General features: G+C 65.9%; 209 protein-coding genes and 1 pseudogene (2 of these 210 only partly in view). 114 read left to right on the top strand and 96 right to left on the bottom strand.

The features are described 5' to 3' along the window. Window position 1, bottom strand: partial view of a DNA-binding protein gene (locus tag ACZK4H_RS11090; RefSeq protein ID WP_099552204.1) — a 1-nt sliver only. 920 nt of this gene lie to the left of the window's left edge; only 1 of the gene's 921 nt is visible here; only part of the start codon is in view: it crosses the left edge, with 1 base visible at window position 1; its stop codon lies beyond the left edge, outside the window. 105 nt (window positions 2-106) lie between these two features. Here ACZK4H_RS11090 and ACZK4H_RS11095 point away from each other — a divergent pair, with 105 nt between their 5' ends. Continuing rightward, window positions 107-1,186, top strand: coding sequence for a site-specific integrase (locus ACZK4H_RS11095; protein WP_099552203.1), 1,080 nt, complete (start codon window positions 107-109; stop codon window positions 1,184-1,186). 7 nt (window positions 1,187-1,193) lie between these two features. On the opposite strand, the gene ACZK4H_RS11100 is transcribed toward ACZK4H_RS11095, so the two are convergent. Together ACZK4H_RS11100 and ACZK4H_RS11105 are read right to left on the bottom strand one after the other, a co-directional pair. Beyond that, entirely contained in the window at window positions 1,194-1,895 is a 702-nt protein-coding gene (locus ACZK4H_RS11100) for an adenylate/guanylate cyclase domain-containing protein (protein WP_143567591.1), read from the bottom strand. A gap of 2 nt (window positions 1,896-1,897) precedes the next feature. After that, window positions 1,898-2,818, bottom strand: a complete 921-nt coding sequence (locus ACZK4H_RS11105; protein WP_099552201.1) for a TIR domain-containing protein — start codon at window positions 2,816-2,818, stop codon at window positions 1,898-1,900. 136 nt (window positions 2,819-2,954) lie between these two features. Between ACZK4H_RS11105 and ACZK4H_RS11110 the strand changes: the two genes are divergently transcribed. Genes ACZK4H_RS11110 through ACZK4H_RS11120 form a run of 3 tightly spaced genes read left to right on the top strand, consistent with a single transcriptional unit; the run spans window position 2,955 to window position 5,831 of the window. Continuing rightward, window positions 2,955-4,487: an adenylate/guanylate cyclase domain-containing protein gene (locus ACZK4H_RS11110; RefSeq protein ID WP_099552200.1), complete on the top strand. Its 1,533-nt coding sequence runs from the start codon at window positions 2,955-2,957 to the stop codon at window positions 4,485-4,487. Next, window positions 4,487-5,362, top strand: coding sequence for an E2 domain-containing protein (locus ACZK4H_RS11115; protein WP_143567589.1), 876 nt, complete (start codon window positions 4,487-4,489; stop codon window positions 5,360-5,362). The genes ACZK4H_RS11110 and ACZK4H_RS11115 overlap by 1 nt, the downstream gene beginning before the upstream one ends. Continuing rightward, window positions 5,307-5,831, top strand: a complete 525-nt coding sequence (locus ACZK4H_RS11120) for a Pycsar system effector family protein (RefSeq protein ID WP_099552198.1) — start codon at window positions 5,307-5,309, stop codon at window positions 5,829-5,831. Before ACZK4H_RS11115 ends, ACZK4H_RS11120 begins: the two co-directional genes overlap by 56 nt. Window positions 5,832-7,305: 1,474 nt before the next feature. Here ACZK4H_RS11120 and ACZK4H_RS11125 read toward each other — a convergent pair. From ACZK4H_RS11125 to ACZK4H_RS11135, 3 genes are all read right to left on the bottom strand, one after another. Further along, window positions 7,306-8,319 (bottom strand): AAA family ATPase, encoded by a 1,014-nt coding sequence (locus ACZK4H_RS11125; protein WP_099552197.1) that lies wholly within the window; start codon window positions 8,317-8,319, stop codon window positions 7,306-7,308. A gap of 7 nt (window positions 8,320-8,326) precedes the next feature. Beyond that, window positions 8,327-9,538, bottom strand: a complete 1,212-nt coding sequence (locus ACZK4H_RS11130) for a hypothetical protein (RefSeq protein WP_099552196.1) — start codon at window positions 9,536-9,538, stop codon at window positions 8,327-8,329. A gap of 709 nt (window positions 9,539-10,247) precedes the next feature. Next, window positions 10,248-10,910, bottom strand: coding sequence for a hypothetical protein (locus ACZK4H_RS11135; protein WP_099552195.1), 663 nt, complete (start codon window positions 10,908-10,910; stop codon window positions 10,248-10,250). Between the two features lie 329 nt (window positions 10,911-11,239). Between ACZK4H_RS11135 and ACZK4H_RS11140 the strand changes: the two are divergent. The 5 genes and pseudogenes from ACZK4H_RS11140 to ACZK4H_RS11160 form a co-directional block, all read left to right on the top strand. Further along, a pseudogene (locus ACZK4H_RS11140) lies at window positions 11,240-11,698 on the top strand (tyrosine-type recombinase/integrase); the annotation flags it as partial. Between the two features lie 218 nt (window positions 11,699-11,916). Further along, window positions 11,917-12,513 (top strand): hypothetical protein, encoded by a 597-nt coding sequence (locus tag ACZK4H_RS11145; RefSeq protein ID WP_099552194.1) that lies wholly within the window; start codon window positions 11,917-11,919, stop codon window positions 12,511-12,513. After that, a complete protein-coding gene (locus ACZK4H_RS11150) occupies window positions 12,479-14,083 on the top strand; it encodes a hypothetical protein (RefSeq protein ID WP_099552193.1) in 1,605 nt (534 codons plus the stop codon). Before ACZK4H_RS11145 ends, ACZK4H_RS11150 begins: the two co-directional genes overlap by 35 nt. Before the next feature lie 195 nt (window positions 14,084-14,278). Next, window positions 14,279-15,424 carry an SIR2 family protein gene (locus ACZK4H_RS11155; protein WP_099552192.1) on the top strand — a complete coding sequence of 382 codons (1,146 nt, stop codon included), beginning with the start codon at window positions 14,279-14,281 and terminating at the stop codon, window positions 15,422-15,424. After that, a complete protein-coding gene (locus tag ACZK4H_RS11160) occupies window positions 15,421-17,193 on the top strand; it encodes an ATP-binding protein (RefSeq protein WP_099552191.1) in 1,773 nt (590 codons plus the stop codon). The genes ACZK4H_RS11155 and ACZK4H_RS11160 overlap by 4 nt, the downstream gene beginning before the upstream one ends. Window positions 17,194-17,649: 456 nt before the next feature. Here the strand turns inward: ACZK4H_RS11160 and ACZK4H_RS11165 are convergent, their stop codons facing one another. Further along, on the bottom strand, window positions 17,650-18,021 hold the full coding sequence (locus ACZK4H_RS11165) for a LysR substrate-binding domain-containing protein (RefSeq protein WP_197577775.1): 372 nt from the start codon (window positions 18,019-18,021) through the stop codon (window positions 17,650-17,652). 204 nt (window positions 18,022-18,225) lie between these two features. Between ACZK4H_RS11165 and ACZK4H_RS11170 the strand changes: the two genes are divergently transcribed. After that, window positions 18,226-18,384 carry a hypothetical protein gene (locus ACZK4H_RS11170; RefSeq protein WP_197577774.1) on the top strand — a complete coding sequence of 53 codons (159 nt, stop codon included), beginning with the start codon at window positions 18,226-18,228 and terminating at the stop codon, window positions 18,382-18,384. Here ACZK4H_RS11170 and ACZK4H_RS11175 read toward each other — a convergent pair. Both ACZK4H_RS11175 and ACZK4H_RS11180 read right to left on the bottom strand, forming a co-directional pair. After that, window positions 18,357-19,577, bottom strand: coding sequence for a hypothetical protein (locus ACZK4H_RS11175; protein WP_143567587.1), 1,221 nt, complete (start codon window positions 19,575-19,577; stop codon window positions 18,357-18,359). The two genes, ACZK4H_RS11170 and ACZK4H_RS11175, sit on opposite strands and share 28 nt — an antisense overlap. 258 nt (window positions 19,578-19,835) lie before the next feature. Then, window positions 19,836-20,552 carry a hypothetical protein gene (locus ACZK4H_RS11180; protein ID WP_099552189.1) on the bottom strand — a complete coding sequence of 239 codons (717 nt, stop codon included), beginning with the start codon at window positions 20,550-20,552 and terminating at the stop codon, window positions 19,836-19,838. Between the two features lie 167 nt (window positions 20,553-20,719). Between ACZK4H_RS11180 and ACZK4H_RS11185 the strand changes: the two genes are divergently transcribed. The 3 genes from ACZK4H_RS11185 to ACZK4H_RS11195 all read left to right on the top strand — a co-directional run bounded on the left by ACZK4H_RS11185 (window position 20,720) and on the right by ACZK4H_RS11195 (window position 22,762). After that, window positions 20,720-21,475 (top strand): tetratricopeptide repeat protein, encoded by a 756-nt coding sequence (locus ACZK4H_RS11185; RefSeq protein WP_099552188.1) that lies wholly within the window; start codon window positions 20,720-20,722, stop codon window positions 21,473-21,475. A gap of 459 nt (window positions 21,476-21,934) precedes the next feature. Continuing rightward, entirely contained in the window at window positions 21,935-22,291 is a 357-nt protein-coding gene (locus ACZK4H_RS11190; protein WP_099552187.1) for a hypothetical protein, read from the top strand. After that, window positions 22,292-22,762, top strand: a complete 471-nt coding sequence (locus ACZK4H_RS11195; protein ID WP_099552186.1) for a hypothetical protein — start codon at window positions 22,292-22,294, stop codon at window positions 22,760-22,762. A gap of 17 nt (window positions 22,763-22,779) precedes the next feature. Here ACZK4H_RS11195 and ACZK4H_RS11200 read toward each other — a convergent pair whose 3' ends face one another. From ACZK4H_RS11200 to ACZK4H_RS11230, 7 genes are all read right to left on the bottom strand, one after another. Further along, window positions 22,780-22,902 (bottom strand): hypothetical protein, encoded by a 123-nt coding sequence (locus ACZK4H_RS11200; protein WP_275086453.1) that lies wholly within the window; start codon window positions 22,900-22,902, stop codon window positions 22,780-22,782. Between the two features lie 36 nt (window positions 22,903-22,938). Next, a complete protein-coding gene (locus tag ACZK4H_RS11205) occupies window positions 22,939-24,036 on the bottom strand; it encodes a hypothetical protein (RefSeq protein WP_099552185.1) in 1,098 nt (365 codons plus the stop codon). 140 nt (window positions 24,037-24,176) lie between these two features. Beyond that, the gene (locus ACZK4H_RS11210; RefSeq protein ID WP_099552184.1) at window positions 24,177-24,653 is read right to left on the bottom strand and encodes a nuclear transport factor 2 family protein; all 477 of its coding nucleotides are present in this window, start codon (window positions 24,651-24,653) and stop codon (window positions 24,177-24,179) included. A gap of 61 nt (window positions 24,654-24,714) precedes the next feature. Beyond that, window positions 24,715-25,284, bottom strand: coding sequence for a TetR/AcrR family transcriptional regulator (locus ACZK4H_RS11215; protein ID WP_099552183.1), 570 nt, complete (start codon window positions 25,282-25,284; stop codon window positions 24,715-24,717). 134 nt (window positions 25,285-25,418) lie between these two features. Next, complete coding sequence (locus ACZK4H_RS11220; protein WP_099552182.1) at window positions 25,419-28,067, bottom strand: excinuclease ABC subunit UvrA; 2,649 nt, start codon at window positions 28,065-28,067, stop codon at window positions 25,419-25,421. Between the two features lie 144 nt (window positions 28,068-28,211). After that, window positions 28,212-28,730 carry a hypothetical protein gene (locus ACZK4H_RS11225; RefSeq protein ID WP_143567585.1) on the bottom strand — a complete coding sequence of 173 codons (519 nt, stop codon included), beginning with the start codon at window positions 28,728-28,730 and terminating at the stop codon, window positions 28,212-28,214. Between the two features lie 40 nt (window positions 28,731-28,770). After that, entirely contained in the window at window positions 28,771-29,202 is a 432-nt protein-coding gene (locus ACZK4H_RS11230) for a BLUF domain-containing protein (protein ID WP_099552180.1), read from the bottom strand. 515 nt (window positions 29,203-29,717) lie between these two features. Between ACZK4H_RS11230 and ACZK4H_RS11235 the strand changes: the two genes are divergently transcribed. Then, window positions 29,718-29,969, top strand: a complete 252-nt coding sequence (locus ACZK4H_RS11235) for a hypothetical protein (protein WP_099552179.1) — start codon at window positions 29,718-29,720, stop codon at window positions 29,967-29,969. 56 nt (window positions 29,970-30,025) lie between these two features. Here the strand turns inward: ACZK4H_RS11235 and ACZK4H_RS11240 are convergent, their stop codons facing one another. Further along, window positions 30,026-30,895, bottom strand: a complete 870-nt coding sequence (locus ACZK4H_RS11240) for a methylenetetrahydrofolate reductase (RefSeq protein WP_099552178.1) — start codon at window positions 30,893-30,895, stop codon at window positions 30,026-30,028. Further along, complete coding sequence (locus ACZK4H_RS11245) at window positions 30,895-31,809, bottom strand: LysR family transcriptional regulator (protein ID WP_099552177.1); 915 nt, start codon at window positions 31,807-31,809, stop codon at window positions 30,895-30,897. The genes ACZK4H_RS11240 and ACZK4H_RS11245 overlap by 1 nt, the downstream gene beginning before the upstream one ends. A gap of 75 nt (window positions 31,810-31,884) precedes the next feature. Here ACZK4H_RS11245 and msuE point away from each other — a divergent pair, with 75 nt between their 5' ends. From msuE to ACZK4H_RS11260, 3 genes are read left to right on the top strand one after another with little or no spacing between them, the layout of a single operon-like run. Next, window positions 31,885-32,472, top strand: coding sequence for an FMN reductase (gene msuE / locus ACZK4H_RS11250; RefSeq protein ID WP_099552176.1), 588 nt, complete (start codon window positions 31,885-31,887; stop codon window positions 32,470-32,472). Window positions 32,473-32,528: 56 nt separating this feature from the next. After that, a complete protein-coding gene (locus ACZK4H_RS11255; RefSeq protein ID WP_099552175.1) occupies window positions 32,529-33,506 on the top strand; it encodes a DUF1852 domain-containing protein in 978 nt (325 codons plus the stop codon). Window positions 33,507-33,545: 39 nt separating this feature from the next. Then, complete coding sequence (locus ACZK4H_RS11260) at window positions 33,546-34,580, top strand: methionine synthase (RefSeq protein ID WP_099552174.1); 1,035 nt, start codon at window positions 33,546-33,548, stop codon at window positions 34,578-34,580. Window positions 34,581-34,627: 47 nt separating this feature from the next. Here the strand turns inward: ACZK4H_RS11260 and ACZK4H_RS11265 are convergent, their stop codons facing one another. The 3 genes from ACZK4H_RS11265 to ACZK4H_RS11275 all read right to left on the bottom strand — a co-directional run bounded on the left by ACZK4H_RS11265 (window position 34,628) and on the right by ACZK4H_RS11275 (window position 37,134). Continuing rightward, window positions 34,628-35,407, bottom strand: a complete 780-nt coding sequence (locus tag ACZK4H_RS11265) for a DUF2306 domain-containing protein (RefSeq protein WP_143567583.1) — start codon at window positions 35,405-35,407, stop codon at window positions 34,628-34,630. 21 nt (window positions 35,408-35,428) lie between these two features. After that, entirely contained in the window at window positions 35,429-36,457 is a 1,029-nt protein-coding gene (locus ACZK4H_RS11270; RefSeq protein ID WP_099552172.1) for a tetratricopeptide repeat protein, read from the bottom strand. A 167-nt stretch (window positions 36,458-36,624) separates the two neighbouring features. Beyond that, on the bottom strand, window positions 36,625-37,134 hold the full coding sequence (locus tag ACZK4H_RS11275; RefSeq protein WP_239503721.1) for a hypothetical protein: 510 nt from the start codon (window positions 37,132-37,134) through the stop codon (window positions 36,625-36,627). A 66-nt stretch (window positions 37,135-37,200) separates the two neighbouring features. On the opposite strand from ACZK4H_RS11275, the gene ACZK4H_RS11280 reads away from it, so the two are divergent. Then, the gene (locus tag ACZK4H_RS11280) at window positions 37,201-38,004 is read left to right on the top strand and encodes an endonuclease (protein ID WP_099552171.1); all 804 of its coding nucleotides are present in this window, start codon (window positions 37,201-37,203) and stop codon (window positions 38,002-38,004) included. Window positions 38,005-38,091: 87 nt separating this feature from the next. On the opposite strand, the gene ACZK4H_RS11285 is transcribed toward ACZK4H_RS11280, so the two are convergent. From ACZK4H_RS11285 to ACZK4H_RS11315, 7 genes are all read right to left on the bottom strand, one after another. After that, complete coding sequence (locus ACZK4H_RS11285; RefSeq protein ID WP_239503720.1) at window positions 38,092-39,957, bottom strand: PepSY-associated TM helix domain-containing protein; 1,866 nt, start codon at window positions 39,955-39,957, stop codon at window positions 38,092-38,094. Between the two features lie 70 nt (window positions 39,958-40,027). Beyond that, entirely contained in the window at window positions 40,028-42,484 is a 2,457-nt protein-coding gene (locus tag ACZK4H_RS11290; RefSeq protein ID WP_239503719.1) for a TonB-dependent siderophore receptor, read from the bottom strand. A 108-nt stretch (window positions 42,485-42,592) separates the two neighbouring features. Further along, window positions 42,593-43,630, bottom strand: coding sequence for a FecR family protein (locus tag ACZK4H_RS11295; RefSeq protein WP_099552168.1), 1,038 nt, complete (start codon window positions 43,628-43,630; stop codon window positions 42,593-42,595). Then, window positions 43,627-44,418 carry an RNA polymerase sigma factor gene (locus ACZK4H_RS11300; RefSeq protein ID WP_239503718.1) on the bottom strand — a complete coding sequence of 264 codons (792 nt, stop codon included), beginning with the start codon at window positions 44,416-44,418 and terminating at the stop codon, window positions 43,627-43,629. Before ACZK4H_RS11300 ends, ACZK4H_RS11295 begins: the two co-directional genes overlap by 4 nt. A 141-nt stretch (window positions 44,419-44,559) precedes the next feature. Next, entirely contained in the window at window positions 44,560-45,387 is an 828-nt protein-coding gene (locus ACZK4H_RS11305) for a S1 family peptidase (RefSeq protein ID WP_099552166.1), read from the bottom strand. 9 nt (window positions 45,388-45,396) lie between these two features. Further along, window positions 45,397-46,575, bottom strand: coding sequence for a serine hydrolase domain-containing protein (locus tag ACZK4H_RS11310; protein ID WP_239503717.1), 1,179 nt, complete (start codon window positions 46,573-46,575; stop codon window positions 45,397-45,399). A gap of 75 nt (window positions 46,576-46,650) precedes the next feature. Beyond that, the gene (locus ACZK4H_RS11315) at window positions 46,651-48,435 is read right to left on the bottom strand and encodes an ABC transporter ATP-binding protein (RefSeq protein WP_478461183.1); all 1,785 of its coding nucleotides are present in this window, start codon (window positions 48,433-48,435) and stop codon (window positions 46,651-46,653) included. Window positions 48,436-48,462: 27 nt separating this feature from the next. Between ACZK4H_RS11315 and ACZK4H_RS11320 the strand changes: the two genes are divergently transcribed. The 4 genes from ACZK4H_RS11320 to ACZK4H_RS11335 are packed head-to-tail and all read left to right on the top strand — an operon-like array spanning window position 48,463 to window position 54,401. After that, entirely contained in the window at window positions 48,463-50,853 is a 2,391-nt protein-coding gene (locus tag ACZK4H_RS11320; protein ID WP_239503716.1) for a TonB-dependent receptor plug domain-containing protein, read from the top strand. A gap of 42 nt (window positions 50,854-50,895) precedes the next feature. Then, a complete protein-coding gene (locus ACZK4H_RS11325; RefSeq protein ID WP_478472970.1) occupies window positions 50,896-52,323 on the top strand; it encodes a DUF3526 domain-containing protein in 1,428 nt (475 codons plus the stop codon). Further along, on the top strand, window positions 52,320-53,678 hold the full coding sequence (locus ACZK4H_RS11330; RefSeq protein WP_478472972.1) for an ABC transporter permease subunit: 1,359 nt from the start codon (window positions 52,320-52,322) through the stop codon (window positions 53,676-53,678). The genes ACZK4H_RS11325 and ACZK4H_RS11330 overlap by 4 nt, the downstream gene beginning before the upstream one ends. Window positions 53,679-53,690: 12 nt before the next feature. Next, window positions 53,691-54,401, top strand: a complete 711-nt coding sequence (locus ACZK4H_RS11335; RefSeq protein ID WP_099552160.1) for an ABC transporter ATP-binding protein — start codon at window positions 53,691-53,693, stop codon at window positions 54,399-54,401. On the opposite strand, the gene ACZK4H_RS11340 is transcribed toward ACZK4H_RS11335, so the two are convergent. The 3 genes from ACZK4H_RS11340 to ACZK4H_RS11350 all read right to left on the bottom strand — a co-directional run bounded on the left by ACZK4H_RS11340 (window position 54,398) and on the right by ACZK4H_RS11350 (window position 57,192). After that, window positions 54,398-56,239 (bottom strand): asparagine synthase-related protein, encoded by a 1,842-nt coding sequence (locus tag ACZK4H_RS11340; protein ID WP_099552159.1) that lies wholly within the window; start codon window positions 56,237-56,239, stop codon window positions 54,398-54,400. The two genes, ACZK4H_RS11335 and ACZK4H_RS11340, sit on opposite strands and share 4 nt — an antisense overlap. A gap of 13 nt (window positions 56,240-56,252) precedes the next feature. Beyond that, the gene (locus ACZK4H_RS11345) at window positions 56,253-56,954 is read right to left on the bottom strand and encodes a lasso peptide biosynthesis B2 protein (protein WP_099552158.1); all 702 of its coding nucleotides are present in this window, start codon (window positions 56,952-56,954) and stop codon (window positions 56,253-56,255) included. Between the two features lie 76 nt (window positions 56,955-57,030). After that, window positions 57,031-57,192: a hypothetical protein gene (locus tag ACZK4H_RS11350; RefSeq protein ID WP_164145897.1), complete on the bottom strand. Its 162-nt coding sequence runs from the start codon at window positions 57,190-57,192 to the stop codon at window positions 57,031-57,033. Between the two features lie 350 nt (window positions 57,193-57,542). Here ACZK4H_RS11350 and ACZK4H_RS11355 point away from each other — a divergent pair, with 350 nt between their 5' ends. From ACZK4H_RS11355 to ACZK4H_RS11365, 3 genes are all read left to right on the top strand, one after another. Further along, window positions 57,543-58,310 carry a ParB N-terminal domain-containing protein gene (locus ACZK4H_RS11355; RefSeq protein WP_241898456.1) on the top strand — a complete coding sequence of 256 codons (768 nt, stop codon included), beginning with the start codon at window positions 57,543-57,545 and terminating at the stop codon, window positions 58,308-58,310. Between the two features lie 142 nt (window positions 58,311-58,452). After that, entirely contained in the window at window positions 58,453-58,575 is a 123-nt protein-coding gene (locus tag ACZK4H_RS11360; protein WP_260678182.1) for a hypothetical protein, read from the top strand. A 45-nt stretch (window positions 58,576-58,620) separates the two neighbouring features. Further along, a complete protein-coding gene (locus tag ACZK4H_RS11365) occupies window positions 58,621-59,529 on the top strand; it encodes an AraC family transcriptional regulator (protein ID WP_239503714.1) in 909 nt (302 codons plus the stop codon). Here the strand turns inward: ACZK4H_RS11365 and ACZK4H_RS11370 are convergent. Next, window positions 59,495-60,505, bottom strand: a complete 1,011-nt coding sequence (locus tag ACZK4H_RS11370; RefSeq protein ID WP_099552156.1) for an extracellular catalytic domain type 1 short-chain-length polyhydroxyalkanoate depolymerase — start codon at window positions 60,503-60,505, stop codon at window positions 59,495-59,497. The two genes, ACZK4H_RS11365 and ACZK4H_RS11370, sit on opposite strands and share 35 nt — an antisense overlap. A 197-nt stretch (window positions 60,506-60,702) precedes the next feature. On the opposite strand from ACZK4H_RS11370, the gene ACZK4H_RS11375 reads away from it, so the two are divergent. From ACZK4H_RS11375 to ACZK4H_RS11390, 4 genes are read left to right on the top strand one after another with little or no spacing between them, the layout of a single operon-like run. Next, entirely contained in the window at window positions 60,703-62,901 is a 2,199-nt protein-coding gene (locus ACZK4H_RS11375) for a TonB-dependent receptor (RefSeq protein ID WP_239503713.1), read from the top strand. A gap of 32 nt (window positions 62,902-62,933) precedes the next feature. Beyond that, entirely contained in the window at window positions 62,934-63,812 is an 879-nt protein-coding gene (locus tag ACZK4H_RS11380; RefSeq protein ID WP_099552154.1) for an alpha/beta fold hydrolase, read from the top strand. Next, a complete protein-coding gene (locus ACZK4H_RS11385) occupies window positions 63,809-64,294 on the top strand; it encodes a MaoC family dehydratase (RefSeq protein ID WP_099552153.1) in 486 nt (161 codons plus the stop codon). Before ACZK4H_RS11380 ends, ACZK4H_RS11385 begins: the two co-directional genes overlap by 4 nt. Before the next feature lie 35 nt (window positions 64,295-64,329). Next, window positions 64,330-67,662 carry a hybrid sensor histidine kinase/response regulator gene (locus ACZK4H_RS11390; RefSeq protein WP_099552152.1) on the top strand — a complete coding sequence of 1,111 codons (3,333 nt, stop codon included), beginning with the start codon at window positions 64,330-64,332 and terminating at the stop codon, window positions 67,660-67,662. 4 nt (window positions 67,663-67,666) lie between these two features. Here ACZK4H_RS11390 and ACZK4H_RS11395 read toward each other — a convergent pair whose 3' ends face one another. Then, window positions 67,667-68,341, bottom strand: coding sequence for a response regulator transcription factor (locus ACZK4H_RS11395; protein ID WP_099552151.1), 675 nt, complete (start codon window positions 68,339-68,341; stop codon window positions 67,667-67,669). Between the two features lie 129 nt (window positions 68,342-68,470). On the opposite strand from ACZK4H_RS11395, the gene ACZK4H_RS11400 reads away from it, so the two are divergent. Next, window positions 68,471-70,117 carry a fatty acid--CoA ligase gene (locus tag ACZK4H_RS11400; protein WP_099552150.1) on the top strand — a complete coding sequence of 549 codons (1,647 nt, stop codon included), beginning with the start codon at window positions 68,471-68,473 and terminating at the stop codon, window positions 70,115-70,117. Between the two features lie 18 nt (window positions 70,118-70,135). Here the strand turns inward: ACZK4H_RS11400 and ACZK4H_RS11405 are convergent, their stop codons facing one another. From ACZK4H_RS11405 to ACZK4H_RS11425, 5 genes are all read right to left on the bottom strand, one after another. Continuing rightward, window positions 70,136-70,735, bottom strand: coding sequence for an NADPH-dependent FMN reductase (locus tag ACZK4H_RS11405; protein ID WP_099552149.1), 600 nt, complete (start codon window positions 70,733-70,735; stop codon window positions 70,136-70,138). Between the two features lie 214 nt (window positions 70,736-70,949). Further along, window positions 70,950-72,716, bottom strand: coding sequence for a wall associated protein (locus ACZK4H_RS11410; RefSeq protein ID WP_099552148.1), 1,767 nt, complete (start codon window positions 72,714-72,716; stop codon window positions 70,950-70,952). A gap of 433 nt (window positions 72,717-73,149) precedes the next feature. Continuing rightward, window positions 73,150-74,601, bottom strand: coding sequence for a S41 family peptidase (locus ACZK4H_RS11415; protein ID WP_099552146.1), 1,452 nt, complete (start codon window positions 74,599-74,601; stop codon window positions 73,150-73,152). Window positions 74,602-74,688: 87 nt separating this feature from the next. After that, window positions 74,689-76,263: a S15 peptidase family protein gene (locus ACZK4H_RS11420; RefSeq protein ID WP_099552145.1), complete on the bottom strand. Its 1,575-nt coding sequence runs from the start codon at window positions 76,261-76,263 to the stop codon at window positions 74,689-74,691. A 356-nt stretch (window positions 76,264-76,619) separates the two neighbouring features. Further along, entirely contained in the window at window positions 76,620-78,104 is a 1,485-nt protein-coding gene (locus ACZK4H_RS11425) for a S1 family peptidase (RefSeq protein WP_099552144.1), read from the bottom strand. Between the two features lie 813 nt (window positions 78,105-78,917). Between ACZK4H_RS11425 and ACZK4H_RS11430 the strand changes: the two genes are divergently transcribed. Continuing rightward, window positions 78,918-79,658: a DNA/RNA non-specific endonuclease gene (locus tag ACZK4H_RS11430; RefSeq protein ID WP_099552143.1), complete on the top strand. Its 741-nt coding sequence runs from the start codon at window positions 78,918-78,920 to the stop codon at window positions 79,656-79,658. Between the two features lie 18 nt (window positions 79,659-79,676). Here the strand turns inward: ACZK4H_RS11430 and ACZK4H_RS11435 are convergent, their stop codons facing one another. After that, complete coding sequence (locus ACZK4H_RS11435; protein WP_279947797.1) at window positions 79,677-80,534, bottom strand: hypothetical protein; 858 nt, start codon at window positions 80,532-80,534, stop codon at window positions 79,677-79,679. Between the two features lie 179 nt (window positions 80,535-80,713). Here ACZK4H_RS11435 and ACZK4H_RS11440 point away from each other — a divergent pair, with 179 nt between their 5' ends. Next, window positions 80,714-81,409, top strand: a complete 696-nt coding sequence (locus ACZK4H_RS11440) for an HAD family hydrolase (protein ID WP_099552142.1) — start codon at window positions 80,714-80,716, stop codon at window positions 81,407-81,409. Window positions 81,410-81,416: 7 nt separating this feature from the next. Here the strand turns inward: ACZK4H_RS11440 and ACZK4H_RS11445 are convergent, their stop codons facing one another. Genes ACZK4H_RS11445 through ACZK4H_RS11460 form a run of 4 tightly spaced genes read right to left on the bottom strand, consistent with a single transcriptional unit; the run spans window position 81,417 to window position 83,464 of the window. Continuing rightward, entirely contained in the window at window positions 81,417-81,647 is a 231-nt protein-coding gene (locus tag ACZK4H_RS11445) for a hypothetical protein (protein ID WP_099552141.1), read from the bottom strand. Next, window positions 81,644-82,069 (bottom strand): VOC family protein, encoded by a 426-nt coding sequence (locus tag ACZK4H_RS11450; protein WP_099552140.1) that lies wholly within the window; start codon window positions 82,067-82,069, stop codon window positions 81,644-81,646. Before ACZK4H_RS11450 ends, ACZK4H_RS11445 begins: the two co-directional genes overlap by 4 nt. A 10-nt stretch (window positions 82,070-82,079) precedes the next feature. After that, window positions 82,080-82,541, bottom strand: coding sequence for a helix-turn-helix domain-containing protein (locus ACZK4H_RS11455; protein ID WP_099552139.1), 462 nt, complete (start codon window positions 82,539-82,541; stop codon window positions 82,080-82,082). Next, window positions 82,538-83,464 carry a LysR substrate-binding domain-containing protein gene (locus ACZK4H_RS11460; RefSeq protein ID WP_099552138.1) on the bottom strand — a complete coding sequence of 309 codons (927 nt, stop codon included), beginning with the start codon at window positions 83,462-83,464 and terminating at the stop codon, window positions 82,538-82,540. The genes ACZK4H_RS11455 and ACZK4H_RS11460 overlap by 4 nt, the downstream gene beginning before the upstream one ends. Before the next feature lie 91 nt (window positions 83,465-83,555). Here ACZK4H_RS11460 and ACZK4H_RS11465 point away from each other — a divergent pair, with 91 nt between their 5' ends. The 4 genes from ACZK4H_RS11465 (at window position 83,556) to ACZK4H_RS11480 (ending at window position 86,379) form a co-directional block, all read left to right on the top strand. Further along, entirely contained in the window at window positions 83,556-84,596 is a 1,041-nt protein-coding gene (locus ACZK4H_RS11465; protein WP_099552137.1) for a hypothetical protein, read from the top strand. Next, the gene (locus ACZK4H_RS11470) at window positions 84,593-85,474 is read left to right on the top strand and encodes a TolB family protein (RefSeq protein WP_099552136.1); all 882 of its coding nucleotides are present in this window, start codon (window positions 84,593-84,595) and stop codon (window positions 85,472-85,474) included. The genes ACZK4H_RS11465 and ACZK4H_RS11470 overlap by 4 nt, the downstream gene beginning before the upstream one ends. A gap of 61 nt (window positions 85,475-85,535) precedes the next feature. Then, window positions 85,536-86,078 (top strand): GFA family protein, encoded by a 543-nt coding sequence (locus tag ACZK4H_RS11475; protein ID WP_099552286.1) that lies wholly within the window; start codon window positions 85,536-85,538, stop codon window positions 86,076-86,078. Beyond that, window positions 86,071-86,379, top strand: coding sequence for a DUF6958 family protein (locus tag ACZK4H_RS11480; RefSeq protein ID WP_099552135.1), 309 nt, complete (start codon window positions 86,071-86,073; stop codon window positions 86,377-86,379). Before ACZK4H_RS11475 ends, ACZK4H_RS11480 begins: the two co-directional genes overlap by 8 nt. Here ACZK4H_RS11480 and ACZK4H_RS11485 read toward each other — a convergent pair whose 3' ends face one another. Beyond that, a complete protein-coding gene (locus tag ACZK4H_RS11485) occupies window positions 86,380-87,735 on the bottom strand; it encodes a sigma-54 dependent transcriptional regulator (protein WP_099552134.1) in 1,356 nt (451 codons plus the stop codon). Window positions 87,736-88,131: 396 nt separating this feature from the next. On the opposite strand from ACZK4H_RS11485, the gene ACZK4H_RS11490 reads away from it, so the two are divergent. From ACZK4H_RS11490 to ACZK4H_RS11570, 17 genes are all read left to right on the top strand, one after another. Next, entirely contained in the window at window positions 88,132-88,662 is a 531-nt protein-coding gene (locus ACZK4H_RS11490; RefSeq protein WP_099552133.1) for a hypothetical protein, read from the top strand. A gap of 23 nt (window positions 88,663-88,685) precedes the next feature. Further along, window positions 88,686-89,276 carry a hypothetical protein gene (locus ACZK4H_RS11495; RefSeq protein ID WP_099552285.1) on the top strand — a complete coding sequence of 197 codons (591 nt, stop codon included), beginning with the start codon at window positions 88,686-88,688 and terminating at the stop codon, window positions 89,274-89,276. 43 nt (window positions 89,277-89,319) lie between these two features. Continuing rightward, a complete protein-coding gene (locus tag ACZK4H_RS11500) occupies window positions 89,320-90,636 on the top strand; it encodes an adhesin (protein WP_099552132.1) in 1,317 nt (438 codons plus the stop codon). Between the two features lie 99 nt (window positions 90,637-90,735). Further along, a complete protein-coding gene (locus ACZK4H_RS11505; protein WP_099552131.1) occupies window positions 90,736-91,440 on the top strand; it encodes a C39 family peptidase in 705 nt (234 codons plus the stop codon). A 13-nt stretch (window positions 91,441-91,453) separates the two neighbouring features. Further along, window positions 91,454-92,203, top strand: coding sequence for a hypothetical protein (locus ACZK4H_RS11510; RefSeq protein ID WP_099552130.1), 750 nt, complete (start codon window positions 91,454-91,456; stop codon window positions 92,201-92,203). Between the two features lie 46 nt (window positions 92,204-92,249). Further along, window positions 92,250-93,569, top strand: coding sequence for a transporter (locus tag ACZK4H_RS11515; RefSeq protein WP_099552129.1), 1,320 nt, complete (start codon window positions 92,250-92,252; stop codon window positions 93,567-93,569). A 180-nt stretch (window positions 93,570-93,749) separates the two neighbouring features. After that, complete coding sequence (locus ACZK4H_RS11520) at window positions 93,750-95,273, top strand: hypothetical protein (protein WP_099552128.1); 1,524 nt, start codon at window positions 93,750-93,752, stop codon at window positions 95,271-95,273. Between the two features lie 77 nt (window positions 95,274-95,350). After that, a complete protein-coding gene (locus ACZK4H_RS11525; RefSeq protein ID WP_099552127.1) occupies window positions 95,351-96,415 on the top strand; it encodes an NUDIX domain-containing protein in 1,065 nt (354 codons plus the stop codon). Window positions 96,416-96,635: 220 nt separating this feature from the next. Beyond that, entirely contained in the window at window positions 96,636-96,926 is a 291-nt protein-coding gene (locus tag ACZK4H_RS11530; RefSeq protein WP_005416648.1) for a RebB family R body protein, read from the top strand. A gap of 43 nt (window positions 96,927-96,969) precedes the next feature. After that, the gene (locus tag ACZK4H_RS11535; protein ID WP_005416649.1) at window positions 96,970-97,239 is read left to right on the top strand and encodes a RebB family R body protein; all 270 of its coding nucleotides are present in this window, start codon (window positions 96,970-96,972) and stop codon (window positions 97,237-97,239) included. Between the two features lie 26 nt (window positions 97,240-97,265). Then, entirely contained in the window at window positions 97,266-97,532 is a 267-nt protein-coding gene (locus ACZK4H_RS11540; RefSeq protein ID WP_006446865.1) for a RebB family R body protein, read from the top strand. A gap of 60 nt (window positions 97,533-97,592) precedes the next feature. Beyond that, window positions 97,593-97,865 carry a RebB family R body protein gene (locus ACZK4H_RS11545; protein WP_005416651.1) on the top strand — a complete coding sequence of 91 codons (273 nt, stop codon included), beginning with the start codon at window positions 97,593-97,595 and terminating at the stop codon, window positions 97,863-97,865. Window positions 97,866-97,935: 70 nt separating this feature from the next. Continuing rightward, window positions 97,936-98,172: a RebB family R body protein gene (locus ACZK4H_RS11550; protein ID WP_053511975.1), complete on the top strand. Its 237-nt coding sequence runs from the start codon at window positions 97,936-97,938 to the stop codon at window positions 98,170-98,172. After that, complete coding sequence (locus ACZK4H_RS11555) at window positions 98,169-98,753, top strand: RebB family R body protein (protein WP_142806017.1); 585 nt, start codon at window positions 98,169-98,171, stop codon at window positions 98,751-98,753. Before ACZK4H_RS11550 ends, ACZK4H_RS11555 begins: the two co-directional genes overlap by 4 nt. A gap of 47 nt (window positions 98,754-98,800) precedes the next feature. Then, a complete protein-coding gene (locus tag ACZK4H_RS11560; RefSeq protein ID WP_099551024.1) occupies window positions 98,801-99,148 on the top strand; it encodes a hypothetical protein in 348 nt (115 codons plus the stop codon). Between the two features lie 20 nt (window positions 99,149-99,168). Further along, a complete protein-coding gene (locus ACZK4H_RS11565) occupies window positions 99,169-100,248 on the top strand; it encodes a hypothetical protein (RefSeq protein ID WP_099551025.1) in 1,080 nt (359 codons plus the stop codon). A gap of 212 nt (window positions 100,249-100,460) precedes the next feature. Next, window positions 100,461-100,697 (top strand): hypothetical protein, encoded by a 237-nt coding sequence (locus ACZK4H_RS11570; protein ID WP_099551026.1) that lies wholly within the window; start codon window positions 100,461-100,463, stop codon window positions 100,695-100,697. 55 nt (window positions 100,698-100,752) lie between these two features. Here ACZK4H_RS11570 and ACZK4H_RS11575 read toward each other — a convergent pair whose 3' ends face one another. After that, a complete protein-coding gene (locus ACZK4H_RS11575; protein ID WP_099551027.1) occupies window positions 100,753-102,258 on the bottom strand; it encodes a helix-turn-helix domain-containing protein in 1,506 nt (501 codons plus the stop codon). 470 nt (window positions 102,259-102,728) lie between these two features. Between ACZK4H_RS11575 and ACZK4H_RS11580 the strand changes: the two genes are divergently transcribed. The 6 genes from ACZK4H_RS11580 (at window position 102,729) to ACZK4H_RS11605 (ending at window position 107,242) form a co-directional block, all read left to right on the top strand. Next, the gene (locus ACZK4H_RS11580) at window positions 102,729-102,989 is read left to right on the top strand and encodes a CD225/dispanin family protein (protein WP_099551028.1); all 261 of its coding nucleotides are present in this window, start codon (window positions 102,729-102,731) and stop codon (window positions 102,987-102,989) included. Between the two features lie 57 nt (window positions 102,990-103,046). After that, window positions 103,047-103,931: an NAD(P)-dependent oxidoreductase gene (locus ACZK4H_RS11585; protein WP_099551029.1), complete on the top strand. Its 885-nt coding sequence runs from the start codon at window positions 103,047-103,049 to the stop codon at window positions 103,929-103,931. A gap of 101 nt (window positions 103,932-104,032) precedes the next feature. After that, window positions 104,033-105,172 carry an SPFH domain-containing protein gene (locus ACZK4H_RS11590; protein WP_099551030.1) on the top strand — a complete coding sequence of 380 codons (1,140 nt, stop codon included), beginning with the start codon at window positions 104,033-104,035 and terminating at the stop codon, window positions 105,170-105,172. A 21-nt stretch (window positions 105,173-105,193) separates the two neighbouring features. Then, window positions 105,194-106,546, top strand: a complete 1,353-nt coding sequence (locus tag ACZK4H_RS11595; RefSeq protein ID WP_099551031.1) for a hypothetical protein — start codon at window positions 105,194-105,196, stop codon at window positions 106,544-106,546. Further along, window positions 106,543-106,803: a hypothetical protein gene (locus ACZK4H_RS11600; RefSeq protein WP_099551032.1), complete on the top strand. Its 261-nt coding sequence runs from the start codon at window positions 106,543-106,545 to the stop codon at window positions 106,801-106,803. Before ACZK4H_RS11595 ends, ACZK4H_RS11600 begins: the two co-directional genes overlap by 4 nt. Before the next feature lie 64 nt (window positions 106,804-106,867). Beyond that, window positions 106,868-107,242, top strand: a complete 375-nt coding sequence (locus tag ACZK4H_RS11605; RefSeq protein ID WP_143567557.1) for a hypothetical protein — start codon at window positions 106,868-106,870, stop codon at window positions 107,240-107,242. A 101-nt stretch (window positions 107,243-107,343) separates the two neighbouring features. Here ACZK4H_RS11605 and ACZK4H_RS11610 read toward each other — a convergent pair whose 3' ends face one another. Beyond that, window positions 107,344-108,240, bottom strand: a complete 897-nt coding sequence (locus ACZK4H_RS11610) for a tyrosine-protein phosphatase (RefSeq protein ID WP_099551034.1) — start codon at window positions 108,238-108,240, stop codon at window positions 107,344-107,346. Window positions 108,241-108,257: 17 nt separating this feature from the next. Beyond that, window positions 108,258-110,546, bottom strand: a complete 2,289-nt coding sequence (locus ACZK4H_RS11615; RefSeq protein WP_197577773.1) for a TonB-dependent receptor — start codon at window positions 110,544-110,546, stop codon at window positions 108,258-108,260. 123 nt (window positions 110,547-110,669) lie between these two features. On the opposite strand from ACZK4H_RS11615, the gene ACZK4H_RS11620 reads away from it, so the two are divergent. From ACZK4H_RS11620 to ACZK4H_RS11635, 4 genes are all read left to right on the top strand, one after another. Next, complete coding sequence (locus tag ACZK4H_RS11620) at window positions 110,670-111,314, top strand: TetR/AcrR family transcriptional regulator (RefSeq protein WP_099551036.1); 645 nt, start codon at window positions 110,670-110,672, stop codon at window positions 111,312-111,314. Between the two features lie 70 nt (window positions 111,315-111,384). After that, window positions 111,385-111,969, top strand: coding sequence for an AprI/Inh family metalloprotease inhibitor (locus ACZK4H_RS11625; RefSeq protein ID WP_099551037.1), 585 nt, complete (start codon window positions 111,385-111,387; stop codon window positions 111,967-111,969). Window position 111,970: 1 nt separating this feature from the next. Beyond that, window positions 111,971-113,155: a M23 family metallopeptidase gene (locus ACZK4H_RS11630; RefSeq protein ID WP_158230198.1), complete on the top strand. Its 1,185-nt coding sequence runs from the start codon at window positions 111,971-111,973 to the stop codon at window positions 113,153-113,155. Between the two features lie 165 nt (window positions 113,156-113,320). Then, the gene (locus ACZK4H_RS11635) at window positions 113,321-115,030 is read left to right on the top strand and encodes a sensor domain-containing diguanylate cyclase (RefSeq protein WP_099551039.1); all 1,710 of its coding nucleotides are present in this window, start codon (window positions 113,321-113,323) and stop codon (window positions 115,028-115,030) included. Between the two features lie 23 nt (window positions 115,031-115,053). On the opposite strand, the gene ACZK4H_RS11640 is transcribed toward ACZK4H_RS11635, so the two are convergent. Together ACZK4H_RS11640 and ACZK4H_RS11645 are read right to left on the bottom strand one after the other, a co-directional pair. Then, complete coding sequence (locus ACZK4H_RS11640) at window positions 115,054-116,997, bottom strand: MacB family efflux pump subunit (protein ID WP_099551040.1); 1,944 nt, start codon at window positions 116,995-116,997, stop codon at window positions 115,054-115,056. A gap of 2 nt (window positions 116,998-116,999) precedes the next feature. Next, entirely contained in the window at window positions 117,000-118,181 is a 1,182-nt protein-coding gene (locus tag ACZK4H_RS11645; protein WP_099551041.1) for an efflux RND transporter periplasmic adaptor subunit, read from the bottom strand. A 236-nt stretch (window positions 118,182-118,417) separates the two neighbouring features. Between ACZK4H_RS11645 and ACZK4H_RS11650 the strand changes: the two genes are divergently transcribed. The 4 genes from ACZK4H_RS11650 to ACZK4H_RS11665 all read left to right on the top strand — a co-directional run bounded on the left by ACZK4H_RS11650 (window position 118,418) and on the right by ACZK4H_RS11665 (window position 121,948). Then, window positions 118,418-118,975: a hypothetical protein gene (locus tag ACZK4H_RS11650; RefSeq protein ID WP_239503775.1), complete on the top strand. Its 558-nt coding sequence runs from the start codon at window positions 118,418-118,420 to the stop codon at window positions 118,973-118,975. Window positions 118,976-119,022: 47 nt separating this feature from the next. Beyond that, window positions 119,023-119,739, top strand: a complete 717-nt coding sequence (locus ACZK4H_RS11655) for a response regulator (protein WP_099551042.1) — start codon at window positions 119,023-119,025, stop codon at window positions 119,737-119,739. A 3-nt stretch (window positions 119,740-119,742) separates the two neighbouring features. After that, window positions 119,743-120,819, top strand: coding sequence for an ATP-binding protein (locus tag ACZK4H_RS11660; protein ID WP_099551063.1), 1,077 nt, complete (start codon window positions 119,743-119,745; stop codon window positions 120,817-120,819). Between the two features lie 202 nt (window positions 120,820-121,021). Next, entirely contained in the window at window positions 121,022-121,948 is a 927-nt protein-coding gene (locus ACZK4H_RS11665; protein ID WP_099551043.1) for an ABC transporter six-transmembrane domain-containing protein, read from the top strand. Window positions 121,949-122,041: 93 nt separating this feature from the next. Here ACZK4H_RS11665 and ACZK4H_RS11670 read toward each other — a convergent pair whose 3' ends face one another. Beyond that, window positions 122,042-122,656: a TetR/AcrR family transcriptional regulator gene (locus ACZK4H_RS11670; protein ID WP_099551064.1), complete on the bottom strand. Its 615-nt coding sequence runs from the start codon at window positions 122,654-122,656 to the stop codon at window positions 122,042-122,044. 169 nt (window positions 122,657-122,825) lie between these two features. Between ACZK4H_RS11670 and ACZK4H_RS11675 the strand changes: the two genes are divergently transcribed. The 5 genes from ACZK4H_RS11675 to ACZK4H_RS11695 all read left to right on the top strand — a co-directional run bounded on the left by ACZK4H_RS11675 (window position 122,826) and on the right by ACZK4H_RS11695 (window position 128,263). Beyond that, a complete protein-coding gene (locus ACZK4H_RS11675) occupies window positions 122,826-123,659 on the top strand; it encodes a siderophore-interacting protein (protein ID WP_099551044.1) in 834 nt (277 codons plus the stop codon). Between the two features lie 195 nt (window positions 123,660-123,854). After that, a complete protein-coding gene (locus ACZK4H_RS11680; protein WP_099551045.1) occupies window positions 123,855-126,032 on the top strand; it encodes a TonB-dependent receptor in 2,178 nt (725 codons plus the stop codon). 52 nt (window positions 126,033-126,084) lie between these two features. Continuing rightward, window positions 126,085-126,384 carry a DUF3649 domain-containing protein gene (locus ACZK4H_RS11685; RefSeq protein WP_099551046.1) on the top strand — a complete coding sequence of 100 codons (300 nt, stop codon included), beginning with the start codon at window positions 126,085-126,087 and terminating at the stop codon, window positions 126,382-126,384. Next, a complete protein-coding gene (locus ACZK4H_RS11690; RefSeq protein WP_099551047.1) occupies window positions 126,381-127,988 on the top strand; it encodes a PepSY-associated TM helix domain-containing protein in 1,608 nt (535 codons plus the stop codon). Before ACZK4H_RS11685 ends, ACZK4H_RS11690 begins: the two co-directional genes overlap by 4 nt. Continuing rightward, window positions 127,985-128,263 (top strand): DUF3325 domain-containing protein, encoded by a 279-nt coding sequence (locus ACZK4H_RS11695; protein ID WP_099551048.1) that lies wholly within the window; start codon window positions 127,985-127,987, stop codon window positions 128,261-128,263. The genes ACZK4H_RS11690 and ACZK4H_RS11695 overlap by 4 nt, the downstream gene beginning before the upstream one ends. Before the next feature lie 52 nt (window positions 128,264-128,315). Here ACZK4H_RS11695 and ACZK4H_RS11700 read toward each other — a convergent pair whose 3' ends face one another. The 3 genes from ACZK4H_RS11700 to ACZK4H_RS11710 form a co-directional block, all read right to left on the bottom strand. Beyond that, a complete protein-coding gene (locus tag ACZK4H_RS11700; RefSeq protein ID WP_099551049.1) occupies window positions 128,316-128,993 on the bottom strand; it encodes an alanyl-tRNA editing protein in 678 nt (225 codons plus the stop codon). Between the two features lie 205 nt (window positions 128,994-129,198). Next, complete coding sequence (locus ACZK4H_RS11705; protein WP_099551050.1) at window positions 129,199-130,287, bottom strand: DNA glycosylase AlkZ-like family protein; 1,089 nt, start codon at window positions 130,285-130,287, stop codon at window positions 129,199-129,201. Between the two features lie 104 nt (window positions 130,288-130,391). Next, a complete protein-coding gene (locus tag ACZK4H_RS11710) occupies window positions 130,392-130,976 on the bottom strand; it encodes a TetR/AcrR family transcriptional regulator (RefSeq protein ID WP_014647283.1) in 585 nt (194 codons plus the stop codon). A gap of 259 nt (window positions 130,977-131,235) precedes the next feature. Between ACZK4H_RS11710 and ACZK4H_RS11715 the strand changes: the two genes are divergently transcribed. Then, on the top strand, window positions 131,236-133,431 hold the full coding sequence (locus ACZK4H_RS11715) for a TonB-dependent receptor (RefSeq protein ID WP_099551051.1): 2,196 nt from the start codon (window positions 131,236-131,238) through the stop codon (window positions 133,429-133,431). Between the two features lie 156 nt (window positions 133,432-133,587). Here the strand turns inward: ACZK4H_RS11715 and ACZK4H_RS11720 are convergent, their stop codons facing one another. Then, entirely contained in the window at window positions 133,588-134,253 is a 666-nt protein-coding gene (locus ACZK4H_RS11720; RefSeq protein WP_099551065.1) for a TraX family protein, read from the bottom strand. A gap of 114 nt (window positions 134,254-134,367) precedes the next feature. Between ACZK4H_RS11720 and pip the strand changes: the two genes are divergently transcribed. The 7 genes from pip to ACZK4H_RS11755 all read left to right on the top strand — a co-directional run bounded on the left by pip (window position 134,368) and on the right by ACZK4H_RS11755 (window position 141,922). Then, window positions 134,368-135,315 (top strand): prolyl aminopeptidase, encoded by a 948-nt coding sequence (gene pip / locus ACZK4H_RS11725; protein ID WP_099551052.1) that lies wholly within the window; start codon window positions 134,368-134,370, stop codon window positions 135,313-135,315. 234 nt (window positions 135,316-135,549) lie between these two features. After that, window positions 135,550-135,849 carry an EF-hand domain-containing protein gene (locus ACZK4H_RS11730; RefSeq protein WP_099551053.1) on the top strand — a complete coding sequence of 100 codons (300 nt, stop codon included), beginning with the start codon at window positions 135,550-135,552 and terminating at the stop codon, window positions 135,847-135,849. A 293-nt stretch (window positions 135,850-136,142) separates the two neighbouring features. Next, window positions 136,143-136,442: a hypothetical protein gene (locus ACZK4H_RS11735; protein WP_099481573.1), complete on the top strand. Its 300-nt coding sequence runs from the start codon at window positions 136,143-136,145 to the stop codon at window positions 136,440-136,442. Between the two features lie 63 nt (window positions 136,443-136,505). Beyond that, a complete protein-coding gene (mgtA, locus tag ACZK4H_RS11740; RefSeq protein ID WP_099551054.1) occupies window positions 136,506-139,265 on the top strand; it encodes a magnesium-translocating P-type ATPase in 2,760 nt (919 codons plus the stop codon). A gap of 31 nt (window positions 139,266-139,296) precedes the next feature. Continuing rightward, window positions 139,297-140,034: an MgtC/SapB family protein gene (locus ACZK4H_RS11745; protein ID WP_099551055.1), complete on the top strand. Its 738-nt coding sequence runs from the start codon at window positions 139,297-139,299 to the stop codon at window positions 140,032-140,034. A 198-nt stretch (window positions 140,035-140,232) separates the two neighbouring features. Next, window positions 140,233-141,288: a sensor histidine kinase gene (locus ACZK4H_RS11750; RefSeq protein WP_099551056.1), complete on the top strand. Its 1,056-nt coding sequence runs from the start codon at window positions 140,233-140,235 to the stop codon at window positions 141,286-141,288. Beyond that, entirely contained in the window at window positions 141,281-141,922 is a 642-nt protein-coding gene (locus ACZK4H_RS11755) for a response regulator transcription factor (RefSeq protein WP_099551057.1), read from the top strand. The genes ACZK4H_RS11750 and ACZK4H_RS11755 overlap by 8 nt, the downstream gene beginning before the upstream one ends. Window positions 141,923-141,935: 13 nt before the next feature. Here ACZK4H_RS11755 and ACZK4H_RS11760 read toward each other — a convergent pair whose 3' ends face one another. From ACZK4H_RS11760 to ACZK4H_RS11775, 4 genes are all read right to left on the bottom strand, one after another. After that, complete coding sequence (locus ACZK4H_RS11760) at window positions 141,936-142,328, bottom strand: DUF3224 domain-containing protein (RefSeq protein WP_099551058.1); 393 nt, start codon at window positions 142,326-142,328, stop codon at window positions 141,936-141,938. Between the two features lie 33 nt (window positions 142,329-142,361). Next, window positions 142,362-142,796: an EamA family transporter gene (locus ACZK4H_RS11765; protein WP_099551059.1), complete on the bottom strand. Its 435-nt coding sequence runs from the start codon at window positions 142,794-142,796 to the stop codon at window positions 142,362-142,364. Between the two features lie 87 nt (window positions 142,797-142,883). Continuing rightward, window positions 142,884-144,056 carry a low temperature requirement protein A gene (locus ACZK4H_RS11770; protein ID WP_099551060.1) on the bottom strand — a complete coding sequence of 391 codons (1,173 nt, stop codon included), beginning with the start codon at window positions 144,054-144,056 and terminating at the stop codon, window positions 142,884-142,886. A gap of 9 nt (window positions 144,057-144,065) precedes the next feature. Further along, window positions 144,066-144,332, bottom strand: a complete 267-nt coding sequence (locus ACZK4H_RS11775; RefSeq protein ID WP_099551061.1) for a hypothetical protein — start codon at window positions 144,330-144,332, stop codon at window positions 144,066-144,068. Window positions 144,333-144,534: 202 nt separating this feature from the next. Between ACZK4H_RS11775 and ACZK4H_RS11780 the strand changes: the two genes are divergently transcribed. The 4 genes from ACZK4H_RS11780 to blaL1 all read left to right on the top strand — a co-directional run bounded on the left by ACZK4H_RS11780 (window position 144,535) and on the right by blaL1 (window position 149,373). Then, a complete protein-coding gene (locus ACZK4H_RS11780) occupies window positions 144,535-145,059 on the top strand; it encodes an RNA polymerase sigma factor (protein WP_099550930.1) in 525 nt (174 codons plus the stop codon). Then, the gene (locus tag ACZK4H_RS11785; RefSeq protein ID WP_099550931.1) at window positions 145,056-145,904 is read left to right on the top strand and encodes a FecR family protein; all 849 of its coding nucleotides are present in this window, start codon (window positions 145,056-145,058) and stop codon (window positions 145,902-145,904) included. The genes ACZK4H_RS11780 and ACZK4H_RS11785 overlap by 4 nt, the downstream gene beginning before the upstream one ends. A gap of 71 nt (window positions 145,905-145,975) precedes the next feature. Next, complete coding sequence (locus tag ACZK4H_RS11790; protein ID WP_099550932.1) at window positions 145,976-148,405, top strand: TonB-dependent receptor; 2,430 nt, start codon at window positions 145,976-145,978, stop codon at window positions 148,403-148,405. A 95-nt stretch (window positions 148,406-148,500) separates the two neighbouring features. After that, window positions 148,501-149,373, top strand: a complete 873-nt coding sequence (gene blaL1 / locus ACZK4H_RS11795) for a L1 family subclass B3 metallo-beta-lactamase (RefSeq protein ID WP_099550933.1) — start codon at window positions 148,501-148,503, stop codon at window positions 149,371-149,373. A gap of 125 nt (window positions 149,374-149,498) precedes the next feature. Here the strand turns inward: blaL1 and ACZK4H_RS11800 are convergent, their stop codons facing one another. The 3 genes from ACZK4H_RS11800 to ACZK4H_RS11810 form a co-directional block, all read right to left on the bottom strand. Beyond that, window positions 149,499-150,035, bottom strand: coding sequence for a DUF411 domain-containing protein (locus ACZK4H_RS11800; RefSeq protein ID WP_099550934.1), 537 nt, complete (start codon window positions 150,033-150,035; stop codon window positions 149,499-149,501). A 115-nt stretch (window positions 150,036-150,150) separates the two neighbouring features. Further along, entirely contained in the window at window positions 150,151-150,492 is a 342-nt protein-coding gene (locus tag ACZK4H_RS11805) for a hypothetical protein (protein WP_099550935.1), read from the bottom strand. A 25-nt stretch (window positions 150,493-150,517) separates the two neighbouring features. Then, entirely contained in the window at window positions 150,518-152,803 is a 2,286-nt protein-coding gene (locus ACZK4H_RS11810; RefSeq protein WP_099550936.1) for an FdhF/YdeP family oxidoreductase, read from the bottom strand. Window positions 152,804-153,047: 244 nt separating this feature from the next. Here ACZK4H_RS11810 and fdhD point away from each other — a divergent pair, with 244 nt between their 5' ends. After that, entirely contained in the window at window positions 153,048-153,887 is an 840-nt protein-coding gene (gene fdhD, locus ACZK4H_RS11815) for a formate dehydrogenase accessory sulfurtransferase FdhD (RefSeq protein WP_099550937.1), read from the top strand. Between the two features lie 71 nt (window positions 153,888-153,958). Here the strand turns inward: fdhD and ACZK4H_RS11820 are convergent, their stop codons facing one another. Further along, window positions 153,959-154,495 carry a carboxymuconolactone decarboxylase family protein gene (locus ACZK4H_RS11820; protein ID WP_099550938.1) on the bottom strand — a complete coding sequence of 179 codons (537 nt, stop codon included), beginning with the start codon at window positions 154,493-154,495 and terminating at the stop codon, window positions 153,959-153,961. 106 nt (window positions 154,496-154,601) lie between these two features. Here ACZK4H_RS11820 and ACZK4H_RS11825 point away from each other — a divergent pair, with 106 nt between their 5' ends. Beyond that, the gene (locus ACZK4H_RS11825; RefSeq protein ID WP_099550939.1) at window positions 154,602-155,483 is read left to right on the top strand and encodes an AraC family transcriptional regulator; all 882 of its coding nucleotides are present in this window, start codon (window positions 154,602-154,604) and stop codon (window positions 155,481-155,483) included. Window positions 155,484-155,612: 129 nt separating this feature from the next. Here the strand turns inward: ACZK4H_RS11825 and ACZK4H_RS11830 are convergent, their stop codons facing one another. From ACZK4H_RS11830 to ACZK4H_RS11865, 8 genes are all read right to left on the bottom strand, one after another. Continuing rightward, window positions 155,613-156,173 carry a TetR/AcrR family transcriptional regulator gene (locus ACZK4H_RS11830; protein ID WP_099550940.1) on the bottom strand — a complete coding sequence of 187 codons (561 nt, stop codon included), beginning with the start codon at window positions 156,171-156,173 and terminating at the stop codon, window positions 155,613-155,615. Window positions 156,174-156,177: 4 nt separating this feature from the next. Then, window positions 156,178-157,710, bottom strand: coding sequence for an MFS transporter (locus tag ACZK4H_RS11835; protein ID WP_099550941.1), 1,533 nt, complete (start codon window positions 157,708-157,710; stop codon window positions 156,178-156,180). A gap of 153 nt (window positions 157,711-157,863) precedes the next feature. Next, the gene (locus ACZK4H_RS11840) at window positions 157,864-158,610 is read right to left on the bottom strand and encodes a hypothetical protein (protein ID WP_099550942.1); all 747 of its coding nucleotides are present in this window, start codon (window positions 158,608-158,610) and stop codon (window positions 157,864-157,866) included. Then, window positions 158,610-159,230 (bottom strand): DUF3299 domain-containing protein, encoded by a 621-nt coding sequence (locus ACZK4H_RS11845; RefSeq protein ID WP_099550943.1) that lies wholly within the window; start codon window positions 159,228-159,230, stop codon window positions 158,610-158,612. The genes ACZK4H_RS11840 and ACZK4H_RS11845 overlap by 1 nt, the downstream gene beginning before the upstream one ends. Then, window positions 159,220-159,771, bottom strand: coding sequence for a DUF3299 domain-containing protein (locus ACZK4H_RS11850; RefSeq protein WP_099550944.1), 552 nt, complete (start codon window positions 159,769-159,771; stop codon window positions 159,220-159,222). The genes ACZK4H_RS11845 and ACZK4H_RS11850 overlap by 11 nt, the downstream gene beginning before the upstream one ends. 2 nt (window positions 159,772-159,773) lie before the next feature. Further along, a complete protein-coding gene (locus ACZK4H_RS11855; RefSeq protein WP_099550945.1) occupies window positions 159,774-161,027 on the bottom strand; it encodes an ABC transporter permease in 1,254 nt (417 codons plus the stop codon). Then, window positions 161,020-161,715 carry an ATP-binding cassette domain-containing protein gene (locus ACZK4H_RS11860; RefSeq protein WP_099550946.1) on the bottom strand — a complete coding sequence of 232 codons (696 nt, stop codon included), beginning with the start codon at window positions 161,713-161,715 and terminating at the stop codon, window positions 161,020-161,022. The genes ACZK4H_RS11855 and ACZK4H_RS11860 overlap by 8 nt, the downstream gene beginning before the upstream one ends. Continuing rightward, window positions 161,712-162,245 (bottom strand): ZrgA family zinc uptake protein, encoded by a 534-nt coding sequence (locus ACZK4H_RS11865; RefSeq protein WP_099550947.1) that lies wholly within the window; start codon window positions 162,243-162,245, stop codon window positions 161,712-161,714. Before ACZK4H_RS11865 ends, ACZK4H_RS11860 begins: the two co-directional genes overlap by 4 nt. 32 nt (window positions 162,246-162,277) lie before the next feature. On the opposite strand from ACZK4H_RS11865, the gene ACZK4H_RS11870 reads away from it, so the two are divergent. Continuing rightward, window positions 162,278-162,754, top strand: coding sequence for a MerC domain-containing protein (locus tag ACZK4H_RS11870; protein ID WP_478472974.1), 477 nt, complete (start codon window positions 162,278-162,280; stop codon window positions 162,752-162,754). Between the two features lie 31 nt (window positions 162,755-162,785). Here ACZK4H_RS11870 and ACZK4H_RS11875 read toward each other — a convergent pair whose 3' ends face one another. Then, window positions 162,786-164,975 (bottom strand): TonB-dependent receptor, encoded by a 2,190-nt coding sequence (locus ACZK4H_RS11875; RefSeq protein ID WP_239503772.1) that lies wholly within the window; start codon window positions 164,973-164,975, stop codon window positions 162,786-162,788. Window positions 164,976-165,121: 146 nt separating this feature from the next. Between ACZK4H_RS11875 and ACZK4H_RS11880 the strand changes: the two genes are divergently transcribed. Further along, entirely contained in the window at window positions 165,122-165,979 is an 858-nt protein-coding gene (locus ACZK4H_RS11880; protein WP_099550967.1) for a helix-turn-helix domain-containing protein, read from the top strand. Window positions 165,980-166,009: 30 nt separating this feature from the next. On the opposite strand, the gene ACZK4H_RS11885 is transcribed toward ACZK4H_RS11880, so the two are convergent. Next, window positions 166,010-166,912 (bottom strand): LysR family transcriptional regulator, encoded by a 903-nt coding sequence (locus ACZK4H_RS11885; RefSeq protein WP_099550949.1) that lies wholly within the window; start codon window positions 166,910-166,912, stop codon window positions 166,010-166,012. Between the two features lie 118 nt (window positions 166,913-167,030). Between ACZK4H_RS11885 and dkgB the strand changes: the two genes are divergently transcribed. From dkgB to ACZK4H_RS11925, 8 genes are all read left to right on the top strand, one after another. Beyond that, complete coding sequence (gene dkgB, locus ACZK4H_RS11890; protein ID WP_099550950.1) at window positions 167,031-167,834, top strand: 2,5-didehydrogluconate reductase DkgB; 804 nt, start codon at window positions 167,031-167,033, stop codon at window positions 167,832-167,834. An 11-nt stretch (window positions 167,835-167,845) separates the two neighbouring features. Next, complete coding sequence (locus ACZK4H_RS11895) at window positions 167,846-168,820, top strand: TIGR03571 family LLM class oxidoreductase (RefSeq protein ID WP_099550951.1); 975 nt, start codon at window positions 167,846-167,848, stop codon at window positions 168,818-168,820. A 19-nt stretch (window positions 168,821-168,839) separates the two neighbouring features. Continuing rightward, window positions 168,840-169,778, top strand: a complete 939-nt coding sequence (locus ACZK4H_RS11900; RefSeq protein WP_099550952.1) for a cyclase family protein — start codon at window positions 168,840-168,842, stop codon at window positions 169,776-169,778. Further along, on the top strand, window positions 169,775-170,098 hold the full coding sequence (locus ACZK4H_RS11905) for a MoaF-related domain-containing protein (protein WP_049471694.1): 324 nt from the start codon (window positions 169,775-169,777) through the stop codon (window positions 170,096-170,098). The genes ACZK4H_RS11900 and ACZK4H_RS11905 overlap by 4 nt, the downstream gene beginning before the upstream one ends. Window positions 170,099-170,224: 126 nt before the next feature. After that, window positions 170,225-170,602 carry a copper homeostasis periplasmic binding protein CopC gene (gene copC, locus ACZK4H_RS11910; protein WP_099550953.1) on the top strand — a complete coding sequence of 126 codons (378 nt, stop codon included), beginning with the start codon at window positions 170,225-170,227 and terminating at the stop codon, window positions 170,600-170,602. A gap of 10 nt (window positions 170,603-170,612) precedes the next feature. Then, on the top strand, window positions 170,613-171,497 hold the full coding sequence (gene copD / locus ACZK4H_RS11915; protein WP_099550954.1) for a copper homeostasis membrane protein CopD: 885 nt from the start codon (window positions 170,613-170,615) through the stop codon (window positions 171,495-171,497). 45 nt (window positions 171,498-171,542) lie between these two features. After that, window positions 171,543-172,241, top strand: coding sequence for a heavy metal response regulator transcription factor (locus ACZK4H_RS11920; RefSeq protein WP_099550955.1), 699 nt, complete (start codon window positions 171,543-171,545; stop codon window positions 172,239-172,241). Beyond that, window positions 172,238-173,605, top strand: coding sequence for a heavy metal sensor histidine kinase (locus ACZK4H_RS11925; RefSeq protein ID WP_099550956.1), 1,368 nt, complete (start codon window positions 172,238-172,240; stop codon window positions 173,603-173,605). Before ACZK4H_RS11920 ends, ACZK4H_RS11925 begins: the two co-directional genes overlap by 4 nt. Before the next feature lie 97 nt (window positions 173,606-173,702). Here ACZK4H_RS11925 and ACZK4H_RS11930 read toward each other — a convergent pair whose 3' ends face one another. Continuing rightward, window positions 173,703-174,635, bottom strand: a complete 933-nt coding sequence (locus ACZK4H_RS11930) for a LysR family transcriptional regulator (RefSeq protein WP_099550957.1) — start codon at window positions 174,633-174,635, stop codon at window positions 173,703-173,705. Window positions 174,636-174,741: 106 nt separating this feature from the next. Between ACZK4H_RS11930 and ACZK4H_RS11935 the strand changes: the two genes are divergently transcribed. Continuing rightward, a complete protein-coding gene (locus ACZK4H_RS11935) occupies window positions 174,742-175,485 on the top strand; it encodes an SDR family oxidoreductase (RefSeq protein WP_099550968.1) in 744 nt (247 codons plus the stop codon). Between the two features lie 132 nt (window positions 175,486-175,617). On the opposite strand, the gene ACZK4H_RS11940 is transcribed toward ACZK4H_RS11935, so the two are convergent. Genes ACZK4H_RS11940 through ACZK4H_RS11950 form a run of 3 tightly spaced genes read right to left on the bottom strand, consistent with a single transcriptional unit; the run spans window position 175,618 to window position 181,108 of the window. Continuing rightward, window positions 175,618-178,695 carry an efflux RND transporter permease subunit gene (locus tag ACZK4H_RS11940; RefSeq protein ID WP_099550958.1) on the bottom strand — a complete coding sequence of 1,026 codons (3,078 nt, stop codon included), beginning with the start codon at window positions 178,693-178,695 and terminating at the stop codon, window positions 175,618-175,620. Continuing rightward, a complete protein-coding gene (locus tag ACZK4H_RS11945; RefSeq protein ID WP_478472975.1) occupies window positions 178,692-179,864 on the bottom strand; it encodes an efflux RND transporter periplasmic adaptor subunit in 1,173 nt (390 codons plus the stop codon). The genes ACZK4H_RS11940 and ACZK4H_RS11945 overlap by 4 nt, the downstream gene beginning before the upstream one ends. Next, window positions 179,861-181,108 carry a TolC family protein gene (locus ACZK4H_RS11950; protein WP_099550960.1) on the bottom strand — a complete coding sequence of 416 codons (1,248 nt, stop codon included), beginning with the start codon at window positions 181,106-181,108 and terminating at the stop codon, window positions 179,861-179,863. The genes ACZK4H_RS11945 and ACZK4H_RS11950 overlap by 4 nt, the downstream gene beginning before the upstream one ends. 62 nt (window positions 181,109-181,170) lie before the next feature. Here ACZK4H_RS11950 and ACZK4H_RS11955 point away from each other — a divergent pair, with 62 nt between their 5' ends. Both ACZK4H_RS11955 and ACZK4H_RS11960 read left to right on the top strand, forming a co-directional pair. Next, the gene (locus ACZK4H_RS11955; RefSeq protein WP_099550961.1) at window positions 181,171-181,845 is read left to right on the top strand and encodes a response regulator; all 675 of its coding nucleotides are present in this window, start codon (window positions 181,171-181,173) and stop codon (window positions 181,843-181,845) included. Then, on the top strand, window positions 181,838-183,220 hold the full coding sequence (locus ACZK4H_RS11960; RefSeq protein ID WP_099550962.1) for a sensor histidine kinase: 1,383 nt from the start codon (window positions 181,838-181,840) through the stop codon (window positions 183,218-183,220). Before ACZK4H_RS11955 ends, ACZK4H_RS11960 begins: the two co-directional genes overlap by 8 nt. A gap of 246 nt (window positions 183,221-183,466) precedes the next feature. Here ACZK4H_RS11960 and ACZK4H_RS11965 read toward each other — a convergent pair whose 3' ends face one another. Further along, window positions 183,467-185,818, bottom strand: coding sequence for a GH92 family glycosyl hydrolase (locus ACZK4H_RS11965; RefSeq protein ID WP_099550963.1), 2,352 nt, complete (start codon window positions 185,816-185,818; stop codon window positions 183,467-183,469). A gap of 349 nt (window positions 185,819-186,167) precedes the next feature. On the opposite strand from ACZK4H_RS11965, the gene ACZK4H_RS11970 reads away from it, so the two are divergent. Then, on the top strand, window positions 186,168-188,528 hold the full coding sequence (locus tag ACZK4H_RS11970; RefSeq protein WP_099550964.1) for an autotransporter family protein: 2,361 nt from the start codon (window positions 186,168-186,170) through the stop codon (window positions 188,526-188,528). Window positions 188,529-188,688: 160 nt separating this feature from the next. On the opposite strand, the gene ACZK4H_RS11975 is transcribed toward ACZK4H_RS11970, so the two are convergent. Then, on the bottom strand, window positions 188,689-189,105 hold the full coding sequence (locus ACZK4H_RS11975) for a baeRF12 domain-containing protein (protein WP_099550965.1): 417 nt from the start codon (window positions 189,103-189,105) through the stop codon (window positions 188,689-188,691). A gap of 188 nt (window positions 189,106-189,293) precedes the next feature. Here ACZK4H_RS11975 and ACZK4H_RS11980 point away from each other — a divergent pair, with 188 nt between their 5' ends. Next, window positions 189,294-189,422: a hypothetical protein gene (locus tag ACZK4H_RS11980; RefSeq protein WP_254919678.1), complete on the top strand. Its 129-nt coding sequence runs from the start codon at window positions 189,294-189,296 to the stop codon at window positions 189,420-189,422. Between the two features lie 261 nt (window positions 189,423-189,683). Continuing rightward, the gene (gene proP / locus ACZK4H_RS11985) at window positions 189,684-191,171 is read left to right on the top strand and encodes a glycine betaine/L-proline transporter ProP (protein WP_099553989.1); all 1,488 of its coding nucleotides are present in this window, start codon (window positions 189,684-189,686) and stop codon (window positions 191,169-191,171) included. Between the two features lie 37 nt (window positions 191,172-191,208). Here the strand turns inward: proP and ACZK4H_RS11990 are convergent, their stop codons facing one another. From ACZK4H_RS11990 to ACZK4H_RS12030, 9 genes are all read right to left on the bottom strand, one after another. Continuing rightward, on the bottom strand, window positions 191,209-191,868 hold the full coding sequence (locus ACZK4H_RS11990; RefSeq protein ID WP_099553992.1) for an ATPase: 660 nt from the start codon (window positions 191,866-191,868) through the stop codon (window positions 191,209-191,211). Between the two features lie 3 nt (window positions 191,869-191,871). Continuing rightward, on the bottom strand, window positions 191,872-192,213 hold the full coding sequence (locus tag ACZK4H_RS11995; RefSeq protein WP_099553994.1) for a type II toxin-antitoxin system prevent-host-death family antitoxin: 342 nt from the start codon (window positions 192,211-192,213) through the stop codon (window positions 191,872-191,874). A 70-nt stretch (window positions 192,214-192,283) separates the two neighbouring features. Further along, entirely contained in the window at window positions 192,284-193,879 is a 1,596-nt protein-coding gene (locus ACZK4H_RS12000) for a sensor histidine kinase (protein WP_099553996.1), read from the bottom strand. A gap of 9 nt (window positions 193,880-193,888) precedes the next feature. Continuing rightward, window positions 193,889-194,293: a response regulator gene (locus ACZK4H_RS12005; RefSeq protein WP_099554030.1), complete on the bottom strand. Its 405-nt coding sequence runs from the start codon at window positions 194,291-194,293 to the stop codon at window positions 193,889-193,891. Window positions 194,294-194,437: 144 nt separating this feature from the next. Further along, the gene (locus ACZK4H_RS12010) at window positions 194,438-195,892 is read right to left on the bottom strand and encodes a surface lipoprotein assembly modifier (protein WP_099553999.1); all 1,455 of its coding nucleotides are present in this window, start codon (window positions 195,890-195,892) and stop codon (window positions 194,438-194,440) included. Between the two features lie 90 nt (window positions 195,893-195,982). Continuing rightward, on the bottom strand, window positions 195,983-196,747 hold the full coding sequence (locus ACZK4H_RS12015; protein ID WP_099554001.1) for a Slam-dependent surface lipoprotein: 765 nt from the start codon (window positions 196,745-196,747) through the stop codon (window positions 195,983-195,985). 53 nt (window positions 196,748-196,800) lie between these two features. After that, entirely contained in the window at window positions 196,801-199,923 is a 3,123-nt protein-coding gene (locus tag ACZK4H_RS12020; protein WP_099554003.1) for a TonB-dependent receptor, read from the bottom strand. Window positions 199,924-200,105: 182 nt separating this feature from the next. Next, window positions 200,106-201,062, bottom strand: coding sequence for a FecR family protein (locus tag ACZK4H_RS12025; protein ID WP_099554005.1), 957 nt, complete (start codon window positions 201,060-201,062; stop codon window positions 200,106-200,108). 82 nt (window positions 201,063-201,144) lie between these two features. Beyond that, complete coding sequence (locus tag ACZK4H_RS12030) at window positions 201,145-201,648, bottom strand: RNA polymerase sigma factor (protein WP_099554007.1); 504 nt, start codon at window positions 201,646-201,648, stop codon at window positions 201,145-201,147. 185 nt (window positions 201,649-201,833) lie between these two features. Between ACZK4H_RS12030 and ACZK4H_RS12035 the strand changes: the two genes are divergently transcribed. From ACZK4H_RS12035 to ACZK4H_RS12050, 4 genes are read left to right on the top strand one after another with little or no spacing between them, the layout of a single operon-like run. Beyond that, window positions 201,834-203,777, top strand: coding sequence for a TonB-dependent receptor domain-containing protein (locus tag ACZK4H_RS12035; RefSeq protein ID WP_099554009.1), 1,944 nt, complete (start codon window positions 201,834-201,836; stop codon window positions 203,775-203,777). Window positions 203,778-203,818: 41 nt separating this feature from the next. Beyond that, window positions 203,819-207,688, top strand: a complete 3,870-nt coding sequence (cobN, locus tag ACZK4H_RS12040) for a cobaltochelatase subunit CobN (protein WP_239503790.1) — start codon at window positions 203,819-203,821, stop codon at window positions 207,686-207,688. After that, window positions 207,685-208,161, top strand: coding sequence for a MotA/TolQ/ExbB proton channel family protein (locus ACZK4H_RS12045; RefSeq protein WP_099554013.1), 477 nt, complete (start codon window positions 207,685-207,687; stop codon window positions 208,159-208,161). The genes cobN and ACZK4H_RS12045 overlap by 4 nt, the downstream gene beginning before the upstream one ends. Beyond that, window positions 208,161-208,484 (top strand): DUF2149 domain-containing protein, encoded by a 324-nt coding sequence (locus ACZK4H_RS12050; RefSeq protein WP_099554015.1) that lies wholly within the window; start codon window positions 208,161-208,163, stop codon window positions 208,482-208,484. The genes ACZK4H_RS12045 and ACZK4H_RS12050 overlap by 1 nt, the downstream gene beginning before the upstream one ends. Window positions 208,485-208,510: 26 nt before the next feature. On the opposite strand, the gene ACZK4H_RS12055 is transcribed toward ACZK4H_RS12050, so the two are convergent. Further along, a complete protein-coding gene (locus ACZK4H_RS12055) occupies window positions 208,511-209,437 on the bottom strand; it encodes a LysR family transcriptional regulator (protein WP_099554018.1) in 927 nt (308 codons plus the stop codon). A gap of 150 nt (window positions 209,438-209,587) precedes the next feature. Here ACZK4H_RS12055 and ACZK4H_RS12060 point away from each other — a divergent pair, with 150 nt between their 5' ends. From ACZK4H_RS12060 to ACZK4H_RS12075, 4 genes are all read left to right on the top strand, one after another. Continuing rightward, window positions 209,588-210,454 carry a pirin family protein gene (locus ACZK4H_RS12060; protein WP_099554020.1) on the top strand — a complete coding sequence of 289 codons (867 nt, stop codon included), beginning with the start codon at window positions 209,588-209,590 and terminating at the stop codon, window positions 210,452-210,454. Between the two features lie 72 nt (window positions 210,455-210,526). Then, window positions 210,527-211,207 carry a hydrolase gene (locus ACZK4H_RS12065; protein WP_099554021.1) on the top strand — a complete coding sequence of 227 codons (681 nt, stop codon included), beginning with the start codon at window positions 210,527-210,529 and terminating at the stop codon, window positions 211,205-211,207. 52 nt (window positions 211,208-211,259) lie between these two features. Beyond that, window positions 211,260-211,901 carry a hydrolase gene (locus ACZK4H_RS12070; RefSeq protein ID WP_099554024.1) on the top strand — a complete coding sequence of 214 codons (642 nt, stop codon included), beginning with the start codon at window positions 211,260-211,262 and terminating at the stop codon, window positions 211,899-211,901. A gap of 84 nt (window positions 211,902-211,985) precedes the next feature. Next, entirely contained in the window at window positions 211,986-212,384 is a 399-nt protein-coding gene (locus tag ACZK4H_RS12075) for an OsmC family protein (RefSeq protein WP_099554026.1), read from the top strand. Between the two features lie 34 nt (window positions 212,385-212,418). Here the strand turns inward: ACZK4H_RS12075 and ACZK4H_RS12080 are convergent, their stop codons facing one another. The 6 genes from ACZK4H_RS12080 to ACZK4H_RS12105 all read right to left on the bottom strand — a co-directional run bounded on the left by ACZK4H_RS12080 (window position 212,419) and on the right by ACZK4H_RS12105 (window position 219,203). Beyond that, on the bottom strand, window positions 212,419-212,748 hold the full coding sequence (locus ACZK4H_RS12080) for a hypothetical protein (RefSeq protein ID WP_005409871.1): 330 nt from the start codon (window positions 212,746-212,748) through the stop codon (window positions 212,419-212,421). 98 nt (window positions 212,749-212,846) lie between these two features. Beyond that, on the bottom strand, window positions 212,847-214,592 hold the full coding sequence (locus ACZK4H_RS12085; RefSeq protein ID WP_099554028.1) for a putative porin: 1,746 nt from the start codon (window positions 214,590-214,592) through the stop codon (window positions 212,847-212,849). 42 nt (window positions 214,593-214,634) lie between these two features. After that, window positions 214,635-215,300: a cell envelope integrity protein TolA gene (tolA, locus tag ACZK4H_RS12090; RefSeq protein ID WP_099603968.1), complete on the bottom strand. Its 666-nt coding sequence runs from the start codon at window positions 215,298-215,300 to the stop codon at window positions 214,635-214,637. A 39-nt stretch (window positions 215,301-215,339) separates the two neighbouring features. After that, a complete protein-coding gene (locus tag ACZK4H_RS12095) occupies window positions 215,340-215,753 on the bottom strand; it encodes an ExbD/TolR family protein (protein WP_005409874.1) in 414 nt (137 codons plus the stop codon). Window positions 215,754-215,763: 10 nt separating this feature from the next. Next, window positions 215,764-217,548 carry a DUF2341 domain-containing protein gene (locus ACZK4H_RS12100; RefSeq protein WP_099553503.1) on the bottom strand — a complete coding sequence of 595 codons (1,785 nt, stop codon included), beginning with the start codon at window positions 217,546-217,548 and terminating at the stop codon, window positions 215,764-215,766. A gap of 38 nt (window positions 217,549-217,586) precedes the next feature. Continuing rightward, window positions 217,587-219,203 carry a ShlB/FhaC/HecB family hemolysin secretion/activation protein gene (locus ACZK4H_RS12105; RefSeq protein WP_099553501.1) on the bottom strand — a complete coding sequence of 539 codons (1,617 nt, stop codon included), beginning with the start codon at window positions 219,201-219,203 and terminating at the stop codon, window positions 217,587-217,589. Window positions 219,204-219,404: 201 nt separating this feature from the next. On the opposite strand from ACZK4H_RS12105, the gene ACZK4H_RS12110 reads away from it, so the two are divergent. Then, window positions 219,405-219,740 (top strand): hypothetical protein, encoded by a 336-nt coding sequence (locus tag ACZK4H_RS12110; protein ID WP_099553499.1) that lies wholly within the window; start codon window positions 219,405-219,407, stop codon window positions 219,738-219,740. A gap of 100 nt (window positions 219,741-219,840) precedes the next feature. Here the strand turns inward: ACZK4H_RS12110 and ACZK4H_RS12115 are convergent, their stop codons facing one another. Then, window positions 219,841-220,290 carry a general secretion pathway protein gene (locus ACZK4H_RS12115; protein ID WP_099553518.1) on the bottom strand — a complete coding sequence of 150 codons (450 nt, stop codon included), beginning with the start codon at window positions 220,288-220,290 and terminating at the stop codon, window positions 219,841-219,843. A gap of 115 nt (window positions 220,291-220,405) precedes the next feature. On the opposite strand from ACZK4H_RS12115, the gene gspH reads away from it, so the two are divergent. From gspH to ACZK4H_RS12130, 3 genes are read left to right on the top strand one after another with little or no spacing between them, the layout of a single operon-like run. Further along, window positions 220,406-220,852, top strand: a complete 447-nt coding sequence (gene gspH, locus ACZK4H_RS12120) for a type II secretion system minor pseudopilin GspH (RefSeq protein WP_099553497.1) — start codon at window positions 220,406-220,408, stop codon at window positions 220,850-220,852. Next, entirely contained in the window at window positions 220,849-221,211 is a 363-nt protein-coding gene (gene gspI, locus ACZK4H_RS12125) for a type II secretion system minor pseudopilin GspI (protein WP_099553495.1), read from the top strand. Before gspH ends, gspI begins: the two co-directional genes overlap by 4 nt. Beyond that, a complete protein-coding gene (locus ACZK4H_RS12130) occupies window positions 221,208-221,822 on the top strand; it encodes a prepilin-type N-terminal cleavage/methylation domain-containing protein (protein ID WP_099553516.1) in 615 nt (204 codons plus the stop codon). Before gspI ends, ACZK4H_RS12130 begins: the two co-directional genes overlap by 4 nt. Window positions 221,823-222,132: 310 nt before the next feature. Here ACZK4H_RS12130 and ACZK4H_RS12135 read toward each other — a convergent pair whose 3' ends face one another. After that, window positions 222,133-226,872 carry the 3' portion of a filamentous haemagglutinin family protein gene (locus ACZK4H_RS12135; RefSeq protein WP_099603969.1) on the bottom strand. The gene runs 7,644 nt beyond the window's last position, so 4,740 of the gene's 12,384 nt are visible here — the last part of the coding sequence; the start codon falls outside the window, past its right edge; it ends in the stop codon at window positions 222,133-222,135.

Here is a 226,872-nt window from a genome sequence, read left to right on the forward strand (position 1 = left end):
TGAGGGCTCCTATGTTCAAACTTAGGGCGGCAGGTGATCTACTTCCGATAATGTAGAATTATCGGAATACGATGACCCTATCTGTAATGAGGGATACATACTACATATGAAAAGCATCCCTTCATTGACCGTTGATCGGCTCCCTACCCTGCCCGATCCTGCACAGCTGTCTGCTGGGGCGGCCGCCGCCGCCGACCAGATCGTGGCGGCGGCGCGCAGTGCCAACACCATGCGCAGCTACCGTACGGCCCTACGCTACTGGGCCGGCTGGTATCAAGGACGCTACGGTCAGGCGCTGCGCCTGCCGCTGCCGACGGCAGCCGTCGTGCAATTCATCGTCGACCACCTGGCTCGCGATACCGCCGAGGGCCTGCGCTGGGAGTTGCCGGCCGCACTGGATCACGCACTGGTGACAGCCAAGCTGAAGAGTCAGCCCGGACCCTGGCGGCTGGCCACCCTTACCCATCGCGTCTCGGTGCTGAGCAAGGTCCATCAGCTGCAGCAGCTGGCCAACCCCATCGACAGCACAGAGGTGCGGCAGCTGCTGGCCAGCGCCCGCCGCGGCGCGCACAAGCGCGGCGAGCGCCCGCACAAGAAGGCCGCAATTACCCGGATCGAGCTGCAGGCGCTGCTGGCCACGTGCGGCGACGATTTGGCCGGGGTGCGTGATCGGGCCCTGCTCTACTTCGGCTTTGCCAGCGGCGGCCGCCGTCGCAGCGAAGTTGCTGCGGCGACCCTCACGCATCTGCGCCCGCTGCCTGAGGGCGGATTCGTCTATCACCTGGATCAGGGCAAGACGCTGCAGGACGGCCCTGGGGCGGGCGGCAGTCCTGATAAGCCGTTACTGGGCGCGGCTGCCATTGCGCTGCAGGCCTGGCTGGACGCCGCCAAGCTCGCCGAAGGGGCGCTGTTTCGCCGGGTGTGGGGTAACCGGGTCGGCCCGGCGTTGAGTGATCGCGCCATTGCCCTGGTCATCCAGCGCCGCGCCGCGCTGGCTGGCCTTGAAGGCGATTTCGGTGGACACAGCCTGCGCTCGGGGTTCGTTACCGAGGGCGCCAGGCAGGGCGTGGCACTGCCCGCGCTGATGGCCATGACCGATCACCGCTCGGTGGCCAGTGTGATTGGCTACTTCCAGCAAGGCGGCGCGGTGAACAACCCCGCAGCGCGGCTAGCGGAAGCCCCCTGATCGCTGGCTAGACCTTCCACGTCCAGTTGGAGCCATGAATGCGGCGATTATCTTGCTGGGTCCAGTCGTAGGGTTTCCACATCAAGGTCGGCGGCGTGCCGCCATACTTCGACTCATCGGCCAACCGGGTGAACACCTCGTCGGTGATCCAGGTGGTCGGATCCAGGTCCAGCTCGGTCAGCTTGGCGGCATGGTTGGCGGCGCGGCCCACCCACACGATGTCGTTGCCGCCGCGAACCCCGGTGCGCGCAGCGCGGATCGTGCTGCTGTCGACCCCGACCACTTGCGTCACCGTCCCGGTCCAGTGCGGATACTGCCGCTGTAGCGCGGGTACCACGATGTTTTTCACCGCATAGTTGATTTTCAGCCCGGCCTTGGCCGCAGGCGTGGCCTGCCGGTCACCGACCCAGATGCCCATGACGCGGTCACCGTCGTAGGAGGTGATCTTGCCGCCCTCCTTCTTGATGATGGTGGCGGCGCAATGCAGGAACGCCTTGTAGATCTCCGCGCTCAGCCACCAATGCTCGACATCGACCATCTTGGTAGAGCCCTTGAGGTCTGCGTACAGCACGGTGGCGCGATCGAACTCGACCGCATCATTGCCCAGCCGCAGATCCTCAGGATCGGGCACAACCTGCCCTTGACGGGTTGACCACCTGCTTTGCGCAATCGCTTCTACTGCCGCCGTCATCTCTTCCAGCAAGGCCATGGTCAGTCCCTCGGTCCAGCGGCGAGAATCCGGGCGCGGATCTGCTCGCAAGCCGGTGCCAGCAAGGCACGCGCATCGGGACCTGGTTTGTAACGGTAGGGAACGGTCGTCAGCCCGGCCAGGTCACTCGGCAACTTCAGCTTGTCCTCGCGCGGCTCCATCAGGAAGGCACGCCGACGTCCCAAGAAGCCAATGAACATGCCCAGCTCGAAGACGACGTTGTCGCGCATGACCGGCCACTCGTCGCCACGGCTGATCACCATGTCATCGGCATGCGCCACGGCAATCGCAAAGTCGGCCTGTTCCAACTGACTTTCGAGCTCATCCAGCGTGTAGTTGGCCGCGCGGAAGACACCGTGGTCCCAGACCACCGTCAGGAAGGGGTCATGCTCGAAATGCTGAACCAGCAAGCGGGTGACCGGCAGCGCCTCCACTGAGGACATCACGAAGACCCGCACTTGTTCGCGGGGCGCGGTGATCATCCGGTTGCGCTCCTTCAGCCGGCGCGACAGGGTAGCCGCCAGCCGTCGCCAGATCAGCGGGTGCGCATCGGCGACGCGACTGAAATCGCTTTCAGGCACCTTCAGCACCACTGTGGGCTCGGTGGCGGTGATGGTCGCCGAACGCAACTGGGTCGGCTCGATGGCTGCCATCTCCCCCACGTGTTCCCCGACTCGGCGGGTATTGACCACTTTGCCATTGACGATCACGTCGACCGCACCGGCCACGATGAAAAAGACGTCGGTTTCGGCATCTTCTTGCGTGATGAAGGACGCGCCAGCCGCCACGTCCAGCAGTTCCCCGGCCTCAGCCAGCTGGGCCGCCGCCCCCTCCAGCCCGGCCAGGGTCCGGAACTCGGCCAAGGCCGCCACCAGTCGCCTGCCGCCGTCGGCAGAAAGTCGCTCGATAATGCTTGCCCCCATACCTTCCTTCCCTTGAAAGTGTGAACTGGCTCCCAATATACGACAAATGAACCAGCCGAAAACCGGTTGGTGCCCGGCCCGAGAGCGACGCGACCCGCTCCGGCCCGGTCTCCATTTGGCCGCAGGGAGCAGGACGATGGGACATAGCTGGAAGGAAGACCGCACCAAGAAGCGCCTGGCCACGCGTTACGAGGAAGTCCGTAAGGTCGATATTCGTGACTACACGCGCGAGACCTCGTTGGACAATATCGCGGTCAACCGCGCCTATCGGGTTAACGGCGCGCATGTCTACATCGACATCGTCAATCTGCAGGACATGCTCAACTGCACCAATGTTGAAGGCGAAACGTGCCACAAGCGCGCTCTCCGCTTCCTGAATCAGCATTACCGCGCCGTCCACCGCATCTTGGTCGAGGGCGAGGCAGTCCGCGTTGACTTCCACAACCAACGATTGCATGCGGTGGTCACCAAGCCCTATGGCGATGCCGACGAGCGCGCACGGATCGAGCGCGCGGTGGCCATTGCCCAGCTGACCATCGAGGTACTGGCCGAAACGGGCGATACCGATGAGCACATCCCCAATGCACAGGTCCGTGTGGGTATCGACAGCGGGCTGGCACTGGCCGTCAACAACGGTCGCCGCGCCAGCCGCGAGCCGCTCTTCCTGGGCTCCCCAGCCAATCAGGCCGCCAAGTGCGCGGGGCATGGCGTGGCGGAGGGCATTTATCTCACCCACGGCGCACGGGCGCTGCTCGGGCTCCCGGTGCTGAGCGGCGACAAAGACCGCACCACGCCACTGACCCAAGACCAGGTGGCGGCCTGCGTTGAGGCGGCAGGCCTGGGTGTGTCCAAAACGCGGATCATCGAGCTCTGGAAGGAGGAGCAGGAGGACCTGCCCATTGGCGAGTTCGAATTCAGTCGACCCACCCCGCCGATTTCCGATCTGAACTTCAGTCTGCTTAGCGCTGCCAATTCCAAGCGCTTCGAAGGTGTGTCGCTGTATGCAGACATCGACGGCTTCACCAACTTCGTGGACAAGCATCTGGAGGAGGATCCGGAGCATCTGGTACGTGCTCTCCATGTGCTGCGCTCAGAGCTGGATGCCGTGGTGCACCTGGATTTCGCCGGGCGACGCATTCGCTTTATCGGCGATTGCCTGCAAGGCGTGCTGCTGGAAGGTACCTCAAAGGAGACCGACACCGAAGCGACGGTGAGTACAGCTGTACAGTGCGCAGGCGCACTTCGCAGCAGCTTCGCCGTGGCCCTCGACTACTTGAACTCCGAGGGTTCGACGACCGAGCAGCTGGGTCTGGCCATCGGCTTTGAGCTCGGGCCGCTGGCACTGTCCCGACTGGGTATGAAGGGAAGCTTGCTGCGTTGCGCAACCGGCAGGGCCGTACTGGGCTCGGAGGCAGAACAGCGACAGTGCGACGGCGTGCAGACCGCGATTGGCGAAAAGGCCTTCAATGCCGGTACCGACGCAGTTCGCCGCGTCTTCACATCTGACCGAAAGGTGGCCAACCTCGACTACGCGGCGGCGGTGGAAGAGCTGGCCGCGTCGGGTGACCCAGTGGCCAAGGCGGTGCTGGCGGCCCATTACGCAGAAGCGGCCCCCGCGGTGGTTCCTGCCCTTGAGCAGCCGATCCGTCCGCACTCAGATATCCGCTGATGGCGTTGGCCTTCGAATTGCTGCAAGGCGTGGCATCGGACTTCGGTGCCACGCTGCGTCGCGCCGCAGGCGGTGCACGGGCTGAGATCTCGATCACGCGTCCAGGCGGAGCTGTGCAGGTGTTCACCCTGGCGATCGCCATCGCCGGGGAGCACGTGTCTGCTCAGGAAGCCCCAGGACACCATCAACTGCCGCAATTCTGCCCTGACAGACACATCAACCCCAACCAAAGCTTCTGCTTGGGATGGGGTGAAAGCAAGCCGGGCCACATCATTGACGAAGCGGCAGCCAGACAGTGGTGGTCGACCGTGTATCGATTCTTGGCCCATCAAATCAGCGCGAACGTACGCAGGGTCTTCCCTGGCGCGGAAAACGGCCGCGCCCATGGCGACGCGGCCAAGCATCAAGCTATCGCAGAGCAGGCAGCCGAATGCTTGGGCCCAGAATTCAAGGCGGCAGCGCAAGCCGGCTTGTTAGAAGTCCGGCAAGATGGGCGACCGGGAAAGCATCGATTGGAGCTGTGGCGTGGCAAACGACTTCTTGCGCGCGTTTCGCTTCGCAGCAACACCCTGCTTTCTGGAAGATTGGCCTGCCCTTGCGGTCGCCATCCTGAGCGCGCGACGGCGGATTGCGTAGACCACGCCGAAGCTCTGGTGACCTTTGTCCTGGAACGGCACCGCTGCTTGCTAGCCGACAGGGCCTTCCTTGATCAATGCGCTGCAGCGGGAATGGTTTGCTGCGGGACCTTGGAGACATGCGGTCTTCGCATGGCCATCCGACGCAAGCTAGTCGCCTCCATGAAGAAAGAGAGCTCTCAACATGCAAGAAGTTCGAAATTCTGGCGACCGCCAGCCAAGTCAAAGCGACCGCGTTAACGCCGCATGGCAGCAGCTGCAGCTCGTGCTTGGCTTCTTCTCGCGAGTGGACACGAAGCTATCGGTCGGTCTGGGCATCAACCTGGGAATGCTGGCGATGCTTTCCACCCGAATCCCCAGGCCGGAAGATCTCACCCTACTCGTCTCAGTCATTGGCGTGCTGTTCCTGACGCCGTTGACGTTGAGCTTCTGGAACCTGTGGTGGGGATACTTCCCAGAGCTTCGCGGCGGATCCAATTCGCTGATCTTCTTTCTTCGAATCGAAAAAATGACCGAGTCTGAGTTCTTGCGCGCTTGCGAGGACAGGACACTGGATGCGTTTGAGCGAGACCTGCTGGGTCAATGCTGGAGGAACTCCAAGATCCTGGCTTCCAAGTTCAAGTGCTTGAAGCGGTCTTACCTCGCTACTGCCCTGACCATTGCACCTTGGATGGCGCTCATTACGCTGCTTCCATCGCCTGCGAAATAGCCGCGCGTCTTCCAACAGCTAAGGTTTATGCAATGGTTCCTCAATCTTAGGCATCCCCTGGCGATCTATGGGGGTGGCACAGGAAGGTCGGCCAACAGGCGCGCTTTGATAGCCTGCCGTTGTCTTCCAATTTCCTGCAAGGTGGATAGAACTCGCTCATGTTCGCGCCGTCGTACGCCACCGCGATCGCATCGACCAAGCGTGCCCAAGTCAGGATGCCTAAAGTGCATCGGACAACTGTAAGAGGCCCCCGGCTGAAGGAGGGCCCAATGTGGCGTGTCTGTCACGCCATCGAGAATTGCGCGTTGGTCTAAGTCAGCATATGCATTCTGAATCTCCGCTAGGGCGTAGACCCAGTGCTGGAAAGAGCTGGCAAGGCTTAGTTGCGCGGCGGGAAGGCTGGGAAGCCCCGTCTGCTCCTCCCAGTCGTCTGCACGATGCCGATCAAACCACGCATCCATTCGCTTGAACTCGCGGTCCCACTGCAGTCGCCAGAGCGCATAGCCCTGTCCCAAGCAGCACATCTCTGGATGTATGCAGATCTCCCTAGGGATGCGCCCTCGCAACCCACCCATGGCCGTTAACGCATATCTGGCGCAAGCGCCATGACCTCGTAGATGGCTTCGTCGGAGGTGACGGGAAACTGCTCTAAACATACGCTGATAGGCCGGGAGCGTATGCTCTTCCGACCTCCCCGCTCGCTGGTCGCACAGAGATATCAGCTTGGGGAGTGATGGGTAGAAGTGGAAGGTGCTTGGTGCCGGCTCCAGCGCCGCAGCGACCAACGAGTTCGGATTCACCTCAATGGCGCGCCAATACCAGCCGGTCTCCTCACGCGTCGACAGGTCTCCCCATAACGGGTGCGCATACCCCGTCCTCGGCGTTTGATATCCAGAGCCGAGCTGGTCTACTGCCCCCTGCCATGCTTCGAGCTCGTTTAGCGCCGAAGCTGCTAGCTTGCCCTGACATTCCCCACGCAGCATGGAGGTTCTTGCGTCGAGCAGGGACTGGCCGCACTCAATACAGGCGTATCCACTGCAGCTTACGCCTTTTGTGTCGAGTGAAGTGCCGCAGTTGGGGCACTGCAGCTGAAGGGGGATACCATGAATAATGCAGTTCCTGAACCTATCGTCCTGCTGATACGCGTAGTGCATCCCGTAACCAACGCATACTGGGCAGTATCGAAGCTCGTCCTCACCAAGCCACCTGCGCGGTTCGGCGAGCAGGTGCGCCACATCACTGAGCTCTTCTTGCTCGGCTAGGTGCGTACCCGCACCCGCATCCGCATCCGCATCCGCATCCGGCAAGAGTACCGCTTGTGCATCCGGCAAGAGCACGGCTTGGCCGCGCAAATGGAATCGCCACGCTCGCTTGGTCTTTAGCCAAGTTACGCGTGAGCGATTTAGCCAGCCCAAAAGCTGAACGATGGACCACGATGAGCAGTGGTCATCGATCAACAGGCGACTCCAGGAAATCATGCGCTATCCTGACGATTAACTCGGCCACGTCGTGCGGCAGACACGAATGCGGGCGGACTACGCGCACCATAATCGGTGTCTTCGATTGCTCGTTCCCAGTCGCTGCGGGTCAGCACCAGATCATCGGCATCGCTGGTCTCCGCGTCGAGGCCCACCAGCATGAGCGCTTCCGCTATCCACTGCATGCTCACCCCCTCTCGATCAATCACGCCCCCGGACCGGGCACGGAACGCCTCAAACATTTCGTCTGCACACCTTGCGAGACGAAATCCCTGTGCGTAAGCACGCGGCCATAGGTACTGGGTGTACGACCACCCAGATCCCGTCGGATACTGCGCCTCCTCGTCACAACAGCGCAGACATACTCGTATGTCAGCCGCGTCTTGCAGGCTTCGGAACTCATTGAGTCGCGACATGAACCTCTCACTGAAGTCCGGCATTTGGACCTTGAGTCGGTCATGCATGGCGCACAGCTGGCTTTGGCCAAACAGCACCACAGTCACTTTGATATCTCGAACAGTGAGCCAGTTGACCAGGCGCTTCAGCCACCCGAGCTCCTTTGCGTGGAGGTTCTGAGCTTCGTCAATTACCAGGAAGATGCGTCTTCCAGCGATAGCCAGCGAGTAAAGCGCTCGTTCAAGCTGATTCCGCTTTCCGGTCAGGGTGCGATCAATGCGGCCCTCATAGCCGATCTCGGAAAGCAGGTCTTCAATCAGTGCGCCTTCCGCAGGGACCTCTTTGGAGGAGGGTTCATAGACTATGAAGCCGCAGCGTGGGAACTGAACAGGTGCCAGCTTTCTCAGGGCGGCAATGCAGGAGGACTTCCCGGAGAGTGGGTGCGCCCAGAATGCAACCGATGACCGCGCACGACGAGCCTTATCGAAGATGAGCGTCGCCGCCTCCCTCACGGCGGGCGTGGCAAGTATCGCGTTACCCCTCAGTAACGGATGGTCAGCGAGCAGGTCCGGATAGGTCGCACGGATCGCCTCCACATTGTCCTTGGCGTGCATAAGCTCCTCACGTTTTCCCAATGACGCTGAAGTCGATCACCGTTGGCTTACGAAGTCGGCGCACAAGCTGCTGTGTGGATTCGCGTTTCGAGTGCATCGGCTGCGGCTGCTCAGAGGTATATCCCTTGCGGGCCTCCTCCGCGACTATGGAGGCAGCTAGCGTCACCCTGGCTGACTTTTCGTTTGCTTCAAGTGCAGCTTGTTCCTGGCCCGCGAGGAACTCCTGGGCGGGATGTTGGTCAAGAAGGTCATGCGCATGCTTGATTTTGGCTTTGAGCAAGCGGCGCATCTCGCGCGAGTGCGGATACCGCCAACGACTGGAGATTGGCAGTAGCTCGTCAAGTACTTCGCCCTCTACGGTGTAGGCTTTGACGGTAGAAATGTCGTTAGGGTCGGCGTGCACTCGGATCTTCTCACCTACCAAGTCCCACCGTGCCGCGAGCTCCCTGGATGAATACTCCACGGAGGCATACGTTATATACGGTAACCTACCCTTTGCTTGACTTCCGCGTACGGTAGGCATGCAGATTTCAAGCCTCAGCGGCAGGGACGTAAGGTTAGGGGGTGGGCACAGTGGCGGCAGTACCCCGCTGGTATTGAAATAGTAATCTAGCAGCTGCTGAGCGGGGCTACTTCCATAATTGGCCTCGGTGGGCTTGTTATTCCACAGCCCTACTGCATTTGTCATTGCATGCATGATGTCCTCCATGGAGATCTTCATGCTTACAGCCGCGCGCTCTGGGTGAACTCGTCGCGTGTCTACGGGATTGTTCCCGGTTGTGGCGCGTGAGCGATGGAAGAGCTCTCGTGCCATCCAGCTGAAAACACGCTCCACCAGGCAGCGCCGCTGGGGGCGCTTGATCGCGCCAAAACTAACAGCGGCACCAGCGGATTCGCGGACCTTGGCGCATACGGAGTCGGACAGGTGCGCCAGCGCGTTGTCGACGAAAAGCGTGTCAAAGCCGATTCGAAGTCCACATTGATTGGTGCGCCGCACTCCCGATAGCAACGCTTGCTTGATTTCAACCGAAAGGCACTGTCCTGCAATCGCTCGATCGATGCATTCAAGGAAGTCCGCACTGGATGGCTGGCGACGCGCTACCAAATCCCATGCCAAGATGTAGTTGGTGTAACGGTCCACCGCTACGATCAGCGTCAATCTCCGGCAGGGGACAAATTTCGTTCCTTTCGGCGTTTCAATGCCGACCGAGATGATCATGTGCACTTCGTGCTCATCTGCCTCTACCACTTCGAAGGGAGCCTTCGCCTCGATCTTTTCCAATGGCGATCTGCCCCGTTTGGAGCGATCTCGGCTAATCTCCCCGAACTGAAGCAGCGCTACCTGTTGATGGTTGTCGGCAAAGAATCGGTGTAAGTATTGGGTAAGACTGGTACGTCCTTGGCGCTCTACGCAGAACGGCCAGTCTGAAGGTCCAAGGCCTGCATCAGTGCAGAGCCTCAGGAAAACTTGATGTGCTGTGCGGGGCGTTACCCTCCCCCGATCGTTCCCCGCAGGGTCGACACCCGTCGCCAAGTACTTATCCAAGGCGACTCGGATGCTCGGACTAATCGTGAACGTCTGGTCAAGCGCGCCTACGTACCCACCGCGTGACAGATGGGGCATTGAGCGGACGGGGCGTCTTCGAACAGGTGGCTTGGTCCGAATTCCCTTTACCAAGCCCATGAAGCCGGCGAGTCGGCCATCGTGCATTACGTGGAGACATCGGTTCAAGAAGAGCACAACCTGATGACATTGGTAGCCGTGTCGCTCTTCGATCAATGCAACTGGATCGCCTGCGAGGTAGCAAGCAAGCGCAGCCCTGCGACGGTTCCATACAGCTAGATCCTCCGGACTAAGCACGCTGAAATCAAACGACGGCCACGCCGACATATCTCTGAGGTCAGCGGGCAACGTTCTTCTTGTGTACCTAGGCAAGGCGGGCATGATCGAGCCTCATCAACCTCGTGTGCAAAGACCATGGCGCGGTATCAAGGTTTGATAGAAATGAGCGCGCTCGCAACGCCAGTACGGCTGCCCCAACTACATGGGATGCATGATGGGCATCCAAGTCATTGACCAGATTTCCCAGGGTGGTGAAGCGGCGAAGCCGGACATGGGATTCCACTTCGTCTGCAAGCGGCGCTAGGTCCACGCCTCCGCACCGGTGAAAGGCTGCGATGGCTGCCTTCCAGTTACGGATGCGTAGGGACGCCTCAATCAGATCGCCAACGGTAATTAATGTGATCGATCGGCCACCGGCCTCTTGCAGTGCGGAAATTTTCTTTAATGCGGTGGTGGAGCCGTCGTCTACCACTCTGCCTTGGGACGCCCCATCCTCAAGGACGACCACCGCATCAGCAATCGCCTCCATGCCGCCTATCGAGAGGTCAACTTCTGGCCCGGCATACTCAGCTCGGTGGACCGCTGGATCACCTTCGCAGTAGTAGAACAGCAGCATACTGAGATCGCCACTGAGGGTTACCGCATGGCTAGCGAGCGGCGACTTGAGGTGCCAGAGATTCGAAGAATTGCTGGTGCGCGCCTGCCGTACGCCCAGGATGCGTTTTCGCGCTCGCGTCGCCAAACTCATCTCAAGAGATCCAGTCCACGCGTCACTATTCTATCGTCTACAACTGACGATCAGGGCGACACCAATGTCACTATCTGGGCCTGCCGTGACAAAGGTCGCCTGCCTGATCGGCAGGCCCTAGGTGTTCGGCGCAACCGTACTCCTAGACTCTCTCGATGACAATTCCGTCCGCGAACCCAAACGGGCTAAGTACAGATTTAGTTGCAGTTTTCCGGACAGAGTACATTTTTAGTGGGTAAGGTCACCCATTCATACTCGTTTCAACCGAGGGCAGTCGTTTGTAAGCCACTGTTTCGCGGTACGACGCCGAGTACAGAAACAGTTGCCCCGTCACTGCCGACCTGCGCGACCTGCGCCGGATTGGCGAGGCGGGCTATATCTACCGGCTGGAGCACAGCAAGACCCAGCAGGCCGGGGTTACGGCCACCTCGACCCCGGAAAAGCCGGTGCTTGATCGGGCCGCCCTCGCCCTGCAGGACTGGCTGGACGCAGCCGGGATCACCGAAGGGGCGATCTTCCGGCGGCTCTGGAAGCAGCGGGTCGGCCCTACCTTGTCCCCGGCGGCTGTGGGTGAGATTGTTCAGCGGCGGGCTCGCCTGGCCGGACTGGAGGGCGATTTTGGCGGACATAGCCTGCGCTCGGGATTCGTGACCGAGGCCAGCCGCCAGGGCATTGCCCTGCCGGCAATCATGCAGCTGACCGAGCATCGGTCAGTGTCGAGCGTAGTGGGGTACTTCCAGACCGGAAGCGCTTCATCAAATCCTGCTGCTCGCTTACTGGAGGACTGACTTCCGGTCGCAAGCCTTGTGCTCTGGCGGACGAGCGAAGCTCAAAGCCTACACTGGGTAGTTAGAGCGTTGATTGGTCAGGAGAGAAAGCCAATTTTGGAGGCTCAAGCGCCGCGGAGGGTTTGCCAGGATATGCTGATCCGCCTCAAACCTGCTAAAGCGGCTCGAACTAAGATTTCGTGCCAGTAAACTACCTTTTCCCTGAGGAAGCAGATCAAATGTTGCCCGATCTCCGAAAGGTAAAGCGCGAGCTACACAAGGTGCACCTCAAAACGATCAGCGCCTTAGCTCAAAAGCAACTTGGAGCATTCTCGGACATCCCGCGACACATGATTCATGAAGGCGACAGTATGGTCACTCTGCGCGCCGATGGGACCGCGGAGGAAAGCGGCATGTCGACGGTATCTGCGGAGAGCTCGATCGATGTCAGAAAAGTAGCGACGCTCACGCCAGCTGAGCGCTACGATGTGTTAGCCGACTTGGCGCGTCGGATGGCTGAGGGGATGTCAAAAAAACTCTACGGCGACCTTGACCGCGCGCTGGAGGCTGCCGGCCAGGTGATAAATGGAAAGGGAAAAGGGTTCACTCCCGAGCTACTCTTGGAGCTACTCGAGAAGATCGAGATGGATTTTGATGATGCCGGTCAGATAAAGAATATGCGGTTGGTCATGCACCCAGAATCCAGGCAGGATTTTGCCAGAGCCCAAAGTCAGTTGGACACGGACCCAGTCCTGCAGCAACGATACAACGAAATCATGCAGCGGAAGCGAGAGGCATACCATGCTAGAGAGGCTGCTCGAGAACTGGTTGGATAGTGCGAGTGAGTTGAGTTACCAGCAAGTCTTTGTCCAGATGCTATCTGCATCCGGGTACACCGTTCTCCACAGCACCCGCCACTGCCTGCTTGAGTTCGGAAAAGACGTACTGGCCATCGCGCCGGATGGAGTGGGTTGCGCCTTCCAGCTAAAAGGCCAGCCCAACAAGCAGATGACTGTGAGTGAGTTCCGAAGGGATATCCAGCCTCAGCTGGTCCAGCTTATGTCCCAGCCGCCCGCAATGCCTGGCTTCCCTCCTGGCATTCACCGGTCTTACCTCGTCAGCAACGGTAGCTTCAGCGAAGAGGTACAGGTAGCCGTTTCACAGATGAACACAGCGCCCTATCCTTCTAAGCTTGAGTTGTGGAGCCGGGGCAAGCTGTTGGACATGGCTCTTAGTGCGTCAACCAAGTTGTGGCCCAGCGAGATTGACGACACTAGGCGACTTCTGGACCTCTACATGGCAGATACCTCGGATCAGCTTCCCTTAGGCCTCCTTGCGGGCATGCTGAGCTCGATTCTTTTGCTGGATCAACGTGATTCTGAAAGTGCCCCCCCGTCTGTCCTGGAGCTCTCTCGTGTTTCCAGCAGTGCAATGTGGGCAACGAGCATTGCTCTGTCACCATTTGTGCTGAGCGAGAACCATCAAGCGGTCGCGGTTGGCTGGACGGTGTGTCGGGCCATGTTACAGGCGATGTACGAGAAGAATGGCGGGAAATGGGAGGTAAGCCACCATTTTGAACTAGCCGAGAGGGCCATCCTTGACGCGCTGGCAGCTCTTTGGGTCGAAGTCAGTCGGCGGGATCACCTTGCGATGCCCCCGGGGTTAGAGGACTCGGTCATCTATGGATGGCGGATCGGCGTGCTGCGAGGGCTGCTGTCATCCCTGTATCTCGCCAACGAATCTCAGCCATTGTTGCCGCCTGAAGAGCACACGGACTTGGGGGCATGGCTCATGGAGGAGCGCGGCGCCCCAGACCTTTGGGGCGAGGCCGCCATTGCTTGCGAGTTTCCCCCTCTACTCGTTCTATGCAAGAAGGGGGACGACACGCGGGTCGCGGATACACTAGCGAGCTTGGCGGCCACCATCATCGCTTTGAACCAAGCAGATTCAAGGCTAGCATTGTCGAGCCCCTACTACGACGGAACGGCTAGCTTTCTCGCTCAGATGTCGCTCGACGTGGAGGAAAGTGAGAAGGAGACTTTTGAGGGATCCTCGTACATGGCACGGGTTCTCCTACTTTCACTGGCGGCTATCGGCGAGAAGTCGGCGTGCAAACGCCTTTGGCGTGACTTCTCCAAACTCTCGCACCGATACTTCCTTCATGCCGAAGAGTGGATGTACCTTGTTCCCACGGCAACACAGGGCCAAGAGCTAACACGCATTTATCCGAGCACGTACGAATGGTCATCCCTGGTCTCGGAGGCCGAGGGGGTCGGGCGTATTCCTAATCTGCCTATTTGGCTGCTCGCAATGTGGTGGCAGGCGTGTCCACACAGAGCTAGCGCAGGGCCCTGGCTAAGCTCGCTAGTATCGAGTCGAACCCAGGTTACGCCGGACATACAATGATACGCGCGCCCCTGGTTTGCACCCCCGCGCCGCTTTACGGGGCGTCGACTTATGTACTAAACCAGAGTCTGACCCGCGGAGTAGCATCTGATCAACTGAATAGCAAGTGCTGCTTGAATTAAGCGTGCGCCTAGAGAATTAACGTACGATCTATGTCCCTGCAAGGTATAGATTTCCCCCTTTCAAGGTCCGGTCATGAGCTTTGATGTCAACGCAATATACGACAAGCCCCTCAACTTTCTGATCGGCTCGGGCGCCTCGTTTGGGTTGCTGCCGACTCTTGCCCTAAATGTCACATGGGCCGACGGCACAGCACACAGCATCGAGACCTTGGCGACGTATTACGAGCAGCAAGAGGATAGGAAGCGCTACACCGCGCTTTTCATGCACTACTACGACCGGTGCATTCGCCCGGCTCAGCAAATGTCGTTCGAAGCCATTCGTAACGACCCCGCGCGAGCGTCTGTCCAAGCCAATTACGAGCGCTTCATTCGGGTAGTCCTCACGCTGCTCCAGCGCCGGCGCGGGATCGACCGGCGCTGCAACGTATTCACTACCAACTACGACGGGTGTCTGCCGGAAGCGGCCAATCGTATTACGCTCGACGGCGGGCAGGATTTCGTGGTCAACGACGGGAGTCGTGGCTTCTTCCGTCGTGTGGTCGAAGCGCGCAACTACAATACCTACCTGACGCGCACAGGCATCTTTGAACGGCACCGTCAGACCGTCCCTCAGATCAATATTATCAACCTGCATGGTTCGGTCTATTGGTCCCGGCATGCCGATCAAGTCCATGTGAACTACAGTCATGATCACCTCGTGGACGCCCCGTTGGTCGATGATCAGATGCGCGATGCAGTGCAGGCGTATTGGAGGCAGTTGGACGCAGGCGGCCCCGTTACGGCGCTGCCTGATGTTTCCCTCACTCAAGTTCAGATGGACGCCTTCTGGACAGCCTACCGCCAGCTCCCGATTGTGAACCCCACAAAATGGAAGTTCCACGAAACGGTGTTTGAGGAGCACTACTACCAGATGCTCAGGATGCTGAGCTTTGAGCTGGAGCGGGAGAATGCTGTCCTCATTACCTTCGGGTTTTCGTTCGCCGATGAGCACATCCTCAACCTAGTCAAGCGCTCGCTGTCCAACCCGCAGCTGATGGTCTTCGTCACGTGCTTCAATGAGACCGAGCATTCCCGGCTGTCCGCCCAGTTTGCCGACTACGCGAATGTGGTGTGCGTGATGGCCCCGAACGGCCACCTAACCTTCGATGCGTTCAATGCACTGCTCTCTGCCGCCAACCCGCCGCCCGCCGCAGGGCCCGTAGTCGGGGCTGTGCCATGATGCGGGTCGGCGAGGTAATTGCCGTGGCAGGCACTAAGGTCACTCTCCGTATCGACGAGGAATCAAGCAAGGAGGTCCTATTCCTGCGCGGCGAACGGTTGAAGGGCATTTCCATCCGCGAATACCTAGCCATCTCCCGCGGCTTTCGGGACATCATCTGCATGGTTGAAGGTGAATTTTTGGATGAGCGCCGGAGTGAGACGGATGGTGTTCGAACCGAATATGTCCGACGCGTAGATGCGCGGCCAATCGGGTATTTTGAGGAGGGCCGGTTCATCCATGGGATCAAGTTCTTGCCCATGATTCTGGACGAAGCCCACCTGTTGTCGGATCAGCGTATTGCGCAGATTTTTGATCGATCAGCGCATGCCCCGGGCTTGCGCATCGGGGTGTTGCAGAAAGAAGGCCTGCCGGTCGCGCTGCCCTATACTCGCGTCTTCAACACTCATATCGGCATATTTGGGAACACTGGCAGCGGAAAATCCAACACCTTGGCCAAGCTGTACACGGCATTGTTTGAGAGCAACCCGCCTGGCTTATCCCAGCACAGCCGCTTCCTCCTCATCGACTTTAATGGCGAGTACACCCAAGAGCAACTCGTTGATCCACCCCACAAACGGGTGCTCAATGTGTCAACCGGACGTATTCCTGGCGACCACATCACCATCTCGCCGGAAGAGTTCTGGGATGTCGAGACCCTCGCACTGCTCTTTCAGGCCACTCAGCACACCCAGCGCCCCTTCCTGAGCCGGGTGGTAGAGGGGCGCAAACGCTTTGGACACTTGCCAGACTCGTTGACTCGCTATTTTCGCAGTGTGATCAAGAAGACCTTCACCGCGAGCCGCCCCCGTCCAGAGCTCTTGGACCGAGCCCGCTTTTTGGTCCGCCAGTTGGGGCTGGACGACCTCATCGAAGCGCTCGACCAGATTCAATGGCACGGCGGCATGGCGACCTTCAATAATCCGCGGAGTGGTACTTGGTTCAATGCAGACGGGGTTGGCTACGCCGGCGCGCTAGCCCCACTCGTTGACGCTGCACCCCTTCCCGACATGGACGCGTTTGAAGAGTTGAACATTCGCTGCCACCTGGGCCTGATGAACGATATAGGCACGGGGCAGGTTCAACTGGACCACATCTTGCCGCTGATGAAGCGCATGGAAGGAGCAATCGTCATGCTGCGCAAAGCCGTTCAGGTGGCGGTGGAAGATGCCCAGCCCCTCCCCATGGTGACGGTTGTATCGCTTAAGAGGTGCAGCACCGACGCAAAGAAGATTCTTCCCATCCTCATCGCCAAGCACGCGTATCACCATCATCGCGCCGCCGTGGCCTCGCCACCTAACCGCACGTTGCACCTTATTATCGACGAGGCTCACAACATACTTTCCGAAATGTCCGCGCGCGAAGCGGAGGCGTGGAAGGACTACCGTCTGGAACTTTTTGAAGAAATTATTAAGGAAGGACGTAAGTTCGGCGTCTTCCTGACTATCGCCAGCCAGCGGCCAGCCGACATCTCTCCGACGATCGTATCCCAGATCCACAACTTCTTGATCCATCGTCTGGTGAACGACCGCGACCTGTTCCTGATTGACAACACTATCTCTAGCCTTGACCCGATTTCCCGTGCGCTGATTCCAAACTTGACCCAAGGCTGCTGCGTCGTCACAGGGACTGCCTTCGACCTGCCGATGGTTGTTCAGGTCGACATGCTCAGCAGCAACCGACGTCCGGATAGTGGGGACATCGACCTTCAGGAGCTTTGGCACGCTTAGCGCCAATGCTCCTGGCGCATCTTGCAACGGGGTGTGTGACGGCATGGAACGAATGGGCCACGCAGATATGGTGTTCAAGGTGGACGGGCGCTGGCAAACCCGCGGTGCACCGCCGACAGCGGGGTTCTTTTGGAAAGCCGATACCTATTACTTTTCACTATAGAAATGCCCACGTTGGGTCAGCGGATCCTCTTTCTTACCCGCGATAAATATCCCTAACCCCCTACCCCGCTGATGTCCGCTTCTGGCCAAAAGCAGACCCGACGAACGGATCGGCCTCAAGTCGTGCATCCTCAGAGCTACTAGTGTGCCCACCCACCTTTGGCCGTTAGACAGGTAGTTGCTGCAACCCCTACTCACATGGGAGAGATCAGGCACGTACCTCTCCTTGCTGCAGCCAGTCCTTGCTGATCAATAAGATCTCGGCCAGGCAGAAGGCCAGATAGGTTCTGATGATTAGCGAAGGATGCCGATGCGAGGGATACAGTAGGTGAATCTGCTGCTGGGGCAATGGAAACTGAGGCAACAGTTCCACGAGGTCACCCGCGCGAATTGCATCTGCCGCCAGGAAGGGGGGGCGCTGTCACGACGTCTCCGGCGAGAGCGCGGCTGCGCTGACGCAACCAGCAAATGGCGATCTTCCAGAGCCCGTCTCACCACCATGGCTTCATGGGTAATGGTACCGACACGGAGCGCAACATCGATTCCGTCTTCAATCAGATCGATGCACCTTTCGGTGGTGTACACCTGCAATTGAATGTCCGGGTATTGCAGCTGGAACCGAGACAGCTGCTCCCACCAAGGCTCGAACGCCGGTGGAAGTGACAACCTCAGGCGCCCCCTCAGGCGCGCCTGGTCACTGACGACGGATTGCTGCGCCTCGCTCGGCCGGCCGCACCCGAATCCTGGCCGCCGGCGTAGAGGTGACTGAGGGCAACAACGAGTTGTTCGTGTTCCGTCTGGAGGCCGGTAAGTGGAAGATCCATCGCTACTTGTTCGCCACCAATCAGTCGCGCTCCAGGGGAATCCGTCATGAAGGCATATGTGATTGAACAGGCCGGTGGCCCCGAGGTTCTGCAGCTGCGCGACATTGGCGCACCCGAGAGCAACAACGATGAGATACTCGTCAGGGTCCGCGCATTCGGGTTGAATCGTGCCGAGGTCTATCCGGGTACTTGGGCCAAGATCTGAGCAACGTCTTGTTCGGTGACTGCAGGCCGCCCAAAGGCATTGGTCAGTTCGTTGAACGCGGTCGTGAGGAAGGCCAGGCGTGCAGCCGGATCCCACTCGCGTGACTCACGCGAATGACGTACATATGGATCCAGGGCGCGCGTCTGATCTGACTGAAGCTGATCCAACCAGTACACGTTCTCTAGGCCACTCACCCCCACTTCCACGCGGTAGGGCGGTGTTGCGCCAAAGTGGTCATAGAACGCCAGGCTGCGTTCCAGCATGGTGGACCAGTCCTTAAGAAGGCGCGCATAGCCAAGGTAGGTAAGCCCGTTCTCAGATGTAACAACGTTGCCATCGAATGCCCAGAGCTCGCCCGTCTTGTCAAACCACTGCGTGACAGTATGGGTCGCGCCCGCAGTGCCCCGCCACAGTCCAACAGCGACAGCGCCAAGAGCGTTGGCTCCGCCATCGCCGCTGCCGCGGCGTGCCAGCGGCGACAAGCTGCCTTGGCCGCGCGCATCACGGACCTGCTGCCGGGTTGGCTTCTTGGTCGTCCATCCCGCGGGAACCATCCGGAAGTAGCTACGGGTCGTGCCTTTCACTTCAAGTGTGTGCTCTCCAGATCCCCCAAAAAAGTCACCGTGTTCAATGCGTTCATCCGGTCGCAGCCACGTCGAGGGATCTCCATCTCGAGACGGGTACTGCGCGAATTCGATTTTCACGTCGTGCCGCGAGAGCGCACTCTTTAAATTTACCTGTAGCGCGGACGTAAGCTCTTCCACGAGTTTGTCTTTCGCCGCGCGTATCTTATCTTCGTCATCAGTGCTCCGAAGATGATAGGTAATTGCACCGCGCCGATGTCGCAGATCAAACGGCAAGTCTTGCGGCTTTCCACCGTAGGCGGCATTGGCGATCAGAACGATGGGTTCATGACCTAAGACTTTCATTGCGTGGCCCAGCTCGATCATGACGTTCGGGTTCGGAACCTTCTTTCCTTGCCCCGTTGTAGCAATTGGTGTCACGTCTGCGACAAAGGCATCCGATCGTTCGATCTTCTCGAAAATGGTTTTTACGATCTCGACAAGACCGGCCTCGCCTTTGGTGTCGTGATCGAGCTCGGGGCGCTCGGCTGGCGACAGCGCTAGGTCATCGGCGATCTTATGCAGCGCTTCCTCCAAGGCTTCTTGGATAAACGCCTTCGTGACAGCCATCGGAAGGTCACTTTGCCACGACCAAAATACCTTCATACATTTTTGTCCTTGGTTTTAGGGGTAATTGTAAGCGATATCCTCCTTTGCGGCTCACGTCAGAAGCTACTTGGCGGTCATCTTGGTCGTGGCGAAGCACTATTGCACCCTAGCCAGAGGCGGAGATCGGCTGACTTAGGTTGATTCGAGTGTGTTGGCTTTGACCTGGATGTCCCCTTTGGGTCGGGAGTAGCAATCCGTCCTACCCCCGATAAACATCCCTTATCGCGACTGGACTGACTTGGCAGGCAGAACGTTTTTTTGCGCAATCACCAGCCTTCTCACGTCGCCCACAGGCACAAGAACTGTAGCCTTCTGAATTGGCTCCCAAAGCACATAGCTATCCCCCAGGCGTCCCACCAGACTCAGGCTGCCTTGCACCCCTTCATCAATAGTCACATTGACCGTGTACTTGCTGCCGCCAGAAGTAATCGCCTTGGCGCGTTCGAAGCCAAGCCAGTTTGACGAGATCGGGACATAGACAATCATCACGAGCGCATAGACCAGCCACGGCGAGTCCTTCACGGCGGCTGGCAGCACTGGGGACAGGCGTACTGCCATTGCACATATGCCCGTCAGCGCCACACCTATCAAAACGGGCCAGGTATTGGACCACCAAAGCAAGGCGCCCATTCCAACAAGACAAAGAGCAAGGGTCAGCCGCATCAGCAGATTGACTTGGGGCGGCCTCGCTGTCACCTTCCCTTCGACCCACCCTCCAAACAGCAGCGCAATTAGTATGAAGAACAGCACCATGCCGATCCCCGCAAGCCCTGCCAGCGCAAGCTCGCTTACGGCAACAAACTGAAAGGGATCCAGGCCGAAGTGTCCCCAATACGCCTTCAAATAGAAGGCGCCTTGAACCAAACCGAAGGTGACCAGCGCCGAACCCCAGCCAGCAACATCGGCCATCGTTAGCGTCTTCTGTGTACGTTCCATGTATCCCCTTCCATCAATGCAGCCCCGCCACATAGTGGCATGCAGCGTTCCGTCCTGCGGAACTCACTCTATTAACGTGACGCGTCACACCCGGCTGCCCCAACCCATTGGCGCCCCATCCCTACCCCACTATAGTTCCAGCCCCCACAAGGACGGAGGCGGCGCACATGCCCTACATCGGAATCGGACTCCACATACTGGCAGCCATCTACTTCGCGGTGCACGCCATCCGCTCGGGGCAGAGCCTCTACTGGCTCATCCTGCTCTTCTCGTTCCCGCTGCTCGGCAGCGTCGTCTACTTCCTGGCGATCTACTTTCCGGAAGTCCGCCACTCGCGCGGCGCCCGGCAGGTCGTCCGTTCCGCCAAGCAGCTCATGGACCCGGGCCAGGACCTGCGCAACGCTCGCGCCGAACTGGCGCGCACGCCCACCGTGCAGAATCGGGTTCGCCTGGGCATGACGCTGCTGGATGCCGGCCAGGCCGAGGAAGCCAGAACCTTGCTGGAGCAGGCGGCCAGCTCACCGCTGGGCGACGATCCCTACATCCTGAGCGGCCTCGCCCGCGCCCGCCTCGAGTCCGGGCACGCCGCGCTTGCGGTGGAGACGCTGGACGGTCTGTTCGCCCGCCATCCGGATGTGCGCCGCAAGCCGGAACAGACCCTGCTTTACGCGCAGGCACTGGCTGCCGCCCAAGCACCCGGAGCCCGCGCCGCATTCGAGCGCGCCGTCGAATGCGGAAACGATGCGGCCGCTCGCTGCCTGTACGCCGAATGGTTGATGGCGCAGCCGCAGCCCGCCGACCGCGAGCAGGCTCGCAGCCTGTTCGCCAGCATCATCGACGATGCCCAACACTGGTCGCGGCACGCGCGCAGCCACAATGCCGCATGGCTGGAGCGGACCAAGGCCGCGTTGAAGGGCTACTGACGCCTGGCTGGCTTTGGTAATTCTGTCGCATCCGCCTCGCTAATGGTCTCGTCGGGCGGATGCCGACAGTCCGTAGGCCTGCACCACTGGCATCGCCGATAGCATTGCAGCGCAAGGCTCCAGCCTCATTACGTGGTATGCAACGATTCTGAAAATGTTGAATGTAGTGGCGGCATCGGCCTTACTGCATTGGCATCGCGCATAGCCGGGGGTATTCCTTCTTGTGCCACCAATACATCGGTGGTCGGGGCTCGAAATCCCGGTAACGCGACTGTAGTTTGCGCTTGCCAGCCGGCACCAAGCTTTGTGGTGCCGGCTGGCAATCCGTCGGCCGGTTATGGCGGGCGGTGCGTGGGGGCCTTGTGCTCACCGGTCATAGTCGCGCACCGGATTTCGAGCCACGCACCGTCCGCCACCTTTATCGGTGGCGGCTTCTGCCTGCCCGTAAGGAGCCCAGCCATGACCCAGCCCCACTCCCCTGCCCCGCACCCGATCAATGACGCGCCCGCAAACGGCTCTGCGTTTGATCCGAACACCCTCATCGCCCTGCTGCACAGCATCGGCGCCGGTGCCGCCTCCGATGGCCAGCCCTGGCCAGAGCGCCATCAGATGCCCGGCCGACGTCTCGCTCTGGCCGACACCGATTGCTCGCTGGCCGGCCTTCGCGTGGTATTGGAGATCCTGTTGGCCGCACAGCGCGCCCGCGAAAACGGCGAACTGGAGCAGTACGTCGGGCCCCGCGTCATGGAGGGCCTGATCATGGCCGGGCTGGGCCTCGTGGCGCACGCCAGCACACGGGTACGGCCGGACGACTGAGTGGCGCGGTACTGCTGGGCGGCCACGCTGCTGTGCCTCGTGGCGGTGGTTGCGGCACAGACGCGGTGGCTGTCGCCGCCACTGCCATCTCCTATCGGGTTCCAAAGCATCAACGACGATCGAATCTCACATCTGCGCCGCCAGGTGATGCAATTCGTGGAGTCTCGGCCACGACAGGGCTTCCAGTTCGTGGAACAGCATGAAGACGCCTCGTTCCAGATTCATTGCAGAGGCGTTCCCGTGCTGTGGCTGGAGCGGCGGCCCCAGCATGTGCTGTTGCAGGTCTCACTGGATGCCATGCAGCGTGCGCCCGCAGTTCTTCAGATGCGGGCAATCCTCCAATGGCAGCTGGAGCCACTGGATTATCTGGAGCAGGTGCTGGCTGGTGTACCGGAGCCTGTTCTTATGGATCGGGTGCTGCAGATTCTCGCCGGCAAGGTGCCTGATGGGGCGCGATGCGGCCCGCAGTAGTCGAGCATGGCTCGACCCTACAGCGGCGCGGGTTGCGACTGCTCCGGTTCCTGGATGGAGCCTTCCAGCAAGGCCACGTAAGTGTCCAGGCGTGTGCGCATGCTGATCAGCATCCAGCCCAACAGGTACAGCAGCACCATACCGGCCGTAGCATCGTAGCCGACGCGCAGCAGCTTTCAGAAATAGAACCCGATATTGAGGTTCAGCCGTGAATGCCAGCGCGACGGGCCGCCATTGTTGATGCCGATGCCATCACCGCCGGCAAACCACATGTTGCGGCCGGCAATCCAGTCGACATAGGTGAGCATCACGCCCTTCTGCAGGCTGCAGCCGGTAACGTTCTGCCAGGAGTCGCGCACCCCGCTGCTGTGCCCCACCGGGCGCGTCATGCTGAGGTTGTTGTAGCAGGTCAGGTCGTCCATCCAGCCGCGCGGGCCAAAGGAATAGGCAACGTTGGCACTGGGTACATCGGCCTCGGCCGCGATTTCAAACGGGGCCTGGAACGCCGACAATGCGATGCGCTCGCCGGGCACGGTGTAGCGATAGCGAGCCCATTGCAGCTGGGTGGTCCAGCCATCGCGCTTCCACTGCGCGTGCACGGCGGCGGCCTGATGGCCGTGATGGCGGCGGCTGCGGGTGTTCTGCACCTTGCCGGCGAAGGCCGACGCGCCGACCTGCAGTTCGCCTCCTGCCCAGTCGTGCGATTGCTCGACGCGTACATTGAACCGCTGCCGTTCGCGATACGGCAACGCATCGGTCTGTGCCACATCGAAGGAATAGCGGTCGTAGCGGGCCCCGGTTCCGTATTCGTCACCGGAGAACCAACCGAGGTGCCAGGTGGTCTTGCCGGCCTGGTGGATCACTACCACGCCCGGGTCGTAGTCGTCCTCGATGCCCAGGTAGTAGCCGGACCCGAACCAGAAACTCTGCGAGACCGTGGGCAGCAGCCCGAAGGGCACCTGCTGGATGCCGGCCTTCAGCTGCGTGGCGTCGGTGAACTGCCAGCCTGCGTAGGCGTGATGGATGGCATCGAAGCCGTCGTACCACCGGTATTGCGCAGAGAAGGAGAAAGGCCCGCTGCCGGCGTCGATGTCGGCGCGAAGCAGCTCCAGCTGCAGGCGGCTGGTGGGCCCGTAATCGAGCCAACCATAGTTGAATCGAATGGCACCGCCGAGATCGAAATGAGGCGCTGTGTTGCGGTCTTCGCTGGCCGCGCGCGCATCAAGCGAGGGTGCGGCCAGTGCTGCTGCGATGATGATGGGAACTGCCCTCACGGTCGCGTCCTGCCTCCTGTTCTGCGAGTGAAAATACTCGATTCCAGCCTTGGTGCACGTCATACCTCAACGTGAGGCATGACGTGCTGCGGCGTACAGGTTACGCAATGGAGGGTGAAGCGAACGTGGGCCGGCCGTGCTCACATACCCAGATCAGACAGCCCCGGATGATCATCCGGGCGACGCCCCAGTGGCCAATGGAACCTGCGCTCGCTTTCCTTGATCGGCATGTCGTTGATGCTCGAGAACCGATGCTCCATCAACCCATCCGCTCCGAATTCCCAGTTCTCGTTTCCATAGGAACGGAACCAGTTGCCGGAGTCGTCATGCCACTCATAGGCGTAGCGCACGGCAATACGGTTGTCGGTGAATGCCCACAGTTCCTTGATCAAACGGTAGTCCAGTTCCTTCTTCCATTTGCGGGCCAGGAATTGCCGGGCTTCCTCGCGGCCATGGGTGAACTCGGCGCGGTTGCGCCAGCGGGTGTCGAGCGAATAGGCCAGTGCGACCTTGTCGGCATCGCGGGAGTTCCAGCCATCTTCGGCAAGGCGAACCTTCTCAATGGCCGATTCAAGGGTGAACGGCGGCAGCGGCGGACGGGGTGCTTCAGTGGACACGGTGGGGCCTCCAATCAAATGGATGAACGGGGTACTTCGACGGATTCTGATGACTCAGGCGTCAGCGCCTGGCCTGCTCCAACAACACTTCTGCAACATCCCTGGCGGTGTCTGCGGCGTTGTAGTCGCCCATCACGCGCGAGATGGTGATGGCGCCTTCCATGAGAACCAGCAGCTGCCGCGCCAGTGCGTCCGGCTGCTTGATATCCAGTTGCGTGGTGAGTCCCAGCGTGTAATCCAGCAGCTTCTGCTTGTGGTGTTTTGCGATGTGGCGAATCGGATCGTCGGGGTCGCCTACCTCGCCGGCGGTATTGATGAAGGCGCAGCCGCGATAGCCCTCGGACTGGAACCAGCCCTTGAGCACGGTGAACATGCCGAGGACGCGTGCTTCGGGGCTGTCGGCCTTGTCGCACTCCTGCTGGAACCAGTCCAGCCAGCGCACGTCGCGCGCGTTCAGTGCCGCAGCGGCTACCTGGTCCTTGTTTTCAAAGTGACGGTAGATGCTCTTCCGGGCAACGCCGGAGGTCTTCACCAACAGGTCCATACCGGTGGCGTGGATCCCGTTCTGGTAGATCAGCGCCTCGGCCGTGGCCAGGATCTTCTGCTGGGTTTCGGTGGTGGTTGTGTTCACGACGCAAAGGTAGAACGATCGTTCTACCCTGTCAATGGGCGGCGAAGCTGATCAAGGGCGCCAGGCTGATTGTGTACCCAGGGCGCCCCACGGCCTGACCGATACCCACATCGATAGCCGAGCATGGCGCGGCTCTACAGGGAAGCCAGCTCGCGCGCAAGGAACGGCGCCGTCCTGCTGCCTTTGGTCCGCGCAACCTGCTGCGGCGTTCCCTTCGCGACGATGGTGCCCCCTGCCCCGCCAGCTCCGGGGCCTACATCAATCACCCAGTCCGCCTGTGCGACCGCGCGCATGTCGTGCTCGATCATCACCACGGTGTTGCCCGCGTCCACCAGCCGCTGCAGCTGCACCAGCAGCCGGTCCGCATCGGATGCATGCAGGCCGGTGGTGGGCTCGTCCAGCACGTACAGCGTGCGCCCGCGCTGGCTGCGCTGCAGCTCGGTGGCCAGCTTGATGCGCTGGGCCTCACCACCTGAAAGCTCGGTGGCCGGCTGGCCCAGCCTCAGGTAGCCCAGGCCGATTTCCTGCAGCAACTGCAGCGGGCGGGCAATGGCGTCTTCTTCGGCGAAGAACGCGTGCGCCTGGTCAACCGTCATCTGCAGGACCTCGGCGATGTTGCGGTCATTCCACTGCACCTTCAGCGTGGCTTCGTTGTAGCGTGCGCCATGGCAGGTGGGGCATGGCGCGTAGACGCTGGGCATGAACAGCAGTTCGACGCTGACAAACCCTTCGCCTTCGCAGGTTTCGCATCGGCCCTTGGCCACGTTGAACGAGAAACGGCCTGCGTCGAAACGGCGGCGGCGCGCGGCCGGTGTTGCGGCGAACAGCTTGCGCACGTGATCGAACAGGCCGGTATAGGTGGCCAGGTTGGAGCGTGGCGTGCGGCCGATGGGCTTCTGATCCACCTGCACCACGCGTTGAATGGCATCCACATCGCCGGCCAAGCGGCCTCGTGTTGCTTCGATCACGCTCGGTCCATCGTTGGGCTCGGCGTCCGCGCCCTCGTCCACCGGCTCGTGCCCGAGGTGCAGCAGCATCAACTCCGGCAACGCCTGTGCCATCAGGCTGGACTTGCCCGAGCCGGAAATGCCGGTCACTGCCGTCAGCAATCCCAGCGGTACCTGTGCGTCCACACCCTGCAGGTTGTGCCGGTGGATGCCCTGCAGTTCCAGCCAGTTGCCGGCGCTGCGTTGCCGGCTGGCAGGTGCAGGCACCTGGTCGAACAGATACAGGGCCGTACGCGAGTCCTGGACGTGGCGCAGGCCGTCGGGCTCGCCACTGTAGAGCACGCGGCCGCCGTGTTCCCCCGCCTGCGGGCCCACATCCACCAACCACTGCGCGCGGCGCATCAGCTCCAGATCGTGTTCAACAACGAACACCGAGTTTCCGCCGTCGCGCAGCCGCTCCAATGCGTCGTACAGCGCCTGGCTGTCGGCCGGATGCAGGCCGGCCGAGGGTTCGTCGAGCACGTACAACACACCAAACAGCAAGGAGCTGAGCTGCGTGGCCAGCCGCAGGCGCTGCAGTTCGCCGGCCGACAGCGTGGGCGTGGCGCGATCCAGTGAGAGATAGCCCAGGCCCAGGTCACGTAGCTGGCGTACACGCGCCATGACCCCGCCGGCCAATCGTTGTGCCGCCAGGCGCTTCTCTTCGGACAAGGCCGAGGTCAGGCGCACGTCGGGAGCACCCTCGTGGGTCGCCTGGCCACTCGCCGCCCGACGGGCGCGATCGCGGGGTGTCGCACTCCTGCTGGTGCGAGCGCCCTTGCCGTGGGCACCGAAATCTCCCTGCGCGATGGGCTCCAGCAGCGCCGCCAGCTGATCCAGGGGCAGCCGCATGAACTCGCCGATATCCACGCCCGCGAAGGTGACCGAGAGTGCCTCAGGCTTCAGGCGTTTCCCGTGGCAGGCCGGGCACAGCCTGCCTTCCATGTAGCGCGAAACGCGCTTGCGCATCAGCGCGCTCTGCGTGTTGGCAAAGGTGTGCAGCACGTAGCGACGCGCGCCGGTATAGGTGCCCATGTAGCTGGGTTCCTGCTTCCGCTTGAGGGCGGCGCGCGTCTCGGCGGGGGTGAAACCGGCATAGACCGGGACGCTGGGTGCTTCCTCGGTGAACAGGATCCAGTCGCGGTCCTTCTTCGGAAGCTTCTTCCACGGCACATCGATGTCGTAGCCCAGCGTGACCAGGATGTCGCGCAGGTTCTGGCCATGCCATGCCGGTGGCCACGAGGCGATGGCACGCTCGCGGATGCTCAGGGACGGGTCCGGCACCATCAACGCTTCGGTCACTTCGTAGACATGCCCAAGGCCATGGCACGTGCTGCACGCGCCCTGTGGCGTATTGGGCGAGAAGTCCTCGGCGTACAGCATGGGCTGGTTGGCCGGGTAGGCGCCTGCGCGCGAATACATCATGCGCACCAGGCTGGACAGGGTGGTCACGCTGCCCACCGATGAGCGCGCGTTGCTGGCGCCGCGTTGCTGCTGCAGGGCTACCGCCGGCGGCAGGCCATCGATGGCGTCCACATCGGGCACGCCCGCCTGGTCGATCAGGCGCCTGGCATACGGCGCAACGGACTCGAAGTAGCGCCGCTGCGCCTCTGCGAAGACGGTACCGAAAGCCAGCGAGGACTTGCCCGAGCCCGATACCCCGGAGAACACCACCAGTGCGTTGCGCGGAATGGAGACGTCGACATTCTTGAGGTTGTGCTCGCGCGCGCCGCGGACCTCAACGCAACCGCTTGCGGCGGCAGCGCATGACGATTCACCAAAGGGGGTGTTGGACATCTTCGCGATCCTGCGGGCAGTGAACGGCGTGCGTCGGAGCGCGCCCAATGGTGCATTCTCGCTGCTGCGGGGTGAATGTGGGTGATGGCGCGGTCACGCAATGCGTCATTCCCAAACACCAGTACGAACACCAATAATGGACTGTCAGCGGCTATCCGGCCGAACCGGCTCGCGGGTGCCAGTCCTGGAGGCGAACGCCACCTTCTCTCCATTGACCAGCTCGACCACGAGCTGGTTGGAGCGATTGAAGCCGATGGTGCTCACCCAGGCGAAGTGCGAGACGGTAGGCCGAAGCTGCGATGTGCGGCGATACAGTTGACCCAGGGTGATGGTGCGAACCAAGCGGCCACGATTGTAGAAATGCAGCACCGGCTCGCTCAACGCCACGTCAGCCGGAACCAGGTTCATGCCCTCGTAGCCGACCACGACCGATTCCCCATCGTCCGACGGGAACAGCCAGCGATGCCATCCGGGTATCAGCCAGGCATCCCGCCCCGATGCCTGGGGCGTTACCCGCGTTGAATTGAGCGCCGGATCGGAATCAGCACAGAGATTCCGCGTGGGGGAGCATGCCGTGAACCTCTCCGGCGGCGGCAGCGGGGAGTCGGCAAGCGCCGGGCCCGCAGCCAGTAGTGCAGCGACAAGCGTGATGAGAACCTTCATGTCACTGCACCCCTCGATGAAGTGGTGGCCGAAGCGGAAACTAAGCGGCGTGCACGTAGGGCGCTACCGCCGCGGCCAGCACATCGATTCCCCACGCGGAGCCCGCGATCTCCTCGGGCTGGCTTCTCTTGAAGCGTGACCAGTCGGCCCTGGCAAGTCTGCCGACCAGAAGCTGATCGGCAGGAAGCTGGTGCATCGACCAATAGGGAAACTGCCGGGTGGAGACGCGCCCTCGCGCCAGCTCCACCACATCGGTATGGCTGGACGATTGCAGCACGCGTTCGTAAACGCTGGCCACTCCATCTTCCGGCCCTTCGAAGTACTGCACGAATCGCGTGCCGTCGTGCAGCAGCACGCCCGTCACGCCCGCCACCTTGTTGAACCTCGCGGCATCGGCCACGAGCGCCTCCAGGCGATCAATCGTAAGGCCCTCTACTGCTTGACTTGCATATACAACGGCCCGAATGGGCATGAATTTCGCCTTGAATGTGGCGCCACATCGGCACCTGTTCACACTCTAGCACCCGGTACAAGCCTGCCCCCTGATCCTGATTCTTAACCCTTCAGAATACGGAGGGTCGATGGGTGAGCCTTACGGCACGTCAGGCGGCATGATGGGCGCCCCACACGTTCAGGGCATTGTTCATCTTCATGCGAGACATCGGACAGTTCTATGTAGTAAGCGTCGAAGGAGTGGCGCGTGAGGATGGCACCCTGCTGCAGGTCACCCGGATTGATTGCTCCTGCCTGAAATGCTCAAGGCAATTCCGGGCCATTCCTGATCATGGGCTTGTCGACCTCAACGGCGCTGCTTCGCTCAGCTGCCCGGGGTGTGGCAACCACCAGTCCGTCAGCCGTGCACGGCTGGAGGAATTCACGTTGCGTAGTGACCCATGAACTGACCCGCACCACTTCTCGACACCGCGCCAACGCGCCCGACACCTCTGCATCGATATCTTCCCGTAGTAGACCCACAACGGCGTTCCAATGAGTCATACCGGCATATTCAAGATCACCGACCTTACCTACAGACCGGGTGCGGAGGGCGACCTGGCCCGGGCCCTGCAGATCGAAGCAACCTGCACGGCGTGCGGCGCAACCAGCGTCTGGGGTGAGCAGGAGATGGAGCATGTGAGAGGCGGAACCGTGCTTGCATGCCGCGCGTGCGGTACGCGCCAGGCCATCAGCAATGCCGGCCTGATCAGTTGCCCGTCCGAGAGACGACACCGCCAGGGCTGACCGGGACGGGACCGGGCAGCCACATGCGCTGCCCGGTAGCCGTCATCGATGGGCCATCAGCCGCCGACTGCCGATGCCTGCGGCCGGTGCCGTTTGATCCAGTCCAGTGATTGGGCAATACCACCGAACGGAAAGAAGTGCGGGCTGACCAAGCCATGGGCGTCAGTCAAACCGCTCACCAAGTGGTCCACGAATACTTCCGGCCCTGCGGTTCCGAGCAGCCGCCCGATCGAGATACCGTATCTTGCCAGCATCGATGCACTGGCACCCACCCCGCACATTGCGGCGTAGCGTGCCAACCGCGCGATGCTTGCCGGACCCGGCACACCGACCAGCACCGGAACGTCGATGCCACGGGCGCGCAGCGCGTCCAACCAGGCCAGAACGATGTCGGCATCGAAGGCGAACTGCGTGATGATCATCGGCGCCATGCCGCGCGCTACGATGGCCTGGCACTTGTGTTCCAGCACCTGCCAGCACTCGACACTGCCCATGACCGGATGGCCCTCGGGGTGACCACCGATGGCGACGGCCTTGATGCCGGCCTTCTCCAGAAGCCCGGTCTGGATGATCGAAGCGCTATCAGCAAATGGGCCGGCGGGCGTGGCCAGATCTCCGGCGATCACCAGGCACTGGGCGACACCGGCCTCGTTGGCGGCGCGCTGCAGGAACCGTTCAAGCACCGCACGCGACCCGATGCGGCGGGCCGAGAGATGCGGCATCGGCTCGAAGCCCAGTTCGCGCACCCTGCGCGCCGCAGCCAGTCGTGCGTCGTCGTCCTCGCTGGCCAGCCAGGGAATGGAGATTGTCGTGCCGCGTGGAATGCGGGCAGCCTCCGTGCGCAGTGCCGGCATGGCTTTGGCGCTCACCTCCAGCGAAAAGGCATCAAGAAAGGCCCGCGTCCGCAGCGACGAAGGTGCGGACATTACGTGCCCCCGCGCGCATTGCTGGCCAGCGGCGTGCTGTTCCGCGCCAGTTCGATGAAAGCCTGCAGGTAGTCGATACCGGTATCGGCCTCGCGCGCACCCAGGTAGATCTGCTTGGGAATGCCCTTCGCACCCAGGCGAACGGGCACCACATCCATGCGGGCGGCATACTCCTCCACCAGCCAGCGTGGCATGGCCGCCACGCCGCGGCCGCTGGCCACCATCTGCATCATGATGTCGGTGGTTTCAATGGCCTTGTGCCGGCGTGGGGTGATGCCGGCCGGCAGCAGGAACTGGTTGTAGATGTCCAGGCGCTCGAACGGCACCGGGTAGCTGATCAGTACTTCCTGGCCGAGCTGGCGCGGCTTTACATGGTCGACCTTGGCCAGGGCGTGGTTGCTGGCCACCACCAGCACCTGTTCGTAGTCGAATACGGGAATGAACTTCAGGCCCGGCTTCAGCAGCGGGTCCGGGGTGACCAGCAGGTCGATCTCGTACCCGAACAGCGCGCCAATGCCGCCGAACTGGAACTTCTGCTTGACGTCCACGTCCACATCCGGCCAGGCGGCCAGGTACGGCGAGACGATCTTCAGCAGCCACTGGTAGCAGGGATGGCACTCCATGCCGATGCGCAGTGCGCCTCGCTCGCCCTGTGCGAACTGGCCCAGTCGTTCCTCGGCCAGGTCCAGCTGTGGCAGCACCCGGTTGGCCACCGCCAGCAGGTACTGCCCGGCCTGGGTCAGCCGCAGGCTGCGGCCTTCGCGCAGCCAGACGTCGGTGCCCAGCTGCTGCTCCAGCTTCTTCATGCTGTGACTCAGGGCCGACTGGGTCAGGTTGAGTACGCCGGCGGCAGCGGTGAGCGAGCCTTGCTGCTCGACCTGCTGCACGATACTGAGGTGGATCCGCTCCAGCATGATGATGAATCCCGCTCATGGATTGGTGAAGTAATACCATTTTACGTCATGGAAGGGCGTGGCTAGCATCGGGTCATGCTTTCACCTACCCGCCCCCTTCGAATCGTCGCCGTTTCCGGCGGATTGCAGCGCCCCTCGAGGGCCGCCACCCTGGCCGAGCATCTGCTGGGCCTGATCGGCGAGGACATCCATAGCGAGCAGCACCTGGTCGAGCTGGGCGAACTGGCCCCGCAGCTGGCGGGCGCGCTCTGGCGTTCGCAGCTGCCGGACATCGTGGAACGCCAGTTGGCTGCCGTCGAACAGGCTGATGTGCTGGTGGTGAGCACGCCAGTCTATCGCGGGTCGTATACAGGGCTGTTCAAGCATTTCTTCGACTTCATCCACCAGGACGCACTGGTCGACACCCCCATCCTGCTGGCCGCCACCGGTGGCAGCGAGCGCCATTCGCTGGTGATCGACCATCAGCTGCGCCCGCTCTTCAGCTTCTTCCAGGCACGCACCCTGCCGTTGGGCGTCTACGCCACCGACCGCGACTTCGCCGACGGCTGCGTGCACAACGATGCCCTGATCGAGCGGGCACGGCTGGCGGTGCGGCGGGCCTTGCCGCTGCTGGCCCTGCCCCGCCATCGCGCCGCCGCCCTCGAGGCCGCCGCAGCATTCTGAATGCCGGATGCCTTCGCCCGCATCCGGATGTCACCCCGCAATACGGAACGCCGCCCATGACGACCGACACCTTCACCTTCAGCATCACGCGCATCCCCTTCAACGAGGACTACCAGCCCGCCGATGGCACGCGCATCACCACCAATTTCGCCAACCTGGCGCGTGGTGCATCCCGGCAGGAGAACCTGCGCAACACGATCAGCATGATCAACAACCGCTTCAATGATCTGGCGCACTGGGACAACCCGAGTGCGGATCGCTATGCGGTCGAGCTGGACATCATCTCGGTGGAGATGCACATCGACGGCGGCGATGGCAGCGATCCGTTCCCGCTGATCGAGGTGCTGCGCCCGACCATCGTCGACACCCGCACCGGTGCCCGTACCGAAGGCATCGTCGGCAACAATTTCTCGTCCTACGTACGCGACTACGATTTCAGCGTGGTGCTGCCGGCCAGCAACGAAGGCAAGGCCACCTTTGGCATTCCGGACGGCTTCGGCGACCTGCATGGCAAGCTGTTCAAGCATTTCCTGGAGTCTGATGCCTACCGTGCCAACTTCAGCAAGGGGCCGGTGATCTGCATCAGCGTATCCAGCAGCAAGACCTACCACCGCACCGAGAACCACCACCCGATCCTGGGCGTGGAGTATCGCCAGGGCGAGTTCTCTCCCACTGACCAGTACTTCGACAAGATGGGCCTGCAGGTGCGCTACTTCATGCCGCCGGGCAGCGTCGCACCGCTGGCGTTCTATTTCCAGGGCGACCTGCTGGGCGACTATTCGAACCTGGAACTGATCGGCACCATCAGCACGATGGAGGCCTTCCAGAAGATCTACCGCCCGGAGATCTACAACGCCAACTCCGTGGCAGGCAAGGTCTACCAGCCCAGCCTGAAGCACCAGGACTACTCCTCCACCCGCATCGTCTACGACCGCGAAGAGCGCAGCCAATTGGCGGTCAAACAGGGCAGGTTCACCGAAGAACACTTCATCAAGCCGTACCGCGCCGTGCTTGAGCAGTGGGCTGCCCGCTGATCCATCGATTCCCCATTCGCCCCCAGGAAACAAGACGCAATGTCGACGAAGAAACTGCTTCCCACCTCCACCGCAGGCAGCCTGCCCAAGCCCTCCTGGCTGGCCGAGCCCGAGAAGCTCTGGTCACCCTGGAAGCTGCAGGACGACGGCCTGATTGAAGGCAAGCAGGATGCACTGCGCCTGTCCCTGCAGGAACAGCAGCACGCCGGCATCGATATCGTCAGCGACGGCGAACAGACCCGGCAGCATTTCGTTACCACCTTCATCGAGCACCTCAGCGGTGTCGATTTCGAGAAGCGCGAAACGGTGCGCATCCGCAACCGCTACGATGCAAGCGTGCCGACCGTGGTTGGCGCGGTCAGCCGCCCGAAACCGGTGTTCGTGGAAGATGCGAAGTTCCTGCGCCGCCAGACCGCACACCCCATCAAGTGGGCCCTGCCCGGCCCGATGACGATGATCGACACGCTGTACGATGCGCACTACAAGAGCCGCGAAAAGCTGGCCTGGGAGTTCGCGAAGATTCTCAACGAGGAAGCAAGGGAACTGGAGGCCGCTGGCGTGGACATCATCCAGTTCGATGAGCCCGCCTTCAATGTGTTCTTCGATGAAGTGAACGACTGGGGCGTGGCCGCGCTGGAGAGGGCCGTCGAAGGCCTGAAGTGCCAGACGGCGGTGCACATCTGCTACGGCTACGGCATCAAGGCCAACACCGACTGGAAGCAGACACTGGGCTCGGAATGGCGCCAGTATGAAGAGTCGTTCCCCAAGCTGCAGACCTCGAGCATCGACATCATCTCGCTGGAATGCCAGAACTCGCACGTGCCGATCGACCTGATCGAACTGGTGCGCGGCAAGAAGGTGATGGTGGGCGCCATCGACGTGGCCTCCAATACGGTGGAGACGCCGGAAGACGTGGCCAACACGCTGCGCAAGGCGCTGAAGTTCGTGGATGCGGACAAGCTCTACCCGAGCACCAACTGCGGCATGGCACCGCTGGCGCGCGAAGTGGCGCGCGGCAAGCTGCGCGCGCTCAGCGCCGGGGCGAAGATCGTGCGTGAGGAGCTTTCGGCGTGATCATCGACGGGGGATTGCGCTGGCGTCCCCCAAACTGCATCCGGGGCTCACGCATCAGCCCCGCCCTGGATGGCGGCCGAGCGGCCTCTTTTCCGCGCCAGCCGCAGAAAGAAGTATGCGATCACGACCAGGCCGATCACCGAAGGCAGCATCTGTGACCAGGGCTGCCCAACGCGGACGACGTTGCCAGTCAATGCAGAAAGCATGGCGAATACGGAGGCTGTCATCTTGTAGGCATGCTCGAACTGCCAGAGCGAGTGATGCCAGCGCCGGGGAAAGATCCATTTGACGGCGTCATACACGAGGATCAACCACAGCGCCGCAACGGCGGAGTAGTCCACTGTCGTCAGGCGGCCCGGGCGATCCAGTACCTCGATAGAAAGGGGCAGCGCAATCGACACAGCTGCCAGCAGCGCGGCTGCGTCGACCAGCGACGGCCCGGCACCCTGCGCTCGTGCCACGCGCCAGCCCCCCAGCAGCTGGTAAGGCACGAGCAGGCTCAGGACGGCAAATGCGGGAATGAACCGGAAGAAGATCGTGCCGGCAGCGGCCGTCGCACAGACCACCAGGGTGAGCCAGATGAAGGCCGTTCCGAGGCGCTTGTGCGCGGTGGTGCCCTTCTCCCTGAACAGGATGAGGAAGCCTACAGCCAAGGCGATGGAGCCTGCTGTCACATGAATTGCGATATTTGCCAGATGCACTGCTTTCCCCCTGGAAAGTGCCGGACCTGAAGGAGGAGTGTGCCCCTTCTCCCGCTCACTTTCGTGCTGCTTCCAGGTCAGCTGCAAATGGGTTGCGACGAGAGGCGGCTTGGGGTGACGAAACATGCTCCAGCCGCCGTGGAACCATCATCGCCTGCGTGCACGGCGCTCCGGGCAGTCCTTCGGATCGAACAGTTCGAGGGCGCTCATTATCTGGAGATTGGTAAACGCCCCGTCATGTCCCTGTGCGACAGCCTCGCAGTACCAGTAGATCTGCTCATCCCTGTCCTTGGGCACGCCCTGCCCGCTGGCATACAGGTTCCCGAGTTCGAACTGGGCGGGCGCGTAGCCCGCCATTGCCGCCTTGCGGAACCAGGCGGCTGATTGGATATCGTCCTTCGGCACGCCGATACCATCGGCATACATGGTCGCGAGCACGGCCTGGACCTCGGCGTCGCCACTTTTGGCAGCTGCCATCAGTTCCTCAACCGAGTTGAACCTCGGCGGGGGTTCGATCTGGTCACACCACACCTGGCCCTCCTTGCCACTCGAGCACAGCTTCTGGCGAGCATCGCTGACCAGAATTCCCTTCAGATCCTGGACGGCCGCCTTGGTGTACCAGCGCATGGCCTCGGCCCGGTCTTTGGTGAGGCCCGCGCCGCCGCGCTCATACAGGCTGCCAAGGTTGTACTGCCCCGCGGAAGCTCCTCCTTCGGCCGACCTGCGGATCCAGAAGAGGCCCTGCGCATCATCCTTTGACACGCCCAATCCCTCCAGGTACATCATCCCCAGGTCGGACTGTGCAAGACCGTTGCCTTGCTCCGCCGCCTTGCGCACCCAGAACAGTGCTTGCGCGAGATCCTTGGGAACCCCGGTTCCATTCAGATACATCACGGCAAGGGAGGATTGGGCAGATGCATGGCCCTGCTCAGCAGCCTTGCGATACCACTCAACCGCCGTCACCGGGTTCCTGACCACACCGTTGCCTTGGTTGTAGCGATCTCCAAGATCATTCTCGGCATCTGCGCTGCCGGTCTCGGCTGCTGCCAGCACGCTCTTCAACGAGGCCGCTTCGTCATTGCCAAGCGCGTGGGCGCTGCAGGCGAAAACAAACAGGCCCGTGCACAGAACTGTGCGAACCCGGGCTCCAATCGAATCTTCCATGAACTTCTTCACTCTTCATCAATTCCAGAAAAATACCGCGTGCAAATCAAACTCAGGCTTTGCCGCTCACTATCGCCATGCGCGCTGCACCTTTCCGGGCTTCCGCAACGGAAAATATTCCTACGCGCGTGGTCACGGCATCCCCCGGAACCCCGAGCATCGAGGGTGGCGATCGATGCTCAGGGCGCGATTATAGGTGCTGGTACTGCCTTTCGCAGCGCCAGGACCTTCTTGATCCGTGCCACTTCCCCGGCTCCGGCCTCGGCCAACCGACGGGCCTGCTGCCGTTGCTGCCGCGACTGTACTGGTGACGATCTGCCCGCTTCGAGTGTGGCACCCACCACCCTCGCCACCGCATCGCGCAGCCGCAGCTGCGGGCAGAGTCGTGCAGCGCACCAGCGCTCGGCGTAGCGCTTGGCCTGCCGTGCATTCGCTGCTGCAACGATCTTTGCCTTGGGCACTCTGCGTGCTTCCAGGCACACCCGGAAGCCAAGCACTGCATGCGGCACGATGTTCGCTACGGAGCGCCCATTCCACCACAGGTCCCAACGTTCGCCGCTCTGCACCCAGCCGGAATGCCGGGGGACGGACATTGAATCTGCGATCTCAAGGCGGGAATCCATGGCCGGAAGAATACGATCGGCTGTCGCACGGATTGAGATTGCGATGGCAACGCGATCATCGACCATGAATCGTTCAAGAAGGCGCCGGCTGTCCGCTGCCTGGACGCGCTACCCTGTTGCCCGATGTCTTCCATGCGCAACGTCCTCCATCGCGATCTCGTGTCCAAGGCCGCATCGCTGCCCCGGTTGCCCGGGGTATACACCTTCCACGATGAGGCGGGAGCCGCGCTGTACATCGGCAAGAGCGTGGACATCCGGCGACGGGTGCTGGACCACCTTCGGGCGCCGGACGAACAACGGCTTGTCGGCAGGACCGACGGGTTTTCCTGCATCCGCACCGCCGGTGACATCGGGGCGCAGCTGCTGGAAGCACGGCTGATCAAGCAGGCCAAGCCGCTGTTCAACAGGAAGCTTCGCCGCAACAAGCGACTGTGCACGATCGTGCTGGCGGCTGACGGGGTCCGCATCGAGGATGTCCACGGCGCCGATCCTGCTCAGGCCCATGGATTGTTCCCCGGCCGTCATGCCGCCATCGCCGCACTGCAGCGCCTGGCGGACGAGCACCAGCTCTGCTACGGGCGGCTGGGGATCGAATCGGTGCGTGCCGGGGCGCCCTGCTTCCGCCACCTGCTCAGGCGCTGCGCGGGTGCCTGCAACGGCAGCGAACCGGCCTCGGCGCATGACGAACGGCTGCGAGGTGGCCTGGCCGGCTACCACCGGCGGGCATGGCCCTACGCCGGCGCAATTGGCATCGACGAGCGCTCGGAGGACATGCGGCAGATCCATGTGGTGCGTAACTGGACGTACCTGGGCTCGGCGCCGACGATCGCAGCAGCGCGAAGGCTCGATACGCCAGCAGTCGGTTTTGATCGTGACGGCTACAGCGTGCTTGCAAGGCCACTGGTCGGTGCGTCGGTGAAGGTCATCGCTCTCTAGTGGAATGCTGGCCGCGGGGCCACCCGAGCCCACGGGCGATGCGCCTTCGCACAGCCATACGAACAGAACTGCGTTCAACGTGACGGGTTACATTGAACCGGACCGCAGCAACGCTACGCACAACGCCATGAAGCCGCCACCCACGGCCAACGCCAGCCACGCCCTGCCCATGCTGCGGGCACTGAATACGCCCACGCCCACCGCCACCATCAGCACGAACCCCAGCAGCGAGCTGGCCAGCACGGAGACTGCCGGCGGCACATCGGTCAGCGCAGGCAAGCCCAATGCCAGCGCGGTGGCGGTTGCCGCGGTGAACGCGTAGCCGCCGGCCGAAGCGGCCAGCACGCGACCGGCCACCTGCCAGCGATAGCCGGCGCCCCGCCCTTCCACGGGCTTGGCGCTGCGTGGCGCCTCCTGCACCTGCGGCCAACGCCGCTGCAGCATCACCGCCATTCGTGCCAACACCAGGCCGAATGCCAGTGCGGTGAGCTCCACCCCGGCCTGCTGCCACGCACCCCGCTGCAGGTACATCACCAGATGCTGGCCGGTGGTGGCCAGATTCATCAGCGGCAGCGCCAGGCACAGCACCGCGGCCAGCCACAGCTGCTCGATCCATGCCTGCCGTGGCGGGCGCGACAAGGCATGCAGCAACGAGACCGCCCAGGCCAGCAGGAATATGCGTATCTCCCAACCGCTACGGTCAGTCATTGCCAACGGCAGCAGCCGATTGGCATGGAAGTAGACAATGCTGGCCAGCGCGATGCCGGCCAACGACACCACATTGAACGCTTCCATCCATCGGTAGATGCCCGCCGTAGGCGCACCGAACTCATGCTCGCTGCGCTTGCGCCGCTTGATGGAGAACAGCAGCGTCCCGATCGCGATCATCGCCGTGCCCAGCAGGCCACTGATGAAGTACAGCCACTTCATCGGCCAACCGCCGAAATCCGCTTTGTGCAGTGCTTCGATGCTCTCGTGCACCTGCGCGGCACCCACGCCATGCGGGTGCGACGCGTGCTGTTGCAGCAGTGTGCCGCTGGCAGCATCGAACGTGATCCGACTGGCCTCGGTCAGCAGGCGTCTGTCCGCGCCTTCCACCGGTTTGCGACCCACCACTTCCACCACGCTGTGCACGGTGCCGGGCGTCTGGATGATGATCTGTGCCGGCGATTGCCCGCTGATGGCCTGCGCGCGCGCCAGCAGTTGCGGTAGGTCCGGCAGTCGTGCGATGGAAACCAGGATGGCGGGCGGAACCGGCTGTGCGGGCGCCAGTTCGGCTTCATAGCGCGCGTACGCGCCATCTGCATCGCCATAGGTTGCATGCACGGGCCACGGCAGGTAGCTGCTGTAGAAGAATGCGAGCCCGGTGTAGCCGATCATGAACAGGAAAGGCAGAGTCAGCACAGCGCTCAGGTTGTGCGCATCCAGCCAGCTGCGCTGGCCCTTGCCGGGGCGGAAGGTGAAGAAATCCTTGAAGATGCGCTTGTGCACCACTACGCCGGAGACCAGCGCCAGCAGCATGCAGGCCGTGATCCAGCCGACCAGCCAGTAGCCGGCCATGCCACCGTGCAGGGTGTAGTGGAAGGACATGAAATGGCGCCCGCCCTCGGTTTCCCGTAGGCGAGGTGGCGGTTGTGGCATGCCCGTGCTGGCATCCACCCAGCGTTCGTGCGCGATGCCGTCGCCCTCCTCCCATGACAGTTCCAGCGGCCACCCTTGCTGGGCAGGCCAGCGGATCTGCCAAGCCTGCGCATCGGCGGCGTGGGTGGCCAGCCATTGCTGCGCACGTGCCGCCTGCGCTCCCGCGTCCATCGCTGGCGAGGAGGCCGGTACGGGACCGGCCTCCATCCAGCGCGTGATCGGCTCACGGAACACGCTGAGCGTGCCGGTCAGGAAGATCGCGCACAGCAGCCAGCCACTGGCAAGGCCACACCAGGTATGCAGCCACGACATGCTTTGGCGGAAACCTGCCTTCATGCCGTTGCCGTGGCGGGCACGCTGTCGCCCTGCCGGTTGTGGAGGATCACAGCGAGCCGCGCAGCGTCAGCGTCACGTTGCGGGGTTCACCAAAGAAGTTGCCCCGGCGGATCTGGCTGAGCATGGCGTAGTAGCGCGTATCGAACAGGTTGGCCACGTTGAGGCCAACGCTCCAGCGCGGATTGATCCGATAGCCGGCACGCAGGTCCCACACGGCGCGCCCCGCCGCCCCCATGCGCCAGTCCGGGTCGTCGTAGGCCGGATAGGAGTAGCTGCTCTGCGCCGACACGCCACCACCCACGGAGAACGCATTCCACTTGCCGGGCAGCTGGTAGGACGTTGACAGGCGCAGCAGGTGGCGGGGCGTCTCGGCGCTGATGGTCGCGCCCTCATCGTCACGGCTGGTGACGTGGGTGTAGCCGGCCATCATCTGCCAGCCCGGTGCCAGTTCGCCGCTGGCTTCCAGCTCAAAACCCTTGCTGCGCAGCTTGCCGCCATTGCGGTAGCAATCGGAAGACGCCAGGGAGCCCCGGCAACTGCCCGGGTCGGACTCGTCCACCACGGCGTTGCCGGTCTTGCGGATGGAGAACACCGCCGCAGACACGTTCAAGCGCCCTTCGTTCAATTCGCCCTTCACACCCAGCTCGTAATTGGCGCCGATGGCCGGGTCCAGCACCGAGCCGGAGGAAGTGACATACGAGCTCTGCGGCTGGAAGGTATCGGCGTAGCTGGCGTAGACCGACCATTGCGGCCCCAGGTCGTAGACAAGCCCGGCGTACGGAGTGAATTCGTGCTTCTGTTCGTAGTCACGGCTCCTGGCACCGCTGAAGCCATCGCTGGACTGGTACTTCACCCAGCTCAGCCGGCCGCCCAGCGTGAGGTGCAGGGGCTCCGCCAGCTGCAGGCGCAGGTTGCTGTACACGCCGCTCTGCTGTGCGCGGGCGTTCTCCGCCCAGTCCCAGGCTGGCTGGAGGGGCTGCGCAATGGCGCTGTGGTCCGGTGCGTAGACATCGATCGGCACGTCGATGGCCAGGTCCGCCGAGCTTTGCCGCGTACGCTGGCGCGACCACATCGCGCCCAGCAATACCTCGTGGCTGCGGCCAAAGGCTTCGAAACTGCCGGCGGTGTGCAGGTCGATGCCATCGCTGCGCACGCGCGAGCGGTTGAAATAGATGTCGTAGAAGCGCGAACCGACGCCGGTGGCGCGGTCCACCCCGCCGAGCGGAACCGCAACGCGCTGGTCCAGGTCGGACTCGGTGCGGTTCACCGACAGGCGCGCCTTCCAGCGCTCGTTGAAGCGGTGCTCCGCCTCTGCGAAGGCTTCGTCGACGGTGCCTTCCTGCCGGTTCCAGTCCTGGATGAGCGACGTGGAACGCTTGATGTCCAGTGCGCCGCCGTCGGTGTAGCGCGGCAGGCCGAACAGCCAGTAGCCGTCAGTGTCACTCTGCTGATGGCGCAGGCCGAAGGTCAGCGTTGTGTCCGCGCCCAGGTCGGCGTCGATCACACCATAGGCGACCGGTGCCTTCGAGGAGGTGCCCTGCTGGAAGTATCCACGGTCCTGGTAGGCCGCAACCAGTCGGCCGCGCACACTGCCGGCGGCATTGAGCGGGCCGCCGCCATCGACCTCGAGGCGATAGTTGTCCCACGAGCCCACGGTTGCTGCCAGATCGAGATGGGCCTGGTCGCGCGGGCGCTTGCGCACCATGTTGATCGCCCCGCTGGGGTCGGCTGCGCCCAGCATCATGCCGCCGGCACCGCGCAGCACTTCAACCCGCTCCAGTACGGCGGTGTCGATGGGCAGCCAACCCACGGGGGCATAGACGATGCCGGCCACGCCATCGACCAGATAATTGCTGTCGTCCACGGTGAAGCTGCGGATCGAGAACTTGTGGTTGCCGAAGTTGCGGGCGGTCTTGGTCACGCCCGTGGTCTGCGCCAGCGCTTCGTCCAATGTGGTGAGGTTGCGGTCGTCCAGTTGCTGGCGGGTAATCACGCTGACCGATTGCGGGGTCTGGCGGATGCTCTGCCCCAGCTTGCCCAGACTCAGCTCACGTGCCGTGTAGGAGCCGTCGCTTGGTGCATTGGCGGTCACGTTCACCGTCTGCAGGGTGGTCTGGGTGTCTTTGCTGCGCGCAGGTGCTGCTGCTTCCTGCGCCAGCGTAAACACGCCCGGACGGGTGGCGTTGACACGCACCCCACTACCCTCCAGCAGGCGCGCCAGTGCCTCCTGCGGCGTGTAGCTGCCGGTCAAGGCCGGGGCGCGACGGCCCGCCACCGCTGATTCGCTGAACAGCACCTGCTGCCGGGACTGCTCGGAGAAGCTGCGCAGTGCGGCATCCAGCGATTGAGCCGGAATGTTGAACTGCATGCGCGCGGCCGGCTGGGCCTGTGCGATGGCCGGTGCCGCCAGTGCGCTGGAAATGCACAGTGCCAGCAGCGGCAGCCGCTTGGCGTGTACCCCCGTAGAGAACGCGCGGGCAACAAGTGCGCGCTTGATCTTCATGTACCCCATTACCGCTCCATCATGCTTGGCCACCACTGGCCTCACTGGGGTAAACGGAAAATGGCGGTGGAGTGGGAACCCGCGCCGGAAGAATTTTTCCTCGGGGCGTCAGCGGGTCACAGGCCGTTCGTCGATGCGATAGCCGCCCTGGGCATTGCGGGTCACCTGCACAGGCAACAGATCCGGCAACGCCTCCAGGAAAATGGCCGGGGCATCGGTGGCTGCGTACCCGGAGACGGGCAGGAACTTCAGCCCGGGCTGGCCCAGCGTGACGGGATGGCCCAGATACTGCCCGACTTCCTGCGCCACTTCGTCCAGCGGGGTACGCCGGAACACCAGGCGCCCGTTGCGCCAGCCGCCGATGCTCTCTGCGTTTGCCGCAATGGGGCGATAGGCGGCTGTAAACGTGGCAACGGCCAGGCCCTGTTCGGCGTGCAGGCTGAGCGGCGCGGTGCCCTCGGCCCGATCCGGCTGTACCCGCACGTGCCCATGCAGCACCTTGACCACGACTTCGCCGGGCGCATTGCGCACGTTGAAGGCCGTGCCAATCACGGTCACCCGGCTGCGCTGCGCATCCACGGTGAAGGGCCGGTCGGCCGCCGGGGCGACCTCGAAGAACGCCTCGCCCTGGCTGAGCACGACTTCACGACGGGATCGATAGAAGTGCACGGCCAGCGAGCTGCGTGCATTGAGCGAAATCCGCGAGCCATCCGGCAGTTGCAGGTCACGGATCTCGCCCGCGCCAGTGGCCACGTCCTGCACATAGCTGGGCGCGGTGTACCAACCGTAGCCGACGTAACCCAGGGCCAGCATCGCCACGGCCGCAGCCGCCGCAACGCGTGGCAGGCGCTGCGACCGCCCACGCCACGCCCTGCCGTCCCGTCGCGGAGCTGCAGGTGCCGTTGGTGCGAGCGCCGCAGGCCCGTCCGAGGCCAGCATGGGGCGCGGCAGCTGGCCCAGGTCGTGCCAGGTTCTGGCCACCTCGGCGAATGCCTGCTGGTGCGCTTCGCTCTCGGCCAGCCACCGCTGCAGGGCCGCCTCATCTTCCGGCTGCCAGTCCGCATCCTGCTGGCGCACCAGCCACGCAGCAGCCGCCTCATGCAGGGCAAACGGATCGAAACCTGCGGCAGGAGGAGTGTCGTTCATCGGCAGGAGAGATCAGCATCAGAGGCAGGCACTGCATCGCCCGCCCCGGTTGGCCGATGCAGTGCCTGCATCTGCGCCAGGGATGCATAGCGTACCCGCACTTCGCAGTAGGCAACCGCACGCGACAGATGCTTGACCACCATGCGCCGGGAGATCTGCATGCGGGCAGCCACGTCTTCCTGGGTCAAGCCATCAAAGCGGCTGAGCACGAAGGCCTCGCGCTGACGCTCGGGCAGTTCGGAAAGCGCTTCCGCCAGGCGCTGCAGGCGCTGCCGTTGTGCAGTGACCTGCAACGGGCACTGTGATTCATCGCCGGCCATCACGTGGCCGGCTTCCTCAGCGTCTGCCAGAGGCATGACCTGAAGGCGGCGGCCGGCATGATGTTCGCGGTATTCGTCGGCCACGGTGTTCATCACCGTCCGCCGGAGATAGGCGCCCTGCTTGTCACAGGAATCGAGCGCCGGATGGGCCGCGATCCACTTCACCGCACCGTCGTGCAGCGCGTCCTCGCTGTCGACGACGCTGCCTCTGAAGCGGGTAAGGCTGCGCAGTATCGGTCGCCGCCAACGCTCATAGGCCTTGGCCAGGATGCCGCCAGTGGCGGTGCTGCCGGCATCCGGGCGAGCTGCCGCAACCGATGATGCGTCGGGCCCCTCCATATCCTCCGCCGTGTCGCGACCTAGCGCAGGCACGGTATCCCCGTTGCAGGGATCTGCGATCGGCACAGGAGGGGCGTGAACGTCACTGGGGTAGCCGGATGAACTGCCGACGTGGGCGGCAGGCGTCAACAATGGGGAAGTGGCCGGAGTGTAATGCGAGTCATTTGCAATTGAAACACCCCCTGCCCGAGTGGAAGTCCAGCAGGACCGATGCAAGGCCTGGCAGGCAGCCACGCCAGGGTCAGTGGGCAACCCCTGCCAGCGCCGGTATCACGGCTGACGGCAGGCGCCGCCGTTGCGGCACATCACGTCCTCGATCCAGTCGATGTAGCTGGACACGCGAACGTTGTAGACCGCCTGGCCATAGAAGCCCGCTTCAAGGGCGTGCTCGGGAACGGCAGTGATCCAGGACCCAAGGCCAACCAGCTTCCACGCACCTTGATCCTCGATCAACAGCGGGCCACCGCTGTCGCCGTTGCCGAGCACGCCTTCAAGCGGCAGGCCCTGCGGCGGCCGATCGAACCGGTACCAGAGGTAGCGTTCGTTGCCGCCGGTGATGGCGTTGTACGCCCGGCGCAGGGTCGTGCGATGCGACCCGTTCGGCACCAGGCCCGTGGCGCCGTTGCCGGTAGCGCCCTTCCCGATCAGGGCTGCAACCTGTCCGGCCTCGCCCGTTCCCCGATAGAGCGCTACCGGTAGCACATCGCTGGCTGGCGCTGCCAGCCTGATCAGCGCGATATCGTCCGACGTGGCCAGGAAGGCGTGGATCCTGGAGGGACTTCCCGTTGCCATGGCCTCCTTGCCCAAGGCGTCCGGCATTCGTTTGAAGCCTGGATGCAGGAAAACCCGAGCAACGCCGTAGCTCTTCCCGTTGATGGCGATGGTTGCACCCATCCCTTCCATCGGCGCTGCATGGGCCGCGGTCAGCACCCATCCGGGGGCGATGAGGACACCGTGGCCCTCGCCTGGCATGTCGGCCAGCGCCGGGAACGCCGATGCTTCAATACGGTACTTCGCATCATCGACATCATCGCGGATGACAACCGCGCCGGCGCCGAGTGGAAGCACGGCGAGCGCCAGGAAGAGCCAGCGTCTCATTGGAGACCCTTAGTGTGGTTGCGACGCCCCATCATCCGCGAGCTGCTCCCGTGCAGCAATTCTCTCGACCAGCGTATCGATCGCTGCCTCCATGGCCCGCGCGGTCTGGTCGCCGCTCTGGTTGGTGATGACGAAGATGCCAAGATCATGCTTCGGCACGATGTAGATGTAGCACTGGGAGCGTGGCACGCCACCGTGGTGGGCGTAGTACACGCCCTTCCGATCGTCGCCGGAAACGATGTTCCAGAAATAGCCGATGCTGAAGTCGTCGTCGAACGTGGCCAGCGTACGGTGTGATTCCTTTACAACGGGACCGTTGGCCAGCTCGAACTGAAGGTACTTCACCATGTCGGGGACGGTTGCCTTCACGTTTCCGGAAGCGCCCCATGGCAGCTGCGGCATCGGCGTGGTCGGTAGCGGATTGTCGCTGTGGTAACCGACGGCCAGCCGTGGCGTTTCGGCATCGCCCAGGTTGATCCTGACGCCCGTCATGCCGGCCGAATCACGGAAGAAGTCACGCAGCAGCGGCTCGTAGTCACGCTGATGGACCCGTTCCAGAATGTGCGCGGAAAGCTGCGTGCCGACGCTGGAGTACGCGTACTCTTTCCCCGGCATCCGCGGAATCTGCACGGCATGCAGGTCCCTCAGGAAATCGGCCTTGCCGTAGCCTGCGTAGATCGCGTTGAGTTCAGCCGGTGTGCGGTGGTCGGTGAAATCCTCCAGCACCGTGTTCGCACGTTCCGGCAGCATGTTCGGCAGGCCACTGGTATGCGACAGCAGGTGGCGGACGCGGATGGGGTGGCCCTGGTACTGCAGGTTCGGATAGTCGCCCTGCAGGTACATGCGGATGTCATCCTCCAGGCCCAGCCTGCCTTCCAGGACCGCGTTGGCCATCAGGGTGCCGGCCAGGGTCTTGCTCAACGAGCCGATTTCGTAAACGGTTGCGTCGGTGGGCGGCCCTGGCTTGCCGGTTTCCATGTCACCGCGATGGCGGATGAAAGTCCTGCCCCGGTACACCACTCCGATGGAGGCAGCATGCAGCAGCGGTTGCTCGATCAAAGTCTGCGCGACCTGGTCGATGTCCGCCCCCAGATCCTTCGGCGTAGCCTTTCCGGCGGAGCAGCCTGCGCCAAGCAGGGCGGCGGACAGGGCGAAGGCGTTGAGCCACCGCCGGTTTCGAACGGTCATCGAAAGGGCTTCCATGCGCTGGCGCTTGAAGGGCGATCGGGAATGAGCGCACAAGGTAGCCCATTGCCAGGCCGATCACCCGGAGGCAGAAAGCGCCCCTGCCCTGCCTTGATGGCCCTCCCCGAGATCGATCAGCCGATCGGTCGCGGTCACGATGCTGCGCCGGTGGGTGATGGCCACGACGGTGACGTCACCGGCAATGGCACGGATGTGGTCCATGATCTCGCGCTCGGTGGCTTCATCCAGGGCAGAGCTTGCTTCGTCCAGGAACAGGATTGCCGGTTCACCATACAGCGCACGCGCGATTGCGATGCGCTGCCGCTCCCCGCCGGAAAGCTTCAGGCCACGCTCGCCCACCGTGGTCTCCAGCCCCTCGGGCAACGCCTCGATCAATGGCAGGATCGCGGCCCTGCGTGCGGCATGCCGCAGCCGGCCATCATCACGCGCACGCCCCAGCAGGATGTTGTCGGCCAGGCTTTCATTGAGCAGGATGACGTCCTGCGGAACCACCGCGACCGCGGCATGCCACGCAGCTCGGTCGATATCGGACAGTTCGACGCCGTCCACGAGAATCCGGCCACGCTGGGGATCGATCGACTTCAGGGCCAGCTTGAACAACGTCGACTTCCCCGACCCGGTGGGCCCCATCAGGAAGGTGATGCCGCCCCGCCCGGCCTGGAAGCAGACATCGTCCACCCCGCGCCCGTTGCCGTAGCGATGGCTGACCCGCTGGAACTCGAGCCGGCCATTGCCTCCGGCGAAGCGCTGGGCATGGGCCACCTGCCGTTCTTCGGGCGCCGCCCACAGGGTTGAAAGCGGGCCCAGCATGCTCCAGGAGCGCGCGACGTCGTCGATGGAACGGGCAATCATCTCGAACGGCATGTTCAGCTGGAGCAGCAGCAGATTGAACAGGACGATGTCGCCGACGCTGAGCGCCCCACTCTGGTAGCGCGGCAGCAGCAGATGGAAGGTCACGATGAACTCCACTGCGAGGCCGATGCCCAGCAGGGCGATGAAGCCTATCCGCTGCAGCACGTAGGCGCGCCAGCTGTCACGCACGTCCTGGGCCTTCCGCTCGAAGCGCTGCACCATCCAGGCGCTGCCGCCGAACTGGCGCAGCGTTTCCATGGCGTTCATGGCGTTGCCAACGAAACGGGCATTCTGCTGCCCGGCTTCGACGGCGGCTTCGCGATGGATGCGGGCACGGCGGGTGGCAATGGCCGAGAGCGTGACCGCCACCGTGCCGTAAGCCAGCACGATCACCACCACCTGCAGGTTGATCAATGCACCCAGCGTCACCAGGGTCAGCAGGATCTGCAATGCACTGGGAATGAAGGCAACCAGCCCAAGCTGCACGATGATCTTCAGTGCGCCACGGCCTTTTTCCCCGGCCGATTGCAGCTCGGCGGGGTTGTGGTCCAGGAAGAAGCTGTTGGTCTTCTTCAACAGGCGGGCGAAGTAGCGGGTGCTGGTGATGAAGCCCAGATTCTCGCCACTGAGGAACGACAGGTACTGCACCGTGTTCTGCAGGGCACTGCCCACGCCCAGCACGACGGCGTAGAGCAGGAATCCCCACGCCAGCGCGTTGACTCCATCGATGGGCAGGCGGTCGATCAGGCGCGAGAACAGGTACGGCGCTGCAACACCTGCAAGACTGGATAGCAGGACACTGCCGGCGATCAGCAGCAGGAGCCTGCGGTCAGCCTTCCAGTACGCCGCCAGGATCTCGGCAACAGGCGGCGGAGCTGCGATCTTCGTCATTGATGTCGTCCCAGCAGCCCGACGGCGCCTGTCCATTGCCTCTTGAATGATATGATATAACATCGCCATCTGGGGCGACGCAGCCGCGTTGCAGGCCACTTTCGGATGGGATCGATGGACCGGGGAATGACGAACGTATCCACTGCCACGCCGCGCGCATGCATGGCCCTCGGCATCGCTGCTGCATTGCTGGCCAGCCTGCCGGCGGCGGCACAGAGCACGGTCGCTGGCCGTGGCTCAAGCGCGGCAGGCTCGCCGCCCGAGGCCCCGACCGCCACCCTGGACAAGGTCCTGGTGGTGGGCAGCAACATCCGCAACGCCGTAGGTGGCGGCGCCTCCCCGGTCATCGTGATCGACAGGGAGGCCATCGACCGCACAGGCGCAGCCACCGTGCAGCAACTGTTCGAGAAACTGCCGCAGAACTTCGGCGGTGGCGCGAACGGTGCGAACGTTGCCAACCTGGGGGTTGACCGCGATACCGGCAACAACTTCGGCCAGGGCACTGCCCTGAACCTGCGCGGGCTGGGTACCGGCACCACCTTGACCCTGATCAACGGCCACCGCGTGACCTCATCGAACCGCTATCAGTATGTGGATGTGTCGCTGATCCCGCTGAGTGCCGTCGAGCGCGTGGAAATCCTTACCGATGGCGCCTCGGCCATCTACGGCACCGATGCGGTCGGGGGCGTGGTCAACATCATCCTGCGGCGCGACTTCACCGGTTACGAGACCGCTGTGCGCTACGGCACGGTGACCGCCGGCAGCATGGAGGAATACCAGGCATCGCAGTCGGCGGGCTGGTCGTGGGAAGGCGGCCACGTGCTGGCCAGCTACGAGTTCCTGAAGCAGGGCAACCTGCCTGCGGTGGAGAAGGACTTCTCGAGAAACGTGCGGGTCAGGCCCTACGACCTCTATCCAGGATCGAAGCGGCACAGCCTGTACGTGGACGGCGTGCAGCAGCTCAGTGATGTGTTGACCCTGAACGTCACCGGCTCGTTTGCCAAGCGCGAGATGGATACCACCATCTCCGGCACGGCCGACGAAACGCGGCTGTTCCCGCACACGCGGCAGTTCGACCTGTTCGCCGGCCTCACGCTGGATCTTCCCAATGAGTGGCAGGCACGCCTGGATTCCGGGTTCGGCAGGAGCGATGTGTCCTACCAGCGCACCACCATCACCGGCAGCTCCGCCAGTACCGCGCCGCCCACCAACACCAATTCCGAATCGCGCTACCTGGACGTGGTTGCCGACGGCGAACTGTTCAACCTGCCCGCCGGCGGCGTACGTGCTGCATTCGGAGCGGGGTACCGTCGTGATGGCTACGAACTGGTCGATCACCGCGGCCTGGAGAAGCCGCTCGACCTGCAGCGCACCGTCAGGTCCGCCTTTGCCGAGCTCAACGTTCCGCTGCTGAAGGACCTGCCGGGTGTGCGCAGCCTGTCCCTGACCGCGGCGGCGCGCTATGACGACTACAGCGATTTCGGTTCCACGCTGAATCCAAAATTCGGCGTGCTGTGGGAGGCCACCGAGGGGTTGTCGTTCCGCGCCAGCCATGGCCGCTCCTACCGGGCGCCGGTGTACCAGGACATGCAGTTGAACAACACCGTGGTGGTGGCGAACGTACCCAACCCGGCCGCACCCGGCGGCAACACGATCCTCATGATGCTGTCCAATGGCAACCCGGATCTGGGCCCCGAACGTGCCAAGACCTGGACCGGCGGTTTCTCGTTCGCGCCACCGTCGGTGCCTGGCCTCAAGATCGACGCGAACTACTACCACATCGACTACGCCGACCGCATCGGCAGTGGCTTCGGCGGCAGCTTCCCCTCGCTGTTCCTCCAGTCCACGGCCCCCTACGCGGAAATCCTGACCACCAACCCCACGCAGCAGCAGATCCAGCAGGCACGCCAGCTGGGTGTGTCGGGGCTGGGCCTGTTCGTCTCGCGCGTGGGCCCGTATGCGCTGCCCGCCGGAACGGACGAAACCAACAGCCAGGTGATCCTCGACAACCGCTTCCGAAACAACGCCTTTACCCGGCAGCGAGGCATCGATTTCAGTTCTTCCTACGGCTTCGACGCCGGCCAGGCCCGCATCGCCATCGACCTGGCCGGGCAGTACATCATCGATTCGAAGCGGCGCGTGACCAGCACCTCTCCGGAAGTGGATGCGGTGAACGCGGTGTACTACCCGGTGGACCTGAAGCTGCGCGGAGGCATCGCACTGAGCCGGCAGCAGGCCGCGGGCGGGCTGTTCGTGAACTACGTGGACAGCTATCGCGATCCGGCCAACCTTGCCCGCCCGCACGTCAGCTCGTGGACGACCGTCGACCTCAACCTCGCCTATCACTTCGGTCCGTCGCCGGACCCGCAGCGCGGCACCTCGCTCGCGTTCAACGTGCAGAACCTGTTCGACCGGGATCCGCCGTTCATCATCAACAGCATCAATACCGGCTACGACCCCACCAATGCGACAGCGCTGGGGCGCTTCCTGTCCATGACGCTGACCCATCGCTGGTAGGCCCGGATGCACGCCCACTCCCCTGCCCGGTCGAGGCCGACGATGGCCATCCAGCAGGCCTTCGCAGTTGCGTCCACCCAGCTCACGCTGATGTGGCGAGAGCGGCGTGTGCTGTGGCTCGCCGTTGCCCTGTTGCTGATTGCAGGTGCGTCGGTGCTCAGCGGTGCCGCACGCATGACCCTGCAGGCGCAGGAGCGCCAGGCAGTGAGCGAGGAAGAGACGCGGCTGTGGGACAGCCAGGGCACGATCGATCCCCACAGTGCCGCCCATGTGGGGCGTGCCATTCCTGCACCCGTGCGGCCGCTGGCGGCGCTGGACCCGGGGCTGACGGATTTCCTGGGGACCTCGGTGTTCATCGAGGGCCATGCACAGAACCCGGCCCGGCACCGCGCCGTGGACGCCGGTACCGCACTCAGTCGCTTCCAGGGCTTCTCCGCAGCATGGGCGCTGCAGGTCGTGGCGCCGCTGCTGATCATCCTGGCCGGCTTCGCCAGCCTGTCCGGCGATGTAGCCCGCGAGACGCTGCGCCAGGAACTCGGCACCGGCGCCTCGGCCGGCGTGCTGATCATCGGGCGATTGATTGCCCTGGCGGCCGCCTCGCTGCTGCTGGTGATGGCCATGCTGCTGATCAGCCTTCCAGGGCTGTCCATCCAGTACGGGGGGGCCGCGGATATCGCCGCCCTGCTCGCACTTGCCGCGGCCTATGCGCTCTATCTGCTGGTGTTCTGCGCGTTTACCGTGGGCGTGTCGGCACTTGCCGGCTCCGCTCGAACGTCGCTGGTGGTGCTGCTGGGCTTCTGGGTGGTATCCACGCTGCTGGTGCCAAGGGTGGCGCCCGCCGTGGCCGAATCCCTGCATCCGACCCCTTCCGCACCCTCCTTCAGGGCTGGCGTCACCGAAGAAGCGGAGAACGGTGCGGATGGCCATGACCCGGCGGGCAAGCGGCTGGATGCCTTGCGCACGGCGTTGATGGCGCGCTACCGCGTCGACAACGTGGACGACCTGCCGGTGAACTTCCGCGGCGTGGCCCTGGAGTTTGCCGAGGCGAACTCGACGCGCGTCTACAACCGCCACTTCGACAACCTGCATGCCACCTACCAGCAGCAGGATGCCACGCAGCGGCTGTTCGCCATTGTCTCTCCAACGCTGGCGCTGCAGTCCTGGTCGCGTGCGTTCGCGGGCACGGATTTCCGGGCACACCTGGCATTCCTGCGTGGCGTGGAGGATTACCGCTACCGGTTGATCCAGGCACTCAACCAGGAAGTGAAACTGCACAAGGCGCCAGGGGGCGGGAAGCATGTGGCCGATATCGCCGGCATCACCCGTCCGGTGCAGTACCGGGCGCCGCAGCAGACCCTGGCTGGCATCGCCGCAATCCAGGGCGTGAACCTCGCCATTCTGCTGGCCTGGCTGATGCTCGGCCTCATGGTGGTCGTCATTTCGTCGCGGCAACTGGGCAGATCGCCATGAGCGTGGTGTCGATTGCCCGCTACGAGGTCCGTCGCCTGCTGCGCGACCGGGCGCTGCCGGTACTGCTTGTCCTCCTGTTGGGGCTGGTGGCCTACGCTGCCTGGAACGGCCGCGCCTGGGTGGACCAGCGCGAGGCGGCCATCGCACTGATCAAGCAGGAAGAGCAGCAGACCAGGGATCGCAGCCGCGAGTTCGTCGGCAAGGCGCCGTCGGTACTGCCCTGCGTGCAGCCGGTGCTTGTGCCCGGTGAGATGGCATCGCTGTCGATCGGCCAGGCGGATGCCTATCCCTACACCGCCGACGTGGTCGCGCTGGGCGATCCGACCCAGCTGCTCAAGCACGTCTGGGCCGACATCGGCAATCCGGCGGCACGGGCTGCAGGGCGATTCGATCTGGCCTTCGTCATCGTCTTCCTGCTGCCGTTGGTCATTCTCGTGGCCACACATGACCTGTGGTCGCGTGAGCGCGAGCGCGGGATCGCGGCGCTGGTGTTGTCGCAGCCGGTTTCGGCGACGCGACTGCTCGTGGTCAAAGCCCTGGCCCGCGGCCTGGTGGTGCTGCTGCCCACGCTGGCCATCATCGTCGCAATGGCCATCTGGTCAGGCGCCCGCAGCCCTGCGGGACTGATCATGCTGGCCCTGACCGTATTCGCCTACCGTGCTTTCTGGCTGGCATTGGCGATGCTGATCGCGTGCCTTTCCCGCCGCACCACCGAGGCGGCCATCGCCGCTGGCGCGCTGTGGCTGCTGATCGTGGTCATGGCCCCCTCATTGACCCTGGCCGCGGTGAACCTGATCGCGCCGCCACCGTCGCAGATGCGGTTCGCCACGGAAGTGAAGGCGATGCAGTCAGATATCGCCAATCGCCAGCAGCGCGAGCACCTCGTACGCCCGGCACCCCAGCATTGGTCATCGCCCGTCATCCCCGATGCCGTGCGCCAGGCATATGCCGACCGGGTTGCCGCTGATCGTGAACTGGCCACGCTGATGGCCTCGCACGCCCGGGCGGAGGCAGCGCACCGTCGCGTACTGGACAGGGCGCGACTGCTGCTGCCCGCCGTGGCCACACAGGACGCGCTTGACCGCATCGCAGGCTCGGATGCCGGCCGCGCGCTCGACTTCCAGCGTCAGGTCCACACCTTCTGGCAGGCCCGGCGGCTGTTGCACAAGGGCTATCTGGACCGTGACCGGTCGCAGACCCTCGACGAGTACGAGTCGCTCCCGCGCTTCCAGTTCCGCGACACCCAAGGCGCTGCCCAGCGGGGTGTCCTGGCCGACCTTGCCGCATTGATCATCGCCAGCCTGATTGTCCTGCTTGCCGCCGCCATGCTGCGCCGCCGGCTGGCCACGCCCTGAGGAAACATCCACATGCTGTCTGCAAAAAGCCTGGTCATGGAACACGGCGCGCATCGGGCGCTGGACGACGTCAGCTTCGAGGTGAAGCCGGGGGAAATCTTCTGCCTGCTGGGCGCCAACGGCGCGGGCAAGTCGACGACCATCAAACTGTTCCTCGGGTTCCTGAAACCCACCTCCGGCTCGGCCGATGTGGACGGGCTCAGCGCGCACCGGCAGCCACAGGAGGTACGCCGGCGGCTGCTGTACATCCCCGAGACCGTGGCGCTGTACGAAGAATTGACCGGCTATGAGAACCTGGACTATTTCGCCCGCCTGGCCGGTGTCGAGGAACGCTCGCCTGCGCGGCTGAAGCAGGCGCTAAGATCCGCCGGGCTGGCTACCGAGGCCTTTGGCCGGCGCGTGGGCCTCTATTCCAAGGGCATGCGGCAGAAGGTCGGCATCGCACTGGCCATCGTCAAGGAAGCCAAGGCGCTGCTGCTGGATGAGCCGACCTCTGGCCTGGACCCCACGGCATCCGCCGAATTCCACGAGCTGATCGTACGGGAGCGTGATCGCGGTACGGCGATCCTGATGGCAACCCACGATCTGTTCCGGGCCCGCGAGGTGGCGACCACGATCGGCCTGATGCGCGCCGGCCGCCTGCGCAGGACGCTGGATGCCAGCACGATCACCGCCAACGATCTCGAGAGCCTCTACCTGGAAGAGATGAGCCGGAACGCCTAGACCACGCCGACTGTCTGCGGGCCAGCCTGGCCGGACCAGCGCCTGAGCCAGGCTTCGATGTTGATCTGCGGGCCGAAGATGCCCAGCACATGCGACGAGTGATCCGGGCTGACCCGCCGGATGCCCGCATCGGCCAGTGCGCTGTCGAGGTAGCCACGCCTGGCCAGGAACCCATCGACAAGCAGACTGCTGATGAACTGCTGGTGCCCCTGGGTGACGGCCACGGAGTGATCATCCAGATACGACTTCACCTTTCGCGACAGCAGCGCCTCCGGCAGCAGGCCGTTCAGTGCACGCCGCGCGATGGTGCGGTCCTCCGCATCGGCCATGAGCAGGTGCAGCGGTAGGCGCGCGAACAACTCGACAAGCGGCTGCGCACTGATCGGTGACACGCCATGCCAGCGTCCCACGCCCTCGAACGGATCAAGCACACTGGTCGGGAATATCATCCGGCCGATATGGGCCAGCTTGTAGGGGGATACATGATGCCCCTGCTCCAGGGCATGCCGAAGCCAGGCCGGCTGCATGCCATCCTGCTCGGCGCACTCCACCCGCACCCATGGGCAGGGCTTGCCCCATCGGCCGTTGATGCTGGCCGGACGCCTGAGCAGGCCATGGACGAGCGCATCCCGCAGTACGCCGTACAGCGAGTCGCCGGACTGCGCGGTTTCGAAGGCCACGCGGAAGAATCCCCGGTCGATGCCACGGCGCCAGGCGTAGTCGATCGCAGCAGCGTTGCCCTTGAAACGCAGGAACACTGCATCACCACCGACACCGGTGAACTGTACGGTGTCGCCGTCGAAGTCAACGTCGCGTCGATGGAGGAGATAACCGGAGCAATGCGCTGGCCGCGCTGTCCTCGGGAAGGACATGATCTCTTCCAGCGCGCAGTGTGGCTGCCGTCGATACTCGATGAATTCGCAGTGCCTGCCCGAGGATTGCCGGGCCCCTTCGACGGCCATTCGTGCGAATCGCCGCTCGTCGGCACCGATGCCGTCATCGTAATGATGGACACAGGTCACCTCGGGAGCTGAGGGCGCATGCAGCAGGCCCGCCAGGATGATCGAGGAGTCCAGTCCACCGGACAGCTGCAACTGGATTTTCCGGTGCTGGCCGGCCAGCGCGCCGATGCAGCCGAGTAGTGTTGAACGGGCCAGCTGCACGGCCTCGTCGATGTCCTCGACAGCCTGGTCGCGGGCCAGCCGCACCACGTCCCACTGGCATTGCCGGCCGGCCGGCTCGCCATCGCGGATCGAAACCGCTTCGCCGGGCTCGACGGAAGTGACCTCCTCGAAGCCGGTCTGCAAGCCATCACGAAACGGGTACAACAGGGAGTAGGACAGGAACGACCAGTCCACGCTGAAATCGCGCAGGCCCAGCCTCAGGCAGTCCTCCATGTTGGAGAAGACGATCGTCACCTGGCCCACCGTGGTCATGTAGCACGGGATCTCCGCAGTGGGATCGCGCAGGACAAACCAGCTCGCTGTCTGCGGCTGGTAGCCGAACGCCACGTACCGGCCCCAGTACCGCTCGACGATGCTGCGGCCGAGGGTGCTGCAGGCGCTGTCGGCCGAGTCCGCATCGAGGTCTACGCGCTCAGGTACGATGCCTGCGCCAAAATGCTTGTGGAACAGCGCTCCGAGCACCGCCAGGGAACCGGATCGATTGCATTCGAAATAGCCGGGATTGTCAGTCTGCGCGTAGATCGCAGCCCCGTTTCCGTTCATCACGCAGCTGGCACCGGGCAGCGTGGCCTCGATCCTTGCCACCGCCTGGCCCGCGTGGGCAGTCGCGGATTCGGAGAACGTGTTCCAGAGCACGGCGATGTATCGATACATGCGACAGGTTTCGTTACAGCACCAGGATGGGGACCATCCGGCGCAGGTTGAAGGGAATATCGGTCAGCACGTGATCACCGTGCTGCAGCCAGCAGTGCGCAGCGAACGGCTGTGTCCTGACTGCGAACACCCAGGCAGGGACGATCCCGTACTTCGACAGGAACTCCCTCATCGCCAGGCAGTAGAGAAAGCACTCATCGGTCTTCCTGAATGCGACGGGTCGGAGCCAATCGAACACCCGGACCAGGAAGGCCAGCTCCTGCAGGCTCGCCGCCGAGCCTTGGGAGATGTCGGCGCGCCTGCGGGCCGATGACACTGTGGCGCTGAAAGGCAGGACCGCCCTGGAGCAGGCCGCATGGGCCGCCGACGCCATGAACCTTCCCACGTCGCGCGCGGTGATCTTCGGGCATCCCCTCGGCTCACCCTCGCGTACCCAGTGCCGTGGCAGTTCGAGACTGGGGCTTGCCGCGGACTTCCCCTGCCGTGGATCCCGGGTGATCAGCTGGCGATCGATCAGCGACTGGAGGAGCTTCGGCATCCGTCGCCCATCGGGCGGCAAGGGCCAATCGAGAACCAGGCCCCCCAGGCTTGCGGCGCCACGCCTGTCGATGGAGAGATATTTTCCCGTGCCCTGGTCAAGGATCACCATCGCATCACCGGTGACGCAGACATGCGCCTGCTTCGACAGGAAATAGGGGGCGGCGCCCTGCTCCATCACGTGCTCTCCTGCCCTGGGACCAAGAAGCGGTGCATGCAGGGCATGCACCGCAGTGACCGCATTGCGCGGCAGATCAGGGCGAGGTGGTCGGGAAGACGCCATCCCACAACGTGCCGTGGTTGTGTGCCTTCGTTTCCGAAACCACCGAGCCCAGCTCGATCAGTTCACCACCCACACCCTGTTCGTCAGGGTTCTGCTGTCCTGCCACTACACCCAGCTCAATCAGCTCGTTCATGAACATCTCCTCTAGTCAGTGGATGTATCCAGGCGTTGCATTGGATACGGAGCAGCCAAGCCACCATCGCCGCGCATGTTGCAGGGCGATTGCCGCCAAGGCATCTAAATGTTACGATATAACATATTACTTTGGCGTGACGAACAGGACGGTCTGCTGGCCGTTGATGCAATCCCCGCGACGGAGAATGGATGAGCAGCGAGATCACTGACGACGGCGTGGACGCGACCGTTCTACTGAAGGGTCTGTTTCCATTGCCGGCCTTCGTCCGCTTCATCAGGGAGCGCTGCCCGCCGGGATGCTTCGACGAGGCCGCACTGGTGGCCGCCTGGAGGGCCGCACGCAGCGACGTGCATCGCCTGCGCCAGGACGAGGCGAATGAGGCGGACGCCATTGCTGTCCAGCCGTTGACCGGGGAGATGATGCCGCTGGCCGATCAGGCGCTGCGGCAACCTTCGATGCACGGCATGACCAGCGTGCTGCCGCGCGCCTGGCAGATGGTCGAGATTGATCGACTGGTGATCTTCCAGGAATGCATCAATCTGCGTCACATCGACCAGTTGGCAGCGGCAATGCCCACCTCGCCCACCGCACAGGAGATCATGCAGCTCGTCGCCCGCAGCGGACGCCATGCACACCCCGACGTCAGGTTCACCCAGTCCGATGGCAGTTACACATTTGCTTCCGCGTCCAATGACCTGCGATTCCTCGATGTGGCGACCATCGATCCGGCGACCATCACCGGCTACGAGCCGTTCGGCGCGGCCAGCCACGCCGTCGTCATCTATCTCGGTTTCAGTGACAACCTGATCAGCGCCACCCGGTTCGGCAAGCGCGTGATCCTGACCAATGGCTCCCACCGCCTGTACCTGCTGCGCAAGCTCGGCTTCCGCCATGTGCCCTGCCTTGTCACCGATGCATCCGACGGCGACCTCAGCGAAGTTCTGCTGCCGGCGGCGGTCAAGCAGGATCGCGGGTTCTATCTTTCGTCGCCGCGGCCGCCCCTTTTCAAGGACTACGTTGACCCCCGCCTGACCAGTGTCGTGCCGGTCACCCGCAAGCACTACGCCCTGCGGGCAAAGCTCGACCTGCAGCGGATCACGGTTCCGGCACTGTAGCGCACCGGGCGCAGCACTCGTCTGGGCTGCTGCACGGTAGACGGTAGATGGCCGGATTGCTGAATCACCTGGCGGAACTGTCGAATGACGGCCCCCGCTTTGCCCAATACGCTTCTGATCCTCGACAGAAGAGGATGCCAGCATGCGTGCAACCACGCTGATTGCCGAAGCCGGAAGAGAAGAGCTGCCGATCGTTCATGTCCTGATGGGATTCGTCTGTGTCTGGCACAGACATGAACCGCAGCAGGCGGATCATGAAGATTGACAGCGCGCACGTCCCCCTCGCCGTGTTGTGCTGGGCGATGCAGTGGTGACGTCAACTATCGAGCTGGAGGGTATCGGGGCGGACTACCCCGATCGCGTCGACAGCCCGGTCATGGTGCTGGGCGTGGACCCCATCACCGATGCTTGGGAAATGCCCTTTCATCAGCATCGGAAAGCACAGCTCCTGGTAGCCACGAGCGGATTGATCACGGCGGAGACCCGTGCAGGCCTGTGGATCGTCCCGCCACAGGGAGCGATCTGGATTCCCGGAGGGCTGTCCCACCGGGCCAGCAGCACAGGAAAGCCGCATGGCTTCGTCGTATTCGTGGAGCCCGGGGCTATCGCTGGACTGCCGACACACTGCTTCGCAATGGCGATCAGTCCATTCATGCATGCCCTGCTTGAACGAACCTCAGCGCTTCCCTGGCGGTACGCCGCTGGCAGTGCGGACGCGCGCCTGATGGCTGTGCTTCTGGACGAGCTCATCGCGGCACCGCCGGAATGGCTGCACCTGCCCATGCCCTCCGACCCAAGGCTGCGAAAGCTGGCCAATGCAATGCTGACCGCCCCGGCCGAGCGGGCCACGCTCGAGGTATGGGCGAGCCGGATTGGAATGAGCGAGCGCAACATGTCCCGCCTGTTCTCCGGCGAGACGGGTCTGAGCGTGAGGCGCTGGCGCAGACAGCTGCATGTGGTGGTCGCGTTGCCGATGCTGGCCAAGGGCCGTACGGTGCAAGCCATTGCCGATGACCTGGGATACGACAGTTCGGGCGCGTTCGTGACCATGTTCCGAAAGACGGTGGGCGCCCCACCCAAGCGATTCCTTGCCGAACGGGGTGCACGGCTGCGCGGACCTGGCGCTGAAACCCTGGCGGTACGGGAGCCCTCGGCTCCCGTACCGCCAGTGACCGCCCTGCCCCTCAGCGCTGGTAGCCCTTTAGGAACAACCAGGTGATCAGCGTGGCATCCGGGCCCTTCGGGTCGGTGAACGGCAAGCCCGACTGGCTGCCACTCCACGCATGCCCCATGCCCTGTACCACATAGTGCTGTGCCAGCGTGCGCCCGCCATAGGTATAGGTGTCCACCGTATAGGCGCGCCCACCCGGTACCTGGCCGTGGTAAGTGCTGGTCGGCACGTACTTCACCGAGTCGTTGTCCTGGCCGTCGTCGGCCAGATCATTGGTCTGCAGGAACTGGCGTACGGCCTGCTGGCCGTTCACCGGATTGACGGTCAGGTCGGCACTGCCATGGAACACCAGCACCGGCAGCGGCCGCGGCGACGGTGAGCCCGAGCACTGCCAGGCCAGCCGACCGTTGCTGTCTGGCGAATAGATGCTGCCGGCCAACAGCGCATAGGCGCTGCCGGAAATGGTGGTCGCGCCCTTGAACATGCCGCCGGAATGGATGGCACCAGCGGCGAACACGTCCGAATAGCAGGCCAGCATGATCGAGGTCATAGCACCGCCGGCGGAAATGCCGGTGACGTAGACCCGGTGCGGATCGACGCTGTAACCGGCCTTCACCTTGTCCACGATGCCGGCCAGGATCGACGCCTCGCCGCTGTCACGGGCCTGGTTGATCGGCAGCTGCCAGTTCCAGCAGCGCGCCGGGTTGGAGGTCACGTTCTGGCGCGGATAGACCACGATGAAACCTTCGGTGTCGGCCACATCGTTGAAGCCGGAGGCCTCGCCCATCAGGTTGGGGCCGTTGACGCAGCCGTGCAGCACCAACAGCAACGGCAGCGGCTGCGGCTGCTGGTCGCTGTAGCCGGCCGGCACCCAGACCTGGTACTCGCGGGCGCCGAACAGGTTTCCGTACAGGCCGATGTCCCAATGCCCGGCAGCGCCCGCGGCGAGTACGGTGCCTGTCGACGCCAGCCAGCAGCACAGCGCCAGCAGTACCGCCTTGATCGAATCGATTCCGGATTTCATGGCCAGATCCTCATGCGTGAGTCGTGGATGAAGGGGTACCGGGGAGCGCGTCCGGCTGGGGGCACGCCCAGTATCCGCATCCGGCGGCCGCTGCCGACTGGACCTAGGTCCACTCGCCGCTGCCGGATGACACCGCTAGCCTTGGCTGCAGGGGTGGCAATGGGCCATCTGTGAGCACTCGCCTGGGGGAGGACCGAATGAAACGGAATTGTCTGAGTCTCATGATCGGCGCACTGCTGGCCTCCGGGCCGGTACTGGCACAGGACACGCCACAGGCCGTGCCGGCGGCAGGCAGGACCGCTTCACCCACGAACCTGGACAGCATCAAGGTCACCGCACGCAAGCGCGAGGAAACCCTGCAGGAGGTGCCAGTCGCCGTCACCGCCTTTACCTCGGAGGCGCTGGACAGGATGAATGTCCAGGACATCAGCGACCTGGATGCGCAGGTGCCGAACCTGACCATCTACGCGGCGCGCGGCGCCAGCAGCACGGTCACCGCCTACATCCGTGGCATCGGCCAGTCCGACCCCACCTGGGGCGCCGATCCGGGCGTGGGCATCTACCTGGATGACGTCTACATCGCGCGCCCGCAGGGCGCGCTGCTGGACGTGTTCGATGTCTCGCGCATCGAGGTGCTGCGCGGCCCGCAGGGCACGCTGTATGGCAAGAACACCATCGGCGGCGCGATCAAGTACATCTCGCGCGGCCTGCCCACCCAGACCGAGGGCTTCGCCCAGGTCACCGTGGGCAACTACAGCCAGCTGGATGCGAAGGCGGCCATCGGCGGCCCGATTGGCGGTGCCGACAGCGGCCTGCGCGCCCGTGTGGCGGTGGCCAGCATGAACCACGACGGGTTTGGCGAGAACACCTTCAACGGCCAACCGGTCAGCGACAAGCAGATCAACGCGGCACGCGTGAACCTGGGTGCGTATGCGGGCGACGACTTCGACGTGCAGTTCGCACTGGACTGGATCGACGATCAGTCCGGCATGCGCGGCTCGAAGATGCTGGCGCCCAATCCGTTCCTGCGCGCCTACCCGCCGATGGACAGCCGCTATGACATCCGCTCGGGCATGCGCAACCTCAACAACGTGGAGAGCAAGGGCGCGTCGGCCACGGTGAACTGGCGACCGAACGACGACATCGCAGTGAAGTATGTGGTGGCCAAGCGTGAATCGGACAGCGAGGCCAACATCGACTTCGACACCACGCCGATCAAGCTGGCCGATGTGGGCGGTACCTACCACGACGAGCAGGTCAGCAACGAGGTTCAGCTGAACTACGATGCCGGCGGACGCGTGCGCGGCGTGGTCGGCCTGTACCAGTTCAGTGGCGAGGCCGGCGGCCAGATCCAGAACAACTACTTCAGCGCACAGTTCGCCGACAACCAGGGCAAGGTACTGACCGACAGCGTCGCGCTGTACGCAGACTGGACGTTCGACCTGACCCGCAGGCTCAAGCTTGATGTGGGCGCCCGCTACACCGACGAGGACAAGCGCGCGATCGTGCTGAACCGCCTCTATGCCGACCCGGGCTTCAGCCGGCCGGTGGCGGTGACGGCGGACTTCGACAAGAAGACCAACTTCAAGAACGTCTCGCCCAAGGTTTCGCTGGACTACCAGATCACCCCGGACGTCATGGTCTACGGGCTGGCCACGCGCGGTTTCAAGTCGGGCGGCTACAACATCCGCGCCAACGCGGTGGCGGTGCCCCGCTCGGCGGAGCCGTTCGATGACGAAACCGTGGACAGCTACGAGGTCGGCAGCAAGATGGCCTTCCTCGACCAGCGCCTGTTCCTGAACCTGTCAGCGTTCTACAACAAGTACAAGGACATCCAGCTGTCGGTGTTCACCGGCCTGGATACCAATGGCGACGGCATCGATGATTCCTTCTTCGGAGATTTCACCAATGCCGGCGCCGGTACCGTCAAAGGCCTGGAAGTCGAATACCAGTACCTGCCCAGCCAGCACTGGCTGATTTCCGGCAACCTGGCCTGGCTGGATACCAAGTACGACGAGTACATCGACCGCGGCGTCAACGTGGCCAGGCAGATGAAGTTCACCAATGCCCCGGAGTTCTCCGGTGCGTTCAACGTGGAATACCGCACCGACCTGGCCAACGGCAGCAACCTGTCGGCACGGGTGAGCTACAGCTACCAGAGCGAAGTGTGGCCCACCACCGACCTGAGCCCGGTGATCCGCCAGGACGGCTATGGACTGGTCAATGCCGGCGTCATCTGGCGCCTGGATGATGTGTGGACCTTCTCGCTGCAGGGCACCAACCTGGCCGACAAGGAATACCGCACCACCGGATACAACATCCCGGCGGTCGGCACGCTGATTGGCTTCTATGGCCCGCCGCGCCAATATAGCCTCAGCGTCCGGTACGATTTCTAGCGCATCCGTTACGATTTCCAGGAAGCCCCTGCATGATGCAGTCCTACGTAGATCTGTACTGGAACAGCAATGATGGCCTGCGCCTGCACGCGCGCGACCATGCACCGGGTACGGGAACGGCACCACGCGGCACCGTGGTCTGCATTCCCGGTCTGACCCGCAATGGTGCCGATTTCGATGCGCTGGCCGGTACGCTCACTGCCGAGGGCTGGCGCGTGATCGCGGTCGACCTGCGGGGGCGCGCGGGGTCGGAGCGTGCGCATGATCCCACCAGCTACAACCCACGCACCTATGCCGACGACCTGGTCGCGCTGCTGCGCGCGCAGAACATCGACAAGGCCGTGTTCGTCGGCACCTCGCTGGGCGTGCTGGTGACCATCACCCTCGCTTCGCGCGCGCCCGAACGGATCGCGGGCGCGGTCCTCAACGATGCCGGCCCCAGGGTGCCGCGTGAGGCGCTGGCACGGATCGGCAAGTACGCGGGCAAGCCGGTGCCGCCGATGGACCTGGTGCAGGCCACGGCCTACGTGGAATCCATCGGCAAGGCTGCGTTCCCGCGCTTCAGCACCGATGACTGGCGGCAGATGGCGGTGCGCACCTTCCGCCCGCGCAGCGATGGCCTGCTGGAACTGGACTACGACCCAGCAGTGATCCGCACCACCCGGCCATGGCTGCTGTGGCTGTTGCGTCCGGTGCTGTGGCGCGCGGTGCGCGGGCTGACCTCGCGCGTGCCGGTGCTGGTGGTGCGTGGCGCCCTGTCCGACATCCTGCCGGCCGACGTTGCACGGCAGATGGCGGCGACGTCGGAGAATGCCCGGCTGGTGGAGGTGCCGGATGTCGGCCACGCGCCCATGCTGTCCGAGCCTGAGGCCCGCCATGCGATCCTGGCCCTGCTGGAGCGTGTGGAATGAGCCCACAGGGCACCGACGCTGCCCTGCCGGCTGCCCTGCAGGCGTTGCAGCAATGGGCGGCCAGTGAGCGGCTGAGTGGCGCCACCCACATCGCCCAGTCGCGCATCGATGCCTTCGCCGACGCCACCGGCGACCACAACTGGATCCATGTCGATCCGGCGCGGGCGCAGGCAGAGCTGCCGGGCGGGCACACCATCGCGCATGGCTTCCTGCTGCTGTCGCTGACCGTGGAAGACGACGTGGCCGCCCTCGCCGGCTTCCCCGGCATCGCCCACGTGCTCAACTACGGCTTGAACAAGGTGCGCTTCCTGGCGCCGGTGCCGAGCGGTTCGGAGGTGCGCGTCCGCTCGCGGCTGCTCTCGCTGGAGCTGCGCCAGCCCGGGCAGTGGCTGCTGACCCAGCAGAAGAGCGTCGAACGGCTTCCCGATGGTGATATCGCACTGGTTGCCGAGCAGCTGTCACTGGTCGTGATCGCAGCCTAGCGCCGCCGCGCCCGGCTTCTGCCTACACTGGAGCGATGTTGACGCCCTCTTTCGTGCTGCTGGCCTGCATTGCGTGGACCGCACTGCTGTTTGGCGTGGCCCTGTGGGGCGAGCGCCGGGGGCATCGGCTTTCGAAGGCATGGCCGCTCATCTACGCGCTGTCCCTGGCGGTGCACTGCACCGCATGGACGTACTACGGCGCGGCGTCGCAGGGGCTGCAATGGGGCTTCCCCATTCCGCCTACCCTCGCTGGCATGGCGCTGATCTTCGCGTTCGGCCTGCCGTTCCTGCTCCGCCTGGGGCGGCTGGCCAAGCAGCACAACAGTGCCACCATCGCCGACCTGGTGGTCGCACGGCTGCGTGCGGATCGCGGCCTTGGCTTCACCATCACTCTGGTGGCGCTGTTCGGCATCATTCCCTACATCGCGCTTCAGCTGAGAGCGGTCAGCCAAGGGCTGGGGGCACTGTTGGGTGATCGTTTCACATCTGCCGACTGGCAGCTGGACATGTCGTTCTGGTTCGCATTGACGATGGCCACCTTCACCCTGCTGTTCGGTGCGCGCAAGGCATCGGCCACCGAACCGAACCGCGGCATCGTGGTCGCATTGGGTCTGGAGTCGGTACTGAAGCTGACCGCTCTGCTGGCCATTGGCCTTTATGCGGCGCTGTCCGTGCACAAGGCCGGCACGCCGCTGCTGGAAAAGATGGCGCAGCTGCCGCCACCGGCCATCGTGCCGGACTATCTCACCATGGTTGCGCTGGGTGCCATCTCTGCATTCACCCTGCCGCACCAGTTCCATGTCGGCGTGGTCGAGCTCCGCCAGACCTCGGACCTGAAGACGGCACGCTGGATGTTCCCCGTCTACCTGCTGCTGATCGGGCTGCCGTCGGTGCCGATGGCATTGGCCGGTGCGGCGCAGCTGCCGGCATCGGTATCCCCCGACCTGTATGTGCTGGCCCTGCCCCAGGCTGGCGGCCACCACCTGCTCGCACTGCTGGCCTACCTGGGCAGCCTGAGCGCGGCCACCGGCATGATGATCCTCTCGGGGCTGACCCTGTCGATCATGCTTGGCAACCATGGATTCGGATCGCACCTGCTCGGCAGCATCGGCGGCGTGGCCAATGCCGACCTGCGCCCGCGCGTTCTGGCGTTCCGACGTGCCGGCATCCTCGCCGTGTTCCTGATGGCGTGGCTGTACAGCCGCGCGATGAGCGATACCGAGGCACTCAGTGATTTCGGCCTGATGTCCTTCACCGCCCTCTCGCAGCTGGCACCGGCGGTGCTGCTGGCCGTGTACCGCCCACGCACGCCTTCCCCGGCCATCATGGCCGGCATCGTGCTGGGTTCGCTGGCCTGGCTGTGGCTGGTGTTGCTGCCGATGATGATCCCGGCCGCAACACCGTCGGCCAGTCCCGATGGACTGCACTGGCTGGCCGTGGTCTCGCTGCGCGTGCAACCCGGCCATATCGCGATCAGCATGGGGGCCAGCCTGGCGATCAATCTGCTGACGGTTGCCCTGGTGTCGAGGGCCGTGCGTCCGCCGCTACCCCGAAGGCGGGATGCGGTGGCTGCCGCTTCCCTGCGCAGGACCGCCGGTCGCTTCCTGGGCCAGGAGCGTGCGCGCCAGCTGCTGGAGGGCGACGCCGGGCAGATGCTGGATGATGACCGGGTTACCGCCGTCGAGCGTGAGCTGACGGCCGTGGTCGGCGCAGGCATGGCAAGGCTGCTGGTCGAAGCCGCACGCGAGGGTGGCGCCGCGCCGCTGGATGCGGTGACTCGCGCCGTTGGCGAAGCGACCCAGGTGCTGCGCTTCAACCAGCGCCTGCTGGAAGCCGCGCTGGAGAACATGAGCCAGGGCATCAGCGTGGTGGATGCACAGCTGCAGCTGGTGGCCTGGAACAGCCGCTACGCCGCGTTGTTCAGGTTCCCGCCGGAGCTGCTGCAGGTCGGACAGCCCGTGGTCAACCTCACGGCATGGGCGCTGGACCAGCTGAAGATCGGTGACAGCCCCGGTGACACACCCGACAAGGCGCTGCAGCGCCGCGTTGCACACATGCGGCGTGGCACACCTCACCTGTCCGAGCGGGTTTTCCCCGACGACACCATCGTCGAGATCCGCGGCAACCCGATGCCGGGTGGTGGGTATGTGGCCACCTTCACCGATGTCACGGCGTTCCGCAGGGCGGAAGATGCACTCAAGCGCAGCAATGAAACCCTCGAGCACCGCGTGCAGGACCGCACAGCCCGGCTGGAGCAGGCGGTGCAGGAAGCCGAGCGCGCCAATGCGGCCAAAACCCGCTTCCTGACTGCCGTGGGCCACGACCTGATCCAGCCGCTGCATGCGGCACAGCTGCTGACCGACGCGATGTCGCAGCACATCGAATCGGAGTTCCTCGACAGCTTCCTGCACCAGATCCGTGGCGCGCTGGATTCCACCGATGACCTGCTGTCCGGCCTGCTGGACATCTCTCGGCTGGAGGCCGGTGGGCTGGTGGCCGATCCTCGGCCGTTCGCGGTGTCGAACGTACTGGATCCGCTTGCACAGGAGTTCGCCGTGCTCGCGGCCGCCCGCGGCCTGCAGTTCGGCTATGTGCGAAGCCATGCCTGGGTTCACAGCGATCCACTGCTGCTGCGCCGGGTGCTGCAGAACTTCCTGGCCAATGCCATCCGCTACACCCGCCGTGGCGGCGTGCTGCTGGGGGTCCGCCGCCAGGGCCAGAGGCTGTCGATTGGCGTGCATGACACCGGCCCCGGCATTGCACCGGAGCAACAGGCGGTGGTCTTCGAAGAATTCCACCGGATCGATCGCAGCAATGGCCAGGGCCTGGGGCTTGGCCTGACCATCGCCCACCGCATCGCCGATCTGCTGCATGCACCCTTGCACCTGCGCAGCGTGCCCGGGCACGGCTCGGCCTTCTCGATCAGCGTGACCCGCGCTGAGCGTCCGGAAGCACCGCGCGGCGGGCCCATGGTCAATGGCAGCACCGCCCTCAAGGGCATCCGCGTGCTGGTGGTGGACAACGACCCGGTTGCGCTGGAGGCGATGCGGCAGCTGCTGCACTCCTGGGGATGTGATGTCATTGCGGCAACGGGCGCCGATGTGATCGGAGCATCAGCACATGAGGCCGCGCTGTGGCTGTTCGACTATCACCTGGACGACGGTGATACCGGTGTCGCGTTGTGGAAGCGGCTGTCGACCATGCATGGGCTGCGGCCGACGGTGATCCTCAGTGCGGACACCGGCAGCGCGACGCGCGATGCAGTGCGTGGCGCGGGGCTCTCATTGTTGAGCAAGCCGTTCAAGCCGCTTGCACTTCGCTGGGCGATCAACCACCTGCTGGCCGCGAGCACTGCGGCCACGCCCTGATCCATCAGGGCCCGGGCGCTTCTTCGATCTGCCGGGATGGATCGGCCAGTCCCATTTCGTGCAGCACGCGGATGGCCTGCGCGCGGTTGCGTACCCCCAGCCGCTCCATGATGCGTGTCATGTGCGCCTTGACCGTGCGCAGCTGCACACCCAGCCGGTCAGCAATCTGCTTGTTGAGCAGCCCTTCGGCCACCAGGCCCAGTACCTTGTACTGGTGAGCGGAAAGGCTGGCCAGGCGCGCGGCAAGATCGGCGTCCCTGCTGAACGGCGCAACGCGCGCCACCGGCTCCCGCAGCACGGCAGGAATCCAGCGTTCGCCCTCCAGTACCGACTGCAGCGCCGCCTGCAGCTCGTGCAGGCCCGAACTCTTGGGAAGATAAGCAGCCGCGCCGAGGTCGATGGCACGCCGGATCACCTGCGGTTCCTCATTGGCCGAGACGATGATGATCGCCAGCCCCGGCTGCAGCGCACGGATGGTCGCCAGGCCAGCAAGCCCGTGGTTGCCCGGCATGTGCAGGTCCAGCAGCATCAGGTCGATCGACTGGCTTTCCAGCGCATCGAGCACGCTGTCCAGCGAATCGGCTTCGCGGATCTGCAGGCCGGCGACCGCCTCTTCGGCCGCGCGATGCAGCGCCGCGCGGAACAAGGGATGGTCGTCGGCGATGAGCAGGGTCGGCATGTCCAGGCGAGATTAGCAAATCGGGTGCGCGCGGGAACAGGTACCTAGGTACGCTGGTACAGCAGGAAGGGCTTGCTAGTGTGGTGCGGAGAAGGCCGGCGACCGCAACGCCGCCCACGAGGAAATGCCATGTCATCCGCCCCCACTCCCGATGCCCATGCCTATCCACTGCTGATCAAGCAGCTGCTGCTGATGCCGCTGGCGGTGAGTCCTGAACAGGAAATCGTCCATGGCGACCAGGTCCGATTCAATTACCGCACCCTGCAGGTGCGCATCGGCCAGCTGGCGGGCCTGTTGACCTCGTTGGGAGTCGGCCACGGCGACACGGTGGCAGTGATGGACTGGGACAGCAACCGCTACCTGGAGGCCTATTTCGCGGTGCCGATGATCGGTGCGGTGCTGATGATGGTGAACGTGCGCCTGGCCCCCGAGCAGATCGCGTACACGCTGAACCACAGCGGCGCGCGGGTGATCCTGGCCAACCGCGAGTTCCTGCCGCTGCTGGACGCCATCGACGAGCAGCTGCCGGACCTGCGCACGCGCATCCTGCTGGACGATGCCGGTGGCCCGCTGCCGCCAGGCTTCGCCACCGAGTACGAAGCGGGCCTGCGTGATGCCACGCCGGTCGTCCGCTTCCCGGACTTCGACGAGAATGCCCGTGCCACGGTGTTCTACACCACGGGAACCACCGGGCAGCCCAAGGGCGTCTGTTTCAGCCACCGGCAACTGGTGCTGCATTCGCTGGCGGCGATGGCCGCGCTCGGCGGCGCACCCCGCCAGGGACGCCTGCATCGCGACGATGTCTACATGCCGATCACCCCGATGTTCCATGTGCACGCGTGGGGCCTGCCCTATGTGGCAACCGCGATGGGCATCAAGCAGGTCTATCCGGGGCGCTACCTGCCGGCCAGCCTGCTGGCACTGATCGCCCGCGAGAAGGTGACCTTCTCGCATTGCGTGCCAACCATCCTGCACATGCTGCTGGAGCACCCGGACGCGGCGCAGACCGACCTCGAGGGCTGGAAGGTGATCATCGGCGGTGCCGCCCTGCCCCGTGCACTGGCGCAGCGTGCACTGGCACGGGGCATCGACATCTTCGGCGGCTATGGCATGTCCGAGACCTGCCCGCTGCTCACCATCGCCCAGATCGATGTGGAAAACGTGACCGATGCCGATGAGGTGCTGTCACTGCGGACCAAGGCCGGCCTGCCGGTGCCGCTGGTGGACCTGCGCATCGTCGATCCGGACATGGCGGATGTTGCCCACGACGGCATCGCCACCGGGGAAGTCGTGGCGCGCGCACCCTGGCTCACCCAGGGCTACCTGCATGATCCGGAGGCCTCGGCGTCGCTGTGGGCCGGTGGCTACCTGCATACCGGTGACATCGGCAACATCGATGAGGGCGGCTACCTGCGCGTGACCGACCGCATCAAGGATGTGATCAAGACCGGTGGCGAGTGGATTTCCTCGCTCGCGCTGGAAGACATCATCGCGCTGCATCCGGCGGTCAGCGAGGTCGCGGTGATCGGTATCGCTGATGCGAAATGGGGTGAACGGCCGCTGCCACTGGTGGTCAGGCAGGCCGGCCGTGACGTGTCAGAAGCGGAGATCATCGAACTGGTCGCAACGCGCAGCCGTTCCGGAGACATCTCACGCTATGCGATACCGGACCGCGTGAGCTTCGTGGATGCGATCGAGCGGACCAGCGTGGGCAAGATCAACAAGAAGAAGCTGCGCACCCTGCATGATCCGGGCCCCGGCACCGGCGGGGGCTGACGCCCCTGCCGGCACCGCTCAAGCGCGCGACGCCCCGACCTGCAGCAGCTGCACCCAGCTCTGGAATCCCTCCAGGAACCGCAGCAGGCGCTTGCGCGTCGCCGCGTCGAAATCTTCCGCGTCATTGTCGTAGGCGACCGCCGCTTCGGCCACATAGAGCTGTGGCGAGGCCATGGTCAATGCACCCATGGCGGTCAGTGTATGGCGCAGCTGCGACTGCGCGAGTTTGGTGCCCCAGTGACCCGGCGTGGCGCCGATGATCGCCACCGGCTTGGCCGAAAGGACCGTGCGGTACTCGGCATCGTCGCGGGACAGCCAATCGAGCGTGTTCTTGAGTACACCGGGCAGTGACTGGCTGTACTCCGGCGTGGCGATCAGCACGCCGTCAGCGGCTGCAATGGCCGCGCGCAGGCGCTTGACCCCGGCAGGGCCGGTCGGGTCGGCGGCTTCCAGGTCTTCGTCGAACAGCGGAATATCGGCAATGGTGTCATGCACGGTCAGCAGCAGGCCCGGAGGCGCGGCGCCTGCCGCCGCCCTGACCAGGCGCCGGTTGTAACTGTTGCCACGCAGGCTGCCGGAAAACGCCAGGATGTTCAGCGGTGGAGGGTTGTCGGACATGCGGGTTTCCTCGGATGCGTCAGGGCGGGATCACGGGCCAGACGCCGACAGCACGGGTGGGCCATGGCCAGACTGGATTGCAGAGGATCACGGCTCCGGCGACGTAGTGCCTTCGTCCTTGCTACTCCCTCTTCCAGGGCGAACAAGGCGCGGCGGGGCAGTCGAGCACGTGCCACTGCCCCCGTTGCGGCCCATGCCCAGCCACACCGTACGCCTACTGCACGGGCTGGCTGGCTTCAGTGATGGACACAGGTCGTGCCATGCTGTCGAACGTATTGACCTTCCAGATATAGCGTACGCCATCCTGCTCGATGACCTTCTGCAACAACGGTATCTGCTTGGCTGCGATGATTCCACTTGCACGCTGATATGCCGGTCGCCCGGCCAACGCCGGATAGCTCCCGGAAGCGTCAAGCTGATAGCTGAGGGTGGTTGCGCGGCCCGGCTGGACCGATGAAAGCAGATAGCCTTCGTCCACATTGAATCGATTGCCAAAGGTGTGCCGGGTGGTGACACCCTCTGCATCCTTGACGTCCACCCACTTCGTGGCCGGCGAATTCGCCTGGCACGGTTCCTTGCTGCCGTCGGCATAGCACCCGTTGGCCGGGCCGTAGCTGTAGGCCCACGTATAAGGCTGGTCGATGCCCGGCCCGGTGACTGTCTTGGAAACCAGCGACCACGTGTAGTACTTGGCGGGCGTGTATTCGATCGAGTCAAGGAAACCGCTACCCGTGCTGTCGGGCATATTGCAGCCATAACGCGCCCACGAGCGGCCATGCAGCGTCGGCTCAAACCGATACTTCGCCACTGCGCCACTGGGATGGCGGATCGAACCGGAATGGCCGTAGGTCACCACACCCGGATTCCGGCAGAAACCCCGCTCTGCGGGGACGGCACCGGCACCCATGGTGCCTACATTGAACCCCGTACTCTGCCAGTAGGACTGGTCTGGGAAGGTGACCTTGTAGCCACCCACGACAGTACCGTAGGTCCACGTCCTCCCGCCCGCACGGACCGCGCTCACTTCGCTTGGCAGCGTGCTGGGCGATCCAGCCGTCCACTCGAGATCGACGATGCGGCCGTCGTTGGCTGCGATGCGCAGCAACTGCCGTGGATTTGCCGGATCCCACGTGTAGGTCACCGAATTACCAGACCGGTCTCGGGCACTGGTCGGAAGAATATGGAACTCCTGCCGGAAAAGAACGAACTCGAACTCCGTAACCGAGCCGAAGTTTCCCCGCGAGTATCCCTTCTTGATCAATGGCGGTCCGCTACCAAGGCTGGCCATATGATTGAGCGTGTAGGTGATACCGGCAGGCGTCGTGACTTCGAAGCCTTCACCCGCCCCATCGTCCATGGCGACGCAGCGGATGACATTGCCGCTCTTGGTTCGCATCGGGTAGGCATGGCCTGTACTTGGCACGGGCCATTCGTTGCTTTGCACGAGTAGATCCTCGTCACCGGTCTCTGGCAGGTAGAGCTGCGTTCCATGCCAGAACTCGTCGGAGTTGAAGTACTCGGTGAATGTCCCCGGCCCTGTCGGCGTCTGTGCCTTCACCGTGACGATCTCGGTTGGAGGCGGGGTGAACTTCGAACAGCGGTTGAGCGGCTCGGCCACCACGTAGTTCTTCCACCCACCCTGGGTGCTGAACGTTCCATACACCCTGGGCAGGGCCAGGTCCCACACCCCGAACATGCCCAATCCCTGCCGCCCTTGCGCACCTGCCACCAAGCGCCGCTTGATGCTCACCTCCAGCGCACTGTTGCCCGGCAGGTCGACGTCCGTCTGCAGAAATTCCACCGAGCCGGTAAACAGCCCGATCTTTTCCCCGAACATATCTCCGGTATCCAGCTGCAGAATCTGCCCGCGGGCATTCAGCGCCGCCGCGTAATCCTCCATCACCGTCGAGCCACGGTTGGCGCTCGACGCAGGCAGGGCCGTGATACACAGCAGCGCAGCTGCCGCAATCCTTGCGTACATGATGTCCCCCTCGTAGACGAAGCAGAGCTTACTTCGCGCTCGTCGGCACCCGCAAGGATGATTCCCCGCACGTCACAGCATCCTGAACCACCACGGCGGCTCTGGGAACGCCGTCACTCAGATTCGCGTCGTGGCCATGAACCGTTGGCGGTCCTGCTGCGTGCGGCGACGGATCTCCTCCAGCACGTCCTGGGCGCGCTGCTGCTGGGGCGCGACGGCACGCGGACGCAGGCACCACCGCGCCGGCTGCGAAAGGCAACGGCAGGATCGACATCGCGCGTTGAAGCGCAGTACGAGGCAGTCCGCACATCCGAGGGCTCCTTCGGTCAGTAGAGCTGCAGCGGTTGCCGGGCGCATTGCGGGTTGGATGCAGCTGCCGGTGAAAAGGTTCAATGCGCCAGAACCGCTTCACCGATACGCCGCTGGGACCGGTTCATCGTCCGCGGATCCACGCTTCAAGTGCCGCGGTATCCCGCATGTCGCCGTCATAGCGACGATCCGGAACGTGCGGCTCATTCGAACCACGCACCCGACCTCGAAAGACCTTCATCGGCACGGAGATCCTTGCCAGGCCACCCGGCAGCCGCTCCGGCCTGACATCCATGTAGAGGCTGTCGGCCGAGGTTTCGACGCCTACCTGCATCGCGCCCAGCCGCTTCCACAGATCCAGTGCATCGAGGCAGGCCGAGCCGCAGGACGCATCGGCCACGATCACCACCCTGCCCCTGCGTCCGGCTCCGGCCTGCTCTGCCTGCGCTACCGTGGCGGGCGGATCATTGGCGGGTTCCCGCCACAATGGTTGACCCTGCTCCCTCGCCTGCGCCATCCCTTCGGTCACGGTCCCCAGCATGCGAAGCAGTGCCGGTGATGCATCAGGCGCCTGCTTCAGCTTCTCCAGAAAGCCACGCAGCTGGGCGATGTTGGGCTCGGACGGCCGCCACTCCACCCAGCTGTCGTCACGCAATGTGTCCACAGCCCTGGCCCCCCAGATCAAGCGCGCCAGCACGATGCTCCAGTGCGACGAACCACCGGTGTTGCCGCGCACATCAAGCACGACCAGGGGGGCGTTCTGCAATGCGTCGGCTGCAGTAGTGAGTTGCTGCAGCAGCCGGGTCAGCTGCCGGAAATTGTCCGCTGCGGGATCGGCGTTGAAGCTGCTGGTGGTGATCCAGTAGCCTGCGCCGCGCAACACGTGCCAGCCATTGGCTGGGCGGAAGGAGCGCCGTGTATCGTCCAGGCGCGCCTTCCGCGCTTCCGGCTCCAGCGGTTTCCACTGCAGCAGATAGGCCGTGTCACGTGCATCAGCCCGGAAGGTGCACTCGTGTAGCGCCGGCACGAAGGGATTGCCCTGTTCAAGCAGCACCTCACCGCCATCATGGATGCGGCTGGCCTGCAGGTTCCAGCGCCCGCTGAAGTCACCCACCCGGCGTGCAGCCAGCGTCTGCGCATCGATGCCGTCACAGGAAAGCAATCGAGCCCCCAGCGGCGGATGGCCCGGACCACCGTCGACGGTCATGACCACCTGCGCATCGCCGTCGAAGCCGGTCAGGAACCCGGGCCACTGCGTCGGAAGATCGGGCGCGTCGGCAAGCGCGTTGAGGCTGACGTGGCCGTCGTTGAAGGAGGCCGCGTAACCCTTCATGGCCCACCAGTAGCCCGCGAAGCTGTCGACTTTGGCCGCGCGCGAGCGGGCAAGTGCCGAGGCAGCCTCCAGCTGCGGAAGGAAACCGGGATTCCGCAGATCCACGGCGCCCGGATGACTACCGCGCATGGCCGCGTCGGCAGCGTCCAGATCCTTCGACAGCGTGTCCGACCAGGCGATCGGCGCACCCTGTGCGGTGGGCGCCGCAAGCACCGCACCGAGCAGCAGCCCTGCAATGACCATGGATTCATCCCTTTCCCGGACCAAACGCCAGTCTCGCAGTTTTCCAGCCTGGCGTACCGCGCCCGCCGCAACGGGCGCGGCCTTCCATCAATGCAGCGGCACCTTCAGCACCGAAGGCGCGTTGGCTGGCGAACTGAAGGTCACCGTGCCTCCCAACTGGCTGATACCCGAGTAGCGCAGATCCACCGTATCAACCACCAGGGTCAGGCGGCTGCCAGCCGGAATGTTCCAGCTGCTCGCTTCCAGGCGCAGGTCCAGCGTCTTCGGCTGGCCCGGCGTGACACCGCGCAGCGTGTAAGGCTTGTGGCTGATCAGCTGGCCATTGCCCAGCACATCCTCGGCATACAGGTAGGCATACAGCGTGGTGTTGGCGCGGCTGGGCGTGACGGTCAAGCGCACCTCCGGCGCGCCGTCCAGGCGTCGTGCACTCCACTGGACCGGCCCTTGCCAGACGCCTGCGGCGTTGCGGCCCACGAACGGAACATAGGCGCCTGGCGGCAGATTGATCATCTGCAGCGCGCCGGAGGCCATCGCCACACCAGAATTGGCAGCGGTCAACAGGCCACTGCCGATACGGTAGTTCCAGCCGGTGCTGCTTCCACTTTCGGCCAGGGCTCCGGTGGGCAGCAGCAGCCCTTTGGGTGCGGTCAGCGCATAGCTAATGGCGCCGGCATTGGTCGCCTGCCAGTTCGGATACGTGCTCCAGCTCCCCTTCTGTGACTTCAGCTGCACCGCAGGCTGCCGGTCGATGCCATTGGCTTCACCCTTGAGGTAGTGGTCGAACCAGTCGCCAACCGAGTCGTAGACCTCGTTGGGAATGCCCAGTGCGCCAAAGGCTTCGTTGAGCGCGTGGTCGCCATGGCGCAGCTGCAGCTGCTTGGGGCCCTTCAGGCGGTTGAAGAAGTCCACCAGCTGGCCCGGCGGGAACAGGCTGTCGTTGAAGGCGTTGGCCAGGAACACCGCCGGCTGGTTGGCGTTGATCTCATCAATGCTGGCCCCGGGGCTGCGCTGCGCCGCCACAGGCAACAGTGAGTCCACCGCCCCCTGGTAGTTGCCCACCAGCACATTGCGGTTGATGGTGGCCAGTTCCGTTCCCGGACGGCCGGTGGCCAGGCCAGCGGCCACCAGCAGCGCGATGCCCTGTGCGCTGGGGGTGTCGTTGCTGTACAGCGAGGCCTGGAGATCGGCCCAGCCACTCAGTGCCGCCACCGCCTTGATGCGCGGGTCGCGTGCCGCGGCCAGCAGGCTGGTCCCGGCGCCGTACGAGATGCCCGAGACGCCGACTCGCGTGGGATCGGCCCGGGTGTTGTCCAGCGCCCAGTCGATCAGGGCGCTGACATCCTCGACCGTGGCCGGCCCGGCGATGTCGATGCTGCCGCCCGATTCCCAGAAGCCACGCGAGCTGTAGCTGATGACCACGTAGCCACGGCGCGCCAACGACTGTGCCACCCCCACGTACTCCACGCTGGGCACCGCCCAGCTGCTGGGCATCACCAGCAGCGGGTAGCGGCCATTGCCCGCGTCCTGCGGTTCGATGACGAAGGCCCCGAGAGGCGTTCCATCCCAGCTGGGAATGGTGCGATGGGTGGTCTTGACCGTCGCCGCCCAGGCGGTGGGCGCCAGCCCGGTCAGCAGGATCAACAGCAGCAATACCTTGCGCATCGTCGTCTCTCCCCGTCGGTGGTGGTGCAACGGGTCGGACCGTACCAGTGCGAATGGTGGCTGGCACCTTGCGACGCAGCAAAGTGGTGGTTGCGTCGCGCCTACTATTGGAACAGGACCATGACGGCTCCTTCCCGAGAATGGAGGGCGTCACCGAGCCCCCCCCCCAGCTGCGGCGCCGAGACGCGGCGACTGGAAAGCCCTGTTCGTGCAGCCGACCGGAACGGCCCCCACACGAGGCGGTGCCTGGTCGTTGGGTTTCAATGGCGCGGACGAGCCGGGCTCTCAAGGAGAGAGCCGCAGTAGCGACCATGGACTGCGGCCCTCCAGTACAGCGCACCCGGCGGAAGCCCACGTCAAAAGACAGAGCAGTTGACCTTGTGTTCCACTGCTGACGTTTGCACGCCGGACGCGTCCTTCAGTGAACTCCGCAGGATAGCGGTCATGGGCGGGCTATCCCACCACAGCCCATCGATGAGCTGACACGCCCACGCGTAGACAAACGGCGTCTGGATCTTCTCAGGGAACTCGAACGACCACGTCCCGCAGGGCTGTGATGGAAGGCAGTTGACAGACGTGATGGAGAGCGTCAGGGGAAATTTGGGTTTACCCCGAAAATCGATCGCCACGGGAATGTCCGCCGCATAGCGCCCTGATACTTCGTCGATTTTCTCGATCTCGAACGATTCGGTAAGTACCGCCAGGCCCAAGGAGGAGATGCGCTCGATGGGCATGTAGAACAGATCATTCCTGTATGGCGTTCCTGGTTCTCCGCGTCCGTGGACGATGCCCGCCGCTGCATTGCCGACGAATACCGGACCGCCGCTGTCGCCGCCCACTGACATTGCTTCGCCGGTCGTGCTGCTGGCGCGGATGTAGTTGCCGATCACGTTGTTGTGGATCGAATGCGAGTTCTTGTCGATAATCGTGCCGCACATGTAATGGCCCGCATATCCGCTCTTGCAGATGGATGCGCCCACAGGAAGCGAAGCAGATGCCAAGGTGCTGGTGATGTCCACTGTCGACGTCGGTCCGGCAACCAGCTCGATCTGGTTCTTCTGGACCTGGCGTGCACCCGAACTCGGCTCCTTGTGCCACTGCACATCGAAGTCCCCCTGGTTGTTCTCGGCCTGGAATACAAGTGGTGCGGACAGGCCGACGTAGGCCACCGCATTGTCACAATGACCGGCAGTTGTAACGCCGAGCTCGTGATCGGCATCGAAGACGTTGAAGCCCGTGGTGCAGTCCTGCGCAGGCCCGTTGATCCGGTGCCCTCCGGAAATGGCAGTGGTTTCCACGAAGCCGGCAGTTGGCAGTATCTCGACGAAATCAACGGCACGCAGCAAATGCCGCATTGCGCGGGCTGCGCTGTCAACATTCTTGACGTGGAATGTAACCATCGATCGCTTGATATCGATCCCTGACAGAAATTCGATGCCTGCGGAGCGCAACTGCGCGTCTCCTTCATCTTGCACCGCGAGCATCATCTCCAGTGATTGAGGGGCGATCTCTGCCTTATAGCGTAGATCCGTAGTGAAACCCTGCAGCGTGTGTGCAGGCGTGGACGTGAACTTCACCACCACGCGGAAATCGGGCATATGCTCGATGTAAAGGCCCGCGAACGTATCTGGATGCAGGGTCTGCAACTGTCTTTCGAGCTGCCCCGCCATCACCGTGGCCGACTGTCGCTGGGCCGCCTCTCTTTCTGTCACGCCATACGCGCGCGAATAGGAGTAGGTCGATGGGTTGATGTTGCCGGTTGTCGCAGACACCGAAAAGGCCAGGGGCAGAAGAAGCACTCCCGCCACTCCCTGCATTCTCCTCCAACGTTGCTTGCGCATTACCCCGCTCCTTGTTCTCTGAAAGGTGGACTTCCTCTTCATGCCCGTGTTGCCGGGCCAGAATTCATGTGAAGAAAGCGATCGGGTACGTCAACGGGATACGTTGACTAACATGCCGGCGATGAGTGGATTCGTGCTCAAGCACCACTGCATCGACAGGGCCTTGCAGGTTTCCAGCTGAGCAGGCTCTTTCCGCCGGCGAAGGCCGGAGAGAGCCGGGCTGGACGATGTGACCGGGCGAACGCGGTCATGCGCACCGCCTGATGGGGCCTGTGCACGAGAGAAGCTGAAAGGAATCCGGCCAGCGCCACCCGGGACAGTGGCCGCGACACGGCATACGACGCGATTTTCGAACTGCGCGCATCTCCAATCTCCCTCCTTGGATGCACCTGGTCCCGCTTGCGCGGTCCATTCGTGCTGGAAGCCCGGCGTCCTTGGGCGAAGCTTAGCCTGAACACATCAGTGGAAATGCGACATCAATTCCAGATTGGTGACAGCTCGAATTCCGCTTGAAGAAGGCAATCGACGGCGTACTGCGAGACCATCTGCACCTAGCACGCGTACGTTGCACCCACGCGCCGCGTGATCTGACATCTCTCCAGTGCTTGCGGGCGGTCACAGCTTCGTCTTTTCCTCGTTGACCAAAAGACGACAGCTTGTGACGCTTACGGCACCGCAGGGCCTCCGCAGCCCAACAACGCGGTCACGTCCCACCGCAATCGCCGCACCCGACTCCGCACCGTCTCCCCATGACCGGCCCTGCCCGGGCCGAGGCGGACGGCTGCGCCCTGAACTTTCTGCTGGAGAACCGCAATGCGCCTTGCAAGCTTCTTCTTCGCGTTCGTCCTCAGTGCTTTCGCCGGCGCTGCCCAGGCCCAGGTCGTCACCCTCAACAAGGGCGGCTTCGTGCTCACCTATGACTGCAGCATCCACAGCGCCACCCGCTACGAGTACACGCTCACCGCCGATACCGGTTCCGCCGCACGGCCGTCCAGTTTCTACAAGGACCCGGACCTGCCGGCAGGCTGCCTCGGCCAGGCCAGTACCGCCTCCTACGCCAGCATCAAGTCCGGTTATGACCGTGGCCATCTGGTCACGTCCAACCACATGGATTACAACGCGACCTACATCCGCCGCGCCAACTACATGACCAACATCGTTCCGCAGGTGTCCAGCTTCAACCAGGGCATCTGGGTGAAGGCCGAGAACGTGGCCGAGTGCTACCGCGACATCGCGCCGGTGGACGTCTACGGTGGCGTGGTCTACGGCGATGCGGCCAACGACTATTTCCTGGCCAGCCACGGCATCCCGACGCCGGAGTTCTTCTGGAAGACGATCATCACCCGCGACCCGAATACGGGAACCGCCAAGGCGATCAGCTGGATCATCCCCAACGAGGCCAACCTGGGCAGCCTGGACAACTACCTGGTGACGATTGCCGATCTGGAGGAGCTGCTGGGCGCCAGCTACGTGGCGATCAACGCACCGGCCTCGCTGAAGAGCATGCTACCGGCCACCACCTGGCCGCAGCCGGCCGGGTGTGACCTGGGCTGATCGGCGGGCAGAGGAACGTCACGATGCCTGTACGCGCAGCCATCGTGGCGCCAGCACTCTGATCAGCAGGAGCTGCACTGCAGCGCCGACGACGGTGGCAACGACAAGCCCGCGACCTATCGTCGGCGCCCCAGCGGACAGCGCTCGCAGCAGATAAGCCATGCTGGCCAGGATGATCAGCAGCGTCGTGGCAAGCAGGATCAGCGACACCCCCATCCTGCGCGCCATCGATACGGGTTCTGGCGACGGCGCACTGGCCCACAGGCCGACAAACGTGGCCAGCGCGCAGGCGATCAGCAGGATCAGGCTCGCAATCTGCAGCTGCGCGGCGCCGTCGGCAACGGGCATGATGAACTCGCCTGGCGAGAATCCCACCGGCAGCTGCGCCACCAGGATGGGGAGCAGGCAGCTGCCGGCCACCAGCGTCACTACGCCGGCGATGCTGGCACTGATGAGATGATGGTGCCTGCCCTCGGCACGTACGCGCCGCTGCATCAGCAGCGCTGGCACCAATGCCAGCAGCGTGAGAAGCAGTGCATGCGCAAGCATGCCCAGACTGATGGCGGCGACGCTGTAGACGGGAAACTGCGCCTGCGCCAGTGGAATGCGTATCGCGCGATCCAGCACGATCAGCAACCCGAAAAAGGCGACCGAAGCGATCAGCGGGTGCCGGATCCGTAGCGCGCCGCGACGCCCGAACAGCAGCATCGACACCAGTACCGCCGCTCCGGCGAAGAGACTCAGCCTGAAACCGAGCTCCGCCAGCGCGTAGCCGATTTCACGTGAGGCCTCGGGCGGCCCCAGGTGGTACCCGAGTTCGACCAGGCGGAGGGCTACGGGCAGATGCAGGCAGAGCACGTACAGCTTGGCGGCCATCGCGAACTGGATGGGGTACGCACTGAAGAATGATCGCAATCGGTTCAAGGCGTATTCCCGTGCAGGCGCTGGGCGGGGTGGCCCGGCAGTCTAGCGTTCCTGTGGCCCGCGTGCCCTGCCCGTCCCGCTATGGGAAAATAGCGGGCACGTCGCCCCTTTGGCTGTTCCCGGAGTAGTAGATGTCCCGTTTCCCCTTCGATGCCGTGCTGTTCGACTGCGACGGCGTACTGGTCGATTCCGAGCCGCTGGTGGCCCGTGTGCTCTCGGAAATGCTGACCGCACGCGGCTGGCCGCTGACCCCGGCGCAGGCGGGTGAGGTTTTCCTGGGCCAATCCGTGGCCCATCTGGCCGGGCTGATCGCAGAACGCACCGGCAAGCCGTTCACCGAGCAATGGCTGGAGGAATTCCGCCAGCAGCGCAACCGTGCGCTGGAGCAGGACCTTGAGGCGATCCAGGGGGCACCCGAGGCCGTGCGTGCGATTGCCGCGGCCACCGGCGGGCGGATTGCCTGCGCTTCCGGTGCCGACCTGTTCAAGGTGAGGCTGCAGCTGGGCAAGGTCGGCATCCTCGATGCCTTCGGCGACCACGTCTTCAGCGGCCAGGACATGCCGCGGACCAAACCCCACCCGGACGTGTATCTGGCCGCTGCCGCTGCACTGGGCGTGGACCCGGCCCGCTGTGCGGTGATCGAAGACACGGTCACCGGCGCAACCGCCGGCGTCGCGGCGGGTGCGACCGTGTTTGGTTTCAGCGAGGGCGGCCCGCACCACAGCACGCCGGAAGCCCTGCGTGCTGCGGGTGCGAAGGTGATCTTCCAGCGCATGGACCAGCTGCCCGCATTGCTTGCGGCCTACGCCGCCGACGCAGCCGCCTGAGGCAGCCTCAGCCCGCAGCGCCCAGCGCGGCGTTGCGGCGCTTCCCGGCGTAGTGCAGCACGAACAGGTACAGGCCGGTGAACAGCTGCAGGAACAGTGGCGGCAGCGGCGAATAGGTGATCCACGCTGCAGGCTCGCCCTGCCCCAGCCCGCGAACGGCGAAGTTGGCAATCACCGCCAGGGTGAAGACGATCGAGGTCCAGCGATGCACGGGCCGCGCCCAGCCACCCCGGTTCATTGCCGGCGCCTCGCTTGGGAGCGGGCTTCGATCATCTTCCAGCCATTGCCGGAGGGGTCACGGAATCCGGCATCGACGGCGCCGTAGCGTTCGACCGGCTCCTGGGTGAACTCCACGCCCTGCGCCAGCCATTGCGTGTAGCGCGCCTGGCAATCGTCCACGGCCAGCACCAGCGGCGGCATTGCGCCCTTGGCCACCAGCTGCTGCAGCGCCTGCGCGGTGGCGGCATCGTGGGTGGGCGGACCGGGCACGAACAGGCCCAGCTGGAATCCGTCCTGGCCGGGGCTGCGTACCGTCAGCCAGCGGTAGCTGCCATTGCGCACGTCGGTGTGCACTTCAAAGCCGAGCGTGCCGACGTAGAACGCGAGTGCTTCATCCTGGTCGCGCACATACAGGCCGACCGTGTTCACAGTGTTTGTCATGGGACCTCCCTCAGGTGGGATCCACGTTAGCAACCGCCTCACGGCGCCGCTTCTCCAAAACTGCGATGTTCAGGTCCGGTCGCTGCGCGGCACGTGCGTGGCACTCCGGCACGCTGGCCGGCGTCGCCTGGCCCGAGCGCTCGCGCCCGCGCACATTGCCCGGGCTGTCGCCGGTGATGTCACGGAAGATGCGGCCAAAGGTGCCCAGGCTGCTCCAGCCGGTCTGCGCGGCGATCTCGGTGACCGGCAGGTCGGTGTCACGCAGCATCGCCACGGCCCGTTCGATGCGGCGGCTGAGCAGGTAGCGGTGCGGCGGCAGCCCGAATGCCTGCTTGAATGAACGCGCGAAATGCGCCGGCGACACTGCGCTGACCTCCGCCAGGCGGGCCACCGGCCAGTCCTCGTGACTGGCGTGGTCCATCCGGTCCTTGGCGCGCAGCAGGCGCCGCAGCAGTTCGGGGCTCTGGTTCATGGCGTCACCGTGCGCGCCAGATGATGTCGCGCCGCATGCCTGGCCTGCGCGGCCTGCTCGCCCAGCCAGTCACCGAATGCAATGACTTTGGCGCTGCGGCTGCGCGCCGTCGGTGCCACGAACCAGAAACCACGCCCGTCGCTCGCCACCCCCGGATGTGCCTGCACAAGGCGCCCGCTGTCCAGTTCGGCCTGGAACAGGATCGGCGAGCCGATGGCGATGCCCTGCCCGGCAATGGCAGCACCGACGTCCAGATGCTCCATCGCAAAGGGGGTGACGAAACTCTCCTTGGGCGGCGGCGGAACAGCGCCATGTGCGGAAAACCACAATGCCCACCAGTCGGGCCTGCCGAGCAGCGGAACTTCCAACGCCCGGCGACCGAGTCCGTCTGCCGCCGGCAGCAGCGCCGGCGCACACAACGGTGTGAACACACTGGGAAACAAGGGAGTTGCCTGAAGACCTGGCCATTCGCCCTGGCCATTGCGGATGGCGGCATCGAAGTGACCGGCGGCCAGGTCCTGCGGCTCTGCCGACAGGTCCAGCTCCAGCACGAACTGCCGGTGGCGGGCGCGGAACGTGCCCAGCCGCGGCGTCAACCAGCTGGTGCCCAGCGTTGGCAGCACGGACAGGCGCAGTCGCGCCGCATCCACCTCAGCGGCGCGCATGAAGCTGGCGCGCAGTGCATCGAATGCCCGGGTGGCCTCCTGGGCGACGCTGGCACCTGCCACCGTCAGTTCCACGTGCTGTGCGTGGCGCACGAACAGGCAGGTCCCGGTCTGGGCCTCCAGCCGCCGCACGTGGTAGCTCACCGATGCCGCACTGGTGTCGAGCTCTTCGCCGGCACGCGCGAAGCTGCCCAGCCGCGCCGCCGCCTCGAAGGCGCGGATGGCGGCAAGCGATGGCAGCTGGCGTTGGGTGACCATAAGTGTGACTTAGCCTGAGCCCCGATATCTGCGTGGTCAATCCCCCTCCTGTCCGCAACGATGGAGGCACCTTCGACAGGGGATCACGCACATGGATCGACGGCAGTTCCTGGCCACCCTGGCCGCCGCGGCGGCGTCCACTGCCCTGCCCTCCGGGTGGGCCCTGGCCAGCCACGGCGAAGACTGGAAATGGTTGCAGGGCAACTGGCAGGTCCGGCACCAACGCCTGAAGGAGCGCCTGGTGGGCGACACCCGTTGGGAAGCCTTCACCGGCGCCAGCGCGGTCTGGCTCACCCTGGGCGGACTGGGCACCATCGACGACAACGTCATGGCGCTGCCTTCTGGCCCCTACAGGGGCCTGGGCGTGCGTGCATTTGATCCAGTGTCTTCCACGTGGTCGATCTGGTGGATCGATGGCCGCAACCCTGCCCATATCGAAGCGCCCGTGCGCGGCGTCTTCGAAGGCAATGGCGGCAGCTTCCGCGGTCGCGATGACTTCAAGGGACGCCCCATCGAGGTCTGGTTCCGCTGGCATGACATCCATGGCGAGGAGCCGTGGTGGGAGCAGGCGTTCTCCGACGATGCCGGTGCGCACTGGGAAGTGAACTGGCGCAACGGGTTCCGCCGCACTGCGGTGGCCCCCTCTCCGCTTCCGAAGCTGCCGGATGCACCGGGCGATTTTGATTTCCTGGTGGGCCATTGGAACGTGCGCCATCGCCGCCTGCGCGCTCGGCTGGCAGGCAGCGATGCATGGGACGCGTTCAACGGCACCCTGCACAACTGGCCGGTACTGGGGGGATTCGGCAACGTGGGTGACAACCTGATGGACGTGCCTGGAGCACCGCTGCGCGGCATGGGCATCCGCGCCTGGAATGCGGCGGAGCAGCACTGGTTGAGCTGGTGGCTGGATGGCCGGGAGCCGACCCGGATCGGCGCGCCACTGCGCGGTGGTTTCCAGGCCGGTGTCGGCCGCTTCTTCGGCGAAGACCAGCACGACGGTCGAACAATCCAGACACGGGTGATCTGGTCACGCGTCACCCCGCGTTCGGCGCGCTGGGAACAGGCGGCTTCGATTGATGGTGGGCGCAGCTGGGAAACCAACTGGGTCAGCGACTTCGAGCGACAGGCATGAAGGCGCTGTTGGCTGTGATGCTGCTGGTTGCTGCGTCGCCTCCCGTGCCTCCATCCAAGGTGCTGCAGATCGTCGGCCCCGCCGAACGCTTTGCCCCGGGCGTTGCATCCACGCAGTACGACGAGATTCGACTGACCTTGAGCCCGGACGGAAGAACCGCACTGTGGTTCAGCCGCAACCGGCCCGGCGGTCCGGGTGGGTATGACATCTGGGTCTCCCGCAACGATGGACAGCGCTGGCGGCCGGCGACGCCGGTGCCGTTCAACACGCCGGGGCGCGACTTCGATCCCGCCTTTTCCGCCGATGGCCGCGTGGTGTATTTCTGTTCGGATCGCGCAGGCGGCCAGGGCGGCGACGATCTGTATCGGGTCAGCATGGGGAGCGACGGTCGATTCGGGGAGCCAGTCAATCTTGGCCCCGCAGTGAACAGCGCGGCCGATGAGTTCGCGCCGATGCTCTCGCCGGACGCAGCCACGCTGCTGTTCTCCAGCGATCGCACAGGCGGTGCGGGTGGCCATGACCTCTACGTCGCAGCGATGGTGCGTGGCATGGCGCAGCCGGCACGGCCGCTGGCGGGAGACCTCAATACCGCAGCGCAGGAGTTCGATGCCACTTTCCTGGGCGACGGCCGGACGCTGGTGTTTGCCCGCGCTCTGGACTTCGGCAGTGCACCGGTGCGCCAGTTCATTGCCTACGAGCATGGAGGCCGTTACGACGCGGGCCATGCATTGCCCGCCCCCTTGAACGATCCCTCCCGCGACAGCTACGGCGCGATGCTGGATGGCTCGCAACCCGACACCATGACCTATTCAGCGCGCCGCGCGGACGGTGCAGGGTTGGACCTGTACCGCATCCGCTACCGGATGATGCGTCCTTGAAGGCAGATGTTGTCGAATTTCGGTGCCCCGGTTCGTCGAGAGGATGAAACCCCAGGAGAAAATGCAGATGCCCTCCCACCAGTCCCTTGCCTGCGCCTGCGGCCAGGTCCGCCTGACCACCACCGGCAGTCCCATCGCCACCGTCGAATGCTGCTGCGACAGCTGCCGCAGGGCCGGCGCTCAGCTGCAGGCGATGCCTGGCGCACCGCAGGTGCTGGGGCCTCAAGGCCAGACGCATTTCGTAATGCAGCGCAAGGATCGCGTCAGCATCGATGCCGGGCATTCCATGCTGCGTGCGTTGCGGTTGTCCAGCAGGGGCGGCAGCCGCCGCGTTGTGGCGGGCTGCTGCAATACACCGCTCTTCCTGGAGTTCAGCGGTGGCCATTGGTTGAGCCTGTACGGCCTGTTGTGGCCGGCCTCGATACGCCCCGCCGTCGAAATGCGGACGATGGTCAGTGATCTTCCTGACGCGTCTGTCCTTCCCGACGATGTGCCGAACCTGGAGACCCGGTCGCTGCGGTTCTATGCCCGGTTGATGAAGGCGTGGATCGCCATGGGCTTCCGCAGCCCACGCATCGAAGTCACGGGAGATACCCATGTCTGAGCCCGAGCGGATCGAGATCGAGAGCATCGCCACGCCCGGGCACTTCCAGCGCGTGGATCGTGCCAAGTATCTCGCCATGCGCCATGCCTTGCTGCGGGCCCTGCCTGCGCAAGCGCCGGGCCTGACCGTTGCGCAGGCAAAACAGGCACTGCTGCCACATCTGCCCGCCGCCCTGTTCCCGGCTGGTGCCACCGCCGGCTGGTGGTTGAAGGCCGTGCAGCTGGACCTGGAAGCCAAGGGCGTGATCGAGCGCGTCGCGGGCAGGCCGTTGCGCCTGTTCAAGCACCTCGCGGCCGGCTGATCAGCGCTGCGCAGGCAGCTCCAGCCGGTGCTTGCGGCACAGCCGGTACACCGTCACCCTCGAAATCTGCATCTGCCGTGCACACTCGGAGACGTTGTAGCCGGTCTGGCGCAGGGTCTGAAGCAGCACATCACGTTCGGCCTGGCCACGCGCATCATGCAGCATCGCGCCGGGCAGGACCGGCACCGGCGCGCCCAGTTCCAGGTCCCGCTCGCTGATCAGCTCGCCTTCGGCCATGATCGCAGCGCGCTGCACCCGGTTGAGCAGTTCACGGACATTGCCTGGCCAGTCGAAGCGGCGCATCGCCTGGATCGCCGCCGGTGAGAAGCCGCGTGCGCGTACCGTGTGGCGCAACCGGAAGCAGCGCAGGAAGTGCTCGGCCAGCAGCTGAACATCGGCACCACGTTCGCGCAGCGGCGGCATCAGCAGGCGCAGGACGTTGAGGCGGTAGTAGAGGTCACTGCGGAAACGGCCGTGGGCCACGGCATGCTCCAGCTCGACATGGGTTGCGGCAAGCACCCGCACGTCGGCGCGCAACGGCTGGCTGCTGCCGACCCGCTCGAAGGTACCTTCCTGAAGCACCCGCAGCAGGCTTGTCTGGGCCTCCGCCGGCAGATCGCCCACCTCATCGAGGAACACGGTGCCGCCCTGGGCCGTTTCAAACACGCCGATCTGGCGCTTGTCGGCACCGGTGAACGAGCCGCGCTCGTGTCCGAACAGCTCCGACTGCACGAGGTTGGCTGGGATCGCACCGCAGTTGACGGCAATGAATGGCCTGCCCGCGCGCCCGGACAACGCATGCAGCGCGTGTGCGGCCAACTCCTTGCCAGTGCCGGTCTCACCTGTGACCAGCACCGGCAACTCCACCGGAGCGAACTTGTGCAGCACCGTGCGCACTGCATGCAGCGCGGGGCTCTCGCCGATCAATGAACGCGGCCCTTGCCCATTGCACGCGCCATCAACAGAGGGTTCATCCGCATCGAACTGCTGGCGCATCGCACTGACCAGGTCCTGCAGGCCGAACGGGAGCGTGAAGCGCGCCAGGCAGAACTGCAGCAGCGGCAGCCATGCCATTGGCGTGGCGCCTGCGCCGGGTGGCAGCACTGCCAGCCAGGGCAGATGCTGGTGCTGTTCGATCCACGGCATCAGCAGCTGCAGCGCCTGCGCATCCATATGGCGTAGATCGACCACTGCGAGCAGCCGATCGCGCCCACGCAGGCCAATGGCCATGCCGGGATCGGGATGGATGCTGCGTACATACCAGCCTGCGGCCGCCAGCGCGCTTCGCTCGCTTGCCAGCGGTTCGCCGAACCAGAGTACGCAGCGCGATGTTGAAGCCTCCGGGACCGCCGCCATGCTTCCCCCAGCATCCGGACACCGTCGGCGGACTGTCAGGCCATCACCGGCGTGCCGCCCCCCGCCGGGACTTCTTCGGCCACCGGGGCGGCCTTTGATGGGCGGATCCTAGCGCTGCGCTAAACGGCAGCGCAATGAGCAGCGCGTCAAGAAATCACCGGCTGAAGCGGCACCGTTGCAGTCGGCGATGTCCCCTGTAACAAGAATGCGACAGTCGGGCGTCCGCCTTGCCCTGTGGCAGCTGCGGGCTGCGCAATCCCAACAATTCCCCCACGCGGTTGTAACGCCCTGGCGCCACCCGACCGCGCCGCACTCCGGCCATCGTCTGCGGCGCGGACCTCCGGCACTTGGCACGGTTGATGCGTGGTTCCGCCGCACCCACCGCGGGAGATCGGCATGGACGGCACCACCCTCATTCGTGGCCTGGCGGCACCGCTGGCGCTGGCCCTGTTGTCGGTCGCCATGAACGCGGCCGGTTCCGGCGCGCGCCAAGCGGTGAAGGCGCAACCGGGCGAAATCGTCCTGTTGCGCGATGTGTCGGCGCGCCCCGCCTACCGGATGGCACCGCCGGGCATGGCGCTGATCGCCGATCCAAAGCCTCAGCGGGAGATCGCCGCTGCGCTTGGCACCCGCACCGGCAGCGGCGAAATGGACGAGCTGAGTGACGAGGACTATGCAGGCATGGGTGCAGGGCATGCCGCTGCGGCCTCGGCACCGGGGGGGACGACGGTCGAGCGGGTCACCCAGCAGGCGCTGGGTGGCACGCTCGGTCGCGGCAGCGAAGGCATGGTCGGCAGCAGTCTCGGCGGCGCCATGAGCGGTCCGCTCGGCGCGGTGGGCAACAGCACACGCGGCATTGGCGATACGGTACGCGGCGCGCTCGCCCAGTTCCCACTGCAGGGTCCGGCCCCGGCAGGTGGCAAGTGAAACGCCCGTACCTGCCGCTGCTGATGCTGGCAATGGCGCCGTCGCATGCACACTGCGACGAGTACAGCGGCATGCTGGCCTATCTGGATGTGGCCCGTATCGAGGGCCACGCACTGGCCGGCGCCAATGGCGCGATCGCGGTGAACCAGGCGGCCGGTGATCTCAACCAGCAGGCCAACCTGCGTGGCATCGCCAGTGGCAAGCGCGCCGATGCGGCCATCAACGCCCAGCAACTGCTGCGCGGCAACCGGGTGCTGTCGGCCGCATTGCACGCACGCGCCGATATCGACGGCGACGCACTCGCGGGCGCCAGTGGCATCGCATCCATCAACCAGGCCAGCGGCATCGCCAACACGACGCTCAACGTCGTCAGCGCGACGCTGGCCCGACAGGGCATACGCGAAACCGACGACTCGGCCTTGGCCGCCGAAGGTTCCGCGTTGGCAGGGGGGCGGGACGACGCCGGTCGCGGCGTTGCGACGGGCACCCGTAGCGTCGGTGTAGCCAGCACCGCGCTGCGGGGATTCGACGGGGTCCTGCAACTCAATCAGATAGCGGGCAGCGGCAACGACACGGCCAATGTGCTGGGCCTGGTCGTGCAGGACCGCCCGTGACAACCACCCAACCGATGCACCACCTGATGAGAGAGAGGGCACCATGAAAGCGACCGTCAAACAGACCATGCTCGCCATGGCGATTGCCACTGCCTCGACCGCCGCTGCGGCCAATGGCTGGGACAACCAGAACGCCAACGCGAACATCAACCACAACCACACCGTCAGCGAAACCCGCAACGACACGCACAACCACACCGACAACGACGTGCGCAACCGCACCGTCAACGTCAATGTGCAGAAGCACAGCAACATCCAGGCCGACGAACGCAAGGAAAAGAACAACCACGGCGTCGACGTGAACCTGGAGAAGGACCTGCGGCTGAGTACCGATATCAACTTCTCCGGCGACCCGAACATCACCGGTGACATCGACCTCGACTCGGCCGCCATCGCAGTGATCGACAACCGCCAGTCGATCAGCAACAACGCCACCAGCAACAGTCTGGTCACCAACAGTGCGTCCATCGGTGACAGCGTGGGTGCCGGCGCATCGGGCAATCTCGGCTTCAACGTGGTCTCCGGCGACAACAATGCCCAGGACAATGCCGCGTCACTGTCCGCTGCCGACGCATCCTTCAGCTTCGGCATGGCCGACGCCGAGGTGTTCGTCAATCAGGCTGGATTCGGCAATGCCACCATGAACTCCGGCGTCACCAACGCCGCAGGCCTGGGCGGCAATGCCTTCGGCGGCGCGTCCGGCAATATCGGCGTGAACATCGCTTCGGGCAACAACAACGAGCAGAAGAACGCGCTCGCGGCCTCGGTAGCAACCACGGCGGTGGCACAATCGAGCATCAGTTCGAACCAGGTCTCCACCGGCAACACCGTCAGTAACGCCGGCTTCGTGCAGTCCTACACGGATACCGTGCAGGTGGGCATGCGTGGCGGTGTCAGCGGCCTGACCCTGGCCTATGGCGCGGGCACCTACCGCGGGACCGGCAACGCCTACCAGATGGCGAACTACTATCTGGATACCTGGAATGGCGAACTGCCACACCCGGGCGGCAACAGCACCGGCCACATCGACCTGGACAACGAAATCCAGAACGCCACGATGAACCCCAACCGGCCGGGGGTTGGCGGCCTGGGCTTCGACACGCGTGAGAGTGGCACCAGCCAGTTCGTCGAACTGGGCGTGGCCGACCTGTATGCCAGCCTCAGCGGCACGGTCAGCACCACGCGCTGGGTGAACGTCAACGCCACCAACACATCGGCATTGTCGGGCAGCGCCTTCTCCGGCGCCTCCGGCAACATCGGCGTGAACGTAGCGTCCGGCACCGGCAACCTGCAGGCCAACAGCCTGGCCCTGGCAGTCGCCCAGCCCAGCACCGGCGGTGGTGGTGGCAGCGGCGAGTAAGCGCAACACCCCGGCCGTCCGCCAATGGCCGGGTTTCCGGGAGCCCCTGTTCCTCCTCCCCCTTGGGACAGGGGCTCCCCCCTGCTGCCGGAGACCGTGATGATCCGTTGCCGTCTTTCGATACGCCTGCTCTCGTGCCTGTTGCTGCTGGCCACTGCTTCTGCGTGGGCGGGCGACGTGCGCTTCAGTGGCGTACTGCCCAATGGCGCGCTGCTGCAGCAGAAGGTGGAGAGCATGCAGGAGCGGCGCTACCGCAACGTGGTACGCCAGCACACCGACTACAGCTGCGGGGCTGCGGCGCTGGCGACCATCCTGCGCCACGCCTACCACCTGGACACCGACGAGGCGACGGTCATCGAAGGGATGATGGGGGTATCCGATCCGGCGCTGGTCGCCGAACGCGGCTTCTCGCTGCTCGACATCAAGCGCTACGTGGAATCACTGGGCATGCGTGGGCGCGGCTACCGCATCGATGAACAACGCCTGCGCACACTGCGCGTTCCCGGCCTGGTGCTGATGGACGTGCGCGGCTTCCGCCATTTCGTGGTGCTCAAGCAGGTCCGGGAGGGCATCGTGGAAGTGGCAGACCCGATCCTCGGCAACCGCAGCCTGGCCCTGGCGGAGTTTCTGGGGGCCTGGCCCTCACGTGCCGTGTTCGTGGTGATCGGCAGTGACTTCGATCGCAACACGGTCTTGCTGCAACCCAACGAACGGCCCAGTGCCCGCGCGCTCTTCGCGCGACAGGGGCCGATCACCGATGCCGAGCTGGTCGACTTCGGCTTCAGCCATGCCGACCTGTTCTGAAGGAGGCTTTGCCATGTTCCGCCGCCCCTTGCTGATGGTCCTGCTGCTGGCAACCCCTGCCCTGCCCCTGCTTGCAGCGGAGGGCGCGCCGGGACGCGGACTGAAGGAAATTCCGGATCCCGAGCTGAACCTGATGCGTGGCCGCTACACCGTAGGCGGAAACACCGTGGCCTGGTTCGGGGTAACCATGGTTTCGCAATGGCAGGCAGGCAACGGCGCCACGCTGCGGGGCGCACTGACGCTGGGCATGGACTTCCGAAGCGGCGGCGCCCCGAAACTGAGCTTCCAGCCCAGCGTGCAAGTGACCGCCGCCGACGCACCGTTGCCGGACACGCGGGGCCGCAGCATCGACAGCACCGGCCTGGCCAACGCCAGTGGGCTGGTGCAGAGCGTGCAGGTAGCCGGCGACGGCAACGTCGCACGCAACGCCACCACGCTGGTGGTGCGCGACGGTGCCGTGCCCGCAGTGACATCCGACGGCGCTCACTCGGCCAGCGCACAGCAGGCCGGTATCAGTGCCAGTGCTGTGCTGGACGGCAACCAGGCACGCCTGATGCTGCAGGTGGACGGCCAGGGACTGGTGCAGCAATGGATACGCAATGGCAGTGTCGGCCAGGGCATTGCCCTGGCCGGTGACGGCCAGGCAGCCAGCAACCAGCTGCGGCTGGAACTGGTGAGGAACACCGCGGGCGGCAACCTGCCGTTGAGCCAGAACGTGGCCCAGGCAATCGCGCTGAACCGTGGCATGGGGCCGGGCCAGTAACACGGCACGGCATTGGGGGACGCGTTCCACATCGCAGGACACGAACATGCACACCCTTCTGAGGATCACCCCGCTGGCGCTGGCGGCGCTGGCGGGCACCGCCCTCGCCGCGCCTCCAGCGGTGGCCGACGACAGCGCGGACGTACAGGCCTTGGCCAACCAGCTGGAGCAGCTCAAGAGCAACTACGCCCAGGAAGTTCGACGATTGCGCGAACTGGACATGCAGGTGCAGGCCATGCAGGCGCGATTGAGTGGCCGGGTTGGAACGACGGGTCCGGCGGCCGCGACTGCGCCGGCAACGGCAGTCGAGCATGGCTCGACGCTACAGGGCGGTGCAGCCGTTCCACCGGGCAGCGAGGGCTACGCCAGCACGGCGGCCGAGGCGCAGCAGGCCAGGCAGGAGTCGCGACGCAGCGTGGATGATGTGAAGCAGCAGCAATCGGCCCTGTTCTCCCGCCGCTTCACCGTCGAGAACAGCCTCACCTACGCCCGCTACGACCGCAAGCAGCTCACCCTCAACGGTTTCCTCGCTCTGGACGCGATCTTCCTCGGCAACATCGCCATCGAGAACGTGGAATCCGATTCGCTCACCTACAACCTGGCCGCACGCTGGGGCGTCAGCCCGAACCTCACGCTCAATCTGGACGTGCCCTACCTGGCACGTCGCACGGTCTACCAGAAAGGTGGGGCGGGCGGCGCAGCCGCTGCCATCGCCCAGGAAGAGACCAACGGCAACGGCCTGGGCGATATCGGCCTGAGCGCCAACTACCGGCTGTTCGGGGAACGTGGCTGGCGGCCCGAGACGGTACTGACGGCAGGCGTGACCGCACCAACCGGCCGCGCGCCCTACGGCCTGGACTGGAAGGTGATCGAGCGCGACGACGATGACTACATCCGCTTCGCCGTGCCGCGCGAACAGCCCACCGGCAACGGCGTATGGCAGGCCAACCTGGGCCTTTCGATGGTCAAGACCGCTGATCCGGCGATCCTGTTCGCCAACATCGGCTACGTGCACTCCATCCCACGCGGGTTCAACGATATCGACAGCAATCCGGATACCGTGAACCCGGGTGATGTGAAGCTGGGCGGCTCGGTGTACTTCGGTGCCGGTGTTGCCTTCGCGTTCAACGAACGCACCAGCCTCAGCCTGTCCTTCAGCGACCGCATCAGCGCCCGTGCCTCGACCCGCTTCCAGGGCGGCAAGTGGACGAAGGTGATCGGCAGTGACGCCAATGCGGCGTCACTGAACCTGGGCGTGACCTACGCGCTGAACCAGCACACCACGCTGGTGACCCTGCTCGGCATCGGCCTGACCCCGGATGCCCCGGACTTCACCCTGGCCTTCAAGATCCCGTACATGCTCTAGACCCCGTGGCCCGGCGACGGCGTGGCTGTGGCCCGCCGTCGTCGATTCCGCCGCATCGGTGCCGATCCGCGCGATGGCACCGCATTGCGCGTCGATTCGGCCGATTCCCGCGGCCACCCCCGTTTCTAGCATGCCCCTGAGCCGGCCATTCCCGGTCGCGCACTCATGCAGGGGCTTCGCATGGCAATCATCACGATAGACAAACGGCTTGGCTGGATCGTCAGCAAGCCCCCGGAGGTCCAGGGCATCGACATCGGCAAGGGCGGTGAAGCGCTGACGGACAACACCTATGGCATCGAGATCGAGTTCTGCACCCATGACAGCGTGATCTTCGCGTTCACCCATATTGTCGCGGGGGTCTTCAACATCACCGGCACCCTGCCATGGAAGCTTGAATCCGATTCCGGCAACGTCTTCGAACTCGTCACGCCACCGCTGCCGTTCGAGACCATCCAGGGCGCCTATGCCTTCAAGGGCCAGCTGGTGGCAATGCTGCAGACGTCGATACAGAGCGCCCGCACGCAGGGAATCAATGCCATTACGCTGGGTGACTGGGCGCTTCAGTTTGGCCCAAAGCTGGTCGAACTTCTCAACACCCACATCAATACACGCCAGCTGAAGCTGCAGCCCGTCGAACTGCAACCCGTCGGCTACTCGAGCTGGGAAAAGGTTAGCGAAGGGCTGAACGTCGGCAATGTGGACGATGGCATCAATATTCCCGCCGCCCTGCTCCGTCACAAGCTACGCGAGCCGGACTGGGAGAGCTATACGCCGGGCATCGTCCTGGCCCGCTGCAGCAAGTTCTGGTCCGAAGGCTACGCCTCGCAGATGAATCTGCCGATGACGCTCAGCGGCTACTTCCTGTACATGATGGACAAGACCCACGACGTGACTTACTCGCACGCTGTCCGGGTGCAGAAGGAGCTGAAGGACAAGAAGAGCGGCCAGAAGCTCACCGCGTGGTACTGGCGGCATGTGCTGCTGCAGGCGTGGTGCCGGTACCAGCCCCTGCTCGGAAAGCACCCAACTGACGAAGACCTGTTCTCTCCCGATGCGATCTCCCGCTCGGCCCTGCTCTACCTGGTGGTCGGCAAGCTGTTGACCGGCGCCCTTGCCGAGCTGGGGGAGACGCCACAGCTCGAGCTGCAACAGCTGGCATGGGATGCCGGCTCCACCCGCGCGATCGACGCCGACGAGCCGGAGGTGATCCACGGCGACTGGGCCGCCTACCACAGCGCGCTGAAGGACCTGACCGGCATCTGGCTGAAGGCATCGCTTCTGGATGTGATGCGTACCCAGAATCTGCAGACCTATTCCTGGGCCGTCACCGAGCTGCCGAGCGTGCTGGCCACGCCGGAAGTGTGGCAGGAGACGCTGCTGGAGTGGAAAGGAATGAAGCGCATCACGGAAATGGGTTCAACCATCGAATGGACCGACCTGGAAGACTTCGCAGAACCCGAACGCAGGGCGGTGCTCTGCGAAAAGATCATCGCCGTTGCCGGCAGCCTGGCCGCGCGCTTGAAGCAGCTGGATCCGGACATACCGGGGCCACCCGATCTGCCCGACGAGACCGAACGACCGTTCCTCGACCGCCGCAACACACCTCCATGGGAAGCTCGCTACGACACCCTGCTGGCCCCCATTCCGCCGCGCGTCAACACGCGCAATGAGTTCACGTACCTGGTCGAGCATCGCAATCACTGAGCCGCCAGCGTGATCCACGCTGCCGGCCTGGCGTTCGCCTCGGCTCGCAGCCCGCCGTTCCCAACAGGAGAAACGACATGCCGCAGGTCTATGCAACCCTTCGCTCAGGCGACCAGTACCTCATCGCACGCAAGCAGATCACCAATGCATGGTGGAGTGGATATGCCGCACCGGTCCTGGTCGCCGAAGCGGCCGCAGCGTTGGTTGCGGTGGCCAATGTGGCCGCCGACCCGCCAGCTGATGCCGATGCGGTCGCTGTGGCCGCCATCAACGCCACGCTCAGCCATGCCGCTCTGGCCGCGAAATCTGCATGGCCGGGACCGATGCCGCTCAACGGCGCAGCCACCCGCGCCGCGATCGATCAGGCGCTCGCGGACGTCAGCAACGCTGGCCAGGCCATCGACCAGTTACAGGCCGCCGTGCCCGTCGTGCTTGCCGCTGTGAACCGTGCTGCGCGCATGGGAGCCAGTCGCTGGCCGCCGGCACGTCCGGGCGTTCCAACGCCGCCCTGGGCCGACCTGGTGATTGCGGGCATGGCCGCATGGCCGATCGCCGACCTGGGGGTGCAGGTGAACACGGCGCTGGATCGCATCCGCAACTGGGCCGGGAGCCGGCCAGCGACACTGGTCAACCAGGCCGGGCAATGGGTATTGCCGGGTGGGCGCATGGGCAACGCAGAACCCGCCGAAGACGCCGCCAGGCGCGAGTTCCAGGAAGAAACCGGTGTCGTGCTCGGCGCGCCCTTCGTGATGGCGTACAACACGGCCTTCCAGACCGCGCCTCAAGGCGCCCGGTTCCATCTGGTGTGTTTCGACGTGCCGGATGACCAGGACATCGCGGCGCTGGCAGCGGACATCAACGCCAACCTGATGGCCCGCCAGGCCTGGCTCGATCGGCCGGTTGCCGGGTCAGTAGTCGATTGGGAGCTGGACGCGGTGCGTATCGTGGCGCAGAACGAGCTGACCGGCTACCTGGGCGCGTATCAGGCCACCCGCATTCCAGACAATTGCCTGCCGGTTCCGTTCCCGCCGCCAGTGGGCGCGGATGCGATCGCGGACTGGGTGGCCGAGCTTCGAGGCTTCGCCGATTCACAGTCCATCGATTGGTACCTGCGAATGGCCCGCTACATCGAACAGCAATAGGCGGCCGACGCGGATGCGGAGAAATCGATGATGCGGCGACGGCACCACCCGCATCACCGCAGCCCTCTTCACACCATTTCCCCCGCATTCTCCGTCGATTCCACCAATCCGCCAGCAGCGCTTGTTTCTACTCTGCATCCACGGTGAAGCACAGGCAGTTACGCACCACGCACCGTGACACTGGATACCACGCACTTCCACCTTTTCGCAGGAGCAGGACATGGCATTTCCAACCGCGGTAAACGACCAGATCACCGATTCGGTCACCCAGGCCAATACCAAGGTGCTGGGTGACGCGCCGGCGGTGGCGGTCGGCAATCTGTACCAGGCCACTGCCCAGGCGCTGGCCAACGCCGCCCACAACGCTACCAACGCCCAGCAGCAGTCCTACGTGACCGCGCAGTCGGCCACCACCATGGGCGTGGCCACGCTGTACTCGATCGATACCGCCACCACCGCGGTGGCCAGCAAGGAAATCCTCAGCACCCGCGTCCGCGGCCTGGGTTCCTGATCCGTCGTTCCGTAGCTGACCCGCCAACCTCAAGGAGCATCACATGGCATTCCCGACCGCTGTCAACGACCAGATCACCGATTCGGTCACCCAGGCCAATACCAAAGTGCTGGGCGACGCCCCCGCCGTGGCGATGGGCAACCTGTACCAGGCCACCGCGCAGGCGCTGGCCAATGCCGCCCACAACGCCACCAACGCCCAGCAGCAGTCCTATGTAACCGCGCAGGCAGCCACGACCATGGGCGTGGCCACGCTGTACTCCATCGATACGGCCACCACTGGCGTGGCCACCAAGCAGATCCTCGGCGCGTGATGCGCCGGCAGGCAAGGAGCTGAGCCATGGCATTTCCCACGGCCGTCAACGACCAGATCACCGATTCAGTCAGCCAGGCCAACCTGCAGGTGCTGGGCGTGGCGCCGGCCACGGCAATGGGCACGCTGTACCAGGCCACCGCGCAGGCGTTGGCCAATGCCGCCCACAACGCGACGCTCGCCCAGCAGCAGATGTATGTCACGGCGCAGGCCGCGACCACGATGGGCGTCGCCCTGCTCTACGCCGTCGATACCGGCGCCACCGGCGCCGCAACCCGGAAGATTCTCGGCTGAGTCCGCTAGCCGCCGGCAATCTCCATTCCTGTAGTGCTGTCCATCCAAGGAGCATTCACCATGGCTTTTCCCACCGCCGTCAACAGTCAGATCACCGACTCGGTCTCGCAGGTCAACACCAAGGTCCTCGGTGATGCGCCGGCGATCGCAATGGGCAACCTGTTCGTGGCCACCAGCCAGGCGCTGTCCAATGCCGCGCACAACGCCACCAACAACCAGCAGCAGTCCTACGTGACCATGCAGGCGTCGACCACCCAGGGGGTATCCACCCTGTATGCGATCGACACCGCCTCCAATGGCGTAGCCACCCGCGAAATCCTGGGCCTGCGCTGACGTGTCGGCCCGGCGTGACATCCACTACCGCGCCCCCGCCCCATGTGGCGTCACGCCGGGCCCCTGATCGATGCCCGCATCGCCTGCCACCGGTTATCTGCTGGACGCTGCCAGCGCCGGCTCCGGGCTGGCGATCGCGCTGGCACCCTCGTTCGCGATGTCGGCCACCTACCTCGCGATGGCCGACAGTCTCGGCCTGGCCATGCAGAACGCCGTCGCCAACCAGCAACGCGGCCAAGTGACCGCCGGCGCAAGCCTGGCCCAGGTCCTGGCCCTGATCATCCAGAAGGGAGCCGTTCCGTCATGAGCAGTGATAACACCGTCAACAGCCAGATCGTCGACAGCGTCGCCGCCGCCTCCACCCTGTTGGTAGGCCAGGCGCCGGCGCAGGCCTTCGGCATGCTCGACATGGTGATGCTGGAGACGCTGGGCACGGCCATGCACAACGCGGTCGCGCGCCAGCAGGGCGCCGGCATGGTCAGCTCGGCCGCGGTCACCGCTGCCTGCGCGAAGATGATCAACGCGCCGTGGCCGGTGCCACCACCGGCTCCGCCACCGCCCACCCCACCGCCGCCGAACGTGATCCCGCTACCCGGTCCGGTGCCGCCCCCACCTCCGCCAGCGGCCGTGATCGCCGCGGCCACCGCAGAAGGAAAGACCGCCATCAGCGTCCTGCAGGCACAGACCCACGGTGCCACTGCCGACGCTGCGGCCGCCACCGCCAGCCTGCATACGCTCGAACAGCTTGCAGGCAACGGCGCGGCGCAAGCGCCCGGTCCTGCGCCCGACTCCACGCCTGGTCCGGAACCGGCAGCGGGTCCCGCCCAGGACCCCACGCCCGACTCCCCCTCCACCCCGGCCACCGACGGTACCGACCCGGCGCCGTGACCCCGTAGCGGCCGCCGACCGCCGCACCCGCCCATCAAGGAGCCCGTATGGACCCGAGCAACGTCAACGCCCAGGTCATCGATGTGATCAACCAGGTGCAGACGGCCACCATGGCCACAACCGTGGTGAAGACCAGCGGTGCCGGCAAGGCCTACCAGTCGGTCGCGCAGTCCGCGGCGATCGCCGTGCAGGATGCCGCCGACGCGCTGCGCAACGTCTCCACCATCGCCACCACCGCCGCCGGTGTGGCCATGGCCCAGTACCTGGCGACGGGGGACGAGAAGTATGCGAGGGTGCTCACCCAGGCGCAGACCATGATGCAGGGCGCCACCGACGACTTCACCCGCGTCGGCAGTGCGGCTGCGACCGTCCTCAAGGATTTTCCGGCCACGTGAGGCCGCCAGGAGAGCCACGCATGAGCGTTTTCATTGACGGTCGTTCCATCCCCCATCCCGGCCAGCTTGGTTCACGCACCCGACGCGTGCTGCCCTTCATCGACGGCGGCCAGTACTGGCTGCAGTGGGCCATCGATTCGCACGAGCACCGCTACGGGTTCAGCGACGAAGGCATGATGCTCGACGGTGTGCAGCAGGGCCTGCATGGTTCGCGCATGACCTGGCTGCCGAACGCCGGCGTGCAGGTCAGCCCGGTCAAGCTGCTCAGCCTGAACAATGACGAGCTGGACGCACTGCGCCAGCTCGAAGCGGGCCAGCCCAGCAACCTGCTGAGCCATGAGGTGCAGGGCGTGCTGGCCCGCCACAGCCTGCTCAGCAACCAGGCACTGGGCGCGTATCGTGCCTTCCTCGTCGCAGTCGGCGCCGGCGATGCACCGTTGCTGCAGCAGCTGGACTTCCGCGAGTCGCTGGCGCTGTGCCAGCTGGCCAGCGAGCAGGGCGGCCAGGGACACGCCTCCGAGATGCAGGCCGAGGCAGCCCGCTTCGCGTTGCTGCATGCACGCAGGCCGATCGAGTTCGCCGACTACTTCCGTTTCTACCAGCGCTCGCATCCCACCGGCTCCAGCAGCGAGTTGCGCCTTGAACGTGCAACCCATGCCCTGCAGACCCTGTTGCCGATGCTGTTCGGTTACCTCGACGGCCCCCAGCTCCCGCACCTGCCGTCGCCGGACCAGGTGCGCGCGGCGATGGTCGAGACATTGGCGGCGAACCGCCAGATCGGCTACGCCCGCATCTCGCTGGCCGCCCAGCAGGTCGCCCAGTTCATGAGCGATGGCAGCGGCGTACCCCTGGACGGCGAGCGCCTGCGCGAGGCCGCGCGCCGGCAGCTGCGCAGCGCGCAGGAGTTCCTCGACAGTCACCCGGTCTCGCACGGCCGGCTTGGCCAGGATGGTGCCAGCGTCCAGTTTGCCATCGACGGCTCGAAGGAACAGGCGGTCATCCAGGTGGAAGACAACGTCATCAGCCTTCTCGACTACCGCCGCATCCGTCGTTTCGCCGAGGATGAGGCCGAGATCGGCTACCAGGCGGATGCGGTATGAGCTGGGAATCCTCCGCCGCCGGGCCTGATCAAGGTCCGCAGGCGACGACGGCAGCACTGGGATCGGCTGCCGGCGTGGCAGTCGCTGCCGGGCGCGTGGCCGCACGGCAGCAGGCCCAACAGATCCTGGCCGATGCCCAGGCGGCATTGCGCCATATCCTGGGGGACCGCAACGGCGGTCCCCCATCCCCAGCCCCAGAAGGAGTTCCAGCGATGACCTTCCCGATCCCGCCCTCTCCGTTCCCCACACCGGACCATCCCGGCGGCAAGACCCCCATGCAGATCGCGCAGGAGCTGGCCGATGCGGCAATGGCCGCCAGCGAGGAAGGCATCTGCGCGGCAATGGCGGTGTCGCAGCAGGCAGTCGAGGCTGCCAGCCACGCGGCGCGACTTGCCGACGAGGCCGCCGAAGAAGCGGTGCGCCGCGCGACCGAAGCGAGCGCCAGGTAGCGCCCGCTGCGGCGATGACCAGCCCCGGCCAGGCCCGCGCCTGCGCCGGGGTTTTTCATTGCTCCGTCGTGCGGCGATAGCTGCGCGGGCTGACCCCGACCACGCGCCGGAAACTCTTCTCGAAATGACTCAGGTCGCCGAAGCCGACCTGCAGCGCGACATCGGTGATGCGCAGGCGCTGGCCACCGCGCAGCAGTTGCTTGGCGTGTTCGATGCGCAGCTGCTGCAGCAGCAGCTTGAAGGTGGTGCCCAGTTCGCTGCGGAACAGGAAGCCCAGGTGTGACTGGCTGACATGCGCCTGGCGAGCCAGGTCACCCAGCGTCACCGGTTCGGCGGCGTGATCCTTCAGGTAAGCCAGCGCACGTTTGAGGCCCTCGTGCAGGCCCTCGCGTGAAGCAGCCGCGGGGTCCGTCGCAGCCGGTTCCGGCACAGGCGCCGGCACGCCCGCCAGCGGATCGTCCGCACGCCGCAGAGGCATCTCGCTGCCGGCAGGACCGGTGCAGGCCAGCTTCAACCCTGGTGCATGGCGCAGCACGTCCTCGCGGCGGATGTTGCGGCCACCCGTCATCACCGCAAGACGGACCACCACACGCTCCATCTCCAGAAGATTGCCCGGCCAGTCATGGCCGCGCAGCGCTTCCAGCACGTCTTCACTGATGACCTGCGGGTTGAACCCATGCAGCTGCAGCGAACGCGCCACCAGCGCATCGACGTCCTCGCTGCGCTCGCGCAGCGGGGGAATGTCCACGGTCAGGAACTCCAGCCCGGCCAGCAGTGCGCGCGAGAACTGGCGTTCCCGCACGCGCTGCTCCAGGTCGGCACTGGTCGAGGCGATGACCCGGATCGCGCGCGCAGAACCGGCGTCGGTCGAGGCTGGCTGCAGGCCGCGAATGCAATGCGAGAGTTGCGCCTGCAGCGGCACCGGAAGCTCGTCCACCTCATGGAAGTACACGGTTCCGCCACGGGCCCGGTCGAACCAGTCGGCGGGTCCTTCCTGCGGATGGGCGCAGTTGACCTCGACGAAGGGTCCGCGCCGGCGCGGGCCGCAACTGTGCAGGGCAGCGGCCAGCTCCATCTTCTCGGTGCCGAACTCGCCACGCAGCAGCACCGGCAGCCGGCTGGCGGCGGCGCGCTCGACGAACTCCTCCATCCGCTTCAGCGCGTCGCAGGCACCCACCAGCAGCAACGACCGGCTGAGCGTCTGCTCCGCCCAGGCCTGCGCCTCGTAGCGTTTGATCAGGTGCGCGCAACGGTGTGCGAACACCTCGCCCAGCGCCAGCGCACTGCTGTCCAGATCACCGGCGTCCCCTTCCAGTTGCAGCTCACCCAGTACTTCGCCGCCATAGCGGATCGGCAAGCGCTGGCTGCCGCCGCGCGCCCGCGTACCGCCCGCGTCGTGGCCTGCTTCCGACGCGTTGGCGCCAGGGCCGCGCAGATGGACGCGACCTCCGCGCAATGCATGGTGCTGCGAGAACTCCTTGACGAACGCACCCAGCAGGTCGGGCAAGGACCGGTAGGGTTGATAGGCGCGCTGCAACATCTCACTGACTTGCCTGTGCATTGAAACTCCCCTTGCGAATGGCGCCCCGGTGCTTCTGCACCAGGCGATCGCGCAATGCGTAGCGTCTGGCTTCATTGCGTGATGCTGCGATGCCTACGCCGCGCTTCGCGCCAGCCGCTGCACGCACAGATCAACGCGCACGCTGTCCGCCCCCATGCACCCAGGGGGTCGCCGTCGGTGGGTCGACGATGCGGACGTCGGACGGATCAGGAGCCCGCCGGCGTCTTCACAGCGCCGGCGTTTCCGATTATCGAATCGGAGTTTCAAGAGAAACATGATGATAATCACGTGAATATCCATGGCATCCAGGCGCCTTCACGCCTCACAGGTTGCCGCACCGGCAGGAAGCACCCTTTTTCACAGGCTCTGGCGCGGCCCAGCGATGTCTGCTCAGCGCGCAGTATTCCGCCCCTGTCCTGCACCGGGAACGGACCACATAATCCGCTCCCCCGATCAAGGAGATTCAATACATGGAACACACCACCCCGGCGGCCCCGAAGAGCCATCTGATGTGGGCGATCCTGAGCATCTTCGGTGGCTTCTGGCCCTTCGGCATCGTCGCCACGGTCTACGCCAACCGCACCTCCTCGTTGCTCGCCGCCGGCCAGATCGGCCCGGCCACGGTGGCATCGCGCAAGGCGCTGCACTGGATGATCGCCTCCTTCGTCACACTGCCGCTGTGCGTCCTGCTGCTGGTGGGCTACGCACTGATCCTGCGTGCGGGCACCTGAGCCACAGGGCGCCCATCTGCGTCATGATGGGCGCCCTGTCCAGATCTGGAGTCGGCCATGCCCGTTGGATTCATCGGCCTGGGCGTGATGGGAACGCCGATGGCGGCGCATCTGGTGCATGCCGGCCACATCGTGCGTGGCTGGTCGCGCTCCGACCGCAACCATGCTGCCGCGCGCACCGCCGGCATCGACGTCTGCGGGGCAGTGGACGAGGTATTCGCGGCCTGCGACACCCTCATCCTGATGCTGGCCAATGACGATGCCATCGACAGCGTGCTCGATCGGCATGGTGCGGCGTTCGGCGAGCGGGTCGAGGGCCGCCTGCTGATCAACATGGGCACCAGCTCGGCAGCGTACTCGCAGGCGCTGGACGAGCAGATCCGTGCCGCGGGCGGCCGCTACGTGGAAGCGCCGGTATCCGGCTCACGGGTGCAGGCCGAAGCGGCGCAGCTGGTGATCCTGCTGGCCGGTGCGGATGCCGACCTCGCGGCGGCCGCCCCACTGGTTGCACCGATGGGCAGGCAAACGGTGTGCTGTGGTGCAGTGCCGTCCGCGCTGCGCATGAAACTGGCGGTGAACCTGTACCTGATCACTCTGGTCACCGGCCTGGCCGAAGCGGTGCACTTCGCCGAAGCCCACGGCATCGAGCTGGACCGCTTCGCGCAGGTGCTCAACGCAGGACCGATGGCCAGCGAAGTTTCCCGCATCAAGCTGGACAAGATGGTCCGTGGTGACTTCACCCCGCAGGCGTCGATCACCGACGTGCGCAAGAACAGTGGGCTGGTGGCTGCTGCCGCCCATGAGGTGGGCATGCATGCGCCCTTGATCGACGCCAGCGATGCGCTGTTCGCACAGGCACTTGCGTCCGGGTCGGGGGCGCTGGACATGGCTGCCGTGCTGCAGGCTGTACGGGCCGGGCCAACCGGCCCTGGCCGGCGCTGATCCGGATTCATGTTCCGGCACTACTGCTGCCCCCCACCGCTGCTATATTCAGTCCAGCTCGGCAGGCACGGTGCCTGCCCTCGAATCACAGGGAGTTGGACATGGGTCTGGTACAGGCGGTGAAGGGTGCGGTTGGCGGTGTTCTGGCCGACCAGTGGAAGGACTTCTACACCGTGCCGGCGGGCCTGCCGTCCACGGCGGCGCTGTTCGCGGCGGTGCCGCAGGGCACCAATGCCGGCCGCGGCTCCAACACCAGCGGCTCGTCCAACATCATCACCAACGGCTCGAAGATCATCGTGCCCGAAGGTTACGGCCTCCTGCTGTTCCAGGACGGCGCGATCACTGCGTTCGTCGCCGAACCGGGTGGCTATGAGTGGCGCTCGGACGATCTGAACTCGCAGTCGATCTTTGCCGGCGACGGCCTGGTCAGCACCTTCATCAAGCAGAGCTGGGAGCGGTTCAAGTTCGGCGGCCAGCCGGGCTCGCAGCAGGCCGCCTACTTTGTCTCGCTGAAGGAGCTGCCGGACAACCGCTTCGGCACCCAGTCGGAAATCTACTGGGACGACGGCTTCCTCAACACCCAGGTCGGCGCGGTCACCCGTGGCTCGTACACGCTGAAGATCGTCGACCCGATCCTGTTCGTGAAGAACTTCGTACCGGCCAGCTACCTGCGGCCCGGCCAGGTGTTCGACTTCACCGATCTGGACAATGCCGCCGCCAGCCAGCTGTTCAATGAAGTGGTCGGCTCGCTGGCACCGGCCTTCAGCCTGTACACCAACGATCCAGGCAAGGGCAACCGCATCACCAAGCTGCAGCAGGACTCGCTGGGCTTCGCGCAGAGCCTGTCGGCCGCGGTCGAGCAGGGCTACCAGTGGAAGTCGGACCGCGGCCTGGCCATCGTCAAGACCGCCATCGTCTCCATCGAATACGACGCCAACACCCGCGAACTGCTGAAGACCGTGCAGCGCGCCGATGCGCTGTCCGGTGCGCGTGGCAACTCCAACCTGCAGGCCAGTGTTGCCCAGGGCATCCAGTCGGCAGGCGAGAATGGCGGCGCGGCAGGCCTGGTCGGTGTCGGCATGGCATCTGGCATGTTCGGTGTCGGCGGCATGCAGCAGCCGGTGGCCCCGGCTGCGGACGACCCGGTCGCCAAGCTGAAGAAGGCCAAGGAAATGCTGGACCTGGGCCTGATCACGCAGAGTGACTACGACGCACTCAAGGCCAAGGCACTGGGCCTGTAACCGGCAGGACGCATACACAACATGTCCGATCCCCGAAACGGCCCACCGCCGCTGCCCGGATCCCTGCCCGCGACGCCGCCGCCCTTGCCGGCGGCGTCGTTGGATGGGCCGGGTTCGCCGCAGGACGTCCCTCCCCTGCCCGGCAGCTTCCCATTGGACACCTCGAAGCTGCCGCAGGCGATCCGCGATGAAGTGGAAGCGCCTGATCCGGTCGCCATCGACACCTCGGCCAGCGAGCTGAAGGATGGCCTCAACCGCTGCCCGAAGTGCGGCGCCACCGACATCCGGCCCAAGGCCGGCACCGATATCCTGGTCTGCCTGTACTGCCGTCACGAATGGCATGGTGCGCGGGTCGAGGAGGAATTCGGGCTGGGTGAGGCCATCGACCAGCTGCGCGGCACCGTCGTCGCCTCCGGCGCACGCGACATCGACGCCGACACCTCGGCATTGATGACGTTCAAGTGCACCGGCTGCGGCGCCGAAGTCACGGTCAATACCGAAAGCACGATGACAGCCCGCTGCCACTGGTGCCGCCACGTCTTCGGCGTCAACGAACAGATCAGCAATGGCGCGGTGCCTGATGCGGTGCTGCCCTTCCATATCCGGAAGGACGACGCGGTCGCGCGCATCCGCCAGTTCGTCGACAAGCGCCGAATGTTCGCGCTGAAGGCATTCAAGGACCAGTTCACCCCGGAGAACGTGGTGGGCGTGTTCCTGCCCTACATGATCGTCGACAGCAATGTCAGCGCGGCCGTGGCCGGCAAGGGCGAGATCAAGACGCGCGAATACACGGTGGGCAGCGAGAAGAACAAGCGCACCCTGTACGACGCCGATGTCTACCAGGTCGAGCGCCAGGTGGATTTCACCGTCGATGACCTGCCACTGGAATCCTCGGCCGAGCGCGGGAATCTCGATACCCGCGCCAACACCAACAACATCATCAACACCATCCTGCCGTTCGACACCAAGAACGCGGTGAAGTGGAACGCCTCGTACCTGGCCGGCTTCACTTCGGAGAAGCGTAACCTGGACGTGGAGAAACTGCGGCCGCGACTGGAAGACCAGCTGCTGTCGATCGCCCGTTCGCAGGTGGAAGGTTCGGTGAAGCGATACAACCGTGGCGTGCGCTGGGAACAGGAACAGCTGGAGGTGCATGGTACCCGCTGGGTATCGATGTACCTGCCGGTGTGGCTGTACTCCTACCACCAGCCTGGAAAGAACGGCGGCATGCTGCACTACATCGCAGTGAATGGCCGCACCGGCGAGACCATGGGCAGCGTACCCGTGCAGCAATGGAAGATGCTGCTGGCGGCACTGGCCACCGGCACCGTCATTGAAGCCCTCGCAATTGCCTTCCTGGTGGCATCGACATGAGCGACGACAGTGGCCTCTGGCTGTTGGCGGCAGGTCCGGCCGGCGCAACCGCGCTGTACTGGGCGCTGTACCGCTATTACCGCAACACCGACAAATCCCACTCCTTCGAGCATGAAACCGAGATCGAGGCGAAGCCCATCACCGGCTCGGACCAGCAGGTGGGCAGGGTCACCGGCACCGAGGAGAAGCGCATCCGTGGTGACAACGTCTACGAGTACCGGAAGCGAGTGGTGAGGGTGAAGCCGGACGGGGATTGAAAACTTCGGCCAGCGGTTCCACGCTGCGCTACGCTGTTGCACAACCCAACAAGGAAGCAGGTTCATGCAGCGCATTCCAAGAGTGGTCGCGGGGCTTCTGGTCGCCATGGCGGCAGGCGCCGCGACGGGCCCCGCCCATGCCCAGAAGGTGTGCAACGTCATCGGAAAAGTCGCGGGCCTGATCCCGTCGCAGGGCGTCGCTGGTTTCGGCATGACAGTGCCGCTGACCGGCTGCTCCTGCGATCACTCCATGATCTGGATTGATACCTCTACGGATGGTGGAAAGGCCATGTACGCAGCGGTTCTGGCAGCGAAATTGAATGGCAGCCTGGTGCAGGCGACCTTCCAGGATGGCCAGGGCGCCAGCGCACCGGGAAATTCCTCGATCGTGTTCCGCTATTCGGCCACCTGCAAACTGGCGGCGTTCGAAATGCTGTAGCCGGTGTGGGCCTCGGCCCACCACCGGTCAAGACCGGCGCGGAACCCGTGGGCTCGCCCGCAGATCGCTGCGGGGGAGCCCCTACCTGGCCACTGCCCTGCTCAGCCGGCCTGACCCAGCCGCACCTTCAACTGCTGGATCTCCTGCTCGCTGACCCCGATCGACTTCAGGTACCCTTCCGCACCACCGTACTGGCGGTGCAGCGCCGCCAGGAACTGCTCCATGTTGTCCGGCGCGGTACCGGCCATGCCTGCCATCCTGCGGCCGATCTCCGGGTTCTGCTTGACCAGCGCCATGATCTGCGCGTTCATCGCGCTGTCCTTCGGCTGCCCTTCCAGGTAATGCGCGGAGATCGCGTAGTTGTGCACGATCTCGGCCTTGGGCACGCCGGCCAGGTCCAGCAACAGCCCGGCGATGATGCCGGTGCGGTCCTTGCCGGCCGTGCAATGGAACAGCACCGCGCCGTCCTGCTGCGCGGCGATGCGCTGGAACACCTGCTTGAACTGCGGCTGGCTGTGACCCAGCCACTGCACATAGGCTTCGCCCAGCGAATCCGGGAAGCTGGTCATCATCTTCTGCAGGTCCATCTTCTCCGTACCCATCAGCGAGATGCGCTGATAGTCGAAGCGACCGTCCTTGGCCAGCAGGTCCGGTGACTGTGCCTCCTCATCGGCGGTGCGCAGGTCGATGTCCAGCTTCACACCGGCGGCGACCAGCGCATCACGGTCGGCGTCGGTCAGGCGGCCGAGGTCAGCGGTACGCACGAACGCATCGGCCGGAATCGGGCCGTGGCGGCCCTGGAGGCCGGCGAACGTGCGCACGTTCCAGGCGCCCTGCAGCGGGATCACCCGCTGCGCATCGGCAGCGACGGGTTTCACATTGGCGGCGGCCGTCGTCTTCGCGGCGACAGCCTGCGGCGCATCAGCGGCAACAGCCGTCGCGGTCAGCGGCAGGCCCAGCATCAGGGCCAGGGCGAGTCCGGTATGGCGGGTCTTCATGGGGTTCTCCGTTCGAATCAGAAGTTGACGGCCACATCCAGGCCGAAGGTACGCGGGTCGTTGAAGATGCCGCTCTGGCCCAGTGCCGCGCTGTTGATCTTGTAGAACAGGTGCTGCTCATCCAGCAGGTTGCGTGCCCACAACGAGAACGACATCGTGGTGCCGGTGCTGTTGACCGGCACATCCACCAGCGCCACCCGTGCATTCACCACGAACGAACTGTCGGTGAGCATCTGGTCGTATTCGCTGGTGTAGTACCCATCAGACCAGTTGCCGTCCACATGGAACTTCAGCGCCGAGAAGTTGGCGAACGGCACCAGATAGTCGGCCGACAGGCTGCCCGCATTCTTCGGTGCCAGCAGCGGCTGCACGGTCACCTGCACGCCAGCGCCGAACGGGTCGGATGCTGTCTGCGCATCGATCTTCGTATAGGCGTAGTTGAGGCCGAGGGTGAGGTTGTCCACCGGCATCACGTTGAATTCCAGCTCCGCACCCCGGGACTTGCCATCGCTCAGCGCGTTGGTGGTGACCATGGTGGTGCGGGTTTCACCGCTGTTCGGGTCGAACGGCAGCGAGAAGTCCATCTGCTTGTGTGCGATGGTGGAATCGAACACCGCCAGGTTCAGGCGGGCACGGTTGTCCCAGAACTGCGATTTGAAGCCGAGCTCGTAGGCTGTCACCTCTTCCGGGCCGAACGCGCTGTAGTTGGTCGAACGCGAGTTGGCACCGCCGGCCTTGAAGCCGGTGCTGTACTTGGCATAGACCATCGCGTGCTCGCCCAGGTCGTAGGCGATGTTGACCATCGGGTCGAAGCGGCTCCAGCGGTCCTTGAATGCAAGGTTCGTTGCCGTGCCGTTGACGATGTACAGGCTGCCCTTCTTGTCATCACGGGTGTAGCGACCACCCGCGGTCAGGTGCAGGCGCTGCATTGCTTCCGGCGTCCACGTAGCCTGCCCGAACACGCCCAGGCTGTCGGTCCACGCGTTGCTGGCACGGTCGATGCGCACGCGCGAAAGATCCAGCGGATTGGTCGCCGGGTTCACCGTGTAGCTGTTGCCACCCGGCCCCCACACCAGCATGTTCGGGGTCTGCGCATTGTCGCCTGCGGTCTCATGGTAGTAGAACGCACCGCCGAGGAACTGCACCTGCGAGGTGTTTCCAATCAGCTGGAATTCCTGGCTGTACTGGTGCTGGTAGACCTGCGCCAGGCTGTAACGCCCGAACGGCGTGCCGGCGCCACCGTAGGCCGATATCGCATCGACCAGGCCCATGTCGAACTGGCCCTGGGTCAGTTCGCGGTAGGAGCTGATCGACTTCAGCTCAAGGGTGTCACTCAATGTCCACGACAGGTTCAACAGATGGCCACTGGTGCGACCGATGTTGTCTTCCTGCGGCCCGCCCAGGATGGCGCTGTCGCGGCGGTCCTGGCTGGCGCCGGCCTTCTGCAGCGGGCTGAGGTAGGCGCCCGGAACCAGCACCTGGGTGTGGTACGGCGTGGTGGCATCGTAGGAGCGGTCGAAGGCATACAGCAGCGAGAAGTCATCACTCGGCTGCCACAGCGCGCTCAGGCGTGCGCCGCGCTTGTCGTAGCTGTTGAAGTCACGCTCGCCACGCATGGGATTGTCGGTGGTGCCACCGCGCTTGGCCTGCACGGCGTCGATCTTGAAGCTGACATCGCCCACCTTGGGCAGGTCCAGGTGCAGTGCGCTGTTGTAACCGCTGAAGTTGGACACCCCTGCGCTGACGCTGCCACCAAACTCGCCGGTCGGCGCCTTGGTCACGATGCTCACCGCGCCGCCTTCGGTATTGCGGCCGAACAGCGTGCCCTGCGGGCCCTTCAGCACTTCGATGCGCTCCACGTCGTAGAGCATGCTGCCCAGGCCCTGCGCGCGGCCCATGAACACACCATCGACATAGATGCCGACGCCCGCGTCGCGGGCTGGCTGGTTGGCATCACCGGAGGCACCGATGCCGCGGATCCCGATATTCAGCGCCGAACTGCGGGTGGCAAACGGCGTGACCCGTAACGATGGAATGGAACCATCGGACAGGCTGCCCAGTGAGATCGCGCTGCGATCCTTCAGCGCTTCGGCATCGACCACCGACACCGAGATGGGTGTCTCCTGGAGGTTGGTGGCACGCTTCTGCGCGGTCACCATCACCTGGTCGAGGGCGACCACGGTGCGTGCGGCATCGGCGGACGCGCTGGCGTCGGCGCCCGGACTGTCTTCGGCATGGGCCAGCGCCGGCAGCGCGGCGGCGATGGCGAGGGTGAGCAACGGGCGGTGCAGCGTGGCGTGGCGCATCGGACTCATTCGCGGAAGGAGAAGGCCGGCGCAGTCTGGGAGGCGGGAATTACAAATGAATGACCGTTCATTCACACCTTTTGTGACGTACTATCCCGCCTCTGGACGCCCTGACCGCACGCAATGACGCCGAAATCCGCCGAAGCCCCGACCACCGAAGATCCTGCTGCAGCCCATGCCGAGGCCCAGCGCCGCCGCATCCTCGACGCCGCCCAGAAGTGCTTCATCACCCGCGGTTTCCATGCCGGTTCCATCGGCGACATCGCCGCCGAGGCCGAGATCAGCCAGGGGCTGATGTACCGCTATTTCGCCAACAAGCGCGCCCTGATCCTGGCCCTGATCGAACGCCAGCTGCGCCACGACCAGGCATCGATCAGCGCGATGCCGGCCGCGTCCGATCTGGTCGACGGACTGCTGGAGTGCTACCAGCAATGGGCGCGCGGCGAAGTGCTGCCGATCCATGGCAATGCCATCGCCAGCGTGGCGCTGTACGCGGAAATCAACGCCGAGGCCCATCGCGATCCGGAGCTGGCCGGTGTGCTGCGTACCCATGACAAGCAGACCAGCGCCGCCATCCAGGCTTGGCTGCGCCAACGCGATGCCAGCCTTGGCAAGGTTCTGGACGAAGAGCGGATTGCCGGCCGCACCCTGTTGCTGCGGTTGCTGGTGGAGGGCCTGGCGATGCGTGCCGTGCGCGATCCGGACCTGCCGCCGGCGCGCGTGCGCGCCCTGCTGGCCGATGCCATCGGGCGGGTGATGGCCGATTGAGCCGCCCTCACACGGTCTCCCACCCCACCGGCTCGATACTCGCGCGGCCCACCCTTCCGAGGATCCTGCGATGGCTGCCCTGCTTGCCCGTAGCTGCCTGTCCGCGCTGTGCTGCCTGGCCCTGCCCGCCCTGGCCCAGGATGCCTCGTTCGGCTTCGGCGAACAAACCACCCGTACCGAACAGACCACACAATCGAGCAGCACCGAGACCCGGAACAGTGGCGCGATGACCACCCAGACCACCACCAGCGGCAGCTCGCAGTCCGGGACACGCAGCGAGAGCAAAGGGATGGACGTGGACTTCAGCTTCCACGACAACAGCGATGACTGGGGCCATGACCGCCGGCGCGATGACCGCGATGTGCGCGACAGCGACCTGTTCGGCAGCTGGACACTGGGCCAGGAGAACGGCAGCAGCTGCACCATCGAGCTGAAGAACATCGAATGGTTCGGTGGCTACAGTGCCTATGTGCCTGCCGGCTGCCCGAATGGCTTCTTCTCGGCCAACCGCTGGGTGCTGTCGGGCAACCAGTTGCTGTTGACCGACACCAGCAACACCGTATTCGGGCGTTTCCGCGCGTCGGGCGGAGGGCGTTGGTCGGGGTATCGTGAAACGGATGGGGCGCGGTTGTACCTCAACCCCAAGGGGCGTTGAAATGCCCTGTCCACGCAACCTGCTTGGCGTCGCTCGCGGGCTGCTGATGGCTGCGCTGCTGCCCGGCGCTGTGATCACCGCAGCCACCGCTGCAACGCCGCCGTTGGCACCTGTCGAGGCCCGCATACCGTTCGCGCCCGCGCCGTTTACCGGCAGTGACGGCGCACGCCATCTCGCCTACGAACTGCACATCAGCAATTTCTACGGCGACACCGGCACCCTGCGGCCGCAGAGGCTGCAGGTGTTCGCGGACAGCTCTGCCTCGCCACTGCTGGACATGGACGCCAGTGCGCTGTCCACATGGGTGCGTCCCGCCGCCGCCGACGGTGCGTCACCCTCGATCGCTGCCGGCAAGCGCCTGGTCGTGTTCGTGTGGCTGACACTGCCAGCGGATGCACCGATTCCCCACGTGCTTCGTCACCACATCGATTTCGCCACAGAAAAGGCCGGAATCACGACGCTTGATGGCGCAGCGGTCAACGTCGCCACACACGCGCTACCAGTGCTCGGGCCACCACTGGCGGGAGGCCGCTGGCTCGCGCATGAAGGCCCGGGCGCCGCGCGGTCGCACCATTGGGGTAGCCTGGTGGCGGTGAATGGCGCGCTGACCATCCCGCAGCGGTTCGCACTCGATCTGGTCGGCGTGGATGCACGGGGGCGTGCGGTGCATGCCGCTCCCGAGCATCTGCAGAACGCGCGCCACCAGGATTGGGTCGGCTATGCCGTGCCGGTGATTGCCGTGGCCGACGGCGAAGTCCGCGATGTACGCGATGGCGAGCCGGAGCACCCTCCCCTTACCCCGCAGCCCGAACCGGCGTCACTGACCAGCCACGGCCTGTTCGGCAACTACGTGGTGCTGGAAATTTCACCCGGGGTGTTCGCCAGCTATGCCCACCTGCGCACGGGCAGCATCAAGGTCAAGCCCGGCCAGCGCGTGCAGCGCGGGCAGGCGCTGGGCGCGCTGGGCCAGTCGGGCAACTCCGCGGCGCCCCATCTGCACTTCCAGCTGTCCAACGGCGTCCGCTTCGAAGGCTCGGAGGGCATGCCCTATGTGTTCGATCGGTTTCAGTACTTCGGCCCGGAAACCGAAGCGCAGCTGTTCGGCCAGGGGGAGCCCTGGACCGCGCTGCCCGCAGAGTCACGCCAGCAGCAACTACCACTCAACGATGTGGTGATCGGCTTCTGAGCACGCCTTCACGGCAGAATTCTGTGCATCCGATCACATGGCAGATGCGGTTGTTCCAGGACTCACACCCACATCACCCAGCTGTGGCGATAGATAACACATGCTCACATAGCGTCATGCCGACGCCTGTTGCTACCGCCCTCGCCTCCAGTCACGCCACGCGCCATGGACGAAGCCGACCGCCTGCTTGAAATCGACCGCCTGCACCTGCTCGACACGCCAGCCGAACCGGTGTTCGATGCAATCGTTGCTGCCGCCCGCGCAGCGACCGGCATGACCATGGGCCTGATCTCGGTGGTGGCCGAGGAGCGCCAATGGTTCAAGGCCAATATCGGTCTCGAGGGTGTCAGCGAGACTGCACGCGATATCTCGTTCTGCACCCACGCCATCGAGCAGGATGAACTGTTCGAGATCCCGGATGCACGGCAAGACCCTCGCTTCTCCACCAATCCCCTGGTGACCGGTGGTCCGCGCATCCGTCACTACGCGGGAATCCCGCTTGGCTCGGCGCAGGGCGCCCGTATCGGAACACTGTGCCTGCTCGATCCGATGCCGGGCGTGCTGTCGCCCTCGCAGCGCGAACTGATGGTGCATCTGGCGCGGGTCACCACCCAGGTGCTGGAACAGCGCAGCACCCTGATGGCGCAGGTCGGCCAGGCCAAGGCACTGCACCGCGAACTGAAACGCAGCGAGGACTTCCTGGAACGTACCAACCGCGCGGCACGGGTGGGAGGCTGGGAGATGGACCTGCTCTCCCACGAAGTGCGCTGGACCCGCGAAACCAAGCAGATCCACGGCGTACGCGGCAACTATCAACCCACGTTCGACACCGCACTGTCCTTCTATCGCGAGGACAGTCGCAACATCATCCGCAGCGCGGTGCGGCGCTGCATCGATGAAGGCACCTCATGGGACGTGCAGTTGCCGATGACCACCGCCGATGGGCGCTCCATCTGGACCCGGGTGGTCGGAGGCCGTCAGCAGGTGGATGGGCACCCTCGCCTGGTCGGTGCCATCCAGGACATCACCGAGGAGCGTGCCGCGCTGGATGCCCTGGAGGCGAGCGAGACGCGCTACCGGCGCCTGTTCCACTACAGCCTTGGCCTGATCTGCACGCACACGCTGGAGGGCGTGCTGACATCGGTGAACCCGGCGGCCGTGCAGTCGCTGGGCTTCGATGAAAGTCATATGATCGGGCGCAGCCTGTGTGATCTGATGCCTCCCGAGAAGCGTGCTGCATTCAAGGCCTATCTCGCGCGGATCACGGTCAACCACACCGATGCCGGCGTCATCGAACTGATCGCCGCCGATGGCACCCGCCATTTCTGGGCGTATCACAACGTGCTCGACAGTGAGGCGAACCCTCCCTATGTGCTGGGCCATGCGCAGGATGTGACCGCACTGCGGATGCAGGAGCAGCAGCTGCGCGAGATGTCCTTCAAGGATCCGCTGACCCAGAGTTACAACCGCCGCTTCCTGCCGCGCCTGGACGAGCTGGTTGATCAACCCTGGGCCTGCCTGATGTTCGATCTGGATCATTTCAAGCAGATCAACGATACGCAGGGCCATGCGCGGGGTGACACCGTGCTGGTCGAGTTCGCCGCCTTCCTGCGCGCGCCACTGGGGGCAATGGAAAGCGTAGTGCGCATGGGCGGCGACGAGTTCATGGTGGTGCTGACCTGCCCGGAGCCGGGGCGGTTGGCCGCGCTGGAGCAGTGGTATGCGCAGCAGGCCGGTCGCTCGCCCACGCCCTTCTCGCTGGGCGCGACCCACCACGCGCCGGGTGAGTCGGTGGCCGACACCCTGCAGCGTGCCGACAGTCGTCTGTACCGCGAGCGCGCACGCGTGCGCATGCACCCGCGACCTGCAACCTGAGCCCCCCCGCAGCGGCCGCGCCCCTACTCCGCCGCCAACGCCTGGATCGGGTCCAGCTGTGCAGCACTGCGCGCCGGGAAGTAGCCGAAACCGAGCCCGATCGCAGACGAACACGCCAGCGCGGCGAGCACCGGCCCAGGCGTGAACAGGAACGGCACGCCCAGCGACAGCAGGCTGGACAGCGCGCCCACACCCAACGCGAACAACACCCCCAGCACGCCACCGAACAGGCAGATCAGCACCGCCTCGATCAGGAACTGGCGCAGGATGTCGCCCTGCCGGGCACCCACCGCCAGGCGCACGCCAATCTCGCGCACGCGCTCCTTCACCGATACCAGCATGATGTTCATCACGCCTACGCCTCCCACTACCAGCGCCACCGCAGCAATGGCCGAAACCAGTGCCGCCATGGTCTGGCTGGACTTCATCACCGCCTTGCGGATCTGGTCGGCGTTGTAGATGAAGAAATCACGCCGGCCGTGCAGGCGTTGCAGCTCCGCGCCCAGCGAGGCCTCCGCGGCGGTGGTTGGCACGTCATCCCGCACGCGTACGGTGATGCTCTCCAGCCGCTGGCTGCCAAGCAGGCGCGAGGACGCGGAGGTGTACGGCACATAGACCGTCGGCGTCGCCCCACCGGCAAACGTGTTTGGACCGACCACGCCGATCACTTCCACCGGCATGCCTCCCAGCAGCACCGTGCCACCGATCGGATTGCCGTTGAACAATGCCTTGGCCGCCTTCTGGTCGACCACGCCCACGGCACGATGCGCTTCCACCTCGGCATCGGTGAAGAACCGGCCCGCCTTCAGTCGCAGCCCGCGTACCCGCGGTAGATCAGCGCCCACGCCAAGCACCTGCGTATTGGCGCGCCGGTTGCCCTGCAGTGCGGCCACCGAACCGCTCAGATTGGGGCTTACGCTGTCTACGTAACTCAATGCGGCCAGGTGATCGGCATCGTCCACGACCAGCGTTTCGATCTCTGCCGAGCGCGGGTCACCAAAGTCCGCGCCCGGGAAGATGTCCAGCGTACTGGCACCCAGCTCGTTGATCTGTGACTCGACCTGCGCCTGTGCGCCCTTGCCCAATGCAACCACGGTCACCACTGCAGCCACACCGATGATGATGCCCAGCATGGTCAGCAAGGTGCGCAGCCGGTGGGCCAGCATCGAACGCACCGCCATCCGTGCAGCTTCCCTGATTGCATCCAGGCGCGCGCGGCGCGCGGCGCCCGGTTCTGGACTGCGTTCGTGGGCAGCAGCATTGCGTGCAACCGGAGGATCACCCGTACCACGGTCGGATACGACCCGACCGTCTGCGATCTCGATCACGCGTGTCGCGTGCGCGGCAATCGCTGCATCATGGGTCACCAGGATCACGGTATGGCCCTGCGCATGCAGGCGCTTGAGCTCCGCCATCACCTGCCTGCCGCTGGCATGATCCAGCGCGCCGGTCGGCTCATCGGCCAGCACGATGGCGCCGCCGTTCATCAGCGAACGCGCAATGGAAACGCGCTGTTGCTGGCCGCCGGACAGCTGGCTGGGCCGGTTCGTGGTGCGCTCACCCAACCCCAGTGTTTCCAGCAGCATGCGCGCACGGGCGGTGCGCGCATCGGCATCCACGCCGGCATAGACCGCCGGCAGCGCCACGTTCTCCGTGGCGCTCAGGTTCTCCATCAGGTTGTAGCGCTGGAAGATGAAGCCAAAATGCTCGCGACGCAGGTGCGCCAGTTCATCCGGTGACATCTGCTCGATTGCTGCGCCCTGCACGCGGTAGCTGCCTTCGGTTGGCCGGTCCAGGCAGCCCAGGATGTTCATCAGTGTGGACTTTCCCGAACCGGACGGGCCGATGATGGCGATGAACTCGCCCGCCTCGATGCGCAGCGACACGTCCTTCAACACCACCACCTCGCCGGCGGCCGAGCGATAGGCGCGCGAAACGCCATGCAGTTCCAGCAGCGCGTCGGCCATGCTCACATCCCCAGAAGGCTGGTGGGCTCGGCTTCCGCGCCGCTGGGCGCCTGCCCGACCACCACGTTCTCGCCCGCCTTGAGGCCGGACAGGATCTGCACCGCAGTAGCGGTACGCAGGCCGGTCGTCACTGCGCGCTCACGGGCGCGGCCCTTGGCATCGATCACCTGTACGGTCGCGCGGTTGCCCTCCTTGTCGTCGCTCTCGGACACTGCCGTCAACGGCACCTGCAGCGCATTGGCGGCGCGTGCCAGCTGGATCGTCACCTTCACCGTCATCGACGGCTTCAGTTTCAGGCCCGGATTGGGTACGTCAAACAGCCCGGCGTAGTACACCGCCTTCGGCGTCTGCGCCGATCCACCCGTGTTGCCGGTGGCCACGTCGGCAATCGACGATGGCGCAGGTTCAAGCTGCTGCAGATGCGATTCGTAACGGCGTCCACCCGGTCCCAGCGTGGAGAACCACAGGGGTTGGCCAGGCGCGATCAGTTCCACATCGGCCTCCGCGATCTCGGTGCGAACCGTCATCGTGTCCATCTGTGCCAGCATCACGATGGTCGGCGTGGTCTGCATCGAGTTCAACGTCTGCCCGGCCTTGGTGACGATGGCCACGATGTAGCCGTCGGAAGGTGAGACGATGCGGGTGTAGCCCAGGTTGATCCGCGCGGTTTCCACCTGGGTCACCGCCTGGTCGATCTGTGCCTGCAGCGCTGCGACGTCCGAGCGCGCCGCTTCGCGCGCCACCCGTGCGGTCTCGAAACCTTCCTGCGAAACCAGCCGCGACGCCACCAGCTGCGCCTGGCGCTCATGCACGCGGATGGCCTGGGCATAGCGCGCCTCGCTGGCCGCATGCTGGGCACGCAGCGTGTTGGCAGCCGCTTCGGCGCTGCGCAGGGCGATGCGCTGCGGCTGCGAATCCACTTCGGCAATCAGGTCGCCAGCGTGCACACGCTGGCCCAGCACCACATGCAGGCGCTTGACCTGGCCCGATACCTGCGCCCCCACCGCCACCAGTTCCTTGGGGTTGACCCGGCCAACGGCCTGCACGGTCTTTTCCAGGTCCGCCACCCTTGCCGGCGCCGTGATCAGCGCGGCATCATCACCCTCGGCAAACAGCCACCAGCCGGTACCCCCTGCAAGAAGCGCAACGATTGCGGCAATGATCCAGGTCCTGCGGTTGTTCATCGGAAGGCTCGCATGCACGCAGCCACCGGATGTGACCGCAGAATCCGCAGTCTGGAAGGTGGTGGTGGATGTTTCTTGGAGCCACTGTGGAGATTGCATGGAGGCCGCACCTCCGTTCAGGCACGGGGCCCGCTCCTGAACGGCACGGATCGCGTCCACGAAATCTCGACACAATCTCGACCAAGTCTCCATCAACGGCCCTTAGCCTTGTCGGCCTCGCCGACTGCGTCCCCGCCGTGTCTCTCCCGTTTCCAGACCTGCCTCCCATCGATGTCCGCCGCGCCTACCTTGCCTGGTGCGTGCCTTCGCCGTGGCTGCTTGCACTGGTACTGGCGTCGACCAGCGCCTGGATGCTTGCCAGCGCGAACCCGGCGCCGCCCCTGCTGGCAGGTGCCGGAGCCGCCGCGCTGGTGGGGTTCCGCAGCGAAGGCCCCGCCCATTCGGCACGCACGGGCACCTTGGCGTCGCTGGCGCTGATCGGCCTCGCGTCCTGGTCCGCCTCCAGCGCTGACGTGAGCCTCATGCCTGCAGGGATAGCAGCTGTCCTCGTCGCCGCGTTGCTTGCCCTGCGCCTGCGGGCCTTGGTCCGCATGGCCCGACGCCTGCAGGACCGGGTAGATGCAACGGGCATGGAATCACGGTGGAACAAGCTGCCTGCGACCGTATCGACCCTGCTCGCACAGCACCTGCACGGGACCGCAACACTGGCGCCTGCCCTGCAGCACACGCTGGTTCTGGCCACGCTCGCGTGGGCAGCCGACGAAGAAGCGCAGACCCTGGAACGGCCGCGATGACACCGTCGCCGGCGTCTCCCATTCCTCACTTGAAACCGCAGCATGCAATGAAATCCGATGCCCGCACGCGCCAGACGCCCCTGGTGCTGATTGCCGAAGATGAAGGTGAAATCGCCGACATCCTCGGCGCCTACCTGGCTCGTTCAGGCCTGCGCAGCGCCCGCGCTGCCGACGGCGAAGCCGCCCTCGCCAGCCACCGCCAGCTGCGCCCCGACCTGGTGCTGCTGGATGTACAGATGCCCAAGCTGGACGGCTGGCAGGTGCTGAGCGAACTGCGCCGGCGCGGCAACACGCCGGTGATCATGCTCACCGCGCTCGACCAGGACGTGGACAAGCTGACCGGCCTGCGCGTGGGTGCCGACGACTACGTGGCCAAGCCATTCAACCCGGCCGAGATCGTGGCGCGCATCCAGGCTGTCCTGCGCCGCAGCGCTCGTACCGTGGTCGAAGAACCCAACGGGCTGATCCGCCAGGGGCCGTTCGAGATCGACCTGCGCAGCCATGAGGTCACCGTGCGCACCCATGACCACGTGCATGCTTTGAGTTTCACGCTCACCGAGTTCCGCCTGCTGGTGCACATGGCCCGCGCTCCCCGCCAGGTGCATGCACGCGTTGACCTGCTGCATGCCTGCCTGCCCGAAGGCGATGCGCAGGAACGCACCGTCGACAGCCACGTCAGCAAGCTGCGCCGCAAGCTGGAAGAGGTGGGCGTGATCGGCATCCCCGCCACCATCCGCGGTGTCGGCTATCGTTTCCTGGACTGAATGATGAACCCCAAAGGCAAGAGCATCGGCCGCCAGATCACGCTGTCCATCACGGTCGCATCGTTGTGTTCGACGGTGCTGTCGATCAGCGGCTTCTACCTGTTCTACTACCTGATGGAGGTGTTCTATCCGCGCTGGTATGACGAGCCGGAAACGATCATGCCGTCCGGGCTGGAATGGCTGTGGATCGGCCTGACCGCCATCGTCGTCGTCATCTTCGCCACGCTGGTCGCCTCGCGCCTGACCCGGCGCATCATCACCCCGTTGAACTCCGTGGCCGAGAGCCTGCGCCGGGTGGCCAGCGGCGATCTGGATGCCCGTGCACGCGGTGGTGATGCATCGATGGCCGAGGCGGCCGCGCTGGTCAGCGATTTCAACTCCATGGCGGAGCGCCTGAGCCGCATGTCGGAGAACAGGGTGTTCTGGAATGCCGCCATCGCGCATGAACTGCGTACGCCGATGACCATTCTGCGCGGGCGTCTTCAAGGCATCGCCGAAGGTGTGTTCGAGCCCGGCCCCGAGCAGTTCAACAGCATGCTGACCCAGCTGGAGGGCCTGACCCGCATCATCGAGGACCTGCGCGTGGTGAGCCTGGCCGAGAGCGGCCATCTCGACCTGCGCCTGCAGCGCAGCGATGTCAGCGTGCAGGTGGCGGCAGTGGTGGAGGCGATGTCCGAGGCGCTGACCGAAAGTGGCTTCTCGGTGAGCCTGGACGCGCGGCCGTCGCTGGCGGACTGCGACCCGGCCCGCGTCCGCCAGGCGGTGCTGGCATTGCTGGAAAACGCCCGTCGCCATGCCATCCCCTGCCCGCTGCGGGTACGCGTCACGCTGGCGGAGGGGCACTGCACGGTGGCCGTGGAAGATGGTGGCCCCGGCGTGCCGGACGAACTGCGTGACAGCATCTTCGAGGCGTTCCAGCGCACCGATGTCTCACGTTCGCGGCAGAGCGGTGGCTCTGGGCTGGGGCTGGCGGTGGTGCGCGCGATTGCCGTGGCACATCACGGAACCGCGCGATGCCGTGCTACCGAACGTGGCGGCAGTGCCTTCGAAATCCGCTGGCCGGTGCACGCGCGCCGTTGAGGGCGCAGCGTTGCGGCAGACGCTGCTCTGGTAGTTGCCCACCGTGGTGGGCACCACGCGCGCCGCTGAACGCCGCCGGTTTCTCCACGCAATCTCCATCGTCCCTCCATGCCCGCTCCAAAGGGCTGCAGATACTGGGCACAACCCGGGAGATGGCAGGCATCCGTCCCCTGCCCTGTCCCCGACCCCACCCAGGCATCCCATGAAACACCCCCACGATCCGGCGGCCGCCGCCGGCAGCATCGGCCAGCAGAATGCGGCCGCCACCCTGAAAGCCATCCTGCGCACCTATCCCTGGCAGCTCACCGGCACCTTCTCGCTGGTCGCACTGGAGAACGCGCTGCTGCTGGCCTATCCACTGTTCGCCGGTTTCGCGGTGGATGCCATCATCCGCGGCGACATCGGCCATGCCATTTCCTACGCCGGCGTGGTGCTGCTGTTCTGGCTGGTCGGTGCCGCCCGCCGCGCGGTCGATACCCGAACGTTCACCCGCATCTATGCCGACCTGGCGGTGAACGTGGTGCAGGCGCAGCGCCGCTTGGGCCAGGCTACATCCACTTCGGCGGCCCGCGTGGTGCTGGCCCGTGAGTTCGTCGACTTCTTCGAGAAGCACGTGCCGATCATCGCCACGGCATTGGTGTCGATGTTCGGTGCAGCGGGGATGCTGCTGGCGATCGAGCCGCTGGTCGGCGCCGCAAGCCTGGTCGCGCTGCTGGGTGCATTGTTGCTGCTGCCGTCGTTCGCACGCCGCAACGAGCAGCTGCATGGACGCCTGAACAACCGGCTGGAGCATGAGATCCGCCTGGTGGACCGGGTCAGTCCCTCGGTGTTGCGTCGCCACTACACCACGCTGTCGCGGCTGCGCATCCTGCTCTCCGATCGCGAAGCGAGTGCCTTTGTGGTCGTTGGCGCGGCGGCAGCGGTGCTGTTCGCGCTGACCATCGGCCGCCTCGCCACCACCGACGGAGTTACTCCGGGCCATGTGTATGCGGTGATGACCTATCTGTGGACCTTCGTCGGCAGCCTGGATGATGCGCCGTCAATGGTGGATCAGCTGGCGCGGCTGAAGGACATCGGCCGGCGAGTCAGCCCGGGCATGGAGGACGCGGAGCACAAGGACGCCGCTTGACCGGTGGATGCCCATCCTGGTGGGCAACGATGTGTCGCGGCGCCAACCAAGGTTGGCGACTACCGGGGCAACGCTGCCAACCAGGATTGGCGGTTACCTCCCGCCTGCCGTGCGCCCGCACATCGTCAATGCACCGATGATCAATGCCTGCATGCTGCGGTCGAACTCGGCCTCCTGTGCTTCCCGATCCCGTGGCCGGCGCGTGGTGTCCGCCACGGCGTGCCGCGAGTACACGGTGTCGGCCAAGGCCACGGCGTGATAGGCCACGGTCGACAGCAGCCATGCTGCCTGTTCCTGCGGCAGATCATGCACACGACTGAACTCGGCATGGTGGCGCTGGATGCGTGCCACCATCTCCGGCGTCTTCGCACCGTGGCTCACCAGGAACGGGGCGAGACCCGGATTCTCATCCACCAGTGTCCGCAATGAACGCTGGAACGCGCACAGATCGTCGTTGATGCTGCATCCCGCACCGACCTCCAATGGCGGTGCCTGCCAACGCTCGAAGATGACCTCAGCCACCAGCTCGCGCAGCGCTGCCAGATTCGCCACATGCTTGTACAGCGCGATGTGGCTGACCCCCAGCGCTGCCGCCACGCCCACGAAGCTCAACCCCGGCAGCGTCATCGCGATGCCAGCGTCGGCGATGCGCTCGCGGGTGATGGTGGGCGGTCGCCCACGGGCAACGGTCTTCTTCGGTGCAGCCATGCTGTTGCGGTTCCTGCGCGGCGCGCTGGCAAGGCCTGTCATGGTGGTCTGCGGCAACGCAATGGTCAACGCGTTGCATACGCCTCCAGCAGGCCTGGGTTGCGGGGCGATCAATTTAGTTTACTATGATGTAACTAATTCGCATTCGCAGCCTTCTGGATCGTTGTCGATGTCCGCGCCCACCCTTTCCACCACCCCGGCCGGGCCGGTGCGCGGCGCCGACCACGACCGTGGCCTGCAGGCGCTGCGCGTCCACGTCGTTGACGTCACGCAGCCCTGTACCAGCCTGCTTCGGCTGGTCGTACAGCTGCCGCCACAGGCCGAGCTGGCACCCTGGCAGCGCGCCAACACCGCCGTGCGCATCCAGCTGGGTACCGCGTTCGGCGATGTGTCACGGATCTACACCGTGCGCAGCGTCGACGCCCGGACCCGCCGTTTCACGCTGGACGTGGTGCTGCACGAGGCACCGGGGCCGATGCTGGCCTGGGTGCGTGCACTGCAGCCCGGTGACGCCATCGATCTCACAGGTCCGCGCCCACATCTGCAGGTGCCGCATCGCGAGGGCAGCGTTGCTCTGCTGTTCGCCGATCAAAGCGCCATCCCGGCACTGTTCGCCTTGCTGCAGCAGTGGCCCAGCGGCCTTCGCGCGCAGGCCTGGATCGCTTCGGATGACCCCTTCCCGGTAGACGAACTGACCGCCGTCGACGGCGTCTGCGTACAGCGCCTGGCCACGGGCGCTACGCCGTTGCTGCAGCAGGCACGCCGGTTGCACATGGGGGCGAACACCGTCTGGGCCGCAGGCGAACGCGAGGAGATGCGCGCCCTGCGCCGCTACTTCCTTGAAACGTGCGGTCTGCCGCGCGCAGACGTCGCCGTGGCCGGCTACTGGAAACACGGCCAGACCACCACCGAAACCGACCAGCGCCGCCGTCGCAACTACGAACGCGTGCTGGCGCGCGGCGGTGGCCTGCAGGACCTCGACGACCTCGCCGACGACATCTGATCCACCCCGCAACACCCGCGCCCTGCGTTTCGTTCCACCCAGCCACAGATCGCCCACGCACCTCGCGTGCAGCATTGCCCCAGCGGCAGTGCCGTGCCCTCTGCCAGCCATTCCACAGCCCGCGTCGTCCTGCCCGTGCAGGCCACCGACGGCGCCGTGCTGGCCGATTGCACGACCCACCACACGAGAACTGCCATGTCCCTCCCCGCCCGAATCCTGCTCTCCCCACGCCGCACGACCCTATCCCTGGCCGCGCAGGCAGCGCTGCTGCCGGCGTTGCTGCTCGCTCCCCTCGCCCATGCAGATGAAGCAACCGACAGCGCCCGCCAGCTGCCCACGGTGAACGTGCGCGCCGACAAGACCGCGCCTGCCGATGCCTATGCCGGCGGCCAGGTCGCCCGCGGCAGTGGCGTCGGCCTGCTCGGTGAGCTCGACTTCATGGACACCCCGTTCAACACCACCCGTTACACCTCCGGGTTCATCGAGAACATCCAGGCACCGGACCTGGTCCGGGTAATTGCGCTGACCGATCCCAGCGTCTACAACAGCGGCTCCAGCGGCGGCATCACCGACTACTTCAACATCCGTGGCTTCGGTGTCGCCTCGTCGGATATCGGGTTTGGCGGACTCTATGGCCTGATCCCCTACTACCGCGTCACCCCCGAACTGGCCGAGAGCATCGAAGTGCTCAAGGGGCCATCGGCACTGCTCAACGGCATGCCACCGGGTGGTTCGGTGGGTGGCGCAGTGAACCTGGTGCCCAAGCGCGCAGGTGATACGCCGTTGACCCGCTTCACGGCCAGCTACAGCAGCGATGCGCAGTTCGGCGGTCATCTGGATGTTGGCCGTCGCTTTGGCGCGCAGCAGCAGTTCGGCGTACGCCTCAATGCCGTGCATCGCGAAGGCGACACCGCCACCGATCACCAGCAGCACAGGACGCAGCTGGCATCGCTGGGCCTGGACTGGCGAGGTGAACGCTCGCAGGTCTCGCTGGACCTGTTCAGCAGCCGTGACCATGTGGATGGCCTCAATCGCGGCGTTTCGCTGGCAGCCGGACTGGCCGTGCCCCGCCCGCCGAAGGCCAGCACCCTGTTCGCACCGGATTGGACCTTCAGCAACGTCAAGGACTCAGCCGCCGCGCTGCGCTGGTCGTTCGACATCAATGACCACCTGCAGGCGCATGCCAGCTACGGTCACGGCCATACCGATTTCGATTCCATCGCCAGCGCCACCACGCTGATCACCAACACCGCCGGCGACTTCCGCAACAACTTCGCCCACCAGCGCTTCATCTACAGCAAGGACACCGCCGAAGCCGGCCTCTCGGCGCGCTTCCGCACCGGCGCGGTCGATCACGCACTGGCGATCAGTGCCGCGTGGTACCAGCACGACCAGAAATTCGGCTTCAAGCGCAATCTGCTGGCCCGCGACTGGGTAACCAACCTGTACGACCCACAGTGGGGCCCGGCCATCGATCGCAGCTTCAGTGATGCGTCGCTGCCGAAGACCGCGGAAGTGCGTACCACCAGCTTCGGCATCGCCGACACGTTGTCCTTCATCGATGACCGCGTGCAGCTGACTCTGGGCATCCGTCACCAGACCGTGCTCAGCGACACCTTCGATGGCAGCACCGGAAAGCGCACCGCACGCTACGACGCCAGCGCCAATACCCCGGCTGGTGCACTGCTGTTCAAGGCCAGCGATCAACTTTCGCTGTACGCCAACTACATTGAGGGCCTGAGCCAGGGCAGCACCGCCCCGGTCAGCGCAGCGAATGCGGGCGACGTGTTCCCGCCGTACAAGACGCGCCAGCGCGAGGTGGGTGCCAAGTTCGACTTCGGCCATTTGGCCAGCGCATTGAGCGTGTACGAGATCGAAAAGCCGAGCGCCTATACCGACCCGGCCACCAATGTGTTCTCATTCGGCGGCCAGCAGCGCAACCGTGGCGTGGAATGGACCGTGTTCGGCCAGGCCACCGAACGACTGCGCGTGCTGGGCGGCATCGGCTGGCTGCAGCCAAAGCTGACCCGCACCCAGGGCGGCATCAACGAAGGCCGGCTGGCCACGGCCACCCCGCAATGGCAGGGCAAGCTGGGCGTCGAATGGGACGTGCCGACCGTGGCCGGCCTCACCCTCACCGGCAACGCGGTCAGCCTGTCCAAGGGCTACATCAATGCAGACAACAGCCAGTGGGTTGCAGGCCGCACCGTGTTCGATCTCGGTGCCCGCTATGCGACGCAGGCGGCCGGCCATCCGCTGGTACTGCGCGCGACGGTGCAGAACGTGACCAACAAGGCGTACTGGGCCGGCAGCCTCGGCTCCGGGCTGGGCACGCCACGCACCGCCCTGCTGTCGGCCACCGTCGATTTCTGATCCTCGTTTCAAGGGCACCACGCCATGGCGCGTGGTGCCCTGGAGAAGTGACTTGACCGTTTCCCGAACTGCTTCCGTGCTGGCCTGGCTGCCCCTGGTCTCACGCATCATCGCCGCGTTGTTCGGCGGCTATGTACTGGCCGCACTGTGCAGCATCGCCACACTGGCGCTGCCCATCGATGTCCGCCAGGCCGTGTTCACCGGCATGTTGGCCAGCTTCCTGCTGTATGCCGGCGCCGTGGTCTGGGTGTTCGCGGTGCGCTCGGCGTGGCGCGCATGGATCGGGCTGATCGTGATCGCCCTGCCACTGTGGCTGGTCGCGCGAGCGGTCGGCCAGGGAGCGGGCGCATGAGCAAGGGCGATCGCACCGCGAAGCCACGCGGCATCCGCCAGACCATGTCCGACCTGCATATCTGGGTCGGATTGCTCGCGGGCTGGATCCTGTATGCGATGTTCCTCACCGGCACCGCCAGCTACTTCCGCGACGAGCTCTCGCGCTACACACGCCCCGAAATCGCTACGCCCTCCAGCCTGCCAGAGGCGGCGGTGGTCGCGCAGCGCACGGTCTCCAACCTCATGGCCGATGCACCGGATGCCAGCCAGATCAACCTGAGCCTGCCAAGTGCGCGCATGCCGTGGGTGTCGGCGATGTGGGCCAGCCCGGGCGGCCGCGGCCGGCATGGTTTCGATTCGGGCCTGTTCGATGCCAGCACCGGTGCGCCCTTGCAGGCGCGGGACACCGGCGGTGGCGACTTCTTCTATGCGTTCCACTTCAACCTGCACTACATGCCAGCCATGTGGGGCCGCTGGATCGTGGGCGTCTGCGCGATGTTCATGCTGGTGGCCATCGTCAGCGGCGTGATCACCCACAAGAAGATCTTCGCCGACTTCTTCACCTTCCGCTGGGGCAAGGGCCAGCGCTCGTGGCTGGATGGTCACGCGGCGCTGTCGGTACTCGGCCTGCCCTTCCATTTCATGATCACCTGGAGTGGCCTGGTGATGCTGGCGGTGCTGTACATGCCGTGGGGGCTGGCCAAACTGCCGGACAAGCGCCAGCAGGCCGAGGTGGTCAGCGAAATGCGGCTGTTCCTGCCGCCGCAGAAGGCCGCAGGGCACACCGCTCCACTTACGGACATCGGCGCACGGGTGCGGCAGGCCGAACAGCGCTGGGGAACCGGCGCGGTAGGCAGCGTGCAGGTGCAGAACCCCGGCGATGAGAACGCACGCGTGGCTGTGGTGCGCGCGCAGTCGAGCCGCGTTTCGACCACGCCGAACTACCTGCTGTTCGATGGCGGTGGGCAGCTGTTGCAGATCAAGGAGCACTCGGGCGTCGCCGCTGATACCCAGGGCGTCCTGTACGGCCTGCACCTGGGGCGCTTTGCTGACACTGCGTTGCGCTGGCTGTACTTCACCGTCAGCCTGGCCGGCACCGCCATGGTCGGCACCGGGCTGGTGCTGTGGACGGTCAAGCGCCGTACACAGCTGCCCGACCCGCAGTGCCCCCACTTCGGCTTCCGCCTGGTCGAGAGGCTCAACATCGCCACGGTGGCTGGGCTGTCGGTGGCGATGGCGGCCTATCTGTGGGCCAACCGCCTGCTGCCCACCGGACTTGATGGGCGTGCCGCGTGGGAGGTGCACGTATTTTTCCTGGCCTGGGCGGCAATGTTCGTTCATGCCACGCTGCGTGCGCCGAAGCGTGCATGGGTCGAGCAGTTCGTGTTGGGTGCGTTGATGCTGGCGTTGCTGCCGGTACTGACGGCGGTGACCACACCGCATCCGCTGTGGCACACGTTGGCCACGGGCGACTGGGCGTTCGCCGGCACCGACCTGACCCTGCTGGCCCTGGCCGCCCTGCACGCTCTGCTGGCGTGGCGAACCTGGAAGCATGCGCCAAAGTTGAAGCGTGCACGGCCGTCTGCAGCGTCATGCAATGCCGCTGCGGAGGCCAGCGCATGATCCACGTCATTCTGTTCGTGTTGTCTCTGGCCGCGTTCACCTGCCTGGCACTGGCAATGGAGCGCCATCAGCGGGACGTGCTGCATCGCGTGTTGAGCGTTGCTACGACGCAGCAGCTGCGCGCGGTCGGATGGGCGCTACTGGTGTTCAGCACCGTGTTCGCGATGCGCGGGTTGGGCCTGGGTCTGGGTCTGGCCGCGCTGTCCGGTCACACCAGCGTCGCCGCTGGCGTGGTCGTGCTGGCGATGGTGGCGCATGGACGGCTGAATCGGTAGCTGCCCACCTTGGTGGGCACCAACACTGTGCGGTGCCGACCCAGGTTGGCGGCTACCCGGGCAACGTACCGCACGATGCCGGGAACGGCCGGGCTTCCAGGGTGATCTCGATGCGCTCCACGCCCTTGCCCTGGTTCTTCCGCTTCAGCGAGAGCGTGCCGATCTCCCCGGTACGGCGTGGATGGGTGCCGCCACAGCCCATCTGCGCGAAGCCCTCCACCTGCCAGAAGCGGCGGTGGTTGGCCTCGTCGGAGAACGCGGTAATGATCGGCAGGTCGGCAGCGACCAACGCGGCGGACTGGGCCTGCAGCGCATCAAACAGCACCGAGATGCTGCCTTCCCGCGCGAAATCGATGCGGGCCTTGGCCGGGCCGATATGCGCACCGACCTTGTCGATGCCCGGCTCCAGCGCATACACCAGCTGCAGGATCATCTCCGCCGCAAAATGGTGGCGCATCAGGCCGTAGCGGCGCAGGCCATCAACCTCGACCATGACCACATCGCCTACCCGCAGGCCGTGCCCCTGGGGCAGTCGATAGGCGATGTCCAGTCCATCCCTGCGTGCTTCCTGCACCGGATGGCCACCGATGGACCCGGCGTCGCTTTCCTGGCCACCGGAGAACGCGAAGAAGATGGTCTCGTCCAGCCGGACCTCATCACCCAAGGCAGAGCTGACCCGCGCCTCCTGGCGCAGGCGGTAGGGATCGTCCCAGAATGCCTTGATCGTCATCGTGACCTCCAACCCGAAGACGCTAGCACGGTGCAGGTTCGCGAACGCGTTGGCCGGAGCACGAATCCCCGTGCGCGATGACCAATATGATCGGCAAGCGACCGCGGCTTCGGTAGCTGCCCACCTTGGTGGGCACCGATGAAGGGCGGCGCCAACCAAGGTTGGCGACTACCAGGCGCGATGGGTACCCATGCGCCGCTCGGCGCTACAGGAACTCCGCCATGCGCTGCAGTTCGTCTTCGAGCGCGCCACGAAATACCTTGTCGCGGGCCAGCGACTTGCCGGCATAACCCACGTTCGACACCAATTCACCGTCGCGCACGCTGAGATTGGCCCAGCCCACCACCTGGTCGTGCCACAACACCGGCAGCGCGTAGTACCCGTACTGGCGTTTCGGTGCAGGCGTGTAGGCCTCGAACTTGTACACCCATCCCCACAACAGCTCGAAGCGGCGGCGATCCCACACCACCGGATCGAACGGCGCCAGCAGGCGCACCTGTTCGTCCGGCGCATGCCGGCGCGAGCGCGGATTCTCGTCCGCCGGCCAGTACCAGGTGGTGCCCTCCAACGTGCAACTGGCCAGCTGCTGCTTGGCCAGCGCCAATGCCCGCCGGGTCTGCTCGGCCAGATGCGGCGCGCCATAGCCCAGCAGGCGCACCAGATAGGTCAGGCTGGCCGAGGGCAGCGGCGCGTACTTGCGCACCACCAGGTCGACCAGGGCTGCGGCGCGTTCGACCTGCGCCTGCTCGCTGGCATCCGGTTCGGCGTGCTCGGCCACTGCATAGATGCGGGTGCCACTGTCGCGCCGCTGCACGCGCAGCAGGCCTCGGTAGTGCATGCCATCCAGCAGGTGCGTGCTCGCGTTGCTGGTGCCGCCCCAGTAGTTGGTCACCCGCCCATGCGCGAACGCCTGGTCGACCTCGCGCGGGTGCACGCTGCCGCGCTCGCGCACGAAGGCCAGCACGTCGGCCGCGCGGCGATGGGTCTCGGCGTCCCACTCGCGCCTGGAGACGCGCGGGTGCATCAGTGCCAGGTGCTCGCGAGGCAGGAAACCGTAGTTCACCAGGCAATCCTCTTCCACCGGCAGACGCGTGTAGCGCCGCTCAAGGTCACCGGCGCGGTAGTCCTTCACCCGGTGGCGCAGGGTCAGGTCCTGCGCGCGTGCGGGTGCCCGGATCGGATCGGCCTGCACGAAGCCCAGCCGTCGTATCGCGGTCAGCAGCGTGGTCGGCTTGAACAGGGTGCGCGCCACCGCGTAGCGGCGAAGATCATCGAGAGTGGGGGTGGCAGGCATGGCCGCATTGTATTCTCGACACTACGCGATCGGTCCAGTAGAGCCAGGCCATGCCTGGCTGGCGTCGTGGTGAACGGCCACGATCATCCACGCAGGGCGTGCATCTACCGAAGCCGCGATACTTCCAACGAACCGATCACCAGTGCCCGCATGCCCTGCTTGAACTCGGTGATCACCTGCCCCTCTTCGTCGTCCGCAATCGCATAGATCGTGTCGGCGCCGGCGATGCAGTAGAAGGCGATCGTGGCCAGCAGCCAGCGCGCCTTGTCCACCGGCAGGCCGAACACCTCGGCCACGTGCGCCTGGTGCGAGGCGATCTTTTCCAGCATCGGCGCGGTCGCCACCGTGCGCCGCAGCAGGTATGGCGGCAGCCCGGGATGCGCCTTCACCACCTCGCACAGTGACTCCACGAACCCCATCAGGTAGGCCTCCAGCCCACCCGGCGCGTCAACCGACGCGCGCGGAATCTGCCAGCGCTGGAACACCGCCTCCGCCACCAGGCGCTTCAGCGCCTCCAGGTTCGCCACGCGCTTGTACAGCGCCGCCTGGGTCACCGCCAGTTCGGCGGCCACGTTGGCCATGGTCAGGTTGGGCAGGCCCAGGCGGATGCCGATGTCGGCCAGGCGCTCCGGGGTGATGGTGGGCGGGCGGCCACGGGTCGGCGCCGTTGGATCGGGGTGCGTGCTCATGCGGTGCCTGCTATTACGGTGCGCGTCCATACCCTGCTGAGGGTGCCAGCAAAGGGACCCTCTTGTCCGCTTCGATTGATTTAGTTTACTTTACTCAACTAATTCGGAGTGCGTCCAGCACGCTGCCCGTAATCGAGCCCATGGCTCACCTCCCGCCAGGTCCCCACCCAGCCAACAACCCTGCGCTGCGCCCTCTCCCCGTGCTTGCCGTCGGCAGCGCGCCAGGCGCGCTCGCGCCTGCGATTCACAGGACTCTGGCATGACCGTTTACAATTTCACTTCTGCGCAGCATCGTGCTGCCGCCGCATCCTCCAGCCTGATGCATCCGCCGGGCATGCCCCTGCGCTACCGGATGTCCGCCCTCGCGCTGGGGCTGCTGGCCTCGTTTGCCGCGCTGGCCGACATAGCACCCTCCACCCTCCCCTCGGTGCAGGTGCAGGAACAGCGGCGGGTCACCGCGGACTATGCAGGCGGGCAAGTGGCTGCCGGCAGCCGCGTCGGCCTGCTTGGCGACAAGGACTTCATGGACACGCCGTTCAGCACGGTCAGCTACACCGAGTCCTTCATCCGTGATCGCCAGGCCAAGGACCTGACCGACGTCATTGCCGCCACCGACCCCACGGTATTCAGCAATGGCGTCACCGGTTCCTGGAGCGAGAACTATGCGATCCGCGGCTTCGCCTCCAGCACCAGCGACACCACCTTCAACGGGCTCAGCGGCATGGCGCCGTACTACCGCACCTCGCCGGAAATGTTCGAGCGCATCGAAGTGCTGAAAGGCCCCTCCGCGCTGCTCAACGGCATGCCGCCGGGCGGCTCGGTCGGTGGCAGCGTCAATCTGGTACCCAAGCGTGCCGGCGATCAACCGCTGCTGCGGGTCAGTGCCAACTTCGCCTCCGATGCGCAGTTCGGCACCCATGTGGATATGGGCCGCCGCCTCGGCGCCGACAAGCAGTTCGGCATCCGCTTCAACGGCGCCTGGCGTGACGGTGATGGCGCCGTGGGCAAGCAGCGCAAGAAGGTACAGCTCGGTTCGCTGGCACTGGACTGGCGCGGCGAACATGCGCGGCTGTCGGCCGATCTGTACAGCGCCGATGACCGTGTCGACGGCCCGGCACGTGGCGTCGGCCTGGCACCGGGCGTGGCCATTCCACGCCCCCCACGCGGCGATACGCTAATCAACCCGGACTGGGCCTACGTGGACAGCCAGGACAAGGGTGCGATGCTGCGGGGCGAGCTGGATATCAACGATAGCCTTATGGCCTACCTCGCCTACGGCACCAGCAGGACCGACTACCGCTACAACGGTTCGATCAGCGCGCAGATCCTCAATCCGGCCGGCGACTTCACGACGGTGATCGGCCAGCTCGCCTTCGACATCAAGAAGCAGTCCGGTGATGCCGGCCTGCGCGGTTCGTTCCGCACCGGCAATGTGGGCCACCAGTGGGCCGCCAACGTGACCCATTACCAGCACACCCAGAACGACTACGGCCGCCGCAGCGTGCCCGGCTGGGACTGGACCACCAACCTCTACAACCCGGTGTGGGGCCCGGCGGCGCCGTTCGTGGCACCGCACATCTCGCATACCGAACTGAAGTTGGATAGCCTCGGCTTCGCCGATACCCTTTCCTTCGCCGATGACCGCGTGCAGCTGACGCTGGGCGTGCGCCGCCAGCAGGTGGTCAGTGAGACCTTCAACGTGGCCACGGGCGCACGTACTTCGCGGTATGACGAGAGCGCCACTACCCCGGCAGCAGCCTTGCTGGTGAAGGCCACCGACACGATCTCCCTCTACACCAACTACATCGAAGGCCTCAGCCAGGGCGCCACCGCGCCGATGACTGCCGCCAACGCCGGCGATGTGTTCGCCCCGTTCCGCACCAAGCAGAAGGAGCTGGGCCTGAAGCTGGACCTGGGCAGCTTCGCGCACACCTTCAGTGTGTACGAGATCAAGCGACCGAGCAGCTACACCGACCCGGTCACGAATATCTTCTCGTTTGGTGGCGAACAACGGAACCGCGGCGTGGAATGGGGCTTCTTCGGGGCACCCATCGACGGCGTGCGCCTGCTCGGTGGCGTGGCCTACGTACAGCCGAAACTGACCCGCACGGCCGGTGGCGTGAATGAGGGGCGCATCGCCACTGCCGTGGCGCAGCGGCAGGCCAAGCTCGGTGTGGAATGGGATGTGCCGACCTTGCAGGGCCTGACCTTGACCGGCAATGCCACGGCGATGTCGAAGCAGTACATCAGTGCGGACAATAGCCTATCGGTGCCGGGACGCACCCTGTTCGACGTGGGCGCGCGCTACAGCACGACGCTGGCGGGTCGACCGCTTGCGCTGCGGGCCACCGTCAACAACCTGACCAACAAGGCGTATTGGGGCATGCCGTTGTTGTCGAGCCTGGCGCTGGGTGCACCGAGGACGGTGCTGGTGTCGGCAACGATGGAGTTCTGAGGCGGGCGAAAAACTGTCAACGGGATCCACGCCTGGCGTGGATCTACCGGGAACTGTAGAGCCAGGCCATGCCTGGCTGGTTCCATGGTGATCCGCCAAACGCATCCACGCCTGGCGTGGATCTACCGGCGCAAGGCACGACCACGCATGCATTGATCACGAAAGCACGCGCGCCACCACCGCCAACACCAGCAGATGTCCCACGTAGTACCCATAGAACATCCAGCGCCAACGTGGCAACTGCCACTGCACGCGCGCAGTCAGCAGCACTACAGGAATGGACAGCAGCGACCAGCCGTTCTGATTGACCCAGCACACCGCCGCCAAGGCAATCAGCAGCGGCCACCACGCGCAACGCCGGAACGCGATCCAGGCCAGCAGCACGCTGCCAACCCCGGCCCACTGGTAGTCCACGAACATCGGCAACACGCCTGCAGCCAGCAACAGCTGCACCGGTCGATTGTTTGCCAGCGCATGCACGGCGACTGCCGCCAGGGCAAAGGTCAGCAGGATGTTGAGCGGCAGCCAGGAACCGAACGCGAGTGCGTGCAATGGCTGCGCGATCAGCCCCCATAGGGCCAGCCGACGCATCGACTTGCGCAGGTCGGCCCCCGGCTGGGCCAGGTTGCAGGCCATCACCAGCGCGAACAGCGGGAAGGCGATGCGCCCCAGCTCACTGACCACCGGCACGTAGCCACCGAACACCACCTTGGCCACGTGATCGCCGGTCATGGCCAGTAACGCGATCCACTTCAGCAGCTCGCGCGCGCCGCTGCTGAGGCCGGGATCGAAGGTGAACATCCGTGTCGGGGTCGCTTGCATCATCGAAGCTTATGCGCATCGGCAAGCGCATTTCCATCACCGGGCAGGCAACCAGCGCTGCCGGGTGCCACGGGCGGGGGTATGCTGGCCGCCCCTGCTTGTGAGGCCCCTGCCATGCGCACCCTGTACCCCGCCATCGAGCCCTATCGCGAGTTCACCCTGAAGGTGAGCGATCTGCACACGCTGCACATCGAAGAGTGCGGCACGCCGGAGGGCATTCCGGTGGTGTACCTGCACGGTGGCCCGGGCGCCGGCATCTCGCCGACCCATCGTCGCTTCTTCGACCCGGCGCGCTACCGCATCGTGCTGATCGACCAGCGCGGCAGCGGCCGCTCCACGCCGTTCGGCGAACTGCGCGACAACACCACGCAGGATCTGGTGGCCGACATCGAGAAGGTGCGCGAGCATCTGGGCATCGAGCGCTGGCTGGTCTATGGCGGCTCCTGGGGCTCGACGCTGTCGCTGGCCTACGCACAGGCGCATCCGCAGCGTGCTACCGGCCTGATCGTGCGCGGCGTGTTCCTCGGCCGCGAGATCGAGAACCGCTGGTTCGCCGAGGCCAACGGCGGTGCACGCTGGATCTTCCCGGAGCGCTGGGACCGCTACGAGGCCTACATCCCGGAAGCTGAGCGTGGCGACATGATCGCGGCCTATTGGACGCGCATGGATGGTCCGGATGAGGCGACCCGCATCGAAGCCGCACAGGCCTGGCTGGGCTGGGAAGACAACGCCGCCACCCTGCAGCACGACGTGGATGCCGAATCCACCGATGATACGCTGGCTACGCTGGCGAAGGCCCGCATCGAGGCGCACTACTTCCGCAACGGCATCTTCCTTGAGCCGGACCAACTGTTGCGTGATGTCGATCGTATCCGTCATCTCCCGGGCGTGATCGTACAGGGCCGCTACGACATCATCTGCCCGCCGCGCAGCGCCTGGGATCTGGCCAAGGCCTGGCCGGAAGCCCGGCTGGAGATGGTGACCTCCGGGCACAGCGCCAACGAGCCGGCCACGGTGGATGCGCTGGTGCGCGCGACAGATGCCTTTGCCGACCGCGTCTGAGCAGATGGGTAGTGCCGGCCGCTGGCCGGCATTCCACCGTTCAAGGGTAGAGTCGTCTCCGCCCAACGGCCTCCCCGGGCATCTCTGCGCAATCGCCGCTACGCGGCCCGGTGAATGGCGGCCCACCGACACATGTCCACCCGGTCGGTTCTTCGCAGCCCGCTTACAGCCCCGCGCAGAAGATCCGGCCGTGGCCACCGCACCGGTGGTTCGCCCTTTCCCCAGGAGCACGCCATGACCGGTTTTCGCCACCTCCCCCTCGCCCTCGCGCTCTGTGCAGGCCTGCTGCTCGGCGCGTGCTCCAAGACCCAGGAGGCCAGCAAGGCAACGGCCGCCGAGGACGTGACCGAAGTAAGGCTCATCCCTGCCTACGAATCGTTGGACAAGGACAAGGACGGCATCGTCACGCTGGCCGAGGTGGATGCCGTCGCACCGGACTGGGCCGAACGCCTGCATGCCTGCGATACCGACCGTGACAAGACGTTGACCCGTGGCGAGTACGACGTGTGCAAGCAGACCAGCGCTTCGCATTGATCCATCACTGAACCCTCGATTGGCGCTACCGGTACCCGGCTATACCAAGGTATAGCCGGGCTAACCTACGGGCCTCTAGGACTGCCCCATTCAGGGGCGGACAATAGCGCCACTGGCCAGGGCAATCCTGGCCGGCACCCTCCCCTCATGGAGACGCAGATGGACCCCGACCCTGCCGGGTGCACCGCGCCCCGGATGCCCGCGTGTTGCCTGTTCCTGGCGCCTGCCCGCCGGTCCCTGCCTGCCTGAGTGACGGGGGACCGCCAGGTGCCGCCTGCCTGGAGATCGCCCCCATGTCCTACAAGATCCTCTACATCACCCTGCGCCGCCTGATCGGCGAGCGCGATGTTGCCGCGCTACGCAGCCAGCTGCTGCAGCACGGCCCGGTCACGTTTGCCCGTTCGCTGTCGCTCGGTTCGCCACGCGTGGTGGCCGACGCGCTGTCGCTGCTGCCGATCAGCGAGCGCATCAATGTGCTGCGCCACCTGCCCTATCCCCTGCGCGATGCGATGAAGCCGCTGTGCATCGGTGGCAGCCAGCGGCTGCACATGCAGCCGTGGTCACCGGCGGTGCTGGCGATGCGCCACGCCTGACCTGTTCCAACTATTCCGTTCGTGTTCCGGCCGCGGCCGGCTCTGACATTCGAGGAGAGTCCCATGAGCCTGCTCAACGCCTGGTTCAATGCCTTCCTGCGCAGCCGTCGCGCAGGCAACCTGTTCCGCCGCCGTGCGATGCCCGAAGCCGGCTTTGGCCCGGGCAGCGCCGAAGCGGCGCCGTTCGCGCTCACCACCGGCCTGGTCACCCTTGCCCAGCAGGAGGAAGCCGAACTGCTGGCCACGCTGGAGTCGCATGCCGATGGCCTCAGCCCGCATGAGGCCGGGGAGCGGCTGGCCACGCTCGGCCCCAACGAGGTGGATCACGAAAAGCCGCTGCCGTGGTGGCGGCACCTGTGGCAGTGCTACCGCAATCCGTTCAACCTGCTGCTGACCGTGCTTGCGGCGGTTTCCTGGCTGACCGAGGACATCAAGGCGACGATCGTGATTGGCGCGATGGTGCTGCTGTCCACATTGATCCGCTTCGTTCAGGAGGGTCGTTCGAACCGTGCGGCCGAGCGGCTGAAGGCACTGGTCGGCAACACCGCACGCGTGCTGCGCCGCAATCCCGGTACCGAGGCCGCCGATGTGGCCGACCAGTACTTCGGCGCGCACCTGCACAGCCGTCGCCCGGCACGCCTGCTCGACCTGCCGATCCGCGAGCTGGTGCCCGGTGACCATATCGTGCTGTCGGCCGGCGACATGATTCCGGCCGACTGCCGCGTGCTGACCGCCAAGGACCTGTTCGTGGCGCAGGCCGCGATGACCGGCGAGTCGCTGCCGGTAGAGAAGTTCGCGCACCCCGGCGACGGCCTGGCCGGCCTGCTGGAACAGCACAACCTGCTGTTCATGGGCACCAATGTGGTGTCCGGCACGGCCACCGCCGTGGTGCTGGCCACCGGCAACCGCACCTACTTCGGCACGTTGGCCCAGCGCAGCACCGCCACCGACCGTGCGCCGACCGCATTCCAGGCCGGCATCAACAGTGTCAGCTGGCTGCTGATCCGCTTCGCGCTGGTGATGGTGCCGTTCGTGCTGCTGATCAACGGCTGGACCAAGGGTGACTGGACCGAGGCATTCCTGTTCGCGCTGTCGGTGGCGGTGGGCCTGACGCCGGAGATGCTGCCGATGATCGTCACCTCCACCCTGGCCAAGGGTGCGGTGCTGCTGTCGCGGCGCAAGGTGATCGTCAAGCGCCTGGATGCGATCCAGAACTTCGGCGCCATGGAAGTGCTGTGCACCGACAAGACCGGCACGCTCACCCAGGACAAGATCGCGCTGGAGCGCCACACCGATGTGTTCGGTCACGATTCGGAAGACGTGCTGAAGTTCGCCTATCTCAACAGCCACTTCCAGACCGGCCTGATCAACCTGCTGGATCGTGCGGTACTGGAGCACGTTGAGCTGCAGAGCTCGCTGCGGCTGTCGCAGGACTACCACAAGGTGGACGAGATTCCGTTCGATTTCGAGCGCCGCCGCATGTCGGTGGTGGTCTCCGAGCGCGAGGACCACCATGAGCTGATCTGCAAGGGGGCAGTGGAAGAAATGCTGGCGGTGTGCAGCACCGTGCGCGAAAACGGCCAGGACATGCCACTGGACGAGCACCGCCTGGCCCGCGTGCGGCAGACCACCGAGGAACTGAACGAACAGGGCCTGCGCGTGGTGGCGGTGGCGATGAAGGAGACCGCCGCCAGCCAGACCACCTATTCGCAGGCCGACGAGTGCGACCTGACCCTGGTCGGCTACGTGGCCTTCCTGGACCCGCCGAAGGAATCGGCAGCGCAGGCGCTGCAGGCACTGGCCGCGCATGGCGTGGAGGTGAAGGTGTTCACCGGTGACAACGAGCTGGTCACCGCCCGGGTCTGCGCCCAGGTCGGGCTGGACGCCGACACCATCCTGACCGGCCCGCAGATCGAGCGCATGGATGACGGCGCGCTGTCGCGTGCGCTGCACCACCACCGCGTGTTCGCCCGCCTGACGCCGCTGCACAAGGAACGCCTGGTGCGCGAGCTGCGCGCACAGGGCAAGGTGGTCGGTTTCCTTGGTGATGGCATCAACGATGCCCCGGCACTGCGTGCGGCCGACATCGGCATCAGCGTGGACAGCGCCGTGGACATCGCCAAGGAGGCCGCCGACATCATCCTGCTGGAAAAGAACCTGATGGTGCTGGAAGAAGGCGTCATCCAGGGCCGGCGCACGTTCAACAACATGCTGAAGTACATCCGCATGACCGCCAGTTCCAACTTCGGCAATGTGTTCTCGGTACTGGTGGCCTCGGCCTTCCTGCCGTTCCTGCCGATGCTGCCGCTGCAGCTGCTGGTGCAGAACCTGCTGTACGACATCTCGCAGATCGCCATTCCGTTCGACAACGTGGACGAGGAACTGGTGCGCAAGCCGTTGAAGTGGAACCCGGCGGACATCGGACGCTTCATGGTGTTCTTCGGGCCGATCAGCTCGATCTTCGACCTGACCTGTTTCGCGTTGATGTGGTACGTGTTCGATGCGCGCACCGCCGCCGACCAGAGCCTGTTCCAGTCCGGCTGGTTCGTGGTCGGCCTGCTGACCCAGACCCTGATCGTGCACATGATCCGTACGCCGAAGGTACCGTTCCTGCAGAGCATCGCGGCGCCGCCACTGCTGCTGATGACCGGCCTGATCATGGCCATCGGCGTGGCCCTGCCGATGAGCCCGCTGGCTGGCTACTTCAAGCTGCAGGCCCTGCCGGCCGGCTACTGGCCGTTCCTGGTGGCGATCCTGTTCGGCTATGCGGTGCTGACCACTGCGCTGAAGCGGTTCTACATCCGTCGTTACGGCTGGCAGTAAGCGCCCGCCGCTTTGTCCAGGGAGAACCACAATGGACATCAATCCCAACCTGCCGGCGTTCAACGCCGGCGCCACGCTCAGCTCACTGATCAGCCTGTCGGTGGCGTTCGTGCTGGGCACGATCATCGGCCTGGAGCGGCAGCTGCGCCAGCGCACCGCCGGCCTGCGCACCAATACGCTGGTGGCGGTGGGAGCGGCGGTGTTTGTCGACCTCGCGGTGCGCTTCCATGACCTGTACGGTGGCCCGCCATCGCCGCTGCACGTGGTGGCCTATGTGATCTCCGGCGTCGGCTTTCTCGGCGCCGGCGCGATCATGAAGGACGGCGCCCAGGTGTCCGGCCTGAACACCGCTGCCACCCTGTGGGGATCGGCGGCGGTGGGTGCATGTGCCGGTATCAAGCTGCTGCCGGAAGCGGTGCTGGCCGCCATCTTCGTGCTGGCAGCCAACACGCTGCTGCGGCCGGTGGTGAACCGCATCCAGCGGCAACCGCTGCCGGAGGCGTTCAGCGAGGCGACCTATGCGATCAACGTGGTCTGCCAGCGCGAGCAGCAGGCCGAGGTGCTGGACCAGTTGTTGCTGCTGCTTGAGCAGGCACAGTACCCGGTGCGCGCGGTGGACCAGCGCCCGTTCGGCGAACGCGATGTGGAGATCGAAGCGGTGTTGTATGCCACCACGGTGGATGCCGGTGAACTGGATGCGGTGCTGGCAACGCTGGCGACCACGCCCGGTGTCCTGCAGGGGTTCTGGAACGCCAGCCTGGAGGAGTAGTGCCGGCCGCTGGCCGGCAACCTCATGAATTCCGGCAACACCACGCATTTGCCGGCCAGCGGCCGGCACTACCAGGCATCGTTCTGGCTTGTGCCGACCAACGGTCGGCACCCACCCCACGAGACCACGCCGACCAAGGTCGGCATCTACCGATGATGGCTTTGCTATCCTTTCCCCCCACGCCAGGGAGCTGTCCCGATGCCATCGCTGTCGCCTCGCCGCCCGCTGGTGCTGCTGGCCCTGATCGTCGTGATGGCGGCGATCTTCCTGATCGATACCGTCACCGACTACGCGGTCGCGGCAGCCTGCTTCTACGCCGCGGTCATCCTCGCCGCAGCGCGTGTGCTCAGCGCGCGCGGGTTGATCACGCTTGCCCTGGCCTGCATCGCGCTGACCGGGCTGAGCTTCTTCCTCACCCGCTTCGGCACCTACCGCATCGGCCTGGTCAACTCGGTGATCGGCATGCTGGTGATCGGCATCACCACCTACCTTGCCCTGAACATGGAAGCGGCCAAGGCCGCCGTGCAGGAGGCACAGGGCCGCCTGCTGCGGGTGGCGCGCGCTTCCACTGTGGGCGAGCTCACCACCTCCATCGCGCATGAAGTGAATCAGCCGCTGGCGGCCATCGCCAGCAGCGCGGAGGCCTGCCACCGCTGGTTGGCCCAGGACCCACCGAACGTGGACAAGGCCCGCCAGACCGTGGCCCGCATCCTGGCCGACACGCACCGCGCCGGTGACGTGATCGCCCGCATCCGCGGCCTGACCCAGGGCGCGGCACCAGAACGACGGGCCTTCGACCTGAACCAGGCGGTGGAGGAAATGCTGGCGCTGTCGCGCAGCGAGCTGGACCAGCATGGCGTGGCCGTGGCGCTGCTGCTGGACGCCGACCTGCCGCCGGTGCAGGCCGACCGCGTGCAGGTTCAGCAGGTGATCGGCAATCTGATCCTCAATGCGGTGGACGCAATGGAAGCCGTGCCGCCAGCCGACCGGCGCCTTTCGCTGCTGACCCGGCGTGACGGCCAGCGGGTCAGTCTCAGCGTGCGCGACCGGGGCGTGGGCCTGCCCGCCGATCATCCCGAGCGAGTATTCGATGCCTTCTGGACCACCAAGTCACACGGGCTGGGACTGGGCCTCAGCCTGAGCCGTTCGATGATCGAGGCCAACGACGGCCAGATCCGCGCCGAACGACCGGCAGGCGGCGGCGCCTGCTTCGTCTTCGACCTGCCCATCGCCACGGACGTTCAACATGCGTAAGCCCCCTGCCCCTGTCATCGATCCAGCACCCATCGTCTACGTGATCGACGACGACCCGTCGGTGCGCGCCGCACTGGAGGACCTGCTGGCCTCGATGGGCCTGCAGGTGCGCGCCTTCGCTTCCACCCAGGCGTTCCTCGAACACGAACTGGAAGATGCACCGGCCTGCCTGGTGCTGGACGTGCGCATGCCAGGCCAGAGCGGCCTCGAGTTCCATCGCACGATGGGCAGCCACGGCCTGCAGCTGCCGGTGGTGTTCATCACCGGCCACGGTGACATCGCCATGGGCGTCAACGCGATCAAGGACGGCGCCATCGAGTTCCTCACCAAACCCTTCCGCGACCAGGAACTGCTGGATGCCATCCACAAGGGCATCGAGATCGACCGCCAGCGCCGCCGCGACGGCGAGGCACTCGGCGCGCTGCAGCTGCGTTGGGACACCCTCAGTGCCGGCGAACGCGAGGTGGTCGACGGCGTGGTACGCGGCCGCCTCAACAAGCAGATCGCCGGCGACCTCGGGGTGAGCGAGATCACGGTGAAGGTGCGCCGCGCGCAGGTGATGCGCAAGATGGGCGCGCGCACCCTGGTCGACCTGGTGCGGATGTATGACCGCCTGCAGGCGGGCAGCGCTTGAACCCGCAAGCAGCCTATTCCGGCTCCGGCAGCGCGTAGACCAACCGGTAATCGTGGCGGCCTTCACTGATGGAGATCTCCAGTGTGCCGCTTAAACCGAGCAGTCCTTCACTGCCCGAATCGGGCACCACCACCACGCTCAGCTCCGGCGTCCCCCGGGTCATCAGACCGTTGTGCTGCAAGGTGAAAGCACCCTGACGCCCAGCCAGCGTGGCCGTTACCCGTTCCATCGCCACATAGCCCGCCGAGCCCTGCACCGGGCTGCGGAATGCCAGCATCTGGCCGACACTGCTGCCCTGCAGGTCACCATGGAAGACCTTGTCGATCGACATCACCCCGATCGGGCCATCGTTGCCACCGATCGGCAGCAGGTTCACTTCAAAGGTACCGCGCGCTTCGCCCTGCATCCTGCTCTCCCTCGACGATGGGTTTGAACGCTGCTACTTCTTCGTCGCCAGTACGATCACCCCGGCCACCACCAGGCCGATGCCGCTCCACTCCCGCAGGGTCGGACGTTCGCCCAGCAGCAGGTAGGCCAGTACGATCACCAGCACCACACTGAATTTGTCGACCACTGCGACCTTGGCCAGCTCACCACTCTGCAGCGCGCGGAAATAGAACAGCCATGAAGCGCCGGTAGCCAGTGCCGACAGCACCAGGAACAGCTGGGTGCGGCCCGACAGCAGCAACGGATTGGACCATTTGCCGGTGACCACCACCAGCGGCAGGATCACCGCGGCCACCACCAGGGTGCGGATCGCCATGGCCAGGTCCGAGTCGACGCCCTTGACGCCAACCTTGGCGAACAGCGCGGTCAACGCTGCGAACTCGGCAGACAGTCCGGCCCACAACAACCATTGCGGCAGGTTCTGCATGAAGTGCTGCTCCCGGTTCAAAGGGGGGGTGCCGACAACGCTACTCCCATTGCCCGCCCGCGCAAGTACGGCAACGGCACGTGCAGATCATGCGCGCTGCAGGCGACGCTTCAACTGCGTATCCATCAGGCCCACCGCCAGCAGCACCGCGCTGGTCAGCCAGCCAGCGGCCAGCAGATGGGTGTGCGGCAAGACCACGCCCAACACGACCAACGCCGTGGCGCCGATCAGATGCGAATACGGTGCGCGCCCGTACACAATGCGCTTGTACAAGGCGCTGCCCAGCAGATAGATCAACGGCCCCGCTACCAGCACCGTGGCGTAGACCGGGGTCACCGCTGCGCCAGGATGGTCCATGACCAGGTCATTGCCGACCGCGGTGGCGATGATGCCGGCGATCAGCAGCGCATGCACGTAGTGGAAGTTGGCGCCCATCCGCCCGGGGTCCTCGGAATGGGTGATCGCCGCAGTGGCGTCGCGGCTGGAGATGCCAAAGTACAGCCACCACATGGCGATGGTGCCTGCGAAGGTGGCCAGCACCGCCGAGACCACATCGCCGCTCCAGTGCTCGACCTCGCTGAGCACGCCGCCAGTGGCCAGCAGCGTCTCACCCAGGGCGACGATGACGAACAACTGGCAACGCTCGGCCAGGTGCCCGCCTTCGATGGTCCACTCGCGGGTGTGTGAGCGGCCCAACCCCGGAAACGCGAAACCGAACATCGGCGAGATGTACTCGCAGGCCACCGCCACCGCCCACAATGCCAGGCGCAGGTTGCCCTCGGCGGCAGCGCCCGCCAGCCAGAAGCAGGCCGACACGCTCACCCACGCCAGCATGCGGCGGAAATTGGGCGCCAGCGGGTGGCGACGCCCGACCTCCAGCAGCACGAACACCGTACGCCCGACCTGCATGGTGGCGTAGGCCCCCGCGAAGACCCAGGCGCGATCAGCGAAGGCCTCGGGAATGGACGAGGACATCAGCAGCGCCAGCAGCATGGTGACGAACAGCAGGCTGCGGATGCGTGGCGCCTCCGGATCGAACCAGTTGCTGACCCAGCAGGCGTACTGCCAGCCCAGCCAGACTGCGAACCACAGCACCAGCGTCTGCATCACGCCGACCAGGTCCAGGTGATGCAGCAGATGATGGCTGAGCTGGGTAACCGCAAATACGTAGACGAGGTCGAAGAACAGCTCTTCGTAGGTGACGCGGGCGTGGTGGCCATCGCGCTGGCGCAGGGCGGGCAGTCGCAGTCGTGTGCTCATGGCCGTCCTTCAGCGCGCCAGGCGCCAGTACAGCAGACCGGCCAGCAAGGCCGGCACGGCGAACACCAGCAGCAGGATCGGCAGCTCCTCGCGGACGGCGTAGCCTGCCTTGCTCACGCCCACCCACATGTTGGCCACCGTCACCAGCAGCCAGGTGGCGGTGAACGCAATCAGGGCCGCGGGCAGCTGTGACTGGCCTACGCTCCACAGCCGCCCGAACAGCAGGAATACCCCCAACAGCAGAACCCCACCCACCATCACCAGAAGCACGTGCATGGTCCATCTCCTTGAGCCTGCTGGCAGGCTAGCCGCGGCCGATTCTGCGCTCCAGCCGATGATCGTGGTTTCACCTTCCAGCCCCGACGAACAATCCGGGCCTGCGTGCCGCATGGCAAACGAGAACAGTTCCCATTAGTATTGCGTCATCGCGCAGGGATGCCCTCCCTGTGCCCGCCCTTTACCCCCACTGCCGTTCCGGATGTCCCGCCTGCCCTCTCCCTGCCCGCCTGCGCCGCCGCTGATGTCCTCGCTGGTGCGCCATTACGAGGAACTGGTGGAATATCTCCGCCGCCGTTTCCGCTCGCCGGGACTGGCCCGTGAGGTGGTGCACGATGTCTGCGTGCGCCTGCTGGAGCGCCCGGTCGCGCACGACGCACGCCAACCGGTCGCGCTGCTGCGGCGGATCGCACACGATGCCGCGGTGGACCGCTGCCGCGCCGAGGATCTGCGAAGGCACTGGGTGGAGGCACGTGCCGAGCTGCCCGATGACACCTGCCCGCGCCCCGGGCCGGAGCAGCAGGCGCAGGGACAGCAGGCAATGCAGCGACTGGGCGCGACCATTGAGCGCATGCCCTGCCGCCGCCAGCAGGTCTTCGTCCTGCACAAGATCCATGAACTGCCGCAGGCCGAGGTTGCCCGCCGCATGGGCATCGGCCTCAAGGCGGTGGAGCGCCACCTGCGCCTGGCCATGGCCGATTGCCAACTGTCGGCTGGCCTGCGATGAGTCCACAGCCGCCGCCGACACCGCAACCGCCGGTCCAACCCGCCACCACCGACCAGGTGCTGGACCAGCATCGGGATGCCCTGAAGGAACGCTTCCCCATGCCCAGCGCGGAGGCCCTGCAGCGTCGTCGCGGTGGGCGTGCGGCGAAGATCGTCCTGCCGCTGCTGCTGATCGCGGCCACTGGCGTGTTCATTGCCGACCCGGCATGGCAGGCGCATGACTATCGGACTGCGGTAGGCGAACGCCGCGACATCCGACTGCCCGATGGCAGCCATCTGCTGCTCGACGCCGGCACCCATCTGCAGGTCCGCAGGCACATTCGCTCGCGGCAGGTGTTGCTGGTGCAGGGCCAGGCCCGTTTCCAGGTGCAGCACTCGACCTGGCGCCCGTTCGAGGTCGAGGCCGGGCCGGTGCATGTGCGCAACTACGGCACGGTGTTCGACGTTGACCGGCAGGGCAACCTCAGCGAGGTAACCCTGTGGCGCGGCGAGGTGGGCGTGCGTGTGGATGGCGGGGGTACCGAGCAGCGCCTGAAGCCAGGGCAGCGTGTGCTGGCCCAGCCGGGATCGTTGTCGCCACCCGAGCCGGTCAGCCCGGATCGGGCCGACTGGACCCGTGGTCGCCTGCAGTTCGATCGCCTGCCGCTGGCCGAAGTGCTGCGCATCCTGCAGCGTTATCACGACCGCCCCATCGTGCTGGATGACCCGCAGCTGGGACCGCTGCAGGTCTCGGGCGTGTTCGATGCCGATCACGCCGAGACCGCCGTTGCGCTGCTGCCGGAGATCCTGCCGGTGCAGGTGCATACCGGCGCTGATGGCAGCCTGCATCTGCGCGCCCGCGATTGATTGCTCCCGCGAGGGTGGGTTGCGCGCCGTCCCATCCGGCAGGTGCTTGAACCCTTCCGAAGGACCCTTGCATGACCCGCCCTGTTCCGCCTGCCGCCCTGCGTCGGTTGGCCCCTGCCCTGCTCGCCGCCTGCCTGTGCGCGGCCCTGCCCGCCATGGCGCAGAGCGCTGCATCCGCGCCCGTCGAGCTTCACCTGCCCGCCGGCCCGCTGCATGCGTCGCTCAATGCGCTGGCGCGCCAGAGTGGCATCCAGCTGTTGTTCGCCGCCGACAGTGTGAGCGGCCGCAGCGCCCCGGCAGTTGATGGCCGCTACACCCCGCGTGAGGCCCTGCAGCGGCTGCTGGCCGGGCAAGGCCTGGCGATGCAGGAACGTTCGCCGGGTGTGTTCGTGGTGAATGCCGCGCCAGCGCCGGCGAAGCCGCGCACTCCGGCCCGGGCTGCATCATCGGCGCCGTCATCCGCCACGACGACGTCGCTGGCCCGCGTCACGGTGTCGGCCTCGACCGCACGCATGCCGCAGGGCGAGACCGCCATGCCCAACACCATCACGGTGCTGACCCGCGAGGACATCGCCCAGCAGCTGGCGCTGGGTTCGGATGTGTCGCGGGTGCTGTCGTCACAGATCCCGGCGTTCGCCCCGGCGCGCGAGAAGATGTCGAACTATGGCGAAACCATGCGCGGCCGCGGCATCCTGTACATGGTCGACGGCGTGCCGCAGTCGACGCCGCTGCGCGATGGCTCGCGTGATTCGCACACCATCGACCCGGCGATGATCGAACGCATCGAGGTCATCCACGGCGCCAACGCGCTGCAGGGCATCGGCGGTACCGGCGGCATCGTCAACATCATCACCCGCAATGCACCCAGCGAGCCGGGCGCGTTCCTGCTCGATACCAATGTCAGCTACAGCGCTGCCCTGCCCAGCCGCCACGATGACAACGGCCAGCGCGGCTCGGCCCTGGTGGGCGTGCGTGGCGAGCAGTTCGACCTGGTCGCCGGCCTGGCCTATGAGAAGCAGGGCCTGTACCACGACGGCGAGGGCCGATCGATCGGCACCAATGCGCAGGGCGAGCTGATGGACTCGACCTCATCGAACGTGTTCGCCAAGCTGGGCTGGAACATTGCCGAGGGCCACCGCCTGCAGGTGATGGCCAACCGCTACGAACTGCGCGGGCTGGACAACTACCTGGCCATCAACGGTGACTACCGCACCGGTCGCCCGACCATTTCGGTCCCCGGCGACACGCCGCTCGATCCGCCGATGAACCGCTCGCGTTCGCTGACCGTGGACTACAGCGCCGCCGACCTGCTCGGCGGCCGTTTCCAGGCGCAGGCCTTCGCGGTGGATTTCGAAGGACGCTACGGTGCCAGCCAGTGGGACCCGTGGGGCAACACCGGCGCCAATGCCGCCTGGGACCAGACCCAGAACGAATCGGACAAGCGCGGCTTCAAGCTGACCCAGAGCTGGGCCCGCATCGCCGACACCACGCTGGACGTGACCCTGGGCCTGGACGGCCTGCGCGACCGCACCCACCAGGTGCTGCTGGCCAGTGGCATGAACTGGGTGCCGCAGACCACCTACCAGAGCCTGTCACCGCTGCTGCAGCTGCACTGGTGGCCGACCGATCACCTGATGCTGTCCGGCGGCCTGCGTTACGAAAAGGGCGAGCTGGAAGTGGGTGACTACACCACCCTGCCCCGTTACGGCGCACGCAAGGTGGCCGGTGGCAAACCGACGATGAGCGAGACCCTGCCCAACTTCGGCGCGGTCTGGTACATCAACGATCGCCTGAACGCCTATGCCTCGTACTCGGAAGGCTACACCGTGGCCGACGTCGGCCGCGTGCTGCGTGCGATCAACCGCGACGGACAACGCGTGGACAGCCTCATCGACCTGTCACCGGTGGTGTCGGACAACCGCGAGATCGGCCTGGAGTACGACGATGGCCGCTTCAGCGGTGACATTGCCTACTACACCTCCGAATCCAAGCTCGGCTCGGTACTGATCTACGATCCAGGCATCGATGCCTATGCGGTGCAGCGCCAGGCCACCCGCGTGGAAGGCTTTGAAAGCAACCTGCGCCTGCGGTTGGGCGACAGCCGCCTCGGCCTGGGCTATGCACGCGCCAATGGCCGCTACGACGCCGACGTCGACGGTCGCCTCGACAGCGACCTGGCTGGTGTGAACATCGCACCGAACCGGCTGACCGCGTTCTGGGAACAGAGCTGGACGCCACAGCTGAGCACCCGCCTGCAGGCCAGCCATGCGTTCGACCGCGACTTCGACCTGCGTGGCGTGCAGGTGGCCGAGTTCAAGGGTTACACCACCGTGGATCTGGTCGCGCGCTACACGCTGGACAAGCATGCCTTCACGCTGGGCGTGCAGAACCTGGCAGACAAGCAGTACATCAGCTACTACTCGCAGACCACGCCGTCGAACCCGAGCTATTTCTCCGGCCGCGGCCGGGTGCTGACGCTGGGGTGGCAGTACCGGTACTGATCCATGGCGTCCTTATGGGAGCCATGAAATCTATGCGAGACGCGATGAAGGAGGCCCATGCTAGTTTCTGGGCCTCCTTCAAGCGGACGTGAATCATGCGTTCTACCCTGCTCGCCTTCGCCCTGGCCGTCGCTCTTCCGGCCGCCCACGCCAGCGCCGCCGAGGCACCGCTGCCACAACTGCGCGCCTATACCGTGGATGCATCCTGGCTGCAGCCGATGGCACCACTACAGATCGCCGACCACACCTGGCAGATCGGCACCGAGGACCTGACTGCGCTGCTGGTGCAGACCGCCGCGGGCGCTGTATTGCTGGATGGCGGCATGCCACAGATGGCCGGTCACCTGCTGGACAACATGACGTTGCGCGGCGTGGCTCCGCAGGACCTGCGATTGATCCTGCTCAGCCATGCGCATGCCGACCACGCCGGCCCGGTCGCCGAGCTCAAGCGTCGCACCGGCGCGCATGTGGCGGCCAACGCCGAATCGGCGGTACTGCTGGCACGCGGCGGCAGCGATGACCTGCACTTTGGCGACGGCATCACCTATCCGCCCACCAACGTCGACCGCATCATCATGGATGGCGAAGCGGTCACGGTGGGCGGCATCACATTCATCGCGCACTTCATGCCAGGCCATACCCCGGGCAGCACCGCCTGGACCTGGACCGACACCCGCGATGGCGAGCCGGTGCGCATCGCCTACGCCGACAGCCTGAGTGCACCGGGTTACCAGCTGAAGGGCAATCCCCGTTATCCGCGCCTGATCGAGGACTACAAGCGCAGCTTCGCAACGGTGCGGGCGCTGCCCTGCGATCTGCTGCTGACCCCGCATCCGGGCGCCAGCAACTGGAACTATGCCGCCGGCAGCAAGGCCAGCGCCAAGGCACTGACCTGCAACGCCTACGCGGATGCGGCCGAGAAGAAGTTCGACGCGCAGCTGGCCAAGGAAACGGCCGGGGCCCGCTGATTCTGCAAATCCTGTAGAGCCGAGCCTACGCTCGGCTTGCCGGCCGAACACAGCCGAGCATAGGCTCGGCTCTACACAAGGCGCGTCGAAAGGTGCCGGCCAGGACGACCGGCACCCACCGCCTATCAGCCACCCTGCCCGTGCTGGGCAAACGGCTCGGTGCTGCCGTCGGTGCGCACCAGCTCGACGGTATACGGCTGCACGTAGCCGTCAGGCATTTCCATTCCCGGCGAACCGGCCGGCATGCCGGGCAGCACCAGCCCGCGCGCCGCCGGTCGTTCGGCCAGCAGGCGCTTGATGTCCTCAGCCGGAATATGGCCCTCGACCACATAACCGCCGATCTCGGCGGTATGGCAGGACGCCTTGCCGACCGGTACACCCAGGCGGACCTTGATCGGGTTCATGTCATCGGTGTCGCGCACATCGACCTGGAAGCCGGCGGCCTTCAGGTGGTCGACCCAGATGCCGCAGCAACCGCAGCTGGCGGTCTTGTGCACGATGGCCACCGGCAAGGCCGGGTCGACCTTGGCCGGGCTGGCCTGGGCCTGGGCCGGTGCCTCGCTGGCGACCGGCGCCGCAGAGGATTCTTCGGCGGCACGAGCGCAGGCGGTGGTGGCCAGCACGGTGCCCAGCAGCAGGCCGAGGGAGAGAGTACGGTTCATTGAGTGATTCCTTTGCAGAGGCGGGCAACGTAGCCCGCCGCCCGCGCATCGAAGGCGCGGGCAGAGTCGAGAAGAAGGCGAGCAGCTACGGCAGGCGCGTGAGGCCTGCAGGAAATCACACGATCGGGGGCCGCATCGGGTCCGGCATCGGCGGCGGAGCGCGTTGCTGGGTACTGGCCGGAACGGGCGCCTCGCGCCATGGCGAGGCCGGCATTCCGTTCAATGTCGCCAGCATGCCCAGGCAGGCCGGCGGGCATTCGCACTCACCGCTCTGGCAGGCCGCCGGGGCCGCATCATCGCAACAGCCCGCCGCAGCCATCGCGGCCGAGTGCGGTGCAGCGCAATGGTCCTGGCTGGCCGGACCGCTGTACGAAGACGCGGCGAGCGCCAGCGCTGGTGCATTCAGCACCAGGGCGACAAGCAACATCCATCGCAGCAGCAGGCCAGGCAGGTTCACCCGCCGATGATAGCCGATGCGCGCGTCACGCAGTCGCCGCCGCCATTGCACTCATCCGCACCGGGATCGACTTGGCGGCGGGCGTGCCGCTGATGCGGTCGTAGTAGTCCAGCGGCAACAACGGGTTCAGTTCGGGGTAGTAGCCGGCCAGCGCGCCGCGCGGCATCGGGTAGTCCAGCACGGTCAGGCCTTCGATGCGCCGCTGCACGCCATCGCCGCTGATCGTCTCCAGGCTGACCAGCGCTTCCTTGTCCAGCCCGCGCGCCAGCCGGTCCTCGATGTTCATGAACAGCACCATGCGATCGTTGTACACGCCGCGATAGCGGTCGTTGTAGCTGTAGATGGTGGTGTTGTACTGGTCATGCGAGCGCACGGTGGCCAAGCGCAGCATGTCCGGGTCATGTACGGGATCGTCCACGTCCAGACCGGGCATCACCAGGATGTTGGCCTTGCCGTTTGGCGTGGGCCAGACGCGGCGGCGCGGCGGGATGTCCAGATGAAAACCATGCGGCTGCTGGATGCGCTCGTTGAAACCGGTGTAGATCTCCGGGTACACGGCCGCGATCAGCTCACGGATGGGTGCGTAGTCGTGCATGCAGCCTGCCCAGTCGACCTTGCTGCGTGGCAGCGAGGCCATCGCCATGCGGCAGACGATCTCGACCTCGGGCAACACATCGGCGCTGACCGGCTCGAGCACGCCCCGCGAGGCGGTCACATTGGACATCGCGTCTTCAATGGTGACGAACTGCTCGCCGGCCGGCGTCACGATGCGCTCCGAGCGCGCCACCACCGGCAGGATCAGCGCATCACGGCCATGAACCAGGTGCCCACGGTTGAGCTTGGTGGCGATCCCCACGGTCAGGTCCAGGCCGCGCATCGCTTCGTACGCACGCGGCGTATCGGGCACCGCATGGATGAAGTTGCCACCCAGGCCGATGAACACCTTGGCACTGCCCTCCAGCATCGCCTCGATGGATTCGACCACATGGTGGCCGTGCTCACGCGGCGGATCGAAGCCGAACACCTGCTGCACACGGTCCAGATAGGCCGGCTTGGGCTTCTCGTCGATGCCGACGGTGCGGTCACCCTGCACATTGGAATGGCCACGGATCGGCCCGATGCCAGCACCGGGCTTGCCGAAATTGCCACACAGCAACAGCAGGTTGGCGACCTGCTGCAGCAGGCGCGAGCCGTACTGGTGCTGGGTCAGCCCCATGCCGTAGCAGATCACGGTGGCATTGGAGCGGATGTAGATCTCCGCACAGCGACGGATCTGCGCCTGCGAAATGCCGGACACCTGCACGATCTGGTCCCAGTCCTGCGCCATCACGTCGTCGCGCAGCGCCTCCAGGCCCACCGTGTGCTCTGACAGGAAATCGTGGTCGAGCACGCGCTCGCCCTGCGCTTCGCGCTCGAACATCACCTTCATCATGCCCTTGATCAGGGCCAGGTCGCCGCCGATGCGGATGTGCACGAACTCACTGGTGATCTCGGTCGAACCGAACGTGGCCATCTGCACCACGTCCTGCGGCTCGGCAAAGCGGATAAGCGCGCGCTCGGGCATCGGATTGACGGCCACGATGGGAATGCCGCGTTTACGCGCCTCGACCAGGTTGCTCATCATCCGTGGCGAGTTGGTGCCGGTGTTCTGGCCGATCACGAAGATCGCCTCGGCGTGCTCGAAATCCTGCAGCACGATGGTGCCCTTGCCCACCCCGATGGCCGGCGGCAGGCCACGACTGGTCGGCTCATGGCACATGTTCGAGCAGTCCGGGAAGTTGTTGGTGCCGAACTCGCGCACGAAGATCGAATACAGGAACGCGGCTTCGTTGGGCGTGCGGCCGGACGTGTAGAACTCGGCCTGGTGCGGGCTGTCCAGCGCCTGCAGATGGCGGCCGATCAGCGCGAAGGCATCATCCCAGCTGCACGGCACATAGTGGTCAGTCGCCGCGTCGTAGCGCATCGGCTCGGTCAGCCGACCCTGCATCTCCAGCCAGTAATCGGTCTGCGCCATCAGTTCGGTCACGGTGTGCTGGGCGAACAGCTCACGACCGGCACGGAACTGCGTGGCTTCCCAGGCCAGTGCCTTCGCGCCGTTCTCGCAGAACTCCAGCTTCCTGCGTTCGTCGGCGTCGGGGAACGCGCAGCTGGGGCACTTGAAGCCGCCGGGCTGGTTCATCGCCAGCAGCGCCTTCGACCCCTTGCCGATCACGCTCTGCTGCAGCAGCACCTTGGCCGTGGCGCCGGCGGCTCCCCAGCCACCAGCGGGCTGGTTGTAGGGCTTGTAACGCGGCGGCTTCTGCTCGGACATGTTCGGGAACCTGACGGGAGGAACGCGGCAACAATGGGCACAACGCGGTCCGGTGGCGCTTTCAATCGCACGGCCAGCCCCACAGTCAAACACGGCCTGCGTGGCTTCGCCAGTGGGTGCACGCTGTTTTCAGCGCAGCCTGCCATGACAACGGTTACACCTGCGTCAGCGCATGGCCACTGCGCTATTCTCGATGCCGTGGGTGGTCCACCACCTGCGTATCTCTCTTGTCCGGACGCGCTGCATGCCTGATTCGACCCCACCGCACATCCCGCCTGCCGGCACGGCCCAGCGCCCGTTGCAGCGCTGGCGCAGCGAGGGGCAACAGCCGCAGGTCGACGTGGTGGCCGAGGAAGTGCCGGTGGCGCTGCGCTACAACGGCGCCGCCTTCGCAGTGATGATGGCCACGCCCTGCGACCTGGAGGACTTTGCGCTGGGCTTTTCACTCAGCGAGGGACTGATCGCTACGCCCTCGCAGTTGCTGTCGATCGACATCCGCCCGCAGCTGGAGGGCATCGAACTGCAGATGACGGTGACCGACGACGCGCCCGGCGCCGACCTGGATCCGGCCAATGGGCGCCTGCTGCCCGGCCGCGGTGGCTGCGGCCTGTGTGGCACGCGGCAGCTGGAGGAAGTGCTGCGACCGCTGCCCGAGGTGCGCGAACGGCGGAACTATCCGCCGGCGGCGCTGCAACGGGCGCTGGCCACGCTGGCGCAGCATCAGCCGATGAACGCGGTGAGTGGTTCGACCCATGCCGCGGCCTGGGCCGACGCCAGCGGTCGCATCGGCTGGGTGCGCGAAGACGTCGGCCGCCACAACGCGCTGGACAAGCTGATCGGCGCCCTGCATCACAATGAACACACGATCGAGGGTGGGCTGCTGGTGATTTCCAGCCGCGCCAGCTACGAAATGGTCAGCAAGGCCGTGCGGGCCGGGGTCAGCGTGCTGGCTGCTGTCTCGGCACCGACCGCGCTGGCGATCGATCTGGCCCGCAGTGCAGGCCTGTGCCTGGTCGGGTTCGCGCGGGAGAGCGGGTTCAATGTGTATACCCATCCCGAGCGGCTGCAGGCGGACGACAGCTAGAGTCGCCCCACCCCGGCCGCACCCTTCGGACCGGCCCGGGCGGCCCACTGCCACCCGGGCCAGGCCGCATCTCAGCGCAGCGCGACCTTCGGGAAGTCCACCGGCACGTCAAACGCTACGTTGACGTAGTTGGTGAACAGGTTGAGCGCCACGTGGGCGAGGATCTCGACGATCTGCTCATCATCGAAGCCGGCCGCACGCAGCGCCTGCACATCGCCATCGGCGATCTGCGCACGCTGCTCGACCACCTTCAGCGCGAAGTCCAATGCCGCCGAGGTGGCCGGATCGCTGGACTGGCCGATCTGCGCGGCGGCCATCTGCTCGCTGCTGGCACCGACCTTGCGGCCCAGCGCGGTGTGCGCGGCCAGGCAGTACTCGCAGGCATTGCGGTTGGCGATGGCCACCGCGATCTGCTCGCCCAGCAGCGGCGACAGGCGACCGCCGCCCAGCGCGCCGAACGAACCCCACATGCTCTGCAGGGCGGCCGGCGAGTTGGCCACGGCGCGGAACATGGCCGGGGTGGCGCCGAAGGCGGCGTGGACCTGGCCCAGCAGGGCCTGGCGATCAGCGGTGGTGTTGGCAGCATCGATCAGGGGGACACGGGACATGGTGGATCTCCTTGGGAAAGCGCCCGGGATTGGACGACCCGCTCATCCTAGGTAGACTCTCAGGACGCATCAGGCACAATCAGCTGCATATGTTGTCCATACGTCCATGAACTCACCCACCGACACTACCGCACCCGACCGCCTCTCCTCCCTGCTGGAACGCTTCCGGGTGCAGGCCGCGCTGTTCCACAGTGGTCCGCTGTGCGGGCGCCATGTCTTCGAGCCGCAGCCCGGTCGTGCGTTCCTGCACATCCTGCGCCAGGGTGAAATGGAGGTCCGTCATCCCGGGGGCGATACCGCGCTGCCCCGGTTGAAGATCGACACACCCAGCCTGCTGCTGTATCCGCAGCCGCTGCACCATGTGTTCTTCAACGCACCGCTGGATGGGCCCGATTTCACCTGCGCCACGCTGGACTTCGATGGCGGCGCGCGCAATCCGATCGTGCAGTCACTGCCACCGGTGATGGTGGTGCCGCTGGCGGCGATCGGCGAACTGGATGACACCCTGCACCTGCTGTTCGCCGAGGCCGATCGCCAGCGCTGCGGGTCACGGCTGCTGACCAACCGCCTGTTCGAGGTGGCGCTGATCCAGGTCCTGCGCTGGGTGGTGGACCACCCGGATGCGGCCGGCGTCAGCCATGGGTTGATGCGCGGGCTGTCCGATGCGCGGCTGGCCCGTACGCTGGTGGCGATGCACCAGGCGCCGCAGGACGAATGGACGCTGCCGCGCATGGCTGCGACTGCCGGCATGTCGCGCAGCGCGTTCGCGGCAGTGTTCAAGGAGGTGATGCAGGCGACGCCGGCCGCTTATCTGCTGGACTGGCGGCTGAGCCTGGCCTGCGCGCAGCTGCGGGCCGGCGTGGCGGTCAAGCAGGTGGCGATGGAGGTGGGGTTTGCCGATACCGCCTCGCTGTCGAAGGCGTTCCGCAAGCGGTTGGGGGCATCGCCGAGGGCGTGGTTGGCCGCGAGCGCAGCGCAGGCTGGGTAAATAGGTGAGGGGTAGAGTCGACCGCTGGTCGACTATTGCGCGAAGCGCGGGGGTTTCGTTGTCTGACCGAAGGGCAGCCGACCAGCGGTCGGCTCCACCACGGGCGATGTCGGCGCGCCGGCTGGCCGCTCAACTGGACGTTCCGTCAGGCTTCGCCAACAACCCGGCGATGCGCTCGGCCACACGGGCGCGCACGCCTTCATCCAGCTGGCCTTCGTACATCGCTTCGTAGATCCACAGGCCATCGGCGGCCAGCCGCGCCACGAAATTGTCGAGCGCGGCGCTGTCTTCCGCTGCACCCGCCTCCGGCGGCAGCGGTGCCCAGCGTCGCACCGCCGGTCCCCACGGGCGCTCATCGGCGTCCGGGTCGGCCGATTCCAGCATGAACATCAGCTCGGCACGGGTGGCACTCTGCGCCGATACACGCACGAAGGTCTGGTAGCGCTCCAGTGCCGTCGCTTCGTCCGCGCGCTTGCCCAGCAGCGTTTCCATCGACGTTTCCCAGGCCTGCACCAGGTGCTCGTCGATGCCGCGCAGCAGCGCCTCGCGCGACGGGAAGTGGTACAGCAGTCCGCCGCGGGTCAGCTTGGCCTCGGCCGCCACCGACTCGAAGGTCACCGCACGCACGCCGTCACGATTGATCACGTTGACGGCGGCGTCGAGGATGCGGTCGCGCTTGCTGGTTCTCATCGCTTCATTTTACGCGATCGGCCGCGCCCTCGCGGCTGCCAACGCGGCCACGCAGCAGGCGCGCCAGGATCGTCGCGCCCATCGCCAGCACTGCGGTGATCACCAGCAGCACGATCTGGTAGCCACGGTCATACGCGGCCGCGGCCAGTGCGAACCACTCACCCTGCCCGCTCTCGCGCGCGGCATGCAGCGCCTGGGTGAAACCCTCGCGGGCAAGCGCGGGCATGTCGGCCGAGACCGGCAGGAACGCGCTGTACATCGCGGCGCTCAGGCTGCCCAGCATCGCCACCGCCAGCAGGCCGCCGAACTCATAGGACACTTCTTCCACCGACGAGGCCATGCCCGCACGGTGCGCCGGCACGTTGTTGAGGATGGCAGTGGACGCCACCGAGATGGCCGAACCCATGCCGAAGCCGGTGATGGCCATGCCGGCGACCACCCAGCCCAGGCCGTGCGGGAAGCCGAACGCCACCACGCCGACACCCAGCGCGCCTGCGGCCAGGCCACCGCAGATCAGCGGGCGCAGGCCCACCCGGTGCAGGATGCTGCCGCCCAGCAGCGCGCTGGGCAGGCTGCCCAGTGCCGCCACCGAGACCAGCAGGCCCGCCTGCAGCGGCGTGAAACCTGCCACCAGCTGGAAGCGCTGGGTGGTGACCAGCTGCAGGCCGGCCATCGCGAACAGGGTGAATACTGCCGACAGCGTGCCGGCCAGGAACGCCGGATTGCGGAAGATCGCGAAATCCAGCAGCGGGTACGGCAGCTGCTGCTGGCGGCGTGCGAACGCCGCACCGCTGACGACGGCCAGCAGCAGCGCGCCTGCGCCCAGCGCATACGACGGCGGCGTAGCGATCAACGACTTGATCGCCAGCACCAGGCCGGACAGTGCAGCCAATGCCAGAACTGAAGACACCAGGTCCCACGGCCGCGAGGTGTCACGCTGGCCTTCCGGCGCCAGCAGCAGCGTGGCCACGAATGCGACCACCACCACCGGCACGTTGATCAGGAACACCGAGCCCCACCAGAAGTGCTGCAGCAGCCAGCCGCCAATGATCGGGCCGAGCGCCGCACCGACGATGGCCACTGAACCCCAGATCGCGATGGCGATGTTGCGTTCGCGCTCTTCGTGGAAGCTCAGGCCGATCAGCGCCAGCGTGGCCGGCATCATCGCGGCCGCGCCGATCGCCAGGAACGCGCGTGCGGCAATCAGCTGCGCTGCGGTGTCGGCGAACGCCGCTGCCAGCGAGGCGACGCCGAACACCACCAGGCCGATCAGGAACATGCGGCGGTGGCCGATGCGGTCGCCCAGCGTGCCCGCACCCAGCAGCAGGCCGGCCATCACCAGCGGATAGGCGTTGATGATCCACAGCGCCTGGCCGGCACTGGCCGAGAGTTCCTCGGTCAGGGTGGGCAGTGCGGTGTAGAGCACGGAGTTGTCGAGCGTGACCAGCAGCAGGCCAGCGGCGACGGTGAACAACAGTGCCCAGCGACGGGCACGCGACAGGGCCGGAGCACCGGCCAAGGGCTGGGACAAAGCCATGGGAGAACCTGATGGGGGATGGAGTACGGCCATAACTATACAGGATGTCCTGTATAGTTATGGCCGTCGGAGCCAGCCGGTTCAGCTTTTGTAGAGGCTGCCTTGCTCGGCTGAACCGCCAGCCAGGCATGGCCTGGCTCTACTGTTGAACGCCTACCGGCAGTCTTCCGGCAGCGCGGCAATCGCCGACACCACCGCCGCCTGCATGCCCTGCCCCACGGCCATGTCCAGCTCCCCGCCCGTTGCCCCATGCTGGCGCCGCAGTTCGTCCTCGCACAGCCCGCGCACCCGCGCACGGGCATTCGCGCGCAGGCTGCTGCACCGCCAATCGGTGCCGCCCAGCGGCAGCACCGAATACACCACGCTGTTGCACGCGTTGCCGGCGCGCTGCTGCAACGACAGTCCGCCGAAATCCCGCGGTTCACTGCTGCGTCGCGGGTCGAAATAGCTGTCGGGGAAGGTGCGCGCGTACTGCTCGATGTCCACCGCCATGCTGCCTCCACCGGCCAACGGCATCTGCAGCGGCTGCCCGCACGACGTCGCATCGGCGCGGTGCTGGATGTACTGATAGATCGGCCGGTCCAGCGAAGGATCCTGCTGGGTCACCGCGCTGACCGCCGCCAGCACCGGCAGCGACGCACGATTGGCCATGCGCGCCAGCAGTCCCGCCTGCGCCGGCTGGCAACGGTCGCGCAATGTTGCTGCGAGCAGGAACAGCACATCGTTGCGGAACGCGTGGTCGTCACCCAGGCGCTGTTCGATACGCTGGCTGGCATCGGACGCCGGTGCCGGAAACGCGACCGCCGGCGGCGCGATGGGTGCGCGCTGCCGCTGCCACCACACCAGCAGTACCACCGCGCCCAGCAGCACGCCGGCAGCCATGATCCATCGCCTGCGCATCAGTTGCGGATCGCCGTCAGCGTGGCTGCCGCGGCATCGTAGGACGCGCTGGCGATATCTGCATCGAAGCGTTTCACCTGCAGACGGCCGGCAAGCCGGTACGGATCCCACAGATCGCCCAGCGCGATCGGCGTGGCCAGGGTCACGTGGATGATCTGGTTTGGCGGCGGTGGTGGCACATGGATGCAGGCGCCGTAGAACGGCACGAACAGCAGTTCATCCACCAATCCTGCATCGTTGGTACCGAGCGGCACCACGTAGCCATCCAGATCCACCGCGCGACCATCGACAGCATCGACCACGCGCGAAGAGCCGAACTGCTTGGCGCGGTCCGGGCTGGAATGGTCGATCTCCAACCCCGGTGGCGTGCCCGAGCCGGTGTCATCGATCAGGCCACCCACGCCGTCCATGCCATTGCGTGACAACCCGATCTGCGGAGGTGGACGCTGGTAGGTCACTTCGTCCGGCCGCAAGGCGTCCCAGCGATCAATGGCGGCTTCGGCCGTGGCAGAGGACGCCGGTTTGTCCTGCGGCGTTACCACCACCGCATCGCCGCCCGGCGCCGTACAGCCCGCCAACCACAGGCATCCCAACGCCAGTAACAGGTGACTACGGTTCATAGGGCCTCAGCTGTGCGTCACGCATGGTGTAGGCCGAACCGGCCAGATCGTCGTCCAAGCGTTCGGCCCGCAGGGTGCCGGCCAGGAAGAACGGCGAATACATGTCGGGCATGTCGATCGGGCGCGGCAGCACCACGTGCACGATCTGGTTCGGCGGTGGTGGTGGCACGTGGATGCAGGCGCCGTAGTACGGCACGAACAGGAACTCGGTCAACCGCCCGTCCTGCGCGTTGGCCAGCGGAACCACGTAACCCGGCAGGCGCACCGGCCGCTGCAGCACCGTGTCCACCGTGCGGAAGGTGCCGAACTGCGGCATGCGCCGGTTGCCGTTGTGCTCGACTTCCGGGCCCTCGCCCCGCTCCAGCGCGGCCAGCTCGTCCCTCGGCATCATCTGCAGCCAATCCAGCTCCTGCTCCGCAGCAATTGCAGGGTCATCACGGTCGACCACCGGCGCGGGCGGCAAGGCCTGCACGCCGGTGTCCACCGGCCGCTCGCAGGCAACCAGGGCAAGCACCATCGGCAGCGACAGCATCCAGCGCATGCTCAGCCTCCCGGCGACAGGCCATCGGCCAGCGTTCGCCGGTAGGCCAGCAATGCCGGCACCAGCCCGGCCACGGCGCCGATCAGCAGCACGCCTGCCACCCACGCCAGCTCGCGGCCATCCGGCCAGACATGGGTGATCGACAGCCCGAAGGTGGCCAGCACCCAGCCGCGCCCGGCAATGCTGGCGACCACCAGCAGCGACAGGGCCAACACGCAGGCCACGGCACTGGTCGCCACCGCCTCCACCACCAGCAGGCCAGCGATGTAACCCGGTCGCGCGCCGGTGGCACGCAGGATGGCCATCTCGCGCCGCCGCTCCTGCAGGGTCGAGACCAGCAACGCCACCAGCGACACCATGCCCAGCAGCACCACCATCGCGCTGATCAGCTGCAGGGCGTGCTCGGCGGTACCCAGCGACTGCCACAGTTGCTGCAGGGTCACGCCGGGCAGGATCGCCAGCATCGCCTCGTCCGGATACTCGTTGATCCTGCGCTGTACCGAGAACGTGGCGATGCGCGAGTTCAGGCCGAGCATGAAGGCGGTGATGCTGGTCGGGGTCAGGTCCAGGTGGCGCGCCTGCTCGGCGCTGACGCTCTGGCTGCGCAGCTGCACGCCGGATCGCCAGTCGACATGGATCGCCTCGATGGCTGGCAGCGATACCAGCAGCGACGAATCCACCGGCGTGCCGGTGCGCTGCAGGATGCCGGCAACACGGAACGGCTTGTCGGCATGCGTGGCCAGGGTGACCGCGCCGGTGCCGTGCGCCAGCACGATCTCGTCGCCGAGGCCGACCTTCTGCGCGCGTGCCACCTCCGCGCCGATTACCGCGTCGTACAGATCATCAAAGGGCCGCCCCTGTGCAAAGGCCAGCTCGTGGCCGGAACCATAGCGATAGTGTTCAAAATAGCCGCCCGTGGTACCCACTACCCGGTAGCCGCGCCAGGAATCGCCCAGCGACAGTGGCACCGACCACTTCACCTGCGGCAATGCGGACAGCTCCTGGTAGGACTGCCAGGACACGTTGTTGGTCGGGTCGCCGATATGGAACACCGAGTACAGCAGCAGGTTCACCGGCCCCGAGCGCGCGCCGACGATCAGGTCGGTGCCCGATACGGTGCTGGCGAACCCCTCGTGGGCCTGCGTGCGTACACGCTCGACGCCCAGCAGCAGCACCACGCTGAGAGTGATGACCAGCACGGTCAGGCCGACACTCAACGCACGGCTGCGCAGGCTGGCCCAGGCAAGCTCAAGCATGGCCGGCACCTGCCTGGTTGATCTCGGACAGTGAAATGGTGCGGTCGAACAAGGGCTGCAGGCTGTCGTCATGGCTGACCACCAGCACCGTGGTGCCGGCCGCCTCGCACTGCGCGGACATCAGCTTCAGGAAGGCGGTTGCCGCTTCGCGGTCGAGCGCCGAGGTGGGCTCATCGGCCAGCAGCAATGCCGGCCGACCGATCAGGGCGCGTGCCGCCGCCACGCGTTGTTGCTGGCCGACACTGAGCGTACCTGCACGCCGCTGCATCAGTTCAGGATTGAGCTGCAGGGCCTGCAGCAGGCGGGCAATCTCGGCATCCAACGGCCCACTGATGCGCGCGCTGCGCAGGCGCGAGAAGCGCAGGCCCAGCGCAATGTTGTCGCGCACGCTGAGGAACGGCAGCAGATTGAACTGCTGGAAAATCACGCCCAAATGGTCGGCGCGGAAACGATCCCGCGCCGCGCCTCCCATGTCCTGCAGCGCCTGGCCGGCCACCTCGACACGGCCCTTGCCGGGCAGCAGCACGCCCGCCAGCAGGCCCAGCAGGGTACTTTTGCCGCCACCACTGATTCCGCGCAGCAGCACGCTGCTGCCCTGCTCGATCCACAACCGCGGGATGTCCAGCACCGGGCGCATGCCGTAGCCGAACTGCACGTCTTCCAGGGCGATCACCGGTGCCGTGCTCACGGGGCCAGCACCACGCGCAGGTTGTCGGGCGTGAGCACGCTGCGGTTCTGGCCATTGGCGGTTGCGCTGTTGACGATGACTTCGTGCAGGCCCGGGAACAGTACGGGCAGGCGCACGACGATGGCGCGCAGCTCGACCGGTTTGGCACAGTGGTACAGCAGCGTTGCGCTGAAACCTGCGTGCCGGTGCTGTCCCGGCGGCGGCGCGGCGGCTGTGGCGTCGAAGCCCTCTGCATCGGCTTTACTGATGGCCAGACGGCAGTCTGCAGCGGTGGGCAAGGTGACCCAGCTGCCGCCCTTCAGCACTGTGGTAGCCCGTGCCAGCGCGGCCTGCTCGGCTGCATTGGCCGGCGGTCGCTCGTAATCGAGGATGCCGATGCCGGGGGCCTGAAGGGCGAATTCCAGCGTTTGCTGGTCAAGCGCAACATCGACGGTCGCTTGGCCGTGCACGTGCGGTGCGTGCTGGCGGATGTCATGGGCCTGCGCGGCGCTGGCAGCCAGCAGCAGGAAAAGAGCAGCAGAAAGCTTCATGGGGGAGGCTCCAATTGTTACTATGTAACATTATGGACCACATCCCCACGACGACCGCAAGGGCCCTGGCCCACTCGCCAACTTCGGCACGCTGGCACCCCCGCTTCGATCTTGCCGGTGCCTGGCTGTCCCTCGCCTGCGCCGTCCATTGCATCGCCCTGCCCCTGCTGCTGGCCTTCGTGCCGGCAGCGATGATGGCGCTGCGCTCGTTCCAGCACCCCGGCCATGGCGCGATGACGGTGCTGCTGATGATGTCGCGCTGGGAGTGGCTGTTCGCGCTGCTGGCCTCGTCGCTGGCCCTGGCGAGTACCTCGGCCGGGGTGCACCGGCATGGGCGCTGGCGGCCTGTGCAGCTGGCCTGCGCCGGCGCCATCCTGCTGCTGTCGGCCTCGCTGTATCTGCCGCTGAAGGAATCGCTGCTCTGGCATGGCGTGGCGACAGCCAGTGGTGGCGTGCTGCTGGCATGCGCGCACATCGGCAACCGGCGCGCGCTGCGCCGGCGCCCCTAAGATGCCGGCCAGCGGCCGGCACTACCTATGGTCAGAAGCGGTAGCCTACTTCCGCGCCGAAGATCCGCGGGCTGTCGACCGGGCCGTAGTAGTTGCCGTCGCGACCGAAGGCAAGATTGTCGAAGATCAGGCCATTGATGCGACGCTTGTTGGTCAGGTTCTGCACGAAAATCCGTGCGCTCCATGGTCCGGTCTCGTAGCCCAGCTGCGCACCCAGCACGGCGACGGCCGGCTGGAAGGCGCGGTTGCGCTCGTCCAGCGCGCTGGAACCGGTGAACTGCGACTCCAGCCGCGCGTAAAGGCCAGACTCGAACTGGTAGCGTGCGGCCAGGTAGCCGGTGTAATGCGGCGTCAACTTGACCCGCTTGCCGTCGAGATTCTGGTCCACGCTGACCCACAGCTTGGTGTATTTCGCATCGACGTAGCCCACATTCGCCATCAGCGTGAAGCCAGGCACTACTTCGAACACACCCTCCAGTTCTGCACCCCGTGATCGGATCGAGGCGTCCGATCCCACGTAGTCCGACGAAATCGGGCGGCCGTTGGCATCGGTGGCCACCTGGATCTCCTGCCAGTTGTCCGAGGTAATGTGGAACAGCGCACCGCCGATGTGGCCACGACCGCCGGCCAGGTTCATCTTGAACCCCAGCTCATGGCTCCACATGCGTTCGGATTCGTAGCGCAGCACCTTGTCATTGACCACATCGCTCTGCGCTGCGGCCAGGTTGAAGCCACCTGGAATGTAGCCCTTCGCCGAGGCGGCATAGAACGACAGGTCGTCGGTGGCGTCGTAGCGCAGCGACACCCGCGGCAGCGTGGCCGAGAAGGTGTGCGCCAACGCCGCGTCGCGGTACAGAACGCGGCCACCGGCACCCAGGTCCAGCGTACCGGCACGCTGTTCAGTGGAGCGCCGCGCCTGCTCATGGCGCAGGCCCGCACTGGCAGTCAGCTTCGGCAACGCCGGGAAGGTAAAACTGGCGGTAGCAAACACACTGTAGTCCTCGCCCTTCGAGGTCTGCCGCGGCGCCAGGTTGTAGCTGTCCAGCCCATGCAGCGCGGGGCCGACGAATGTGCCAAGAATCGAATCCTTGCTGTTGCGGTAGGTGGACACACCCGCCATCCAGGTCAGCGCCTGGTCGCTGGGCGAACTGAAGCGCGCCTCGGCCGTCCACTCGCGCTTCCGGTCGTAGATGCGGCCTGCCAGTGCCGGGCTTTGGGTCATGTCGAAGTCATAGCCGGCGGAGGTCACTTCCTCGCTGCGCCAAGAGGCGGCCACGTCCAGCGTGCCGGCCTGCAGCTGCCATTGCGCGCTCAGACCCGCCACCGACTCGTCCTTCTCGGTGCGCTTGGGTGCGTCGTTGATGTAGGTGAAGTCACCGGCACGACGACCACCGTTGAGCGACGTTCCGTAGGTGCGGTTGTACAGCCCGGTATCCAGCGGCAGGTACTCGTACTCGAACATGCCGGGCGCGCGGGTACGCAGGTGGTAGGCCAGTGCGTTCACCGAGACATAGTCGCTTGGCCGCCAGCGCAGTTTGCCCTGCAGATAGCCTTCGCCCACCCTGCCGCGCGCACCGGACGGCGTGAGGTTCTTCTGGTAGGCATCCTCATCCGAGCCCATGAACGCCACCGAGCCGGACAGGCTGCCCGTCTTGTTCAACGGCCCTGCCAGGAAGCCATCGAGAGCGGTGCCATTGCCGTTGCCGAACCAGGTGCTGCGCACATTGACCTCGCCCTCTCGCGCATCGGCCGGGCCGCGTGTGCGCACCAGCACCAGCCCCGACTCGCTGTTGGCACCGTACAGCGTGCCCTGCGGCCCGCGCAGCACTTCCACCGACTCGACCTGGTTGAGCACTGCGTTGCTCAACTCCCGGAACGGGATGCCATCGATGTAGACCGAGGCACGATTGACCAGGAACGGATTGGACTCGATGCCGCGGATCGAGATGAACATGTTGCTGAGCTGCCCCATCGCATTGAATTTCACGTTGGGCGCGAGCTTGTCGAGGTCACGGAACTCGGTGACACCCGCCTCCTTCAGCGCCTGCCGGTCCAGTACCGTCACCGACAGGTCGCTCTTCAGGTACGGAGTGTCGCGCTTGGAGCCGGTGACCCGGACGCCGTCGAGCGTGGCCGGGTCGGTCTGTTGGGCCAGAGCTGGGATGGCGGGAATGAGCAGGGATGCCGCGATGAACGCGGCAGCAGGCGTAGACGACTTCAAAGCGGGAACCTCGACGGATGGTGTGGCGGACGCGCGGGCGGCGGCAGCGCAGGACAAGAGTGTTATCCTGTAACATTCGCACAGCGCCGCCACTCCGTTCCTGGCAGCCCTGCTCCGTTTCCGGATCCATGACACGTGCTTTCCTGATGCGAGCCCTCGCCGACCAGCTGCTGCAGGAAACCGGCCCACAACCGCCCGCGATGGTGACCAGTGACGACGGTGCGGTCGTGCTGCTGCGCCACCGCTTCGAACCGAGCGAAGGCGGCCTTGGCCATCCACACCAGCTGCGCCTGGGCATGGCCATCGGTGGCGGCGGGCGCCTGCAGCAGCGCAGCCAGAGCGGCCTGCTGCAGGGCCTCTGGCAACCTGGTCAATTCAACGTGGTCCTGCCTGGTGACATCGGCACCTATGCCAGCCCTGCAGTGGAAGTGCTCGGCCTTGCCATCGATACCGGCCGCCATCCGCTGGAAACGCACCAGCTGCATGACCTGCAACCGCTGGCGGCGCGCCTGCAGCGCGACCCGGTGGTCACCTCGGTGCTGCAGGCGTTGTGGTGCAGCGCGCAGGCCGATGCCTGCCTTCCCGGATTCCTCGAGCACGGCGCGCAGGTGCTGCTGCACCGCCTGCAACAGCTCGCCGGACATGCGCGAGCGACGCCGCCAAGGGGCCCCGCGCTGTCGGTGCGGCAACTACAGCGCCTGCAGGAGTACATCGACACGCAGTACGGCCAACCGCTGGCGGTTGCACAGCTGGCGGCGGCACTGCAGATGGACCCATCGACGTTCAGCCGTGCGCTGCGTGCGGCCACCGGGCTGCCGCCCTATGCCTTCCTCACCCAGCGCCGCATGCAGTGGGCGCGCGCGCAGCTTGTGCAGGGGCGCAACGTCACCGAGGTTGCATTGGCCTGTGGCTACGCCAACCCCAGCAAGTTCAGCGCGGCCTTCCGGCGTGTAGTCGGCTGCTCACCGTCTGCGTGGGCCACGCAGCACCGCAGCCCGTGGTAGCGCCGGGTCCTGCCCGGCGAGCCGTGCCCCTCACTCGTCGAACGGTCGCTGCCCCAGTGTCTGCGTCACGTGGTCCACGAAACAGGTGATACGCGCGGCCAGCGCGGTGTTGCGGTAGTACACCGCGTTGATCGGCTGCCGCACCTCCTGCGTCTGCCTGGCGAACAGCTGCACCAGATGGCCGTCACGCCGGTCCTGGCGGGTCAGGAAATCAGACAGGCAGGCGATGCCCAGCCCGGCCACCGCCATCTGCCGCAGTGTCTCGCCACTGGATGAAGCGATGGCCGGCTCGATCACGAAAGGCCCGCCATCGGTATCGTGCAGCGGCCATTCGTTCAACGAACTGGGCTGGGTGAAGCCCAGCAGGTCATGCTCGCGCAGCTGCTCCACCCGAGTCGGCGTGCCATGCCGGCGCAGATACTCGGGGCTGGCTACCACGCGGATACGGCTGTGGCCGATCGGCCGCGCATGCAGGGTCGAATCGCGCAGCACGCCGATGCGGAATGCTACGTCGGTGCGCTTCTCGATCAGGTCGGTGATGCCTTCATTGGAATTCAGCTCCAGCTCCACCTGCGGGTAGCGCTCACGGAACCCCTCAAGCAGCGGCACGATCACGTGCAGCATGAATGGCGTGGCCGCATCCACGCGCAGGCGCCCGACCGGCTGCAGCCGCCGCGCGGCCATCTGTTCTTCGGCCTCGTCCACCGTGGCCAGGATCGTGCGCGCGTACTCCAAGAACGCCGCGCCTTCCTCGGTCAGCTCCAGCCGCCGCGTGGTCCGCCGCAGCAGCGTGGTCTGCAGCTTGTCCTCCAGCCGCGCCAAGGTGCGGCTGGTGGCCGAGATGGTCAGTTCCAGCGCCTCGGCCGCCGCCGTGATCGAACCACTGTCGACCACGGCCACGAAGGCCTTCAGCTCATCCAGGGTGGTTTTCATTTTTTACCTCGGCGCAAAAGCGTTTCCCGAATACACGGCTTAATCAACAAATGTAAAGCGCCCACACTTCGCCCTGTCCCGAGCCCACCGGCTCTCAACGAAGTCCCTGGAGTCCATCATGAGCGTTCCTTCCTTTGGCGTCGGCACCTTCCGCCTGACCGGCCAGACCGTCATCGACTCGGTGCGCAACGCCCTCGAGGTTGGCTACCGTGCAGTCGATACCGCGCAGATCTATGGCAACGAAGCCGAAGTCGGCCAGGCCATCGCCGAATCCGGCGTCCCGCGCGACCAGCTGTTCCTGACCACCAAGATCTGGGTGGACAACCATGCCGCCGACAAGCTGATCCCGAGCCTGCGCGACAGCTTGGCCAAACTGCGCACCGACTACGTCGACCTGCTGCTGATCCACTGGCCGGCGCCGGGCAATGGCATTGAACTGCGCGAGTACATGACCGCGCTGGCCGAAGCCAAGACGCTGGGCCTGACCCGCCAGATCGGTGTGTCCAACTTCAACATCGAGCTGACCCGGCAGGCCATCGAGGTGGTCGGCGCCGGCGAGATCGCCACCAACCAGATCGAACTGAGCCCCTACCTGCAGAATCCGGCACTGACCGCCTTCCTGCAGGACCAGGGCATCACCGTCACCTCCTACATGACCCTGGCCTACGGCAAGGTGCTGAAGGATCCGGTGCTGGCCGCCATCGCCGACAAGCACCAGGCCACCGTGGCCCAGGTCGCGCTGGCGTGGGCACTGCAACTGGGTTACTCGGTCATCCCGTCCTCGACCAAGCGCGAGAACCTGGCCAGCAACCTGCTCGCCCAGGACCTGCACCTGGATGCCGATGACATGGCCGCGATCGCTGCGCTTGACCGCAACGGCCGCGAAGTCGATCCGCCGGGCCTGGCCCCGGCCTGGGACTGAGGAGCCTCGCCATGGGCAGTGCGTTGGCGCGGCTGCAGGCCGGTGGTTTCAGCATCGGCATCGAAGCACCGCTGGACAATGACTGGACGCCGCTGGGCGAACAGGCACGACGCGCCGCGCGACGCCTGCCCGGCGAACCGGACCTGCAGCGCCATGCAGAACTGGCACGGTTGGCCGACCGCCTCGGCTTCCGTGCGCTGTGGGTACGCGACGTGCCGGTGTACGACCCGGCCTTCGGCGATGCAGCGCAGGTGTTCGAGGTATTCAGTTACCTCGGCTACCTGGCCGGCATCACCGAGCACATCCTGCTGGGCACCGGTGCGGTGGTGCTGCCGATCCGTGAGCCGTTACTGACCCTGAAGTCGGCGCGCAGCGTGCAGCACCTCAGCGGCGACCGCCTGCTGCTGGGCGTAGCCAGTGGCGACCGCCCGGTGGAATACCCGCTGTTCGGCCGCGACTTCGACAGCCGTGGCAGCCGTTTCCGCGAGCAGATCGCATTGCTGCGCGAAGGCGCCACCGCGCACCTGCCGCAGGGGTTGGATGTGCTGCCCGCGGATGGCCCGGCCTTGCCGCTGTTCGTGGCCGGCCTGGCCCAGCAGCAACCGGCATGGATCGGCCAGCACATGGATGGCTGCCTGGCCTACCCGGGCACGCCGCAGGACCATGTACGACGCGTAGCGGCCTGGCGCGCCGTGGCCGGCAACAAGCCCTATGCCAGCTTCATCCACCTGGACCTGGTGGCCGATGCCGATGCCCCCCTGCAGCGCTGGCGCTTCGGCCTGCGCGGCGGCCGCAACGCCCTGCTGACCGAACTACGCGCCATGCAGGCGGCCGGTGTCGACCACATCGGCCTGCAGTTCCGCCGCAACGAACGGCCGCTGGCCGAAACCTTCCACGAAATCGCCGAGTACGTGCTGCCGCACTTCCCGGCCCATGCCGGCGCCGCTGCGCCGCATGCCCCGCATGCCGCCCCCACGACGGCCTGACAGCTACCGGAGCTTTGCCATGAAGATGAAGACCCTGGCCGCGCTTGCGCTGGCCACCCTGCCGCTGTCCTTCCAGGCCACCGCCGAGGACTGGTATCCCTCTGCCTACGGTGCCAACGACGAGATCGGCGCGGCCAACCTGCTCACCGCGGACGTGGTCAAGCACGCGGTATCGCTGGTCAGGACCGGCAAGACCTATCCGCTGGCGGTGCCGGTGGACAAGAACCTGCCTGCGTTCCGCCACCGCAGCTTCCGCCTGTACAACGTGCAGGTCGGCCAGCAGGCCGGCAAGTCGCTGGGCCCCAACACGTTCACCTTCAACGATGAACTGGTGAACGCCTGGACCGGCGTTGGCACCCAGCTCAACGGCATCGGCCATATCGGCATCGACAATGTCTACTACAACGGCAACAAGGCCGCCGACTTCGTCACCGTGGACGGCGTACGCAAGCTCGGCGTCGAGAAGGTGCCGCCGATGGTCACCCGCGGCGTCGTGCTGGACATGACCGCGTACTACGGCAAGGCGATCGTGCCCGGCGGCACCGAGTTCACCGTGGCCGACATCCAGGCCGTGCTGAAGAAGCAGGGCCTGAGCCTGCGCAAGGGCGACGTGGTGCTGTTCAACACCGGTTGGCTGGAACTGATCGGCAAGGACAACACGCAGTTCCTGGAAGTGGAGCCGGGTATCGGCATGGAGGCCGCGAAGTGGCTGGCCGACCAGGGCATTGTCGCCTTCGGTGGCGACACCTGGGCCTCGGAGGTCTACCCGAACCCGAACGGTGCCGAGGAGTTCCCGATCAACCAGTACATGCTGGCCAAGCGCGGCATCTACAACCTGGAGCTGATCGACAGCCGTGCCCTGGTGCGCGACAAGGCCTGGGAATTCCTGTTCGTGCTCGGCCAGCCGCTGTACGTCGGCTCGACCCAGGTCAACATCAACCCGGTGGCGATCCGATGAATACTGCCCCCGCCTTGCCGTTGTTCGCCGGCCGCCGCTTCCGCGTCAGCTATGACGGCCTGGCCGCCGACAACGTCTACAGCGCCGATGGCCGCCATGTGCAGTACGCCATCGTCTCCGGCGCCTATGCCGGTGCGCAGGGCGAAGCCGCCTGCGAGTGGCAGCAGATCAGCGAAGGGGTCTATGCCATTTCGTGGCAGGAAGCCGATGGCGCAACGGTCGTGCATGTCGATGACTTCGTCGGCGGGCGTTCGCTGGCCTGGTTCACCGCCACCGATGGCAGTTTCCATCGCATGCAGGGGCCGTTGGCAGCACTGTGATGCCGGCCAGCGGCCGGCACCACCGGTGAGTGGACGGAACATTACAGATCGGTAATGTTCGGGTCAGGGCGGCGAAAGGCGCCGCCCTCCACTCTGGGGGCCACTTCTTCCAAAGGTGTCCCGCGCATGACCCGTTCCCTGCTCCGCTCCGCTTCCCTTGCTCTTCTCCTGTCCGGCCTCGCGGTTGCGCCGCTGGCCCTGGCCCATCCCAGCCTGGTGCGTTCGACGCCGGCCGCCGACGCCACCATAGCTCCGGCGACCGAGATCACGCTGCAGTTCAGTGAGAAGGTGATGCCGCGCGCCACCCGTATCGAACTGAGCATGGACCATGGCCGCATGAAGATGGCCGTGCCCACCGCCGCGCAGGACCTCTCCGAAGATGGTCACACGCTGCGTGCGCGCTTCGCCAAGCCGCTGCCCGCCGGCAGTTACGCACTGCAATGGCGCGCGGTCGGCCAGGACAGTCATCCGATGACCGGCAACTACCGCTTCACCGTGAAGTAAGGCCGCCGTCATGGCCGAGCTCTCGCCGTATGCGCTGCGGCTGGCGCTGTACCTGGTGCTGATGCTGCTGTTCGGGCGGCTGCTGTTCGTCCGCCCCGGACTGCCGCGCAGCATCTCGCTGACGCTCGCCGTGGTTGCGCTGATCCTGGTCGTCATCGATGCCGTGAACCGGTTGTCGGGCGTGCTTGGCGTCCCGGCAGCCGACATCGACCCAGCAACGGCGCACTGGTTCCTCACCGGCACGCCGGTGGGTGAGGCCGGCCTGCTGCGCACCGTGGCGGTGCTGGCAATGCTGCCCCTGCTGGCATCCGTTACGCCGCTGCGGGGCCTGCGCCGCCTGGCGCTGCTCGCGTTGTCCGCCATCGCCCTGGCCAGCCTGTCCTGGAACGGCCATGCCGCCGCCGGGGATGGCTTCGGTGGCACCTTGCGGCTGGTGGCCGGCATCGTGCACCTGCTGGCCGCCGGCGCCTGGGTCGGCGCGATCGCCGCCATCCTGCAGTTGGCGGCGCGACCGCAGGGCCTGCGCCTGCGCGAGCGCACCCACGAGCTGTGGCAGGCCGCCCACAGCTTCGCCCTGCCCGGCACGATCATCGTCGCCACCCTGGCGATGACCGGGACCTACACCTATGTCGATCTTGGCGGTTCCGTGCAGACCCTCATCGGCACCGCGCACGGACGCTGGCTGCTGCTCAAACTCGCCCTGGTCGGTGGCATGCTGGGGCTGGCCGCCCTGCATCGCTGGCGGCTGGTACCGGCGCTGGCCAGCTCCATCCGCGGCGGCTGGCAACCACGGCCACTGCGCTCACTGCGCCACAGCCTGGCCTTCGAATCGGTACTGGCCGTGCTGGTGCTGGCCTGCGTGGCCGTGCTCGGTACGCTGGATCCGCTGACATGAGCCTGCGCAGCCGGCCCACGCGCAAGCTGCGATGATGGGTGCATCATGAAACTGCTGATCGTCGAAGACGAACCCAAGACCGGCAACTACCTGCGCCAGGGCCTGATCGAGGCCGGCTACGTGGTCGATCTCGCCTGCAACGGTGTCGACGGGCTGCACCTGGCCGGCAGCGGCGAGTACCAGCTGGTCATCCTCGACGTGATGCTGCCCGGCCTGGATGGCTGGAACGTGCTGTCGCGGCTGCGCGAGGCCGGCTGGCAGGTGCCGGTGCTGTTCCTGACCGCGCGCAGCAGCATCGCCGACCGCGTGCAGGGCCTTGAGCTGGGTGCCGACGACTACCTGGCCAAGCCGTTCGCCTTCGCCGAGCTGCTGGCGCGCGTGCGCACCCTGCTGCGTCGCGGCCAGGCGCTGCCACAGACCGAGCGCATCGTCATCGCCGACCTGGTGGTGGACACTCTGCGCCGCCGGGTCGAACGCGGCGGCCAGCGCATCCCCCTCAGCCAGAAGGAATACACCCTGCTGGAACTGCTGGCGCGCCGTCGCGGCGAAGTGCTGCCGCGCTCGTTGATCGCCTCGCAGGTGTGGGACATGAACTTCGACAGCGACACCAATGTGATCGACGTGGCGATCCGCCGCCTGCGCGCCAAGATCGACGATGACTTCGATGCCAAGCTGATCGTCACCGTGCGCGGCATGGGCTATGTACTGGAGGCGCCGGACGACGGTGCAGCGCACAGCGGATGAGCCTGCGTCGTTCCATCGCGGTACGGCTGACGCTGCTGTTCGCCATCGTGGCCACGCTGGTGCTGGCCGCGTTGGGCGTAGCGATCTATGTCAGTGCCCGCCACGACCTGGTCGCCCAGGACTTCGTCGAACTGGAGAACAAGGTCGCGTTGATCCGTGACCTGGCCGATAACGGACCTGCGTCCGCACGCGGGCAGCGGTTGGCAGAGGCGCTGGGCCATCATCCGGATATCGCCTTCCACATTGTTGACGGGCGTGGCGCGGTGCTGTTCTCGACCGCACCGGCACTGCTGCGCGAGCATGCACGCAGCCAGCCCATCGACGACGCGCCACGGCGGCACGACTGGATCCTCGCCGATGGTCGCTGCATGCATGCCCTGCACCTGCGCCAGGCCCTGGCCGACGGCAGCCACCTGGTCATCCTGCTGGCCATCGATGACGACCGCCATGCCGATTTCCTGCAGCGCTTCCGCCACCTGCTGGCGATCGCCATCATCGGCGCCGCCGTGGCCAGCAGCCTGCTCGGCGGCTATGTGGTGCGGCGCACGCTGCGGCCGCTGCGCACGCTGGCCGATGAGGCCCGGCAGATCACCGCCGGTCGGTTGCAGCGACGTCTGAGCGCGCGTGCTGCACCGGCCGAACTGGAGCAGCTGGCGCAGACGCTCAACGGCATGTTGGCGCGCCTGCAGCAGGATTTCGCGCGACTGACCGAGTTCTCCGGTGACCTTGCCCACGAGCTGCGCACCCCGATCACCAACATGCTGACCCAGGTGCAGGTGGTGCTGGCGCACCCGCGCAGCAACGAGGCCTACCGCGAGACGCTGGCGTCGTGTGCCGAGGAACTGCAGCAGCTGGCGCAGACCGTGGGCGACCTGCTGTACCTGGCGCAGGCCGAGTCGCCGGGCGCGCTGCCATCGCGCGAGCCGGTGGCGCTGGAGGGAGTGGTGGATTCGCTGCTCGAGTTCTACGACCTGCTGGCCGAGGACCGGCAGTTGACCCTGCGCCGCGAAGGCACCGCACGCGTCGAGGGCAACCGCTTGATGCTGCACCGTGCGATCGCCAACCTGCTGTCCAACGCGTTGAAGCACGCCACTGCCGGTAGCGAGGTGCGGGTGCGGCTGGCCGAGGCCGATGGCGTGTGCAGGGTCAGCGTGCACAACCTTGGCACGCCGATTGCCGCCGAAGCGCTGCCGCGCCTGTTCGATCGCTTCTACCGCGGCGAACGTGGCCGCCACGAAGGTGCCGGGCTGGGCCTGGCGATTGCCCGCGCGATTGCACAGGCGCATGGCGGCAGCGTGAGTGTTGTGTCGGATGACACCGGCACCGTGTTCGAGCTGGTGCTGCCGGGCGCAGCCGCCCGGTAGTGCCGGCCGCTGGCCGGTACCCCTGGTGCATCAAGGGCATTGCAGTTGCCGGCCAGCGGCCGGCACTACCCCAACACAGCCATCCCGTCGCGGCGTTTCAGGAACGCCGCTTCGGTAGTGCCGGCCGCTGGCCGGCAACCCCGGTCTGGTCGAACACCCCAGCCACCCAGTCGATGAACACCCGCAACCGCGGCGACGGCGTGCGGTTGCGGGGGTAGACCAGGCTCAACGGGCTCGGCGTCGGCGGTGCCTCCGGCAACAGCTCGACCAGCTGCCCGCGCGCGATATACGGGTCCATCCGGTAGCGCGGTGCCTGGATGATGCCCAGGCCCGCCAGCGCGGCGCCAAGGAACGCATCCGCGCCTGAAACACGCACCCGCGCCGGCAGCGGCACGTAGCGCACCTGTCCCGCCTGTTGGAACTCCAGGGGAATCAGCTGGCCGGTCGCGCTGGAGCGATAGCCGACCATCTGGTGGCCTTCCTCCAGCGATTCGATGGTATCGGGCAGGCAGTGCGCCTGCACATAACCCGGCGAGGCCACCGTCACCTCGCGCAGCATCGCCAACCGGCGCGCCGCCAGATCGCTGTCGGCCAGCGTCCCCACCCGCAACGCCGCATCCACGCCTTCGCGCAGCAGGTCGACATAGCGGTCGCCTTCGCTGACGTCCAGCTCGATCTCCGGGTAGCGCTGCAGGAAGTCCGGCAGGTGCGGAAACAGCAGGTGCCGGCCCAGCGTGCCATGCACTTCAATGCGCAACGGACCGCGTGGCGGCCCGTCACGGAACGCGGCCTCGGCATCGTCCATGTCGGCGATCAGGCGCAGGCAACGCCCATAGAACGCCTCACCTTCCAGGGTGGGCACCACCAGCCGCGTGGTCCGGTGCAGCAGGCGCACGCCCAGCCGGTGTTCCAGCGCCTTGATCGCGTCGGTCACCGTGGCCCGTGGCAGGCCCAGGTCCTCGGAGGCACGGGTGAAGCTGCGGCGCTCGACGATACGGACGAAGGCGCGCATGGCCGTGAAGCGATCCATTGTTCGGCTATCCGGATGATATTGGCGGATTATGCAGGATTATCCGGACCATCGATGTGGCGAAGATGGCTCTGCGCCACTCCGGCGTGCGCTGCTGGAAGCCACCATGACCCTCTCCCCCGCCCGCTCTGTCGCCCTGGTCACCGGCGGCTCCCGTGGCATCGGCGCCGCCATCTCCCGCCGGCTCGCCGCCGATGGCCACGCGATCACCATCAACTATGCGGGGCGCCGCGACGACGCCGAAGCCTTGGCGGCCGAACTCAACGCGGCAGGTGCGCAGGCCATCGCGCTGCAGGCCGATGTCTCCGATCCGCAGGCGGTGCGGCAGCTGTTCGATGCCATCGAAGCCCGTTTCGGCGGCATCGACGTGGTGGTCAACAGCGCCGGCGTATTGCAGCTGGCGCCGCTGGCCGACACCGACGACGCATTGTTCGAGCGGGTGATCGGCATCAACCTCAAGGGGGCCTTCAACGTGCTGCGCGAAAGCGCGCGACGGGTGCGCGACGGCGGCCGGCTGATCACCCTGTCCACCAGCGTGGTCGGCATCAGGCTTGAGAACTACAGCGTTTACGCAGCCAGCAAGGCGGCGGTGGAGACGATGGGCGCGATCCTCAGCAAGGAGCTGCGCGGGCGCAACATCACCGTGAACGCGGTGGCACCCGGCCCCACCGCCACCGACCTTTTCCTGGACGGCAAGTCACCGGAACTCATCGAGCGGCTGGCGAAGATGAACCCCCTGGAGCGGCTGGGTACGCCGGACGACATCGCCGGTGCGGTTGCGTTCCTGGCAGGCACCGATGGCGGGTGGATCAATGGCCAGGTGCTGCGCGCCAATGGCGGGATGGTGTAGATCGCGCGAACGGCATCCACGCATGGCGTGGATCTACTGATCGCATCTCCGCGGAGCGCGGGAACTCGGTAGCGCCGGGTCATGCCCGGCGGCGGGGTCGCATCCACGCATGGCGTGGATCTACCGTGCGGATCATCCGGCGCGCGCCTCGCGGCGGCGATGTACCCAGTAGTACAGCGTGGGCAGTACCAGCAGGGTCAGCAGCATCGCCGACAGCAGGCCACCGATCACCACCACCGCCAGCGGTTTCTGGGTCTCGGCACCAATCGCATGCGAGGTGGCCATCGGCAGCAGGCCGAACATCGCCAGCAGCGCGGTCATCAGCACCGTGCGCAGGCGCTGCAGCGAGCCCTGTACCACCGACTGCAGCAGGTCCATGCCCTGCTCGCGCAGCTGCGCGAAGCGACTGAGCATCACCACCCCGTTCAGCACCGCTTGCCCGAACAATGCAATGAAGCCGATCGCCGCAGACACCGACAGTGGAATGCCGGTCAGCCACAGGGCGAGGATGCCGCCGATCATCGCCAGTGGCACGTTGGCCAGGATCAGCGCGGCGCTGCTGATGTCCTTGAAGGCATCGAACAGCAGCACGAAGATGATCAGCACCGACAGTGGAATCACCCAGCCCAGCCGCTTCATCGCACGCTGCTGGTTCTCGAACTCGCCGGACCATTCCAGGCGGTAGCCTTCCGGCAGCTGCACGCTGGCGTCCACGCGCTTGCGCATGTCGGCCACCACGCTGCCCATGTCGCGGCCGGCGATGAAGATGCTGACCGCCTTGACCCGCTGCGCGTTCTCGCGCGAGATGTTGATCGCACCGCTGGCCATGCGGAAATCGGCCACGTCGGACAGTGTCACCGTGCGGCCATCGCCGATGCCCACCGGCACCGTGCGCAGCCGTTGCAGGTCCCGGTCGGCGTCGTCCAGGCGCAGCGTGATCGGGAACTTGCGGTCGCCCTCCCACAGTTCGCCTACCTGGCGCCCGCCCAGCGCGGTCTCGATCACCTCGTCGATGTCGCGCACATTGAGCCCATAGCGCGCAGCACGGTCGCGGTCGATCTCGATCTGCAGCTGCGGCAATGAGCCGTCGCGGTCGATGAAGGCGCTCTCTACGCCCTCCACGCCACGTACCTGCCCCAGGATCGCCTGTGCCTGCTGGTTGAGCACGTCCAGATCCGAGCCGCTGACCTTGATCACCACCTGGCCCTTGATCTGCGAGATGCTCTCCAGGATGTTGTCGCGCACCGGCTGCGAGATCGAGAACTCGGGCCCGGGAATGCGCTGCTCCAGCGTGCGCTGCAGATCGCTCACCAGCTGTCGCTTGTCCACACCCTTTGGCCACTCCTTCTCCGGCTTCAACGCCACCAGCGCCTCGATCTGGTTGGCGCCCTTGGCATCGGAGCCATCTTCCGGGCGCCCAAGCTTGGCCACGACCGTCGACACCTGCGGGAAGGTGCCGACCAGCTCACGGATGCGCCGCGACTGCTGCTGCGCCTCAGCCAGGCTGGTGCTGGGATCCAGCGTGGCGGTCAACCAGATCGAGCCTTCGTCCAGCTCGGGCAGGAACTCCGACCCCAGCCGGGTGCCCAGCGCCAGCGTGCCGACCAGCAGCGCAACCGCGGTCAGTACCACCGCACGCGGACGGGCCAATGCGCGCTCCAGGATCGGCCGGTACCAGCCGGTCAGGCGGTCCATCAACGGATTGCCGTCGCGCATGCGGTCGCGCCGCAGCCACCAGTAGCAGAACAGCGGCACCACGGTCAGCGCCAGGATCAAGGCACCGATCAATGCCGAGGTCACCGAGTACGCCATGGGCGCGAACATGCGGCCTTCCTGGCGCTGCAGGGTGAAGATCGGGATATGTGCGGCGATGATGATCAGCATCGAGAAGAACGTCGGTCGCCCCACTTCCGACGCTGCCGAAAGAATGGTCGAGAAGCGCGTCTTCCGGTCGGCCGCAGGGGGCAGTTTCGACAATCGCGAGACGATGTACTCGGTGACGATCACCGCGCCATCGATGATGATGCCGAAGTCCATCGCACCCAACGACAGCAGGTTGGCCGGCACGCCCCACAGATGCAGGCCCAGGAAGGTCGACAGCAGCGCCAGCGGCATCATCGCCGCCACGATCAGCGCGGCACGGGCGTTGTACAGGAACAGCCACAGCACCAGGAACACCAGCACCGCACCTTCCAGCAGGTTGCGGAAGACGGTTTTCAGCGTGGTCGAGACCAGCCACGAGCGGTCATAGAACGGCTCGATGCTGACCCCTGCCGGTAACTGATTGGCCTCGATCTCGGCGATGCGTGCATGCAGAGCGTCCAGCACGTCGGACGGATTTTCGCCCTTGCGCATCAGCACCATGCCGAACACTGCATCGTCGTTGTCGTCCTGGCCGACCAGGCCCTGACGCGGCAGGCCGGTGTCGGCGATGCCGGCCAGGTCGCGCACCAGGATCGGCGTGCCCCCGCGCTGCGCCACCACCACATTGCCGATGTCGGCCGGCGAACGCATCAGGCCCACACCGCGGATCAGGAACTGCTGCTGGCCACGCTCCACGTAGCCGCCGCCCGCATTCGAGCTGCCCTTTTCCAGCGCCTCGGCGAACTCACCCAGGCTGATGCCGCGGTCACGCAGCTTGTCCAGGTCCGGCTTGACCTGGAAGGTGCGCGCGAAGCCGCCGAAGCTGATCACATCAGCCACCCCGGGTACGGTGCGCAGAGTGCGCTCCATCGTCCATTCCTGAACGGTGCGCAGCTGGGTTGGCGTCATGTGCGGGCCTTTCAGCACATAACGGTAGATCTCACCTACCGCCGAGCTCATCGCCTCCAGTTCCGGGGTCACCCCTTCCGGCAGCTCCACGCCCTGCAGGCGCTCCAGCACCTGCTGGCGCGCGAAGTAGTCATCGGCCTTGTCGTCGAAGGTCAGGATGATCATCGACAGCCCGAACTGCGTATGCGAGAACACACGCACCGAATGCGGGATGCCGGACAGCGCCACTTCCAGCGGCATCGTCACCTCGCGCTCCACCTCTTCGGCGGCCCGGCCCGGGTGCAGCGATACCACTGTCACCTGGGTGTCGGACACATCCGGGAAGGCTTCCACCGGCAGCACGCGGAACGCGGCAATGCCAGCGCCAATGAACAGCAGCAGTGCCAGCATCACCATCAATGGCTGGCGCAGGCAGTAGGCAATCAGGCGATCGATCATGGGGCGGCGTGCCCCGTGCCGGTGCTGGCGGCGGCCGGCGCGTTGTCCGCCAGCTGCTGCAGCAGCAGGCCGCCCTCGACCACTACCCTGGCGCCCGCTACCAGGCCCTCACGCACCCACAGCCGGCCATCGCCCAGTTCCTCGGCATGCACGGCATGGCGAACGAAGCGGCCCTTGCCCTCCTCGACGAACACCACCTGCTTGCCGTCGATCAACAGCACCGCGGCATCGGGCAGCGAGACACCGCCCTCGGCCGGCAATGCAACCCGCGCACGCACGTACTGGCCAGCCTTGAAACCCCGTGCACGGTTGTCCAGCTCGGCGCGCGCCTGCACCACACGGCGTTCGCTGTCGACGAAATCATCCACGTGCTGCAGGGTCGCCCGCAGCGGCTGTCCATCGGCGCCGGGCACGGTCACCTGCATGCCCGCCTTCAAGCGTCCGGCCAGGCTCTCGGGAACATCCAGCAGCAGCCACAGGCGGTCCGGATCGCCAATCGCCGCCAACGGCTGTTCGCTGTCGGGGCTGACTGCCATGCCCGGGCTCATCCGCCGCTCCACCAGCACGCCATCGATCGGCGCGCGCAGCGGCAGGCGCTGGTCGACGTGCTGGCCATTGCCATACGCCTTGGCGAAGGCGGTTGCACGCGCATGATCGGCCTGGCTGCCGGCGAAGTTGGCCTCGGCCTCGTCCAGTTCGCGGCCCGACGCCACACCCGCCACATGCAACTCGCGGGTGCGCTCCAGCTCCTTGCGCGCCTGCTGCAGCTCGGCGCGGCCACGCACGCCGTCGGCCTGTGCCTGGCCGAACTCGGGCGAGGTGATCCAGGCGATCACCTGCCCAGCCTTCACCTTCTGCCCTGGCTGCGCCTCGATGCGCGCCACCTGCCCCGCCAACGGCGTGTGCAGTGCACTGGATCGGGTCTCGTCCCACACCACCCGGCCCGGCAGCTGCAGGCTGGCGCTGGCGCCGGCGGTCACCGACTCGCTGCGCAGCACGTCCAGCTGCCGGCTGCCGGCAGGAAACTGGATCTGGTCGGCACGGACCTGCGGCGCATCCTCGGTGTAGGACGCCGGCTCACGGCCGCAGCCACCCAGCAGGGCCAGCGCCAGCAAGGCCGGCAGCGCTGCGTGTCGCGCCCTCGGGCGATGGGCGACGGTGGACTTCATCGGGACTCTCCTTCAGCAACGGATGTGGCCGCTTCCCAGCGCGCCAGGGCAATGGCATGGTCGGCACGCGCATCGATCAACGCGGCCTCAAAGTCGCGCCAACTGCGGCGCGCATCCAGCAGATCGGTCAGGCTGGCGGCACCGCGGCGGTAAGCCAGTTCGATGCCCTGCACTGCCTTGCGTGCAGCGTCGGACTGCAGCCCTTCGTAGTCGCTGCGGCGCTGCGCGGCGGACTGCGCGCTGGCCTGCAGCTGGTCCAGTTCGGCGCGTGCTTCGCGCTGCCGCACCTGCAGCTCCAGCACGGCATTGTCACGGTCGGCCTCGGCACGCTGGATCGCGCCGCGTGCACGTGACGGCCCGCCGAGCGGAATGGTCAATGACACACCCCAGGTGACGCCGCTGATGTCGGTCGGCTCGCGCTCGGCCTCCACGCCCAGCTGGATGTCGCGGTGGCGCTCACTGCGCGCCAGCGCCACACCGGCGTCGGCTGCGGCCAGGCGCGAACGTGCCGCGCGCAGATCGGCACGCTGCTGCGGATCGAACGGGCGCGCATCGGCCCTGCCCGCGGGGTCTGGCCACGGATCATCGGCGCTGAGGCCATGGCTGTCGTCGCGGCCGAGCAGCAGGCCCAGTGCATGCCGCGCATCGCGCAGATCCAGCGCTGCCTCGCGCGCCGCGTCGGCCACCGCCAGGTCGTCCACCGCCAGTCGGGCACGATCAACCGGCGCCATCGCCCCTGTCGCAACCTGCTTCTCCGCCGCCGCCATCTGCTCGGTCGAACTCTGGCGGTTGGCATCGGCAATCTGCGCCCGCTCCTGGGCGCCCTTCAGGCCGAAATAGGCTTCATGCAGTGCCACCTGCTGTCGGCGCCTGGCATCGAGCATGTCCAGCCCGGCGACCTCCAGCAGCGCGTCGGCCTGGCGGATGCGCAGTGCGCGCTTGCCGCCGCGTTCCCAGGTCCAGCCCAGGCCAACGGTGCTGTCCACCCGCTTGTCCTGCCAGCGTCCGGGGCCGATGCCATGCCTGGGGCTGATCTTGCTGGTGCCGATCGACAGCTCGGTGGCCGGGCGCAGCGCCGCCGTCTGCGCATCGCCCTGCACACCGCGCAGCTCCAGTGCCGCCGCACGCAGGTCCGGGTTGTGTGCTTCCATTGCGCGCTGCGCTTCCTGCAGGGACAGCGCCGAAGCCGCAGGTGCGCACAGAAGAGTGGCCAATACGGCCGCAAGACGAGAGGAGAAATTCATGCACGTCACGGTAAGGTGATGCACTTGCGCCAAACTTGCCCCAACCTTGCACGAAGCTTGCAATGCGAATCCTGCTGATCGAAGACGACGCCGCTCTGGCCGATGGACTGATCCGCGCCCTGCAGGGTGCCGGTCATCTGTGCGACCACCTCTCGCGTGGACTGCACGCGCCGGCGGCACTGGCCAGCGCACCGTATGACGTGATGGTGCTGGACCTTTCATTGCCCGACGTCGATGGCCTCGATCTGCTCTCACGCCTGCGCAACGACGGCGCCACCCTGCCGGTGCTGATCCTGACCGCACGCGATGGTGTGGAGGACCGCATCCTCGGCCTCGACCGCGGTGGCGACGATTACCTGGCCAAGCCGTTCGCACTCGGTGAGCTGGAAGCCCGCCTGCGTGCACTGTCGCGCCGCCGCAGCGATGCACCGGCGCAGAAGCGGCTGGGCCGGTTGTGCTTCGACAGCATCCGCAATGAAGTGCAGGTTGAAGGCCTGCGCATCGAGCTGACCGCGCGCGAGCTGTCCCTGGTCGAGGCACTGATGCAGCATCCGGGCCGCACGGTTACCAAGCAGCGCCTGTTCGACGCGCTGTACAGCTGGGACCACGAGGCCAACCTGTCGGTGATCGAAGTGCATGTCAGCCGCCTGCGACGCAAGCTGGAACAGGCGCATGCCGGCGTCGGCATCCGCATGCTGCGTGGCCTGGGCTATCGCCTGGAGGCCGTGGGTGACTGAGCGCGTGCACAGCCTGCGCGGCCTGCTGCTGGGACGCCTGTGGCTGCCGCTGCTGGTACTGCTGCTGTGCAGCGCCGTCGGTTCATTTGCGCTGGCCCGGTTCTATGCCGGCCAGGTCTACGACCGCTGGCTGCTGGATTCGGCGATGTCGTTGTCCGAACTGGTGACGGTGCAGGATGGTCGCGCTTCGATCGAGATCACCCCGGCAGTCTCGCGCATGTTCACCTGGGACACCGCCGACGAAGTGCATGGCGAGGTGGTCGACGCTGCGGGTGGGCGTTTGTATGGTGACCTGCCCGAAGCCCTGCCACGCCCCACAATCGCTGCAGGAAATGATGACGACGCCGTGTACTACGATGCACGGGTGCGTGGTCAACCGGTGCGCATGGTCGAAGTGGTGGTCAGCGCCGGACCGGGCCATGACATCCGGTTGCGCGTGGCTGAGACGCTTCGCAAGCGCCACCGGCTGGAGCGCAAGCTGCTGCTGGCCAGCGTTCCCTTCCAGGCCGCGATCCTGGCACTGGCGGCGTGGTTGGCCTGGTCCGGTACAGGCGCTGCCGCTCGCCATGCCAACCTGGTTGCGCGGAAGCTGGCCAGCCCGCGGCCGGATCCGTTGGCACCGCTGGATCCGGCGCAGGAGGCACCGCGCGAACTGTGGCCGGCGGTGGAGGCCTACAACGCGTTGCTGCAGCGCCTGGACGCGATGCAGGCAGCGCAACGGCGCTTTGTCAGCAATGCCGCGCACCAGCTGCGCACGCCCTTGGCGGCAATGCAGGTGGAGCTGGAGAGTTCATTGCGCCAGCACGACCCGCAGGCCCAGCAGCTGGCGCTGTCCGGCACGCTGGCCGGGCTGGCCCGCTTGCAGCACCTGGTCAACCAGCTGCTGATGCTCAGCCGCTCGGAGGATCCGCATGGCAGTGCACTGCCACTGCAACCGGTGGATCTGGCTGCGTTGGCACGCGGCGTGGTGGAGCGCTATGCCGACCGCGCACTGGTGGTGGGCGTGGACCTGGGTTACGACGGGCCCGACGACGGCGTGCAGGTACAGGGCGATCCGCAGCTGCTGCGCGAGGCATTGGGCAACCTGCTGGACAACGCGCTGCGCTACGGTGCGGTGCCCGGTGTGATCACCCTCGGCGTTCGGCAGGCGGCTGATGGCGTGCAGGCATGGGTGGACGATGATGGCGCCGGCATTGCCGAAGCCGAGCGCACGCGCGTCACCGAACGCTTCTACCGGGCCTGCAGCGAAGGCGATGGCTGCGGGCTTGGGTTGGCGATCGTGGCCGAGATCGCGCAGCGGCATGGCGCGACCCTGATGATTGATACCGCCCCGATCGGTGGCGCGCGGGTGGGGTTGCGGTTTCGTTCCCGCTGATCTGCCGCGTGCCAACCGAGGTTGGCACCTGCCAAAGGCGCCCCGGCCGGCAGATTCCGGTAGTCGCCCACCTTGGTGGGCGCCGTTGATGTCCCCCGTGCCAACCAAGGTTGGCACCTACCAAAGGCGTGCCGACCCACGGATTCCGGTAGTCGCCCACCTTGGTGGGCGCCGTTGATGTCCCCCGTGCCAACCAAGGTTGGCACCTACCAGAAGCGGGATCACCTTATGCCAACCAACAACGTGTCACCGGCTCATCGAATATGGCGCCTGCGCGCCCTGCCCCGGCCAGTCCTTGTTCGGCTCGGCCTGCATGCTGAAGCGCAGCTCGCCGCCGGCCAGGATCTCGTCGTGGCGCAGGAAGGTGCGCTGCAGCGGCTTGCCGTTCAACGTCACACCGCCCACATAGGTGTGCGCATCGTCCAGCCCATCGGCCACGATGGTGAACGTCTTGCCGTTGGGCAGGCGCATCGCGGTCTTCGGCAGGAACGGGCGGCCGAGGATGTACTCGCCCGAGCCCGGTGCCACCGGGTAGAAGCCCAGCGCGGTGAACACGTACCACGCTGACATCTGGCCGACATCATCGTTGCCGGCCAGGCCATCCGGACGGTCGGCGTACTGGGTGTCCATGATCTGCTTCAGGCGCGCCTGGGTGCGCCACGGCTGGCCGGCATACGAATACAGGTAGGCCACGTGGTGGCTGGGCTCGTTGCCATGTGCATACCAGCCGATCAGCCCGGTGATGTCTTCCATGTGCTCGAAGATGGACGGATCCACCTTGGCGTTGAACACCTCGTCCAGCCGCGCCAGCAGTCTGTCACTGCCACCATGCGCTGCCGCCAGGCCGGCCACGTCCTGCGGCACGTACCACGAATACTGCCACGCGTTGCCCTCGGTGTAGTCGGTACCGTAGCCGCTGGCGCTGGGGTCGAACGGAGTGCGGAAGCTGCCGTCGCGCTTGCGTGCGCGCATGAAGCCGGTGTCCTTGTCGAACGCGTTGCGCCAGTTGCCCGCGCGCTTGTCGAAGGTGGCCGCGATATCGCCCCTGCCCATCGCCTGCGCCATGCGTGCGATGGTCCAGTCGTCGAAGGCGTACTCCAGCGTCTTGCTGGCCGCTTCACCTTCCTCGTCGATCGGCACATAGCCAAGCTCGCGGTACTGCGCGATGCCGTCATAGGGGCCGTAGTTGGCGGTCTCGACCATTGCCTTCAGCGCCTTGTCGGCATCGAAGCCACGGATGCCCTTTACGTAGGCGTCGGCGATCACCGGCACGGCGTGGTAGCCGATCATGCACCAGTCCTCCAGTCCATGGAACGACCACACCGGCAGCATGCCGTAGGGGCTGTGCTCATGGTGCGCCAGCATCGAATTGACGAAGTCGCTGTTGCGCTTCTCCGACTGCACCAGCGTCAGCAACGGATGCAGCGCACGGTAGGTGTCCCACAGCGAGAACGTGGAGTAATTCGTGTACCCGTCTGCCTTGTGCACCGCGTTGTCCGAACCGCGGTACTGGCCATCGGCATCCATGAACAGCGTCGGCCCCAGCATCGTGTGGTACAGCGCGGTATAGGCACTGCGGCGAGCGTGCTCGGGTGCATCGATATCGAGCACCGACAGCGCCTGCGTCCATTCCTGCTTCGCCTGGGCACGTACCCGCTCGAAATCGAAGTCCGGCACTTCGGCATCGAGGTTGGCGATGGCGCCAGCCTCGCTGACGGGTGAGATGGCGACCTTGACCACCAGCGGTGCGTCCAGCTTGCCGAATGCGAAGGTACCGACCAGCTGACGGCCCTCGATCTGTGCACGCTGCGCCGGATCCTTCTCGCCCGGCGGCGGGAAGCCCTTGTAGACAATGTCCTTCTCGGTGCTGTGCAGCTCGTGGCTGGCCAGCGGCCGCGAGAAACGCATGGCGAAGAACACCTGGCGGCCCGGCGCCCAGCCGCGGGTTTCACGGAAGCCGGTGATCGTGCCGTCAGCACGCACCCGCACCCTCGACCACAACACCTTGCCCGGGTAGTCGTACATGCTGGTGCGCATGTCCAGCAGCACCTTGGCGTCGGTGCCCTTCGGGAAGGCGTAGCGATGCACACCCACGCGGGCACTGGTGGTCAGCTCGGCGCGCACCTTGTAATCGTCCAGGGTGACGGCGTAGTAGCCCGGCTCGGCTTTCTCGTCGTCATGGCGGAACCGGGAGGCATAGCCGCTGCCCGGCTTCTCCGGATCTCCGCGCTCGAGCCCGGGATTGCCGGTGAACGGCATGACCAGGATGTCACCCAGGTCCGAATGGCCGGTGCCGGAGAAATGGGTGTGCGAGAAGCCGACAATGCTGCTGTCGTCGTAGCGGTAGCCGGCCGCCCAACCGTAGGCCTTTTCGCGCGGCTGGATGCGCGTATCCGGGCTGAGCTGGACCATGCCGAACGGCACCGTTGCACCCGGATAGGTGTGGCCTTCCCCACCGGTGCCGATGAACGGGTCGACCGAGGCGTAGGCCTTGTCGGCGGCGGTTTTCGGCGTGGCAGCCAGAGCGGCACCGGAAGCAAGCATGGCGGTGGCGGCGAAGGCGATCAGGAGGCGACGGTCCAGCGTGGGCATCGGCATTTGGATCGATTCATATGATGGCCGGATGCTAGCACCCGGCTACCGGCACCGCATGTTGCGGCGCAGCTGAATGGATCCAAAGGCGACAAAAGTTGTCCTGTCTTATCTGCAACTAATTGCATGTTCCCGCGCCTTGGCGATCACCAGACTCTGCGCAAGCCCAATGCGGCACAAAAGAGGCGTCTTGCGACATGCCCGTTTGCGATGTGACGGCTATCGCAATACGCCTCGCGCGGGCCAGGAACAGCGCCCTATTCACTTCGCTTTCACGCCATGTGAGCGTTTGATTCACACCGACGAAGTGAATGCGGTCCCTTTCCTGAAGTTCGATACCCACAGGAGTCCGGTCATGAAGATCGCCGTTCGTCGTTCCCTTGCGCTGGCTGTCGCCAGTTCCCTTGCCCTCGGACTTCCGGCTTACGCCGGTATCCTCACGCCGGGGCAGTCCGCCACCGTGCAACCCGGGGATACTGCCGAGACGTGGAGCCTGTCTGGTGCCCGCATTGATGTGCGCCCCGGCGGGCAGACGTTGTCGATCTTTGCACGCGACTCGTCCAGCGTGATCCTGGATGGGGCGCAGGTTTCTTTCTCAGGGTCCGACGCTGCTGTTCGGCTGACCAACAGCCATGCTGAAATCAGTGATACCTCGATCGCCAACAGCGGGGAACGAGCACTGTTGCTGGCCACGGGGGTGACGGGCGACACCGGCCCAGCTTCCACAGCGATGGTTCGCCGCAGTACGCTGCAAGGACTTGGGGTGGGTGTCAGTGTCGCCACCAGCGGTCCGAGCCAGCGAGCGTCGCTGGTGCTGGACGCAACGCGTGTCGAGGCACTGGCTGATGTCGGCAACGTTGAGCCACTGGCCGGCAACGGGCTGCTTCTGATCGGAACCGCCGATGTGTCCATCGAGAACGGCAGCACCGTCATCGGTGCACAGAACGGCATCTACGCCATTGATACGGACGTGGGTGGCCCTTCGGAAGTGAATATTGACAGCTCCCGCGTGGAGGGCCGTACCGCAGCCGCCATCCGGGTCGCTCCCTCGCTTGATCCAGCGAGCCCCCGATCCAACGTCGTCTTCAACGTGCGCAACAACAGCCAGATTGTCGGCGGTGACGGCAATCTCCTCTTCGTCGAGGCACCCGATGCAACGGTCGGCTTCAATGTCGACAACAGCCAGCTGACTGGCAGCATTCTCAACACCGTCGGCAGCACGCTTGGCGTTGCCTTGCGCAATGGTGCCAGCCTGAAAGGCACCACGCGCAACATCACTTCAATGGCGCTCGACAATGCCCGTTGGCAGCTGAGCGGCGACAGCAGCACTGGCACGCTGGCGCTGGGCAGCAACAGTGAGATTTCCCTGGGCGACGGCTCCGCCTTCCACACCCTCAACGTGGCCGGCAACTTCACCGGCAATGGCGGCACCCTCGCCTTCAACACCGTGCTGGCCGGCGACGATGCGGCCACCGACAAGCTGATCATCGGCGGCGACACCAGTGGCAGTGCCAACGTGCGCGTCAACAACGTCGGCGGTGCCGGGGCGCAGACCAGCCAGGGCATCCAGTTGATCCAGGTTGGCGGCGCGTCCAATGGCCAGTTCAACCTGGCCGGCCGCGCGGTGGGCGGCCAGTACGAGTACTTCCTGCACAAAGGCACCGGCGCCGACGGCAACTGGTACCTGCGTTCGCAGCTACCGACCGTGCCGGACCCGTGCGTGGTCAATCCGAGCCTGCCCGAGTGCAAGCCGGTTGATCCTGTTGATCCTGTTGATCCGGTCGATCCGGAGCCGGTGCTGCGCCCCGAACCCGGCGCCTACCTGGCCAACCTGCAGGCTGCGCAGAGCATGTTCCGCGTGGGCTACCACGACCGCCATGCCGGCCAGAATTCCGGCCGCGCCTGGGCCCGCGTGGATGGTTCGCGCAACGGCTTTGATGCCATCAGCCGCCAGCTCGACATCCGCGGCAACAGCCAGGCACTGACCGTCGGCGCCGACGTGTGGCGTCACGAATCGGGCAGCGGCGTGGGCGTGATGCTGTCCAGCGGCAATGCCACCAGCACCTCCACCAATGAGCTGACCGGCTACTATGCGCGCGGCAAGGTGAAGGGCGAGGCGCTCGGCGTCTACGGTACCTGGCGCGGCGGCAACGGCGCCGATCCGTATGCCGGCTTCTATGTGGATGGCTCGGTGCAGCGTGCGCAGTTCCGCAACCGGGTGGAAGGTATCGGCCTGGACACGGAACGCTACGACAGCCGCGCCTGGCAGGGCGCAGTGGAAACCGGCTATGCGTTCCGCGTGGGCGGTGCCAGCAACGGTGGCATCTACCTGGAGCCGCAGTTGCAGGTGGGCTACAGCCGCTGGGACAGCAACCGCCACACCGAGGCCAACGGCACGGTGGTCAGCGCCGAGAATGCCAATGGTGTGTTCGGGCGCGCGGGCCTGCGCCTGTCCGGTGTGACCCGCTGGGGCAACGGTGCCGCCGAGGTGCAGCCGTACCTCGCCGCCAACTGGCTGCATACCCGCGCCGAGTCGCAGATCCGCGTGGATGACGAGATCGCCGATGCGCGCGTGCCGCGCAGCCGTGGCGAGTTCAGTGGCGGTGCGTCGGTGAAGTTCGGCAACGGCCTCGGCGCCTGGGGCGGCCTGTCGCTGCAGAGGGCCAGTGGCTATCACCAGACCCGTGCGCAGGTAGGTGTCAGTTACAGCTGGTAGTCGGTCGCCTTTTCCTGGGCTTCCCTGGAGTGGAACCGCGCAAGGTGAACGCCGACAGGGCAGCGTCGGCTACGCCTTGCGCGGCGCAGAGATCCCACGCTTCCCACGATGGCCGAGCATGCGCTCGGCTCTGGCCTCTGGAGGAGATCGATCGGTCTTTCTACGCCGCCAGCACCTTCTGGATATCGGCCAACGGTGCGTTGGTCAGGTCCTTGGCGATGTCGCCCAGCAGGCGGGCCTGCGTTTCCTTGTGCAGCAGCGGGCGGATGCGCCCCAGCGTGGTCGGATCGGCCACCAGCACCAGGTGTGCGTAGCGGTTGTTCAGCGCATCCTCGTTCAACTGCTCGGCAACCTGCTTGGCGAAGGTCGCTTCGTTGAGCTGGGAAATGGACATGTCCTTCGGCACTGCCCCCGACGGCCCCTGTCCCGACACGCCCTGCTCGCTGATGTCCTGCAGGCGCAGTTCGCCTTCCTGCTTCAGCGTCAGCTGATGATCGCTGCCGACGTTGGTGAACACGCGGGCCGAACCACCATCGGCGACAATGATCAGCGTACCTTCGGGAATGCGACGGGTCATGCGATGCTCCTTCTCGATTGCGTTATTGCGTTCACCACCACCGTAGACAGAACCATGTGAGCGCTACGGCCAGAGTTCGTTCAATGCACGTCATCGCGTGCAGTGCAGATGAACAGGCGTGATGGAACACAGCGTGCAGATCACTCCGCTTCGCTGCACGCTCACGCCGATGCCGTTATGATGAATCGATGATCGACAAGACCCACTACGTGACGGGCGCACCTGTTACGTGGGAAGCACTGCCGACCGGCGCTTCGCTTGCCACGAATGCTCCCGCCCTGCATTTCCATCGCCTTGCGCTGGATCCCGGCGGATGACGCCCGAAGGCCCTCTTGCCTGCACCCCTACGCTGATGTGATACCCGGCCGCTGACTGCGCGGTCGTTGTGATCCCGTTGTCGCGTCTCCGCCCCTGCGGCGGTGCTTTGCCGTGCGCGTGGCGTTACGCCTGCACACATTCCCCGGCCCCCACGCCCCCCATCGATGCCCCTGCGCCACTTGCGCCTGCATCGCCGTTTCCGATTTCCGGGACACACCACACCGCTCATTCCCCTATTCCATACCTACAAGGGAGACCCCATGCAGGACACGCCCGAGGCACATGCCCATTTCGGCTGGTTCAAACGCCGCCGCCATCTGAAAGTCGATGAGATCACCGTCGTCGACAAGCCCATGCTCAAGCGCGCCGTGGGCGCCGCCGCACTGGGCAATGCCATGGAGTGGTTCGACTTCGGTGTCTATGGCTATCTCGCCGTCACCATCGGCCAGGTGTTCTTCCCGTCCAGCAACCCCACCGCGCAGGTGATCGCTGCCTTCGCCACCTTCACCGTGGCGTTCCTGGTGCGGCCGCTCGGCGGCCTGGTGTTCGGCCCGCTCGGCGACCGTTATGGGCGCCAGAAAGTACTGGCGTTCACCATGATCCTGATGGCGCTGGGCACGTTTGCGATCGGCCTGATTCCTTCCTATGAGCGCATCGGCATCTGGGCGCCGGTGCTGTTGCTGCTGGCGCGCGTGGTGCAGGGCTTCTCCACCGGTGGCGAGTATGGCGGTGCGGCCACCTTCATCGCCGAGTATTCCACCGACCGCAACCGTGGATTGATGGGCAGCTGGCTGGAGTTCGGCACGCTGGGCGGCTACATCGCAGGCGCCGGTACCGTGACCGCGCTGCACATGCTGCTGAGCAGCGGGCAGATGCTGGACTGGGGCTGGCGCATTCCGTTCCTGGTGGCCGGCCCACTCGGCCTGCTTGGCCTGTACATGCGCATGAAACTGGAGGAAACGCCGGCCTTCCGCGCCTTCGCCGAGGAAGCCGAGAAGCGCGAGCACGATCGTCCGGGGCTGGGCGCGCTGTTCCAGGTGCACGGCCGCCAGCTGCTGGTATGCATGGGCCTGGTGCTGGTGTTCAACGTCACCGACTACATGCTGCTGACCTACATGCCCAGCTACCTCAGCGTCACCATGGGCTATGCCGAGAGCAAGGGGCTGTTGCTCATCATCATCGTGATGCTGGTGATGATGCCGCTGAACATCGTCGGTGGATTGTTCAGTGACAGGCTGGGCCGCCGCCCGATGATCATCGGCGCGTGCATCGCACTGCTGGTGCTTGCCATTCCGTGCCTGCTGCTGGTCGGCAGCGGCAACGACTGGATGATCTTCCTTGGCCTGATGCTGCTCGGCCTGGCACTGGTGTGCTTCACCAGCTCGATGCCATCCACGCTGCCGGCGCTGTTCTACACCCCGGTGCGCTACAGCGCGCTGTCGATCGCCTTCAATGTTTCGGTATCGCTGTTCGGCGGCACCACCCCGCTGGTGACCGCCTGGCTGGTGGAACGCACCGGCGACCCGCTGGTGCCGGCCTACTACCTGATGGGCGCGGCGGTGATCGGCCTGGTGACCATGCTGTTCGTGAAGGAGACCGCCGGCCTGCCGCTGCGTGGTTCACCGCCGGCCGTGGGCAGCGACAGGGAAGCGGCTGCGTTGTTGAAGAGCGATGTGCCGGTAACGGTGGACCCGAGTCTGCCGCCACTGCCGGACGTTGCGGAGCCCGAGCAGGTGAAGCCGGCCTGAGGCCGGGCGCAGAACGCGATCCACGCATGGCGTGGATCTACTGAACCGGTAGCGCCGGGCCATGCCCGGCGATATTCGGGGCGCTCAGTTCCATCGCGCGCATCACGATGGGTTTGGCCCAGTCCGGCGTATGCAGCAGTTCGGCCACCGAGACCGGGTACTGCAGCTGGCCATGCGCCATCGCCAACACCGGCAGCGGCTCAACGCAGCCGTTGGCGTCGGCCGGCGCGCTGTTGTCGTAGACATGCAGCTCGGCCAGGTGTGGCAGCAGTTCCAGCAGGTTCTCGCGCGCCGAATCGAAGCGGGCGTGGATCTTCTCCACCGGAATATCATGACCGCCGGCGGCCACCCGCGCTGCAACGCGGGCAATGTGCAGGTCCACCGTGGCCAGCCCGCAGAACCAGATCGCAACATGATGGTGTTCGCAGGCCCCGCGCAGCAGGCGCGGAATAGTGTTGCCGCCCAGCGTGGTCTCGAAGGCAAAGTCCGTGCCATCGGCCATGGCCTGGCGCAGGCGGCGGGTGCCTTCCAGCCAGGCCTCGGCATTGGCGTCGGGCAGCGGCCAGCCGGCCTCCACCAGGCGGCGGGTGAACGAATCGGGATTGAACCAGCTCAGCCCTTCGGCTTCCAGCCAGGTGCCCAGCAGCGAACTTTTGCCGGCGCCATTGACGCCGGCCAGCACCAGGATCCGCCCCATCGGTCAGAGCGGACGGCCGAGAGTGACCTTGCGGCCGCGGCGGATCGGCTGGCCCAGCACCTTGCCCAGCCCCTCACCGCGCTGCAGGCTGGCCAGGGTCTGGTCGAACTCACCGCGCAGGCGCAGCAGTTCTTCGCTGCGCTCACCGGCATCGCTGCCAGCGGCCTTGGCCAGCAGTTCCTGATACGTGCGGATATCCACGATCACCGCTTCGGGGTGGTTGTGGTTGGTAATGACCAGCGCCTGCTTCTCGCGCACGGTGCGCATCAGGCTCGGCCAGCCACGGGTCTTCACCGACGACGCGGGGGCCTTTTCGAGGCCAGGCAGATCCAGCGGCAGGGTCATGGCACGGCTCCAGACGTGGACAGTTGAGGCCATTATGCCCAATTTGGCCCAATTGGGGATAAATGGACCTTTACCTGCCGGAACCGTCCGCCGCCGCGCCCGGACCATCGGTCTGCAGCAGGCTGTCCCGCTCGCGCAGCGGGAAGCGGATCCAGGCATCCAGGCCTTGCGGCGCGAAGCGCAGTTCGCCACTGCCGGCCAGTTCGTAGGGGACGCGCTGCTCGATCAGGGCCCGGCCCAGGCCGCGCTGGTGGGGTACCTCCCAATCCTGCACCTCGGCATGCCGCTCGCACCAATGCAGCCCCAGCCATGGCTGCCCCTGCTGGATCTGCAGGTTCCAGGACACCTCGATCCGGCCGTCCTCATGGGTCAGCGCGCCATGCCGCAGCGCATTGCTGGCCAGCTCGTGGATCGCCAGTGACAGCACTTCGGCAGCCTTGGGTGGCAGCAGCACGTCCTCACCCTGCAGGTGATAGACCGCGGCAGCCGGTGTCTGCGCTGCAATCTCCTCATCCAGCATGCCGCGCAGGCAGACCCCTGCATTGGCGCCACGGGTCAGCAGGCTCTGCGTGCGTGCCAGCGACATCAGTCGCCCGAATAACCGTTCAGCGTATTCATCCACGCTGCTGACCGACTCGCGGGTCCGCCAGGCAATGGCATGGATGGTCGACATGATGTTGCGCACCCGGTGCTGCAGTTCGGCCAGCAGCACCGCCTGGCGCTCGGCGGCATGCTTGAGATCGTCGATGTCCACGGCGATGGCGAACACCCCGCTGACCCCTCCATCGGCGTCACGCAGCGGTGCTGCGGCAACCCGCGTCCAGCGCACCCGGCCATCGTCGTGCAGGTACTGGAACTCCAGCCCCGGCACCACGGTTTCGCCGCGCATCGCACGGGCAATGGCGAAGTCCTCGGGCCCGATGGTGGAGCCGTCCGGATGCCACCCCCGCCAACGATGCTGGTTCTCCGCATCGGTCGAAGGCACCTTGCCACTGGGCAGGTACGCACGCATCTGGTCATTGGACAACACCATGCTGCCCTCCAGATCGACGATGCACAGACCCACCGGCAGCACCTTGAAGGCCAGCTCCAGACGCCGCTCGCTTTCACGCCGGCGTTGCTCCTCGCGTTCGCGCGCGGCCTGGGCCACGTGCGCAGGGGTGGTCTCGAACATCGTCACCAGCACGCCATTGATGCGCCCTTCCTCGCCGCGGATCGGGCTGTAGGTGATGGTGAACCAGATGTCTTCCAGGCGACCCTGCCGCGCCAGCGGGTACAGCTTGTCCTCGAAGGTGAGGGTCTCTCCCTGCCAGACGCGGGCATAGAGCGGGCCGTTGATGTGCCAGACCTCGGGCCAGCACTCGCGGGTCGGCTGACCGAGCCCCCCGGGATGCCTGTCGGCCAGGATCTCGGCGTAGCCATCGTTGTAGAGCTGCACCAGCTGCTCGCCCCAAAGCACGATCATCGGGAAGCCATGGGCCAGCATCAGGTCGACGGTAGCGCGCAGGTGCGGCGGCCAGCGCTCGATCGCGCCCAATGGCGTGGACGACCACTCGTGGCGGGCGATGCGCGCGGCCATGCCATCGTGCCGGGCATGCATGCGCAGTGCAGGAGGCGCGGACCCACGCATGTCGGCAGCGTGGAGACCTTCAGTCGGGCGGGCCATGCCGCGCAATCAGGCGGCGCCCGCAGAGGCCCGTGGGACCGCCACCAATCCGGCCAGTTGCTGGACCAGGGCCTCGATGTGGTAAGGCTTGGTGCAGCGAGGAGCCGCAGCAAAGCGGCTGGGCAGGTTCTCATCGTAGCCGGAGGTGAGCAGGAAGGGTGTGCCCGCCTCGGCCAGACGATCGGCCAGCGGATAGACCTGCTCACCGCCCAGGTTGATGTCCAGCAGTGCCACATCGATGGGATGGGTATCGACCAGCTGCCCCAGCGCCTGCAGGTCACCGGCAGGCCCCACCACCTGTGCGCCTTTCAGCTCCAGATAGTCGACCAGGAACATCGCGATGGCGAATTCGTCTTCTGCCACCAGTACGCGCAGCCCATTCAGGCCATCCGGTTTGCTACCTGCCTCCAGCACGCCCTGCACTCCTCGGTACACGCGGCCTGCTTGGCCGCAATGCTGGCAGGATGCGCGATCCGGGCTACAAGGGCGCGTGACGACCGATGAAGAACGCTGCCACGTCGCATTCACTCCGATGATGCAGGCGTCGCGGGCGGCGATTCAGAAGGCGCGCTCCCATTTGAGGCTGAGCAGGCTGCGGTCGTGGCTGTACAACCAGCCAACGTTGCTGTCGATGCGCGCGTAGCGCAGGCTCAGGCTGGGTACCAGCCCGGCCACCGCGAGGCGCTCGCTGCGGACGACGGCGATCAGGTTCTGTTCGCTGTCCTCACGCCGCGCCTCCAGCAGCGGGCTCCACGCGTCGTAGTCGCGCTCGCGCAACGACACGAATACGGTGGCGGTGGTGCCCGTCCACTGGCGTGCCGCCCCCAGGCGCAGGCCACGCTGGCGGTAACCGTTGGCCGGATTGGCAGCACTGCTGTCACTCAGGTCCAGCCCGGCAAAGAGGGTCCAGCGCGGGTTGAGCGCATGGAACCAGGTGGCATACACCGCGGCCAGCTCACCGTCGTAATTGCTGGCCAGGCCGCGCTGGCGATAGCGCTGGCGCTTCCAGTCGGCCTCCAGCTTGAGCAGGCTGCGCGCGTCCAAGGCATATTGCCATTCGCCATGCAGCCCGCTGCCGCCCTGCAGGGCCCGGTTGCCCAGGCCCTGGTAGTCATAGCTCGGCGCGATCTGCAGGGTATGCCGTGCGCTGCGCCAGCTATAGCCCGCCTGCACGCTCGCATTGAGCTCGTTGTAGGCGCTGTGCCCGCGCCATGCCTGGCCGAACGCAAGCGCGCGCACATAGACGCCGTGATGTCCGGCCAATGCCCAGCGACGCTCCAGGTTGCCGTCGTAGTCCAGGCCCATGGCGCGCTGGGCATCGGGAAGATTGCGCTGGATGATGCAGGTGTCGCCCACTCCAAACAGGCAGGTGCGGCTGGCCGAGCTGCGGTTGATGTTGTCGCTCCATGCCGGGCCGGCTGCCAGCGCTCCTTTCCAGCGTTTGCGGGCCTGCAGCGCAGCCAGGTAGGCGTCCACCCGGCCGCGCACACCTGCGGTGGAGGGGTCGTCGGCATTGATGCCACCGGCGATGGCCGTGAACAACACCACGGCATCGCGGTCGCGCTGGTCCTCGGCATAGACACGTGCAAGCTCAAGGCGGGCCGGCAGGAAATCCGGCTGCGCCGCCAGCAGTGCTTCGTACTCGTTGGCCGCGCGGTGGTGATTGCCGGCCACCCGCGCCAGGCCGCCCTGCGCGTAGTGGCGCAGCAACGGGTCGTGGCCGGGCAGTTCGATGTATTCGTCCAGGAAGCGCTGCGCTGCGCCCCATTGCTGATGCTGCAGCGACAGGTACAGCGCCTGGCCCAGATCGTCGACCGTGCGCTCCACGCGCAGGGTCTGGCCGTCGACGGTGATGGTCGGCCGCGCCGACTCGGCCTGCTGCAGGCGCTGCTGGTCCTGCTGCTGGTGGCGCAGTTCGCTGCCCTGCTCCAGCACACGACGAAGATCATCCTGCTGGGCGCGCACATCGGCAGCCGCCAGCAACAGGATCACAAGGAAGATGGGATGGCGCATGGTCGATCCGTGGTGATGCATGCAGCGGGCCGAAGCAGGGACTGGCGGATCGCGGCTTGTCCCTGCCCTGCCCCGTCAGGGGCGTGGCAATCAGTTCTTGCTGCCGCCGAAGGCGGTGTCGTACTGGCTGTTGCCGGCGAAGGTGGCGATGCCGGCCAGGGTGGCGGCGTTGGCGCCGAAGAACTGGCCCTGGGTGGTGCCGTTGACGCTGCCATTGGCGTTGGCCGAACCGGCGAACGATGCATCGGCACTGTTGATGTTGGCAACGATGGCCAGGGTCAGGCCATTGCCGGAGAGCGCACCGTCCAGGGTGCCGGCGCCGAAGTCGGCGTCGAAGGTGCCGCTCAGCAGGTTGCTGCCGTTGAACTTGTTCAGGCCGGCCACGGTGTAGGACGCCACGCCGGCGGGCAGCGTGGTGCCGGCGCGGTCACCAACGAAGTAGACCTGGCGGTTGTTGAAGCCACCGGCAGCGCCATCCTTGGACCATTCGCCGAACCAGACATCGCCACTGCCGACCTTGACGAAGTTGAAGTGGCCCATGCCGGCGTGGCTGCCCGGTGCGCCGGTGATCGGCATGGCCAGGGTACGTACCGTCACGCCATTGACGGTGGTCGGTGCCGAGTAAGCGCTCAGGCCCTGGAAGTCCACCGGCTTGGCCTGGGACACGGTGCCGACACCGATACCGGCCTTGCCAGCGCGGTGCGGGCCGCCATTGACCTGCGATTCGCCAACCGCGACGTACAGCTCGGCATCGGTCCTGGCACTGGCGGCACCAACGATATCGGCAGCATGCGCGGCACCGACCAGAGCCAGCGAGGCGGCAACGGCGAGCACCGAACGGGAGATCATTTTCATGGTATTGCTCCTTGGTTGAGGGAACTACGGGTACAACGCTTGAAGGTGGGAGATCAGAAGCGCGCGGTGACGCCGAGCTTCAGGGTGCGACCCGGGGCCGGCAGCGTGGACCGCGTGGCTGGATCGACGTAGTAGCGGTTGCCGAGGTTGCTGCCGACCAGCTCGACGCTGGCATGCTCGTTGAAGCGCCAGCGCGCATAGGCATCGACGGTGGTGATGTTTCCCCAGGTGAACGGCACGTTCTGCCAGAGCAGCCCGCTGCCACCGCTCAGCAGGCGGTCACGGTAGGCCTGCAGATCAGGGTTCTCGTGCCGCTGGTAGTGCACGATGCGGCTGCCCAGTTCCAGGCGCTCATCGAACAGGCGCGTGCCCAGCGACCAGTTGATCGACAGCTTGGGAATGGCCTGGGTCAGCAGGTAACCACCGACGAAACCATCCTGCACGCAGTTCGGGACCAGGCCGCGGTTCGCGTCCAGGAGGACCGCCATGCTCTCGTCACACACCTCGTTTTCCAGCGTGCGGGTGATGCCCAGATCGGTGAAGAAGCGCCGGTTGTCGAAGCGCGCCTGCAGCTCGATGCCACGGATGGTCTGCTTGTCGATGTTGTCGAACAGGAAGTTGCCATCGCGCTCGATCACGTCACGGGTCTTGTGCACGTAGTACGCCAGCTTGACGTCGGCATCGGCGGTGTTGCCGAACAGGGCTGACAGGTTGTGCACGTAGCCCACCTCGTAGTTGTAGGCGTGCTCGGGCTTGAGCGCATGCAACGGATTGAGGCTGCCGGAGAAGGCGATGGTGCTTTCGAACATGCTCGGGAAGCGCACCGCTTCGCTGTAACGCACGTAGGCACGGGCGGCCGGGGACAGGTGTGCAGTGGCCGAGAAGGTCGGCAGCCAGGCGTGGTCGCGGCGACGGCTGTTGCGACCATCGACCGGCTGCGACTGTACGCTGTTGCCGATGCTGCAGACCTGGTCGCTGCCGGCAAACACCGGCTGCACGCCGGGAATGGCCGCCACTTCGCCATTGAGGCAGGGATTGCCGGCGCGGGTGTAGTTGCCATCGGCATCGGGCAGCCAGGGCCGCGTGTACCTGACCGGACGCGGCGTCTCGTACGGCGCCAGCAACGCACGGATGCTGTCATCGATGAACCAGCCCATGCCGCGCTTTTCCCATACGGCGCGACGTGCTTCCAGAGCGTCGATGCGGGCCTGCAGATTGGCCGGACGCGGCGGCAACTCGTTTACGGTGTACTGCGCTTCCTTGCCACCTACGCCCTTGGTCAGCAGCTCGGGGTGCGCCTCGAGGAAATCGTCGAAGGCCCAGTAGCGGCTGTAGCGCACGCCTGCATTGAGGGTGAGGAAGTCGACCGGCCGCCACTCCAGGGTGAGGTAGCCTTCGCCCTCCTGGCGGCGCCCGGCACGCGGGAACATGCGCCAGCCATCGGTGGTGCCGAAGTACGGATCGCCGGACCCCAGTTTCTCGTACTGCCAGTTGCCGCCCACGGTCAGGTCCAGGGTCGAATGCAGCGCGAAGCGGTTGCTCAGGATCAGGCCGGTGCGGTCGTTGCGTGCATTGGCCAGTGCGGTGTTGCGCAGGATCGGGCTGGCGTCCGGATTCCATGCCGGATTACCCACTGCGAAGTTGGGAAAGCCGCCAGCGCTGTAGGTATCGCTTTCCGTTTCCGTGCGCCACAGGTTGGCGTACAGGTCCAGCCAACGACTGCCGGCGGGCTGGAAACGGTACTCCAGGTTCCACGCATCCGAATCGACCCGGCTGAGCGGCCACTGGATGCGACCGTAGTCCGGGGCCGACAGGATGCGCGACGGCATGATCTCGCCGTAGTGCGACAGCGTGCGCCGCCAGGTCGCCTTCAACTGCTGGTCATCGTTGATCTGCCAGCTGCCCTTGACCAGCCAGGACTCCTGTTCGCTGGAGGTGTTGGGCACTTCATCGCCGGGCTTGAAGTAGCGAGCCAGTGTGGTGATGTAGTCGATGCCCTGGTACTCGAACTGCTCGCGCCGGTCCTGTTCGTAGTAGGCGCTGCCCTTGGTCCCGGAGAAGTAGTTGCCGCGCTTGCGCCACGCGTAGGCAGCCATCAGGTCGACGTTGTCACCACGCACGCCCAGCGCCAGGCGCCAGGCCTGGTCCTCGCCATCGAAGGGATTGTTGCCACTGCGCGACTTCACGGGCACCACCAGGGTGCGGTCGTCGTAGGGTGAGTTCGGCGAGCCCTGCGGGAAGCCCGGCACGGTGCGGTAATCCTCGCCGCTGTGCAGCCGCGGCAGGCGCGGCGCCACCGCATTGCTGCTGCCTTCGATCTTCAGCTCCCCGCCGAAGCGCTCGCCGGCAGCGACGATGTCATCGACGTCGATGGTCTTGATCACCAGCGCGCCACCGATCCCGCTGTGCACATCGCGCACCAGCCCTGGCCCCTTGATGACCTGGATGCCACCAATCAGGTTGGGATCGATGTAATTGCGGTTGCTGACGCCGTTGTAGCCGCGCCAGACCGTGAGCGCCTGTTCGCCGCCGTCGATGCTGACCGGCACCCGCCCGGGCCCCTGGATACCACGGATGTTGACGTCCAGCGCGCCGCTGTTGCGCGCATCGCCACTGAACACACCGACCAGATCCTTGACCACGTCGGCCGGATTGGAGCCACGGTAGCGCTCCACCCGGTCGCGCCCCGAATACGCCGTGGTCAGGTCCAGCGCGAACACATCGTCGTAGCCACGCCGATCGCGGGCCTCACCCCCTTCCGACTGAAGGCGACCGGCCACGTCCAGTGTTTCGGTCACCCGCACCCCTTCCCCCTCACCCGCCTCCGCTGCGGCCCGCAGGCTCCAGGTACCGTCCATGCCGCGCTGGGCACGCACGCCGCTGCCGCGCAACAGCTGCTGCAGCGCCTGCATCTGGCTGTACTCGCCTTTCACTGCACTGGAGCGGCGGCCTTCCACCAGGTCGCTGCGGAACACCACCTGCACATCGGCCTGGCGGCCAAAGGCGCGTACGGCATCAGCCAGTGGCTGCTCCGGAATGGTGTACTGGCGCACCGGCGCGACGATCGCCGGTTGCGCCTGTACGGCCGGCACCCAGGCCAGCGGCAGCAGAGCGGTGGAAACAGCCAGGGCCAGAACGGTGGCGCGACGATGACAGGCGGATGCCGTGGACGGCATGGACGGGAACTCCTCAAGCGTGGCGGAACCACGGGCACATCCGGTGCCGGTGGCATGTCTGGCTTGAGGAGAAACGGCGTTTCGCTCTGGCTATACCTCTATAGACAGCGGGGCACTGCGGGTGCCCACGGTTTTTTCATGTTTTTTTCATGTGGCGGGCCGTGCGCTGCGCCGCAGGCACCTCACCACACCACCAGCGCGCCGCCGGGCAAGCGCTGCACGCGTAGTCCCGCCTGTGCGGCCACCGCGTCAATGGCGGTCTCCGGCTGCTGCAGATGGAACAGGCCACTGACCCGTACGTCCCTGCCCTGCCCGCCCAGTACCCACACCGGAGCACGGCGGTAGCGCGCCAGATCGGCAATGGCCTGCGCGGCCGGCCGGTCGTCGATCACCACCTCGCCCCGCCGCCACGGCGCCACGGCATCCGGATCGGCCTGCCGCAGCGGCTGCAGCCAGCGACCGTCACGGAACACCCGTGCCTGCCCGGCATGCAGGCGCTGTACGCTGCCATCGCCAGGGCGCACATCCACTACACCCTCACTGACCCGGGTCACGACCGTGGTGTCCTGCATCGACACGCTGAAGGCGGTGCCGATGTCACGGATCTGGCCACCGCCGGCCTCGACCTGGAACGGTCGCTGCTCATGCGCCACCTGGAACCAGGCCTGGCCGCGCAGCAGGCGCAGGTGCCGCTGCTGGCCATCGAACTCAACCGCCAATGCGGTGCCCGCATCGAGTACGGCGGTGCTGCCGTCCTCCAGCTGCACCACGCGCGGTGCATCGCTGCTGCGCAGGTCACTGCGTGCCAGCAGCAGCGCGTGTGGCGCAGCGGCAATCATCAGCACCACTGCGGCGGCACTGGCCAGCAGCCACGGCAGGCGCCGACGCGGTGCGATCGGGCGCAACCCTTGGCAATCAGCCGTCAACCCGGGCAGCGCGGCCAGCACGTCGGGCCCGGCGGCATCCAACCCTTGCCAGAAGGCCTGCTGCTGGCGCCAGGCCAGCGCATGGCGGGGATCGGCCTGCAGCCAGCGCTGCAGGGTTCGTTGCTGGCGTTCCGGCAGCGGGCCTGCACTGCACTGGATCACCCAGCGCAACGCCTGCCTGGCCTGACGCGGCGAGGGTTCGGACGTGGTCATGGTTGTGGCCTGCCGCACCACGAACGGGTGCGCCTTCCTGTTGTGACAACGGCGGGCGTGATCTGCCCACGGCAATCGCCGCTCATCGATGCATTCCCTGCTGGTGCTGCTGGATCAACAGCGCCGCGCGCAGCACATGCTTGCCCACCAGGCTCTTGGAAATACCCAGCCGGGCGGCGATTTCGCGCTCGCTCAGGCCCAGGTAGCGGTTGAGCACGAAGCACTCGCGCACCTGGGCCGGCAGCGCGAGGATGGTCTGGGTGATCTCGCGCAGCTGCGCCTGGTCCAGCGCCTGCGCCTCGCCATCGCGACTGGCCTCGGCCATGTCGAGGGCGTACTCGGCCATCGCACGCCGCTCGCGGGCGTCGGACTGGCTGCGGTTGAGCGCGTGGTGGTAAGCCATCCGGTACAGATAGCCGCGCGGCTCCAGGATGGGCGGATCGCCGGGCACGCTGCTGGCCTTCAGGTACAGGTTCTGCAGGGTGTCCTCGGTACTGGCCGGGTCGAGATAGCGCGCGATGAAGCGAGACAACGCACGGCGCTCGCGGATCAGCAGCTCGACCAGCGCCAGGGCATTGGGAGACATAGGTGCCAAGGCCGGACCGGGGAATGATGGGCGTGATGGCGACGGTCCGAGCCGGAATTGTAGGCGTCCGGCCGCGATACCGCACCCCCGTTCAGCGACATCGCCACAGGCAGGACCTTCGGCCTATGAAGATTTCGTGAAGACAATGCTATGTTATATCGTCACATTCGTAGCGACCCCTTCCCATGTCCCGTTCCCTCCCCGCCCGCTGCCTGTCCGGCGCGATTCTCCTTGCCCTGGCGCCCACACTGGCAGCGGCGGCCGACGCCCCTTCGCAGCTGGATCCGATCGTGGTGACCGCCACTGCCACCGATCGCCTGGCCAGCGACGCGCCCGCCTCCATCAGCGTGATCACCCGCGAGCAGATCCAGCTGCGGCCGGTGCTGGACCTGGCCGACGCACTACGCGGCAGCCCGGGCGTGACCGTGGCCGGGGTCGGCTTCGGTCGCCGCGGCATCCGCATCCGCGGCATGGATCCGGGCTATACGCTGGTGCTGCTGGACGGCCAGCGCGTCAGTGCGTCGGCCGATGCCATCGCCCACTCGGATTTCGATCTGGGCTGGCTGCCTGCCGCCGCGATCGAACGCATCGAAGTGGTACGCGGCCCGATGTCCTCGCTGTACGGATCGGAGGCACTGGGCGGCGTGATCAACGTGATCAGCCGCCGCGCCACCGACGATTGGCAGGGCAACCTGGTCTACAACGCCGGTGTGGTTGGCGGTGACCGCGGCGGCAATACCGCACAGGCCGGCTTCTATGCCGGCGGCGCGCTGCTGCCGGGCACGCTGGGCCTGAGCGTGTTTGCCGAACACCGGCAGAAAGACGCCACCCGCGATCCGACCGACGACCGGCTGGACGAACAGGAGGGCCGGCGGGTCAATACTGGCCGCGCGGTGCTTACCTGGACCCCGGACGCGCACCAGCGCATCGACCTGTCACACCTGCAGGGCAGCGAGGAGCGCCGCCGCCATGCGCTGCAGGCCGGCGCCGCACCCTACGTCTACGAGACCATCGACGACATCCGTCGCCGCCAGACCACACTGAGCCACCAGGGCGAGTGGGACTGGGGGCAAACCAGGGTAAGTGCCTACCGTGCCACGCTGGACCGCGACAACCGTCGCGACCGCGGCGACGCCTCGCGGCCGCAGCAGCTGACCGACCAGATCGTCGATGCACGCGCGACGGTTGCACTGGGTGCACGCCACCGCGTCAGCATCGGCGGCGAATGGCGGCGCCAGGAACTGGACGATGCTGCGGGTGCGCGCTCCGGCCATCTGCAGTCCGACCAGAGCGCGGTGTTCGTGCAGGACGAGATCCAGGTCAGCGACGCACTGTCACTGGTGTTCGGCAGCCGCGGCGACCGCCATCCCGAGTTCGGCTGGCACCACAGCCCGCGCGCCTATGCGGTGTGGCACGCCACCGAAGCACTGACGATCAAGGGCGGCATCGGCAGCGGCTTCAAGGCGCCGAGCCTGAAGCAGCTGTCGCCGGAATACTCCGCGGTAGGCGGCGGTGGGCGTTTCACCATTGTCGGCAACCCGCAGTTGAAGCCGGAGCAGAACACCAGCGCCGAGCTGTCGGTAGCCTGGCAGCAGCAACGCTGGTCGCTGCAGGCCACCGCCTTCCAGAACGACCTCAAGGACCTGATCCAGACCACCTGCGTGCGTGCCTGCGGCGTGCGCGGCCGCGAACTGCGCAACTACACCAACGTGGCCCGTGCCCGCATCCGTGGCCTCGAGCTGGCCGGTACCGCGCCGATCAGTGAGCACCTGTCCTTCGAGGCGAACTGGAGCTGGCTCGACCCACGCGACCGTCAGACCGACCAATGGCTGCCGGAGCGTCCGCGCCGTAGCGGTGCAACTGCGCTGAACTGGCAGCGCGGACCGCTGCAGGCTGCGGTACGTGGCGAGTACATCGGCCCACAGCAGCAGGTGGCCGGCGGCAGCCAGGTGACCCTGCCCGACTACTGGCTGTGGTCGCTGGACGCGCGCTGGCGCGTGACCGCGGCGGTGAGCGTGGTGGCCGGCATCGACAACCTGGCCGACAAGCGGCTGGACGAAACCGGTGCGCTGTACCCGTACCCGGAAACCGGCCGCTACGTGCATGCCGGCATCGAACTGGCCTTCTGACCATGCGCAGCGGGTGGACATGGCTGCTGCTCGGGTGGCTGATGCTTGCCGCATCGGCCCGTGCCGAGCCCGAACCCTTGCGGGTGGAGGTGGTCAGCAGCAGCTTCGTGTTGCCTGGCAGGATCGCCCGCCTGGATGCGCTGGGCGCGCCCGCAGGGGTGCGCTTCCAGCAGCGCGTGGTGGACCCGGCGGCCACGCTGCCCGCTGACTGGCCGGCAGGCGCCGACCTGGTACTGCTGGATACGCCGCGACCGACCGATGTCGAACAGGTCATGGCGGTGGTCGACGGCCCCCTGCAGAAGGGCAAGGTGCCGTGGCTGCGCGTGGGCGGCGGTGCACCGGCCTCCGGCCACCTGCCCGCCGAGGTGGCGCGCAGGATCGCCGGTTACTACGGCAACGGTGGCGAGGCCAACATCCGCACGCTGGCGGCCTACCTGCAGGCGTGGCGCAGCGGTGCTGGGACCGACGCACTGCCACTGCCCCAGGTGCTGCCGGTCACCGGCTACAGCACGGGCGGCAGCCAGTGGCTGGACACCCCGCAGGCGTTGCAGGCGCAGTGGCAGCACCGCGATCAGGCGACGTGGCCGAAGGTGGCCGTGCTGATCTCGGGCAGCATGCTCAGTGGCATGCAGACCCAGGTGCTGGACGCGCTGATCGAGGCAGGACGCGCGCGCAGGATTGCGCTGTTCGGGGTCTGGTTCGACGCCGCCGCCGACGCCGGCCTGCAGCAGGCGCTGCGCGGCATCGAGGTGGATGCGCTGGTCAATCTGACCCATCTGCAGAACGGCAGCGCGCGTGCCACCGAGTTTTCCGCGCTGGACGTGCCGGTACTGCAGGCACTGAACCATCGGCAAAGTGATGCCGATGACTGGCGCGCGGCGACCACCGGCATCCCGATGGCCACGCTGGCGACCTTCGTCGCCGTGCCCGAAGCCTGGGGCGCCAGTGATCCGATCGTGGTCTCGGCCAATGCGCGCGGTGAACTGCAGCCGATTCCCGAACAGATCGATGCGCTGGCCGCCAAGCTGCAGCGGCTGGCCGCGCTGCGCCACACCGCCGCGGCCGACAAGCGCCTGGCGCTGCTGTTCTGGAATGCGCCGGATGGCGAACGCAACCTGTCCGCCTCGCATCTCAACGTGCCGCGCAGCATCGAGGCGCTGCTGCCACGGCTGGTACAGGCCGGGTATTCGACGCAGCCGGTGGATGAGACGACCCTGATCGAACAGCTGCAGGCGCTGCTCGGTGGTTACTACCATCCGGAGCGATTGGACGCGCTGCTCGATGTCGGGTTGGCCGATACCCTGCCGGTGGCGGACTACCGCCGCTGGCTGGCCACCCTGCCCGCTTCGCGCCGCGACGAACTGCGCGCACAGTGGGGCGATCCTGCACACCACCCCGCGGTACGCCAGCGGCACGGACAGGCCGTGTTCGTGCTGCCGCGCCTGCGCCTGGGCAACCTGCTGCTGATGCCGCAGCCGCCACGCGCGGGCCGCGTGGGCGAGGCCACCCACGATACGGCGTCGGTGCCGAGCCACTACTACCTGGCGGCGTACCTGTACCTGCGCCAGCAGTGGAAGGCCGACGCGCTGATCCACTTCGGCACCCACGGCACGCAGGAATGGACCCCGGGCAAGGATCGCGGCCTGTGGGCCGCCGATTATCCGTGGCTGGCAGTGGGCGAGCTGCCGGTGTTCTACCCGTACATCCAGGACAACGTCGGCGAGGCGATCCAGGCCAAGCGCCGTGGCCGTGCCGTGGTGGTCAGCCACCAGACTCCGCCGTTCGCACCGTCCGGGCTGTACGACGAACTGCGCGACCTGCACGCGGTGGTGCACGAACTGCAGCAGCTGGACCAGGGGCCAGTGCGTGATGCCACCGCCGCACGCCTGCGCACCCTGGCCACCGATAGTGGCATCGCCGCCGACCTGGGCTGGAGCGCGGTGGACATGCAGGCGCGCTTCGACAGCTTCCTGCCGGTGCTGCATGACCACCTTCATGAGCTGGCACGGCGCAACCTGCCGCTGGGGCTGCATACCTTCGGCCAGCCGGCCTCGCCCGAGCACCGCCTGCTGATGGTGATGCAGCAGCTGGGTCCGGACTATCTGAAAGCGCTGGGTGAGGATCCGATGGAGGCCACTGCGGTGGACTACCGGCAGATCCAACAGGGCCTCGGCTATCGCACGCTGCTGCACCATCTGCGCGAAGGTGCGCCGATCAGCAGCGTCGCCAACCCCGATCTGCGCGCAGCGCTGCAGCATGCCGTGCAACTGGATGCCGCTCTGGCCGATACGCAGGAGATCGAATCACTGCTGCACGGCCTCGCTGGCGGCTTCGTGCGGCCCGGCGCCGGCGGCGATCCGATCCGCACGCCGGAGCTGCGCAGCGGCCGCAACCTGTTTGCGTTCGAGCCGGACCGCATTCCCACCCGCGCAGCGTTCGACACTGGCGAGCTGGCCCTGCAGCAGCTGCTGCAGGCCTATCGTGGTGATCACGATGGCCAGCTGCCACGCAAGCTCGCCATCAGCCTGTGGTCGAGCGAGGCGATCCGCCATCTCGGCGTGCTGGAGGCACAGGTGCTGCACGCGCTGGGCCTGCGCCCACGCTGGGACAGTGGTGGCAAGGTAATCGCGCTGGACATCGTGCCCGACGCGGACCTGCAACGCCCGCGCATCGATGTGGTGATCCAGGCCACCAGCGTCTACCGCGACCAGTTCGATCCGTTCCTGCGACTGCTGGCTGGCGCCATCGAGCAGCTGGCGGCGATGCCGGCCTCGCCCGGCAACCCGATTGCCGGCAATGCACGGGACGTGCAGCAGCGCCTGCAGCGCGACGGCGTCCCTGCGGAGCAGGCGCAACGGCTGTCGCGCCTGCGCATCTTCAGCAATGCGCCGGGCGAATATGGCAGCGGCCTCAATCATGCCGTGCTGGCGCGCGGCGGCACGGCGGGCAAGGACGATGCGGCGCTGGCCAGCGGTTTCCTGGATCGCCTGCAGCACGGCTACGGCAGTGACGGTCAGGGCACCACCCTGCCCGGCGGCAACCTGTTCGCCGAACAGCTGCGCGGTGTGCAGGCGGCGGTGCTGTCGCGCTCCTCCAACACCCATGGTCTGCTCAGCACCGACCACCCCTTCGAGTATCTGGGCGGGCTGGCGCTGGCCGTGCGCCACCTCGATGGCGCCAGCCCGGCGCTGTACGTCTCCGACCTGCGCGAACCGGCACCGCGCACGCGCAGCACCGCACGCTTCCTCGCCGATGAGCTGCGCGCGCAGACGCTCAACCCGCAATGGATCGGTGCGATGCAGGCCGAAGGCTATGCCGGCACGCTGGAGGTACTGAAGAACGTCGACAACCTGTTCGGCTGGCAGGTGACCGCGCCAGACACCGTCCGTGCCGACCAGTGGCAGGCGGTGCATGACACCTTCGTGCGCGACAGCCGGCAGCTGGGGCTGGCGCAGTGGTTCGAGCAGCACAACGCCAGCGCGCAGGTGCAGATGATCGAGCGCCTGCAGGAAGCGATCACACGCGGCTACTGGCAACCCGATGATCGCACCCGTGCGGAGCTGCAGGCGCGGCTGCAACAGCTGCAGGCCTCGTCAGCGCCTGAACCGGCACCGCCGCAGGCACATGCCGGCTATGGGCTCGGCCGCGCGGCGGCCGCCACACCGGCATCCGCTGCTGCCGCCACCGCTGCCCAACAACCCGCCACCGTCGAACCGGCCGCCACCCCAGCGCCCAAAGTGCGAGGCCAGGTGATGCGGCGGGTACCGCCGCCGACGCCGCATTCGCCTGCCACGCACTGGGCACTCGCCGTGCTGCTGGGCCTGCTTGGCGCAGGCGCCGCGCTGCAGGCACGCCGCAACGCTCGGCGCGCCAGCCCTTCCCATTCCCCTTCCAACACGGCCTCCGCATGAACGCGCTTGAATCCACGCTCTACGATCTCTCCCACCTGTTCCTCGCTCCGGTCCTGCTGCTCATCCTGCTGTCGCTGGCCTACGCCTTCCTCAGCTTCGGCGCCTTCCTCTGGGAAGGCCTGCAGCGCCGGCGCGGCCGCCACCGGCCCGAGCTGCTGGCCTGGCAGGCCCGCCACGGTGGCAGCAGTGACGACCTGGAACTGCATATCCTCAAGCGCCTGGAAGGCCTGCGCATCGTCTCGCGCACTGCGCCGATGCTGGGCCTGGTCGCAACCATGATCCCGATGGGCCCGGCGCTGCTGGCGCTGACCCGCAGCGACGCGCAGGGCGTGGGCGAGAACATGGTGGTGGCCTTCTCGTCGGTGATCCTGGCCCTGGTCGCCGCCAGCCTGACCTATCTGGTGCTGACCGTGCGCCGGCGCTGGCTGCTGCAGGAACTGCGCATGTTCGAGCGCCTGCAGGAGGCGAACTGATGCGCTTCCTGGATGACGACGAAGCCGACGACCCGATCCTGTCGGTGGTGAACCTGATCGACCTGTTCCTGGTGGTCACCGGCATCCTGATGATCGTGATCGTGCGCAATCCGCTCAATCCGTTCACCAGCCAGGACGTGACCGTGATCGAGAACCCCGGGCAGGCCAACATGCGCATCACCGTCAAGCAGGGTGAGGAACTGACCCGCTACCAGTCCACCGGCGAGATCGGCGAAGGCGGCGGGGTCAAGGCCGGCGTGACCTATCGGTTGCCGGACGGACGCATGGTGTACGTGCCCGAGGGTGCTACCCCGGTCCAGTAGATCCACGCCATGCGTGGATGGAAGACCTAGGGTTCCTCCAGCGCCTCGAAGCGTTCGGCGAGGTAATCGATCAGTGCACGCACCGCCGGCAACAGGCCGCGCCGCGACGGGAACACCGCGTGCACGATGCCGTGCTTGGGCACCCACTCCGGCAGCACCGGCACCAGCGCACCACTGGCCAGTTCGTCGCTGATCATCATCCGCGGCAGCATCAACAGGCCCACTCCGGCTACCGCAGCGGTGCGCAGCGCGATCATGTCATCGCTGACCAGCCGCGGGCGATGGTGCACGCTGGCCAGCACGTCGTCCGGCCCAGTGTATTCCCAGACATGCTGCTGGCTGGGCGAGGCCAGATCGACGGTCGGCATCATCGCCAGGTCGGCCGGCACCTGCGGCGTGCCCAGCCGCTGCAGCAGCGCCGGACTGGCACTGGTACACCAGACCCGGCGCGCCAGCACGCGCACCACCAGGTCGCTGTCCTCCAGTGGCGGCGGCCGCACCCGGATCGCCACGTCCACGCCCTCGCCCACCACGTCCACGCGCCGGTTGGTGGCGTCCAGCTGCACCGTCACCTGCGGGTGCAGGGCGAGGAAGTCGGCCAGCATCGTGCCGATGCGTGCATGCAGGATCGCGATCGGGCACGCCAGGCGGATCGTGCCGCGCGGCTCCGCACGTGACATCGCAATCGCTTCTTCGGCCGCCTCGGCCTCGACCAGCATTGCCTTGCAATGGCGGTAGTAGTCCTGGCCGACCTCGGTGACCGAAAAACGCCGGGTCGAGCGCTGGATCAGGCGCACGCCCAGTCGTTCCTCCAGCAGCGCGATGCGCCGGCTCAGTTTCGACTTGGGCATGGCCAGCGCCCGGCCGGCCTGCGAGAAGCCGCCGTGCTCGACCACCATGGCGAAGTAGAACAGGTCGTTGAGGTCACAACGGCGGATATCTGCGATGAACACGGGGAGATCTCCTGCGGCCCATGGCCTGCGACCATTGTTCACCAGATAGGACTATGACGGCAAATATTGGCGTCTACCGGCCTTATTGTCGCGGCGATATCGTCTTCGCAACGAAGAACAGCGGCCGGCAACCCCGGCCAGGAGATCGCCATGAAGCGCGTCACCGGTACCTACAGCGCCCCCCGCCCGCACTGGGTGGGCGACGGATTCCCCGCCCGCTCGATGTTTTCCTACAACACCCACGGCCAGCACCTGAGCCCGTTCCTGCTGCTGGACTATGCCGGCCCTTACAACTTCCCCCCCAGCGACACCCCGCGTGGCGTCGGCCAGCATCCGCATCGCGGATTCGAGACCGTCACCATCGTCTATGAGGGCGAGGTTGCCCACCGCGATTCGACCGGGGCCGGCGGCACCATCGGCCCGGGTGACGTGCAGTGGATGACGGCTGCCTCCGGCATCCTCCACGAGGAATTCCACACGCCGGAGTTCAGCAAGCGGGGCGGCACGCTGGACATGGTCCAGCTGTGGGTGAACCTGCCGGCGCAGGACAAGATGGGTGCACCGGGCTACCAGACCCTGCTCGACGCACAGATCCCCTCGGTTGAACTGCCTGAAGGCGCCGGCCGCGTGCGTGTCATCGCCGGTCGCTTCGACGGCCACGCCGGACCGGCGCGTACCCACACGCCGATGGATGTCTGGGACATCCGCCTGCTGCAGGGCCACCACGCCGAACTGCCGGTGGCCGATGGCCGCACGCTGGCGCTGGTGGTGCTGAAGGGCACGGTGCGGATCAACGGCGGCCAGCCGGTCGGCGAAGCACAGCTGGTCACCTTCGACCGCAGCGGCGAGGACGTGTTCGTCGACGCCGACAGCGACGCCACCGTGCTGCTGCTCAGCGGTGAACCGATCGACGAGCCGGTGGTGGGCTATGGCCCGTTCGTGATGAACAGCCAGGCCGAGATCGCGCAGGCGGTCAACGACTTCAACAGCGGCCGTTTCGGCCAGATCGCGCACTGATCATTTCAATGCGGCGGGCACCGGCCCGCCGCACCTTCCGGGCCATCGCCCACCTTCTCCAGGAGACTGACCATGAGTACCCCCGCCAACTTCAACGGTGCCCGCCCGGTGATCGATCCGGACAACGCCGCGATGCTGCTGATCGACCATCAGAGCGGCCTGTTCCAGACCATCGGTGACATGCCGTTCACCAGCGTGCGCGCCCACGCCACCGCACTTGCCAGGATGGCCACGCTGGCAAAGATGCCGGTGATCACCACCGCCTCTGTTCCGCAGGGCCCGAACGGCCCGTTGATCCCGGAGATCCACGATGCGGCCCCGCATGCCCAGTACGTGGCGCGCAAGGGTGAGATCAACGCCTGGGACAACCCGGAATTCGTTGCCGCGGTGAAGGCCACCGGCCGCAAGCAGCTGATCATTGCCGGCACCATCACCAGCGTGTGCATGGCCTTCCCGTCGATCGCCGCCGTTGCCGATGGCTTCCAGGTGTTCGCGGTCATCGACGCGTCGGGTACCTACTCGAAGATGGCCGAAGAGATCACCCTGGCCCGCGTGGTCCAGGCCGGCGTGGTGCCGATGGACACCGCCGCAGTGGCCTCGGAGATCCAGCGCACCTGGAACCGCGACGATGCCCAGCAGTGGGCCGAGGTCTACACGAAGATCTTCCCGAACTACCAGCTGCTGATCGAAAGCTACCTGAAGGCGCAGGACGTGCAGAAGAACCACGAACAGCTGGATTCGCAGCGCAGCTGAGCTGCCCCGGTTGCCAGCCGATCCTCGGCACTCCCCGAACAGGAGACCCACCATGTCCAGTGAACCGATCCGCGACCCGGCCAGCGATCATCTGCTGACCCCGCAGAATTCCGCCTTCATCATCATCGACTACCAGCCGGTGCAGGTGAACTCCATCGCCTCGATGGACCGCCAGCTGCTGGTCAACAACATCGTCGGCACCGCCAAGGCCGCGGTGGCCTATGGTCTGCCAATCGTGCATTCGACGGTGAACGTCAAAACCGGCCTGAACAAGCCGCCGATTCCGCAGCTGCGCAAGGTGCTGGGTGACTACCCCACCTACGACCGCACCACCATCAACGCCTGGGAGGACGTCGAGTTCCGCAGGGCGGTGGAAGCCACCGGGCGCCGCAAGCTGATCATGACCGCGCTGTGGACCGAGGCCTGCCTGACCTTCCCGGCCCTGGATGCGTTGAAGGAAGGCTATGAGGTGTATGTGGTGGTTGACGCCGTCGGCGGCACTTCGCTGGCGGCGCACGATGCAGCACTGCGCCGCATCGAACAGGCTGGCGGCCAGCTGATCAGCGTGCCGCAGCTGTTCTGCGAACTGCAGCGCGACTGGGCCCGTTCGGAAACGGTGCCGGCCTTCATGAACCTCTTCATTGAAACCGGTGGTACGGCGGGCATCCAGTTCTCGTACGATCGTACCGAGTGATTGCGTGGCGGCGCCGGCCCTGGCTGGCGCCGCCGTTGGGATTGGTCGAGCATGGCTCGACACTACAGACAGATGGAGAACGCGATGGCCTACGCACGCATTGTTTCGACCGCCGACAACTACCTGCACCACATCAGCAATGGCACATTCGCTGTGGCTGCGGACGAGCCCGCCTCGCTGGGCGGCCAGGGCAAGGGTTTCGCACCGTTCGACCTGTACCTGGCCTCGCTGGCGGCGTGCACCGCCATTACCCTGCGCATGTATGCGCAGCGCAAGGGTTGGGAACTGGGCGAGTTCCATGCCGAGCTGCGCTCGGAACGTGACGAGGATGGACGCTTCCACGTGCACCGCGTGCTGCATGCAAGCGCCGCGCTGAGCGACGCGCAGTGGCAGCGACTGCTGGAGGTAGTGGAAAAGACCCCGGTGACCCTGGTGATGCGCGAAGGTGCGCGCATCACCAGTGAACGTGGGAGTGCAGCGTAACCCCATCCACGCATGGCGTGGATCTACATAAGGCTCAACGCCGTGAATGCAGCACGGTGCGCTGACGCATGGCGTTGAATTCCTGCTCCACCTGCTGGATATCCTCGGCCTGGAAACCGGCCGCATCCAGCAGCTGGTCGGCGGCGGCGGCCGCCAGCGGATCATCGTCACGCTGGCGCCAGCAGCGCGCCGGCAGGAAATAGCCCACTTCGCTGCGCCCGCGCATGATCACCACCGGCCGGCCTGCATACAGCAGGAATTCGGCCAGGTGCTGGCGCAGGCCTTCCACGGAAACATAGGCGGGTCCAACGCCCAGCATCTGGCTGGACGGTTCGGGACTCTCGAACAGCTTGCGACGGCTCATCCACTCCTCCTTTTGAACAACGCGTGGTCTCCTTTCCTTAGACGGGCGCATCGCTGCGCCCCCGCCACGCACTACGTGATCCGCATCACGCCCGCCACTCAGAACCCGGTGTTGAACTCCAGCTGGAAGACATCGATCGACAGCGGCGCGCCGGACACTTCCCTGGCCGCCATCCACTTGCCGCTGATCCAGCTGCGTGCGTCCAGCGCGTAGGCGCCGCCCACGTAGTAGCCGCGGGCGTTGGTGCCACCGAGGTGGAAGTTCGGATCGTTGTAGGCATCCGGCAGCGCATCGGCCTCGATGTGCTTGTAGCCCAGCAGCGCCTGCCACTGGCCCTTCTCCTTCAGGTCGGTGGCACCGAAGGTGGCCTGCACCATCCATGCGGTGTCGCCGCTGCGGAAGGTATCGATGCCGACGGTATCGCCGGCGCCGTAGTTGTTGACGATGCCGTTCTGGGCGCGACTGAACATGGCCTGCTTGTCGTAGGCCAGGTTGCGGATGTAATCGCCGTCCAGGCGCAGACCGATGCCCTGCGCCAGCTGTGTATCCCAGCGCAGGTTGAGCGTGGCCAGGCGGAATGCCGAAGCCAGGCCAACATACTGCGGCGTCGGCGTACCGGCCGGGTCCTCCGGATTGCGCGCGATGTTGCGGATCAGCATCAGCGTGTTGCCCTTCTGCATGAACGCCGGACGCGACCAGTCGGTGTCGCACCCCACTGCACCCGAATACAGCGAGCACGTTGAGGACAGCCGGCCGCTGATGTTCTTGAAATCGTAGTAGGCCAGTGCGGCACGCAACGCATTGTCATCGTTGAAGCGCCAGTTCACGCCCACCTGGGCGCCGGACAGCCACTTGTTCTCGTTCGGGGTCTTGACCTTGCTCTGGCTCGGCGAACTGTCGGAGGTGTACTCCAGCGGCACAACCGCGAGGTTGCCGAACAGGTCGAGGTCCCCCCCGTTGAAGTCGTACTTCAGGTTGGCGGCCAGGCCATCGAAGTTGAGGTCGTTGGAGAACAGCGTGTCGCTGGTCCAGAACGGATTGCCGAAGCGGCCACCACGCACCGTCACCCAGTCGGCCGGGCTGTAGGCCAGCCAGGCCTGGTCCAGCCACACGTCCTTCTTGCTCAGGCCGCCACCCAATTGTTCGGTGGTCGACACCGGGCCATTGCTGCTGCCGCTGGCCAGGCGCACGCCGGCCGTGGTGTGCTGGCCAATGGTGGCCTCGATGCCCAGGCGGGCACGGATGCGCCACAGGTTGCGGCGGTCCTGGCGGGTGTTCAGCAGCGGCGGCAACTGCAGGTTGGTGTTGGTGTTGGTGTCGAAGCCGTTGCCGGAATTGATCGACGCCCAGTTGCTCACGATGTCGCTGTTGCGTTCGGAGAAGAAGCGCGACTCGCTGCGCACGCGCATGTCACCGGTGACCTTGATGCGCTTGGTCCATTCGGCCACTTCGTTCGGTGCCGCCCAGCCTTCGGACTTGGCCTGCGCCATCACGTCCTGGCGCACCTCGTCACGGATGCCGTCGCGCACGCTCTGCGGCACGTAGGGCACACGCACGTCTCCGGCTTCCAGGGCCACGCCACCACTGGCGGTCGAGGGCGCGGCGGCTGTACTGCGCTGGGCGGCCGCTGCTTCGGCCTCGGCCTGCACCAGCAATGCCTGGCCGTCTTCGGGTTTCAGTGCACCGCTGGCGATCAGGCCCTTGATCAGCTTGACCATGGTGGTTTCGGCGGCCATCGCACCGGCCGGGGCGGCCAGGCTGAGCAGCACGGCGCAGCACAGCAGCGCCCGTCGGGCCGGCCGCGGGCGGCGGGAGTCGGTTCGTGCGCGGACGTGGTCGTTCATCACGGTTCTCATCGAAAGAAGGGAAATCACGGAGGTCGGGAATCAGGCCCCGGGCCGGCGGCCCTGGATCAGCACGCGAGCGGGAAAATCGAGCGACGGCGGCGGTGCCTGGTCGACCTTGCCGATGCGACGCAATGCATCGAGCACGGCCGCGTCGGCCTCCTCGTTGCCACTGCCGCGCACCAGCTCGACCTTTTCCAGGCGGCCATCGTTGGACAGCCACACATTCACCTGCAGCTGGAACGCCAGGCGCTTGACCTTGTCGTCGCGCGAGATCGCCTGCTGCATCAGGTAGCCGAGGTAGCGCCCATAGGTGGCATTGCCGGCGCCACCACGGCCAACGCCGGACGAACCTCCACCACTGCCGGACTGGATACCGAAGTTGTCACCACCGGCCTGCGCATCGGCGTTCATCGTCACCGGATCGGCATTGTCCGGCGTCGGCGTCGGCTCTTCGGCCGGCGTCGGCTGATCCAGCGGCTCCGGTTCGGGCATCGTCTCTTCAGGCGGTGTTTCCGGTTCCGGCGGCTTCTCCGGCGGCGGCGGTGGCGGCGGAGGGGGCGGCGGCAGTGCCAGCATCGGCGGCTGCACCACCGGCCGACGGGTGCTGGCAGTGTCCTTGAACAGCATCCACCACACGGCGATGCCGAGCACCAGCAACGCGGCCAGCACCAGCGCGACGGTCACCAGCAACGGGCGACCGCGCATGCCGGGCTCCGGCCGAGGGGGTTGATGGGCCGTCATGCCTCAGCCCTGCGCCTTGCCGGTGACCAGGCCGACCTGGGCCAGCTCCAGCCGCCGCAGCAGGTCCAGTACCTCGACCACGCGGGCGTACTGCACCTGCGCATCACCACGCACGATCACCGGGAAATCCGGCGTGGTCGCGCGCTCGGTGCGCAGGCGGTCTTCCAGTTCGGCCATCGTCACCGGGTAGGCATCCAGGAACACCTGTCCACTGGGGTCGATGGTGATCGCCTTGGTCTTCGGCTTCTCCAGCGCGACGCTGTTGCTGGCCTTCGGCAGATTGACCTCGATGCCGGGGATGGAGGCGTTGCTGGTCAGGATGAAGATCACCAGCACCACCAGCAGCACGTCGACGAAGGGCGTCACGTTGATGCCCTTCTCGCGCTTCTTGATGCCGAACTTCGCCTTCTGGCCCATGGCGCGCCCCTCAGCCCTGGACCGCGGCCGGGCCGCGCCCGTCCTGCTCTTCGGCCAGGCGCGCAGCGAACTCGTCGATGAACACGGCCATGTCGGCGCCGATCGCTTCGGCGCGTGCGCCCAGGTAGTTGTAGCCGAACAGCGCCGGGATCGCGACGCCGAGGCCGGCTGCGGTACACAGCAGCGCCGCGGCCATGCCCGGCGCCACCGAGTTGATGTCCACCGCGCCAGCCATCGCCGCCACCACGAACACCAGCATGATGCCGATCACGGTACCGAACAGGCCCACGTACGGCGCGCCTTCGATGGTGGTCGACAGCCAGTTCATCCGCCGCGCCATCGCTTCCTGCTCGCGCACCATCACCGCATCCATCGAAGCGCGGATCGCCGCAATGGTGGCGCCACTGAGATAACCACTATTGCCGTCGCGCTGGTGGCGCTGCTGCATTTCATCGATCGCCACCTGGTAGATGCGCCACAGCGAACCGTCGTGCATCGCGCTGGGTGCCTTGCCCTGGCGGTCCATGTCGGACAGGGTGCGCAGCGGCACACCGGACAGCTTGCCGAAGCTCTCGGTGAACACTGCATTGGCCTTGCTGGTACGGCCGAAGTGCCGCCCCTTGGCAATCATGATCGCCCACGACAGCAGCATCATCAGGCCGAGGATGGCGACCACCACCCAGGCGTCGAACGGCATCGCCTTGAGGATGAAGGCGAAGTGGCTCTGCCCGGCGGATTGCTCGTCAGCGCCGTAGCTGATCAGGCGCGAGTCGGCGCCCTGGGCGGTGGCATCGGCCAGCAACAGTGCCGCCGGTCGTGCCACGCGCGAGATACGCAGCTCGTCCAGCGCGCCCTCGAAATTGGCGAGCGGCTGCACCGCGCCCGGCGCATCGGCGCCCACCACCGGGGCGGTGGTCAGCGCCGGCAGCTCGCCGCTCAGCTGGGCAACTACGCGCCCATTGAGGTACAGCCGCAACGCGCCCTTCTCTGCAGTCAGTGCAACGTGCGCCCACTGCCCTTCCGGAATCGGCTGCGCCGGCGTGCTGCGCTGGCCATTGAGCTGGACGAACGGCACCCGGTTCTCGATGCCCAGCACCAGTTCGGACGCACCGTCACGACGCGCATAGATCGCCTGCGCAGCGTTGTTGCTGCCCGGCTTGATCCAGGCCGAAACGGTGAGCGGCGTGCCCGCTTCCTGTGCAAGCGATGCACTGGCCGGCAGCGGCAGCGGGCCTGCACCCAACTGAACGCCGCGGCCGATCACCGAACCTTCAGACGGCGGTGCCACGGCACCGGCGTTGTTGCCATAGGCGGTGGTGTCGCGTGCCGGCGCATTGGCCTCGGCGAAGTGGTAGACCAGCGTGTAGTCTGGATCGAACACCTGCTGGCCGTTGCCGGTGGCCGGGGCCTTTTCGTTGCCGTAGTACATCCAGATCATCTGCGGTGCCGCAGCGCTGACCGCCGGCAGGTCCACCCAGACCAGCGCGAGGCCAAGCTTGGGATCAAACTGTTCGATCTGGTGGGCCAGCACGGTGCGACCATCACCCGAGACAAAGCGCAGGTCGTTGCCCGCGTCCTGGGTACCGTCGAAACCGAAGTTGCCGGTATGCAGGCGCAGCAGCAGCGGCGTGCGGCCCGGGTCACCGGCCAGGCCCGCGCCCTGCGGGCCGGCATCGACGGTGATCGGCTTGCGGTACTTCCATTCGGCCTGCCACCAATTGGCATCGGCCGCAGCGGCCGGCAGCGCAACCAGCGCGGCCAGCAGCAACAACATTCGGGAAAGCAAACGGTCCATGCGAAGGGTCTCCGGAGAACGCATGTTCAAGGGAAGGGTCAGTAACTGGTGCTGATGTTGAAGTGCAGGCGCGGGTCGTCCTTGCGCGTGACCGGGCCATCGGCATAGGGCCAGGCGTAGTCCAGGCGCAGTTGCAGGTGTTCGCCCAGGCGCAGCTGCGCGCCCAGGCCGACCGAGGCCAGGTTGTACTTGTCACGCTGCTCGGGCAGCGGCTGACGCAGGCGCAGGTAGGCTGCGTCGGCAAAGCTGTAGACACGCAGGTCGGTGCCGCTCCACAGCGACCATGCCGGGGTGCGCCATTCCAGGCTGGCCAGGCCGCCGTAGTCGCCGATCGCTTCGGCCGACAGATAGCCGCGCACGGTATACATGCCACCGGCGGCGAACTGCTCGGCCGACACCAGCGGCGCATCGGTCAGCTGCAGCGAGCCACGCGCATACCACTGCCAGTCATTGCCAAAGGTGTGGGTGTTGGCCACGTCGGCCTTGAACGCGACGAAACTGGGGTCTGCCCAGTAGCGCTTCTGCCCGAACCCGATGGCATCACTGCCATAGCCGAACAGCCGACGGGTACCGGCCACCAGCTGGGTGTTGATGCTCAACTGATCCTGCTCGCCCTGGCGCACACCGACGAAGGCCAGCGTGATCGGCGCGTACTTCAGCGGCGTCTTCAGGTTGTCCTTGCCCATCCAGGTGTCCTCCTCGGTGTCCTTGAAATCCACACCGAGGCTGAACTGGCGCCACCATTGGCTGCTGCCGGCCACGCGATAATTCAGCTTGACGCCGATCGAATGGCCGTTGCCGATCACGTTGGTGCCGCTGCCGGCGCCGCCCTGCCCGCCCGCGTTCAGCACACGGCTGTCGGACTTGTAGCCGGAGGCTTCCAGGCTCCACGGCGTGCCTTCGAACGGCATCGTGTACGAGGCCGAGAACACCTTGGCCTGCTTTGTATCTTCGGGCGCCAGGTACACGCCGATGTTGGCGCTGTGCCCGCGCTTCCACAGGTTGTCGTAGGCCAGCGATGCACTCAGGCGCAGCTTCTCGGTGTCGGCGCTGTGGTCGTTGTTGAGTGACGCGCTGGCACGCCACGGCGACTTCTCTTCGACCTGCAGGTCCACATCCATGGTGCCCGGCACCTGACCCTCCCGCACCAGCGGCATGACCTGGCGTCGTCCGCCCTCATTCAGCGCGGTCAGTTCCTTCTGCGCCTGGTCGAAGTCCGGCACCTTGCCCTCGGCAAGTGCCGGCACGCGTTCGCGGATGCGTTCGGGCGATTCGTGCTTCGTGCCCACGACCCGCAGCTGTCCGATCGGCGTCTGCTGCACCTTCAGCAGCACCACGCCACCACTGACCTGCTGCTCGGGCAGCTCGACGTAGACCGACTGGTAGCCGGCCTGCTGGTACAGCGCATTGACAGCATCGCGTGCCTTCTCGACATCGGCCAGGGTCTTGCCCGGGCCCAGGAAGGGCTCCACCGCGCGTTCGATCTGGCGCGGATCGAGCACGGTGTTGCCGCGCACGATGTATTCATTGATGTTCACGCTGGGCGCAGGCGCCGCCTCCTGCGCGAACAGCGGCAGCGGCAGCGCCACCAGGGCCAGCACCAGCGGATGCAGGCGCAGCGGAAGGCAGACGGCTCGGCACGGAACAGGAGTCATCGAAGGCATCGCGTCGTATCGAAGGGAATGGCCAGGGAGCGGCGCGTGGGTCTACCAACAGGACGTGTACGTCGCGTCAAAGCCGCCAACAGTTTTGTGACAGCACTGTCATCTTTTGACAGCGCCGCAACGCCAGCAGGCGGACCCTGCCTTCGCCACACGTCTTCATTGCAGAACGTCGATTGCTGCGGGAGATTCAAGATGCGTGAATCCTTGCGGGCGGGCCTGCGCGCCGCCCTCGCGCTTGCGCCACTACTGGCGTTGTTCCCGGTTCGTGCCGACGAGGCGAAGAAACAGGAGGACGCCGCGCCCTGCATCGAAGTACAGGTCAATGGCGAGCGCATTCCGGCCTGGGACTGCCTGCAGCGCAAGTTGGCGCCGGCATCGAAAGCGGCGAAGTCACCGGCATTGCCGGAGGCCGAACGGCTGATGCGGCAACCGGGCAACCAGCTGATGCAGTACAACCTGGAAGGCACGCGACAGCGCATGGGCGATGCCTTTGGTCGTTCGGTGGTACCGCAGCGACCGGCGCGATGAGCCTGCGCGACCGTAGAGCCGAGCCCGCGCTCGGCAGGATTCCATAGCGTCGAGTCATGCTCGACTGTTCTTCCAGATGCAGCCGAGCGTCGGCGCGGCTCTACGGGGCAGCCGGCACGATGCCATCGGTCGGCACCGGTGGCAGCTCGGGCACCGGCAGGCTGCGCGATTGCCCGGCCTGGTTCAGTTCCACCGCACTGGCACTGATGCTGGCCAGCACCGTGCAGGGTCCGAGGCGTTGGCCTGGCGCATACGCCTCCGCGGGCCGGCCGTCTACCGACAGCAACGCCAGCGGCGCGTGTTCACCGGCCAGTACACCGAGCACCACCACCTCGGTCTGCACCGCCCCGGGGGACAGCAGCCGTACCAGCGGCAGGCTGGCCACTGCATCGAACATCGGCCGTACCGGCGCCTCGGCTTTCGCCTCGCTGGCCGCGGCCGCTGGCGCCACCGCAGACAGGGTGACACCCCAGTAGGTCACCACGGCCAGCAGCAGCGTCGCCGCCAGCAGGGTCAACATTCGATTGCGATCCCAGCGCCTGCCATCCATGTTCCGCACCACCGCCACGTTCGTGTCCGCCTACGCTAGCAGCTGTGGCTGACGCTTTTGTTTCATCATGCAGGCCTACGCTGGCAGGTATCGACCCGGACAGGAGGCAACGTCGATGCAGCGCGTGCCGCGTGGTTTCACCCTGCTGGAACTGATGGTGGTGCTGGTGATCATCGGCATCTGCACGGCCGGGATCGGGCTGGGCCTGGGCAGCCTGCTCGACCCGAGCCGGCAGCTGCGACAGGAAGCCGAGCGGTTGGCGCAGCGCCTGCAGGTGGCGCGCGATGAGGCGCGCATCGATGGTCGCACCCTGCGTTGGCAGGCCGACGCCAACGGCTATCGTTTCAGCCGCCTCGAGGGCAACCGCTGGGTGGCCGTTGAACGCGATGATCTGCTACGTCCGCAGAAGTGGCAGGCAACGGGCATCGCGGTGCAGCCCGCCAACCCCATCGAGCTGAGCCCGGAGTGGATCGGTATCGCCTGGGAGCTTGGATTGTCGCTGGATGGCCGCAAACTGCGTCTTCGTGATGATGGCAGCGGACAGTTGCAGGTCGTGCAATGAAGCAGGCGGCACGCGGTTTCACCCTGATCGAAGTGCTCATCGCGCTGGCGATCGTGTCGATTGCACTGGCGGCGGTGATGCGCTCGGTGGCGGTGGCGACCGACGATCAGTCGCGGCTGCGGGATCGCCGCCTGGCATTGATGTGTGCGCAGGACCGATGGCAGGAACTGCGCCTGAGCGGACAGGCACCGCAGGATGCGCGGCAGCGCTGCGTGCAGGGGCGCAGCAGCTTCCTGGTGCTTCAGCATCTGGGCACAGGCAACGACGGGCAGCCACAGCTGGAACTGAGCGTGGTTGCCGAGGACGCGCCGCGGCAGTCACTGGCGCGGATGCAGCTGCCTTGGACGGCGGTGCCGTGAAGCGTGCCGCGCACGGCTTCACCCTGATCGAGGTGATGATCGCGATCACCATCATGGGCGTACTGGCACTGATCTGCTGGCGGGCGCTCGACAGCGTGGCCAGCAGCGATCAGCGCCTGCGCCAGGCCGATGCAGAAGCCACGACAGCACTGCGCGTGCTGCAGCAGTTCCAGCGCGATATCGAGATGCGTGCCGACGACGCGCTGATGAATGGCGCAGTACGCCCCGCGGACCAGCCTCAGCGCCTGCTCCCCCCTTCACTGGTGAGCGAACGGCATACGGATGGAAGCTTCGCGCTGGAGATCACCCGCAACGTGGGCAGTGATGGCCTGCGCTGGCAACGGGTTCGCTGGTGGCGGCAAGGCAATACGCTGTGGCGGGCCAGTGGTGCGGCCACGGACCGGTATCCGCTGCCGGCGCCGGATCTGTCGAAGGGAATTGCGGTTGCGCGCGATGTGCAGCGGTTCGACGTGCGGGCGTGGCAGCCGGGTGCCGGGTGGGCGGTGTTGCCCAGCGACGACGACGTGCTGCCGGCCACCGGACTTGAGCTGCGGCTGGGGTTGCGCGATGGGCGCGGGCCCTTGAGTTACCGGCAGGTGCTGGAGCTTTAGGCATCGTTCGTGGCACCACATCCACGCATGGCGTGGATCTACTGCCGACCAGGGTCGGCACCTGCCGGGGCGCGTTGGCATGACCCGGCGCCCCCTCCTGCCGCCGGGCGCTCTCCTGCACCCGGCGGCGCCGTGTCGGTGATCCTCACCGCTGATGGCCGCTCCCTGCCCTCCGTGCCGTCCTGGCTGGGGCCGCCACCGTTCCGTGGCGGCTGGCCCGATGCTGTTCGTTCTTCCCGCCCGATCGCATCCACGCATGGCGTGGATCTACGGTGGGTGCCGACCGTTGCTCGGCACGGCTGCAAGAGGCCTACCGGCGCTGCTTGCCCCCGTCGCGGCTCGCCTGCGGGAACTGGAAGGCACTGTTGGCGTCGTAGCCGCTGTTGGCGGTGTCGCCACGCGCCGGTGGCGCGATGCTGCTGGTGCCACTGCCGAAACCGAGGATCTGCACGCTGATCACCGATGGCTGGTTGCGCCGTGCATCGTCCTGGCTCTTGCGCATCACATCCTGTGCCGCCTGGCTGGCGCTGCTGGCCGCCGCACTGGCCGAAGCCAGCGCGTTGACATTGACGGTGGCCAGGACCGGCAGGCCCTTGCTTTCGCCCTGCACCTGGATGTTGGCGGCATTGAGCACCTGCAGCGCGGCCAGATTGATGTTGCCCGACACCCGGATGCCAGCCTCGCCGGCATCGATGGTACCCAGCGGAGCAACCAGATCGACGTCGCCCGGCGGCACCTCGGCGATCGGGTTCAATGTCGCGATACCCGCACCGCTGGCCGGTGCCTGCGGCGAAAGGATCACATTGCCCCAGGTGTCGTACAGGCGGCGCGGCGGCGTGTACAGCAGGCTGGTGCGCGAACCGCGGCCAGCATTGATGTCGCCCTGCTCCGACCACGCCAGGATGTCACCACCAAAGGTGGTCATCACCCGCGACAAGCCCAGCAGCACGCTGTCCTGGCTGAACAAGCGGACGTCGCCCTGCCCCTGGGTGACCAGGCCGGCGCTGGCCGGTGGCACCACGCCCTGAACGCCTACAACGATCCGTCCACCCGGTGCCATCAGTTCGATGTTGCCGCCAGCTTCGGTGCGCACACCGGAACCACCGTACATCACGATATCGCCGGTACGGTCGATGGTGGCCCCGTTGGCGTCCTTGTCCGGCATCAGCGTGGCGATGGCCTCACGCCCGCGAAGGTACGAGCCGAACCGCGGCCCCTGCGCATCGGTGTACTCGCGGCCACCCTCTCGCAGTTCGGCGTAGTAGACCTGGCGCAGGAAGATGCGTTGCTGTTCCTTCGGCAGCGCGTCGAACAGGGCCAACACCTCGGCACCCTCGGCCGTGCTGCCGAAGCGCTGCTGCAGCCACTGCTTCAGTTCCTTGTCGTAGATCTTCACCGCCTTGCCCGGCTGCGAGGCCAGCGACTGCTCCGGATCGGCCTGGTTGGCCGGATCCAGGTAGCGCGTCCGCACTGCATCGAAGTCGATGTGCTGGTTGCCGGCGGTCAACGCGATGCTCGCGCCCGGGCGGGTGTCACCCTGCACGATGCCGCCCAGGCTGACGATGCTGCCGGCCTCTTCCTGCCGCAACTGGCGGCCCGCACTGACCTCGGCGTTGCCCGGGCCGGCCACGGTCATGCTGCTGCGGACGATATCGCGGCCAGCGCTGATCATGCTGATGTCGGTGCCGGTGGTATTGAGCGATGTGACGTCCGATTCGAGCACATCGCGACCGGCGCGCAGCTGCACCGGCGCGCCGGCTTCGTACCAGTTGACCACCGAGCGCCCAGCACCCGCCGAAGAAAGGTCCAACGTGCGCTGGCTGCCCACCGTCAGGGAGCTGATGTCCCCTGCAGCCGCATAGAAGCGGCTGATTGCCGTCGGCTGCCACACCAGGCTACCCGCCAGCGGCGTGTTGGGCCCGAAGGCGAACAGGGGCAGTGATGCCTGCACCGAAGCACCGGTCGCATCGACCGACACGTTGCTCCGCACCGTCGCACCCGACGCATCCATTGCGATGAACGCCGGATCGAAGGGGCCCGGCAGGCGCACGTCGGCACCCGATCGGGTGACCTGCAGGCCATGCTTGGTGGAGAAGATCGACCCGCCAGCCAGAATGTCGAGGCGGCCACTGGCCGAGGGGGCCAGCAGCAGCACGTCCTGGGTGGTCCTGTCGGTCTCCTGAACGCCTTCCAGCCGCGGCAGCGAAATGTCACCACTGGCCGCGACGGCGCTGAAGCGGGACGGATACAGCCAGTAGTTCAGCCGGTCCATGGCACCGGTCACCCTGACCTGTTCCGCCCTCAGGTTGCTTCCGGTGAAGTGCATCGTCCCGGCCAGCGAAGGCGCCAGGCCTCCCCCTGCCGAGAACAGGTCCAGAGCAGTATTGGCCGTCCACAGCGAGAACCAGCTGGTACCGGACGCATGTCGCCCATTGTCCAGCAGCATATCGGTGTAATTGGCCACCGGTACACGACCCGGATCGGCCGCCCCGCCCAGCACCAGATCACCACGCGCCTGCAACTGCGCGGTGGCATCGCCCAGCAGGACCACCGGCCCACCCATCGCAACCGCGGAGCTGACCTTGTACGGTTCCAGCGAGGAATAGCTGTTCAGGGTGGCAGTGAGTCCGCCGATGCGCGCCGCATCCACCCGGGCACTGCCACGCAGGTTGACCAGCGCACCGTTCAGATCCAGGTCCTGCTGGTAGTCGCTCGGCTGCAAGCTGCTGGCACGCAGGCCCGGATTCAATGCCCCTCCTGTGCGCACGCTCAGGTCGCCACCACCAGTGAGGTGCAACTCGCCGTCACTGACCCGCCCCGTAGAGCCGACCGCCGCCACCACCGCACTGGAATGTGGCGCCGCGAAGAAGCCCAGGGCATTGCCCATCGGATCACGCACACCGGCATCGCGCCCCGCCTCGATCGCCAGGTTGCCACCGCCCAGCGTGCCGAAGCCGGTGAAGCCAACCATGCGTGGCGACTTGTTCGGCCCCCCCTGCACCGCGCTGTAGGTGCCGAAATTGATCCACCAGCTGGTTGCCGTCGGCTGTACGCCGGCCGCAGCGGACGTACCCTGCCGCCACAACCAGTTGCCGACTGCGGCACTGGCATGGTCGGCCGGGTCGCGGTCCGGCGTTCCCGATTCCGCGCGCGCACTCCACACGTCGCCGATGATGTCGCTGCCCGCTTCGATGCGAAGGTTGCCACCATGATCGGGATACCAGGCCTGGTAGTTCGCCAGCGCGGCATCATAGGCGCCGGGGACCAGATTCGGGCCCAGCAACGAGGCACTGCCGGGCGCCGCCGAGCGGCCCGGGTTGAACGCCGCGTCCTTGCCGTCGCCGAGCGCGGTGGGCGCACCGGCGGTGTAGACACCGAACGCAGAGCGCATGTGCACGTCCCGCGCGGCCAACAGTTCCAGATCGCCCTTGCCGGTACGCAGAACACTCCAGGCCGGTGTGCCCAGGCGCTTGCCATAGGTGGTCACTTCGGTCAGCGTGCCGCCGCCATAACAGTAGCCGACGGTGGCGCAGAACGCCTCCTCGGTCATGCCCATCATCTCGGCGAAATCCTTGGCCGACGTCCCCACATAGGTCTCGTCACCCCAGAAGTCCATCGACCCCTGCTTGTCGACCAGACGCGGCGCGGGACCACAGTAGGGACCAGCGGCGCAGAAATCGTCCTCGCTCATGCCGAAGAATTCGGCCACCTCCTTGGCCGGCTTGCCCACCAGGCTGTCATCGCCAGCCCAATCCATCGACCCGTCCACCGAGACTACGCGGTCGCCCTTCCATTCGGTCGTCGTGGTAGCCGTACCGATCGTGGCGTAGTGGCTGTCGGCCAGCACGATGCTGCCCTCACCACCCCAGCGCCGCGTGCGTGGATCGGCCGCGTCAGCGTCGGCACCTGCCACTGCGGTCAGGTCCCATGAGGTGGTGCCCTCCGGCAGCATCGATGCCAATGCCCAGTTGCGCCCCTGGTTGCCCGCGGCGTCCGCCGGCCGCAGTTTGACCGGCTCCCCCCCGGCCAGCACCACCTTGGTCATCGTGGGAATGAGCGACCCGGCGCGCAGGTTCAGGGCAGTGGCGAGGGTCAGTCTTGCCGGCAGCGGAACGTTGGCCGGCCAGAGCTGCGCCGCCATCGGCGCCTCGCTGCGCAGGCGGAAGCCCGCACCCAGCTGGTCTCCGGTCCCCAGGGTGATCGGTTGCGCCAGCACCGTACCCGCCGCAATCACCTGGCCGCCGTGGATGACTGCCGCACCCAGCACGGTCCCTGCAGGCAGCAGCAGTTCGCCGGACAGCACCATCGCCGCCGGCAGCACCGTGCCTGCCGGCAGGCTGATGGCGCGGAACGGCAGGTCATAGTTGAGACGGGCACCCTGCTGGAACTCGGTGCCCGGCTGCAGCTGCACACCTTCGCCCGGCACCACCAGGTCGCCGCCGAATGCCGTGTTCGCCGAGTTGAGGCTGCGGCCCTGCACCAGGACCCAGCCACTTTCGTCCGGATTCGCAGGCGGCGGCGCGAAACCGTCATTGATGCTGCCGTAGACGTTTATGTCGCCCTCGGCACGCAGCACCAGCGCCGCAGACTCGCCGAAGCCACGTCGTGCCGGATCATTCCGGTTGGACTGCGGCCCATAGCGATAGCCAGACAGGTCGATGTCACCGGCCACGACCAGGTCGCCGCGTGGATTGTCGGCGCCCTTGCGGGCGACGACCTGCACGCCCGGGCGCAGGTGATGCTCGCCCAGCGCGGCGATGCGCTGCTGCAGGTCCGTGTTGGCGAATGCGGCGTTGAACCACGCGCTGCTGTCCGGATCGACCACGGTATCCAGCCAGCGCTGGTTGATCATCTGCGGACGGTAGCCATGGACATCCGGTGCGCTGGTCTGCGGCGCGTTGTCGTAAGTGCGGAAGCCGTTGACCTGGATATCCCCCGCACCGGCAATGCGCACGCCGGCCGCCACATTGATGGCCGCATCGTCGCCTCCGACCCGCGGCACGTTGAGCTTGATCGTGCCGCGCGCACGCCCATCGTTCTGGCCGGCCGC

The sequence above is a fragment of the Stenotrophomonas sp. 78350_Sma genome, from assembly GCF_056482105.1.

Coding starts and splice junctions, on each gene's coding strand:
- ACZK4H_RS11095 (WP_099552203.1), top strand. CDS start 107: ATGAAAAGCATCCCTTCATTGACCGTTGATCGGCTCCCTACCCTGCCC.
- ACZK4H_RS11100 (WP_143567591.1), bottom strand. CDS start 1,895: ATGGCCTTGCTGGAAGAGATGACGGCGGCAGTAGAAGCGATTGCGCAA.
- ACZK4H_RS11105 (WP_099552201.1), bottom strand. CDS start 2,818: ATGGGGGCAAGCATTATCGAGCGACTTTCTGCCGACGGCGGCAGGCGA.
- ACZK4H_RS11110 (WP_099552200.1), top strand. CDS start 2,955: ATGGGACATAGCTGGAAGGAAGACCGCACCAAGAAGCGCCTGGCCACG.
- ACZK4H_RS11115 (WP_143567589.1), top strand. CDS start 4,487: ATGGCGTTGGCCTTCGAATTGCTGCAAGGCGTGGCATCGGACTTCGGT.
- ACZK4H_RS11120 (WP_099552198.1), top strand. CDS start 5,307: ATGCAAGAAGTTCGAAATTCTGGCGACCGCCAGCCAAGTCAAAGCGAC.
- ACZK4H_RS11125 (WP_099552197.1), bottom strand. CDS start 8,319: ATGCACGCCAAGGACAATGTGGAGGCGATCCGTGCGACCTATCCGGAC.
- ACZK4H_RS11130 (WP_099552196.1), bottom strand. CDS start 9,538: ATGATCATCTCGGTCGGCATTGAAACGCCGAAAGGAACGAAATTTGTC.
- ACZK4H_RS11135 (WP_099552195.1), bottom strand. CDS start 10,910: ATGAGTTTGGCGACGCGAGCGCGAAAACGCATCCTGGGCGTACGGCAG.
- ACZK4H_RS11145 (WP_099552194.1), top strand. CDS start 11,917: ATGTTGCCCGATCTCCGAAAGGTAAAGCGCGAGCTACACAAGGTGCAC.
- ACZK4H_RS11150 (WP_099552193.1), top strand. CDS start 12,479: ATGCTAGAGAGGCTGCTCGAGAACTGGTTGGATAGTGCGAGTGAGTTG.
- ACZK4H_RS11155 (WP_099552192.1), top strand. CDS start 14,279: ATGAGCTTTGATGTCAACGCAATATACGACAAGCCCCTCAACTTTCTG.
- ACZK4H_RS11160 (WP_099552191.1), top strand. CDS start 15,421: ATGATGCGGGTCGGCGAGGTAATTGCCGTGGCAGGCACTAAGGTCACT.
- ACZK4H_RS11170 (WP_197577774.1), top strand. CDS start 18,226: ATGAAGGCATATGTGATTGAACAGGCCGGTGGCCCCGAGGTTCTGCAG.
- ACZK4H_RS11175 (WP_143567587.1), bottom strand. CDS start 19,577: ATGGCTGTCACGAAGGCGTTTATCCAAGAAGCCTTGGAGGAAGCGCTG.
- ACZK4H_RS11180 (WP_099552189.1), bottom strand. CDS start 20,552: ATGGAACGTACACAGAAGACGCTAACGATGGCCGATGTTGCTGGCTGG.
- ACZK4H_RS11185 (WP_099552188.1), top strand. CDS start 20,720: ATGCCCTACATCGGAATCGGACTCCACATACTGGCAGCCATCTACTTC.
- ACZK4H_RS11190 (WP_099552187.1), top strand. CDS start 21,935: ATGACCCAGCCCCACTCCCCTGCCCCGCACCCGATCAATGACGCGCCC.
- ACZK4H_RS11200 (WP_275086453.1), bottom strand. CDS start 22,902: ATGGTGCTGCTGTACCTGTTGGGCTGGATGCTGATCAGCATGCGCACA.
- ACZK4H_RS11220 (WP_099552182.1), bottom strand. CDS start 28,067: ATGTCCAACACCCCCTTTGGTGAATCGTCATGCGCTGCCGCCGCAAGC.
- ACZK4H_RS11225 (WP_143567585.1), bottom strand. CDS start 28,730: ATGAAGGTTCTCATCACGCTTGTCGCTGCACTACTGGCTGCGGGCCCG.
- ACZK4H_RS11230 (WP_099552180.1), bottom strand. CDS start 29,202: ATGCCCATTCGGGCCGTTGTATATGCAAGTCAAGCAGTAGAGGGCCTT.
- ACZK4H_RS11235 (WP_099552179.1), top strand. CDS start 29,718: ATGAGTCATACCGGCATATTCAAGATCACCGACCTTACCTACAGACCG.
- ACZK4H_RS11240 (WP_099552178.1), bottom strand. CDS start 30,895: ATGTCCGCACCTTCGTCGCTGCGGACGCGGGCCTTTCTTGATGCCTTT.
- ACZK4H_RS11245 (WP_099552177.1), bottom strand. CDS start 31,809: ATGCTGGAGCGGATCCACCTCAGTATCGTGCAGCAGGTCGAGCAGCAA.
- msuE (WP_099552176.1), top strand. CDS start 31,885: ATGCTTTCACCTACCCGCCCCCTTCGAATCGTCGCCGTTTCCGGCGGA.
- ACZK4H_RS11255 (WP_099552175.1), top strand. CDS start 32,529: ATGACGACCGACACCTTCACCTTCAGCATCACGCGCATCCCCTTCAAC.
- ACZK4H_RS11260 (WP_099552174.1), top strand. CDS start 33,546: ATGTCGACGAAGAAACTGCTTCCCACCTCCACCGCAGGCAGCCTGCCC.
- ACZK4H_RS11265 (WP_143567583.1), bottom strand. CDS start 35,407: ATGTTTCGTCACCCCAAGCCGCCTCTCGTCGCAACCCATTTGCAGCTG.
- ACZK4H_RS11275 (WP_239503721.1), bottom strand. CDS start 37,134: ATGGTCGATGATCGCGTTGCCATCGCAATCTCAATCCGTGCGACAGCC.
- ACZK4H_RS11280 (WP_099552171.1), top strand. CDS start 37,201: ATGCGCAACGTCCTCCATCGCGATCTCGTGTCCAAGGCCGCATCGCTG.
- ACZK4H_RS11285 (WP_239503720.1), bottom strand. CDS start 39,957: ATGTCGTGGCTGCATACCTGGTGTGGCCTTGCCAGTGGCTGGCTGCTG.
- ACZK4H_RS11290 (WP_239503719.1), bottom strand. CDS start 42,484: ATGAAGATCAAGCGCGCACTTGTTGCCCGCGCGTTCTCTACGGGGGTA.
- ACZK4H_RS11295 (WP_099552168.1), bottom strand. CDS start 43,630: ATGAACGACACTCCTCCTGCCGCAGGTTTCGATCCGTTTGCCCTGCAT.
- ACZK4H_RS11305 (WP_099552166.1), bottom strand. CDS start 45,387: ATGAGACGCTGGCTCTTCCTGGCGCTCGCCGTGCTTCCACTCGGCGCC.
- ACZK4H_RS11310 (WP_239503717.1), bottom strand. CDS start 46,575: ATGACCGTTCGAAACCGGCGGTGGCTCAACGCCTTCGCCCTGTCCGCC.
- ACZK4H_RS11320 (WP_239503716.1), top strand. CDS start 48,463: ATGACGAACGTATCCACTGCCACGCCGCGCGCATGCATGGCCCTCGGC.
- ACZK4H_RS11325 (WP_478472970.1), top strand. CDS start 50,896: ATGGCCATCCAGCAGGCCTTCGCAGTTGCGTCCACCCAGCTCACGCTG.
- ACZK4H_RS11330 (WP_478472972.1), top strand. CDS start 52,320: ATGAGCGTGGTGTCGATTGCCCGCTACGAGGTCCGTCGCCTGCTGCGC.
- ACZK4H_RS11335 (WP_099552160.1), top strand. CDS start 53,691: ATGCTGTCTGCAAAAAGCCTGGTCATGGAACACGGCGCGCATCGGGCG.
- ACZK4H_RS11340 (WP_099552159.1), bottom strand. CDS start 56,239: ATGTATCGATACATCGCCGTGCTCTGGAACACGTTCTCCGAATCCGCG.
- ACZK4H_RS11345 (WP_099552158.1), bottom strand. CDS start 56,954: ATGGAGCAGGGCGCCGCCCCCTATTTCCTGTCGAAGCAGGCGCATGTC.
- ACZK4H_RS11350 (WP_164145897.1), bottom strand. CDS start 57,192: ATGAACGAGCTGATTGAGCTGGGTGTAGTGGCAGGACAGCAGAACCCT.
- ACZK4H_RS11360 (WP_260678182.1), top strand. CDS start 58,453: ATGCGTGCAACCACGCTGATTGCCGAAGCCGGAAGAGAAGAGCTGCCG.
- ACZK4H_RS11370 (WP_099552156.1), bottom strand. CDS start 60,505: ATGAAATCCGGAATCGATTCGATCAAGGCGGTACTGCTGGCGCTGTGC.
- ACZK4H_RS11375 (WP_239503713.1), top strand. CDS start 60,703: ATGAAACGGAATTGTCTGAGTCTCATGATCGGCGCACTGCTGGCCTCC.
- ACZK4H_RS11380 (WP_099552154.1), top strand. CDS start 62,934: ATGATGCAGTCCTACGTAGATCTGTACTGGAACAGCAATGATGGCCTG.
- ACZK4H_RS11385 (WP_099552153.1), top strand. CDS start 63,809: ATGAGCCCACAGGGCACCGACGCTGCCCTGCCGGCTGCCCTGCAGGCG.
- ACZK4H_RS11390 (WP_099552152.1), top strand. CDS start 64,330: ATGTTGACGCCCTCTTTCGTGCTGCTGGCCTGCATTGCGTGGACCGCA.
- ACZK4H_RS11395 (WP_099552151.1), bottom strand. CDS start 68,341: ATGCCGACCCTGCTCATCGCCGACGACCATCCCTTGTTCCGCGCGGCG.
- ACZK4H_RS11400 (WP_099552150.1), top strand. CDS start 68,471: ATGTCATCCGCCCCCACTCCCGATGCCCATGCCTATCCACTGCTGATC.
- ACZK4H_RS11405 (WP_099552149.1), bottom strand. CDS start 70,735: ATGTCCGACAACCCTCCACCGCTGAACATCCTGGCGTTTTCCGGCAGC.
- ACZK4H_RS11410 (WP_099552148.1), bottom strand. CDS start 72,716: ATGTACGCAAGGATTGCGGCAGCTGCGCTGCTGTGTATCACGGCCCTG.
- ACZK4H_RS11415 (WP_099552146.1), bottom strand. CDS start 74,601: ATGGTCATTGCAGGGCTGCTGCTCGGTGCGGTGCTTGCGGCGCCCACC.
- ACZK4H_RS11420 (WP_099552145.1), bottom strand. CDS start 76,263: ATGCGCAAGGTATTGCTGCTGTTGATCCTGCTGACCGGGCTGGCGCCC.
- ACZK4H_RS11425 (WP_099552144.1), bottom strand. CDS start 78,104: ATGCGCAAGCAACGTTGGAGGAGAATGCAGGGAGTGGCGGGAGTGCTT.
- ACZK4H_RS11430 (WP_099552143.1), top strand. CDS start 78,918: ATGCGCCTTGCAAGCTTCTTCTTCGCGTTCGTCCTCAGTGCTTTCGCC.
- ACZK4H_RS11435 (WP_279947797.1), bottom strand. CDS start 80,534: ATGGCCGCCAAGCTGTACGTGCTCTGCCTGCATCTGCCCGTAGCCCTC.
- ACZK4H_RS11440 (WP_099552142.1), top strand. CDS start 80,714: ATGTCCCGTTTCCCCTTCGATGCCGTGCTGTTCGACTGCGACGGCGTA.
- ACZK4H_RS11445 (WP_099552141.1), bottom strand. CDS start 81,647: ATGAACCGGGGTGGCTGGGCGCGGCCCGTGCATCGCTGGACCTCGATC.
- ACZK4H_RS11450 (WP_099552140.1), bottom strand. CDS start 82,069: ATGACAAACACTGTGAACACGGTCGGCCTGTATGTGCGCGACCAGGAT.
- ACZK4H_RS11455 (WP_099552139.1), bottom strand. CDS start 82,541: ATGAACCAGAGCCCCGAACTGCTGCGGCGCCTGCTGCGCGCCAAGGAC.
- ACZK4H_RS11460 (WP_099552138.1), bottom strand. CDS start 83,464: ATGGTCACCCAACGCCAGCTGCCATCGCTTGCCGCCATCCGCGCCTTC.
- ACZK4H_RS11465 (WP_099552137.1), top strand. CDS start 83,556: ATGGATCGACGGCAGTTCCTGGCCACCCTGGCCGCCGCGGCGGCGTCC.
- ACZK4H_RS11470 (WP_099552136.1), top strand. CDS start 84,593: ATGAAGGCGCTGTTGGCTGTGATGCTGCTGGTTGCTGCGTCGCCTCCC.
- ACZK4H_RS11475 (WP_099552286.1), top strand. CDS start 85,536: ATGCAGATGCCCTCCCACCAGTCCCTTGCCTGCGCCTGCGGCCAGGTC.
- ACZK4H_RS11480 (WP_099552135.1), top strand. CDS start 86,071: ATGTCTGAGCCCGAGCGGATCGAGATCGAGAGCATCGCCACGCCCGGG.
- ACZK4H_RS11485 (WP_099552134.1), bottom strand. CDS start 87,735: ATGGCGGCGGTCCCGGAGGCTTCAACATCGCGCTGCGTACTCTGGTTC.
- ACZK4H_RS11490 (WP_099552133.1), top strand. CDS start 88,132: ATGGACGGCACCACCCTCATTCGTGGCCTGGCGGCACCGCTGGCGCTG.
- ACZK4H_RS11495 (WP_099552285.1), top strand. CDS start 88,686: ATGCTGGCAATGGCGCCGTCGCATGCACACTGCGACGAGTACAGCGGC.
- ACZK4H_RS11500 (WP_099552132.1), top strand. CDS start 89,320: ATGAAAGCGACCGTCAAACAGACCATGCTCGCCATGGCGATTGCCACT.
- ACZK4H_RS11505 (WP_099552131.1), top strand. CDS start 90,736: ATGATCCGTTGCCGTCTTTCGATACGCCTGCTCTCGTGCCTGTTGCTG.
- ACZK4H_RS11510 (WP_099552130.1), top strand. CDS start 91,454: ATGTTCCGCCGCCCCTTGCTGATGGTCCTGCTGCTGGCAACCCCTGCC.
- ACZK4H_RS11515 (WP_099552129.1), top strand. CDS start 92,250: ATGCACACCCTTCTGAGGATCACCCCGCTGGCGCTGGCGGCGCTGGCG.
- ACZK4H_RS11520 (WP_099552128.1), top strand. CDS start 93,750: ATGGCAATCATCACGATAGACAAACGGCTTGGCTGGATCGTCAGCAAG.
- ACZK4H_RS11525 (WP_099552127.1), top strand. CDS start 95,351: ATGCCGCAGGTCTATGCAACCCTTCGCTCAGGCGACCAGTACCTCATC.
- ACZK4H_RS11530 (WP_005416648.1), top strand. CDS start 96,636: ATGGCATTTCCAACCGCGGTAAACGACCAGATCACCGATTCGGTCACC.
- ACZK4H_RS11535 (WP_005416649.1), top strand. CDS start 96,970: ATGGCATTCCCGACCGCTGTCAACGACCAGATCACCGATTCGGTCACC.
- ACZK4H_RS11540 (WP_006446865.1), top strand. CDS start 97,266: ATGGCATTTCCCACGGCCGTCAACGACCAGATCACCGATTCAGTCAGC.
- ACZK4H_RS11545 (WP_005416651.1), top strand. CDS start 97,593: ATGGCTTTTCCCACCGCCGTCAACAGTCAGATCACCGACTCGGTCTCG.
- ACZK4H_RS11550 (WP_053511975.1), top strand. CDS start 97,936: ATGCCCGCATCGCCTGCCACCGGTTATCTGCTGGACGCTGCCAGCGCC.
- ACZK4H_RS11555 (WP_142806017.1), top strand. CDS start 98,169: ATGAGCAGTGATAACACCGTCAACAGCCAGATCGTCGACAGCGTCGCC.
- ACZK4H_RS11560 (WP_099551024.1), top strand. CDS start 98,801: ATGGACCCGAGCAACGTCAACGCCCAGGTCATCGATGTGATCAACCAG.
- ACZK4H_RS11565 (WP_099551025.1), top strand. CDS start 99,169: ATGAGCGTTTTCATTGACGGTCGTTCCATCCCCCATCCCGGCCAGCTT.
- ACZK4H_RS11570 (WP_099551026.1), top strand. CDS start 100,461: ATGACCTTCCCGATCCCGCCCTCTCCGTTCCCCACACCGGACCATCCC.
- ACZK4H_RS11575 (WP_099551027.1), bottom strand. CDS start 102,258: ATGCACAGGCAAGTCAGTGAGATGTTGCAGCGCGCCTATCAACCCTAC.
- ACZK4H_RS11580 (WP_099551028.1), top strand. CDS start 102,729: ATGGAACACACCACCCCGGCGGCCCCGAAGAGCCATCTGATGTGGGCG.
- ACZK4H_RS11585 (WP_099551029.1), top strand. CDS start 103,047: ATGCCCGTTGGATTCATCGGCCTGGGCGTGATGGGAACGCCGATGGCG.
- ACZK4H_RS11590 (WP_099551030.1), top strand. CDS start 104,033: ATGGGTCTGGTACAGGCGGTGAAGGGTGCGGTTGGCGGTGTTCTGGCC.
- ACZK4H_RS11595 (WP_099551031.1), top strand. CDS start 105,194: ATGTCCGATCCCCGAAACGGCCCACCGCCGCTGCCCGGATCCCTGCCC.
- ACZK4H_RS11600 (WP_099551032.1), top strand. CDS start 106,543: ATGAGCGACGACAGTGGCCTCTGGCTGTTGGCGGCAGGTCCGGCCGGC.
- ACZK4H_RS11605 (WP_143567557.1), top strand. CDS start 106,868: ATGCAGCGCATTCCAAGAGTGGTCGCGGGGCTTCTGGTCGCCATGGCG.
- ACZK4H_RS11610 (WP_099551034.1), bottom strand. CDS start 108,240: ATGAAGACCCGCCATACCGGACTCGCCCTGGCCCTGATGCTGGGCCTG.
- ACZK4H_RS11615 (WP_197577773.1), bottom strand. CDS start 110,546: ATGCGCCACGCCACGCTGCACCGCCCGTTGCTCACCCTCGCCATCGCC.
- ACZK4H_RS11620 (WP_099551036.1), top strand. CDS start 110,670: ATGACGCCGAAATCCGCCGAAGCCCCGACCACCGAAGATCCTGCTGCA.
- ACZK4H_RS11625 (WP_099551037.1), top strand. CDS start 111,385: ATGGCTGCCCTGCTTGCCCGTAGCTGCCTGTCCGCGCTGTGCTGCCTG.
- ACZK4H_RS11630 (WP_158230198.1), top strand. CDS start 111,971: ATGCCCTGTCCACGCAACCTGCTTGGCGTCGCTCGCGGGCTGCTGATG.
- ACZK4H_RS11635 (WP_099551039.1), top strand. CDS start 113,321: ATGGACGAAGCCGACCGCCTGCTTGAAATCGACCGCCTGCACCTGCTC.
- ACZK4H_RS11640 (WP_099551040.1), bottom strand. CDS start 116,997: ATGGCCGACGCGCTGCTGGAACTGCATGGCGTTTCGCGCGCCTATCGC.
- ACZK4H_RS11645 (WP_099551041.1), bottom strand. CDS start 118,181: ATGAACAACCGCAGGACCTGGATCATTGCCGCAATCGTTGCGCTTCTT.
- ACZK4H_RS11655 (WP_099551042.1), top strand. CDS start 119,023: ATGAAATCCGATGCCCGCACGCGCCAGACGCCCCTGGTGCTGATTGCC.
- ACZK4H_RS11660 (WP_099551063.1), top strand. CDS start 119,743: ATGAACCCCAAAGGCAAGAGCATCGGCCGCCAGATCACGCTGTCCATC.
- ACZK4H_RS11665 (WP_099551043.1), top strand. CDS start 121,022: ATGAAACACCCCCACGATCCGGCGGCCGCCGCCGGCAGCATCGGCCAG.
- ACZK4H_RS11670 (WP_099551064.1), bottom strand. CDS start 122,656: ATGGCTGCACCGAAGAAGACCGTTGCCCGTGGGCGACCGCCCACCATC.
- ACZK4H_RS11675 (WP_099551044.1), top strand. CDS start 122,826: ATGTCCGCGCCCACCCTTTCCACCACCCCGGCCGGGCCGGTGCGCGGC.
- ACZK4H_RS11680 (WP_099551045.1), top strand. CDS start 123,855: ATGTCCCTCCCCGCCCGAATCCTGCTCTCCCCACGCCGCACGACCCTA.
- ACZK4H_RS11690 (WP_099551047.1), top strand. CDS start 126,381: ATGAGCAAGGGCGATCGCACCGCGAAGCCACGCGGCATCCGCCAGACC.
- ACZK4H_RS11695 (WP_099551048.1), top strand. CDS start 127,985: ATGATCCACGTCATTCTGTTCGTGTTGTCTCTGGCCGCGTTCACCTGC.
- ACZK4H_RS11700 (WP_099551049.1), bottom strand. CDS start 128,993: ATGACGATCAAGGCATTCTGGGACGATCCCTACCGCCTGCGCCAGGAG.
- ACZK4H_RS11705 (WP_099551050.1), bottom strand. CDS start 130,287: ATGCCTGCCACCCCCACTCTCGATGATCTTCGCCGCTACGCGGTGGCG.
- ACZK4H_RS11710 (WP_014647283.1), bottom strand. CDS start 130,976: ATGAGCACGCACCCCGATCCAACGGCGCCGACCCGTGGCCGCCCGCCC.
- ACZK4H_RS11715 (WP_099551051.1), top strand. CDS start 131,236: ATGACCGTTTACAATTTCACTTCTGCGCAGCATCGTGCTGCCGCCGCA.
- ACZK4H_RS11720 (WP_099551065.1), bottom strand. CDS start 134,253: ATGCAAGCGACCCCGACACGGATGTTCACCTTCGATCCCGGCCTCAGC.
- pip (WP_099551052.1), top strand. CDS start 134,368: ATGCGCACCCTGTACCCCGCCATCGAGCCCTATCGCGAGTTCACCCTG.
- ACZK4H_RS11730 (WP_099551053.1), top strand. CDS start 135,550: ATGACCGGTTTTCGCCACCTCCCCCTCGCCCTCGCGCTCTGTGCAGGC.
- ACZK4H_RS11735 (WP_099481573.1), top strand. CDS start 136,143: ATGTCCTACAAGATCCTCTACATCACCCTGCGCCGCCTGATCGGCGAG.
- mgtA (WP_099551054.1), top strand. CDS start 136,506: ATGAGCCTGCTCAACGCCTGGTTCAATGCCTTCCTGCGCAGCCGTCGC.
- ACZK4H_RS11745 (WP_099551055.1), top strand. CDS start 139,297: ATGGACATCAATCCCAACCTGCCGGCGTTCAACGCCGGCGCCACGCTC.
- ACZK4H_RS11750 (WP_099551056.1), top strand. CDS start 140,233: ATGCCATCGCTGTCGCCTCGCCGCCCGCTGGTGCTGCTGGCCCTGATC.
- ACZK4H_RS11755 (WP_099551057.1), top strand. CDS start 141,281: ATGCGTAAGCCCCCTGCCCCTGTCATCGATCCAGCACCCATCGTCTAC.
- ACZK4H_RS11760 (WP_099551058.1), bottom strand. CDS start 142,328: ATGCAGGGCGAAGCGCGCGGTACCTTTGAAGTGAACCTGCTGCCGATC.
- ACZK4H_RS11765 (WP_099551059.1), bottom strand. CDS start 142,796: ATGCAGAACCTGCCGCAATGGTTGTTGTGGGCCGGACTGTCTGCCGAG.
- ACZK4H_RS11770 (WP_099551060.1), bottom strand. CDS start 144,056: ATGAGCACACGACTGCGACTGCCCGCCCTGCGCCAGCGCGATGGCCAC.
- ACZK4H_RS11775 (WP_099551061.1), bottom strand. CDS start 144,332: ATGCACGTGCTTCTGGTGATGGTGGGTGGGGTTCTGCTGTTGGGGGTA.
- ACZK4H_RS11780 (WP_099550930.1), top strand. CDS start 144,535: ATGTCCCGCCTGCCCTCTCCCTGCCCGCCTGCGCCGCCGCTGATGTCC.
- ACZK4H_RS11785 (WP_099550931.1), top strand. CDS start 145,056: ATGAGTCCACAGCCGCCGCCGACACCGCAACCGCCGGTCCAACCCGCC.
- ACZK4H_RS11790 (WP_099550932.1), top strand. CDS start 145,976: ATGACCCGCCCTGTTCCGCCTGCCGCCCTGCGTCGGTTGGCCCCTGCC.
- blaL1 (WP_099550933.1), top strand. CDS start 148,501: ATGCGTTCTACCCTGCTCGCCTTCGCCCTGGCCGTCGCTCTTCCGGCC.
- ACZK4H_RS11800 (WP_099550934.1), bottom strand. CDS start 150,035: ATGAACCGTACTCTCTCCCTCGGCCTGCTGCTGGGCACCGTGCTGGCC.
- ACZK4H_RS11810 (WP_099550936.1), bottom strand. CDS start 152,803: ATGTCCGAGCAGAAGCCGCCGCGTTACAAGCCCTACAACCAGCCCGCT.
- fdhD (WP_099550937.1), top strand. CDS start 153,048: ATGCCTGATTCGACCCCACCGCACATCCCGCCTGCCGGCACGGCCCAG.
- ACZK4H_RS11820 (WP_099550938.1), bottom strand. CDS start 154,495: ATGTCCCGTGTCCCCCTGATCGATGCTGCCAACACCACCGCTGATCGC.
- ACZK4H_RS11825 (WP_099550939.1), top strand. CDS start 154,602: ATGAACTCACCCACCGACACTACCGCACCCGACCGCCTCTCCTCCCTG.
- ACZK4H_RS11830 (WP_099550940.1), bottom strand. CDS start 156,173: ATGAGAACCAGCAAGCGCGACCGCATCCTCGACGCCGCCGTCAACGTG.
- ACZK4H_RS11835 (WP_099550941.1), bottom strand. CDS start 157,710: ATGGCTTTGTCCCAGCCCTTGGCCGGTGCTCCGGCCCTGTCGCGTGCC.
- ACZK4H_RS11840 (WP_099550942.1), bottom strand. CDS start 158,610: ATGCGCAGGCGATGGATCATGGCTGCCGGCGTGCTGCTGGGCGCGGTG.
- ACZK4H_RS11845 (WP_099550943.1), bottom strand. CDS start 159,230: ATGAACCGTAGTCACCTGTTACTGGCGTTGGGATGCCTGTGGTTGGCG.
- ACZK4H_RS11850 (WP_099550944.1), bottom strand. CDS start 159,771: ATGCGCTGGATGCTGTCGCTGCCGATGGTGCTTGCCCTGGTTGCCTGC.
- ACZK4H_RS11855 (WP_099550945.1), bottom strand. CDS start 161,027: ATGCTTGAGCTTGCCTGGGCCAGCCTGCGCAGCCGTGCGTTGAGTGTC.
- ACZK4H_RS11865 (WP_099550947.1), bottom strand. CDS start 162,245: ATGAAGCTTTCTGCTGCTCTTTTCCTGCTGCTGGCTGCCAGCGCCGCG.
- ACZK4H_RS11870 (WP_478472974.1), top strand. CDS start 162,278: ATGGACCACATCCCCACGACGACCGCAAGGGCCCTGGCCCACTCGCCA.
- ACZK4H_RS11880 (WP_099550967.1), top strand. CDS start 165,122: ATGCGAGCCCTCGCCGACCAGCTGCTGCAGGAAACCGGCCCACAACCG.
- ACZK4H_RS11885 (WP_099550949.1), bottom strand. CDS start 166,912: ATGAAAACCACCCTGGATGAGCTGAAGGCCTTCGTGGCCGTGGTCGAC.
- dkgB (WP_099550950.1), top strand. CDS start 167,031: ATGAGCGTTCCTTCCTTTGGCGTCGGCACCTTCCGCCTGACCGGCCAG.
- ACZK4H_RS11895 (WP_099550951.1), top strand. CDS start 167,846: ATGGGCAGTGCGTTGGCGCGGCTGCAGGCCGGTGGTTTCAGCATCGGC.
- ACZK4H_RS11900 (WP_099550952.1), top strand. CDS start 168,840: ATGAAGATGAAGACCCTGGCCGCGCTTGCGCTGGCCACCCTGCCGCTG.
- ACZK4H_RS11905 (WP_049471694.1), top strand. CDS start 169,775: ATGAATACTGCCCCCGCCTTGCCGTTGTTCGCCGGCCGCCGCTTCCGC.
- copC (WP_099550953.1), top strand. CDS start 170,225: ATGACCCGTTCCCTGCTCCGCTCCGCTTCCCTTGCTCTTCTCCTGTCC.
- copD (WP_099550954.1), top strand. CDS start 170,613: ATGGCCGAGCTCTCGCCGTATGCGCTGCGGCTGGCGCTGTACCTGGTG.
- ACZK4H_RS11920 (WP_099550955.1), top strand. CDS start 171,543: ATGAAACTGCTGATCGTCGAAGACGAACCCAAGACCGGCAACTACCTG.
- ACZK4H_RS11925 (WP_099550956.1), top strand. CDS start 172,238: ATGAGCCTGCGTCGTTCCATCGCGGTACGGCTGACGCTGCTGTTCGCC.
- ACZK4H_RS11930 (WP_099550957.1), bottom strand. CDS start 174,635: ATGGATCGCTTCACGGCCATGCGCGCCTTCGTCCGTATCGTCGAGCGC.
- ACZK4H_RS11935 (WP_099550968.1), top strand. CDS start 174,742: ATGACCCTCTCCCCCGCCCGCTCTGTCGCCCTGGTCACCGGCGGCTCC.
- ACZK4H_RS11940 (WP_099550958.1), bottom strand. CDS start 178,695: ATGATCGATCGCCTGATTGCCTACTGCCTGCGCCAGCCATTGATGGTG.
- ACZK4H_RS11945 (WP_478472975.1), bottom strand. CDS start 179,864: ATGAAGTCCACCGTCGCCCATCGCCCGAGGGCGCGACACGCAGCGCTG.
- ACZK4H_RS11950 (WP_099550960.1), bottom strand. CDS start 181,108: ATGAATTTCTCCTCTCGTCTTGCGGCCGTATTGGCCACTCTTCTGTGC.
- ACZK4H_RS11955 (WP_099550961.1), top strand. CDS start 181,171: ATGCGAATCCTGCTGATCGAAGACGACGCCGCTCTGGCCGATGGACTG.
- ACZK4H_RS11965 (WP_099550963.1), bottom strand. CDS start 185,818: ATGCCGATGCCCACGCTGGACCGTCGCCTCCTGATCGCCTTCGCCGCC.
- ACZK4H_RS11970 (WP_099550964.1), top strand. CDS start 186,168: ATGAAGATCGCCGTTCGTCGTTCCCTTGCGCTGGCTGTCGCCAGTTCC.
- ACZK4H_RS11975 (WP_099550965.1), bottom strand. CDS start 189,105: ATGACCCGTCGCATTCCCGAAGGTACGCTGATCATTGTCGCCGATGGT.
- ACZK4H_RS11980 (WP_254919678.1), top strand. CDS start 189,294: ATGATCGACAAGACCCACTACGTGACGGGCGCACCTGTTACGTGGGAA.
- proP (WP_099553989.1), top strand. CDS start 189,684: ATGCAGGACACGCCCGAGGCACATGCCCATTTCGGCTGGTTCAAACGC.
- ACZK4H_RS11990 (WP_099553992.1), bottom strand. CDS start 191,868: ATGGGGCGGATCCTGGTGCTGGCCGGCGTCAATGGCGCCGGCAAAAGT.
- ACZK4H_RS11995 (WP_099553994.1), bottom strand. CDS start 192,213: ATGACCCTGCCGCTGGATCTGCCTGGCCTCGAAAAGGCCCCCGCGTCG.
- ACZK4H_RS12000 (WP_099553996.1), bottom strand. CDS start 193,879: ATGGCCCGCCCGACTGAAGGTCTCCACGCTGCCGACATGCGTGGGTCC.
- ACZK4H_RS12010 (WP_099553999.1), bottom strand. CDS start 195,892: ATGCGCCATCCCATCTTCCTTGTGATCCTGTTGCTGGCGGCTGCCGAT.
- ACZK4H_RS12015 (WP_099554001.1), bottom strand. CDS start 196,747: ATGAAAATGATCTCCCGTTCGGTGCTCGCCGTTGCCGCCTCGCTGGCT.
- ACZK4H_RS12020 (WP_099554003.1), bottom strand. CDS start 199,923: ATGCCGTCCACGGCATCCGCCTGTCATCGTCGCGCCACCGTTCTGGCC.
- ACZK4H_RS12025 (WP_099554005.1), bottom strand. CDS start 201,062: ATGACCACGTCCGAACCCTCGCCGCGTCAGGCCAGGCAGGCGTTGCGC.
- ACZK4H_RS12030 (WP_099554007.1), bottom strand. CDS start 201,648: ATGTCTCCCAATGCCCTGGCGCTGGTCGAGCTGCTGATCCGCGAGCGC.
- ACZK4H_RS12035 (WP_099554009.1), top strand. CDS start 201,834: ATGTCCCGTTCCCTCCCCGCCCGCTGCCTGTCCGGCGCGATTCTCCTT.
- cobN (WP_239503790.1), top strand. CDS start 203,819: ATGCTTGCCGCATCGGCCCGTGCCGAGCCCGAACCCTTGCGGGTGGAG.
- ACZK4H_RS12045 (WP_099554013.1), top strand. CDS start 207,685: ATGAACGCGCTTGAATCCACGCTCTACGATCTCTCCCACCTGTTCCTC.
- ACZK4H_RS12050 (WP_099554015.1), top strand. CDS start 208,161: ATGCGCTTCCTGGATGACGACGAAGCCGACGACCCGATCCTGTCGGTG.
- ACZK4H_RS12060 (WP_099554020.1), top strand. CDS start 209,588: ATGAAGCGCGTCACCGGTACCTACAGCGCCCCCCGCCCGCACTGGGTG.
- ACZK4H_RS12065 (WP_099554021.1), top strand. CDS start 210,527: ATGAGTACCCCCGCCAACTTCAACGGTGCCCGCCCGGTGATCGATCCG.
- ACZK4H_RS12070 (WP_099554024.1), top strand. CDS start 211,260: ATGTCCAGTGAACCGATCCGCGACCCGGCCAGCGATCATCTGCTGACC.
- ACZK4H_RS12075 (WP_099554026.1), top strand. CDS start 211,986: ATGGCCTACGCACGCATTGTTTCGACCGCCGACAACTACCTGCACCAC.
- ACZK4H_RS12080 (WP_005409871.1), bottom strand. CDS start 212,748: ATGAGCCGTCGCAAGCTGTTCGAGAGTCCCGAACCGTCCAGCCAGATG.
- ACZK4H_RS12085 (WP_099554028.1), bottom strand. CDS start 214,592: ATGAACGACCACGTCCGCGCACGAACCGACTCCCGCCGCCCGCGGCCG.
- tolA (WP_099603968.1), bottom strand. CDS start 215,300: ATGCGCGGTCGCCCGTTGCTGGTGACCGTCGCGCTGGTGCTGGCCGCG.
- ACZK4H_RS12095 (WP_005409874.1), bottom strand. CDS start 215,753: ATGGGCCAGAAGGCGAAGTTCGGCATCAAGAAGCGCGAGAAGGGCATC.
- ACZK4H_RS12100 (WP_099553503.1), bottom strand. CDS start 217,548: ATGGACCGTTTGCTTTCCCGAATGTTGTTGCTGCTGGCCGCGCTGGTT.
- ACZK4H_RS12105 (WP_099553501.1), bottom strand. CDS start 219,203: ATGACTCCTGTTCCGTGCCGAGCCGTCTGCCTTCCGCTGCGCCTGCAT.
- ACZK4H_RS12110 (WP_099553499.1), top strand. CDS start 219,405: ATGCGTGAATCCTTGCGGGCGGGCCTGCGCGCCGCCCTCGCGCTTGCG.
- ACZK4H_RS12115 (WP_099553518.1), bottom strand. CDS start 220,290: ATGGATGGCAGGCGCTGGGATCGCAATCGAATGTTGACCCTGCTGGCG.
- gspH (WP_099553497.1), top strand. CDS start 220,406: ATGCAGCGCGTGCCGCGTGGTTTCACCCTGCTGGAACTGATGGTGGTG.
- gspI (WP_099553495.1), top strand. CDS start 220,849: ATGAAGCAGGCGGCACGCGGTTTCACCCTGATCGAAGTGCTCATCGCG.